Origin of the sequence: Pimelobacter simplex (assembly GCF_900114845.1) — a bacterium.
Classification (GTDB): domain Bacteria; phylum Actinomycetota; class Actinomycetes; order Propionibacteriales; family Nocardioidaceae; genus Nocardioides; species Nocardioides simplex.
Window position 1 is genome coordinate 134,048 of the sequence record NZ_FOUK01000006.1, and the last position, 220,778, is coordinate 354,825.

Here is a 220,778-nt window from a genome sequence, read left to right on the forward strand (position 1 = left end):
CGCCGACGCCGGCGTCTGGCCGCCAAGAATCAAGGACCGGGCAGAACCTCGACCGCGAGCGCGGCAGCGCGGCGCGACGAAGGAGCGACGCGCTCGCGCCATCCAGCTCAGTACCAGCCGACGGACTCGCTGTGCCCCCACGCGCTGCAGGGGCTGCCGTAGCGGTTCTTGATGTACCCGAGCCCCCAGCGGATCTGCGTCGCCGGGTTGGTCGCCCAGTCGGAGCCCTCGCTCGACATCTTGGAGCCGGGCAGCGCCTGCGGGATGCCGTAGGCGCTGGACGACGGGTTGTCGGCGTTGACGCGCCAGTTGGACTCGCGGGTCCACAGCGAGTCGAGGCAGCCGAACTGGTCGGAGGAGAAGCCGAACTCGCCCAGCAGGGCGCGGGCGATGTCGCGGGGGTCGGAGTCGGACAGCTTGCGCTCGTCGGTCATGGCCGCCGTCCGCGCCTCGCTGAGGTCGAGGGCCTTTGCCGGCACCGACTCGGGACGGCGGTCGCTGCGCGACAGGACCGCCTCGCGGCGCGGGGCGGCCGGCGCGGAGGCGGTGGCCGAGGCGCTGCTGTCGGCGGTGCCGGAACCGGAGCCGGCGGCGCCGGCGAGGGCGTCGAGGTCGGCGCTGGCGGCGGCCGGTGGGGCGACCTGCTGGCCGGCCAGGCCGGCGGCGATCGAGACGCCCGTCACGGCGACCGCGACGGAGGAGAAGACGACGGCATTGCGCGCGGCCTTGCGCGGCGCACGGGCCAGATGGGCGTGCTTCGGCGCTCCGCGGTGCTTGGGCGCGGGCTTGGCGTGATTCGACAAGTGCTCGTATCCGGGCTCGACGTCAGGGGGCTCGGCCACCGCCCGATCGGGCCCGACTCGATGTCATCACCGCCGGTGGCCAAGCGCCCACGATGCCTGAGGTGGCGGAGGGACGCAAACCGAACCGCGGAAGAACCGCCGGTTCCCGCGAACCCGTCTGCCCCCTGGGGCACACGAGTCACAGGCGTCCCACCCGCCACCCCGACCGATCAGAGGACGACGTTCTCCAGCATCTCGGTCACCAGCGCGGCGATGGGCGAGCGCTCGGACCGGGTCAGCGTCACGTGGGCGAAGAGCGGGTGCCCCTTGAGCTTCTCGACCACGGCGACGATGCCGTCGTGCCGGCCGACCCGCAGGTTGTCGCGCTGGGCGACGTCGTGGGTGAGCACGACCTTCGAGTTGGCGCCGATCCGGGAGAGCACGGTGAGGAGCACGTTGCGCTCGAGCGACTGCGCCTCGTCGACGATGACGAACGAGTCGTGCAGCGAGCGCCCGCGGATGTGGGTCAGCGGGAGCACCTCGAGCATGCCGCGGTCGAGGATCTCGTCGACCACGTCGCGCGAGGTGAGCGCGCCGAGGGTGTCGAAGACGGCCTGGCCCCAGGGCGACATCTTCTCCGACTCCGAGCCCGGCAGGTAGCCGAGCTCCTGGCCGCCGACGGCGAACAGCGGGCGGAAGACGACGACCTTCTTGTGCTGCTGGCGCTCCATCACCGCCTCGAGGCCCGCGCAGAGGGCCAGCGCGGACTTGCCGGTGCCGGCCCGGCCACCAAGGGAGACGATGCCCACCTCGGGGTCGAGGAGCAGGTCGAGGGCCACCCGCTGCTCGGCGCTGCGGCCGTGGATGCCGAACGCCTCGCGGTCGCCGCGCACGAGGTGCACCTGCTTGTCGGGGCCGACCCGGCCCAGCGCCGTCCCCCGCTCGGAGAGCAGGACCAGGCCGGTGTGGCAGGGCAGCTCGCGCGCCTCGGCGTGGTCGAGCGTCCCGTCGTCGTACAGCTCGTCGAGGTCGGTCGCGGTGACCTCGAGCTCGGCCATCCCGCTGTAGCCGGTGTCGGAGTCGCTGATCGTCTCGCCGCGGTACTCCTCGGCCGCGAGGCCGACCGCCGAGGCCTTGATCCGCATCGGCAGGTCCTTGGAGACCAGCGTGACGTCGTGCCCCTCGTCGGCGAGGTTGCGGGCCACCGCGAGGATCCGGGTGTCGTTGTCGCCGAGCCGGAAGCCCGACGGCAGCGACGAGGCGTCGGTGTGGTTGAGCTCGACCCGGACGCTGCCCCCCTCGTCCCCCACCGGGACGGGGGTGTCGAGCCGGCCGTGGCTCACGCGCATCTCGTCGAGCGAGCGCAGCGCGCTGCGTGCGAAGTACCCGAGCTCGGGGTGGTGCCGCTTGCCCTCGAGCTCGGTGATCACGACCACCGGCAGGACGACCTCGTGCTCCGCGAACCGGCGCAGGGCGGCCGGGTCGGCCAGCAGGACGCTGGTGTCGAGGACGTAGGTACGGCGCTGCGTGCTGGTCTGTGCCCCATCGTGAACGGTTCCCACGACTCACCTCACCGGACCGCACGCGCCCCTCAGGGCCGCCCCGGCCCTATTCCTTGTGGACGGACCGGGCTGCGCTTCCGTGATGTGTCACGTCGGGCCTCCCGATGTGGCCGGCTTCCCCACCTGCCACTGCTTCGGAAGGTACGCCCGGCGTCCAACCAAACCGGGCGCCACGCCGGTCCGCGAACGTTAATGTCAGGTGACGCGACGGTAGGCCAGGTCGGTGATGACCCGGTCCTTGGCGAGCCCCTTGCGCTCGAACTTCGTCACCGGCCGGTCGGCCCAGCGCTCGACCACCCCGCCCTCGAGCAGCGGCTCGGCGTCGAGCACCTCGACCATCTGCTCGGCGTAGTCGGCCCAGTCGGTGGCCAGCCGCCACACCGCGCCCGGCGCGAGCCGGGAGGCGACCAGGGCCGCGTTCTCGGCGTTGACCAGCCGGCGCTTGTGGTGCCGGGTCTTGTGCCACGGGTCGGGGAAGAACGTCCACAGCTCGCTGATCGCGCCCGGCCCGAGCAGGTGCTCCAGGGTCCAGACCGCGTCGACGCCGCAGAAGCGCACGTTGGTCGCGCCGGCCGCGGCCACCCGGCCCAGGCTCTCGGCGACACCCGGCTGCCAGACCTCCAGCGCCAGCACGTTGACCTCGGGACGCGCGGCGGCCAGCGCCGCCGTCGCCTCGCCGACGCCGCCCCCGATCTCGACGACCAGCGGCGCCTCGCGCTCGAAGCACGCGGCGAACGAGAAGCCCGGACGGTCGACGGCCTCGTCGGGGATGACCCACCGCTCGGCGTGCGCGTCCCAGGCGGCCTGCTGCTTGGGCGAGAACCGGCTGCCGCGGCGCGCGTAGGTCAGCACCTCGCGCAGCCGCCGGCCGTCGTCGGTGAGCTTGTGGTGCGGTCGCGCGGGCGTCACCCCACCACTCATGCCGAGCTCCCGATCAGGATCACGATGAAGATCACGTAGAGCACCACGAACGCCAGCCCGAGCAGCAGCAGGCAGCTGCCGACGATGCCGAGCACCCAGCCGATGGTGACCATCTGGGAGCCGCCGACGGTCCCCCGGGACGCCTCGATCTCCTTGCGGACCCGCCCGCCCATCACCCACGCGAACGGCGCCAGCACCTGGCACAGCGAGACGCCGAGGATGCCCAGGATCAGCACCGTCGTCGCCTGCGGGTGGTCCGGCGGCGGCGCCGGCGGCAGCCCGTGGCCGCCGTACGGCTGGTACGGCTGGGGGTCGTAGGGGTTCGGTCCGGGCGGCTGGCTCACCGGCCAATTCTCCCATTCGGCGCCCGCGCCGCAAAAGCAGAGGAGCCCCTGCCGCCGAAGCGGCAGGGGCTCCCCCCGAAGCAGGTCAGATCACTTGGTGATCTTCGTGACCCGGCCGGCGCCGACGGTGCGGCCACCCTCACGGATCGCGAACTTCAGGCCCTCGTCCATGGCGATCGGCTGGATCAGCTCGACCGTCATGTCCGTGTTGTCGCCCGGCATGACCATCTCGGTGCCCTCGGGGAGGGTCACGACGCCGGTCACGTCGGTGGTCCGGAAGTAGAACTGCGGACGGTAGTTGTTGAAGAACGGCGTGTGGCGGCCGCCCTCCTCCTTCGAGAGGATGTAGACGCTCGCCTCGAAGTTGGTGTGCGGGGTGGTGGTCCCCGGCTTCACCACGACCATGCCGCGCTCGACGTCCTCGCGCTTGGTGCCGCGGAGGAGCAGACCGACGTTCTCACCGGCCTGGCCCTCGTCGAGCAGCTTGCGGAACATCTCGACACCGGTGACGGTGGTCTTCTGCGAGGTGTCGCGGATGCCGATGATCTCGACCTCCTCGTTCACCTTGACGATGCCGCGCTCGATACGACCGGTGATGACGGTGCCACGACCGGTGATCGTGAAGACGTCCTCGACGGGCATGAGGAACGGCTTGTCGACCTCACGCTCGGGCTGCGGGATGTACTCGTCCACGGCCGACATGAGCTCGAGGACCGACTTGCCCCACTTCTCGTCGCCGTTCAGCGCCGGGAAGGCAGCAACGCGCACGACCGGAACGTCGTCGCCCGGGTACTCGTACTCGGAGAGGAGCTCGCGCACCTCCATCTCGACGAGCTCGATGAGCTCGTCGTCGTCGACCATGTCGCACTTGTTGAGCGCGACGACCAGGGCGGGGACGCCGACCTGGCGGGCGAGCAGCACGTGCTCACGGGTCTGCGGCATCGGACCGTCGGTCGCGGCGACCACGAGGATCGCGCCGTCCATCTGCGCGGCACCGGTGATCATGTTCTTGATGTAGTCCGCGTGACCGGGGCAGTCGACGTGCGCGTAGTGGCGCGCCTCGGTCTGGTACTCGATGTGCGCGATCGAGATCGTGATGCCGCGCTGGCGCTCCTCGGGAGCCTTGTCGATCTGGTCGAACGGCGAGGCCTCGTTGAGCTCGGGGTACGCGTCGTGCAGGACCTTCGAGATCGCCGCGGTCAGCGTGGTCTTGCCGTGGTCGATGTGACCGATCGTGCCGATGTTGACGTGCGGCTTGGTCCGCTCGAACTTCGCCTTAGCCACTGGGGCTCCTCCTGGATGTGTTGTTACTTGACTCGTACAAAGGGGTGGTGCGCCGAGGGTCTGCGACGATTACTCGCCGCGCGCCTTCTTGATGATCTCGTCGGCGATGTTCGTGGGAACCTCGGCGTACGAGTCGAACTCCATCGAGTACGACGCCTGGCCGGAGGTCTTGGACCTCAGGTCGCCAACGTACCCGAACATCTCGGACAGCGGCACGAGGGACGACACGACGATGTCGCCGTGACGCTCCTCCTGCGCGCGGATCTGGCCGCGACGGCTGTTGATGTCACCGATGACCGTACCGAGGAAGCTCTCGGGGGTGGTGACCTCGACGGCGAACATCGGCTCGAGGAGGCACGGCCGCGCCTTGCGGGCCGCCTCCTTGAACGACTGGATGCCGGCGATCTTGAACGCGAGCTCGGACGAGTCGACGTCGTGGTAGGCGCCGTCCTCGAGGGTGAACTTCACGTCCACCATCGGGTAGCCCGCCAGGACACCGAACTCCATGGCCTCCTGGCCACCCTGGTCGACCGAGGGGATGTACTCCTTCGGCACCCGACCACCGGACACGTTGTTGACGAACTCGTAGCCCGCACCCAGACCGGTCTCGGGGTCGGTGTTCGGCGCGAGGGAGATGACGACCTTCGCGAACTGACCCGAGCCACCCGTCTGCTTCTTGTGGGTGTAGGAGTGGTTGTTGACCTCGCCGCGGATGGTCTCGCGGTAGGCGACCTGCGGCTTGCCGACGGTCGCCTCGACCTTGAACTCGCGCTTCATCCGGTCGACGAGGATCTCGAGGTGGAGCTCGCCCATGCCGGCGATGATGGTCTGGCCGGTCTCCTCGTCGGTCTTGACGACGAAGGTCGGGTCCTCCTCGGAGAGCCGCTGGATGGCGGTGCCGAGCTTCTCCTGGTCGCTCTTGGTCTTCGGCTCGATGGCGACCTCGATCACCGGGGCCGGGAACGTCATCGACTCGAGGACGACCTGGTTGTTCGGGTCGCTCAGCGTGTGGCCGGTCTTGGTGTCCTTGAGACCCATGACGGCGACGATCTGACCAGCACCGACCGACGCGATCTCCTCGCGCTTGTTGGCGTGCATCTGGTAGACCTTGCCGATCCGCTCCTTGCGGCCGTTGACCGAGTTGACCACGGTCGAGCCGGCCTCGAGCTTGCCCGAGTAGACCCGGACGTAGATCAGCTTGCCGAGGTGCGGGTCGGAGGCGATCTTGTAGGCGAGGCCGGAGAACGGCTCGTCGTCGGAGGGCTTCCGGCTGATCGCCTTCTCCTCGTCGCGCGGGTCGTGACCGACGATCGCGTCGATGTCGAGCGGCGAGGGGAGGTAGTCGACGACCGCGTCGAGCAGGGGCTGGACGCCCTTGTTCTTGAACGCGGTGCCGCACAGGACCGGGTTGATCTTGTCGGCGAGGGTCGCGCGACGGATGGCGGTCTTGAGGGTCGGCACATCGAACGTGTCGCCGTCCTCGAGGTAGACCTCCATGATGTCGTCGTCGGCCTCGGCGAGGGTCTCGACGAGCTTCTCGCGGTACTCGGCGGCCTTGTCGGCCAGGTCCGCGGGGATCTCCTCGACGACGTAGTCCTCACCCATGGTCGTCTCGCCGCGCCAGACCTTGGCGTTCATCTCGACCAGGTCGACGACGCCGATGAAGTCGGACTCGGCACCGATCGGGAGCTGGAGGACGAGCGGGGTGGAGTTGAGGCGCTCGACGATCATGTCGACGCAGCGGAAGAAGTCGGCACCGGTGCGGTCCAGCTTGTTGACGAAGCACATCCGGGGCACGGAGTACTTGTTGGCCTGGCGCCACACCGTCATCGTCTGGGGCTCGACGCCCGCGACACCGTCGAACACCGCGACAGCGCCGTCGAGGACGCGCAGCGAGCGCTCGACCTCGGCCGTGAAGTCCACGTGGCCGGGGGTGTCGATGATGTTGATCTGGTGCTTCTTCCACCAACAGGTCGTCGCGGCCGACGTGATGGTGATGCCGCGCTCCTGCTCCTGCTCCATCCAGTCCATCGTGGCGCCGCCGTCGTGGACCTCACCGATCTTGTACGTGATGCCGGTGTAGAACAGGATGCGCTCGGTGGTGGTGGTCTTGCCGGCGTCGATGTGCGCCATGATGCCGATGTTGCGGACGACGTTCAGGTCCGTCGTGATGTCGACTGCCACGTGAGTCAGCGTTCCTTAGGTTCGGGTTGGAACCGGTGTGCCGGAGCGGGCGCCGCCGTGGCGGGCCCGCTCCGACGAAGTCACCAGCGGTAGTGAGCGAAGGCCTTGTTGGACTCGGCCATCTTGTGCGTGTCCTCGCGCTTCTTCACCGCGGCACCAAGGCCGTTGGCGGCGTCGAGGATCTCGTTCTGCAGGCGCTCGGCCATCGTCTTCTCACGACGGTCGGCGGCGTAGCCGACGAGCCAGCGCAGCGCGAGCGTGGTGCCACGCGTGCCCTTGACCTCGATCGGGACCTGGTAGGTCGCGCCACCGACGCGGCGGGACTTGACCTCGATCGCGGGGCGGACGTTGTCCAGCGCGCGCTTGAGGGTGATGACCGGGTCGGTGCCGGTCTTCTCGCGGGTGCCTTCGAGCGCGCCGTAGACGATGCGCTGCGCGACCTGCTTCTTGCCGTCCTGCAGCACCTTCGACACGAGCTGGCTCACCAGCTGCGACCCGTAGACCGGGTCGACGTCGATCGGCCGCTTCGGCGCGGGGCCCTTGCGCGGCATGTCAGCTCTTCTCCTTCTTGGCGCCGTAGCGGCTGCGAGCCTGCTTACGGTTCTTCACGGCCTGGGTGTCCAGAGCGCCGCGGATGACCTTGTAGCGAACACCGGGGAGGTCCTTCACACGACCGCCGCGGACGAGCACGATCGAGTGCTCCTGGAGGTTGTGACCCTCACCCGGGATGTAGGCGGTGACCTCGACGCCGCTGGACAGGCGCACACGGGCGACCTTGCGCAGGGCGGAGTTCGGCTTCTTGGGGGTGGTGGTGTAGACGCGGGTGCACACACCGCGACGCTGGGGCGAACCCTTCAGGGCAGGCGTCTTGGTCTTCGACACCTTGTCCTGGCGGCCCTTGCGGACCAACTGATTGATGGTGGGCACCTGGTGGTTCCCTTTCGGTTTGTTCTCACGGCTCGGCGCCTTGCCGGGCTCGGGATCCTGCTTGCTGCGATAGTGCCGGTGCGATCCTCGCGAGGGGCTGCCGGGAACCGGTGAACCTCGTAGGGCATGCTCGACGTGCCGGGTCACCCCAGACACGGGATTCGAGATTACCGGCCGGTCAGAGGCGGGTCAAAATGCCGACCGCACGCTCGCGGCCGGGGTGGGTCACGTCAGCAGCCGGGTGATCGGCTCGATGGCGAAGTAGACGACGAACAGGCCGGCCACGACCCACAGCAGCGGGTGCAGCTCGCGGGCCTTGCCGCGCACGATCTTGAGGAAGACGTACGACACGAAGCCGGCGCCGATGCCGACCGAGATCGAGTACGTGAACGGCATCAGCACGATGGTCAGGAAGGCCGGGACGGCGATCTCGACGTCGTTCCAGGAGATGCCGGTGATCTGCTGCATCATCAGGAAGCCGACCAGCACCAGCGCCGGGACGGCCGCCTCGGACGGGATCATCGCCACGAACGGCGAGAGGAAGATCGTCACCAGGAACAGCAGGCCGGTGACCACCGAGGCCAGCCCGGTCCGGGCCCCCTCCCCCACGCCCGACGCGGACTCGATGTACGACGTGTTGGACGAGACGCCCGCGGCGCCACCGGCGATCGCGGCGACGGAGTCGATGACGAGGATCCGCTCGGTGTTCGGCGGGGTGCCGTCCTCCTGGAGCAGGCCCGCCTCGGAGCCGATGGCGGTCATCGTGCCCATGGTGTCGAAGAAGTCGGCCAGCATCAGCGAGAAGACGAGGAGCAGGACGGTGACGACGCCGACCTTGTCCCACGAGCCGAGCAGGTTGAACTGGCCCAGGGTCCCGAAGTCGGGCGCCTGGAACAGGTCGTGGGGCCACGCCGGGACGGTCAGCGACCAGCCGCCGGCCTGCTCGGAGCGGCGGCCGAGGTCGGCGATCGACTCGAGGACGACCGAGGCGACCGTCATCACGATGATCGAGATGAGGATCGCGCCGCGCACCTGGCGCACCCACAGCGCGAGCATGAGCAGCAGGCCGACGACGAACACGAGCACCGGCCAGCCGTCGAGGTGACCGGAGACGCCGAGCTGGACGGGGACGGTGGTCTGCGCGGCGTCGGGCATCCGGCCGACCACACCCGCGTCGACGAAGCCGATGAGCGCGATGAACAGGCCGATGCCGACCGAGATCGCGACCTTGAGCTGCGCGGGGACGGCGCGGAAGACCGCCGTCCGGAAGCCGGTGAGGACGAGGACCAGGATGAGCACGCCCTCGATCACCACGAGGCCCATCGCGTCGGCCCAGGTCATCTGCCCGGCCACCGCGAGCGCGAGGAACGCGTTGAGCCCGAGCCCGGTGGCCAGCGCCAGCGGGTAGTTCGCCACCACCCCCATGAGGATCGTGATGACGCCCGCGACCAGCGCGGTGCCCGCGGCGATCGCCGGCAGGTTCGGCGCGCTGCCGCCGCCGAGGTACTTGCCGTCGACGTCGGTCGCGTAGCCGAGGATCAGCGGGTTGAGCACCACGATGTAGGCCATCGTGAAGAACGTGACCACACCGCCGCGGATCTCGCGCCCGACGGTCGAGCCACGCTCGCCGATCTTGAAGTAGCGGGCGATCGGGTGGGTGCTGACGCTGGAGGATTCGGCCGAGCTCACGACGGAAGCATGGCAGGCCGGGGCTCCGTGGTCCGCAGGGTGGTCGCGCTGCGGGACCGGTGCACCAGCACCGCCAGCCCGACGCCGACCAGGACGAGGGCGCCGCCGAGGATGAGCGTCCAGCGGGCGCCGTACTGCTCGCCGACCCAGCCGATGACCGGGGCACCGAGCGGGGTGCCGCCCATGACGATGGTCATGTAGATCGCCATCACCCGGCCGCGCAGCGCGGGTGCGGACTCGATCTGGAGCAGGGCGTTGCAGGAGTTGAGCACCGTGATCACCGAGAAGCCCAGCAGCGGGCACAGCAGCACGAAGGTCAGGTACGACGGCACGAGCCCCGCCGCGATCTCGAGGACGCCGAACGCGATCGCCGCCCCCAGCAGCAGCCGCAGCCGGACCTTGGCGCGCCCCGCGGCGACCAGGGCGCCGGTCAGCGAGCCGATCGCCAGGAACGAGCCGAGGATGCCGTACTCCTCGGCGCCCTTCCCGAAGACCTCGGTCGCCATCAGGGCGGAGGTGATCTGGAAGTTCATGCCGAAGGTGCCGACGAAGAAGACGAGCACCAGGATCATCAGCATCTTGGGCTGGCCGCGCAGGTAGGCGACGCCCTCGCGGAGCATGCCCGGCGTCCTCGCGGCCGCCTTGGGCGAGTGCAGCTCGGCCGGGTCCATCCGGCGCAGCTGGTAGATCACGGCCAGGTAGGACACCGCGTTGGCCAGGATCACCCAGCCGGTCGCGCGCATCCCACCGCCGCCGACGCCGATGAGCAGGCCGGCGAGGCCGGGGCCGATCAGGCGCGCGGAGTTGAACGCCGCGGAGTTGAGGCTGACCGCGTTGGCGACGTCGTCGGTGCCGACCATCTCGGACACGAACGCCTGGCGGGCGGGCGCGTCGAAGGCGGCGCCGATGCCGAACACGAACGCGATCACGTAGACGTGCCAGGTCTGCGCGCTGCCCGTCGCGGCGATCACGCCGAGCAGGAGCGCGGAGAGCGCCATCACGGCCTGGGTGACCTGGAGCAGCCGGCGCTTGGAGAAGCGGTCCGCGACCACGCCGGCGTACGGCGAGAGGAGGAGGACCGGGAGGAACTGCAGCCCGGTGGTGATGCCGAGCGCGGCACCGCCGTTGCCGGGGATGGTGAGGACCAGCCAGTCCTGGGCGACGCGCTGCATCCAGGTCCCGATGTTGGAGATCAGGCTGCCGGCGAAGTACAGGCGGTAGTTCGGGTGGGTCAGGGAGCGGAATCGGGGGCTCGTGGGGACTCCTTCGGGTCAGTCGGCTTCGGCGAGTCGTTGCAGGATGGGGGCGGCGCGGCGCAGGACGTCGCGCTCCTCCGGGGTCAGGTCGGCGAGCCGCTTGGAGAGCCAGCGGTCGCGGCGGGTCACGTCGGCGGCGACGACGGCGCGTCCCTCGTCGGTGATCCGGACGACGACCTGCCGGCCGTCGCTCGGGTGCGGGCGACGCTCGACGAGCTCGGCGTCGGCGAGCGCGGTGACCGTCCGGGTCATGCTCGGCGGCTGCACCTGCTCGCGGCCCGCCAGCGCCCCGACGGTGAGGTCGCCCTGCCGGTTGAGCGCGTAGAGCACCGCCATCGACGAGACGCTCAGGTCGTTGTCGGGGTGGCGCTCGCGGAACAGCCGGCGCCGCAGGCGCATCACCGCGAAGCGGAGCTCGGTCGCCAGCCCCGCGTTGCTGCGCACGCGCTTCTCAACAGTCGGCATATCGTTAGCATAAGTCGTTACCTGCGGTAACTATTCCCGGCGGCTTCCCGGCAGCCGCTCGCGGGGGCCGGGCGACCGTCGTACGATCGCGGTGTGGAGCTCCGCGACGACCAGCCGACCCAGCACGAGTTCGGCAAGCGCACCTACCTGATCGCGCCCGTCGAGCCCCTCGACGTCGACGGCGTGCGGACCGTCCAGGTCGGGACCCTGCTCTTCCTCGTCGCCTTCGTCGGGCTGCTGCCGTTCTACGGCCGGCTCCAGGACGACGGCCACACCTGGCTGCTGTGGATGTGCCTGACCGGCGTCGGCCTCGGCGTGCTCGGCACCGAGTACTGCAAGCGCCGCCGCCAGGTCCGCGCCGAGCGCGACTCCGACGATGACTGACACCCTCCCCCCGACCCGCTGGGCGCTCGGCGGGCCCCGCAACACCGGCTACGGCGAGCGCTTCGCCGACCTCATCGCGCAGGGCGAGGACGTCGTCGGCGAGGGCCGCCTCGCCGACGCGATGGCCGCCCGCGGCGCCCGGATCCTCGACGCCGGCTCCGGCATGGGCCGGATCGGCGCCTACCTCCAGGCCTGCGGCCACCAGGTCACCGCGGCCGAGCCCGACCCCGACCTCGTCGCGCAGTCACGCCGCACCTTCCCCGACCTGCCCGTCGTCCCCCTCGAGATCCTGGCCCTCACCCCCGCCGCCCTCGCCGATGCCGGCGTCGCGACCGAGTACGACCTGGTCGTGTGCGTGGGCAACGTCCTGACGTTCGTCGCCGAGGACACCGAGGTCGCCGTCCTGTCCCGGCTCGGGTCGCTGCTCGCGCCCGGCGGCCGGATCCTCGCCGGCTTCCACCTCCAGGACGGCCCCGCCACCGCCCGCCGCTACCCGCCCGACGAGTTCGCGGCCGACGTCGCCGCCGCCGGGCTGCGGGTCGAGCAGCGGTTCGGCGGGTACGACCTGCGCCCGGTCGACGACAGGTACGCCGTCTGGGTGCTCGGGCGGGGCTGAGCCCGACCCGGGCGCCGGCCGCACGGGACGAAGCCGGCCCGGAGCCCGAGGGAGCGAGGCACGAGCGACCGAAGCGGAGGGAGGCGCCGTTCCGGGCGCCGGCCGGCTGGCCGCCAGGTCGCCCCGGGCCCGGCTCACGCCGACGGCGTGCGCGGCAGCGCGGCGCGAGCGACGCGCTCGCGCCCTCCAGGTCAGAACGCTTCGAGGTCGTCGAGCGAGACGGTGTCGATGACCGGCGGGGCCGGCGGCTGCGGCTGCTGGCGCTTGGTCAGCCGGACCTCGGAGTGCCCGCCGCAGCCGTGGTCGTGGGCGACCACGCGGCCGTCGTCGTTGGCGTCGCCGTTGGCACAGACGCCGAACAGCTCGGAGAGCGGCCCGGAGAGCCGGACCAGGAAGCCGCAGGAGTGGCAGTGGTGCGGCGCGGCCTTGGCGATCGGGGCGTCGGGGCCGGGCTCGCCGTCGTACCAGCGCTCGGCGGCGGCGTCGCGGCCCTCGGGCGAGAGCACCCGGACCCGGCCGAGGCCGAGGTCCTTGGCGACCGTGCGGATCTGGGCCTTGTCGTCGGTGTCGAGCGGGTCGTCGCCGAAGGAGTACGTCGGCACGAGCCGCGGGTCGTCGTCGGCGACGGGGAGCAGGTCGCCGGGCGACATGTCGCCGGGCTGGAGCCGCTCGCGGTAGGGCACCCAGGCGGGGGCGACGATCGCCTCCGGGCCGGGCAGCAGCACGACCTCGACGACGGTGACCTTCTTCTGCCGCGAGGCGCGGGTCAGGGTGACCGCCCACTGCCAGCCGCGGTAGCCCTTCCGGCTGCAGTCGAACAGGTGGGTGACGACGCGCAGCCCGTCGGTCTGGTGACCGAGGTGCTCGCCCACGTCGGAGGCGTCGACCTCGGCGAGCAGTGCCGTGCGCGCCGTGTCGATGGCGTCGGCGATGACGGCGTCGGTCAGCTTGCGCTCGAGGGTGGACACGCGGACAGCATCCCCCATCGGGGCGACGGTCGTCACGTCGGGGCGGCGCGCGGCACCTGTCGGGGCCACCAGGCAAGATAGGAGGGGTGAGCAGCAACGGACCCGACCCGCGCCGTCCGGAGGCGCCATCCGGTCCACTGCCGGGCCCCGATCCCGCCTCCGAGCCGACGGCCGAGGCCGGGTCTGTGCGGGCCGCCAAGGCGACCGCGCGCGGGATGAAGGGCTTCGCCCGGGTGACCGGGCGCGCGAGCAAGGCCACCGTGCGGACGGCGCGGAAGGCCGCCGGCGCCCAGGGCGCCGACCGGTCGGGCCTCAACCGGCTGATCGAGCTGCACGCCGCCAACGCGGCGGGAGACTCGGCGTTCGCGATCGCGCTGGCCGGCACCGTCTTCTTCGCTGGCGCGACGAGCGGCGAGCGCGGCCCGGTCCTGCTGTTCCTCGGCCTCACGATGGTCCCGTTCGCCATCGTCGCGCCGCTGATCGGCCCCTTCCTCGACCGGTTCAGCCACGGCCGCCGGTGGGCGATCGGCGCGACCTTCGCGCTGCGCGCCTTCCTGTGCTGGGTGCTGGCCGGGACCCTGGGCAGCGGCTCGCCCTGGTTCTACGTCGCGGCACTCGGCGTCCTCGTCTCCTCCAAGGCGTACGGCGTGGCCAAGGCCGCCGCCGTACCCCGTCTGGTGCCGCCCGAGATCACCCTGGTCAAGGCCAACGGCCGGGTGGCGCTCGCCGGCGTGGTCGGCGCGTGCGTGTCCGGGCCGCTGGCGGGCCTGGCGTTCTGGATCGGCCCGGAGTGGGCCTGCCGCTACGCATTCCTCGTCTTCACCCTCGGCACGATCGCCGCGATCCTGCTGCCCAAGCAGATCGACGCGACCAGTGGCGAGGAGTCCGTCGACGCGCCGCGCACGGACGGCACCCGCCGCAGCAGCGGGCTCCCGCCCAAGGTCGCCTTCGCGCTGCGGGCCAACTGCGGGCCCCGCCTGCTGTCCGGCTTCCTGACCATGTTCATGACCTTCCTGCTGGCCACCGAGCCGCTCGACGGGTGGGAGACGAAGACGAAGTCGACCCTGCTGGTCGGCCTCGTGATCGGCGCCGCCGGCCTCGGCAACACGCTGGGGATCGTGGTCGCGTCGCTCGCCCGCAAGATCAACCCCGCCGTGATGGTGGTCGTCGCGCTGATCGCCGACATCGCGGCGCTGGTGCTCGCGACGGTGTTCTACAGCCTGCTGCCGCTGCTCGTGCTCGGCCTGACCGTGGGCCTCATGCAGTACCTCGCCAAGGTCTCCCTCGACTCGACGATCCAGGCCGGCGTCCCGGTGCGGGCGCACGCCAGCGCCTTCGCCAAGGGCGACACCACGCTCCAGCTGGCGTGGGTGATCGGCGGCTTCCTCGGCGTGATCTTGTCCTACCCGGCGATCAACGGCGTCGGCCTCGGCTTCGCTGCCGTCCTGCTGACGGCCTGGGCCGTCTTCGTGCTGCGCACCGCGCCGGCGCGCCGGAAGAAGGACACCGACCAGCCGGTCACGGCCGGCGGCTGAGCCCGCGCACGTCGCGGAGGCTCAGCCCTCGAGCTCGTCGGCGAGGGCGCGCAGGAGCATCGCCACCGGCTGCGCCGTCCGGCGGTCGGGGTGGCGACCGTGCCGGTAGGCCTCCCCCACGCCGTCGAGCAGCCGGATCAGGTCCTCGACGATCGGGACCATCTCCTCCGGCTTCTTGCGCCGCGCCTCCTTCTGGTTGCGCGAGACCGACGCCGGGGCGTCGACGAGGCGGACCTGCAGGGCCTGGTCGCCACGGCGACCCTGGGCGATGCCGAACTCGACGCGGGTCCCCGCCTTGAGGGTGGTGACGCCCTCGGGGAGCGCGTCGGCACGCACGTAGACGTCGGCCCCGTCGGGCTGCGAGAGGAAGCCGAAGCCCTTCTCCGCGTCGTACCACTTCACCTTGCCAGTAGGCACGGCTCTCGGCCCACCTCTCGTGTCGTCGTCGGGAACGGCACATCGTAGGACATGCCGTGTCGCCACCTATTCTCACGATCGTGGCAACCCAATTGATGCCGCCGGTCCTGCCGGCCCCCGCCCTGCCTCTGCGCACCGAGCGCCTGGTGCTGCGCACCGTGCGCCCCGACGACCGCGCCGCCATCGGCGCCTACTGCGCCGACCCCGAGGTCACCCGGTACCTGCCCTTCCCCGCACTGGACGACGACGGCCTCACCACCCGCATGGACCGCCTCGTCGCCGGCACCGCGCCGTCCACGACCGGCGAGATCCTCGCCCTCGCCGTCGAGCACGACGGGACCCTCGTCGGCGACCTCATGCTCCGCCTCGCCGCCGCCCACTCCCCCGACTCGTCGCCCTCGATCGCCGAGCTGGGCTGGGTGTTCGCGCCGTCGTACGCGGGGCGCGGGTTCGCCACCGAGGCGGCCACCGCGCTCATTGACCTCGCCTTCACCCACTACCCGCTGCACCGCCTCATGGCGCAGCTCGACCCGCGCAACCTGGCGTCGTCCCGGCTGTGCGAGCGGCTCGGGATGACGCTCGAGGCGCACACCCGCGAGGACTACGCCGAGCGCGGCGGCGGGTGGAGCGACACCGCCGTCTACGGACTGCTGCGGCGCGAGTGGGAGAGCCGGGACTCCGGCTCCTAGGCCTGCTCGACCCGCATGCTGCGGTCGCCGAACCGGACCACGTCGCCGGCCAGCAGCGTGCTCGGCCGGCCCGGGGTCAGCGACCGGGACATCCCCTGGCGGACCACGTAGGAGCCGTTGGTCGAGCCGCGGTCCATCACCACCAGCGCGCCGTCGGGCGCCACCTGGAATTGCGCGTGGGTCTTGGACAGCGACATGTCGCTCGACCGCAGCGGCACCACGTGCCGGACCGGCTCGCCCGGACGCGCCTCCGGACGCCGTCCCACCAGCGCGAGGCCCTCGACCTCGAACGCCTCGCCCGTGTCGAACTCGACCCGCCAGCGGAGCGCCGGGGGCGGGACGGCGGGCGCGGCGCCGGCGCCGGCGCCGGCGCTGCTGCCGGTCGGGGGGCGGACCCGGGTCTGCTCGGCGGCCGGGGCGAGGGGGGCGGCAGGCTGTGCGGGCTGGGCGGGGGTGGCTCGGTGCGCGCCGGGCGCCGGCGCCGGTGCCGGGGGCGGGGTCGGCGCCGGGGCGGGGGGTGGCGTCGGGGCCGGGGCGGGTGTCGGCGTGGGCGTCGGGGTGGGTGTCGGGGTGGGTGTCGGGGTCGGGGTCGGCGTGTCCAGGACCGGCGACGGCAGCAGCCGCATCGCCGTCAGGTTCACCACCTGCTGCGGCCGGGCGACCTCCTCCTCGGCGAGGGGCTCGGGGCGCGGGCGGGCGTCGACCACCACCGCGTCCCCGATCCGGTCGTGGAGGGCGCGGCGCTGCCGGTCCGGGTCCATCGCCGCGGTCCAGGCGAGGGTGGCCCAGCCGAGACCGACGGTCGGCAGTCCGGCCACACCGAGCGCCAGCGCGCGGCCGATCGCCGGGAGGACGCCGATCGGGCGCCCGGTGCTCCGCCGCACCACCCGGAGGCCGGCCAGCGCCTTGCCGGGCGTCCGTCCCGTCGTCCCGAGGACGATCGCGAGCACCAGCCCGACCAGCACCACGACCCCGGCGAACGCCAGGACCGCCATCAGCACGTCGTCGCTGACCAGCCACACGCCCGCGGCGGCCGCCGCCCCCAGCCCCCAGCCGAGGACCCGGTCGACGAGGAACGCCGTGAACCGGCGGTCCATCTCGGCAGGCCGGTGGTCCGCGACCGCCCCGGACGCCCCGAGGGCGCCCAGGGGGGAGCCGAGGGACGGGGGTGGCGCGAGGGACGACATGCGGGGTGCTCCGAGCAGCGAGGTGGGCGGGTGTTTTCGTGTGTGTGGGGGGTCAGGCGGTGGTCAGGGTCGGGTCACCTGGATGGTGACGCCGTCGCCGAGGTTGATGATCGCGCCCGGGATGAGCTGGACCGCGATTCCCGGCTTGAGGTCCTCCGGCCCGAGCCCCGGCTGGACCAGGACGGTGCCGTTGGTGGAGCCCATGTCGGTGACCACGGCGGTCCCGAGGTCGGCGCCGGTGCCGGGCCGCACCTCGACGTGCGTGGACGAGATCTCGTGCAGCCGGCTCGGCACCGTGACCAGCGTCGGCTGCTCGGTCGAGGTGAACCTCCGCGCCTCCGGCGCGCGCCCGATCAGGACCGCGCGGTCGACCACGATCGTCTGGCCGTCGGAGACGAGCAGCTGGGCCACCGGCTGGGTGACCGCGGGCACCTGCGGCTGACCGGGGATCCCCGGGATCGGCGGGGACGGCGGCTCGCCACCGCCCACCACCGTGTGCCCGTCGTGCTCGACGCCGGGCAGGCCGGGGGCGGCCGGGGCGGCCGGAGCGGAGGGTGTGGGAGGTGCGGGAGGGGCGGGCGGCGGCGGGTAGGCGCCGGTGACCGGCTCCCAGGAGCCGATGGGGAGCGGCGGCGCGTCGGGGGCAGCGTCGGGGGTCGGGACGGGGACACCCGGCGGCGGGGGCGGGATCCAGCCCGGGGGCGCCACCTCGGTCGCGGCGCCGGTGCCTGCACCGGCATCGAGCGGCAGGACGGACGGGGTCGGCTCGGGGTCGACGGCGGCGGGCTGGTCCCAGGGGGTGACCCAGCCGTCGGGAGCCGGCTCGGGCGCGGGCTCGGGCTCGGGTGCGGGCTCGGGTGCGGGCTCGGGCGTGGCTTCGGCCGCGGGCTCGGCGTCGGGCTCTGCGGCGAGCTCGGCGGCCTCGGCGGACTCGGCGACGGGGAGCGGGTCGGTGAGCGGGTCGCCCACGAGGGGCTCGTCGACGACCTCCATGACCTCGGTGAGCGGGCCGTCGTCCGGGACGTCGACGACCGCGGGGGTCACGACCGGCACGTCCGGAACCTCCGGCACCGCCGGCGCCTCCGGCGCCTCGGTGGCACTGGTCCCGACGACCGAGGGCCGGTCGATCCGGCCGACCCGGACCAGGCCGGTGTCGATGGCGAAGTCCGCACCGCTCCCGGCCGACCCGGAGCCGGCGCCGGACGCGTCGCCGGACTCGTCGGGCAGGGTGATCGTGAGCGCGGTGACGTCGTCGACCGTCTGCTCGACCCAGGTGTGGCTGGCGGCGCCGTCGACGGTGACCGTCTCGCCGGCGCTGCCCGTGCCGCCCGTGCCGCCCGTGCCACCAGAGGTGACGGTGGCGACGACGCCGGTGCCGCGCAGCAGGAAGCGGGTGGGGCCGTCGGGGTGGGTGCTGATCAGGACGAAGCCGGGGATCCGGCTCAGGCCGGAGGCGAGCAGACCGTCGAGGACCTCGTCGAAGCCGGCGCCGCCGTCGACGGTCGCCCAGAGGGCGACGACCTGGTCCTTCTGCGACGCGGGCAGGACGATGGCGGCCTGCGGACCGAACACGGCGAGCCAGGAGCCCGTGCGGTAGGACCAGGCTCCGGTCCCGCCCGGCGTCCCCGGCGTCCCGGGCGTCCCGGGCGTTGCGGTCGGCCCGGTCGTGGCGGGCGTGGCGGCGGGCTCGGCGTCGCTGACGTTCTCGCTCATGGGAGTGCTCCCAACTTCTGCTCCAGACTCATCCGCTGGGCGGCCGAGTCGTACGGATCTTCGTGCGCCAATCCCACCACATCGACCACGACGGCAGTCGCGTTGTCGTGTCCGCCGGCGGCCACGGCCGCGGCGACGAGGGCGTCGGCGGCGTCGCGGGGGTCGTCGTGACGGGCGAGGATCTCGGCGATGCTGGGGTCGTCGATCATCCCGCTGACGCCGTCGGAGCACAGGACGAGGCGCTCGACGGCGGAGAGCGGGAGCAGGAAGTAGTCGGCGGCGCCGCTGACGCTGCTCGGCATGGCCGCGCCCCCGAGGGCGCGGGTGACCACGTTGCGGCTCGGGTGGACGGCGGCGGCGGCCGGGGTGAGGCGGCCGGCGTCGACGAGCTCCTGGACGACACTGTGGTCGACGCTGACCTGCTCCAGCTCGCCCTCGGAGAAGCGGTAGATGCGCGAGTCGCCAACATTGGCCAGCAGCCAGCGCGGGCCGTCCGGGGACTCGACGAGGAGGGCGATCACGGCCGTCGTCCCGGCGGCGAAGGTGTCGCCGGCGCCGGCCGCGCGCTGCTCGGCGTCGTAGGCGAGCAGGCGGTCCTGGACCGCCTGGAGGGTCGCGTCGACGACGGCGGTCCCGCGCTCGAGGTCGTAGCGGCCCTCGGCGAGGCGGGCGAACTCCTCGACGACGAACGCGCTCGCGATGTCGCCGCGGTCGTGGCCGCCCATGCCGTCGGCGACGACGAAGACGGGAGGGGTCGCGAGGTAGGCATCCTCGTTGGCCTGGCGGACGAGACCGACGTCCGTGGCGGCCCCGTGGTGGAGCTCGACGTGGGTCATGCGACCCGGGGCCCTGACCGCGTCGGTAGCGTTGCCCTCGTGGGAGCAGGCCCGAGCGGACACCGGTCGCTGGCCGACCAGTTGCGGTCGTGGCCGGACGAGCGGATCCGACGCCTGCTCACGGAACGTCCCGACCTGGCCACCCCTGCCCCTCACGACTTCGGACAACTCGCTTCGCGCGCCGCGGTGAGGAGCTCGATCGCTCGCGCGCTCGACGGCCTCACCCGAGGCGAGCTTTCGGTCCTAGATGCCCTCGTGGTCGCGGGCCAAACCACCGATTCCGAACTCGTCGCGATCGTCCACGCCGAGCCCGGGTACGTCGCCGCGGTGCTCGACCGGTTGCGCGGCCTCGCGCTCGCCTGGGACTCCCCCGAGGGACTGCGCCCGCTCAGCGGGATCTCGGACGCCCTCATCGGCGGCCGGGACGCCGGCGTCAGCGGGCTGCGCCCCTGCAGTTCCACCCCGCGACCGCGGGAGGAGATCGTCGCCGCCGTCGCCGCGCTGCCCGACGGCGCCCGGCGGATGCTCGACCACGTCGTCGCCGAGGGCGGCACCGCCAAGTCCGGCAGCGCCCGGATCGGGCTGTCCCCCGACGACGCCGAGACGCCCGCCGAGCTGCTCATCGCGCTGCGGCTGCTCGTCCCCGGCGGCTCGCTGCTGCCCGGCCTGCTCGTCGTCCCCGGCGAGGTCGGGCTCGCCCTGCGCGGCGGGCGGACGACGACCGAGCCGGTCGACGTCGTCCCGGAGGTCGCGTCGGCGGAGCGACCGTCGCGACTCACGCTCAGCGCGGCGGCCGGCGCCGCCACCGACGTCGTACGGCGGGTCGAGCTGCTGCTCGAGTGGTGGGGCCACCGCCCCGCGGCCGCCCTGCGCACGACCGGGCTGGGGGTGCGCGAGCTCAAGGCGACCGCGGCCCACCTCCAGGTCGGGGAGAGCGAGGCGGCGCTCGTCGTCGAGGTCGCCGGCGAGGCCGGTCTGCTCGGGACCCGCGCGGACGCCGACGGCAACCAGGTGTGGGTGCCGACCGCCGAGTTCGACCGCTGGCGCGCGCTGCCCACCGCCGAGCGCTGGTCCCGGCTGGCCCGGGCGTGGCTGGCCAGCCCGCGGCTGCCGTCGCTGGTCGGCGAGCGCGGACCGGACCAGAAGCCCTGGAACGCCCTCACCCCCGAGCTGTCGGCGGCCGGGATGCCCGAGGCCAAGGCGATGGCCCTCGCCGCGCTCGCGGAGCTGCCGGAGGGGCACGGCCTCGCCGCCGGGACCGGGCTCCCCTCGCTCGTCGCCCGGCTCGCGTGGGAGCGCCCCCGGCGGCCCCGCACCCGGCCGGACCTCGTCGCGTGGGCGGTCGCCGAGGCGGCTGTCCTCGGCATCACCGGCGCCGAGACGCTGGCGCCGTACGCCCGGCCCCTCCTCGCCGGTGAGGACCCCGCCCCCGCCCTGGCCGAGCTGCTCCCCCCGCCCGTCGACCACGTGCTGGTCCAGGCCGACCTCACCGCCGTCGCCCCCGGCCCGCTCGAGCCCGACCTGGCCCGGCAGCTTCAGCAGGTCGCGGACGTCGAGTCGCACGGCGCGGCGACGGTGTACCGCTTCACCGCCGACTCCGTGCGCCGCGCGCTCGACGCCGGCTGGACCGCGGCCGAGCTGCACGCCTTCGTCCTCGCCGCCTCCCGGACGCCGATCCCCCAACCGCTCAGCTACCTGATCGACGACGTCGTCCGCAGCTTCGGCCGGCTCCGGGTCGGCGTCGCGTCGTCGTTCGTCCGCTCCGAGGACGAGGCCGCTCTCGCCGCGCTCGAGAACCACCAGAAGGCGGCCGGGCTCGGCCTGCTGCGGATCGCGCCGACCGTGCTCGTCTCGACCGTGCCGATCGACGTCCTCCTCCCCCGCCTGCGCGAGCTCGGCGCCGCGCCCGTCGTCGAGGGACCGGACGGCGTCGTCCGCGTCGGCGCCGCCGAGGCCCTCCGCGCCCGGACCCCCCGCACTCGCGAGGTCGCCGACACCGCCCGCGCCGCCGCCCGTCAGTCGGCCCAGGTCGCCGCCGCCGTGACGGCCCTGCGCGACGGCGACGAGGCCGCCCGGAACCGGCCCGCCTCGGCCTCCGTCGCCGGCGGCGGGGTGCTCTCCGCGCTGCGGGACGCGATCGAGCGGCGCGGGATCGTCCTCATCGGGTTCACCGACAACCAGGGCGTGGTCGCCGAGCGCGCCATCCGGCCGCTGAGCGTCGAGGGCGGCCAGCTCACCGCCCGCGACGCCGACGCCGAGCCGGACGACCTCGATGCCGAGCGTCGCTATGCCGTGCACCGCATCAGCCGGGTGGTACCGACCGGCACGTAGACTCGACCGGTGACCGATGGACCCCTGATCGTGCAGTCGGACAAGTCCCTGCTCCTCGAGGTGGACCATCCTCAGGCCGCCGAGTGCCGCAAGGCGATCGCGCCGTTCGCCGAGCTGGAGCGCTCGCCCGAGCACATCCACACCTACCGCCTCACCCCCCTCGGTCTCTGGAACGCCCGCGCTGCCGGCCACGACGCCGAGCAGGTCGTCGACACCCTGCTCGCCTACTCGCGCTACCCGGTGCCCCACGCCCTCCTCGTCGACGTCGCCGAGACGATGGCGCGCTACGGCCGGCTCCGGCTGGAGAAGCACCCCACCCACGGCCTCGTCCTCGCCTCGTCCGACCGGCCGGTGCTCGAGGAGGTGCTGCGCGCCAAGAAGATCGCCGGCATGCTCGGCAGCCGTCTCGACGACGACACCGTCGCCGTGCACCCCTCGGAGCGCGGCAACCTCAAGCAGGCCCTCCTCAAGCTCGGCTGGCCGGCAGAGGACTACGCCGGCTACGTCGACGGCGAGGCCCACGCCATCGACCTCGCCGAGGACGGCTGGACGCTGCGCGACTACCAGCGCGACGCCGCCGAGTCGTTCTGGCACGGCGGCTCCGGCGTCGTCGTCCTGCCCTGCGGGGCGGGCAAGACGCTCGTCGGTGCGGCCGCCATGGCCCACGCCCGGGCGACGACCCTGATCCTGGTGACCAACACCGTGAGCGCCCGGCAGTGGAAGGACGAGCTCGTCCGTCGTACCTCGTTGACGCCCGACGAGATCGGCGAGTACTCCGGCACCGTCAAGGAGATCCGCCCCGTCACCATCGCGACCTACCAGGTCATCACGACCAAGCGGAAGGGCGTCTACCCGCACCTCGAGCTGTTCGACGCCCGCGACTGGGGCCTCATCGTGTACGACGAGGTGCACCTCCTCCCTGCTCCGATCTTCCGGATGACCGCCGACCTCCAGGCGCGCCGCCGGATCGGCCTGACCGCCACGCTCGTCCGCGAGGACGGGCGTGAGGGCGACGTGTTCTCCCTCATCGGCCCCAAGCGGTACGACGCCCCGTGGAAGGACATCGAGGCGCAGGGCTGGATCGCGCCCGCCGACTGCATCGAGGTCCGGGTCTCGCTGCCCGACGCCTCCCGGATGACCTACGCGACCGCCGAGCCCGAGGAGCGCTACCGCCTCGCCGCCTGCACCCCCGAGAAGGTCGGCGTCGTCCGCGACCTGGTCACCCGCCACTCCGGCCAGCCGACCCTGGTGATCGGGCAGTACCTCGAGCAGCTCGAGGAGCTCGCCACCGCGCTGGACGCCCCCGTCATCACCGGCCAGACCCCGGTCAAGGAGCGCCAGCGCCTCTTCGACGCCTTCCGGTCCGGCGAGATCGGGCTGCTCGTCGTGTCGAAGGTCGCGAACTTCTCCATCGACCTGCCCACCGCCGAGGTGGCGATCCAGGTGTCGGGCTCGTTCGGCTCCCGCCAGGAGGAGGCCCAGCGCCTCGGCCGCCTGCTCCGTCCCGGCGACCCCGGGCCGGACGGCGAGCGCAAGATCGCGCACTTCTACACGATCGTCGCGCGCGACACGGTCGACGCCGAGTTCGCCCAGAACCGGCAGCGGTTCCTCGCCGAGCAGGGGTACGCCTACCGGATCGTCGACGCCGGGGACGAGCTCGCCGGCCGCTGAGGCCGCGCGGGCGGCGGGTCGCCGTCAGCGGCGCAGCCGGGCGGGGACGACGGTGACGTCGAAGGGCACAGCCGCCGTCCAGGTCTCGTCGCCGGCGATCGCCGCGGCGGCGGCGAAGGTGCCGTCGCGCAGCTCCCAGGCAGTGAGGGCGACCTCGTCGCCGGCGACGTCGACCACCCAGTAGGCGGCGACGCCGGCCTGCTCGTAGACGCGCTTCTTCTGGCCGAGGTCGCGTCCGCGAGTGCTCGGGGAGAGCACCTCGACGGCCAGGAGGGGCGGACCGTTGAGCCCACGGTCGTCGGTCGCGGCGGGATCGAGAACGAGGACGTCGGGCTGGACGACGGTGTGCTCGCCCAGCACGACGTCGACCGGCGCGTGGAGGACCTCGAGCTGGTCGGGACAGGCGGCAGCGAGGGTGATGACCAGGCGGGCGGCTGCGACCTGGTGAGCCAGGATCGGGGCGGCGGACACGACGATCTCACCCTCGATCAGCTCGTACCGGTTGCCGTCGTCGGGCATCCGGTCGAGGTCTTCGCGGGTGAGCAGCCCAGCAGGGGATGCGGCCATGGTCGTCATGGTGCCTCACTTTCGGTGGCGGTTGAAGGTCCATGGACCGACCCTCACGCGAATCGTCGATAGCCGGGAACGACAGGTCGGGGGCTGTGGAGACCGCACACGCAGAAGGCCACCTGTGGATGACAGGTGGCCTTCTGTGGTGGAGGTGGGACGGAGGAGGTGCGGATCAGGCCGCGGCGACGCCGCCCTCGCCCGCCACACCCTCGGCCCCGGCGGCGGCCTGGACGAGCGCCCGCTCCAGGATCTCGGTGACCGCACCGACCGGCGTGACGGTGAGCTGCTCCAGGATCTCGGCCGGCACGTCGTCCAGGTCCGGCCGGTTCCGCTCGGGGATGAACACCTCGGCGACCCCGGCCCGCTGGGCGGCGAGGAGCTTCTGCTTCACCCCGCCGATCGGGAGCACCCGGCCGGACAGGGTGACCTCGCCGGTCATCGCGATGTCGGAGCGCACCGGGCGGCCGGTGAGCAGCGAGACGAGGGCGGTGACCATGGTGACGCCGGCCGACGGCCCGTCCTTGGGCACGGCGCCCGCGGGGAAGTGCACGTGGATCGAGCGCTCGAAGGCCGAGGCGGGGATCCCGAGCTCGTCCGCGTGGGAGCGCACCCAGGAGAGGGCGATCCGCGCGGACTCCTTCATGACGTCGCCGAGCTGGCCGGTCACGGTCAGGCCGGGCTCGCCGGTCGCGACGGAGGTCTCGACGTAGAGGACGTCCCCGCCCATGCCGGTGACGGCGAGACCGGTGGCGACGCCGGGGACCGAGGTCCGCTCGGCGACGTCAGGGGTGAACCGGGGCCGGCCGATGAGGTCGACCAATGAGGCGACGTCGATGTCGACCCGGGTCGCGGACCCGGCGGCCAGCTGTGCGGTCGCCTTGCGGAAGGCCTTGGCGAGGAGCCGCTCGACCTGCCGGACGCCCGCCTCGCGGGTGTAGTTGGCGGCGATCTCGCGCAGCGCGTCGTCGCTGATGGTGACCTCGTCGGCGGTCAGCGCAGCCCGCTCGAGCTGGCGCGGCACCAGGAAGTCGCGGGCGATGGCGACCTTGTCCTCCTCGGTGTAGCCGTCGATGGAGACGAGCTCCATGCGGTCGAGCAGGGCGGCCGGGATCGAGCCGATGTCGTTCGCCGTGGCGATGAACAGGACGTCGGACAGGTCCAGGTCGAGCTCGAGGTAGTGGTCGCGGAAGGTGTGGTTCTGCGCGGGGTCGAGCACCTCGAGCAGCGCCGCGGCGGGGTCGCCGCGGTAGTCCGAGCCGACCTTGTCGACCTCGTCGAGCAGGACGACCGGGTTCATCGAGCCGGCCTCCTTGATCGCGCGGACGATGCGACCGGGCAGTGCGCCGACGTACGTACGACGGTGCCCGCGGACCTCCGCCTCGTCGCGGACGCCGCCGAGGGCGACGCGCACGAACTTGCGGCCGAGTGCCCGCGCGACGGACTCGCCGAGCGACGTCTTGCCGACGCCCGGAGGCCCGGCGAGCAGGACGACGGCGCCCGACCCGCGCCCGCCGACGACCTCGAGGCCGCGCTCGGCACGGCGCGCGCGGACGGCGAGGTACTCGGTGATCCGGTCCTTCACCTCGTCGAGACCGTGGTGGTCCGCGTCGAGGACGGAGCGGGCCGCGGCGACGTCGTTGTCGTCCTCGGTGCGCACCGACCAGGGCAGGTCGAGGACGGTGTCGAGCCAGGTGCGGATCCAGCCCGCCTCGGGGCTCTGGTCGCTGGAGCGCTCCAGCTTGTCGACCTCGCGCAGCAGCGCCTCGCGCACGGCGTCCGGCACGTCGGCCGCCTCGATCCGGCTGCGGTAGTCGTCCCCTCCCTCGGGGTCGCCCTCACCGAGCTCCTTGCGGATCGCGGCGAGCTGCTGGCGCAGCAGGAACTCGCGCTGGGACTTCTCCAGCGACTCGCGCACCTCGGAGTCGATCTTGTCGCTGACCTCGGACTCGGCGACGTGGTCGCGGGTCCACTCGACGACCAGCCGCAGCCGCTCCGCGACGTCGGGGGTCTCGAGCAGCTGGCGCTTGCGGTCGTCGGAGAGCCAGGGCGCGTAGCCGGCGGTGTCGGCCAGGATGGCCGGGTCGTCGATCCGGGTGACCGTGTCGGCGACCTGCCAGGCCTCGCGACGCTGCAGGAGCCCGACGACGAGCGACTTGTACTCGTCGGCGAGCGCGCGCACCTCGTCGGTGACCGTGCCGGTGTCGACCTCGTCGACCTCGACCCACAGGGCCGCACCGGGGCCGGTCACGCCGCTGCCGATGCGAGCCCGGCCGCCGGCCTTGAGGACGGCGGCGGGCGCGCCGCCGGAGAACCGGCCGACCTTCTCGACGGTCGCCACGACGCCGTACGACGCGTAGTGGTCCTCGAGACGCGGGGCGACCAGGACCTGCGCGGGGTCGCCCGACTCGCGAGCGGCCAGCTGGGCGGCGTCGATGGCGGCACGGGCGGGCTCGTCGAGCTCGACCCGGACCACCATCCCGGGAAGCACCACCACATCGGAGAGGAACAGCACCGGAAGCTGGATCGGGTTCGTCATGAACCGTTCAATGCCCTACCGGGGCGGGGTGTTCCGGCGTTCGCCAACGGCGAACCGGGGAACTACGGGGCGATGCGGCGGTAGACGTCGTCGGCGCGGACCAGGAAGCCCTCGTCGACGAGTGCGCGGCGCAGCGCCGCATGGTCATGGTGGATCTCGCGGAGCAGCTCGTCGACCTCGCGCCAGTCGTGGTCGCGGCCCGGCTCGAGGCGCCGCGCGACGTGGGCGAGCAGGAACCGGCGTCGGGAGTGGCGGTCCGGCAGGTCGAGCAGGCGGCCGTCAGGGCTGAAGAAGCGACGCAGGGCCTGGCGACCGGCGTCGGCGTCCGGGCTCACTCGTCCTTTGTAGCCAACGGGAGGTCGAGCCGCTCGCGGAGCTCCGCGACCGAGGCCCCCCACGTCTCGCGCACCACGACGACGTCGCCACCGAGCTCGAAGACGCCGTGGTCGGTGTAGACCCGGCTGACGCAGCCGACCCCGGTCAACGGGTAGGTGCACGCCGGGACGAGCTTGGGCGAGCCGTCCTTGCCGAAGAGGGACATCATCACGAGGACGTCCTTGGCGCCGATCGCGAGGTCCATCGCGCCGCCGACGGCGGGGATGGCGCCGGGCTTGCCGGTGTGCCAGTTGGCGAGGTCGCCGTTGCCGGCGACCTGGTAGGCGCCCAGGACGCACACGTCGAGGTGGCCGCCGCGCATCATGGCGAACGAGTCGGCGTGGTGGAAGTACGACGCCCCCGGCAGCTCGGTGACGGGCACCTTGCCGGCATTGGTCAGGTCGGCGTCCACGTCGTCGCCGTGGGCGGCGGGGCCCATGCCGAGCATGCCGTTCTCGGTGTGGAGGACGACGCCCCGCTCGGCCGGCAGGTGGTCGGCGATCTTGGTGGGCTGGCCGATGCCGAGATTGACGAACGAGCCCTCGGGGATGTCACGGGCGATCACCTCGGCGAGCTCGTCCATCGAGAGCGGCCCGCGGTCGACGTGCTCGGTGGTCATCGTGCCCCCTGGACGGTGTAGTGCCGCGCCTCGGCGGCGACGACGCGGTCGACGTAGATGGACGGCGTGACGACGGCCTCGGGATCGAGCTCGCCGGTGGCGACGACCTCGCTCACCTGGACGATCGTGGTGGTGGCGGCCGCCGCCATCACCGGGCCGAAGTTGCGGGCGGTCTTGCGGTAGACGAGGTTGCCGAGCCGGTCGGCGCGATCGGCCGAGACGAGCGCGTAGTCGCCCTTGATGGGGAGTTCCAGCAGATAGGGACGCCCGTCGAAGTCGCGGACCTCCTTGCCCTCGGCCAGTGGCGTGCCGACCGCGGTGGGGCTGTAGAAGGCGCCGATCCCGGCGCCGGCGGCGCGCATCCGCTCGGCGAGGTTGCCCTGCGGCACGACCTCGAGCTCGATCCGGCCGGCGAGGTAGAGCTCGTCGAAGACGTAGGAGTCGGCCTGCCGCGGGAACGAGCAGACCACCTTGCGCACCCTGCCCGCCTTGAGGAGGGCGGCGAGCCCGACCTCGCCGTTGCCGGCGTTGTTGGACACGATGGTGAGGTCCTTCGCGCCCTGGCGGATGAGGGCGTCGATCAGGTCGAACGGCATGCCGGCCAGGCCGAAGCCGCCCACCAGGACGGTCGATCCGTCCTCGATCCCGGCGACGGCCTCGTCGACCGTGTCGAGCAGCGCGGTGCGGGCCATCAGCGCGCCTCCTCGTTCTCGAGGACGACGGCCAGGCCCTGCCCGACGCCGATGCAGATCGCCGCGACCCCCCACCGGGCGCCACGCTCGCGAAGTGTCGCCGCGAGGGTGCCGACGATGCGGCCGCCGGAGGCACCTAGGGGGTGGCCGAGCGCGATGGCGCCGCCGCGGGTGTTGACCATCTCGGGGTCGATCCTCCAGGCGTCGACGCACGCGAGGGACTGGACGGCGAACGCCTCGTTGAGCTCGACGGCGCCCACGTCGGACCACGAGATGCCGGCCCGCGCGAGGGCCAGGTTGGCGGCCTCGACCGGGGCGTAGCCGAAGGCCTGGGGCTCGAGGGCGAAGGCGCCTCGGCCGGCGACGCGGGCGATCGGGTCGGTGCCGATCAGGCCGGCTGCGCGCTCCGAGCCCAGTAGGACGGCGGAGGCACCGTCACTCAGGGGGGACGCGTTGCCAGCGGTGATCGTGCCGTCCTTGCGGAAGACCGGCTTGAGCCCGGCCAGGGTCTCGGGCGTGCTGCCCGCGCGGATGCCCTCGTCGCGGGCCAGGTCGACGCCGTCGACGGGGACGACGAGGTCGTCGTAGAAGCCGTCCTCCCAGGCCTGGTGGGCGAGCCGGTGCGATCGGGCGGCGAAGGCGTCCTGGCGCTCGCGGGAGATGCCGAAGCGCTCCTGCAGCTGCTCGTTGGCCTCCCCCAGGCTGACGGTCCACTCGGACGGCATCGCGGGGTTGACCAGGCGCCAGCCGAGTGCGGTCGAGACGGCGGTGACGTCGCCGGCGGGGAACGGGCGCGACGGCTTGGGGAGCACCCAGGGGGCGCGGGTCATCGACTCGACGCCGCCGGTGAGCACGACGTCGGCGTCGCCGGTCTCGATGGTCCGCGAGCCGACGAGGACGGCGTCCAGGCTGGAGCCGCAGAGCCGGTTGACCGTCGTGGCCGGGACGCTGACGGGCAGACCTGCGAGCAGGACCGCCATCCGGCCGACGTTGCGGTTGTCCTCGCCCGCGCCGTTGGCGTTGCCCCAGACGACGTCGCCGATGGCGGCGGGATCGAGGTCCGGCGTCCGAGCGAGGGCGGCGCGGACCACGCCCGCGGCGAGGTCGTCGGGACGCACGTCGGCGAGGCTCCCGTTGAACTTGCCGAACGGCGTGCGGACCGCGGAGTAGACGTAGGCGCTCACGGCTCCGACCGTAGGCTGGAGGCTTGATATTGTGAAGTATCAATATCAGACCGATCTGAGACGAGTTCGGATATGGATCTGCTGCGCCACCTCCGGTACTTCGTGACCGTCGCCGAGGAACGGCACTTCGGCCGCGCCGCCGAGCGCCTGCACATGGCCCAACCGCCGCTCTCCCAGCAGATCCGGCGGTTGGAGGCGGAGCTGGGCGTCGACCTCTTCGTCCGCACGACCCGCCGGGTCGACCTGACCGAGGCGGGGACGGCGTACCTCGAGCGCGCCCGGGCGATCCTCGGGTCGGTGGACGCCGCCGCCGAGGAGGCGCGACGGGTGGCGGCCGGCGTGATCGGGCGGCTGGCGATCGGGTGCGTCGGCTCGGCGACCTACAGCCTGCTGCCGGACCTGTCCCGGCGCCTGGCCGACGAGCTGCCCGGCGTCGACTTCGCGTTCCGGGGCGAGATGCTCGTCGCCGACCAGGTCGACGCCCTGCGCGCCGGCGAGATCGACATCGCGCTGCTCCGCCCGCCCGTCGACGACGCCGGCCTGAGCGTCACAACCTTGCGCGAGGAGCGCCTCGTCGTCGCCGTCCCGACGGCCCACCCGCTGGCAGGACGCCGGCAGGTCCGGGTCGCCGACCTCGCGGGCACCGACCTGATCGTGCACTCGGCCGGCCGCCGCTCCGCCATGTACGACGTGGTGCGCGGCCTGTTCGCCGACGCCGGTGTCGTGCCGCAGATCCGGCACGAGGTCGGCGAGACCTCGACGCTGGTGACGCTCGTGGCGGGTGGGCTCGGCGCGGCCGTCGTCCCGGAGCCGGTGGGGGCGCTGGCACTGGCAGGTGTGGCCTACCGGCCGCTGGTGCGGCCCGCGCGCTCGGTCGAGCTCGCTGCGGCGTACCGGGCCGAGCGCACCGAGCCGCACCTGCAGCGGACGCTGGGGGTGCTGGGTGAGCTGGTGGGCGGCAGTTTCACCGCCTAGGCGGTGAAACTGCCCTCCCGCCCCGGGAGGATTCATAATCGGGAGTTATGAATCCCCGAACTATTCGTCTTTGTGTTTCTGGATCCCTCGGATCTAGCGTGAACGAGCCGCGTGACGACCACCACACCGGCCCGACGCCCCCGAGGAGGTGACCATGGACCTCAAGCAGCTGCGCTACTTCGACGCCGTCGCCGAGACCTGTCACTTCGGCCAGGCCGCCGAGCGCCTGCACCTGGCCCAGCCGGCGCTGTCCCAGGCGATCCGTCGGCTCGAGGCCGAGCTGGGCGTGCTGCTCCTCGCTCGCACGACCCGCCAGGTCGCGCTGACCCCGGCCGGCGAGTTTTTCCACCGCGAGGTGCGCCGGATCCTCGGCGACCTCGACGCGTCGGTGCTGGGCGCCAAGAGCATCGCCGAGGGCAGCCGCGGGCTGCTCCGGGTCGGCTTCACCGGCACCAGCGCGTTCACCCAGCTCGCCCGGCTGTCCCGGATGATCCGCTCGGCGCTGCCCGGCGTCGTCCTCGAGGTGCAGGCCGACCTGCTCACCCCCGCGCAGGTGGAGCGGCTGCTCGACGGGCGGCTCGACCTCGGCGTCCTGCGCGGCCCGGTGGCCGAGCCCGGCATCGAGACCCGCACGCTGCTGCAGGAGCCGCTCGTCCTCGCCCTGCCAACCGACCACCGGCTCGTCGCCGAGCCCGCGCTGGAGGTCGTCGACGTGTCCGCCGACGAGTTCGTCGCCTACGCCGACACCCGCTCGGCGGTCAACGAGGCGATGCAGTCGAGCTGCCGCCGGGCCGGCTTCTCCCCCAACATCACCCACCGCGCTCCCGGGACGGCGGCGCTGCTCGCGCTGGTCGCCGCCCACCTGGGCGTCGCGCTCGTCCCCGAGTCGGTGCGCAGCATGCAGCTCAAGGGCGTCGTGTTCCGCGACGTCGCCGAGGCCGCGACCATCGACCTGTCCCTGGCCTGGCGGGCCGACGAGCCGTCGGCGCTGGTCGTCGGCGCGCTCGACGTCCTCGACCGGCACGGCTTCTTCTCCCCGCATCCCTCCCCCACGAGCTGAGGACCCCGTGAAGATCACCGCGATCGAGGCGATCCCGTTCCGGATCCCCTACGTCAAGCCGCTGAAGTTCGCCAGCGGCGAGGTGCACGTCGCCGACCACGTCCTGGTCCGCGTCCGCACCGACGACGGGATCGTCGGCGTCGCCGAGGCCCCGCCGCGCCCGTTCACGTACGGCGAAACGCAGCGCGGCATCATCGCGGTGATCGAGACGATCTTCGCCCCCCAGGTGGTCGGCCTCTCGCTGACCGACCGCGAGCAGCTGGCGGCGCTGCTCGGCCGCACCGTCGGCAACCCGACGGCCAAGGCCGCCATCGACATGGCCGTCGGCGACGCGCTCGGCCGCACCCTCGGGCTCACCGTCACCGAGCTGCTCGGCGGCTACACCGACCGGATGCGGGTCTCCCACATGCTCGGCTTCGACCAGCCGCAGGCGATGGTCGACGAGGCCGAGCGGATGCGCGACGTGCACGGCATCACGACGTTCAAGGTCAAGGTCGGACGGCGCCCCGCCTCGCTCGACGTCGCCGTGGTCCGCGCGCTGCGCGAGGGGCTCGGCCCCGACGTCGTCCTGTACGTCGACGGCAACCGCGGCTGGACCGCCTCGGAGTCCGCCCGCGCGATGCGCCAGATGGCCGACCTCGACCTCGCGTTCGCCGAGGAGCTCAGCCCCGCGGACGACGTCCTGGGCCGGCGCTGGCTGGTCCAGCAGCTCGACGTCCCCTTCATCGCCGACGAGTCGGCCACGACGCCCGCCGAGGTGACCCGCGAGGTGCTCGGCGGCTCGGCCACCGCGATCTCGATCAAGACCGCGCGCACCGGCTTCACCGGTTCGCAGCGGGTCCTCCACCTCGCCGAGGGACTCGGCCTCGAGGTGGTCATGGGCAACCAGATCGACGGCCAGCTCGGCTCGATCTGCACCGTCGCGTTCGGGGCCGCCCACCAGCGCAGCAGCGTGCACGCCGGCGAGCTCTCGAACTTCCTCGACATGAGCGACGACCTGCTCACTGAGCCGCTTCGCATCGAGAACGGCGAGCTCGCCCTCCGCCCCGGCGCCGGCCTCGGCATCGAGATCGACGACGACAAGCTCCGCCACTACCGCACCGACAGCTGAAACAACCCGAGAGGACAACCGCCATGACCACCGAGGTCGCCACCGCCGCCGCTTCCGGCGCCAGCGCCACCGAGCGCTTCCACTCCGACAAGTCGCCCTACGCCGCGGTCAAGGACACCCCGCCCGAGCGGGTCGACCGCCTGGCCCGGCGCGTGCTGGAGGCCGTCTACCAGACGGTCCGCGACGAGAAGGTCACCTACGACGAGTTCAACGCGCTCAAGGCGTGGATGATCGGCGTCGGCGAGGACGGCGAGTGGCCGCTCTTCCTCGACGTGTGGCTCGAGCACGTCGTCGAGGACGTCAACACCGCCCACCGCGAGGGCAACAAGGGCTCCATCGAGGGTCCGTACTACGTCCCCGGCGCCCCCGAGCAGGGCGCGAAGGGCACCATCGAGATGCGCGAGGGCGAGGCCGGGACGCCGCTGGCGTGGACCGGCACGGTCACCTCGACCGACGGCACGCCGCTCGACGGCGCTCTCGTCGAGCTCTGGCACGCCGACAGCGACGGCTTCTACTCGCAGTTCGCGCCGGGCATCCCCGAGTGGAACCTGCGCGGCAACTTCCGGGTCGGTGCCGACGGCGCCTTCGAGATCCACACGATCCAGCCCGCGCCGTACCAGATCCCGACCGACGGCTCCTGCGGCAAGCTCATCGCCGCCGCCGGCTGGCACGCGTGGCGTCCGGCCCACCTGCACGTCAAGGTCTCCGCACCCGGCCACGAGCTGCTCACCGCGCAGCTCTACTTCCCCGGCGACGAGCACAACGACGACGACATCGCCTCGGCCGTCAAGCCCGAGCTGATGCTGGCGCCGCAGCCCCAGGCCGACGGCTCGGTCACCGTCGACTACAGCTTCGTCCTGGACCCGGTGCGCGGCTGATGCTGTTCCAGGTCCGGATGGACGTCGACATCCCGCGCGACCTCGACCCTTCCGTGAGGGAGGACGTGGTCGCGCGGGAGCGGGCGTACTCCCAGGAGCTGCAGCGCAACGGCGAGTGGGCCCACCTGTGGCGCATCGTCGGGCACTACTCGAACATCAGCGTGTTCGACGTGGAGTCGAACGCGCGCCTGCACGAGATCCTGTCGAGCCTGCCGCTCTTCCCCTACATGCGGATCGAGGTCACCCCGCTGACCACGCACCCGTCGGCGATCTGAGGCCGCCCGTGCGCCCCCAGCTCGCCCTGCGCCACCTCGCCGGCGCCCCACGACGCCCGCTGCTGGTGGTCGGCCCGTCGCTCGGGACGACGACCGACCGGCTCTGGGGCGAGGTCGCCACCCGGCTGGAGGGCTGGAACGTGCTCGGCTGGGACCTGCCCGGCCACGGCCACAGCCCCGCCGCCGACCGGCTCACACCGGGCTTCTCGATGGCGGTGCTCGCCGACGCGGTGCTCGCCGCCGTCAGCGAGGCCCTCGGGGCGGACGTGCCGTTCGCCTACGCCGGCGACTCCGTCGGCGGCGCGGTCGGCCTCCAGCTCGCCCTCGACCACCCCGACCGGCTCTCGTCGCTCACCGTGCTCTGCAGTGCGGCCTCGTTCGGGGGTCCGGCCGGCTGGGCCGACCGGGCCGCGCTCGTGCGCGCCGAGGGGACGGCGCCGATGGTGGTCTCCTCACCGGCGCGGTGGTTCGGCAGCGCGATCGCCGAGGATCGGCGGGACGCCGCTCTCCGGGACCTCGCCCGCGTCGACCCCGAGGGCTACGCCCGGGTGTGCGCGGCCCTCGGCGGCTTCGACGTGCGCGACCGGCTCGGCGAGGTCGCCGTGCCGGTGCTCGCCGTGGCCGGTGCCGACGACGTCGCCACCCCGCCCGTCGTGCTCGCCGAGGTCGCCGACGGCGTCGCGGACGGGCGGCTCGAGGTGCTCGACGGGGTGGGCCACCTGGCGCCCTACGAGGCGCCCGAGCGGGTGGCAACGCTGCTGCGCGACCACCTCGCCCGCACCGCTCACTCCGACCGCAGCAGCGCCGCCAGCCGGGCCTGATCGGCGTCGCGCTCGGCCAGCGCCCGGCCACCGGTGAACGTCACCGACCTCAGCTCGCCGGTCCACGCGAACGGCGGCGCATAGGCGTCACTGACCGGGAACCCCGCGTCGTGGCCGAGCCGGAGCCCGCCGCCGCCGATCTGGATGCCGCTCGCGCCCATGCCCTGCACGAACGGCGCCCGGGCGACCTCGGCCCCGTCGACCAGCAGGACGCCGTCGGCCCCGGCCAGGCGGAACCCGACCGTGTGCGGGCCGGGGGTGAGCGGCGCGGCCGACGTGACGTCGTACGGCGTGCTGGTGGCGTTGAGCAGGAAGCGCGGGCAGCCGTCGACCACGACGAGTGCCCAGCCGTTCGACCAGTCGCCGATCGCGGCGAGCACGCCCTCCCCTCCCCCGTCCGGTACGACGACGTCCGCCTCGACGAGCGCCCCCAGCGCGAGCGAGGGGACGGCCTCGTCGGCGACCGGGTTCGCGCCGGGCCGGACGACGAGCCGCTCGGGCACCGGCCACAGCGGCGGCTCGATGCCGGGCAGGTGGCCGTAGAGCCCGTCGGTCAGGGGGAACACCTGGTTGGCCGCGGCCTCCGCCTCCCACCGCGCGGCCAGGTCGGCGACCACGTCGGGGTGCTGGTCGGCGAGGTCGTGCGCCTCGGAGAAGTCGTCGTCCAGCCGGTAGAGGCACCAGCGGTCGGTCGCGAAGTCGCGGCTGCCGGGCAGCAGCCGCTCGTCGTCGACGCCGGTGGAGACGTGGTCGGTGGTGGCCTTCCAGCCGTCGTGGATGATCGAGCGCGAGCCGAGCATCTCGAAGTACTGCGTGGTCCGCGGCGCCGGCGCCGCAGGATCGGCCAGGGTCCCGCGCAGCGAGGCGCCCGCCATCGGCTGCTGCGCGACGCCGTCGACCTGGTCGGGCGCGGCGACCCCGCACAGGTCGAGCACCGTCGGCGCGACGTCGACGATGTGGCACCACTGCTCGCGGATCCCACCGGGCTCGGCGACCCCCCGGGGCGGCTTCAGCACCATCGGGACCCGGACGCCGCCGAGCCAGGAGTAGCGCTTCCACAGGTGGAACGGGGTGTTGCCCGCCCACGCCCAGCCCCACGGGTAGTGGTTGTAGCCCCGCCAGCCGCCGATGTCGTCGATCGCGGCGAGGTTGTCGTCGAGGTCGTCGCCGACGCCGAACCCGAAGCGGTGCTCGTTGAGCGAGCCGATCTGCCCGCCCTCGGCGCTGGCGCCGTTGTCCGAGGTGAGCAGGACGATCGTGTCGTCGAGGATCCCCAGCTCCTCCAGGGTGTCGAGCAGCCGGCCGAGGTGGTGGTCGAAGTGCGCGACGAAGCCGGCGTGCGCCTCGGCGTACCGCGCGAAGAGACGGCGCTCGTCGGCGCCGAGGTCGGCCCAGTCCTGCACCCACGGGGGCCGGGGCGGCAGCGTGGTGCCCTCGGGGACGAGCCCCGCGGCCTGCTGGCGCGCGAAGACCCGCTCGCGCAGACGCTCCCAGCCGTCGTCGAAGCGGCCGGCGTACCGGTCGATCCACGGGGACGGCACCTGGTGCGGCGCGTGTCCCGCCCCGGGGGCGAGGTACATCAGGAACGGCTTGTCCGGAGCGGCGTGCTTCTGGTCCTTGACCATCCGCACCGCCTCGTCGACCAGGTCCTCGGTGAGGTGGTAGCCCTGCTCCGGGGTCGCGGGCGGCTCGACCGGCGAGTTGTCGCGGTAGAGCGTCGGCGTCCACTGGTTGGCGTCGCCGTGGAGGAAGCCGTAGAAGCGCTCGAAGCCCTGCCCCAGCGGCCAGGTGCCGAACGGCCCGGCGGCGGTGCGGTCGTTGCGCGGGGTCAGGTGCCACTTGCCGACGGCCATCGTGCTCCACCCGGCGTCGCGCAGGATCCGCGGCAGGGTGGCGGCGGACGCCGGGATCCGCCCGCTGTAGCCGGGATAGCCGCCGGGCATGTCGGCGAGGAAGCCGATGCCGACCGCGTGGGAGTTGCGGCCGGTGAGCAGCGAGGCCCGGCTGGGCGAGCACATCGCCGTCACGTGGAAGCGGTTGTAGCGCAGGCCCTGGCCGGCGATCCGGTCGATCGTGGGCGTCTCGATCTCGCCGCCGAACGTGCCGAGCTGGCCGAACCCGATGTCGTCGAGCAGGACGACGAGCACGTTCGGCCGGCCCGCCGGGCGCGGGCGTGGCGGGTGGTGGGGCGTCGAGTCGGCCACGGTGCGGCCGATCACCGGGCCGGGGCCGGAGGGATCACTCACGACGGGCTCCTACGATGCTCGGGTGACGGACTTCGGTGTGCTGCTGAGCCTGGCGGGCGTGGTGTTCGTGGACGCCCTGCACGACCGGCTGGCCGAGGAGGGGTTCGCGGAGTTCACCGTCCGCAGCGGATGGGTGCTGCGCACGCTGGGGGACGACGAGCTGAGCCTGCGCGACCTGGCCGAGCGGATGGACCTGAGCAGCCCCGGTGCGCTCAAGGCGATCAACCCGATGCTCGACGCGGGCTACCTCGAACGTGCCGGGACCAGCGACAAGCGGGTCCGCGCGGTGCGCGTCACCGAGCGCGGCCGGGCGGCACTCGCCTGCGCCAGCGCCTTCCACGCGGAGTTCGAGGCGAGCCTCGCCGCCGCGGTCGGGGCCGCCGACGCCGCCGCGACCCGGCGCGGACTGGAGTCGCTGGTCGAGCGCGGGTCGGCGCACCTGCCGCGCGCGCTCATGCCCTAGCGGTCTCACCGGGCCGGCTCCGGCGGTCGCCGGCGCCACGCCGTCGACAGCAGCAACCCGGTCAGCACGTCCCACAGCGCCCAGAACGCGACCACCAGCGCGACCCCGCCGAGCTGGTCGAAGTAGGCCAGCGCGAGCACCAGCCCGAGCGCCGTGTTGCGGATGCCGGTCTCGAAGGTCATCGCCCGCACGCCCGGGGGTGGCAGCAGGAACGCGCGGCCCACGACGTACCCGACGAGCAGGACGACGGCGTTCTGGATGATCGCCGGCACCGCGACCTCGTCCAGGTGCGCCACGATGACGCCACCACGGGTGGCCAGCCCGGCCACGATCACCAGCAGCAGCGCGACCAGGACGGCGATCTCGACCGGCCGGCGCAGCCGGGCCGCGAGGCCCGGCCGGCGCGCGGCCACCGCGATCCCGATCGCGAACGGCAGCCCGATGAGGAGTGCCACCTCGACGCCCATCTCGACCGGGTCGAGCCGGATGTCGCTGAGCAGCGCGTCGGCCGCCGGGTAGCGCGCGGCCCAGAAGGCGAACGCGACCGGTGTCGCCACGACCGCCAGCAGGTTGGAGCAGGTGGTCAGCGCGATCGAGAGCGCGACGTCGCCGTGGGCCCGGTGCGTGAGCAGGTTGGACAGGTTGCCGGCCGGACAGCAGGCGATGAGCAGCATCCCCAGCGCGGCCGAGCCGCCGACGTCCAGGGCCCGGCACAGCAGCAGGGTCAGCGCCGGCAGCAGCGCGAACTGCGCGGCCAGGCCGCCCACCAGCACGAGCGGGCGCCGTAGGACGGCGCGGAGGTCGGCGAGCCGCACGTCGAGCGCGACGCCCAGCAGGAAGACCGCGATCAGGACCTTGATGCCGGTCTGGCCGCCCTGGCCCAGCGAGAGCCGGAGGGCGTCCAGGTCGGACGCAGCAGCGAGCACCGCCCCTCCCTCCCGAATTGCTTAACCGCAGTTAAGCATATGGGGAGCGTGGGGCCGAGGCGCTTGTAACTACGTGTTACGTCACGAAAAGCCATGTCACAGCACCCGGGTAGCAGTCACAGCACCCGGGCAGACGTCCGCTCAGCGCGGCACGGCCCGCGGCCGGTCCGCGCACGCCCGACCGCACTCCCGAAACGATCTACCCGGGCGGTGTTGCCGCTTCCCGGGCGCTGTGGCAGCCGAATTCGCGACGTAACACGTAGTTACATGAGCTGGCGGGCCTCAGCCCTCGCGCTCCTCGGCGAACTGCTCGTGGTTGCGGATGACCTCGCCGATGATCACGTTGAGGATCTTCTCGGCGAAGTGCGGGTCGAGGCCCGAGCTCTCGGCCATCGACCGCAGCCGCGCGATCTGGACGGCCTCGCGCGCCGGGTCGGCAGGCGGCATCCCGGCCCGGGCCTTGAGCCGGCCGACCGTCTCGGTGCACTTGAACCGCTCGGCCAGCAGGTGGATGAGGGCGGCGTCGAGGTTGTCGATGCTCGACCGCAGGCGGTGGAGCTCGGCGCGGGCGGCGTCTTCTGCACTCACACCCCGCATCCTGCCCTACCGCTCCGGACGGAGGTCACCGACCTGCCGGGCGTACCAGGGGTCACCCACGTGGGCGGCGATCTCGCGCAGCGTCCACTCCGCACCCCGCGCCCGGTCCCACTCGTCCGGGCCGGCCGTGAGCAGCCGCAGCCGGAACGTGCGGGAGAGCCGGGTCAGCCGCTCGGTCGCCTCGACCAGGTCCGCCTCGGTGAACGGCGCCAGGTCGGCCGGCGTCGTGACGGCACTCTCGAACCAGCCGTTGGGCCGCGTGGGTACGCCGGCCAGCAGTGCCTCGACCTGGGCCAGGTGGTCGACGAGGTGGTCGGCGTAGCGGCGCACGGCCTTGTGGGGCGTGTAGAGACGGGCGCCCTCCTCGGCCAGTCGCGGACGGCCGTCCCACGCCAGCCACGTGCGGGCCAGGGTGAGGACCTCCGCGGTGGCCTCCTCGACGACGAGTCCGGGGTCCGTCGTGCTCTCCTCGATGCTCATGGCGGCGACGCTAGGGCGCGGACGTCTCGGTCGTGGCCGAGACGTCGCCGCGCGATGATCGACCCATGAGCGCCGACCTCGCCCGGATCGGCCGGGCCCTCGGAGCACCGGCCCGGGCCGCGATGATCCACGTCCTCCTCGACGGGGCGCCGCACTCCGCAGGCGAGCTGGCGCGGGCGGCCGGGGTCAGCTCCGCGACGGCGAGCGAGCACCTCGCCGTCCTCGTCGCGGCAGGGCTGGCCGGGGTCGAGCAGGACGGCCGGCACCGGAGGTTCACGATGACCGACCCGCGGATCGCCCAGGCGCTCGAGCTGCTCGGCGGGCCGGCACCCGAGCCGGTGACCTCGCTGCGGCTCTCCCGCGAGCAGCAGCGAGTACGACGAGCGCGCACCTGCTACGACCACCTCGCCGGCCTGCTCGGGGTCGCCCTCACCGAGCGGCTGGTCACTCTGGGATGGGTCGACGCCGCGCTCACCACGGTCACGCCGGCCGGCCGGGTCGGGCTCGCCGGCCAGCTCGGCATCCACCTCGACGACGCCCGCCCGACACGGCGCCCGCTGCTGCGCGCGTGCCGCGACTGGACCGAGCGCCGCGACCACGTCGCCGGCGTCCTCGGCGCCCGGCTCGCCGCCCACGCGCTCGCCGACGGATGGGTGCTCCGCAAGCCCGGGAGCCGCGGGCTCACCGTCACCGCCCACGGAGAGGACGTGCTCGGAGCGCTGGGCGTGAGGCTCCCCTAGGATCCGAGAACCCGAGCACCGAGCACGCTTCCCGAGAGGACCCCCATGAGCGACCAGGTGATGTACACCCTCGAGCCCGACGAGCAGCCGAAGCGCTGGTACAACATCGTCGCCGACCTCCCGGTGCCCCCTCCGCCGCCGCTGCACCCCGGCACGCACGAGCCGGTCGGCCCCGACGACCTCGCGCCGCTGTTCCCACCGGACCTCATCGCCCAGGAGGTCACCACCGAGCGGTACGTCGACATCCCCGAGCCGGTGCTCGACGTCTACCGCCAGTACCGGCCGAGCCCGCTCTACCGCGCGCGCCGCTGGGAGGAGAAGCTCGGCACGAGCGCCCGGATCTACTTCAAGTACGAAGGCGTCTCGCCGGCCGGCTCGCACAAGGTCAACACGGCGGTCCCGCAGGTCTACTACAACAAGATCAACGGCATCAACCGGCTCACCACCGAGACCGGCGCCGGCCAGTGGGGCACGGCGCTGTCCTACGCGAGCTCGCTGTTCGGGGTCGAGTGCGAGGTGTGGCAGGTCGGCGCGTCGTTCGACACCAAGCCGCAGCGGCGCACGCTGATCGAGGTCTTCGGCGGCAAGGTGCACCGCTCCCCCAGCCGGCTCACCGAGTCGGGCAAGGCGTTCGCGGAGGACCACCCGGGCTCGCTGGGCATCGCGATCTCCGAGGCGGTCGAGGTCGCCGCGCAGGACCCCGAGGCCAAGTACGCGCTGGGCTCGGTGCTCAACCACGTCCTGCTCCACCAGACGGTGATCGGCGAGGAGGCGCTGCTGCAGCTCGCCAAGGCGGGCGAGTCCGGGGCCGACCTCGTCGTCGGCTGCGCGGGCGGCGGCTCGAACTTCGCCGGCCTCGCGTTCCCGTTCCTGCGCGAGAAGCTCGCCGGCAGCCAGGACCCGCGGATCCTCGCCGTCGAGCCCAGCTCGTGCCCGACGCTGACCCGTGGCGAGTACCGCTACGACTTCGGCGACACCGCGGGCCTGACGCCGCTGATGAAGATGCACACGCTCGGCCACGACTTCGTGCCGTCGCCCATCCACGCCGGCGGCCTGCGCTACCACGGCATGGCGCCGCTGGTCTCGCACGCGGTCAACGAGGGCTACATCGACGCCGTCGCGCTGCACCAGAACGAGTGCTTCGAGGCCGCGGTCGAGTTCGCCCGCACCCAGGGCATCGTCCCGGCGCCCGAGTCGTCGCACGCGCTCGCCCAGGTCCGGCGCGAGGCGCTCGCGGCCGCCGAGACCGGCGCCGAGCCGGTCATCGTCGTCGGCCTGTCGGGCCACGGCCTGCTCGAGCTCGGTGCCTACGCGAGCTTCCTCGGCGGCAACCTCGAGGACGACCCGCTGTCGGACGAGGCGCTGAGCGAGGCGCTGGCCAACGTGCCGGTGATCTGACGCCGGTCCGCCCGGCCCGCCTGTACGGCCCGGGAAATGCGTGCGCAACGCATTTCCCGGGCCGTAGCGTTTCCGGCCGGCCGCACCCGCGGCCGGATCCCGAGAAAGGCCACGACACAGGAACCACCGATGCACAAGATCACCCCGAAGCTCCTCAGCTGGGCTTCGATCCTCGAGCAGGGCACCCGCGAGCAGGCGATGACGACGGCCCGGATGCCGTTCATCCATCCCCACCTCGCGCTGATGCCCGACGCCCACCTGGGCCTTGGCGCGACCGTGGGCTCGGTCATCCCGACCCTCGGCGCGATCATCCCGGCCGCGGTCGGCGTCGACATCGGCTGCGGCATGATCGCGATGCGCACGCGGCTCACCACCGACGAGCTGCCGGCCGACCGGCGACCGCTGCGGGAGGCGATCGAGCGGGCCGTCCCGCTCTCCGCCGGCGCCGCCAACAAGACGATCAGCCGCCCGCACACGGAGCGGCGGCTCGACGAGCTGACGGCCGCCGCCGACCAGGCGGGCTTCGCGCCGGGCCGCTACGCGTCGCGCTGGGACCTGCAGCTCGGCACGCTCGGCTCGGGCAACCACTTCATCGAGGTCACCGTCGACGAGGAGCAGCGGGTCTGGCTCTTCCTGCACTCGGGCTCGCGGGGCGTGGGCAACAAGATCGCGCAGCACCACATCAAGGTCGCTCGCGAGCTGTGCGAGAAGTGGTGGATCAAGCTCCCCGACAAGGACCTGGCCTACCTCGCGGAGGGCACCGACGAGTTCTGGGCCTACATCCGGGAGATGCGGTGGGCGCAGCGCTACGCGCTGCTCAACCGTGAGGAGATGATGGACCGGGTGGTCCGGCAGTTCGCGGAGTGGGTCGGTCTCGGCTCGGCCGACGAGCTCGAGCGGGTCGAGGAGATCAACTGCCACCACAACTACACCGAGCAGGAGACCCACTTCGGCCGGAAGGTGTGGCTCTCGCGGAAGGGCGCGATCAACGCCGAGCGCGGCCGGCCGGGCCTCATCCCGGGCTCGATGGGCACCGCGTCGTACGTCGTGAGCGGGCTCGGCAACCCGGTGGCACTGCACTCGGCGCCGCACGGCGCCGGGCGGGAGTACTCCCGGTCCAAGGCCCGGCGGACCTTCACCCACGAGCAGCTGCGTGAGGCGATGGCGGGCATCGAGTACCGGGACACCGACGCGTTCATCGACGAGATCCCCGCGGCGTACAAGGACATCGACCGGGTGATGGCCGACGCCGCCGACCTCGTCGAGGTCCGGCACACGCTGCGCCAGATCGTGAACGTGAAGGGCGACTGAGCCCGGATCCGGACCCGGCGATGACAGCGGCCGGGGCGGTCGGTTTGAATGTGCGGATGGAGGACGACCATCCCACCCACTCCGACCTGCCCTGGCCGCTGACCGGCGCCGACGCCGTGCGCGACGAGCTCCTGGCTGCCTACGGCGACCCGAGCCGCGGCCACCACGGCACCCGGCACCTCGGCGAGGTGCTGGCGCGCCTCGACGAGCTCGCCGCGTCCGGGGCGGTCTTCGACCGGACGCCGGTGCAGCTGGCCGCCTGGTTCCACGACGCCGTCTACGACGGCGAGCGCGACGCCGAGGAGCGCTCCGCGACGTGGGCCGAGGACGCGCTGCCCGCGCACACCGACGCGGCCACGGTCGCCGAGGTGGCCCGGCTGGTGCGGCTCACCGAGCACCACCGCCCCGAGCCGGACGACGCCAACGGCTGCGCGCTCTCCGACGCGGACCTCTCGATCCTCGCGGCCGACCGCGAGCGCTACGACGAGTACGTCGCGGCGGTCCGCACCGAGTACGCGCACCTGCCCGACGACGTCTTCGCCGCGGGGCGGGCCGGCGTCCTGCGGGCGCTGACCGACGTGCCCGAGCTGTTCCGCACGGCGCCCGGCCGGGCCCGCTGGGAGGAGCCCGCGCGGGCCAACGTGGCCCGTGAGCTCGCCGAGCTGACCGCCTCGCTCTAGGGACGCCCGTCACAATGGGCGGGTGGACGACAGCGCTATCTACACGGCCCGTGCGCGGGTGCTGGCCGACCTCGAGGCCCGCGGCCTCGGGAGCCCGGCGTCCGTGACCCTGCTCGAGGAGGCGTGCTCGGAGCGCCGGTGGTGGCTGAGCCAGTGGCCGCCAGGACAGGAGTTCGTGGCGGGACTGGTCGCCCAGGACGTCCAGGACGGTCTCGCCGACCAGTTCGGGCGCGACGCCCGCGAGGGACTGTGGCCGGTGTGCACCCACTGCGCGGGCGGTCCGGTGCACGCGCTCCACATCGAGCCCGACCTCGGCGGCCCCGATCCCACCTGGGTGTGCGAGGAGTCCGGGACGGCGGTCGCGCCGCTCGGCGCGCTCGGCGCCTCCTAGCCGGGCGCCGGCCCGCAGCGGCCGCGGCCGGGCTCCCTCAGGAGCAGAGCTGCACGTTGAGCGTGTAGGCGTCGCCGCGGTAGACGGTCCGCGACACTTCCACGACCGCGTCGCCGGCCAGTGCCCGCCGGTGGTGGCGCAGCACGGCGGCACCGGAGGGGACCTCCAGCAGGGCCGCCTCCTCGGGCGTCGCGGTCGCCGCGGCGAGCATGTCCTCGGCCCAGCTGGGGCGCAGACCGCGCGCGGCCAGGTCGTCGTACAGGCTGGTGGGGAGGGACTCGAGCAGGCCCGGCACCCGGGTCCGGTCGAGGTAGGCGTCGGTGAGGCAGACCGGGCGGCCGTCGGCCGTCCGCAGCCGCCGCCAGTGCACCACGGGGATGCCGGCCGGCACCTGCAGCGCCCGGGCCAGGTTCTCGCCGGCGGGCAGCTGGTCGGCGGCGAGGGTGCGCGAGTCGGCGACGATCCCGCGGCGCGCCATCTCCTCGCTGAAGCCGGTCACCCCACTGGCCGTGCGCCGGGGCGCGGCGACGAAGGTGCCGCGCCCGGGGAAGCGCTCCAGCACGCCCTCACTCACCAGGGCGTCGAGCGCCTGGCGCACCGTCATCCGCGCCACGCCGAAGCGGTCCACCAGGTCGCGCTCGGACGGCGCGGCCGTGCCCGGCGCGCTGCCCTCGACCAGGCTGCGTACGTACTCTCGGATCGCGACATGCTTGAGTGAGCGGCTCATCGTGCCGAAAGGCTAGAGAGGGCGCGCGAGGGCCGTCCGGCGAATCGACGATTCTTTGCCCGGCGTACGAACATCTGTTCGAACCTGGGGTACGCTCGACGCCATGACGGTCGACTTCCAGACCAGCCTGTTCGACCCCGCGACGCCGGCCGCCGAGCCCGTCCCGGAGCGGCGCCCGCTCAGCGCCGGCGCCTGGGTCGACGTGGCCCGCAACTGGCTGCCCGACGCCGACGACGTCTTCGCGACCCTGGTCACCGAGGTGCCCTGGCGTGCCGAGCGGCGCACGATGTACGACCGCGTGGTCGACGTGCCGCGCCTCGTCTTCACCTACATGATCGGCGACGAGCTGCCGCACCCCGCGCTCACCGCCGCGCGCGAGCGGCTCACCGCCCACTACCAGCCCGAGCTGGGCGAGCCCTTCCGGACCGCCGGCTGCTGCTACTACCGCGACGGTCGCGACAGCGTCGCCTGGCACGGCGACACCATCGGCCGGGGCTCCACCCACGACACGATGGTGGCCATCGTCTCGCTCGGCGATCCACGCCGGCTGCACCTGCGTCCGCGCGACGCCGAGCGGCGCGACGAGGCGTTCGCCGTCGAGATGGGGCACGGCGACCTGGTCGTGATGGGCGGGACGTGCCAGCGCACGTGGGAGCACGCGGTGCCCAAGGTCGCCGCGGCCGGGCCGCGGGTCTCCGTCCAGTTCCGGCCCCTGAACGTGTTCTGACGGAGCGCCAGCGCCGGGAGCCCGGTCCCGCCGCTAGGCCTGGGCCGGCGGAGGCTGCTGCTCGTCGAGCTCGGCCTGCGAGCGCAGGATGCAGAACTCGTTGCCCTCCGGGTCGGCGAGCACGACCCAGCCCGAGCCGGGACCGTAGATGCCGCGGTGGTCGGCGACCTGGGTCGCGCCGAGGTCGAGCAGCCGCTCGAGCTCGTCGTCCCGGCTGCCGGAGCCGGGACGCGGGCGCAGGTCGAGGTGCAGCCGGTTCTTGGTGACCTTGCGGTCGGGGGTCTCGAGGAAGAGCACCTGCTGGCCCGTGTCGGGGTCGACGATCATGCACTCCTCGTGCCCGGGCTCGTTGGGGTCGCCGGGCAGGTCGGTGAAGCCGAGGACCGGCTTCCACCACTCCGAGAGCTCGAACGCGTTGGCGCAGTCGACCGTCAGGTGCGAGATGAACGACGTCATCGGGTCAGGGTACGGCGGGCGCCCCGTTCGGCGTCGGGGTCGGTGTCGGCGTGGGTGTCCCGGCGCCCGGGTCCGGCCCGCTGGGCGCCGTCCCCGGATCGGTGGGCCCGGTCGTGGGTGCCTCGGTGGGACCGGTCGGCCCGGTCGTCGCGTCGGTGGGCGCGGTGCCGGGGTCACTCGGTCCGGTGGTCGGCGCGTCGGTCGGGCCGGTCGGCGTCGCGTCGTCGGTCGGCTGCTGGCGGTCACGGTCGCGGCTGTCGTCGGTCCGGTCGCCGAAGATCCCGGTCAGCGACGTCCGGTCGGAGCCGTCGGTGCCGCCGGTGATCGTCGAGACGCTCTTGCCGGCGATCAGCTCGACCAGGCTGATCACCACGATGGCGATCACGAAGACGAGCGCGGCGAGGAGGGCGAGCTTCTTCCACGGCAGCTGGGCCCAGCGGCTGGGCTCGGCGTCCTCGAGGTCGCTGCTGGCGGCGTCGAGGTGCCGGTGGGCGCGGTCGAGCTCGCGCTCGGCGGCCTCGGGGTCGGAGCGGCGGGCGGCCCGTCGTACGTTCTGGTCGGCGAGGTTGACCCGCTGCAGGGCGGCGGCCTGGACGTCGGCCATCCGGCGTCGGCTCGACTCGATGCCCTGCTTGTAGAGCGCCGAGCTGACCGTCGCGATGATGCTGCCGAGGGCGGCGCCGATCAGGGTGCCGGCTGCGCCCAGCGTCGAGAGGAGCACCGCGACCGTGACGGCCGCGGCGGCCCCCGCGAAGGTCGCGGGCCAGTCGATCCGGGCCCCGCGCTCCTGGGTTGCTTCGTCCGCCATCGCGCCCTCCCCGACCGTCAGTCGGTGCCGTTCGCGGCGATGAAGGACAGGATCTTGTCGGCCAGCTCGGGCCGGCACACGATGACGTCGGGCAGGTAGACGTCGGCCTGGTTGTAGACCAGCTCGCTGCCGTCGACCCGCGAGGTGAACAGGCCGGCCGCCCGCGCCACCGCCACCGGTGCCGCGGAGTCCCACTCGTACTGCCCACCCGCGTGGACGTAGGCGTCGGCGACGTCGCGCACGACCGACATCATCTTCACGCCCGCCGACCCCATCGGGACCAGCTCGGCGTCGAGCTCCTCGGCCAGCGCCTGGACGAACGCCGGCGGACGCGTCCGCGACACCGCGATCCGCGGCCGCTGCGACGTCCGCGCCGGGACGACGGGCGGCGTGCCCGTGTTGAACGTCTCGCCGATCACCGGCTGCGCGACCGCACCGGCCACCAGCGTGCCGTCCTGCCACAGCGCCACGTGCACGGCCCAGTCGTCGCGCGGCGGCTCGGAGAACTCCCGCGTCCCGTCGAGCGGGTCGACGATCCACACCTTCGCGGCCGTGAGCCGGGCGTCCTTGTCGGCCGCGCTCTCGAGCGCCTCCTCGGACAGCACCGCGTCGTCGGGCCGGTACGCCGCCAGCAGCTCCATGAGCAGCACGTGCGCGGCCCGGTCGCCGGCGTCCTTGAGCTCCTTGCCCTCGAGCCCCTCGCCCCGCACCTCGAGCAGGCGGGCGCCGGCCGCCTCGGCCAGCCAGGCGGCGAACAGGTGGTCGTCGGCGACGACCTCGGGAGCGGGGGTACCGGGCTCGAAAGTCACCCGGTCAGCGTAGTGGCCCGACGCCAACCCGGCGTCGGGGGCTGCGCGCTTGTAACTACGTGTTCAGACCACTACCAGGGGTGTCGACCACCCTGGTAGTGGTCTGAACACTGAGTTACAAGGGGCTCGACCCGGCCTCGGCGCGCGGGCCGGGGTCAGGAGTTGAAGCGCTGCTGGGTCTTCTCGAGGCCGTCGGCGATCAGGGACTCGACGGCGTCGGCGGCGCTGTCGACCTGGAAGGGCAGCTCCTTGCGCTCGGTCGTCGAGTAGTTGGAGAGCACGAAGTCGGCGACCTCCTGGCGGCCCGGGGGGCGGCCGATGCCGGCGCGGACGCGGTAGAAGTCGCCGGTGCCGAGCGAGGAGCGCATGGACTTGAGGCCGTTGTGGCCGTTGTCGCCGCCGCCGAGCTTGATCCGGAGGGTGCCGAAGTCGATGTCGAGCTCGTCGTGGACGGCGATGATCCGGGCGGGCGGGACCTTGTAGAAGGTGGCGAGCGCCTTGACCGGGCCGCCGGACTCGTTCATGTAGGAGCGCGACTTGGCCAGCACCACGCGGGGGGCGGGAGTGCCGGGGGCGCCGAGGCGGCCCTCGACGACGTCGGCGCGGCCGGTCTTGTGGGCGCGGAAGCCGCTGCCCATCCGGCGGGCCAGCTCGTCGACGACGAGGTAGCCGATGTTGTGCCGGTGTCCCGCGTACGACGGCCCGGGGTTGCCGAGGCCGACCACCAGCCACACGTCAGCGTCCGCCACGTTCTCGCTCCCGGTCTCGTCGGTGGGCAGGGGGGTGGGAAATGCGGAGCTCCCCGGTGCGCCGGAGCGCACCGGGGAGATCAGTCGGCCCAGGAACCACCTGAGCCGGCCGAAGGTCACTCGCTGTCGGCCTCGGCGGCGGCCTCGGGCTCGTCCTTCTCGATGCCGGCCTCGGCCTCGGCGGCCTCGAGCTCGGCCTCGGCGGCCTCGGCCGTCTGGGCGGCGGTCACGTTGATGACGAGCACGTCGGCGTCGCTGAGCAGGGTGACGCCGGAGGGCAGCGCGATCTCGCTGGCGAGGATCTGGGTGCCGGCCTCGGCGCCCGTCACGTCGACCTCGAACTGCTCGGGGATGTGGGTGGCCTCGGCCTCGACCTGGATGGTCGCGGCGTCGGTGACGACGAGGGTCTCGGGGGCGGCGTCGCCGACGACGTGGATCGGGACGTCGACGGTGACCTTCTCGCCGCGCTTCACGGCGACGAAGTCGACGTGCTCGAGGACGCGGCGGACCGGGTCGACCTGGACCTGCTTGGTCAGGGCGAGCTGCGAGGTGCCGTCGATGTCGAGCTCGAGGAGCGCGTTGGCGCCGCCGTGCTTGAGCGCCATCATCGTGTCGTGGCCCGGGAGGCTCAGGTGGATCGGCTCGTTGCCGTGGCCGTAGACGACCGCGGGGACCTTGTGCTCGCGGCGGATGCGGCGGGCGGCGCCCTTGCCGAACTCGGTGCGGACCTCGGCCTTGATCTTCTCGGTGCTCATGGGAATCTCCTGGTTCGTACTACGACGGGGCGGCTGCTGCCCGGAGACGAAGAACGCCGCGCTTCCCTCACCCGGTGATCGGCGGGGCGCGCGGCGTCGTGCAAGACGAACCGGCCCAGTCGATCACGGAGTCACAGAAGCGGGAGCTCCCTCGCCGAGGCAACCGGAGAAGGCTACCCAACGGCCCCATGCCCCGCGAAATCCGCAGGTCAGCGGTAGGGGTCGGTGATCTCGCGCAGCGCGGTCAGCGCGTCCTGGAGCACTGCCATCCGCTCGGCGCCGAGGTGCGCGGCCCACTCCCGCTCGATCGCGGCCTCCTCGCGCCGGGCGACCCGCTGCACCGCCCGCCCCCGCGGCGCGAGGACGACGAGCCGGGCGCGGGCGTCACCCGGGTCCGGCACCCGGACGACGTACGCCGCGCGCTCGAGCTGGTCGACCAGGACACTCGCGCTCTGCTTGGTGATCCGCGCCTGGGCGGCGAGGTCGGTGACCCGGCTGCCGTCCTCGCCGAGTCGGGCCGCGACCCGTGCCATGGCAGGGGTGAGGTCGTCGTAGCCGGCGGCGGCGACGGCCTCGGCGACGCGCTGCTCGACGTACCGCGCGCCGATGAACATGAGCAGGCCCGGGTGCGGTCGGTCCATCGCGCACTCCTCGGGCCTTGACGAACTAGTCAGGAAGACTGACCATATCAGGGAAGGGAGCCACCATGGACAGGTCGCAGCTGTGGGACCACATCCACGCCGAGCGCGCCGCCCTCGCCTCGACGCTTGCCGGCCTCGACCCGGCGGACTGGGCGCACGACACGCTCTGCCCCGGCTGGACCGTCCACGACGTCGCGGCGCACGTCATCTCCACGCCGCAGATCGGCTGGCGGCAGATGCCGGGGATGCTGGCCCGCAACGCCGGGCGCGGCTACAACACGATGATCTTCCGCGAGGTGAAGCGGCTCGGCGCCCGCGAGACCCGGGAGAGCATCCTCGCCGACTTCGAGCGCCACGCCACGAGCCGGCACCACGTCCCCACGACGACATCGGTCGAGCCGCTCATCGACGCGCTTCTCCACCACCAGGACATCCTGCGCCCGCTCGGACTGCGGCACCCGATGGCACCCGCGGCCGCCGCCCTCGCCGCCGAGCGCGTACGACGGCTCGCGCCGCTGATGGGCACCGGCCGGCTGGTGCGCAGCATCCGGCTGGTCGCGACCGACGTCGACTGGGCGCGGGGCAGCGGTCCCGCCGTCCGCGGGCCGGTGCAGGAGCTGCTGATGCTGGCCTCCGGCCGGGCTCCCGACCCCGAGCTGGTCGAGGGTGACGGGCTGGCGCTCGTGCCGCCCCGCCCGCGCGGGTAGCGCCGTTGTCGGATACCTGCTGATACTTTCATGAAGTATCGGCGGGTATCGACCTTCGGGAGCGCGGATGACAGCCAACCCCTACACCCCCGGCCAGGTGCCGCGGGTCTTCGCCGGACGCGCCGCTGAGCTGCGCCGGATCGAGGACCAGCTGGCCCGCGTCCTCACGTTCGGCGAGCTGGGCGGGCCGCTGCTCGTCTTCCACGCGCCGAGGGGCATCGGCAAGACCTCCCTGCTCCGCACCGCGCAGCGTCGCGCCGAGGAGCTGGGCTTCGTCGCCGCCTGGGTGGCCTGCAGCCGCGAGCGGCCGGTGCTCCCCGAGCTGGTGGGCAGCCTGCGCACCGCGCTGGAGCGCGCCGAGGTCCTCCCCCGCGGCGGCGCCGGCGGCGTGTGGCGCAAGCGGCTCGAGCGGGTCTCGGTCGAGGTCGGCCTGCCGGGCGCGAAGGTCGCCGCCGAGGTCGCCTCGCCACCCGGCGAGAAGCCCGACGACACGCTCGGGCTGGCCCCGATCCACGCGCTCGGGACGTTGCTCCACGACGCGGCCGCCCTCGTCCGGCGCCGCGGGGGCGCCGGGCTCCTCGTGCTGGTCGACGAGCTCCACGTCGCGCTCCCCGACGACATGTCCATCCTGCTCAACACCCTGCAGAACCTCGACGGCGACCGGGAGCACAACCCCCTCGCCGTCGTCTCCGCCGGGCTGCCGGTGACCCCTGAGGCGCTGACCCGCGCGGCGACCTTCGGCGAGCGCAGCGCGTTCGTCCCCCTCGACGTCCTCAACGGCGCCGACGCCCGGGCGGTGCTCACCGCGCCCGCTGAGGAGGCCGGGGTCGGCTGGACCGACGGCGCGCTCACCGCCGTCGTCGACGAGGCCCGCGGCCACCCGTACCTGCTCCAGCTGATCGGCAGCGGCACCTGGGACGCCGCCCGGCCGCGGCGCGGGACCAAGCTCGGCCTCGCCGACGTACGACGCGGGCTGCCCGCCGCCCAGCAGCAGCTGACCGCCATGCACCGGGCCCGCTGGGGCTCCGCGACGCCGACGGAGCAGGCGTTCCTGGCTGCGATGGCCGCCACCGGGCTCGACAACGTCACCCGGGTCGCGATCGCCACCGGCATGGGCCGCGACTCGCGCTCGATCAGCGCCCCGCGCGAGCGGCTCATCGACAAGGGCGTGATCGAGCCGGTGGGCCACGGACTGGTCCGGTTCACGTTGCCCGGCTTCGGCGCCTTCGTGCGCGGCCTCGACGACGCCTGAGCGCACCCTCCTCCCCCTAGGCTGGCTCCGTGCGCATCGACTTCCACGGCTCACCGAGGCCGACGATCGGCGTGGAGTGGGAGTTCGCACTCGTCGACCGCCGCACTCGCGACCTCCGCAACGAGGCGGCCCACCTGTTCGCGCGGGCCAAGCCCCGGATGCCCGACCCGGGCAAGCTCCACAAGGAGCTGCTCAAGAACACGGTCGAGGTCGTCACCGGCGTCTGCGACACCGTCGGCGGCGCGATGGCCGACCTGCGCGACACGCTGCAGCACGTCACCGCCGCGGCCGACGCCCTCGACCTCGACCTGTACGGCGCCGGCACCCACCCCTTCGCGTCGTGGACCGGCCAGCAGCTCACCGAGGGCCACCGGTACGCCGAGCTGATCAACCGCACCCAGTGGTGGGGCCGGCAGATGCTGATCTGGGGCGTGCACGTGCACGTCGGGCTGCCGGAGCGGGACCGGGTGCTGCCCGTGCTCAACGGCCTGCTCACCTACTACCCGCACCTGCAGGCGCTCTCCGCGTCGTCCCCGATCTGGATGGGCGTCGACACCGGCTACGCCTCCAACCGGGCGCTCATGTTCCAGCAGCTGCCCACCGCGGGCCTGCCCTTCCAGTTCGAGCGCTGGGAGGAGTTCGAGCAGTTCGCGCACGACCAGATGACCACCGGCGTCATCGACGAGCTGAGCGAGATCCGCTGGGACGTGCGCCCCGCGACCAAGCACGGCACGCTCGAGAACCGGATCTGCGACGGCGTCTCGACGCTCGCCGACATGGAGGCGCTCGTCGCGCTCATGCACTGCCTCGTCGTGTGGCTCGACGAGCGGGTCGCGGCCGGCGAGACGCTCACGACGATGCCGCCCTGGCACGTCCAGGAGAACAAGTGGCGCGCCGCGCGCTACGGCGTCGACGCGATCGTCATCCTCGACGGCGCGTCCCACGAGCGGCTGGTGACCGACGACCTCGCCGACCTGGTCCCCCGGCTGATGCCGACCGCCGCGCGCCTGGGCTGCGAGGCCGAGCTCGCCTCGGTGCTGGACGTCGCGACCCGCGGGCCGTCGTACGTCCGGCAGCGGGCGGTCGCCGAGCGCACCGGCGGCGACCTGGTCGCCGTGGTCGACTCGGTGGTGGCCGAGCTGCGCGCGGGTCTCTAGCGCCGGGGTCGACGTGATCAAGGTGAACCAGGTGGTCTCCGCGGCGGAGGCGCAGAGGCTGAGGCATGTCGATGTGCTGGGCGTCTACGTCGGCAGTGGCGACGAGCACGATCGAGCGGTCGCCAGCGGAGAGGTGCCGGCGATCAGGGCGGCGTCCGGGGCGAGGCTCTCCGTCGCCCTGACCCCTTCGCGGAGGTTGACGGCGGATGCGGTCCACCAGGCGTTGCGCGACCTCCGGCCGGACTACTTCGAGTTCACCGCCGTGGATCCGGAGAAGACCGAGGACGTGCGCCGGCAGATGGATCTCCTCGAGGAGATCGACGTCCCCAAGGTGGCGAACGGCTTCTTCCTGCTCGACGACGACCTCTCGTTGACGGATCGAGCCGACTACCTCGACCAGCTGAGAGCAGCCGGCGTCGCACTGTTCCAGGTGGAGCTGGAGTTGGTCGCCGAGCCTGGTTGCCGGATCTCGGCGTCGGGGCTGAAGACCGTCTCCCGCATGTTCGCCGACCTGCCCTTCCTGATCTCCGACCGGTTCCGCCGGATCTCCGACGTGCCGGACCTGGGGCAGCACGGCGTCTCCTTCACCATCGGCAAGGACGGAGCCGTCAGCTACGACCACTCGACCCGATCGATGTCGTTGCCGAGGGTGCTTCGAGCGACGTCCGCGCCGGAGCCCCGGTGACGGACGCGGCACCGGGCCTGCTCGATGCCGCGCCGCTCCCTAGTACCGGCGGGTGTCGGGGAAGACGACCCGGCAGCCGTCGTCGGCGCACTCCGGCGTCTCGGCCCACACGAGCGCGGGGTCGAAGGCCGACCCGGTCGAGCGCATCACCTGGACGCCGGTGAACGCCTTCTCCTTGTAGGCCTTGACCACGAACACGATGTCGCCCTTGCCGTCGCCATCGACGTCGCTGAGGGTCGCGCCCTGGAGCGCGCGGTTGCCGATGGTGCTCGACCCGGTGAAGGACGTGACCGGCTGGGGCCGGCCGGAGGAGAGGTCGTAGACGGTGACCTCGACCTTCTCCTTGACCGAATTGGCGCTGACGCCGATCAGGCTGGTCGTCCCGTCGCCGGTGACGTCGCCGACGAGGAAGGCGTCCTCGTAGATGCTCGCCTTGTTGACCGCGCCGGCCTCGAAGGCGCTGCCGGTGGAGTGGAGCATCGCGTAGCCGGTGTCGCCGGCGTAGTAACCCGAGTAGTCGGAGTCGCTCAGCTTGCCGGCGGGCAGCTGGGCCCACAGGTCGGTGCGGCCGTCGTCGTCGAAGTCGCCGGCCCGGACGAGCGTGCTGTCGATCGTGGCGTTGGGCAGCGCCAGCCAGCGCTCCGGCTCGGCGAACGTGCCGGAGCCGTCGCCGCGGAGGACGGAGACGTCGACGACCTTGTCGTTGGGCCCCGCGACGACGAGGTCGGCCTTGCCGTCGCCGTCGAAGTCGCCGGCCTGGACCTGGATCTTGACGCCGTAGTCCTTGAGCGACGACAGGTCGAGGGTGAACCGCTGCTCGCCGGGGAAGTCGGGGTCGCCCGAGCTGAGCGTCAGCTGGTTGCCGGACTCGACGAACGTCCAGCGCAGCTCCTCGGCCACGCCGTCGCCGTCCCAGTCGAGGTGCAGGACGCTGGGCTCCTTGTAGGGCTCGACCGAGGCGGACTGGGTGGTGAACACCTTGCCGTTGCTGCTCGCCGTGACCCGCTGGACGTGGTCGTAGTCGCGGTAGACGAGGTAGGTGGCGTCGCCGTAGCCGTTGCCGTCGAGGTCGCCCTGGATCGCCTTCTTGCCGTCCTTGCCGTCCTTGCCGCCGGTGCCGCCCTGGCCGCCGTCCCCTCCGTCGCCTGCCGTGGTCGTGTCGTCGGCCCAGGGCTGCAGCGCGGCGAGCGTCACGCCCGTGCCGACGAGCAGGACGAGGACGACGCCCAGCGCCACCCACAGCCCGGTCCGGCGCTCGCGCGGGCCCGGCACCCCGGGCGGCGCCGACGGCGCCGACGGGTGCGGCGGGTGGGTCGGCTGCGCCGACCAGGCCGGGGGGACCTGGCCGTAGCTCGGCGTCGGCGTCGGTGCGACCGGGGCCGGGGCGGGTGCCGGCGCCGGGGCCGGGGCGGCGGGCCGGACCTGGGTCGGGGTGGGCGCCTCGGGCGGCGGAGGGGGCTCGGGCATCCGGCGCCGGTCGTCGGTCCAGCCGGATCCGTCCCAGCGGCGCTCCCAGCCGTCACCGTCGGGATACCACCCGGGGGGCGTGGTGTAGTCGCTCAAGGCCGAGATCCTTTCGTGAGGCGGTGCGAACATACCCCGGGCCCAGCGCTTGTGAGCGGCGTCACGACGCGCGAGGATCGCCGGACCTGCAACGAAAGGGGCTCCCGCATGGTCTCCCTACCCGGTTTCCACCCGATCGACCCGACCTCCACCGCATTCCTGCTCGCGGAGAACCGGAACATGCCCATGCACGTCGGCGGCCTCCAGCTCTTCGAGCCTCCGGCGGGGGCGGGGCCGGACTTCGTGCGGCGGATGTTCGAGTCGATGCGCGACACCGAGCGGATCGCCCCGCTGTTCCTCAAGCACCCCCACCGCTCCGTGCGCACCGGCGGCACGCTGGTGTGGCGCGAGGACGAGCAGTTCGACATCGAGCACCACGTGCGGCACAGCGCGCTCCCCCAGCCCGGGCGGGTCCGCGAGCTCCTCGAGCTCGTCGGCCGGCTGCACTCGACCCGGCTGGCCTGGGAGCGGCCGCTGTGGGAGACCCACGTGATCGAGGGCCTGGCCGACGGCCGGGTCGCGATGTACACCAAGCTCCACCACGCGCTGGTCGACGGCATCTCCGCGATGCGGCTGATGGCGAGCGTCCTCTCGTCCGACCCCGACCGGCGCAGCATGCCGGCCCCCTTCGCCGAGGGCGCCGCGCGGCGACGCCGGGCCGAGGCTGAGGCCGTGGCGGACGCTCCCGAGTCGCTCCCCGCGGCCGCCGTCGACGCGGCGACCACCGCGGCCCGCACGCTCGCCGACCTGCCCGCCGACGCCGTCCGCACGGCGCTCAGCGTCAGCGCCGACGCCGCCGGGATGCCGCTCGCCCTGGTCCGCACCCTGCGCAAGGGCCTCAAGAACGAGACGTCCGCGGTCTCGCTCGCCGCACCGCGCACGATCTTCAACCAGTCGATCACCGGCGCCCGCCGGTTCGCCGCACAGGACTGGCCGATCGAGCGGATCCGCGGCGTCGGCAAGGCGAGCGGGACCACGATCAACGACGTCGTGCTCGCCATGTGCAGCGGCGCGATGCGCACCTACCTCACCGAGCTCGACGCGCTGCCCGAGCAGTCGATGGTCTCGATGGTCCCGGTCGGGCTCAAGGGCCGGCAGGCCGGGACGCCGTCCGCCGACGGCGGCAACGCCATCGGGTCGGTGATGGTCCGGCTCGCCACCGACAAGGCCGACCCGGCCGACCGGCTGCGCACGATCAGCCAGTCGATGAAGGACGGCAAGGAGGCGCTCTCGTCGATGACGCCCACCCAGATCGTCGCGATGAGCGCGATCGGCATGGCGCCCTCGATCGTCGTCCCGATGCTGAAGATGCAGGGCATCGTCCGGCCGCCGTACAACCTGATCATCAGCAACGTCCCGGGGCCACGGGTGCCGCACTACTGGAACGGCGCGCAGCTGGTCGGCAACTACCCCGTCTCGATCCCGATCAACGGCATGGCGCTCAACATCACCTGCACGTCGTACGCCGGCAACATGGGCTTCGGCCTCACCGGCTGCCGCCGCACGGTGCCGCACCTGCAGCGGCTGCTGACCTTCCTGGACGACGAGCTGGCCGCGCTCGAGAAGGCAGCCGGCGTCAGCTGAGCTCGGCGAAGCCCCCGCCGACCCGCTCGGCGACCGCCCGCAGCCGGGCCCGGGTCACCGCCGAGACGGTCGCGTAGCCCGCCCGCTCGGCGTTGGAGCCGACCCGGGTGGGCTCGGCGGAGTTCACCGACAGGCACGTGCGACGGCCGCCGTCGGCGGCGTTGGCCAGCGCGACGGCGTGCCCGGTGGTGCCGGAGCCGGCGAAGTAGTCGAGCACCCGGGCGTCGTCCGGCATCGTGCCGAGCACCCGCAGCAGCAGCCCGGTCGGCTTCGGCGACTCGAAGACGTGGCCGACCAGGTCCTTGAGCTCGGCGACCGCGGTGTCGGTGGAGCCGATCTCCTCGGCGAGCCAGATGGTGCGCAGCTTCTTGCGCCGACCGCCCACGGGATGGCGCCAGTCGCGCTGGTAGACGTCGACCCGGTCGCCGCGCACGCCCCGGACGACCCGGCACTCGAGGTCGTCGGGCCGCTCCTCGATCAGCGGCCGCGACCAGCGCCACACCGCCGGCGTGCCGTCGCCGAACACCGGCTTGATCTCCACCCCGCCGGCGAAGGGGTCCGCGGCCACCCGGCCGGTCTCCGGGTCACCCCAGAGCGGGAAGTGCAGCGTCGGCGAGCTGAGCGGGTTGAACTTCTTGTTGGTGTTGCGCAGCGGCAGCCGGCGGTAGCGGCGCCCGTCGTCGGTCTCGAGCGGGAAGTCGGCCTCGACCACCGTGTGCGGCGACGACGCGTCGAGCACGCAGCGGGCGGCGTCCTTGGCGTAGACGAGGAGGTACTCGTGCGAGGTCGCGAACCCCTTGCCCAGCTGGCGGCCCTTGGCGTTGAGGTTGACCACGACCTGGGCCAGGAAGTTGGCCTCGCCGTACACCTCGTCGAGGAGCAGCCGCAGGTGGGCCACCTCGTGGTCGTCGATGCTGACGAAGAGCGCTCCGGTGTCGGCGAGCACCCGGTGCCCGGCCTCGATCCGCGGGCGCAGGTAGGCCAGCCACGTCGCGTGCCGCCCCGCCGCGCCCGCGCCGCGCTTGCCCTTGAAGTCGTCGCGGTAGGCGAAGTCGTTGCCCGTGTTGTACGGCGGGTCGAGGTAGACGAGGTCGTACGACGCGTCGGGCAGCCCGGCGACCACCTCGAGGTTGTCCCCCTCGGCGAAGGTGTTCCACGGTGCTCCCGGCTCGGCGCCCACCGGGCCATCGTGACAGGCTCGGCGCGTGGCCCGTCGTACCTTCACCCGAGCCGAGCTGGAGTCCTTCCGCGACGCCGTCGTCCCCGACCTGCTGCCGAACGCCCCGGACCAGCGGCTGCGGCTGCTCTTCGTCGGCATCAACCCCGGCCTGTGGACCGCCGCCACGCAGACCCACTTCGCCCACCCGGGCAACCGCTTCTACCCCGCGCTGCTGCGCGGCGGCGTCATCACCGAGCCGATCGACCCCGCCGACGGCATGTCCGACGCCGACCGCACGATGATGCGCGAGCGCGGGATCGGGATCAGCAATGTCGTCCACCGGGCCACGGCCAAGGCGTCCGAGCTGAGCAGCGAGGAGCTGCGGGAGGGCGGCGTCCAGCTCACCGCGCTCGTCGCCCGCGAGAAGCCCGATGTCGTCGCGATCGCCGGCATCACGGCCTACCGGACCGCGTTCGGGCACCCCAAGGCCGTGATGGGCCGCCAGCCGGCCACCCTGGACGACCTCTGGTCCGGCGCCGAGCTGTGGGTGGTGCCGAACCCGAGCGGGCTCAACGCCCACGAGACGGTCGAGACGCTCGCCGCGGCCTACCGCGAGGTCGCGGTGGCGGCGGGGATCGTCACGGACGCGCCGTCGTAGCCGCCCCCACCACCATCGGGACGACGGTCAGCGCGCCCGCGGGCATCCGCAGCTCGTCGACGTCGGCCACGGTGAACGGCGAGCGCCGCAGCAGGCCGACGAAGTCGCGGTTGGGCCGGCAGCCGTCAGCGATCCGGCGCTGCACCGGCGTGGCGACCTCCTGCACCACCCGGCGCAGGCCCGTGCCGCGGACGTGCTCGTGGAACAGGAAGGTGCCGCCCGGGCGCAGCACCCGGGCCAGCTCGGCGAGCGCGGCGGCGGGGCGATCGAGCGAGCAGAAGACGAGCGAGGCGGCCACGGTGTCGAACGAGGCGTCCGCGAACGGCAGTGCGTAGGCGTCGCCGTCGACGATCTGCCAGGCCCGCGCCCGGATGTCCGCCGTACGGCGCTGGAGCTGGGCGCGCAGCGCCGGGTTGGGCTCGAGCATCACGAGCTCGGTCACCTCGGCGGTGTAGTGCGGCACCGAGAAGCCGTTGCCGGTGCCGAGGTCGAGCACCCGACCCCGGGCCCGGGCCAGGTGCCGCGCGCGGATCTCGGCCTGGCCGGCGTCCTCGGCCCGCTGCATGACGTCGGGGTACCAGCGCGCGAAGAACCGCTGGCTCCGGGTGCCCGCTCCCTCGCTCATGGGGTCGCTCCTCCGGTCCGCAGGACGTCGCTCACCTCGACAGCATCGGACGCGCTGACGTCGGTCGTCATCACCACGTCGCGGGACGCGGGGTCGACCTGGATCTCGAGGCGCCAGGCCCAGGCGCCCTCCGCCCGGTCGAGCGCCGCGCGGACCTGGTCGATCATCGCGCCGGGCGCGGCGAGGTCGAGCGGGAAGCGGCCGGGGGCGTAGTCGTCGTACTCGTTCTCGCGGTTGCGCACCCGGTAGCCGTCCGGGTCGTAGTGGGCGGTCTCGATGGTGCGGACCACCTCGGTGTTGGGGTCGAAGTACTCCACGCTGAGGCCGTACTCGTCGAGCCGCACCGAGACCGGCTGCTGCCCGGGCGCAACCTCCACGGCGTGCGCGAGCGCGGTGGTCACGAAGTCCCCGTCGAGGACCTCGGTGTCGACCTCGTTGCGGGCCGGGCCGTCGTCCCCGCCGCGGGCGAGCACCGCGACGAGCGCGATGACGCCGACCACCGCCACGACCACACCCGCGACCAGCCACGGCCGGTTGCGGGAGGTGGGGGCGGCCGGCTTCTTCGGAGCGGTGGGCGCAGCCGGCTTCTTCGGGGCGGTGGGCGTGCGCGGCGTCGCGGGGGTGCCGTCCTCGGTCCGCGGGTCACCGGGGCGGCGGTAGCGCTTCCAGCGGGGCTGCTGTGCCATGTCGCGGAGTGTAGGCACTCACCGCCACCGGGCTCAGAGCGGCTCGATGCCGGTGACCTTCCAGGTGCCGTCGCGCCGCTCGGCCTGCACCTCGAGCTGCGCCGCGGAGTACGACGCCTCGTCGTCGGTCGCCCGCTGCGAGGCCTGGTCGAGGAACACGAGCAGCTCGGCCCGGTCGCCGTGGAGCTCCTTGACCGCCGCCACCTGCACCTGGGCCGTCAGCGTGAGCTTCTGGTCGGGCGCCTTCTCCTTGAGCGCGGCGAAGAGCGTGTCGTACTGCTCGCGGGCCGCGCCGGCGAGCAGGTCGTCGGCGGCCTGCTCGGTGGCCTCGGGGTTGGCGTAGTCGTAGCTGAGCACGCGGACCAGCGCGGCCGCGACCGCCGACTGGACGTCGGTCGTGGCGCGGTCGTCGACGATCGCCCGGTTGTCGACGTTGTCGGCGGCGCGGGCCCGGTCGGCCTGCCAGAAGGCGACCCCGGCCCCGGCGAGCAGGAGCACGGCGAGGACGAGCGCGGCGTGACGGCGCAGCGTGCCGAGGAGCGCGTTCACGACCGGCTCACCGCCACCTGGTCGAGGGCCTCGAGGAGCCACCTGCCGCCGACCTTGACCAGGTCGGCGGCCATCCGGTTGCGCTTGACGGTGGGCGCCTGGTCGGGCTTGGCGGAGTCGACGACGGTCGTCTCGACGGAGGCGATCACCGTCGCCGTGCTCGACGTCAGGTCGACGACCGCTGCGTCGGTCACCTTGCCCGTCGAGATCATCCCGCGCTCGGCCATCAGCTTGCGGGTCTCGGCGTCGGTGGCGGCGATCTGGTCCTTGAGCGTCCCCGTGGAGACGTCCTCCCACTTGTCGAGGCCGCCGTCGATGTCGTTGAAGTCGAGGGTGTTCATCGTCTCGATGTGGCTGCGCGCGGTGATGAGCACCGTGTCGCGCAGCTGCGCCCGGTCGACGTCCGCGGCGTCGTGGTCGCCCGCGCGCCACCAGCTGACCAGGCCGACCACGAGGACCACGGCGGCGAGCACGGCCAGGCCGAGCTCGATGGCGGTCCGGTTGCCGCCGCCTCCGGTCACGGGGTCGGGACGGTCGCGCTCGTCGTCGCTGATGGTGCTCTCCTCCACGTCTGCCAGGTCCTGCACGTCGTGCGGGGTCACTGTCCGCCTCCCAGCAGGTCGTCGAGGTCGTCCACCACGTCGATGCCCGGCCGGACGGCGACCCCGCCGCCGCTGCCCCCCTTGACGGCCTGCGGACCGCGGACGTTGCCCTCGCGGCGCGGCGCGGTGCAGCCGGCCCGCGTGTTCAACGGTGGCCCCTCGTCCGTCACGGTGCCCCGGCGCTGGGTCGTGCCACTGTAGCCAGTCACGCACGGCAGCGGGTTGAAGAAGGTGGGCACCATGCCGAGGCTGACGCCGCGCCCGCTCGTCGTCGCCCAGCCGATGCTGACCGCCTCGGGCAGCCGGACCATCGCGTCGCGCACGCCGGCGGAGTTGACGCCGAAGATCGTCGCGGTCGAGACGAGGTTGTTCATCAGGATCGACAGCGGCGTCCCGACGTCGCGGATCAGCAGGCTCACCTCGCGCGAGGCGCCCGGCGTGGCGGCGATCAGGGTGCGCAGGTCGGCGTCGGAGTCGGCCAGCGTCGCGGAGAACAGCGCCAGGTCCTCGCTGTAGGAGCGCATCGCGTCCCCGGCCTCGTCCTGGGTCTGCAGCACCCGCTCGGCGTTGCGGATCAGGGAGGCGCTGACCAGGAAGTTGTCGTCGGCGGCCTTCTGGAACTCCATCGAGGTCCGCAGCAGCCGCCCGAAGTCGTCGCCCACTCCGCGGGAGAGGTCGTAGCCCTCGTCGATGACGGTGGTCAGCGAGTCGGAGGGGATGGAGGCGGCGAGGTCGCGTCCGGAGCGCAGTACCTCGGCGAGGTCCTGGGGCAGCGCGTCCGGTCCGCCGCGCAGGTGGTCGCCGTCGGCGAGCACCTCGTCGTCGTCGGAGCCGCGCAGGTCGAGGTACTGCTCGCCGATCGACGAGCGGTTGCGCACCGCGGCCGTCGCGTCGGCCGGGATGTCCGGCGCGTCGGGGCGGATCTCGACGTCGATGTCGACGCCGTCGGAGGTCGGGGTCATGTCGGTGACCTCGCCGACCTGGACGCCGCGGTAGGTCACCTCGGAGTTGACGAAGAGACCGCCGGCGTCGGGCAGCGAGACGGTGACCCGGTAGCCGCTGCTGAACGGCGTGAAGCCGACGTAGGAGGCACCGAGGTAGCTGGTGCCGAGCAGTGCCACGAGCACGAACAGGCCGAGCTTGACGTGGACACCGCGGGTGAGCTGCTGCATCTCACTCGCCTCCTTCTGCGACCCGGGAGTCGCTCTGGCTCGGGGCCGAACCGCTGCCGGACGGCGTTCCCGACGGCGTCCCGCCGGACGTGCCGGGGCTGCTCGGCGTGCCGGTGGTGCCGGACGGCGAGCCGCCGGGCGTGGTCGGCAGGATCGACGGCCCCGGGATGGTCGGCGTCCCGAGCCCGGGGGCCGCGCTGTCGGTGGGCGGCAGGACGGTCGGCGGCGGGTCCGCTGGGAGGTGGGAGCGGCCGGAGCCCGCCACCGGCCTGCCGGCCAGCGGCTGAGGCCACTGGCAGCCGATGGCCGCACACCCGTCGGGCAGGGTGCGGAAGTTCGTCGTCATGAAGACGTTGAGGTAGTCGCCCTTGATCGCGCCCAGGACCGAGTCCGGGAACGGGTAGGTCAGCAGGATCTCCATCGAGTACGGGAGGTCCGCGCCGGCCTTCGCGAGCTCGGAGAGGATCGGGTCGAGCGCCTCGAGGTCGGCGACCATGTCGGCCTGCGAGGCGTCGAGGGTGCGCACGGTGACCTTGGAGAGCCGGTCGAGGGCGCTCAGCATCCGGGTCAGCTGGGGACGCTGCTCGGTGAGCACCTTCATGCCGGGCGAGAGCCCGTCGAGGACGTCGGCGATCTGCTCGCGGTCGCCGTCGAGCGTCGTGGCGAGCCGGGCCAGGCCGTCGATGGCCGTGGTGATGGCCTCCTTGCGGTCGTCGAGGACGCCGACGAACCGGTCGACCTCGGTCAGGAAGGCCTTCACCTCGCCGGTGCGGCCCTCGCCGGCCGCCTGCAGCTCGCGCGAGATCTCCTGGAACTGGCCGATCCCGCCGCCGTTGAGGACGAGCGAGAGCGCGCCGAGCACCTGCTCCGCGGTCGCCGCGGCGTCGGTGTCGGCGGTGCTGAGCCGGGCGCCGTCGGCGAGGGTGCCCGGGGCCGGGGAGCCCGCTCCCCCACCCTCGGGGCGGACGAGCGCGACGTACTTCTCGCCCAGCAGCGAGGTCTGCTGCAGCCGGGCGATCGTCTGCGCCGGGAGGTCCACGTCGCCGCGCACCTCCATCTTCACCACGGCGGTGCGCCCGTCGGAGCCGAGAGACACCTTGGTCACCCGCCCGACCGCGACGTTGTCGACCTTGACGTTCGACTGGGGCACGAGGTCGAGCACGTCGGTGAACTCGGCGGTGAGCGTGATCGGGTCGTCGCCGACGTCGGCGCCGCCGGGCAGCGGGGCGTCGTAGACGCCGCCGCCGAGGATGCCGCAGCCGGTCAGGCCGAGGCTGAGGGCGGCCAGCAGGGCGGCCGCCGTACGACGGACGCGGGTGGTCGGTGCGCGCATGGTCACTGTCCTCCGTCCACGCCGGGCAGGAGCAGCGGCGGCGCGTCGCCCGAGGTCCGGGCGGACTTGCCGTCCTTGCTCCAGACAGTCAGCTCGTTGAGGTTGCCGCGCCCCTGCAGCGTCCCGGACGCCGGGTCGTAGGCGTTGATGAAGTTCTGCAGCGCGAGCGGGATCAGGCGCACCGCCTCGGCCAGCGACCGGCGCTGGTTGACGAGCACCTGGGTGGGCCCGCGCAGGCCGTCGACGCTCTTCTTGAGCGCGGCCCGGTTGTCCTTGACGAAGCCCTCGAGCATGCCCAGCGCCTTGCCGAGCTCGGTGATCGAGGCGGCGAGGTTCTCGCGGTCCTCGGCGAGGTACTCGGCGACCAGGGCGAGCTTCTCGTTGGCGCCGGCGACGCCCTTGTCGTGCTTGAGGAGCGTCTCGTTGAGGGTGTCGAGGTTGCGCACCGTCGCGAAGAAGTCCTGGTCGAAGCCGGCGATCGTCGTGGACGCGTCGGAGAAGTTGCCGATCATCCGGTTGATCGAGACGCCCTGCCCGTCGAGGTTCTTCGCGAGCACCTGCAGGAAGTCCGACAGCGCGCCGTTGCGGTTGACGCCGTTGGGCCCGAGCTGCTCGCCGATGTCGGCCAGGCTGCGGTACATCTCGTCGATCTCGACCGGCACCGCGGTCCGCGCGATGTGCGTGCCGTCCTTGATCGAGGGGCCGCTCACCCAGGCCTCGGTGAGCTGCACGTAGCGGTCGCTGACCAGGGTCGGGGCGACGACGACCGCGCCGGTGTCGGGGGCGATCTTGCGGCCCTCGTCGATCTTCATGGTGACCCGGACCTTCTCGCCGACCGGCTGCACCGCGGTGACCTTGCCGACCGGGACGCCCAGCACCTGCACGTCGGAGCCCGGGTAGAGGCCGACCGCGGAGTCGAACTCCGCGGTGAGCTCGGTGCCGGGTCGCAGCATCCGCAGGCCCACGACCGCGGCGGTGACCACGATCGCGAGACCGAGGACGAGCGCGATCCAGCGCATCGAGGGGGACTTCATCGGGCACCTCCGGGCCGGCAGTTGCGGACCACGTCGTTGTCGAGCACCGGTGCGCTCTGGGCGTCGAACAGGCCGCAGATGTAGGAGTCGACCCAGCGGCCGTTGCCCATCGCGGAGGAGAGCATCCGGTAGTAGGGGCCGAGCACCGCGATCGCGTCGTTGAGGTGACGCTGGTTGCGCTGCAGCATCGCCGCCACGGTGTCGAGCTTCTCGAGCGCCGGGCGCAGCTGCGCCTGGTTGTCGGCGACGACGCCGGCCAGCTCGGTGCCGAGGGTCTTGGTCGCCTTGAGCATCCGCCGGATCGCCTCGCGGCGGTTGGCCAGCTCGTCGAGCAGCAGGTCGCCGTCGTCGATGAGCTTGCCGATCTCGTCGTTGCGCGCGGCCAGCGTGCCGGTCACGCCGTCGGTGGCGCGGAACAGCTTGGCCAGGTCGTCGTCCCGGCTGGAGATGGTCTCGGAGAGCCGGGTCAGCCCCTGGACCGTGCCCCGCACCGACTCCGGCGTGTCGGCCAGCACCTCGCCCATCGTCTGGAGCGCGGTCTCCATCTGCTTCGTGTCGATCTCGCCGATCGTCGACGACAGGTCGGAGAACGCCGCCTGGACGTCGTACGGCGTCGTGGTGTGGTCGAGCGCGATCGGGTCGTCCAGCTCGCCGGTGCCGCGCGGGTCGACGGCGAGGAACTTCTTGCCCAGCAGCGTCTTGATCTTCACCGCCGCCGTCGACTCGTCGCCGACCTTGACCCCCTTGACCCGGAAGGTGACCAGGACGCGGTTGCCCTCGAGGTCGACGTCGGTCACCTTGCCGACCTTGACGCCGGCCACCCGGACCTCGTCGCCGGCCCGCAGGCCCGCCGTCTCGGCCAGGTAGGCCTGGTGCTTGTCGCCGCCGCCGATGACCGGCAGCCCCTCGGCGTTGAACGTCACGAAGAACGTCGCCGCGAGCGCGACGAGGCCGATGACCGCGATCACGATCCGGTTGCGCTCCGCGAACGACGTCGGGAAGCGCCTCTTCACGCGTGCCATCACTTGCACCTCTCCGCGATCGGCCGGGCGCCGAGATCGCCGTAGTAGCCCTCGGGCAGCGGGATCCGGCCCTCGATCGAGCACAGGTAGAAGTTGACCCACGAGCCGTAGCTGGCGAGCTTGGCGATCCGCTCCATCTTGTTGGGCATGGTCCGCAGCGACTTCTCGATCACCGACTGGTTGTTGGCGAGCACCCCGGAGAGGTCGCCCAGGCCGCGGATCGAGCGCTTGAGCGGGGCCCGGCCCTCCTGCAGCAGCTCGGCGACGCTCTCGGAGAGGTCGCTGAGCCCGTCGATGGTCGAGCCGATCGTCTTGCGGTCCTCGGCCAGGCCGCTGACCAGCTGCTGGAGCGTGACCAGCGTGGTGTCGAGCTGGTCGGAGCGCTCCTGCACGACGCCGAGCACGGACGACAGGTTGGTGACGAGCTCGCCGATCACCTGGTCCCGGTCGGCCAGCGTCGAGGTCAGGCTCGCGGTGCTCTTGAGCAGGCCCTCGACCGTCGTGCCCTCGCCCTGGAAGACCGCGATGATCTGGGCGCTCAGGTTGTTGACGTCCTCGGGGTCCAGCAGCCGGAAGAGCGGCTGGAAGCCGTTGAAGAGCACGGTCAGGTCGAGCGCCGGCTCGGTGTCGTCGACCGAGAAGACGTGCCCGGCCGGGAGCCGCTCGCCGCTCACGTCGCCGGGCTCCAGCGCGATGTAGCGCTGGCCGACCAGGTTGCGGAAGCGCAGCAGCGCCCGGGCGCCGTCGCCCAGCGGGGCGTTCTTCGCCACCGAGAACCGCACCCGGGCGACCTGGTCGTCGGCGACCTCGACCCCGGTGACGGTGCCGACCTTGACGCCGGCCATCCGGACGTCGTCGCCCTTGTTGAGGCTGGTCGCGTCGGAGAACATCGCGACGTACTCCTCGGTCGGGCCGCCCGCGCTGTTGCGGATGGTGCCGGCCAGCGCGAGGGTGGCGAGGATCGTGACGAGTGCGAAGACGAGCGACTTGGTCAGCGTGACGCCGACGACGTGCCTCTTGAGGAAGCTCATCGCACCTCCACCTCCGCTCCCCGCAGCAGCGGTCCGACCAGGAGGCTGCCCCAGGCCGGGTAGTCGGCCGGCCCGACGCCCGCGGCGGGCGCCATCAGCTCGGCGATCAGCTGGTTCTCGGCCGGCGAGTTGACCTCGCCGAGCCCGGCGCCGTCGGCGAAGGTCTGCTGCACGCGCGCGCTCGGCGGCGGCAGGATCCGCTCCGGCTGGCCGTCGTCGGCCGCGCCCGCGCTCGCGCGGCTGCGGACCGGCTTGACGCTGCCGTCCTGGTAGGGGCAGCGCGGCGCGCCGGTGGAGCGGTAGCGCGGGTCGTCCTTGCCGACCACGTAGCGCCCGCGGCTCGGCGTGACGTTGAGGACGACGTGCATGCCCGGCTCCTTGGTGCCCTTGCCGAGCGTCTTGTCCATCACCGGGATGAAGTCGCGCAGCGCCTTGAACAGGCACGGGAACTGCACCGCGTACGGCGAGACCGCCTCGAGCGCCCGGCGGCTCTCGCGCGAGAGCGAGATGATCGTGTCGGAGTTGGCGACCATCCAGCCGTTGGTGTCGTCGGCGGCCGTGATCACGCCGGCGAAGAGGTCGGAGACCTGCGTGCGCTGGTCGACCAGCGTCTGCGAGGTCGTGCGCATGCTGTCGAGCGCGTCGATCAGGTCGGGGGCCGCGTCGGCGTAGTTCTGCGCGACCTTGCCGAGTGCGGCGAGGTCGTCGGCCAGCTTCGGCGTCAGCGGGTTGAGCTTGTGGAGGTACTGCCCCCACGCCACGACCGTGTCGCCCATCTCGCCGCCGCGCCCGCGCAGCATCTGGGCGAGCTCACCCAGCATCGCCGAGAGCTTGTCGGGCTGGATCGCCTGGAGCACCGGCAGGAGCTCGTCGAAGACCTCCTCGAGCTCGACCGCCGCCGACGAGGCGTCCTGGTGGATGGTGTCGCCCGCCTCGAGCGTCGTGCCGCCCTCGCCGGGGCGGATCAGCGCGACGTACCGCTCGCCGAAGAGGGTCTTCGGCAGCAGCCGGGCCGTGGTGTCGGCGGGCAGCTGGTCGAGCACGTCGGGCTGCAGCGCGAGCGTCAGCGTCGCGCCGCCGTCGCGCGGCTCGATCTCGGAGACCGTGCCGACGGGGACGCCGTTGAGCTTGACGTCGGAGCCCTTCTGCAGGGCGTTGCCGAGCGTCCCGGTGGTCAGCGTGATGTCGCTGCGGCTGGTGAACACCTGGTTGTACGCCGCCCAGGTGCCCACGACGATCGCCAGCACCAGGCCGAGGTAACCGAGCCCGAGCGCGGCGTCGCGCACCCGCCCCATGCCCATGCCGGCGCTCATCCGGCGATCCGGACGGTCGTCGTGGTGCCCCACATCGCCATCGACAGCGCCAGGTCGAGCAGCGCGACGACGACCAGCGTGCGGCGGACCGAGCGGCCCACGGCGACGCCCACCCCGGCCGGTCCGCCCTTGGCGAAGAACCCGAGCCGGCAGTGGATGAGGATGACGAGCACCGCGAACACCAGCACCTTGCCGAACGACAGCAGGATGTCGACCGGCGGCAGGAAGAGCTGGAAGTAGTGGTCGTAGGTGCCGGCCGACTGCCCGCGCATCTGCACGGTGACCAGGCGGCTGCCGGCGTACGAGGTGAGCAGGCCGATCACGTAGAGCGGGATGATCGCGATGAACCCGGCCACCACGCGGGTGGAGACGAGGAAGGGCACGGCGTCGAGGCCGATCACCTTGACGGCGTCGATCTCCTCGCTGATCCGCATCGCGCCCAGCTGCGCGGTGAAGCCGGCGCCGACCGTGGCCGACATCGCGAGCGCCGCCACCAGGGGCGCGATCTCGCGGGTGTTGAAGTAGGCGGAGATGAAGCCGTTGAGCGCGCTCGTGCCGATCTGGTCGAGCGCGGCATAGCCCTGCAGGCCCACGACGGTGCCGACGAACAGGCTCATGCCCGTCATCACGCCGACGGTGCCGCCGATGACGGCGAGCGCGCCGGTGCCGAAGCTGACCTCGGACAGCACCCGCCACACCTCCTTGGGGTAGAGGCGCAGCGCCTTCGGGATGCCGGCCAGCACCCTCCCGTAGAAGCGGACGTCGCGGCCCGACTGCACGAGGCGGTCGAGACGGCGGTCCCACCAGGGCCGCTTGGTCACCGTGCCCGGGGGCCGGCCTCCGGTCGTCGAGCTCGGCGAGCTCGTCGGGGCACTCATCTCAGGCTCCCTTTCCGGGCACCAGCTGGAGGTACAGCGTGGTGACGACGAAGTTGACGAAGAACAGCAGCAGGAAGGTGACGACGACCGACTGGTTGACCGACTCCCCCACGCCCTTCGGGCCGGGCCGCGTGTTGAGACCGCGGTAGGACGCGACCACGCCGGCCAGGAAGCCGAAGATCACGGCCTTGATCTCGCCGACCACCAGGTCGGGGATCTGGGCGAGGGCGGTGAAGCTGGCGAGGTACGCGCCCGGCGTACCGCCCTGGACGACGACGTTGAAGAAGTAGCCGCCGAGCACGCCGACCACCGAGACCAGGCCGTTAAGCAGCACCGCCGCGAGCACGCAGGCGAGCACCCGCGGCACGACGAGCCGTTGCACCGGGTCGATGCCGATCACCCGCATCGCGTCGATCTCGTCCCGGATGGTGCGTGACCCGAGGTCGGCGCAGATGGCCGCACCTCCGGCTCCCGCGATCACCAGGGTGGTCACGATCGGTGCCGCCTGCTGGACGACGGCGAGCACCGACGCGGCGCCGGTGAAGGACTGCGCGCCGACCTGGACGGTCAGCGTGCCGAGCTGGAGCGCGATCACCGCGCCGAAGGGGATGGCGATGAGCATCGCCGGGATCCACGAGACGCTGGTGACGAACCAGAACTGGTCGAGCAGCTCGCGCGCCGCGAACGGGCGGCGGAACGTGGCCCGGATGGTGTCGAGGCCGAGCGCGAAGAAGGCGCCGGTCTGGTCGAGCGCGCGGGCGAGGGGGTCCGGCCGGGTCAGGGCAGGCGGTCGGTCTGCCTCCTCGTCGTCGGCGACGTACAGGGACGCATCGCCGCTCGCCACCCGCCGGGCGTGCCGCTCGGTGGCCGGACGCGGCCGTCCGCTTGCGGGCAGCAGCTGGCGCGGCAGCACCTCGATCGCCCGGGCGCCCGCGCGGACCATCGACGGCGCGCCGCTGCCCCCGTCGACCGGGTAGCCGTAGTCGTCGAGCAGCGGGGCGTTGCTGGAGTGGTCGACCTCCTCGCTCATGCCGATCGGGCCGACCGGGTCGCCGGCCATGAACTGCGAGACGACGGGGTGGTCGGTGAGGAGGAACTGCTCGCGCGGGCCGTACATCACCAGCTGGCGGCGGTAGAGCATGCCGAGGTTGTCGGGCAGCGTTCGTGCGAGCTCGATGTTGTGGGTGACCACGAGCATCGTGGCGTCGGTCTGCGCGTTGACGTCGAGCAGCAGCTGGGCCAGGTTCGCCGTGCGAACCGGGTCGAGGCCGGAGTCCGGCTCGTCGCACAGGATGATCTCGGGGTCGGTGACCAGCGAGCGGGCCAGGCCCGCGCGCTTGCGCATGCCACCGGAGATCTCGCCGGGCAGCTTGTGCTCCTGGCCGAGCAGGCCGACCATGTCGAGCTTCTGCATGGTGATCTCGCGGACCTCGGACTCGCCCTTGCGGGTGTGCGCCCGCAACGGGAAGGCCACGTTGTCGTAGACGCTCATCGAGCCGAACAGCGCGCCGTCCTGGAAGAGCACGCCGAACTTCTTGCGCAGCTCGAGGCGGTGCGACTCCTTGGCGGTCACCATGTCGACGCCGTTGACCAGGCAGACGCCGGCCTCGGGCCGCAGCAGGCCCATCAGGGACTTGAGGAACACCGACTTGCCGGTGCCGGACGGACCGAGCAGCGCCGTGATCTCCCCCGGGGGCAACGTCAGCGTGACGTCGCTCCAGATGTTCTGGGAGCCGAAGCTCTTGGTGAGTCCGGTGACCTCAACGGTGCCGCCCATGGCGGGTCTCCTGCCTGTCGGTGCTGATGTACGTCGTACGTGCGGGGGTGGAGGTCGTCACGGGGAGGCCTCCGGACCGGTGCCGAGGGCATCGGTCGGGGTCTCGCCCGGGGACCCGGTCGGGCTCTCGGTCGGCGTCTCGCTGGGCGTCTCGGTCGGGGTCTCGCTGGGGGTCGCGCCGGGGGTCCCGGTCGGGCTCGGCGACGTGCCGTCGGTCGGGCTGCCGGTCGGCCTGGGGGGCGTCGACAGCGAGGGGGTCGGTGCGAGCGTGGCCCGCGGTCCCTCGGACGCCGCGACCAGACCCACCCGCGCCGGGACCGTCCCGGCCGCACCGGGCTGCCCGGGCAGCACCGGCAGCGGCAGCGTCACCGGCGGCGGAGCCGGCACCTGCGCGGCCTGCTTCTCGTAGCGCCGCGCGATCGCCAGCACCGCCGGGACGAACCCGGCACCGGGGTGGAACGCCGCGAGCGAGGCCTTCAGCCCCCGGCGCGTGCTGAGGTCCTGGTCGGCGCACAGGAGCACCGCCGCGGCGAGCGCCGCGTCGTCGACGTCCTGCGGGTCGCGGACCCCGTTGTTGTCGGCGTCGACCGCCACCCGGCTCCACGTGGCCGGCAGCAGCCCCAGCGGGCCCACCGGCGCATCCCAGCGCGGGTCGCCGTCGAGCGCCCCGAGGTCGGTGTCCGGCAGCTCCCCACGGCCCCCGCGCCCGTCGAGCGACGCCGCGACGTACCCCGGCTTCACCCGCCCGGCGCGCCCCACACGATGGTCCCCCTTCGGCCCGCGCCCGTGATCGGACTCGACCCGCCCCACCGCCGCCAGCACCGTCCACGGCAACCCGCACCGCGACGCCGTGTCCATGATCGTCGCCGCCCGCTGGTAGGCCAGCACGGCCGCCGGAGGCGCCGAGCCGAGCGACCCCGGGAGATCGCTCGGCCTCGCGACCGGCGCCCGTCGTACGTCGTCGGGGGCGGTCATCACGGCCGGCGCCACCACCGGCGCCTCCGTCACCCCCTCCTCCGTCGACTCCGTGTGCACCGCGGTCGTCGTCGGCACCTCCGCCGACGACGCCCGCAGCACCTGCACGACGCCGCCCACGACGCCCGTCGTCGCGAGCAGGACGCCGAGAAGAACCACCGTCACCTGCCGGGTCCGGGACGAGCGGCGCCGCACTCCCCGCCGGCCGGCGTCGGCCAGCCGACGGACCACTGCCGCTGCGCGCCCCATGCTTCCCTCCCTCGTGACAGCCATCACATGACGCGCCTAGTCAAGGTCCCTACGGGTGCCTACGGAAAGGGGCGCGCCGGAACCGGTCGTGGTGCCACGTCGATGTTGTGATGCGCGTGACAACTTTTGGGTGACCCCACCTCGAACGCGGTCTGACGGGTGGGTGTCGCCCGACCCCTCCGAACCTCGTTGTCAGGTGAGTGACAAGGGTTCGGAGGGGGTTCAGGGGTTGGTGATCGCCAGCCCGCTGCTGCCCGCGGGCGGGGTGTTCGTGAAGGTGCCGCGGATCCCGATGGTGTCGCCTGCCCGGAGGTCCACGGTCAGGCACATCGATCCGGTCGGCGGCGCCGGCGTCGCGGCGACGACCAGGCCCGTGGGGACGTCGGACCACCACCCGCTGCCCGGGTTGCCGGCGGGTGCGAACACCTGCGTGGCGGGGTCGAACTTCCCGTTGATGACGCCCTCGACGTAGAAGACGCAGTTCGCCCAGCTGACCTTCCACTTCAGGTTGGCGATCCGGGACGGCCACTGCCCGCCCACGGGGTCGCCGGTCACGTCGAAGCGCGGTGAGGTCAGCGACGCGAACGTGACCGTGCCGAAGAGCGGATTGGTGCACCCAGGGGCGCTGGACGTGCCGAGGCTCGCCGCGCCCACGCCGTACGTCCGGGCGACGCCGGGACTGCTCACCGAGCCGCTGAAGGAGAACCCCGAGCAGCTGATGCCCTGCGCCGGCTCGATGAGCGAAAGCTGGACGCCGGGCACGATCGCCGTTCCCGGCGTCCGCGGGTCGTCGTAGCTGCCGGTCAGCCCGAATCCCGGACCACCGGACGGCGAGTAGGTCGGCAGCACCAGCGCCGAGCTGCCCGCTGGCGGAGTGTTCAGGAAGGTGCCGCGGAGCCCGATGTGGTCGCCACCCTGGAGGTCGAGCGTCAGGCAGGCCGGGCCCGACGGGGTCGGCGACGACGCGATGACCAGTCCGCTCGGCGTGGAGGACGGGCCCGTCCCCGGGTTGCCTGCCGGCGTGAACACCTGCGTCGCAGCATCGAGCCTCCCGACGACGATTCCCTCGATGGAGAAGTCGCAGCCCGGCCAGGCGATCTTCCACCGGATGTTCGTGATCCGCGCCGGCCACTGCCCGTCCGCGGGACCACCTGTGATCACGAGCTGCGGGGCCGTCTGCAGGTCGAGCGTGGTCGGACCGTAGGTCGGGTTCGTGCACCCCGGGGCGCTGAAGGTGCCCAGGGCGGCCATGGTCGCGCCGTAGGCCCGGGCGCTCCCAGGACTGGTCACCCAGCCGCTGAAGGAGAGCCCCGAGCAGTCGATCGACTGCCCCGCGTCGATGAGCGTGAGCTCGGCTCCCGGCACGAGCGTCGTCTCCGGCGTTCGGGGATCGTCGTAGCTGGCGCTCAGGCTCAGACCCGGGCCGCCCGAGGGGGTGTAGGTGGTCGCCGCACGGGCGTCGGTCGTCGTGGACAGGACCAGCAGCAGCGCGGCAGCCGTGGCCGCCAGTGCGCCCCGCAGGCGTGGTACTCGATGGTTCATCGGCGGACCTCCACGGCTCCTACTCGTCACCGGCCGGGAGAGGAGGACGGGCCGGCGGGTTCGGCGGGGGCCATACGCAGTTGGTCGGGGTCGTGTGGTCGCAGGAGTAGGGGTCCTCGAGAGGCGAGTGCAGGCCGTGGGTCGCCAAGGGGGACTGGACCACGCGCAACGGGTTGTCCGGACCGGATGCCATCGCCGTCACCAGCGGGCTCAGGTCCTCGTCGACGCCGCAACCGGTGAACGGCGGGATGGTGAGCCCCTTGGACGGCGGGATGCTCTGGCCGTTCAGCTTGAAGTAGTACGGCGAGTCCAGCGGCTTGAGGCTGCCGCCGCTCAAGCCCTCGTAGGACCCGAGGGGGCCGCCACTGCCCGGGTAGTACCTACCGCCCTTCTCGCTGTAGAGCCACAGGTCCGCGGGCCGCACGGTCCGGCAGGATGCACCGAGCTTCACCGGCACCCCGTCGACGCGGAGGTCGCTGATCGAGATCTCGACCTGGCCCTCGGCGACCGTGTAGGACATGTCGACGAAGTCGGGGTCACATCCCCCCTGGCGCACGTCCCAGACGTGGATCGTCAGCGGGCGCACCTTGCCGTTGACGCGGGGGACGCGAAGCGTGATGGTCGCCGTCGCCGGGATGGCGCCGAACGCGGGCAGGTTGACCTTCATCACCGCCATCGTCCCGATCTCAGCACCCCCGCTCTCGAGCAGCTTCGCCGGGTACAGCAGGCTGCGGAAGTAGCCACCTCGCCGTTGGGTGCTCAGGTCGGCCGTCGCGCAGGCGGGCTGGTAGAAGGGATCGGGGAGGCAGAACGGGTTGCGCGAGTTGCACATCGGCTTGTAGCTGACGGGATTCTCGACAGGCGTGTCGAAGAGGAAGGTGTAGAGCACGCCCCAGATGGGCGTCTTCTCCGGCAGCGTCAGGTACATCTTCGAACGTCGGACGACCGCACCCTGCGAGTTGGTCACCATGCCGTTGGCGCCCGAGGCGATCGTGTCCCGCTTCGGCAGGTCGTTGTCGCCCGGCAGGGGGTCCCCCGGAGCGCTGCTGCTCGGGGTGACCAGCAGCAGCGACAGCACGATCGCCAGGAATCCGACGAGCCAAGCCCGCCTCGGGCTGCTTCCCCTGGCGGGCTGACGTCCTGATCGCATGGGCTGGTGACCTCCGGGCTGGTCGGGAGATGGTACTGCGGGCGAGCGTGCCGCAGCCGGCGGCGCGGAGCTCCCGCGCCGCCGGCTGGTGGATCAGATCAGCATCACGGGTTGGCGATGGCGATCGCGGTGCTGCCGCTCGGCGGGGTGTTCGTCCAGGAGCCGGCGACCTCGATGGTGTCGCCGGGCTGGATGTCGAGCGTCACGCACATCGGCTGGGTGCCGGGGGCGATCTCACCGCTGCCGGCCGGGAGGCCGTCGTCGACGGTGAGACCCGAGGCGCCGGTCGCCGGGGTGAACTTCTGGTTGGACGTGTCGAACCGGCCGTTGACGACACCGGTGACGGTGAACTCGCAACCGGCCGCCGAGACCTTCGCCCGGACGTTCTTGAGGCGGGCGGGCCAGGAGGTGCCGGTCGCGTCAGCGGTGATCGCCACGCTCCAGCCCGTGGTGCCGGAGATGGTGAGCGGCGCCACCGTGGTCGCACCCGCGATGGGGTTGTTGCAGGCACCGGTGCCACCGGCGTTGAGCCCGGTCAGCGAGCCGGCGTCCGCACCGTAGGCGCGGCTGGTGCCGGAGCTGATGATCGAGCCCGTGAGGTTGAAGGTCGGGCAGGTGAGCTTCTGGTCCGCCTCGATGTCCCGGAAGCTGACGCCCGAGCCCACGAAGTTGGCGTTGGGACCACCGGTGGGGGTGTAGGTGGTGGCCGCCTGGGCGCCGGTCGCGGTCATCGAGAGGATGGTGACGCTGGCAGCCGCGGTGGCGACGAGGCCGGCAGCGACGCGGTTGGTGCGCTTGAACATGCGGATCTCCTTGTGATGGGGGTTGTGCGGGGTGGGGTGGGAACAGTCGGGTGGCAACGCCGCGGGCGGCCGGGTCACGGCTGGCGCGGGTTGCTGAGGTTCAGCTGGAGGGTGTTGTCGCTGTTCGGCACGATCGCGTTGATCGGGATCGAGCCGATCGTCGGGAAGAAGCCGGGGATGCTGAAGAAGTTCAGCGGGGCGCAGCCGGTGAAGTTGCCGATGGTGTACTTCGAGGTCAGCGGACCGCCACCGTTGATGGTGAAGTAGCCGGTCGGCGGGGTGGTGCTGTTGTCGATCGGGCTGCTCACGTTGATCGTCGCCGGGTTGATCGTGTGGCAGTTGTTGCCGACGGCCAGCGGCCACCAGATGCCGAAGACCTTGACCTCGACGTCGCTCAGCTTCACGTCGTACTTGACGGTGGACTTCAGCTCCAGCGCCTGGCGCGGCGAGGGGAGCTTGGTGAGCGTGCCGGTGATCTCACCGACCTGGGTCATCGTGACCCGGGAGCGGGCGGGCAGACCGAGGATCTCGAAGTTCATCACCTTGCTGGGGATGCTCATCGACCCGGCCACGATCGGCGTCGGCAGGGGCGCCATCGTGTCGATGGTGACCTTGATGTCCGTGGGGCCGATGGCCATGTCCGCGTTGACGCCACCGGCGACGTGGGTCGAGCCCACGGCGTCGTAGACCACCGTCAGGTGGTTCGGGTTGGTCTCGTCGGCGTGCGCGACGGACGGCGCCGCGAAGGTGCCGGCGACGGCCGCGAGGGCCGCGAGAGCGCCGACTGCAAACGACGTGCGCTTGCGCTTGGTGGACCTGATCTTCACTGGATCCTCCTGGGGGATTCGGTTGGTGCAACCTTTGGTTCCGAGATGCGAGCCGGTCAACGGAGAAGGCCCGCAGGGACTGGAAATCCGGACGGGCGTCCGGATGGCGGCGTCACGGGCGAGCACGTCGCGACACCTCCTCGCGCCAGCCGGGCAGGCTCGCGTGGAGCGAGACGACGATGGCGGCGTGGGCGGAGGGTTCGGCGTCGACGGCGGGGACGGCCTGCTTGCCGAGGCGCAGGCGGTCGTGGGCGGTCTGCTTGGCGATGTGGTGGGTCGCGGCGATGACGGCGAGGGAGGCGCGGGACTCGAGCCAGGTGAGGAGGACCTCGGCGATCTCGACCCGGCGGGCGGGCTTGAGGGCCTGGAGGCCGGTGAGGTACTTGGCGACGAGGATCTCGGTGAGGGCGGGGCGGCCGGCGAGGAGGAGGTCGGCGGCGACGTCGGCGCAGGAGGTGACCTGGCGGTCGGCGGGGATGACGCCGGTGCGCATGGCGTCGGCGGCCTGGTGGGTGAGGCGGAGGGCGTCGCCGAGCTCGCGGGCGGGGCGAGGTGGTCCTTCGACGACCCGGTCCCCGGCCTCGAGGACGACGTCGGCGCGGTGCGCGAGCGGCACTAGGGCGGCGCGCCCGGTGTGGTCGACGAGGGCGTCGGGGATCTCGGCGGTGGCGCGGGCGGCGCCCCGGCTGCCGCACACCCACACCAGCGGCACGTACGGCGTGTCGCCGGCGATCCCGGCGAGTGCGAGGAGGTCGTCGGGCACGGCGTCGGAGGCGAAGAGGGCGCGGGCCATCATGTGCCGGCGGGCGGCGGGTCCGAGCGCCATCATGGTGTGGGCCTGGCGGTGCCCGGCGAGGGCGGCGTGCTGGACCTGGCGCAGGAAGAGGGTGAGCCGGCAGCGCAGGCCGTCGACCTCGTCGTCGGGGATGAGGCGGGTGATCATGTGCTCGGCCTGGCGGGCGCGGTCGTCGACGACGCGCTGCAGGTCGGTGCTCAGGCGCGCCGCCGTGTGCCCCCGGACGGCGGCCCGGCGGCCCAGGCGCATCAGCGTCGGCTGGACCAGGCGGACCGCGTCGTCCGAGTGGCCGTCGGCGGCGACGAAGGCGCGGGTCGCGGCCACCACGGAGTGCAGGACGGCGGGTGGCAGGCTGCGCTCGGCGCGGTCGAGGTCGCGGCACAGCTCGTCGACCAGGGCCTCGCCGTCGGTGATGTCGTCCCGACCTCGGATCACGCTCACGAGCACCGCAGCTCCCTCCTCTGCGCCGGCTCCGCGGCCCCCACTGCGGTCTCCGGCTGACGACGCTCACTGAGTGACGAGCGCCACACGAATCAGCCACAGCGCGACAGCCCGTCGCAAGAGTCCCGGGGTCCCGATCCTCGAATCCGGCGCTGCCTTGTCAGATGGGTGACAACGGGGGTTCGGGGCCGCGGACGAGGGGGTCGGGTGACCCCCGGTGGTGGGTGCGGGGGTGCGCCGACCGGCCAATACTTGTCACGTGGGTGACAAATTCTCCCGTCCACCGACCCCCAGAGGTATGTTCCAGAGCACACCGGGGTGCCGGTGGGGAGGGCAGGGACAACGCGAGATGAAGAGGCAGCACGAGCACGACACGCTGCCGGCGGCTGCGGGCCGGTGAGGGGCACGCAGCGCGGCAGGGACGACGGAGCAGGGAAGGACGCGATGACCGAGACCCCGACCCGGGTCTCGCTCCCCGGGTCGGCCCAGTGGATGATCAGCAGCCTCGAGGGCCAGGTCCGCGAGGTGGCGGAGCGGGTCACGCTCCAGGTGCGGACGACGGTCCCCGAGCTCGACGGCACCGGTGACGGCCGCCTGCGCCACCTCGTCTTCACCGCGATCCACAACGCGATGCGGCTCTTCGTGGACGAGGCGCTCGGGCGCGAGGTGTCCTACGTCGCGGTGGAGGACATGTTCCGCAAGGTCGGCTACCGGGTGGCGATCCGGGGCCGCGACCAGGACCTCATCGACCAGGGCATGAACGTCGCGGTCGCCGAGCTGTCCAACGAGCTGCGGGTGCGGGCCGCCGAGAACGAGCTCTCGGCCGGCGCGCTCAACGCGATCAACGAGGCGGTGACCTCGTTCGTGCACCACCTGACCGCCCAGATCGGGGTCGGCTGGCGGGCCGGGGCGGAGGCGCGCAACACCGACTCGGGCCTGGCCCGGTCCCGGCTGCTGGCGGCGCTGCTCTCGGGAGCCGACGACGACGAGATCGAGACCCAGGCCGCGATCGCCGGCTGGGAGGTGCCCGACGGGCTCACGGTGATCGCGGTCGACCTGCCCGAGGGCCGCACGATGCCCGGCGACGCGCTCGGCGACGAGGCGCTGACCCGGCCCAGCCGGACGCCGCAGCCCGTGGTGTGCGGGGTGGACGACGCCGACGAGGTCGTCGCCCGGATCCGGGCCGGCTTCCCCCAGGCGCGGGCGGCGGTGTGCTGGCCGGTGCCGCGCTCCGACGTCCCCGCGGCGTGGACGTGGGCGACCCGCGCCCAGGAGCTGGTCCGGGCCAAGGTGATCCCGGCCCGGCCGGTGATCGACTGCGTCCGGTTCCGCACCGAGATCTGGCTCCACGCCGAGCCGGTGCTGCGCCGCCAGCTCGCCCAGGAGCTGCTCCAGCCGCTGTTCAACGAGACCGAGAACTCCCGCGAGATCCTCTCCGAGACGCTGCTGGTGTGGCTCGAGACGCGCGACAGCGCGCCGGCGATCGCGGCCCGGCTGGGCGTCCACCCGCAGACGGTGCGCTACCGCTGGAAGCGGATCAACGAGCTGTTCGGCGACGCGCTGCACGACCCCGACTTCGTCATCCAGCTGACCCTCCTCCTCAAGGCCAGCGTCCCGTTGTGGATCGCGGGCGACCAGAGCGACTTCGAGCGGTTCCGCGAGCAGGAGGAGGCAGGATGAACGCTGCCCTCCTGGTCGCCTGCGTTCTCGTGGCCGCACTGCCAGGGGTCTTCGCGTACGCCGCACCCGTGACCCTGTGGGTGGTCCGGGCCCGGGCCCGGGCGGCGGGCGTGTTCCTCGACGACCGGCGCGCGCTCGCGGTCGGCCCGCGCGTCGACACCGTGCTCCTCGACCGCTGGGGAACGGTGACCACCGGCCAGCTGCGCGTGGTGGCGATCGATCCCGTCGAGCCGGACCACGAGCGCAACCTGCGCTGGTTCGCGGGGGCCCTCGGCCACGCGTCGGACGACCCGGTCGGCCGCGCGATCGCGCGGCTCTCGAGCCGCGGCAAGCTGAGCCAGGTCCAGCGGCACCACGGGGGCGGTATCAGCGGCTCGGTCGACCGGCACCCGGTGCGCCTCGGCAGCCCCGAGTGGCTCGGCATGCAGCCGCGCAACGGCGTGGGCGTCACCGTCGGCGTCCAGGTCGACGCCCGGCCGATCGGCTACATCACCGTCGCCGACGACGTCCGCCCCCACGCCGCCGAGGGCGTCGAGCGGCTGCGTGCCGACCAGGTCGAGCCGGTCCTCGTCTCCGACGACACCGAGGGCAACACCCGCCAGCTCGCCGCCACCTGCGGCATCGAGCAGTGGTACGCCGCGACGCCGGCCGACCAGCGCGAGCAGCTCGTCGACGAGCACCGCCGGCGCGGCCGCGTGGTCGCGGTGGCCAGCCCGACCCCGGTCCCCCACGCCGACCTCACCCTCAGCGACGCCGCGTCCACCCAGGGCATCCGCCTCGTCGACCTCGACGTGGGCCGGGTCGCGACCGCGCTCGCGCTCACCCGCAGCGCGGCGCGCGCGACGGTCCGCTCGCGGCGGACCGGCGTCGTGCTCGGCCTGGCCGGCGTCGGCCTGGCCGCGGCGAGCGTGCTCTCGCTCCCCCTCGCCATCGGGTACGCCGTCGTGGCGTGCGGGATCGTCGCCGTGGTGGCCTCGCTCGCCACCCCCAGCCCCCCGCCGCGGCCCGTCACGCGGTCAGATCGAGCCCCATCGGCGACTTGACGGGGATCTCCCCCGCCGCGACGACGGCGGCCGCGACCGGGCGCAGGTCCGCGGCGAGCTGGGCGAGCTCGGCGTCGTCCAGGACGTCGTAGGCACTCTCGGCGAGCTCGTCGGTGGTCGCCTCGACGACCCGGTCGAGCTCGCGCCCGGCGTCGGTGAGCCGGCCCGCGGCGTCCGCGAGCCCGCGCCCGCGCAGGACGACGAGCTGGTCGGCCCACTCGGCGTCGTCGAGGTGCCGCGCCGCGCGGTACACCTCCGGCGGGGTGTCGCTGACCAGGCCGCGGAAGACGTGTGCGGTGCGACCGCCGATCCCGTGCGCGAGCAGGGTGGCGACGTGCCCGTCACCGCGGTGCTCGCGCAGCAGCGTGGCGGCGTGCCACAGCAGCGCGAGCGGCTCGCTCGCCGGGGGCACCGGCAGTGCGCGGTTGGCGGCGTGCAGCGGGCGGCCGGGCAGGGGCGCGGCGAGCGCCGCCCGGGCAGCGAGCTCGGCCGCGCGGGCCACGCCCTCGGCGGCGCCGCCCTCCCCCGCGCCGAGCACCCGCCGCAGCGTCGCCACCGAGCCGCGCAGCCGGGCGTCGAGGGCGGCCTGCGGTGGCGCGAACGTCCACGCGTCCGGCAGCGCCCGGCCGACGTGCTCGGCGTCGAAGTTGTAGAAGAGCGCCTGCACGAGCTCGGCCGAGGCCGGGCCCAGCGGAGCGGCGCGTCCGGCGAAGTAGCCCATCCAGAAGCCGCGGTAGCCCGCCTCCTTCAGCGCGCCCAGCGGCTCGGGCGAGAAGTAGGTGACGGCATGGATGGGCTCGAGGAGGCGCCACAGGGCGCGCGCCGAGGGGCGCACCGGGGAGGAGGTCACACCTCAGTGTCCTCCAGCAGCCCTTCCTTGCGCGCGGCGCGGACGATGCGCCGCACGTTGTCGACGTCGCCGCAGCCCTCGTCGACGAGGGCGTTGCGCCGGGCCGCCCACTTCTCACCGAGGCCGTAGCGAATGCGCTCGGAGACCTCGGTACGGGCCGGCTCGAGGATCGACAGCTCCTCCTCGGCGATGTGGTGGGCGACGAGGCTGCTGAGCTTCTCGACGGCTTCCTGGAAGGCCCGGGTCTCGGTGCCCTTGAGCTCGAGGACGGCGAGCAGGGCCGCATTGCCCTCGGCGTGCTCCTCGGTCCCGTGCTCGACGTCGTCCTGGTCGACGTCGTGGACCTGGTTGCGGAGCACCGGGTACACGAGCTCCTCCTCGGCCTCGCCGTGGGCGATGAGCACGTCCGCGAACGCCCGTCTGATGGCATCGCGGTCAGACGTGCCCAGCCGGAGCTGGGACAGCAGGCGTTCGAAGCGGCGGTGGTCCTCGGCGATCAGGTCGAGCACGTCACCGTACTCGGGCCGGCCGAGATCGATCGCGGTTGTCATGGCGCGGGAAGTACCCGCAAGTCCTCCAGATAGCCGTGCACGAGGGAGACGGCCGACGCCCCCTCACCGCTCGCGCTCGCAACCCGCTTCATCGACCCCGAGCGGATGTCGCCCGCCGCGAAGACGCCCGGCACGCAGGTGGCGAGGTTCGCCGGCGGAAGGCCGTCGATCCAGCACTCCGTGGGCACGTCGCGTCCGGTCAGCACGAAGCCGTGCTCGTCGCGCAGCACCGCGTCGGCGAGCCAGTCGCAGTGCGGGGCGGCGCCGATGAGCAGGAACAGCCCGCCCGCCTCGACCTTCTCCTCCGCGCCCGTGCGGACGTCGCGCAGCAGCAGCCAGCCGAGCTGGCCGTCGGTCGCGCCGCCGTCGACGATCTCGGTGCAGGGACGGACGGACACCCGCGGGTTCCACTCGATCTCGTCGATCAGGTAGCGCGACATGGTCGCCGCGAGCTCCTCGCGGCGGATCAGGATCGTCACCGAGCGGGCGAACCGGGCGAGGTGGATGGCGGCCTGGCCGGCGGAGTTGCCGCCGCCGACGACGTAGACGTCGCGGTCCTCCATCTCGCGCGCGGCGGCCATCGCGGCGCCGTAGTTGACGCCCGCGCCGACCAGCTCCTCGAGTGCGGGGACGCCGAGCCGCCGGTAGGCCACGCCCGACGCGACGAGCACCGAGCGGGCGCGCACGGACCCGCCGCTGGTGACCAGCGTGTGCGGCTCGCCGTCGGTGCCGGGCCGCAGCTCGTCGACCGGCCAGCCGGTGAAGAAGCGGGCCCCGAACCGGATCGCCTGCACCCGCGCACGCTGGCCGAGGCGCATCCCCGAGATGCCGCGCGGGAAGCCCAGGTAGTTGCGGATCATCGAGCTGGTCCCGGCCTGCCCACCGATCACCTCCGACTCGATCACCACCGTCGACAGGCCCTCCGAGGCGCCGTACACGGCCGCGGCGAGCCCGGCCGGACCGGCGCCGACCACGGCGAGGTCGACCACCGTGTCGACCTCGATGTCGGAGGGACGGCCGTAGATCATCGCCGCCAGCTCCCGGGTCGAGGAGGGCCGCAGCACCGGCCGGTCCGCGAACGGACGGGCGGCCAGGTGCACCAGCGGGTACGCCGGGGGCCCGGTCACCAGTGCCAGCGCCTCCTGCCCCTGCGGGCTCTCGGGCGGGTAGGTGCGGTGCGGCATCCCCTGCCGGTCGAGGAAGTCGCGGATCGCCAGCGCGAGCGGCCCCGGCTCGGGCGTGATGATCCGCACCGAGTCGATCTCGGAGGTCGCGACCGTCGCGCCCCAGTCGCTGAGCAGCTCGGTGATCGCGTAGTGGAACTCCTCGTCCCGCCGCGCCTGGGGCAGCACCAGATACGTGTCGAACTTGCCCTTCTGCAGGTAGGGCCGCAGCGAGATGCTCTCGTCGGCGAACCGCGCGATCGGGATCGCGACCACCCGGCGCGCGGTCGGGACCAGCGTGCGCCACTCGTGCATCGCCACCAGGACGTGCTGGTCGGGCAGCTGCGAGTCGGTGACCACCAGCGCGACGGGGGCACCGCGCTCGGCGGCGGCGACCAGCTCGGCGTGCGCCTCGGCGGCGCTCGCGGCCGCGCGGACGTCGTACTCGTGGGCGTAGCGGCGGAACTGGTCGGCAAGGACGTCGAGGTGCTCGCCGGAGACGAGCAGGATGACGGGATCGGTCACCGCACCAGTGTGGACCGTCCGGCCCGCGCCGCCTAGATCACCAGGTTGAGCGCCATCACGAACACCAGCCCGGTCACCGACAGCAGCGTCTCCATCGCCGACCAGGTCTTGAGGGTCTGGCCGACGGTCATCCCGAAGTACTCCTTGACCAGCCAGAACCCGGCGTCGTTGACGTGCGAGAAGAACACCGAGCCGGAGCCGATCGCGAGCACCATCAGCGACACCTCGCCGGTGGAGAGCTGCGCGGTGAGCGGGGCGAGGAGGCCGGAGGCGGTGACGGTGGCGACCGTCGCGGAGCCGGTGGCGAGCCGGATGAGGACGGCGACGAACCAGGCGAGCAGCAGCACCGAGATGTTGCTGTCGGCGACCTTCTCGGCGACCAGGGTGCCGATCCCGGTGTCGACGAGGGACTGCTTGAAGCCACCGCCCGCCGAGACGATGAGCAGGATGCCGGCGACGCCGGGCAGCGACGACTCGAGCGACTTGCCGACGCCGTCGCGGCCCATGCCGGAGCCGAGGCCGAGGGTGAACATGCCGACGACGACGGCGATGAGGAGCGCGATGAGCGGCGTCCCCAGCACGTCGAGCGTGCGGCGGACGGCGGACCCCTCGTCGTCCACGAAGATGTCGGCGAGCGCCTTGCCCATCATCAGCACGGCGGGCAGCAGCACGGAGGCGAGGGTGACGGCGAACGAGGGACGCGTGGCGGAGTCCTCGTCGGGGCGGCCCTCGAAGTGCTCCGGCACGCCGATCACGACGTAGCGGCCGACCAGCCCGAAGACGGGCCCGGCGATGATGACGGTGGGGATCGCGACCGCGACGCCGAGCGCGAGGGTGGTGCCGAGGTTGGCGTCGAGGTAGTCGATCGCGGTGAGCGGTCCCGGGTGCGGCGGGACCAGGCCGTGCATCGCGGACAGGCCGGCCAGCGCCGGGATGCCGATGGTGACCAGCGACTGCCCCGAGCGGCGAGCGACCAGGTAGATCACCGGCATCAGCAGCACGAGGCCGATCTCGAAGAACATCGGGAGGCCGATGATCGCGCCGACGACCGCCATCGCCCACGGCAGTGCGCGCGGCGAGGAGTGGCCGATGATCGTGTCGACGATCTGGTCGGCCCCGCCGCTGTCGGCGAGCAGCTTGCCGAACATGGCGCCGAGCGCGATGAGGATGCCGACGCCGGCGGCCGTCGAGCCGAAGCCCGCCGTGTAGCTGTCGAGCGCCGTCTGGACGCCGACCCCGGCGGTCACGCCGACGGTGAGCGCGCCCGCCGTCAGGGCGAGGAACGGGTGCAGCCGCGCGACGATGATGAGGACGACGATCACCGCGATGCCGAGGAGCGCGGCGAGCAGCAGCCGCCCCTCGGAGGCGACCGGGTCGACGAGGTCGCTCACCGGCCGAGCTCCGCGACGACCTGGTCGACGATCGCGTCGACGCTCTGGTCGACGTCGACCACGAACCCCGCCTCGTCGGCGGCGAGCGGCTCGAGCGTCGCGAACTGCGAGTCGAGCAGGGACGTCGGCATGAAGTGGCCCGGCCGGCTGGCCTGGCGCCGGGCGATCACGTCATGGGTGCCGTCGAGGTGGACGAACCACGACCGGGGCGCGTGCCGGCGCAGCTGGTCGCGGTAGACGTGCTTGAGCGCCGAGCAGCTGATCACGCCCCCGGCGGCGTCGTGGTCGGCGAGCCAGCCGCCGATCGCCTCGAGCCACGGGTGCCGGTCCGTGTCGTCGAGGGCGTGGCCGGCGGCCATCTTGGCGATGTTCTCGGGTGGGTGGAAGTCGTCGGCGTCCGCGAACGGCACGCCGAGACGTTGCCCGAGCGCGGCACCGACCGTCGACTTTCCCGAGCCGGAGACACCCATCACGACCACCAGGGGCACACTCACCCGACCCACGATGCCCTAGGCTGGGTCGACGCCATGGAGAACACGCCCGAACCCGCACTCGCCGCCCTGATCGACCAGCTCAAGGGAGAGGAGTACGACGTCTCCGAGCCCCTTCCCGGGGTGCTCCACGTCAAGGGACGCTTCTCCAACCCGGAGCGGATCGCACTGCGGGCCGCCGCCGAGGCCGGCGACCACGCGGTCGCCGTCTGGGCCACCAGCCACCACGACGACTGGGCCCTCGTCGGCTGGGCGCGGCCCGACCTCGTCGCGATCACCCAGAAGGGCGCCACGCCGCAGCGCTGGCGGCACCGCCGGCTGCCCCCGACGCTGCGCCCCGACGCGCAGACCTTCCTCGAGGGCGCCTCGTCCCCCTTCGACATCGTGACCCGCCCCAAGCACCAGCCCACCCCGGCGGCCCGCGAGGTGCTCGACCGCTTCGGCATCACCGACCCGCCCCCGCCGGGCTGGGTCCCGCCGGTGGTCGAGGCGCCCGTGGTCCAGGAGAGCCTGGTCCCGGCCGCCCCCGTGAAGCCCAAGCGGGTGGCCGCGCCCAAGGCGCCGGCCAAGCCCGAGAAGCCGGAGCCGGTCGTCGCGATCTGCCCGACCTGCTTCATGGCGCTGCCGGCCACCGGCATCTGCGACAACTGCGGCTGACGGTCCGCGCTGCCGTGCCCCACCGCCGCCTCGTCGTCGGCGCGATCCTGGTCGACGACCTGGGCGCGCCGTCCCGGGTGCTCGCGTGCCGTCGTACCCGCCCGGAGGCGATCGCCGGGCGCTGGGAGTTCCCGGGCGGCAAGGTCGAGCCCGGCGAGACGCCGGCCGCGGCACTGGTCCGCGAGGTCGCCGAGGAGCTGGGCGCCGCGATCGAGGTCGGCGCCGAGCTCCGCGACGCGGCGGGCGGGCGCTGGCCGATCGACGAGCGCTACGAGCTGGCCCTGCTGTTCGCCGTCGTGGCCCCCGGCGAGTTGCCCCGGGCGGGCAGCGACCACGACGAGCTGCGCTGGCTGAGCGCCGACACCCTCGGCTCGGTCGACTGGCTGCCCTCGGACACCCAGGCCCTCCCCCGCCTGCGGGCGCTGCTCTAGGCCCAGCTGCTGGCGAGCACCTCGCGGTGGGTGGGCAGCGCGGCGTCGTAGACCTCGTGCCCCTTCTCGGTCAGGCAGACGAAGACGCTGCGCCGGTCGTTCTCGCACGCCGAGCGCGAGACCAGGCCGTCCTTCTCGAGCCGGGTGATCGCCCGGGACAGGGCGCTCTGGCTGAGGTGGATGTCGCCGGCGAGCTCGGCCATGCGGTACTTGCCGCAGTTGGCGTCGACCACCCGGTCGAGGGTCTCGAACTCGCTGAGCCCGATGCCGTGCCGGTCCTGGAGCGCCTTCTCGAGCGCACAGCTCACCGCGGCGTGCCGGTCGAGCAGCTGGCGCCACTCGGCGACCAGGGGGCTCGGGACGACGGCGGCCTTCGGCATGCCCGCATCCTAGCCAGCAGGCAAATTTTATGCAAACGCATTATTTGCGCTTGCATTGAATGCGTGTGCATGGAAGCCTTCTGTCCCATGTCCTCGACCTCCCTCACTCCCCCCGCGTCTGCGGGCGCGGTCCGCTGGTCCCGGCGCACCTGGGGCCTGCTGATGACCCTGTGCGTCGTCCTCTTCCTCGACGGCCTCGACGTCTCGATGGTCGGCGTGGCCCTCCCGTCGATCGGCGCCGAGCTCGACCTCTCGACGTCCTCCCTCCAGTGGCTGATCAGCGGCTACGTCCTCGGGTACGGCGGCCTGCTCCTCGTCGGCGGACGCACGGCCGACCTCCTCGGCCGGCGCCGCGTCTTCCTCGTCGCGCTCGCCGTCTTCGCGGTCGCCTCGCTGCTCGGCGGCCTGGTCAGCTCGGGTCCGCTGCTCATCGCGACCCGCTTCATCAAGGGCCTGGCCGCGGCGTTCACCGCCCCCACCGGCCTCTCGATCATCACCACCAACTTCGCCGAGGGCCCGGCCCGCAACAAGGCGCTGTCGATCTACACCGTCTTCGGCGCGGGCGGCTACTCGTCCGGCCTGCTCTTCGGCGGCCTGATGACCGGCCTCGGCTGGCGCTGGACGTTCCTGCTGCCGGTCCCGATCGCATTGCTCGCGCTGGTCGCGGCGTACTTCCTGGTGCCGCGCGACGAGGCCGCCGAGGAGGGCGGCCACGACCTGCTCGGCGCGCTGACGTCGGGCGCCGCGATGCTGCTGCTCGTCTACACCGTCGTCTCGGCCCCCGAGGTGGGCTGGTCGTCGGCGCGCACGATCCTCTCGTTCGCCGGCGTGGCCGCGCTGTTCGCCGCGTTCGTGACCATCGAGCGGCGGATCGCGCACCCGCTGATCCGGCTCGGGATCCTGCGCAAGGCGACGCTGGTCCGGGCCAGCATCGCCATCGTCGCGGTGGGCGGGTCCTACTTCAGCTGGCAGTTCATCGTGACGCTGTTCCTGCAGGACGGCCTGCGGTGGAGCCCGCTCGAGCTCGCCCTCGCCCTGCTGCCCATCGGTCTCATGGTGACCGCGTCGGCGATCTTCTCCGACAAGCTCGTCGACCGCTTCGGCACCGGGCCGATCATCGCCGTGACCATGTCGGTGATGGCGGTGGGCTACGTCCTGTTCGCGCTGCGCCTCGACACCGCGCCGTCGTACGTCGGGATGCTGCTGCCCGCACTGCTGCTCATCGGCATCGGCTGGGTCGGCTTCCCCGCGATCAACATCCAGGCCACCAGCGGGATCGAGGACGACGAGCAGGGGCTCGCCGCCGGCGTCCTGCAGACCTCGATGCAGGTCGGTGCCGCGATCGTGCTGGCCGTCACCACGGCGATCATCGCCTCCGGAGCCGGCGAGGCGACCTCACCCGCCGCCCTGCTCGACGGCTACCGGCCAGGGCTGGCCTTCGCCGCCGCGGTCAGCGCGGTCGGCGCGCTGGTCGCCATCGGTGGGCTGGTGCTCGAGCGGCGCAGCCGGACGCGCGACGCCTCGGTCCCGGCGAGCGAGGCCGAGCCGGCCCTGGTCGACGCGGCCTGATCCCGCCGCGCCGACGACGTCCGCCCGGCGCAGCGCGCCGGGCGGACGTGCGTCACAGCTCGAGGTCGGGCAGGCGCTCGGGGAGGAGGTCGACGACCGGCACCTCGAGCACCTCGCTCAGCGCGAGCAGGGTGAAGAGCTGCGGGTTCATCGGACGCCCCGGGCGGGACTCGCCCTTCTCGAACTTCTGGTACGTGTAGCCCGCGATCCCGGCCAGGTGCGCGACCCGCTCCTGGCTCAGCCCCTTGGCCGCTCGCGCCCGCTGGAGGTTGACGCCCAGCTCCCGCGAGTACTGCTCCACTGTCATCCGCCGCTTCGCCACGCTCCCATCATCGGGAGGTGGTCACCTGCTTTCGACCACACGGGAATGGGAATCGATGTCGATTGCGCCTCACCCGCGGCCGAGGACCCGGTCGAGGCGGGCGGGGTCGAGCGAGGCGCCGAGGTCGGCGATCGTCGTCCCGGCCAGCGAGCGGCGCCAGGACCGCTCCGCCTCGGCCATCACCCGGGCGATGCCGCAGGGGACCCGGCACTCCTCGGGCGGCAGCGCGAGCTCGCCCTGCTGCCGGATCTCGGTGCAGCGGAAGGCGGGCTGGTCGCCGTCGATCGCCTCGACGACGTCGAGGACGGTGATCGCCGCCGGCTCCCGGGTGAGCGCGTAGCCGCCGTCCCGCCCCTCGGCGGCCCGGACCAGGCCGGCCCGGGCGAGCGCCTGGAGGTGCTTGGCGAGGTAGGTCTTCGAGACGCCGTGCAGCTCGGCGAGCCGCGCGCTCGGCACCGGCGCGGACGCGCGGCTGAGCACGACGCAGCAGTGCAGCGCCCACTCGACCCCGCCCGACAGCTTCACGGCGACCCACCCTAGCGGCGCACCGCGCCCGGCTCAGGCGCGGTCGGCGAGCCAGCCGTCGAGCGTCGTCGGCGCCAGCCAGGCACCCGCGCCGGGCGTCGGCGTGAGCGCGGCGTCGTCGAGGACGGCGCCGAAGTAGCCCGCCTGCGGGTCGCTGACCACGGTCCGGCCATCCCCCGTCGCGGCCAGCCAGCGCCGGACCAGCTCGTCGATGCCGAGCGGCTCGGGCCCGGCGATCTCGACCGTGCCGCCCACCGGCGCCCCCGTGACGACCTCGGCGAGCCGGGCGACGACGTCGCGCGAGGCGATCGGCTGCAGGTGCGCGGGCGTCGCGCGGACGGTGGCGCCGTCGGTGCCCGCGTCGGCGATCCCCGCGATGAACTCGAAGAACTGCGTGGACCGCACGATCGTGTACGGCACCGCGCCGTCCCGCACGCCGGCCTCCTGGGCGAGCTTGGCCCGCATGTAGCCGGCGTCGGTGAGCCGGTCGGCCCCGACGATCGACAGGATGACGTGGTGCCCCACCCCGGCCGCGGCCTCGGCGGCGACCAGGTGCGCGGTCGAGTCGCGGAAGAACGCGAGGACGTCGTCGTCGGCCCACGACGGGGAGTTCGTCAGGTCGACGACCACGTCCGCCCCCGCGACCGCCGCGGCGACGCCCTGCCCGGTCGTCGTGTCGATGCCCGCCTCACGCCCCAGCGCGACGGCGTCGTGCCCGCCGGCCCGCAGCCGGTCCTGCAGCTGGGAGCCGATCAGCCCGGCCCCGAAGATCACGATCCTCATGCCAACCTCCAAAACGTGGATAGTGTTTGTCCGAGATTACTCGGACAAACACTATCCACGTCAAGAAGCGCGGTCTGTCAGCCGACGCCGGCCTGGGCCTCGGCGGTGACGGTGACGCCCTCGGCGAACTCGACGACCTGCTCGTCGGTGAGCCCCAGGGACTTCCAGGCCTGGACGACGACGCGGTGCTTCCCGTCCTCGTAGGTCAGCACCTGGGTGCCGTCCTCGACGGTGCGCAGCCGGCCGTCGTACGCGCCGACGCGGACCGGGCGGCCCTCCGGCGGCGTGGTCACCGACTGCGACTCGAGCATCACGACGAGCTTGTCGCTGAAGACGTCGAGCCCGCTGTGGTCGTCGGCGCGCGCCACGTTGAGGTTGTACGCCGTGGCGCCCTCGAGCACGAAGCCCGCCGGCACCTTGGTGACGACGAACCCGGGCTCCTGCTGGCCGCTGTAGGCGACCAGACGCGGGGCGGGCTGGCTCGGGCCGGGCTCCGCCGTGATCGGCGCCGGCTCCGGCGCCCGGTCGGCGTTGACCGCGATGGTCGCGCCGACCACGGCGACGGCGGCCAGGCCGAGCCCGGCCGTGCCACGCCGGAACGCGCGCCGGCGGGCCGCCCCGCGCCCGCGGGACAGGTCGCGCCGCACGGTCTCGTCGGCGGGCTCCGCGCCGGGCGCGGCCAGCTGGGAGAGGCGGTCGGTGAGGTCGGTCATGGCTGATCTCCTTCGTGCAGGGACCCCGAGAGGGTGGCGGGCTGCGGGGCGAGGTGCTCCCGCAGCTTGGCGAGACCGCGTGCCGTCTGGCTCTTCACCGTGCCGACGCTGCACCCGAGCGCGTCCGCGGCGTCCTCGACGCTGAGGTCGGCGACGTGACGCAGGACGACGGCCGCGCGCATCCGGTCCGGAAGCGCGGCCAGCGCAGCCATCAGCTCGGCGTCGACCGGTTCCGCCACGACGACCCCGGCCCGGTCCGGGAGGGTGTCGGTGACCGTCTCGCGGGTGACCGCGGGACGGCGGCGGTGGTCGATGAAGGCGTTGACGAGCGACCGGCGCGCGTACGCGTCGACCGCACCGCGCCGCGAGGCCCGGCCCCAGGCGAGGTAGAGCCGGACCAGGGTGCCCTGGACCAGGTCCTCGGCGAGGTGGACGTCGCCCGCGGTGAGCACCATGGCGGTGCCGAGCAGGTGGCTGCGGCGCCGGCGGACGAAGTCCTCGAACTCCGCGTCGCGGTTCTTCGGTCTCATGCTTCCTACACGGATGGCGCCTCCTCGGAGGTTGCACGACCCCCGAGGAGATCGGCCCGGCTGCCTCAGCCGTAGTGGCAGACGTAGCCCAGCGTCTCGGTCACCTCGATGTCGAACGACGAGTCGCCCGGCACGCTGAACGACTGGCCGGCGGCGTACTCCTGCCACTCCTCGGAGCCCGCGAGCCGGATCCGGCAGGCGCCGGCGTTGAGCTCCATGACCTCGGGCGCCGCGGTGCCGAAGGTGAGCGCGGCCGGGAAGATCACGCCGGCCGACTTCTTGGTGCCGTCGGCGAGGTGGAAGGTGTGGCTGACGCAGGCGCCGTCGAAGTAGATGTTGGCCTGCGGGTCGAGGGTCACGTTCTCAAAGGTCACGGGGCGAGAGCGTAGTGCTCCGCGACCGGAGGGGTTTCCGCCGTTCTCCGGACGGCGACCGCGTCGCTCGTCATGATGCGGGCATGGCCGCTCCCGCCCTGACCACGATCCCGACCGCGCGGGCGGTGCTGCGCTCCTGCGCCGCTCCCCTGCTCGGCTACGCGGTGGCGCTGGCCTCCGCGCTCGGCCTGATGGCCCTGCTCGTGCTGGCCATCGCGATCGAGGAGGGCGGTGGCGCCGCCGACGACCCGGCGTCCACCGTCGACATCGAGGCGGTCTGGACGCTCGTCGGCATGCCCTTCCAGGTCGTCGGGATGGCGCTGGGCGGCTCGCTGGGGCTGGGCAGCGCGGACCTGGAGCTCGACCTGTTCGCGCCGCCGCTCCTGGTGACCGCGGTCTTCGCGTTCGCCGTCCACCGGCTCTCCCGCGCGGCCGAGCGGGCCCGGCCGGCCGCGAGCACCACGGAGCGGGCGCTGCTCGCGCTCGCCGGGGCCGGGGCGACCGCCGTCGTGGTCACCGTGCTGACCCGGCTGCTGGCCATGCGCGACGACGGGACGGCGATGCACGCCGCGTCGGTCGGCCTCTTCTTCGCGACCCTCGTCCTCACCGCCGCCGCGGCGATGGCCGGCCGCCAGGCGGTGCACGGCTCGCTGTGGCCGCCCTTCCTCCCGGCCGAGGGACGTCGCGCCGTCCACCTCGTCGCCCAGCACCTGCTCGTGTGGGTCGTGCTCGTCACCCCGCTGGCGGCGCTCTGGGTGCTCGTCGAGAACGGCCCCGAGGAAGGTCTCTACGCCCTCGTGTGGGGACCCACCCTCGCCCTCGCGGGCTTCGCGCTCGGCCACGGCGGGGCGGTGACGGCGGTCGGCGAGAACCTCTTCCTCTGGGACCTCGGCTGGGCCGCCGGCCTCGCCCTGCCGCTGCTCGCGATCGTGCTGGCCCTCGGCGCCGCCGTCGCCTGGCACCTGCGCCGCGGCCCCGACCCCGCCGTCCTCGCCCCGCCCGCGTCGTGGGTCGCCCTCCCGGTCGCGTACGCCGGCGCGGGACTCGTCGCCTGCGTCCTCTCGACCGTCGGGATCAGCGGCGTCACCGCCCACGGTGCGTACTGGCTCATCCCCGTGCTCGCGCTCTGGGGCGGCGCGATCGAGGGTCTGTCCCGCATCGCCGCGCCCGCCCTCGGCCGGCGGCTGCCACCGGCGCTCCGGCGTCGGCTGGTGCGGGGCCCGGCGCACGCCGTACCGGCTCCGGTCGCGGCGGACGCCCCGGCCGCGCGGATCCCGATGTCGCCGGCCGACCGGGCCCGCGCCCGCCGCGCCCTGATCGGCGCCGGCGTCGTCGGAGGGCTCGGCCTGGTCGCCGTGGTGGGCGTGAGCGTGGTGGGCGCCACCGCCTTCGACCCGCAGCAGCGGGCGGAGGACTACCTCGACGCGGTCGTCGCGGGTCGGGCCGACGACGCGCTCGCGCTCGCCCCGGCGGGCACCGATGCGACGACCGTCCTGCTCACCGACGAGGTCTACGCCAAGGCCGAGGACCGGATCACCGGCTACGAGATCACCGGCGTCGAGACCGACGGCGACACCGCCACGGTCACCGTCGACCTGGAGGGCGTGCCGGACGGGGACGACGTCACCTTCCGGCTGCGCGCCGACGGCCGCCGGGGCGTGCTCTTCCGGGACTGGGAGGTCGACGGCGGCCTGGCCCGCCAGGTCACCGTGCCGCTCCCCGAGTCGAGCACCACGCTGCGCGTCAACGGCGTCGCGGTCGAGGCGCCCAGCGGCGGGGAGGTCGACCTCTGGGCGCTGCCCGGCTCGTACGCCTTCGACCCCTACGGCGAGAGCGCGTGGCTGGAGTCCGGCTCGGGGCGGACCGTCGTCCCGGCGGCCGAGACCTGGGGCACCTACGCCGAGATCGACCCGCCGCAGCCCTCGCCGGCGCTGCGCGACCACGTCGACACCGCGCTCGGCACGTGGCTCGACGGCTGCCTGGCCGCGACGACGCTGGACCCGCCGGACTGCCCGCAGGACGGCTACGGCTCGGGCGACCGGCAGCGCAACGTGCGCTGGGAGCTGACCACCGCGCCGACGCTCTCCTGGGACGGCTTCGACGGGACCTTCCCCGCCGAGCTCTCCTCGGACGTCACCGGGCAGGCGACGGCGACCTACGAGTACGACGCGTCGTACGGCTTCGGGGCGCCCGACTGGACCACCGAGACCGAGGAGGCCGACCTCTACGTCACCGCCGAGGTCGACCTGGTCGACGACGAGCCGGTGGTGACCTTCTCCAGCTACTGAGCGGTCGCGACGGCCGGCCGGAGGATCGGGACGTGCCGCAGGCTCAGGCCCGCGGCGCCGACCACGACGAGCAGGCCGAGCGCCAGCACCGCCGGACCGGCCCAGCCGTACGCCGTCCAGGCGCTGCTGCCGAGGCTCCCGAAGACCGACGAGCCGACGTAGTAGGCGCAGAGGTAGAACGCGGCCGCCTGGCTCGCGCTCGCGCCCGCCGCGTGAGCCCGCGCGGCGACCCAGCCGCTCGCGATCCCGTGGACGACGAAGAAGCCCGTCGTCAGGCACGCGAGGCCGGCCACGATCGCGACCAGCCCGTGCGGGACGGTCAGGGCGACGCCGGCGATCGCGACCGCACATCCCACCGGCAGCACCGCGCGCCGTCCGACCCGGTCGGCCCAGGCACCCGAGACCGTCGCGCTGACCGTGCCGAGGGGGTAGACCAGGTAGAGCAGGCTGATCGCCCCCAGGCCGAGGTGGTGCGGGGCCGCGACGAGGCGGAAGCCGAGGGCGTTGAAGACCACCACCAGTGCGCCCACCGAGCACGCGCCGATGACGTAGAGCCGGCGCAGCGCGGGGTCGGCCAGCGCCGCGCGCGACATGGCGCCGAGGGCGAGGTGCTGGCGGGCGCGCGGCTGGAAGTTCCGCGACGGCGGCAGCGCGACCGTCACCGCGACCGCACACCCGAGGCTGAGGACCGCGGCCGCGCCGAGGCCCCACCGCCAGTCGAGCGCCTCGGTGACCGGCGCGGTCAGCAGCCGCCCCGTCATCCCGCCGAGCGCCGTCCCCCCGATGTAGACGCCGGCGGCCCGCGCCTGCGCCGACGCGTGCAGCTCCTCGCGGAGGTACGCCGTCGCGACCGCCGGCAGCCCCGCCAGCACCACGCCCTGGACGAACCTCAGCACCAGCAGCGCGTGCCACGACCAGGCGAACGGGCACAGCAGCGCCACCAGCGTCGCCAGCCAGACCGCGCCGACGATCAGCCGGGTCCGGCCGAGCACCTCGGACGCGGGACCGGCGACGAGCAGGCCGAGCGCGAGGCCCGCCGTGGTCAGGGACATCGACAGCGTCGCCTGCGCGGGCGTCACCCCGAAGTCGTCGTGGAAGGCGGGCAGCAGCGCCTGGGTGTCGTACAGCAGGACGAACGTGACCATCCCCGCACCCACCATCGCCGCCATGATCCGGCGGTAGGCGGCCGATCCCCGCAGATGTCCCTCGTGCACCCGACCACCCGCCGCCACCGGGGATCATGCGTCCAATGCGATCAGCGGCGGATCTCCATGCGTTCTGCGTATCCTCATCGAGTGCGCATCCGAGACCTCGAGTGGCTGGTCGCGCTCGCCGACCACCAGCACGTCACCGACACCGCGGCCATCCTCGGCGTCACCCAGCCGACGCTCTCCCGGACCCTCGCGCGCGCCGAGGACGAGCTCGGCGTCCGCCTCTTCGAGCGGGTGCCCGACGGCCTGACCACCACCCCCAACGGTGCCTTCGTCGTGGACGCCGCCCGCGAGCTCGTGGCGCGCTACCGCCAGCTGACCACCGAGCTCGAGGCCCGCCTCGACCCCGACCGCGGCATCGTCCGCCTCGCCTTCCTCGACTCGATGGCGACCTCCCTGGTCCCCCGCATCCTCCGCGGCTTCCACCAGCAGGCGCCCGGCGTCCGCGTCGAGCTCTCCCAGGAGCCCGCCCACGCCATGCGCCGCGACCTCGCCGCCGGCGCCGTCGACCTCGCCATCACCTCCGTGCGCCCCGACGGCGCCTACGCCTGGACCACCCTCCAGCACGAACGCCTCGTCCTCATCGTCCCGCCCACCCACCGCCTCCGCACCCGCAAGCGCATCGACCTGCGCGACCTCGCCGCCGAGGAGCTCGTCACCACTCCCCTCGGCTTCGGCTTCCGCACCCTCGTCGACGGCCTCCTCGCCGACGCCGGCGTCACCATGACCGTCTCCTTCGAGAGCGCCGACCTCGCCACCATCGAGGGCCTCGTCGCCGCGGGCCTCGGCGTCGCCGTCGTCCCGGAGGCGTTCGTGGGGCTCTCCGGCACCCACGGCATCGCGCTCACGGGGGCGAATGCTCGTCGTACGGTGGGGATGACGTGGCGGACGGATCGGGAGCTGGAGCCGGCGGCGGCGCGGTTCCGGGACTTCGTGGTGGGTGAGGCGCCGTACGGAGCCGCGGGCGCGGTAGGCCACGACTAAGAGGCTCCTGGGCCACCGCCCGGGCGAACGGCCGCGCCGCAGGAGCCCACCGTTGTAGGTTGGCGCACCCCCTCAGCAGCCTCACCCCGATCGGGAGTCCCCCGTGAGCATCCACCTCGTCACCCGCCGCATCATCGGCGGAATCCTCGTCTTCGCCGCCGTCGCCGTCTGGTTCCTGATGGCTCCGGAGGACGAGGCGCCGTCCTTCGGCAACGCGCGCGGCACGATCGAGTCCGACGACGACAGCAACAACGGAATGGCCGACGGCGCTCCGCAGCAGGCGGTCGTCAACGGTTGGACCGCGAACAACTACCTCGCGCTGATCTCCAAGCAGCTCGAGGAGGCGCGCAACCACGACGCCGAGCCTGCCGATCCTCGCCTGCCCGCACTCATGCTGCTCGGCGTCCTCGGACTCGCGGTCCTGCTCATCACGACAGAACGCTCCCCGCTGCCGACGGCGCCGCCCGCCCCCTCCTGACCTCTGCGTCCATTCGAACAGCGCGCACACCACGCCGTAGACGAGTGCGCGCGGATCACCGGCGCCACCACCACCTGCGCTCGCGATCGATGACACGGGCAGGCTCCTCCGTCGCCACGGAGTCAGCGCCGGGACGCAGACGGATGCCGGCGTGGAAGGCCAGGGTTCGCTTGAGGTCCGCCGGCGCGTCCCACGCTGCGACGAGGTCGGCGATCCTGGCCCGCTGGCGGACCGGCAACGGCTGCCACGTGGTCGCTGCTCTCGTCGTCAACCAGTTGCTCACCTGCGCCCGGCCGAGACCTGCCAGGTCGGCGTCGGCGTCGGTCGCCAGACGCAGATCTGCCTCGACGGCGTTCCAGCCGCCGGCCGAGCGCGTCAGATACCAAGCCGCGCGGCGACAACCGGCCATCGGCGACGCCCACGCTTCGGCGGCGGCCGTCTCCGGTGCGCCGGCGCGAGCAAGCACCCGCGCGACCGTTGCCGACACACGGCCGCTCGAATCGGTCAGCATCGGCGCCAACCGTTCGACCTTCTCCGCACCGGAGGTCCACGCTGCGATGCCGCGCACCGCTGCCGAACGCACGCGTGGCCGGGGGTCCGCCAGGGCCCTTTCGAACGAAGGCAGGTCGCTCGCGCCACCACTGGCGAGCAGGCCGTCCATGATCGCTGCGGTCCGGTGCGCGGGCCCGTCGGCAACGAGCGCGTCCCGGTACCAGGCCGCCGGATCCAGCCCCCGCTTCCGCGCGCGATGACGCACGGCCTCGCGAACCCTGGGAGCGCGATCGGCCAGCATGGACCGAAGCCGATCATCAGGCAGCACCGTGTCATCGACCCGAAGTACGGCCGCTTGCCGGAGGACCGCCGAGCGTGCGTCCAGGAGCCCTGCGAGGTCCTCCGGTGTCCCGCGGTCGTACAGCCAGTCGGCGCACCAGGCGACGATGAGCTGGTCCTCCTCGTCGCGGGCTGCGTCGAGGAGTCGGGGCACGGAGAGCAGACCGAGCTCGTTCGCTGCCTTGAAGCCGTACCGTCGTACGTCGCGGGGGCCGGCCGCCATCAGGGCCTGGACGTACCCGACCTCCTCGAAGAGGTCCACCGCGACCTCCTCGACTGCTTCGCGCGCTCCCGCTCCCTGGAGGCGGTCACGGCCGGCCAGAACGACCTCGAGGGCGCGAACCGCGAGTTCAGGACGCGGGTCGCTCACGAGGAGCGCGGCAAGAGACTGACGGGCGGCGACGCGGACCTGCTCGACGTGGTCGAGCAGCCGGACGGCTGCGGCGGTGACGGCGAGCGTGCCCGGGAGCTCACCGAGCGCCAGCGTCGCTCGCTCACGGATGCGTCCGTCGACGTGCATGCTGGTGACGGCCGCGACACACGCGTTCGGCTCCGTCAGGTTCGGGCCGAGCCAACCGCGGACACCGGAGATCGGCATCGACGACCGCAGGCGGTAGCTGCGGGCGGCGGCGTCGAGGACCAGCCAGTCACGGCCGGACAGGGCATCCATCGATGCCGCCCACGTCGCCCACGTCGAAGCGCCGCCGTGGGCGACGGCCTGCGCGAGCTCGTCGGCGAGCGCGAAGGCATCAGGCGGGCTGAGGGACACACGGACAGTGTGTCGTCCGGGTCGCCCGCGGACCGCTCATTTTCGCCGGCATGCACGTCCGGACCATGATCGGACGCGTCACGAGCGAGGCCCGCTGCGTTCCGGCGTGAACCGGATCGCAGCGGGCCTGTCGCACCTGGCGAAACGTCTCGAGCGTCAGCTGCAGCCGCTGGTGCTGCCACACCCCTCGCACACGTAGCACGACCCGGCCGGCCGCATCTTCGTGCCGCAGGTCATGCACAGCGGGCTGTCGACCGCGTGCCCGGTGATCTGCTCGAGGAGCTCGGCCGTGGTCTTGGCGACCTTGACCTCGGGGACGCCGGCGAGGGGGTCCTCGTCGACGACCTCGACGACCTCGGCCTCGACCGGGGCGGCCTTGGCGACCGGGGTGGTCTCGACCAGTTCGGAGGCGTTGCCGGTCTCCTCGACGGGCTCGTACGAGCCGGTCTCGAGGTGGCGCTGGCGCTCGTCGGCGGAGTAGATGCCGAGGGCGGAGCGCTCGTCGAAGGAGAGGTAGTCGAGGGCCAGGCGGCGGAAGACGTAGTCCATGATCGACTGCGCCATCCGGACGTCCGGGTCGTCGGTGAGGCCGGCGGGCTCGAAGCGGAGGTTGGTGAACTTCGAGACGTAGGTCTCGAGCGGGACGCCGTACTGGAGGCCGATGGAGACGGCGATCGAGAAGGCGTCCATCACGCCGGCCAGGGTGGAGCCCTGCTTGCCGAGCTTGAGGAAGATCTCGCCGAGCGTGTTGTCGTCGTGGGCACCCGAGGTCATGTAGCCCTCGGCGCCGGCGACGGTGAAGGACGTCGTCCGGGCCTGGCGCGACTTGGGGAGGCGCTTGCGGGTCGGGGCGTAGACGATCTTCTCGACGACCTTCTCGACGACCTTGCCCTCGGCAGCGGCGTCCGCGGCGTCGGCGGCGTCCTTCTTGGCCTTGCCGCCGCCGTCGGCGAGGGGCTGGCCGACCTTGCAGTTGTCGCGGTAGATCGCGGTGGCCTTGAGGCCGAGCTTCCACGACTCGAGGTAGATCTGCTCGATGTCCTCGACGGACGCCGACTCGGGCAGGTTGACCGTCTTGGAGATGGCGCCGGACAGGAACGGCTGGCAGGCGGCCATCATCAGGACGTGGCCCATGGGCTTGAGCGAGCGCTCGCCCATCGCGGTGTCGAAGATCTCGTAGTGCTCCGGCTTGAGGCCGGGGGCGTCGACGACGTGCCCGTGCTCGCCGATGTAGGCGACGATGGCCTCGATCTTCTCGGCGTCGTAGCCGAGCTTCTTCAGCGCCCGCGGGATGGTCTGGTTGACGATCTGCAGCGAGCCGCCGCCGACGAGCTTCTTGAACTTCACCAGGGAGAAGTCGGGCTCGATGCCGGTGGTGTCGCAGTCCATCATGAAGCCGATGGTGCCGGTCGGGGCGAGCACCGAGGCCTGCGCGTTGCGGAAGCCGTTGGTCTTGCCGAGCTCGACGACCTTCGCCCACTCCTCGGTGGCCAGCTTGTGGACCTCGGCGTCGGCGATGTGGAGGGTGCGGACGTCGTCGTTGGCCGCCTGGTGCTTGCGCATCACGCGCTGGTGGGCCTCGGCGTTGCGGGCGTAGCCGGCGTAGGGGCCGACGATCGCGGCGAGCTCGGCCGAGCGGCGGTACGACGTACCGGTCATCAGCGAGGTGACGGTCGCGGCCATCGCGCGGCCACCCTCGGAGTCGTAGCCCAGGCCCATGGCCATGAGCAGCGCGCCGAGGTTGGCGTAGCCGATGCCGAGCTGGCGGTAGTCGCGGGTGGTCTCGCCGATGGGCTCGGTCGGGAAGTCGGCGAAGCAGATCGAGATGTCCATCGCGGTGATGATCAGCTCGACGGCCTTGGCGAACAGCGGGGCGTCGAAGGTGTCGTCCTCGCGCAGGAACTTGAGCAGGTTGAGCGAGGCGAGGTTGCACGAGGAGTTGTCGAGCGACATGTACTCCGAGCACGGGTTGGACGCGGTGATCCGGCCGGTCTCGGGGTTGGTGTGCCAGGCGTTGATCGTGTCGTCGTACTGCAGGCCCGGGTCGGCGCACGCCCACGCGGCCTCGCTGATCTTGCGGAACAGGCTGCGGGCGTCGACGGTCTCGATGACCTCGCCGGTCATCCGGGCGCGCAGGCCGAACTCGGTGCCGGCCTCGACGGCGCGCATGAACTCGTCGTTGACGCGGACCGAGTTGTTGGCGTTCTGGTACTGGACCGAGGTGATGTCCTTGCCGCCGAGGTCCATGTCGTACCCGGCGTCGCGCAGGGCGCGGATCTTGTCCTCCTCGCGCCACTTGGTCTCGACGAACTCCTCGATGTCGGGGTGGTCGACGTCGAGGACGACCATCTTGGCCGCACGACGCGTGGCGCCGCCGGACTTGATGGTGCCCGCCGAGGCGTCGGCACCGCGCATGAAGGAGACCGGGCCAGACGCCGTACCGCCGCTGCTGAGGAGCTCCTTGGAGGAGCGGATCCGGGAGAGGTTCAGGCCGGCGCCGGAGCCGCCCTTGAAGATGAAGCCCTCTTCCTTGTACCAGTTGAGGATCGAGTCCATCGAGTCGTCGACCGAGAGGATGAAGCACGCCGAGACCTGCTGGGGAGCGGTCGTGCCGACGTTGAACCACACCGGGGAGTTGAAGGAGAAGTACTGGTGCACGAGCAGCCAGGTCAGCTCGTGCTCGAAGACCTCCGCGTCCGCCGCGCTCGCGAAGTACCCGTGCTCCTTGCCCGCCTTGACGTACGTCGACACGACCCGGTCGACGAGCTGCTTGAGGCCACGCTCCCGCTCCGGCGTGCCGACCGCGCCGCGGAAGTACTTGGTGGTGACGATCGTGGAGGCGTTGAGCGACCAGAAGTCGGGGAACTCGACACCGAGCTGCTCGAAGACGGTCTCGCCGGTCTTCCAGTTGGTCTGGACGACGTCCCGACGCTCCCAGGTGATCTCGTCGTAGGGGTGGACGCCCTCGGTGCTGAAGACGCGATCGATCTTCAGGCCCTTGCCGGTTGCGGCGCCTGCGGCGGTCGGGTTGCTGGCCGTCTCGGTCATGACTCTCCTGGTCTCCTGGTGTACGACGTGGCGGGGGTCGGCGGTGCGGCGGTGGATGCCCGCGGTGGGGAAGGGTGGTGGCCCGGCAGGCAGCTTCCCCACTACCTGCCGGGCGTTCGTGGTCAGCCCGTCGGGGCCGAGGCGGTCGCGAGACCGCCGGATGCTCCGCCGCCCGACTCGCTCTGCAGCTGGCGCTCGGCGCGCAGCAGGGCGATCTCGTTCTCGAAGTCCGCCGCGGAGTCGAAGCCACGGTAGACGGAGGCGAAGCGCAGATAGGCCACCTCGTCGAGGCGGCGCAGGGGTGAGAGGATCGCGAGGCCCACCTCGTGGGCCGCGATCTCGGGGCTGCCGGCGAGACGCAGCTGGTCCTCGACCTCCTGGCCCAGGCGGGCCAGGTCGTCCTCGTCGACCGGGCGGCCCTTGCAGGCCTTGCGGACGCCGGCGACGGCCTTGTCACGCGTGAACGGCTCGGTCGCGCCGGAGCGCTTGAGCACGGTCAGCTGCATGGCCTCGACGGTCGTGAACCGCTTCTCGCACGCAGGCGACTGGCACACCCGGCGACGCCGGATCGAGCAGCCGTCCTCGGACACCCGGGAGTCGAGGACCTTGGTGTCGTTGTGCTTGCAGTACGGACAGTGCATGGTTCCTCCTCCCGAGTCGATGCTTGTGGACAACAGTGCGTCGCCTGTGCACAAGCGGGGGTCTTCCTGTGTACTTCACACCCGGTCCTGTGGACCTATATGTGGAGAACTACATCCTTGTAACTACTAGATGTAGTGGTAACCGTACGCCCCGGGCCGGACGGACGCAAGACCACGCAGCGGCATGTCGCGCGCACCCGCTCCCCACGCCTGAACCGGGCCGAAATTTGACCCGGACGCCGGCCCGGACGTCGTCCGGAAGGGGCGCTCGCGGCCCTTCAAACGGCCTCCGGAGGCCCTTCCGCGGGCCTGTGGATCGACATCGCGCGCCCCAGTCGGAGGGTTGCCGACCGGATCCACCCACCCATCGGCAACAATGACCGCCGTGGCAGGAGGAAAGCGGGCCGGCGATCGGACGAAGGCACGGTTCCGCCCTGCCCTGCTCCTGATCGCCGGCGGGATCACCTTCGCGCTCGTCGCCTGGGGGTACCTGGTCCTGGCCGCCATCGACTTCGGCGCCACCGCCCGCCACGACGGCAAGACCGGCGCCTGGGCGCTCCTGGTCGTCGCCTCGGCCGGCGCGATGCTGTGCCTCTTCCTGGCCTTCATGCTCGCCGCCCGCTTCTCCCGCGCCCTCGGCCTGACCGCCGCCCCGGACCCCAAGCCCAAGCGCGACCCCGACGCCCCCAAGGGCGGCAAGCGCGCCGCTCGCTGACGCTCGTCGCAGGTGCGGCCGGCCCGACACCCGCACCCGGCCTGGCCGCCAAGCAACCCCTGCACCGCGCGGACGCCAACTGCGAGCGCGGCAGCGCGGCGAGAGGCGCTTGCCCGGCAGCTTGCTGCCGTCCAGGAGCGCCGAAGACGCGCTCGCGCCCAGCGACACCGAGGCGCTCTCCCGGCAGCTTGCTGCCGTCCAGGAGCGCCGAAGACGCGCTCGCGCCGACCAACACCGAGGGCTTCTCCCGGCAGCTTGCTGCCGTCCAGGAACGCCGAAGACGCGCTCGCGCCCAGAAAAACGCGAGCGGCGGGATCCGGTGAGGTCGTTGACCGGATCCCGCCCCTCGTCTTCCCCAACTCCGCTGGGGTCGAGTCAGCGGAGAAGACAGTGGTGTCAGCCCTCGGCGGGGACGCGGAGGTCCTGGCCGACGTAGACGGTGCCGCCGTCGAGCGCGTTGAGCTGCTCGATGCGCTGCATCATGTCGCGGACGTCGTCGCCGGTGGTGGCGGCGGCGTCGCTGGCGATGTCCCAGAGGGTGTCGCCGGGGGCGACGGTGACGACGTCGACCTCGGCGGGGGCGCCGGCGTCGCGGGAGGCGGCGGAGCCGGCGGCGAGCCAGAGGGCGGCCGCGACGACGGCGAGGAGCGCGAGCACGAAGACCAGGAGACGGCCGCGGCGGGTCAGGCGGACCGAGCCGGCCGGACGGCGCACGGCGGCGGGCGCAGCGGCGGTACGGCGGGCGGGGGCGACGCGCGGGGCAAGGGTGACGGTGCTCATGGTGAACCTCCGGGGGAAGTGGACGGATCCCTGTTTGTAGTCAGGGGGTCCGACGGAAGTCGTCTCGATCAGGTGTTCGATCGAACGTGTGTACGAGACTAGATCATGTGTTCGAACAAATCCAACCCCTGTTCGAAAATTCGTTCGAGAACCTCGTCGGCCCCTCGTGCAGCCCGGCCGGGCGGGCAGGAGGCGACACGCCCGTTCGAACACGTGTTTGAAACCGGGCGTCGACTTCGGTTAGCGTCGGTACACCGTCCCGTTCCGGGCCGGGACGCGACGATGCCGATCTGGAGGGCCCACCCATGGCTGACCGCAAGGCCGACAAGCAGGCCGACAAGCAGGCGAGCAGGGTGTCGGAGCTCCCCGACGGCCCGCCGGACGCGACCGGGCTCACCCCGCGTCAGCAGCGCGTCCTGGCGCACATCAAGGACAGCATCGAGAAGCGCGGCTACCCGCCGAGCATGCGCGAGATCGGCCAGGCCGTGGGCCTGACCAGCACCTCCAGCGTGGCCCACCAGCTGCGCACCCTCGAGGAGAAGGGCTACCTCAAGCGCGACCCCAACCGGCCGCGCGCGCTCGAGGTCTTCCTGCCCGAGGTGATGGCGGCGCGGCGCGCCATCGGCAACGTCGAGGACCCCGACCGCCAGGGCTACGACGAGACCGGCATCGGCGACGCCGCACCGGTCCCGGCCAACGTGCCGGTCGTGGGCCGGATCGCCGCGGGTGGCCCGATCCTGGCCGAGGAGCGGGTCGAGGACGTCTTCCCCCTCCCCCGCCAGCTGGTCGGCGACGGCCAGCTGTTCCTGCTCGAGGTCAGCGGCGAGTCGATGATCGAGGCCGCGATCTGCCACGGCGACTACGTGGTGATCCGGCAGCAGCCGACGGCCGAGAACGGCGAGATCGTCGCGGCGATGATCGACGGCGAGGCGACGGTCAAGACGTTCCAGCGCAAGGACGGCCAGGTGTGGCTGCTGCCGCACAACCCGGCCTTCGACCCGATCGACGGCACCGACGCCACGATCCTCGGCAAGGTGACGGCCGTCCTTCGCCGGGTTTGAGCGCAGAGTGACGTAGGGTCGGGGGGTCTTGTCGTCCAGGCGAAAGCCCCCTCTTCCCCATGACTTCTCGCAGCCGCTTCCCCCGCGCCGCGCTCCTCGTCCCGTCCCTGCTGACCGCGCTGCTGGTGGTCCCGCTCACCGGCGCCGCGGCGCAGGCCGAGACGGGCGACCCGGTGCCCCCGGCCGGCCTGCCCGGTCTGGTCGCCGACCCGCTGCCGAGCACGGGTGACCCGGCCACGCCGGTCGACCCGCAGGCCGAGGCGGAGGCCGCACTGGAGACCGTCCAGGGCATCCTCGACCCGGCCAGCCCGGTCACCGTCACCGACGGCAACGACCTGACCCTGGCGCTGGCCGACCTGGCGACGACCCGCAACGACCTGCCCCAGGGCCTCAAGAAGGACGCCGCCCGGCTGCTCGCCCGGCCCAACCCGAACGACCCGGCCGGCGGCATCGAGTGCACGTCCGGCTCGGGCCTGCCCTGCTACGGCAACGTGGCCGAGGCACCGTCGATCTGCGAGAACGGCATCTGCGTCCACTACGTCGCCTCCGGCGTCAACGCCGCGAGCGGCGCCTGGGCCGCCGACGTCCTCGACGTCATGCAGTTCGTCTCCGGCCGCTACCAGGCGGCGGGCTACCGCAAGCCGCTCCCCGACGGCACCGCCGGCATGACCAGCGGCGGCCTCGGCAACGTCAACGGCGCCTTCGACGTCTACCTCGCCGACCTGGGCAAGTTCGGCCTCTACGGCTACTGCACCACCGACCGCCAGGTCCGCGGCCACGGCACCGCGCCGGCCTACTGCGTGCTCGACAACGACTACTCGCCCGCCGAGTTCGGCCGGGCCCACACGCCGACCGAGAACCTGCAGGTCACCGCGGCGCACGAGTACTTCCACGCCGTCCAGTTCGCCTACGACATCGGCGAGGAGCGCTGGATGATGGAGGCGACGGCGACCTGGGCCGAGGACGAGCTCTACGACAACGTCAACGACAACCGCCAGTTCCTCAGCAGCGGCCCGCTGGGCCGTCCGGGGCAGTCGCTGACCAACGCCAACGGCGCGTACGGCGCCTGGATCTTCTTCCGCTTCCTCAGCGAGCGCTACCCCGCCCCCTCGGGCGGGATGCCGGTCATCATCCGCGACATCTGGTCCCGCGCGGCCGGCGCCACCGACGCGCGCGCGGCGCTCAACCGCACGCTCGCCGCGCGCCGCACCGACCTGCGCAAGCAGTTCGGCTGGTTCAGCGCGTGGAACCGCCGTCCCGCGGCGTACTACTCCGAGGGCTCGGCCTACCGCGCGGCGCCGCTGTGGCGCTCGTACCGGCTCACCATGGGCCGCAGCGTCTCGGCGCGCACCGACATCAGCAAGCTCGCCTCGCGCACGGTCCGCTACAAGAGCGCGCTGCAGCGCGCTGGCCGGCTGCGGGTCGACGTCAACCTCGCCTCGCGCTCCAGCGGCGCGTTCGCGATCGTCACGATCAAGCAGAAGAACAAGGCGCCGGTCACCAAGAAGGTCAAGATCAACGCCCGCGGCGACAAGCGGGTGGTCTACCCGTTCGGCCGCAAGGTCCAGTGGGTCGAGATCAACCTGGCCAACGCCGGCAACAAGGCGCGCAGCGCCAAGATCAGCGCTCGCGTGATCCGCTGACCTCGGCGAGGCGGGTCAGCGCCGCCCGGACGACGGCCGGATCGGTCGTCGTCCACATGGGCGGCAGGCTCGCCTTGAGGAACGAGCCGTAGCGCGCGGTCGCCAGCCTCGGATCGAGGACGGCGACCACGCCGCGGTCCTCGGTGGTCCGGATCAGCCGGCCCGCACCCTGCGCGAGCAGCAGCGCGGCGTGGGTGGCGGCGACCTGCATGAAGCCGTTGCCGCCGGCCTTGTCGGCCGCCTTCTGCCGTGCGCTCATGAGCGGGTCGTCGGGGCGCGGGAACGGGATCCGGTCGATGATGACGAGCTGGCAGGTGTCGCCCGGGACGTCGAGCCCCTGCCACAGCCCGAGGGTCCCGAACAGGCAGGTGTAGGGGTCCTCGACGAACTGCCGGGCCAGCTCGGGCAGCTGCGCCTCGCCCTGGGCCAGCGTGGTCAGGTGCGGCAGCGCCTTGCGGACGTGCTCGGCCGCGGCCTCGGCCGCCCGGCGGCTGGAGAAGAGGCCGAGGGTGCGGCCGTCGGCGGCGTCGATGAGCTCGGTGATGGCGTCGAGCTGGGCCGGGCCCAGGCCGTCGCGTCCCGGCGGCGGCAGGTGCCGGGCGAGGTAGAGGATGCCCTGCCGGGGGTAGTCGAACGGGCTGCCGACGTCGATCCCCCGCCAGGGCTGGGCGTCCTCGGGCCAGTCGGCACGGGGTGCGGCGGCGTCGACCCGCTCGGAGGGCTTGAGCCCGACCGAGCCGGCCACGGTCGCGAAGTCGCCGCCGAGCATCAGCGTCGCCGAGGTGAGGACGACGGTGTTGTCGGCGAGCAGCCGGTCGCGCATCTGGCCCCACACCTGGAGCGGCGCGACGCAGAGCATCGGCGGGATCCGGTCGGTGCCCTCGGTGCGCCACAGGACGTCGGCCTCGGAGAAGGCCGCCATCCGCTCGGCGGTGGTGAGCACCTCCTGGACCATGCCCTTGGCCTGGGTGAGCGCGGCGTCGGGCTCGCTGCCCGACTCGGCCTTCGGGTACGCCGACAGGCAGGCGCGCGCCGCGTCGCGGACCAGCGCCAGCGCGTCGGCGAGGTCCTCGGGAACCCGCTCGAAGCGGCCGGTGGGCGCGTCGGTGATCGCCGCGCGCAGAGCGTCGGCGGCGTCGGCGAGGTCGTCGCCCTCGGTGCCCTCGACGTGGCGGATGCTGCGCCGGGCCGCCCGGTCGACCTCGGCGGCCCACAGCTCGTCGGTGGCGGCCTGGGTGACCCGGGCGGCGAGCTCGTGGGCCTCGTCGATCACCACGGCGTCGTACTCGGGGATCATCGGGATGCCCTCGATCGCGTCGATCGCGAGCAGGGAGTGGTTGGTGACGATGAGGTGCGACTTCTGCGCCTTCTCCTTGGCGCGCTCGGCGAAGCACTCCTCGCCGAAGGCGCACTTGCTCGCGCCGACGCACTCGCGCGCGGTGACGCTGACCTGGCGCCACTCCTTGTCGGTGTGGCGCGGGGCGTCGTCCCGCTCGCCGGTGCGGCCCTTCTCGGAGGCCTGCTCGGCCCACTCGCGCAGCGCGAGGACCTTGCGGCCGAGGGCGCCGAGCGCCGCCTCGGCCTGGATCAGCTCGCCCTGCTCGTCGGGGGCGCCCTCGCGGACCCGGTGCAGGCAGGCGTAGTTGGAGCGCCCCTTGAGCACCGCGTACGACGCGTCGACGCCCGGCGTCGTGCCGACCGCCTTGACCAGCCGGGGCAGGTCACGCTCGACCAGCTGGTGCTGGAGGGCGAGGGTGGCCGTGGCGATGACGACCCGCCGGTCGTGGAGCAGCGCCGGGACGAGGTAGCCGAGCGACTTTCCGGTGCCGGTGCCGGCCTGGACGAGCAGGTGCTCCTTGTCGGCGAACGACGCGGCGACCGCCTCGGCCATCGCCAGCTGGCCGTCGCGCTGCTGACCGCCGAGGGCCGCGACCGCGGACGCGAGGAGCTCGCGGACGGGCGGGGTCTGCACGGCGGCACGAGTGGTCACCGGAGAACCCTAGATGGTCCGCGCCCGCTGCTTGCGCGCCCCTCCACAGGTCGCCGGCGATCACCGGAACGGGCCGTCCCGGATCACCCCGCGGACCTCGTCGAAGATGAGGCTGTGGGGGTCGACGTCGGTCAGCCACCACGTCGCGCCGGCTGCCGCGAAGGCCGCCAGGTCGGCGTCGGCGGGCAGCGGCACCGCGACGTCGTACGGCGTCCCGCCGGTGCCGCTCGCGTCCCGCAGCCCGGAGATCCGCGCCACGGCGGCGGCGAGCTCGTCGGGGTGCTCGAGGTTGACCGGGACGAAGCCGTCGGCCCGGGCGGCCCGCTCGAGCGGGCGCCGGCGCCCCGGGAAGCCCGCGGTCCAGAGCGGGATGGTGCCGTGCACCGGACGCGGCAGGAAGCGGACGTCGTCGATCGTGCACCACGGGCTGGTGTGGCGCACCGGCTCGCCGGACCACGCGGTGCGCAGGATCGCAATGGCGTCGTCGAGCATCACCGCCCGGGCCCGGTCGTCGATCTCCTCGCCGAAGCGGGAGAGCTCCTCACCGAACCGGTCGCTGCCGAGCCCGGCGCCGATCACCAGCCTGCCCGCGCTGAGCCGGTCGAGCGTGACGCTCTGCCGGGCGACGACCTGGGGGCGCCGCCGCGGGAGCGCGCTCACCATCGGACCGATCCGGAGGGTCGTCGTCGCCGCGGCGACCGCGGCGAGCGTGGTCCACGGGTCGGCGAGCGCGGCGACCGGCGCGCGCCAGCGCACGTGGTCCCAGACGAAGAAGCCGTCCCAGCCGTGCTCCTCCGCGAGGGCGGCCAGCCGGACCACGGCCGCCGGCTCGGCGAGCTCGTCGAACAGCGGCACCCACACGGCCGAGCGGAGCGCGCTCATGAGGTGTGCTCGGCGAGGGCCGCGACGAAGGGGTCCCAGGCCGGCTCGAGCACGTCGTGGCCCGACTGCGCCAGCACCACGAGGCGGGCGCCGGGGATCGCGTCGCGCAGCGCCTCTCCGTGGGCCGGCGGGAAGACCGGGTCCAGCTCGCCCTGCACCACCAGCGTCGGGACCCGCAGTGCCTCCCAGCCGCCGCCACGCGGACCGGCGTAGTCGAGCGCGTAGTGGTTGCCGAGGGTGGCGGCGAGGTCGCGGGTGCGGGCGACGTCCGCGGTGACCAGGGCCCGGGTGACGTCCTCGTCGAAGTGCGGCGAGGTGCCGGCGTACGCCCGGGTGAGCGCGACGACGTGGTCGACGACGGCGCCGGGGTCGGCCGGGTCGGGCTCCTGCTCCGGGACGTCGACCGTGCCCATCGGCAGCTCGCCCGTCGTGGTGCTGACCAGGGTCAGCGAGCGGACCCGCTCCGGGTGGTCGACGCCGACGACGAGCGCGACGCCCCCGGACATCGACCGCCCGACGACGTGGGCGCGGTCGATGCCGAGCGCGTCGAGCAACCCGACGGCGTCGGCGGCCAGGTCGCGCAGGCCGTAGCCCGGCTCCCCCACCGGGAAGCTCGACGAGCGGCCGGTGTCGCGCTGGTCGTAGCGGATGACGTACCGGCCGGCAGCCGCGATCCGCCGGCACAGCTCCTCCTCCCACCAGAGCATCGAGGCGCACGCGCCGTGGATGAGCAGGACGGCCGGGTCGGCCGGGTCGCCGAAGGTCTCGGCGTGCAGCGTGATGCCGTGGACGGCGTAGGGGTGGTCGTGGCTCATGACGACGACGCTAGGACGGCTCGGACATCGTGAAAAGCGATCGTTTCCGATGAAGTCGATCGGCCGTTACGATCATCGGATGTACGAGCTGCGCCACCTCCGCGCGCTCGAGGCGATCGCCGCCGAGGGCACCTTCGCCCGCGCCGCCGACCGTCTCGGCTACTCCCAGTCGACGCTGAGCCAGCAGGTCGCCGGCCTGGAGCGGGCCGTCGGCGGCGCCGTCTTCGACCGGCCCGGCGGGCCGCGACCGGTCCGGCTCACCCCGCTCGGCCGGCTCGTGCTGTCCGCGGCGCACGACGTCCTGGGGCTCGTCCGCGAGGCCGAGGAGACCGTGCTCCGGTTCCGGGCCGGCGCGGGACGGGTCGACGTCGGCACGTTCCAGACGGTGACCAACGTGCTGCTCCCCGCGGTGGTCCAGCAGCTCCGCGCGGCTCATCCCGGCTGCGACATCCGGCTCGTCGAGGACGAGGCGGACGAGCCCGCCCTGGGTGAGCTCGACGTCCTCTTCTTCGACCGGCCGGGCACCGGCGAGACCGACACGACGCTGCTGCTGGAGGACGAGCACGTGCTCGTCGCGCCGCCCGGTGCGTACGCCGACGGCCCGGTGCCGCTCGACCGGCTGCACGGCGCGGCGATGGTCGCGCTGCCGCCGATCTGCGACCAGCGCGAGGTCGAGGCGCACCTCGCGGCGCGCGGCGTCGTCCCCCAGGTCGTCTTCCGCACGGCGGACAACCAGGCGGTGACGTCGATGGTCCGGGCCGGGCTGGGCTGCGCCGTGATGCCGGTGCTCTCGCTCGGCTGGCCCGAGCGCCCGCGGGGCGTCACGCTGCACCCGCTGACGCCGGCGCTGCCGCCGCGGCGGATCTACGCGCTCACCCGCGGCACGCTCTCGCCGCTCGCCGAGCAGGTCGTCGCCCGGGCCGTCGCGGAGGCCCGCGCGGTCACGGACGCGGGCGGCTGCCGGGTGTGACGAGCGTGCGGACCCGCTCCGCGACGACGTCGCCGAACACCCGCTGGCCGGCCGCGTCGGGGTGCAGCCGGTCGCGCTGGTAGGTCAGCTCGACGCCCGTCATCGACAGGTACGGCGTCCCGTGGGCCGCCGCGAGCCGGGCCAGCACGGCGTCCACCGTGGCCACCGTGCCTGCGGGGCGCTCCGGCGCCGGCGGCGGGCCGACGACGAGCACCCGGTGCCCGGCGAGCGCGGCCATCAGCCGGTCGAAGCCGGCGGCGAGCGCGGCGACCGGCTGGTCGTAGTCGTTGAGCCCGCCCTCGACCACGACGAGCGCGGTGCCGGGACGCAGCGCGGACGGCACCCGGCGGGCGTACGAGACGTCGCCGCACCCGCTCGCGCCGGCACTGAACCCGCTGCCCGAGAAGCCGTCCACGCGAACCCGCCCGGGCAGCCGGACCGGCCACGACTGGTCGGTCCGCAGCCCGGCGCCGACCGAGTACGAGTCGCCGACCACGAGCACCTCGGGCCCGCTGCCGGTGACCAGCCCGGCCCGCGCGTGGGCGCGCTCGGCCACCCCCGCGCAGTGGTCCGGGCGGGCGCCGGCGCGCGCCCAGAGCGTCGTGCTGACGGCCGCGGTGAGGACCACCACGACCGTCGCCAGGAGAAGCCGGTGCCGAGTCACGCCGGGATCATCCGTCGTACCGGACAGAATTGTCGGCGAAACGGCGAAATCGCAACCAAATCGTCCGGTACGACGGGGGCCGCGGGTCAGACGGCGTAGACGGCGAGCTCACCGGCGAGCGCCTCGGTGGCACGGCCGGTGACCCGGGTGCCGTCGGCGGTGTGCTCGAGGGAGCCGATCTCGCCGTCCTTGTGGATGCGGTCGATGAGGTCGCCGCGCGCGTAGGGCACGAGCGCGGTGAACTCCACCTGCGGGCGCGGGAGGTCGGCCTCGATCGCGGCGATCGCGGCGGCGATGCCCTCGCCCGTGCGGGCCGAGACGGCGACCGAGTGCGGCTCGCGGCGCAGCAGCCGGTCGACGACCAGCGGGTCGGCGGCGTCGACCTTGTTGATGATCACGAGCTCGGGGACCTGGCCGGCCTCGATGTCGGCGAGCACCTCGCGGACCGCGCTCAGCTGACCCTCGGGGTCCGGGTGCGAGCCGTCGACGACGTGCACGATGAGGTCGGCGTCGGCGACCTCCTCGAGCGTCGAGCGGAAGGCCTCGACGAGCTGGTGCGGCAGGTGCCGGACGAAGCCGACCGTGTCGCTCATCGTGTAGACGCGACCGTCGCCGGTCGTCGTACGACGCGTGGTCGGGTCGAGGGTCGCGAACAGCGCGTCCTCGACGAGCACGCCCGCGCCGGTGAGCCGGTTGAGCAGCGAGGACTTGCCGGCGTTGGTGTAGCCGGCGATCGCCACCGAGGGGATCTCGTTGCGACGGCGCTCCTGGCGCTTGGTGTCGCGGGTCCCCTTCATCGCCTTGAGCTCGCGGCGCAGCTTGGCGATCTTGTCGTTGATCCGGCGCCGGTCGGTCTCGATCTTGGTCTCACCGGGACCACGGCCGCCGATGCCGCCGCCGTCGGCGCCGACCCGGCCACCGGCCTGGCGGGAGAGGTTGCCACCCCAGCCGCGCAGCCGCTGCTTCATGTAGCTCAGCTGGGCCAGCTCGACCTGCGCCTGGCCCTCCTTGGACTTCGCGTGCTGGGCGAAGATGTCGAGGATCAGCGCGGTCCGGTCGACGACCTTGACCTTGACCTTGTCCTCGAGGTTGCGCAGCTGGCTCGGCGCGAGCTCACCGTCGCAGATGACGGTGTCGGCGCCGGTGGCCTGCACGATCTCGCGCAGGCCCTCGACCTTGCCGCGCCCGATGTAGGTCGCGGGGTCGGGCGACTGGCGGCGCTGGTAGATCGCGTCGAGCACCTCGGAGCCGGCGGTCTCGGCGAGCAGCGCGAGCTCGGCCATCGCGTTCTCGACGTCGGCGACGGTGCCCTCGGTCCAGACGCCGACGAGCACGACGCGCTCGAGGCGGAGCTGGCGGTACTCGACCTCGGTGATGTCCTCGAGCTCGGTGCGCAGGCCGGCGACCCGGCGCAGCTCGTGGCGCTCGACCAGGTCGAGGTCGCCGGTGGTCGGGTCGTCGCCGTCCTCGGGGTCGGCGTCGGCGTAGCCGGACTCCCAGCCGTCGTCCTCGGCAGCATCGTCGGCGTCGGTCAGGTCGGTCGGGTCGGTCAGGTCGTCGGGGTCGTCCCAGCCCTCGGTGGCGCGCAGCGCGGCGGCGAGGGAGAAGTCTTCAGCATGGTTCGTCATAAGCGTCTCCAGGGTAACGACGCCGTCGGCACGATGCTTCCCGTTTATGGGCCATGGTCGTCCGGACCACCGGCCCGGCCACCCGCGCGGGCGCCGCAGCCTTTGCGGATCCGCACTTTCTGCGGCACCATCGGAGGATGACCGACCCGAGCGTCCCGCGCCGCGGGGACCGCCCCACCCGGGTGCCGGTGGTGCCCTCGGTCGGGGTGCTCGCCCAGATCCGGCAGGCCCTCGACGAGGCCGAGGGGAAGGACCCCGCCCTGGCGCTGCCCCACCTGCGCGAGGCGTCCGACCGGCTCACCCAGCTCATCGACGAGGCGATGGCGACTGCCGTGCTCCACGGCCAGGCCTCGCTGCGCGCGGCGGGCGCCCAGGCCGGGCTCACCGAGAACGCCGTCGGGCCGCGGCTCGCGCGCACCCACTCCCTCGCGGCGTACGCCGACGACCGGGGGCGGGTCACCGCCTCGGCCGTCGCGCGGGCTCGCTACGACCTCGAGAACGGCCAGCCCCGCCAGCCCGCCGAGCACCTCGAGTCGCTGCGGTTCAAGTCCCGGCGCGCACCGGGCTGACCGGGTCCGGCTCGAGGGTGCGGCGCCAGAGCGCGTCGCCCGCGCCGTCGTGCAGGGTGACGGTGAGCTCGCCCGAGGCGGCGATGGCGAGGCTCCCGATGTGCTGGTTGTCGGGCCGCGGCGCGATCATCACCGCGAGGTCCTCCTCCTTGCCGTGCGAGAAGACCGCCCGCGGGCCGAAGGTGGCGTCGAGCCGGTCGTCCTTCGGCGTGAACGGCGAGCAGTGCAGCGGCCCCGAGACGAACTCCCAGAACGGGTCGAAGTCGGTGAACGACGCGCGCTCCGGGTGGTAGTGGTAGGCCGCCGTGTAGTGGACGTCGGCGGTCACCCAGACGACATTGCGGATCCGGTGCCGCTTGATCGCCGCGAGCACCCGGCCGATCTCGTTCTCGCGCCCGAGCGGCGGGCCGCCGTCGCCGTTCGAGACGCCGTCGAGGTCCTGGAGCCGGCTGGCCGGCGCCGACAGCGGCTGGTCGATCGAGATCACCTTCCAGGTGGCGCGCGAGCGGCGCAGGCCGTCGACGAGCCAGGCCTCCTGCTCGCGACCGAGCAGGCCCGCCGTCACCCGGTCCCGGACGACGGCCGGGTCGTGGTCCGGGTTCGGCCCGCGCCAGCTGCGCATGTCGAGCAGGAACAGGTCGAGGTGCTGCCCGCGGGGGATCCGCCGGTAGAGGCGGGTCGCGACGAAGCCGTCGCCGTCGGCCGGCACCAGCCGTCGTACCGGCACCGGCTGGTACTCCTGCCAGGCCCGCCGCCCCCGCACCGCCAGGACGTCGGCCCGGCGCTCGGTGTAGGCCTCGTCGTCGATGATCTCGCCGGGCCACCAGTTGTTGCAGGTCTCGTGGTCGTCCCACTGGACGGCGGTCGGCACGGCCGCGTGGAAGGCACGCACGTTGTCGTCGCGCAGGAGGTAGCGGTGCCGCCCGCGGAACTGGTCGAGCGTCTCGGCGACGGTGAGCACCTCCTCGGTGAGGTCGTTCTGCCAGGTGGTGCCGTTCTCCGGCAGCAGCACCGACCCGGTCATCGGCTCGTCGGCGTAGATCGTGTCGCCGACGTGGACGAACAGGTCGGGGCGCAGGTCCAGCATCGTCCGGTACGTCGTCACCCCACCCCGCCCGCGGTCGATCCCCCAGCCCTGCCCGCAGGTGTCCCCCGACCACACGATCGTCTGCGCTGCCGCGTGGATCGGCGCCGTCGCGAAGGTCAGCCGCTCCGGCGCGCTGCGCTCCCCCTCCGGCGTCTCGAACCACACCTCGGCGGCGTACTCCCGGCCGGGCGCGAGCCCGGTCAGGTGCACCCGCGCAGTGAGATCGGACCGCGGGTCGGTCCACGGGCCGCGGACAGTGCGGCGCAGCCGGCCGTTGCTGTGCAGCCGGACCATCATCCGGCTGGGTGCGACCCCGCGCGACCAGAGCACCGCGGACGTCGTCCCGACCTCACCGCTGCGCACCCCACCGGTCAGGTCGACCCGGCGCTCGACGAAGGCCGGCGACCGGCCGAGCAGGCCGAGGGCGGGGACGGAGGCGCCGGAGAGCCCCGCGACGATGGTGGTGCGGCGGCCCACCCGGAGCTCGCCGAGGCGGTTCCGGTCGTCCCAGAGGAGCGTCACGCACCGCAGCGAACCGGCCGCCGTCGACGCCGCCCCGAGCACCGCGCGGCGTGTCGGTGAACACCGGACGGACGACGTGGGACGGCCCACACCGCACCCACCCATAGCGCTTCGGGCGGTTGGCTCGTTGGGGGTGTCGTGCGTGCTCTACGGCCGGGGGGCGAGAGCAGGACGTTCGCGTTGATCGCCGTCGCCTCCGTCATCGTCATCGTCGCCAGCTTCCTCTTCCTGAGGCCTGGTCCCTCCGACCGCGCCATCGACTCGACCCCGAGGGCCGACGACTCGTCGTCCCCCACCGACGCGGCCACGCCGACGAAGCGGCCGAAGGGCTCGACCGTCGACCCGACGGCGACGGGCGGTGCCGACGGGGCCGGCCTCTTCGGCGGCCACACGTCCGGGCTCGGCGTACCGCCGGGACTGCAGGGCTCCGGCGACTACTCGCAGCTGCCCAAGCACCGGCTGACGATCCGGATGTCCACCGCCGGCCAACTCGGCCAGGTCGCCTGGATCATCCCGACCAGCGTCGAGAACCACGAGGGCACCGCGATCGTGCGCGGCGGCACCTGGACCCTGTCCACCACGGTCTACGGCAACCCGGACTACGCGGTGGTCTTCGCCCAGCAGGGGCGGGTCGACCAGCCGGTCACCTGCACGATCACGGTCGACGGCCGGGTCTCGGAGCGGCGCTCGACCAAGGGCGCCTACAGCGCCATGTGGTGCGAAGGCTGAGCTGGATCTGCGCGCCGAGCGCGCCGTCGATGTCCGCTCGGTGCGGGGTGCGTCGGCGGCCAGACCGGCCGCGCGCACCCCGCCCCGGGCGGAGCAGGGTCCGGACTACTTCGGGGGCATCCGGATGCCGCCGTCGACGCGGACGACCTCGCCGTTCATGTAGGAGTTGGTGAGGCACTCGATGACCATGCTGGCCAGCTCGGCCGGCACACCGAGGCGCTTGGGGAAGAGCACGCTCTCGCCGAGCTTGGCCTTGAACGCCTCGGCCGCCTCGCCCTCGCCGTAGATCGGGGTGTCGATCAGGCCGGGGGCCACGGTGTTGAGCCGGATGCCGGCGGCGGCCAGGTCGCGGGCGACGGGCAGGGTCATGCCGACGACGCCGCCCTTCGAGGCCGAGTACGACGCCTGACCGATCTGGCCGTCGAAGGCGGCGACGCTCGCCAGGTTGACGATGGCACCGCGGCAGCCGTCGGCGTCGGGCTCGTTCTGGCTCATCACGGTGGCGGCCTGGCGGACCATGTCGAAGGTGCCGATCAGGTTGATCGCGACGACCTTGGTGAACGCCTCGAGCGAGTGGGCCGACTCCAGCTGGCCGTCGCGGCCGATGGTGCGCTGGGCCCAGCCGATGCCGGCGGAGTTGACGACGGCGCGCAGCGGCGCGATCTCGGCAGCGGCCTTGACCGCGCCGGCGATCTGCTCGGTGCTGGTGACGTCGACCTGGGCGAAGACGCCCTTGATCTCGGCGGCGAGGGCCTCGCCCTTGTCGGCCTGGAGGTCGGCGACGACGACGGTCGCACCCTGGGCGGCGAGCTGGCGGGCCACGGCGGCGCCGATGCCCGAGGAGGCGCCGGTGACGATGGCAGAGGATCCGGTGAGTTCCATGGTGCGGAGCATAGGGCGGAGCCCGTCACCCTGACACCGTCGGTGTCACTGTCAGAGACGTGCGCGGCTCAGAGCGCGGTGGTGCCCGCGGCCACGACGACGGCGGGACCGGTCATCAGGATCCGGTCGTCGGCGGTCCAGCTGATCCGCAGCGTGCCGCCCGGCAGGTCGACGCGGTACGTCGTGCCGCGCGGGGCGTCGTCGGCCAGCGCGGTCGCGACCATCACCGCGCACGCGCCGGTGCCGCAGGAGCGGGTCTCGCCCGAGCCGCGCTCGTGGACCCGCATCGCGACGTGGCCCGCCCCCCGTCGTACGACGAACTCGACGTTGACGCCCGCCGGGTAGACCGCCGGGTCGTGGGTGGGCGCGTCGAGCAGCGGGCCGGCCTCGGCGAGGTCGTCGACGAAGGCGACCGCGTGGGGGTTGCCCATGTCGACGTGCAGCGCGGGCCAGGTCCGCTCGCCGACGGCGACCTTCGTGTCACCGAGGACGGCGGGCCGGCCCATGTCGACGGTGATCTCACCGTCGGCCGCACCGCCGGCGAAGGTCAGCACCTTGACCCCGGCCCGGGTCGCGACGGGCACCGGCGCGGACGGGTCGGCCAGCCCCTGCTCGGCGAGGTGCCGGCCGAAGACCCGCACCCCGTTGCCGCACATCTCGGAGACCGAGCCGTCGGCGTTGCGGTAGTCCATGAACCACTCGGCGTCCTGGCCTGCCCCGTCGGCGCCGATCGCGGCGGTGCGGACGACCCGCAGCACGCCGTCGGCCCCGATCCCCGCGCGCCGGTCGCACAGCGCGCGGACCCGCTCGGGGGTCAGCGCGCCGTGGACGGTGCCGTCGGGGTCGGGCAGCAGGACGAAGTCGTTCTCGGTCCCGTGGCCCTTGAGGAAGGGGTACACGCCTCCAGCGTAGGGGGTGCTCCCCCGTCGCTCAGAGACCCTGCTCCTTCATGAACGAGTACGGGTCGACCGGCATGATCCGGCCCTCGACGACCGACGACTTCACCGGGGCGAGGTTGACCGGGCCCCAGCGCTTCGGGCGGTGCTTGAAGAGGAAGTCGGTCCAGTCGATGTAGGCCTTGGTCATCGAGATGTCGCGGAACTCGCCCACGACGTCGTCGCTGGCCAGCGGCACGGAGCTCCAGTTGGCGCTGCCGTTGTAGGTCACCCGCGCGTTGGTCCGGCCCTCGTACACGCCGCTGATCGCGAGCGACTTGAGGTGCAGGTAGATGTCGTAGACGCCGTTGCGGTCGCGGTCGTAGGCGAGCTGCAGCTTGGCGACCTTGCCGCGGGTCAGGATCTTGTGCACGTCGCCACCCATGAGGGCGTAGACGACGCGGATGTCGCAGCCGGCCTTGCGGAGGTAGACCAGCTTGCGGGCGAGCTTCTTGCCGCGCTCGCCGTGGATGGCGGTCTGCATGATCCGGATCTTGGTGCGGCCCTTGAAGCCCGCGCCGCCGGTCGCGCCGCGGCAGGAGATCCGGTTGAGCCGCGCCATGTCGGGGTCGCCGACCTTGGTCGGGATCGCGCCCTTGTAGGGGTAGAAGTCGACCAGCTGCGTCGGGCTGAACCGGGCCCGGACGAACGCCCGGCTGCCCTGGTTCCGGTCGAGCTTCATCTGGTTGAAGACGTTCTGGAAGGTCGTGTAGATCTTCTTGTTGTTGACCCAGGTGTAGAGGTCGTTCCACTGGTCCTCGGCCGCGACGTTGGTGGCGTTGTTCGAGCCGAACATCGTCACGTAGCTGCGGTCGTTGACCCGGCTGAACAGGTAGAACTTCGAGTGCGGGATGCCGCGCTTGCCCCGGCACGAGCTGGAGCACCTCTTCAGCCAGCTCTGGACCGGGCGGTTCTCCTTGCCCTTGAGCACCTTCGCGACCGCAGCCGCCTCGGGGTTCGGGTGGCCCGGGCCCCAGTTGACCTTGTCCATGATCACCTGGACGGCGACGCCGCGCTTGTGCGCGCGGATCAGCGACTTCATCCACGAGCGGCCGCGGATGTTCCACGCGGCCATCTGGATGACGTCACCCTTGCGGGTGCTGTCGATGCTGCGCAGGATGTGGCGCCGGATCGTGTTCGCCTTCTTGCCACCGCGGTTGTAGGGCTCGTTGAACCGCAGGCCCGGGTTGGGCCGGTACGAGTCGGCCTTCTTGCGCGCGGCGGGCGCCACGGGCGCCTCGGCGAGCGGGGGCGCCTCGGCGACGGACGCCGGTACGACGACCGGTGCCGGTGCCGCGGAGGCATCGGAGAGAGCCACGCCGGGGAGCAGGCTGACGCCCAGCACCGTCGACAGGAGCGTGCAGGTGAGGAAGCCGAGTCTCATGGAAAGCACAATCTGGGTGACAACGGAAGACCCGGTCACCTTACGTGACTTCTCCTGCCACTTTGCGAACCCCCACCGCCCGGCGAGCGCGTGCGACCGCGGTCGGACGGCCTGACCGCGGGGATCAGTCCGTGGGCCGACGCGGGCAGGGGACCCGCTTTCCTAGCGTCGGAGCATGACCTCCTCACGCCAGCTGACCGTCCTCGGCGCGGCCCTCGTCGCCGCCGTCCTCGTCGCCCCGAGCCTGCTCGCCACCCTCGTCGTCGGCGACTACTCCGGCGTCGGCGCCCTGCGCGACGGGCTGCCCGCCGCCTTCGCCGAGCACTGGCGCCTCGGGGACGGCGCCGTGAGCCACGCGCTGGGCCGCTCGGCCGACTACTGGGCCACCTTCCACCTGGTCAAGGCGGTCGCGGCGGCGCTGCTGCTCGCCGTCCTGGTGACGGCGCTGCGCCGCGGGCGCCGTCGTCCCCCGGTCCTGACGGCGGGCCTCCTGCTGCTGACCGCGCTCGCCGTGGTGCTCGTGATCGCCAACCTGCAGGGCGCCGTCGCCCCGGTCTCCTCGCTGCTCTCGATGCTGCCGGCGGACGCCGTGTCCGCCGCCGCCGACGCCCGCGGGACGGACGCGTTCGACGGCCTGGTGCACGACTTCGCCGTCTACCACGCGGTGGTGGCGGTCCTCGCCGGCGGCACCACGATCGTCCTGGCCGTCATGGGCGTGCGGGCCTGGCGCCGCCGCGGCCGGCCGATGGCGGTCGTCGCCTTCAGCGCGGCGCTCCTCCTGGGCGTCGTCGCGCTGGCGAACGTGACCACGACGGCCGACCCGGAGCCGGCGCTCGTCGCCTTCCTCGACGCCGGCTCGCGCTAGGCGGACCGGCTAGGACGCCGGCGGCGTGCCGTACAGGCCCTGCTCGTAGCGGGCGCCGTAGTAGTCGTCGAGCTCCTCGAGCGGGGTGTCCGGGCGCTCCAGCCGGTGCGACAGGACGGCGCGGCGGGGCACCCGGGACTCGGGCTCCCAGGTCTCGGGGCGCCACAGCTGCGAGCGCAGGAACGCCTTCGCGCAGTGGAAGAAGATCGTCTCGATCTCGACGACCACGACGAGCAGCGGGCGGTGGCCCTTGACCACCATGTCGTCGAAGAACGGCGCGTCGCTCACCAGTCGGGCCCGGCCGTTGATCCGCAGCGTGTCGCCGCGGCCCGGGATGAGGAAGTTCAGCCCGACCTGCGGGTTGGCCAGGATGTTGCGGTAGCCGTCGGCCCGCCGGTTGCCCGGCCGCTCGGCGATCGCGATCGTCGTGTCGTCGATGACGTGGACCAGCCGGCCGGCCGGGTCGCCCTTCGGCGAGACGTCGCAGCGGCCCTGCGCGTCGGCCGTGCCGAGCATGCAGAAGGGCGAGGACGCGAGCCAGTCGCGGTCGACGTCGGTCAGCGCCGCCCGCTCCTTGTTGCGGGCGGCGACCGTCGGCTCGCCCAGGAGGGCCGCCAGCGCGGCGTCGTCGGCGATCTCGGTCCAGGCCTCGGCACTCACCCGTCCAGGGTAGGCCGGTCCTCCTTCAGCGGTCCGTCGACCTCGTAGCGCGCGGTGACGAAGGCGCCGTTGCGGGCCGTCTCGACCAGTCGCAGGTCGAGACGGCGCGGCAGCAGTGGGCGGCCGGCGCCGAGGACCACCGGCGCCACCGACACGATCACCTCGTCGAGCTGACCGGCGTCGGCCAGCTGACCGGCCAGGTCGCCACCGCCGACCACCCACACGTCCTTGCCGTCGGCTGCGGCGCGCAGGTCGTCGAGCAGCGCCGTGATGTCGCCCTTCGCGAACCGCACGTCGGCGCCGTCGGGCGTCGGCAGCTCGCGCGAGGTCATCACCCAGGTGGGCTGGCTGTAGTACCACGGCTCGCCGTTGCGGGCGATGTTCGCCAGCACCCACTCGTACGTCGTGGAGCCCATCACCAGCGACCCGACCGTGGTGATGAACTCCCCGTAGTTCTGGGCTCCGTGCTCGTCGAGGTCCTGGCGCATCAGCCAGTCGAGCGAGTCGTCCGGGTCGGCGAGGAAGCCGTCCAGGGTGGTGGCGGTGTAGTAGACGACGCGGGTCATGCGTGCTCTCCCCTCTCGGCGCGCAGCCACATGATCGGATCGCCGTCGTCGGTCTCGACTCCTGCGCTGCGCAGCAGGTGACGGGCGAGCTGCCGCCGGTGGGCGGCGTAGGTCAGGACGTGCGCGACGACGCTGCCGAGCTGGAAGCTCTCCGGCGGCTCGCACAGCGCGTCGACGAGCCGGTCGTCCCAGCCGCCGCGGCTCTCGACCTCGCGGACGAACGCCAGCCAGCGGGCCGCGACGACGTCGTGGCGGTCGAGCAGGTCGGCGGCGGTCGCGCCGTCGGGACGCGCGGGCAGGTCGGCGCCCTCGATCGCGGCGAGCCAGACCTCCTTGGTGCCGACGTGGTGCTCGAGCACCGCGGCGATCGACTCCTCGGGGCCCTCCCACGAGCTCACCTCGTGGCCCGCGAGCCGCACCCTGCGGAACTCGTCGTCGCTCAGCCCCTTGGCGAGCTCGACGAGCACCCGGGTGTCGTCGAGGTCGTGCCGGACGAGCTGGTCGGTCAGCGGGTTCATGGTCTGCTCCGTGCTGTGCACCCACAGGCTCGTGGGCGGGTGGAAGTGGATGCCGTTGCCGGCCGGCAGCCAGGTGCTGCCCCCGCCCTCGACGGCGCTGCTCGGCGGGTGCCCGTAGGCCCGGGTGAAGGCGCGGCTGAAGCCCTCCACCGACTCGTACCCCGCCTCCCAGGCGGCATCCGTGACGCTGCTCCCCCGGCGCAGCCGCCAGGCCGCGCGCTCCAGCATCACCCGGCGCCGCATCGCGACCGGCGCCTCGCCGGTGTCGCGGGAGAGCACCCGGCTGAAGTGGTACGGCGACGCGTAGGCGCCGTCCGCCATCTGCTCCAGCGTGCGGTTGTCCTCGTCGAGCACCGCGTCGAGGAGCTCGCGGAGGCGGTCACGGCCGGTCATGGGCCCAGTCTCGTCGCTCCACCCCCGCCACCGCTTGACCGTTCTTGCGCTCCGCCCCCGTCGTACCGGACAAAATGGTCGTGAATCAGGCCGTTTCGCAGCCATTTCGTCCGGTACGACGGGTCAACCGCGGGCCAGCACCTCGGGGCCGAGCCAGCGGCAGGCGATGAGGGCGAGCTCGAGGTCGAGCCGGTCCTCCCCCAGCGGCTTGCCGCGGGCCTCGACCGCGCGGTCGACCCGGTACTTCACGGTGTTCTTGTGCAGGTGCACGCGGGCCGCGGTGGCGACATAGCTCTCCCGCTCCTCGACGAAGGCGAGCAGCGTCTCGCGCAGCCGGGCGGCGCCCTCGGAGTCGTCGGCGAGGTCGCCGAGGGTGCCGCGGACCATCCGGCGAGTGGTCGGCAGGTCGCGCGCGAGGAGGGCGGCGGCGCGCACGGTCGGGTCGTCGTACGCGATGACGTGACCGGCGGGGTGCTGGCCGAGCTGGGCCACCTCGTGGGCGGCGGCCGCGCCGAGGTGGGTGGTCCGGAAGCCGGGCTCGCCGGCCCCGGGCGAGCCGACGGCGACCGAGACGGCGGGGTCGCACCCGGCGACGACGGTCCCGACCACCCCCAGGTCGGCGTCCGCGGTGCGCCCGATGGGCACCCACGCCCAGGCGGTCTCGCGGTCGCGCGGGACGAACAGCGGGTGGCCGCCGGCCCCCAGCTGCTCGGCGATCCGGCCGACGGTCCGCTCGACGGCGGCGAGGTCACCGGCCCCGGGCGCCGTCCACAGGACGAGCCCGAGGTGGTGCTGGCGCAGGCGGTAGCCGAGGGCGGCCTCGGTAGCGGCGAGGTCGAGCCGGTCGTCGCGCAGGAGCGCGTCCACGGTCTCGCGCTGGACGGCGCTGCGGTTGGTCAGCCAGCGCTCGCGCTCGGACTGGTAGGCGCCCATCACCTCCTCGGAGACCGCGTCGACGTACACGAAGGAGGTGTCGGTGAGCAGCCGGCTCGTCTGCAGCGCCAGCAGCGGGTCCGGCACCCGGCGCTCGATCTCCTCGTAGGCCCAGCGCAGGATGAGCTGCTGCCCGAGCCGGTACGCCCGCAGCAGCGCGCTCGGCGACGTCCCGCGCTGGGCGAGCCGGCGGGCGTACTCGACCGCCGCGGCCGGGGCCTGGATGTCGGTGACCGGGACGTGCCCGCGCAGCAGGTGCGCGAGCGTCTCGAGGTTGGAGCCGGCGCTGCCGTTGAGCAGGTCGACGAGGACCGGGTCGCGGGGCAGCTCGGGGATCCGCTCGCCGAACTCGCGCACGAGGAACGCGGTCAGCTCGACCCGGCGCTCGGCCAGGAGCGCCGCGACGCCCTGCAGCTCGCTCTCCGGGTCCGGCACGGTGCGTCCCCCTTCGTCGTTGGCCCCCGAGACCAACGGTGACGGCGGTCACGCCAGGATGCCAGAGCGGGACGGCGACCCGCCTTGGCCCCGGCGTCCCGATTCCGGCGACCGGCTTTGGTTCCGCGCACCAAGAACACCGGCCCGGCGGAGTCCTACCGTCCCAGCATGACGCTGACCTACCTGCCCTGGCACCGTCCCTCGTCGTACGACGAGCGCCCGTGCGTCCGCGACGAGCGGACCGAGCTCGACTACCGCGCGTTCGGCGCCCGCGTCGAGGCCGCGGCCGAGCACCTCGCCGCCCGGGGCGTGGGCCGCGGGTCGGTGGTCGCGGTGATGCTCCCCAACCAGGTCGAGCTGCTCGTCGCGATCATGGCCGCCTGGCGCCTCGGCGCGGCCGCGACGCCGGTCAACCCCACGTTCACCGCCGCCGAGTCGGGCCACCAGATCAGCGACGCGGGCGCCGTCCTCGTGATCGACGCCGACAACGTGGCCGAGCTGCCCACCACGCCTGCGGGCACGCTGCCGCCGGCCGAGACGGCGCCGGGCGACCTCGCGCTGCTCGTCTACACGAGCGGCTCCACCGGCCGGCCGAAGGGCGTCATGCTCGACCACGCCAACCTCGCGGCGATGATCGCGAGCATGCGCGAGGGCATCCAGGCCGGCCCGGACGACCACTGCCTGCTCGTCCTCCCGCTCTTCCACGTCAACGCGATCTGCGTCAGCTTCCTGACCCCGATCTCGGTGGGCGCGCAGCTGACCGTGCTGCAGCGCTTCCACCCCGTGGATTTCCTCGGTGCGATCGAGCGGTACCGGCCGACGTACTTCTCGGCGGTGCCGACGATCTACAGCCACCTCGTCGCGCTGCCTGCCGAGGTCACCGCCGACGTGAGCTCGGTGCGGTTCGCGATCTGCGGCGCGGCCCCCGCGCCGCCCGAGCTGTTCGCGGCCGCCGAGGAGAGGTTCGGCTTCCCCCTCGTCGAGGGCTACGGCCTCTCCGAGGGCACCTGCGCGTCGACCTGCAATCCCGTCGACGGCGTCCGCAAGCCGGGCACCGTCGGTCCCGCGCTGCCGGGCCAGGTCGTCGCGATCATGGCGCCCGACGGCACGCTGCTCGGCGCCGGCGAGCGCGGCGAGGTCGTCGTCAAGGGCGACAACGTGATGCGCGGCTACCTTCGCCGTCCCGAGGCCACGGCCGAGGCGCTCGGCGACGGATGGCTCCACACCGGCGACGTCGGGATCCTCGACGACGACGGCTACCTGCGCATCGTCGACCGGATCAAGGACATGATCATCCGCGGCGGCGAGAACATCTACCCCAAGGAGATCGAGAACGTCCTGCACGGCGGGGCGGGCGTCCTGGAGGCCGCCGTCGTCGGCGCCCCCGACCCTCTGTACGGCGAGGTGCCGGCCGCCTTCGTCTCCGCCCGCCCGGGCGCCGAGATCGACGTCGACGCGCTTCTCGCGCGGTGCCGCGAGGAGCTGACCAAGATCAAGGTCCCCGTCGCCGTGCACGTGCTCGACGTGCTCCCCAAGAACCCCGTCGGGAAGATCGACAAGCCCGCGCTGCGGGCCCGAGTCGCAGGAGCGTGACATGGGATTCCTCAAGCCCGCACCGGAGCCGATGCCGCCGGCCGAGTTCCTCGTGCTCCCCCTCCGGGAGCGGATCCGGGTGCTCAGCACCAACTGGGTGACCGCGGGCTTCAACACGCCCCGGATGCTGCACGTCGTCTACATCCTCAAGATGCTGGGCCTCTACTTCGCGGTGGGCCTGGCCATCACGTCGGCGACGACCGACCACGTCGCGTTCACCGACCCGGGCACGTGGTTCGACAACGTCGTCGTCTACCAGAAGCTCGCGATCTGGCTGATGCTGCTCGAGGTGATCGGGCTCGGCGGCGCGTTCGGCCCGCTGTGCGGGCACTTCGTCCCGATGCTCGGCAACATCCGCTACTGGCTGCGGCCGGGGACGATCCGGATGGCCCCCTGGGGGCGGCACGTCCCGCTGACCGGGGGCGACGAGCGGACGATCGCCGACGTCCTGCTGTACGTCGCCGTGCTGGCCAGCCTCTGCTACCCCCTCCTCGTGCACGCCGACCCGGTGCCGCTGCTGCCCGCGGGCACCGGCCCGCAGGAGCTCGTCCCTCCGCTCGCGTTCGTCCCGATCCTGGTGACGATGCCGCTGATGGGCCTGCGCGACAAGGTCGTCTTCCTGGCGGCACGCTCGGAGCAGTACCTCCCGGTCATGCTGTTCTCCGCGACCTTCGGCGCGATCGTGCTCGCCGACGGCGCCTCGGCGGCCGACTTCGTCAACCTGGTCGTCGCGTTCAAGATCATCATCTGCGTGGTCTGGATCGGCGCCGGCGTCTCCAAGCTCGGCGAGCACTTCATCAACGTCGTCCCGCCGATGGTGTCCAACAGCCCGGGCCAGCTCGACGTCGTCAAGCGGCTGCACTACCGCAACGCCCCCGACGACATCCGCCCCAGCCGGCTGGCGTGGTTCATGGCGCACGTGGGCGGTACGACGGTCGAGATCATCATCCCGGTCGTGCTGCTCCTGACGACCAACGACACGATCGCGCTGCTCGGCGCCGTCGCGATGCTCGTCTTCCACGTCTACATCACCTCGACGTTCCCCCTCGCCGTCCCGCTGGAGTGGAACGTCTACTTCGGGTACATCGCGATCGTGCTCTGGGCCGGCCTCGGCGACGGCTTCCACGCATCGACGTACAACATCTGGGAGTTCTCCGAGCCCCTGCTGCTGATCCCGGTCTTCGCGCTGCTGCTGTTCGGGCCCGTCCTCGGCAACCTGCGCCCGGACCTCGTCTCGTTCCTCCCCTCGATGCGCCAGTACGCCGGCAACTGGGCCTCCGCGGTGTGGACCATGCGCCCGGGCATCGAGGAGCGGTTCAACGAGCTGCCGCTGGTGGAGAACCAGGTCGACCAGCTGCAGCGGATGCAGCCGATGCCCTACGCCGCCGACGAGGCGGAGATGACGATCCAGAAGGCGCTCGCCTGGCGCTCGATGCACAGCCAGGGGCGCGGCCTGTTCTCGGTGCTCTACGAGCACCTCGACGACATCGAGACCCGGGCGGTGCGCGAGGGCGAGTTCGTCTGCAACACCGTCGTGGGCTGGAACTTCGGCGACGGCCACCTCCACGACGAGCGCCTGGTCGCGGCGATCCAGAAGCGGCTCCAGCTGGCGCCGGGCGACCTCGTCGTCGCGTACTGCGAGTCGCAGGCGACGCCCTGGCGCACCTCGCGGCCGCAGGAGTACCGGGTCATCGACGCCGCGCTCGGCGTCGTCGAGCGCGGCACCTGGGACGTGCGCGACTGCGTCCGGGAGCAGCCGTGGCTGCCCAACGGCCCGGTTCCGCTCCAGGTCACCTGGACGGCGGAGGGCTACCGTCGGCAGAGCACCCTCACCGACGGGAAGGACCCCGTGTCGTGACCACCGCCGTCGTCGTCGGCAGCGGTCCCAACGGGCTGGCCGGGGCGATCCGGCTCGCCCAGGCCGGGCTGTCGGTGACCGTCCTCGAGGCGCACGAGCGCCCCGGGGGCGGCACCCGGACCAGCGAGCTCACGCTGCCCGGCCTGCTCCACGACGACTGCGCCGCCTTCCACCCGACCGGCGTCGCCTCCCCCTACTTCCGCTCGCTCGGGCTCGAGGACCACGGCCTGCGCTGGCGGTGGCCCGAGATCGACCTCGCCCATCCCCTGGACGACGGCCGCGCGGGCTACGCCACCCGCTCGCTCGCCGCGTCCGCCACGGCGTCGCTGGGCCCGGACGCCGCCCGCTGGCAGCGGGTCTTCGAGCCGATGGTGCGCCACTTCGACGACCTGGTCGACGAGCTGTTCCAGCCGCTCACGCACGTGCCCCGCCACCCGATCACGCTCGGCCGGTTCGGCACGAAGGCGCTGCTGCCCGCGACCTGGACGACGGCCCGCTTCCGCGACGACCCCGCCCGGGCGCTGTTCTCCGGCGTCGCCGCCCACGTCTTCGGGCGGCTCGACACGCCCCTGTCCGGCTCGGTGGGCCTGATGCTGGGCGCCGCCGCCCACGCCGTCGGCTGGCCGGTCGCCGAGGGCGGCACCCAGTCGATCACCCGGGCCCTGCTGTCGGTGCTGACCTCGCTCGGGGGCCGGGTCGAGACGGGCGTCCGGGTGACCTCGCTCGACCACCTGCGCGACCTGACCGGCGGCCCGGCACCGGACGTCGCCCTGCTCGACACGGCGCCGGCCGGCGTCCTCGCCCTCGCCGGCGACCGGCTGCCGCCCCGGGTGCGCCGGGCGCTCTCGCGCTACACCTACGGTCCGGCGGCGTTCAAGGTCGACCTCGCGGTCGAGGGCGGCATTCCCTGGACCAACGAGGCCTGCCGCCGGGCCGGCACCCTCCACCTCGGCGGGACCGCCGAGGAGGTCGCCGCCACCGAGGCCCGCACCGCCCGCGGCAGCATGCCGGAGCGGCCGTTCGTGCTGCTCGGCCAGCAGTACCTCGCCGACCCGTCCCGCTCGCGCGGCGACGTGCACCCGGTCTACGCCTACGCCCACGTCCCCCACGGCTACGACGGCGACGCCACCGCCGCGGTCCTCGGGCAGATCGAGCGGTTCGCGCCCGGCTTCCGCGAGCGCGTCCTCGCGACAGCGACCCGGGGCCCCGCCGCGCTCGAGGCCTCCAACGCCAACTACGTCGGCGGCGACATCAGCTCCGGCGCCAACACCGCGCGGCAGGTCGCCTTCCGGCCGCGGATCGCGCTCTCCCCCTACGCGCTGGGCATCCCGGGCGTCTACCTGTGCTCGTCGGCCACGCCGCCCGGCGCCGGCGTGCACGGCATGGGCGGCTTCCACGCGGCCGAGGCGGCGCTCGCGCGGCTCAGGTAGCCCAGGTAGCTCAGGTGGCTCAGGTGGCTCAGCCCGCCGCGACGGCGCGGACCACGGCGAGCGCCTTCGCGACGCGGTCCGGGTCGTCGTACCCGAGCCAGGTGATGCGGGGGTCGTTGCGCCACCAGGCCATCTGCCGGCGGGCGAACTGCCGGGTGGCGACGACGGTCCTGTCGATGGCCTCGTCGACCGACATCTCGCCGGCGAGCACCGCCGTCGCCTGGCGGTAGCCGATCGCCAGGGCAGCCGTCCGGCCCTCGGCCAGTCCCTCGGCGAGCAGCCGCTCGACCTCGGCGACCAGGCCGTCGTCGAACATCGCCCGCACCCGCAGCGCGATCCGCTCCTCGAGCACGTCGCGGTCGATCGTGACGCCGAGCTGGACGGTGTGCGGGTCGGCGTACTCCTGGACGGGGAGGTTCGCGCTGAACGGCTCGCCGGTGATCTCGATGACCTCGAGCGCCCGGACGACGCGACGCCCGTTCTCGACCTCGATCCGCTCGGCGGCCTGGGGGTCGAGCGTCCGCAGCCGGGCGTGGAGGGCGGCGCTGCCGACCTCGCCGAGCTCGGCCTCGAGCCGCGCGCGGACCGCCGGGTCGGTGCCGGGGAACTCGAAGCGGTCGAGGATCGCCCGCGTGTAGAGCGCCGATCCCCCCACCAGGACCGGCGTCGCACCTCGCGCGCGCAGGGCGGCGATCGCCGTCCGCGCCCAGCCCTGGAACTCCGCGACGGTCGCCGGGTCGCGGACCTGGAGGGTGTCGAGGAGGTGGTGCGGGATGCCGCGCCGCTCGGCGAGCGGGAGCTTCGCCGTCCCGATGTCCATGCCGCGGTAGACCTGCATCGCGTCGGTGTTGACGATCTCTCCCCCCAGCGCCTCGGCGAGGTCGAGGGAGAGCGCGGTCTTGCCGCTGGCCGTGGGGCCGACGATCGCCACGATCGGGACCGCGGAGGGGTCCGCGGGCGCGGTCGGTCGCTTCGGCATGGGATTAGTGTGGCAATGACCCGTACAGCGGCCTCCTCGGGCCGGACGCAAGGAGTAGGTCATGGGATTCATCGACAAGCTGAAGGGCGCCAAGGACACCGTCACCGAGAAGGTGGGCGACGCGGTCGACAAGCATGGCGACAAGATCGAGTCGGGCCTCGAGAAGGCGGCGGACTTCGTCGACGACAAGACCAAGGGCAAGTACCACGACAAGATCGAGTCGGCCACCGACAAGGCCAAGGACGCGCTCGGCAAGCGCGGCGACGGCGAGGGCGACGGCGGCACCACCGGCACCGGCGACGACACCTCCGTGTGAGGTCGATCCTCTAGGGTGACCTCGGTGGCTCAGGTCGGGTCGCCGGACACTCACCTCTGGGGGTTTCTCGTGGGCTTTCTCGATGACGCCAAGGACAAGCTGACCGACGCCGTCGACCAGCACGGCGACAAGATCGGCGACGCGGTCGACAAGGCCGCCGACTTCGCCTCCGACAAGACCGGCGGCAAGTTCGACGACAAGATCGACGCGGGCGTCGACAAGGCGAAGGACGCGCTCGACGGCCTCGACGGCAAGAACGACGACATCAGCTGACCTCGCAGATCGACAGGAAGAGCACCTCGGTGACCGTTTCGGACCCCGTGACCGGGAAGACCCGGTTCGTCGTGGTCCCCGCCTCCTACGTCTTCCTCCTTCGTGAGGGCGCAGCCGGCGCGGACACCGAGGTGCTCCTCCAGCTGCGCCAGAGCACCGGCTACATGGACGGCCACTGGGCCGCCGCCGCGGCCGGCCACGTCGAGCGCGGCGAGACCGCCGAGGCCGCCGCCCGCCGCGAGGCGCTCGAGGAGGTCGGGGTCACCGACCTCGCTCTCACGTTCGCCACGGCGATGCAGCGCACGGCGCACGACCTGCCGATCGACGAGCGCATCGACTTCTTCTTCACCGCGCGCTCCTGGTCCGGCGAGCCTCGCATCGTCGAGCCCGCCAAGTGCGCGGACCTGCGGTGGTTCCCGCTGTCCGCGCTGCCCGACCCGGTGGTCCCCCACGAGGCGGTCGTCCTGGCCGGGCTGCGCGCCGGCGACCTGCCGGGTCTGACCCAGCACGGCTTCTGACACCGACTGGGAAGACCGCGACTGGATACCACTCAGGTGAGGTGCTCCCAGAGAGGACAGTCATGAACGACCAGCTGCCACCCCGGCCCGATCCCGTGACCGAGCCGCCCGAGCCGCCGCCCGGCGGCCCGCACCGCATCGAGGGCGTCGGGGGTGACGGGGTGAGCTCGACCGAGCCGCACGACCTCGATCCTCGCCTCAACCCGGCGACCGACCACGAGCTGCCGGCCGAGACCCTCACCGCCGAGGACACCGACACCGAGGCCACCAAGGGCAATCCCGAGGTGCCGCCGGAGCGGGAGTCACCCGCGTAGGAGGCGGGTCTCCAGACGGGTCTCGACGGCCCGGCCCCCGGCGTCCCTCTCGACGAGGTACGCCGCCTTGCCCGGTTCCTCGGTGAGCGCCTCGGCGAGCTCGGTGCCGCGGTAGAGCAGGCCCACGCCGTCGTCGGTCGCGTAGCCGGTGGGCAGCGTCCCGTCGGCGATGAGCTGCTGGAACAGCGGACGACGCTGCTCCTCGGAGTCGTAGTGCACGCCGTTGGAGTAGGGCACCAGGCCGAGGCCGTTGGTGATCGGGCGCAGGTCGGGGCCGAACGAGTCGGTGGTGCCGCCGCTGTGCCAGCAGATCGAGCCGGCCGAGACGCCGGTCAGCACGACGCCCGCCTGCCACGCCTCGCGCATGACCTCGCCGACGCCGTGCAGCTCCCACATCGCCAGCAGCCCCGCGACGCTGCCGCCCCACACCCAGATGACGTCCTGGGCGAGCAGGTGCGCGCGGATGTCGGCCACGTTGGGCATCGTGAACAGCGAGAGGTGGTTGCCGTGGAAGCCCGCCTCCTGCGCCATGTCGTAGAAGTCGCGCAGCACCGCGGGCTGGTCGCCGCACGCCGTCGCGAGGAAGCAGACCCGCGGGGCCCGGCCGTCGACACCGGCCAGGTCGACGGCGTACCGGGTCAGGGGGCCGACCGACCAGCGGCTGCGCGCACCCGGCACCACCCCGCCCGAGGTCGCGAGGATGGTCGGGGCGTCGGCCACCATCAGCCGCAGACCGGCGCGTCGGGCAGCGGCGCGGGGACACCGATCGACGGCATGCCCAGCCCCACGTTGACCGACGCCGGTGCCGGCTCGGCCGTGCGGCGCTCCCACGCGTCGCCCGAGCGGGTACGACGCAGCGCCCGCACCGGACCGTCGGCGACCAGGTGGTGCGGCGCGGCGTAGGTCACCTGGACGGTCACCATGTCGCCGGGGCGCGGTGCGCCCTCGACCTGCGAGAAGTCGGCCTCGAAGTGCACGAGCCGGTTGTCGGGAGCCCGCCCAGACAGCCGGTGGGTGGCGGCGTCCTTGCGCCCCTCGCCCTCGGCGACCATGAGCTCGAGCTCGCGGCCCACTAGCTTCTGGTTCTCGTCCCAGGTGATCTCGTTGACGAGGTCGACGAGCCGGTTGTAGCGGTCGGTGACGTCGACCTGCGGGACCTGGTCGGGCAGCGTCGCGGCCGGCGTACCGGGGCGCTTGGAGTACTGGAACGTGAACGCCCCCGAGAACCGGGCCTCCCGGACGACCTTGAGCGTCTCCTGGAAGTCCTCCTCGGTCTCGCCGGGGAAGCCCACGATGATGTCGGTGGTGATCGCGGCGTCCGGCAGCGCCGCCCGGACCCGCTCGATGATGCCGAGGAACTTCTCCTGGCGGTACGAGCGCCGCATGTCCTTGAGGACCTTCGACGAGCCCGACTGCAGCGGCATGTGCAGGCTCGGCATCACGTTGGGCGTCTCGGCCATCGCCTCGATGACGTCGTCGGTGAACTCCGCCGGGTGCGGGCTGGTGAACCGGACCCGCTCCAGACCCTCGATCTCACCGCACGCGCGCAGCAGCTTCGAGAACGCCTGCCGGTCGCCGAACTCCACGCCGTAGGCGTTGACGTTCTGGCCCAGCAGCGTGATCTCGGAGACGCCCTCGGCGACGAGCGCCTCGATCTCGGCCAGGATCTCGCCGGGCCGGCGGTCCTTCTCCTTGCCCCGCAGGCTGGGCACGATGCAGAACGTGCAGGTGTTGTTGCACCCGACGCTCACCGACACCCACGCGGCGTACGCCGACTCGCGCTTGGTGGGCAACGTCGACGGGAACACGTCGAGCGACTCGAGGATCTCGACCTGCGCCTCCTCCTGCACCCGCGCCCGGTCGAGCAGCGCCGGCAGCGACCCGATGTTGTGGGTGCCGAACACGACGTCGACCCACGGCGCGCGCTTCACCACGGTGTCGCGGTCCTTCTGCGCCATGCACCCACCGACCGCGATCTGCATCCCGGGCCGCTTCGCCTTGATCGGCGCCAGGTGGCCGAGGTTGCCGTAGAGCCGGTTGTCGGCGTTCTCGCGCACCGCGCAGGTGTTGAAAACGACGACGTCCGCCTGCTCGCCGTCGGGGGCCGCGGCGTAGCCGGCGTCCTCCAGCAGCCCGGAGAGGCGCTCGGAGTCGTGCACGTTCATCTGGCACCCGTAGGTGCGGACCTCGTAGGTGCGGGGCTGGGCTGTGGTGCTCATGACCGCTCAAGAGTACGGCGCGGGGAGGTCCATCGGAGAAAGCCCAGGGGCACCGGAGCAGGCCGGCGACGCGAGGGGCCCGGGCCTCGGCGCCGCCCAGTAGGGTCGTCCCCATGCCCGACACCGCGTCCCCCGGCTTCGTCGCCCGCCACAACCAGGTGGTCGGCAGCGTCCTCAGCATCGTCGCGCTGCTCGCGGCGGTCGGCATGGGCGCGGGCCTGATGTTCGGCACCGAGACCCGCGGCGTGTCCGCGATCCTCACCGTGCTCACCGTCGCGGGCGGCACGTTCACCCTCCTCCTGCTCGGCATCGGCGCCACCCTGCGCGCGCTCACGCCCAGCGAGCAGTGGGAGCGCGAGGAGGACGACTGGCGCCGGGGCATGGGGCTGCCGGCCCTGGCCGACGCCCCGCCGCCCGCGAACCACCGCCGGGTCGCGCTGTACGCCGTCCTGGCGGTCCTCGTCGGGCTCACGCTCAGCGTCGTGCCCGACATCCTCTGACGCCCGGCCCAGAGGGACGACGACCCGGGATCTTTACCTTCCCGGGCAGCGCGGCAACGCCGCCCACAACTTGTTGAAACCTTGACGAAACCTCGGGTGACGAGGGTCGGGGGACGCCGTGTCACCTCGTGACGACCGGGACGGCCGTACCGCGTTCCCGAGCTGAGAGTCCCCCCATGTCACCCACCCCCCGTCGACCGCTGCGTCGATCCGGGCGGCCGGTCCTCGCGGCCGCCCTCGCCCTGCCGTTCTCCCTCGCCCTCCTCGCGCCCCTGCCGACGCTGACCCCGTCGGCGGGCGCCGCCCCCGGCGCGGTCGCCGCGGGCGACGACTGGTCCGTCACCACGGCACCGGGCGGGTACGAGGTCACCGTCGAGCTCGACCGGTCGCTCCCGATCGTGTCGGACGCCCCCACCATCGAGGTGGACGGCGTCTCGATCGGCGTGGCCACCGAGGCACCCGACGGCCGCTCGCTGAGCGTCTTCACCACCGACCCGTCCGTCGCCGACGCCCAGGACGTCGAGGCCGGCTGGGCGAGCCGCAGCGCCACCGCTCCCGCCGCCCGCACGGCCGCCGTCGCGCCCGAGGCGAGCGCGGCCGAGGCGCTCGACGCCGACCCGTCCGCGCCGGGCACCGCCACCTTCAGCGAGTCGATCTACAAGTTTGGCGACCAGAGCGTCGACCTGGCCGCGATCGGCGGCATCCGCGGCGAGATGGAGGGCAAGCTCTACCTGCCCGACACCCCCGGCAAGCGGCCCGTCGTCCTGCTGCTGCACGGCCGGCACGGCTACTGCTACGGCTCCGGTGCGGCCAACCCGGCGCGGTGGCCCTGCTCGGCCACGCAGAAGTCGATCCCCAGCTACCTCGGGTACGACGGCACCGCGCGGGCGCTCGCCAGCCACGGCTACGCCGTCGTCTCGATCTCGGCCAACGCCATCAACGCCAACGACAACCAGCTCGCGGCCGACCAGGGCGCCCAGGCCCGCGGCCAGCTGGTCCTCGACACCCTCGACCTGCTCGCCGACGCGAGCAGCGGCAAGCCGGTCCGGCTCCACGACGACGCCACCGACGCCGACGTCACCCTCGACGAGGCGCTCGACCGCGGCACCGTCGCGCTGGCCGAGCGCGCCGACGGGTTCGTCACCGCGCCCGACCCGCTCGACGACGTCTCCGCGGCCGACCTGGTCGGCCGCCTCGACCTCGACCGCGTCGGCCTGATGGGCCACTCGCGCGGCGGCGAGGGCGTCACCTACGCGGCGACCCTCAACACCCTGCGAGCCCACCCGTTCGGCCTGACCTCGGTGCTCCCCCTCGCCCCGGTCGACTTCGCCCGGATGACGGTGCCCGGCGTCGCGATGAACGTCGTCCTCCCCTACTGCGACGGCGACGTCTCGAACCAGCAGGGCCAGCACATGCTCGACGACTCCCGCTACGCCTTCGGCGACGACTCGCTGCGGGCCGGCACCTGGGTGATGGGCGCGAACCACAACTTCTACAACACCGTGTGGACGCCCGGCGTGTACCTCAACTCGGTCAGCGACGACTGGAGCAACAGCACCGCGCGCCGTACCGAGCCGGTGTGCGGCACCGACCCGTCGGTGGCGGCCACGTCGATCCGGATGACGGCGGCCGAGCAGTACCGCCAGGGCAGCGTCTACATGGCCGCCTGGTTCCGGCTCACCGTCGGCGGGGAGCAGCAGTTCCTGCCGATGTTCGACGGCACCGGCGCCGTCCCCGAGGTCCTCGATGGCGAGGACGTCCGCACCCAGGCCACGGCGCCCTCCTCCGCGCGGTCGACGGTGGCCTCGTTCGAGTCGACCAGCTCGCTCATCCGCACCTCCGGCGCGGCCACCGCGACGGTCTGCGCGAGCCTCGCCGGGCGCACCGTCGCCCCGTCCCTGCCGGCCTGCGCCAGCACCGCGATGGCCTCGGCCACCGTCCCGCACTGGACGCCGGCGAGCAACGGCGGCAACGTCCCGGCCACGCCGCTCACCCAGCTCACCTGGACCGGCTCCGGCGACGAGCTGCGCGTGGCGATGCCCACCGCGCGCCGCGACGTCTCGGGCTACGAGCGGCTCTCGCTCAAGCTCGCGGCCGCCGAGAGCGTCGCGGTCGACACCGACCTGACGCTCACGGTGCTCGACGGCAAGGGCGCCACCTGGAGCTCGCTGGTGTCGGCGCTCAACCCGCAGGCCCTGCGCCGGCTGCCGTCCTCGGCGACGAGCACCAGCACGTCGACGCTCAAGAAGATCGTCCTCCAGCAGCTCGTCGTCCCCGTCGCGGACCTCACCGCGGCCGGCGTCGACCTGACCGACGTGCGGGAGATCCGGTTCGCCGGAGCCCCCGCGAGCGACGGCGGCACGACCGGCGCGGCGTACCTCTCCGACCTGGCGTTCGAGCGCTCGGCCGTCGGCACGCCCGCCGTCGGTGCGGAGCCGGTCCTCGGTGTGTACGCGCCCTACGTCGACGAGGGCAACGGCCCCGGGACGTACGACATCGCGGTCACGCTCGACAAGCCGGCCACCCGGCCGGTCACCGGCTACGCCTCGCTGCTCGGCTCCACCTCGAGCCGCGCCGGCGCCGCGATGGAGAAGGTCGTCTTCGAGCCCGGCGAGACCTGCAAGGTCGTCACCGCCACGCTCAACGGCGACCTGCTGCCGAGCACGAGCAACGGCACGAGCCTCAAGGCGAGCGTCATCAACACCCGCGGTGGCGTGATGGGACCGGACGCGGTCGTGTTCACCACCATCCGCGAGGACGACGGCGTCACCGGCGGCACCCCGCTCCCGCCGTACGGCGTCCCGGGGGACGTGTGCGCGGAGCTCGCGTCGCTCGGCACCGTCGGCACGGTCACCGCCAGTGACCCCACGCCGGTCCCCGGCGAGACGATCACCCTCACCGCTGGCGGCTTCCGCGCCGGGGAGTCGGTGACCTTCACCCCCGAGGGCATCGCTCCGGTCTCCGCCGTCGCCGACAGCACCGGCCTGGCCGGCGTCACGCTCACCGTGCCCGCCGACGTCGCCCGCGGCACGATCGCGGTCACCGCCCAGGCCGCCGCGACGGGACTCGTGGCCGAGGGAGAGCTCGCCGCCCTCGACCCGACCAGCACGACGCTGAGCTGGACGCCCGACGAGGTCGCCGTCAACAAGCCGTTCGACCTGGTCGCGACCGTCGCCGGACCGGACACCGCCGGCCGCGTGGAGTTCCTCGACGGCACGACCTCGCTCGGCTCGGCCGACGTCGTCGACGGCGTCGCCACGCTGCCGCTCAACGGCCTCAAGGCCGGGACGCACCACCTGAGCGCGGTCTTCGGGCAGACCACGACCGCGCAGGCGTCCACGTCCAACGTGGTCACCTTCGCGCTCAGCCGCGGCCAGTCCGCGATCGCGCTGTCGCTCTCGGCGGGCACCGCGGCCTACGGCACCCGCTCGACGGCCACGGTCGTCGTCCCGGGCGGCGCCGGAGGCACGGTCGACGTCGACGTCGCCGGGACCCCGCGGACCTACCCGGTCCCGGCCGACGGTGTGGTCACGGTCCCCCTGCCGGCCACGCTGGCCGTCGGCGAGCACCGTGTGAGCGCGGCGTTCTCCGGCACCGACGAGCTCGCGGAGAGCGGCCCGATCACGGCGACCTACCGGGTCACCCGGGCGACCCTGGCCCTGAGCACCACGGCCAAGGCGAAGGTCCGGCGCGGCGCGAAGCTGCCCGTCCGGGTCCGCGTCTCCGGCGTCGTCGCCGGAGGCCCCGTCGCCGGCACCGCTCAGGTGCAGGTCGCGGTCGGCAGCGGCCGGTTCCGGACCGTGGCCCGGGTCCCGCTCGGCCGCGGCACCGCGACGACGAAGGTCAAGGTCACCGCGCCGAAGTCCCGCAAGGCCACCTACCTCCGGGTGCGGACCGTCCTGCCGGCCGGCACGACGTACGCCGCGGCGGTGTCGCCGGTGACGGTGGTGGTGCTGCGCTGACCGTCACCACCTGAGGGAGCACGGACGGGCGGGGTCGCACCACGACCTCGCCCGTTCCGTCGTCCCCGGACGATCACTTCTTCTTGCTGGTCACCCACAGGTTGATGACGCCGTCGATGACGACCGTGCCGTCGTCCCGGACACCCTTCACGCGGACCGGGAGGTCACCCTCGGCCGCGTCCCACTGCTCCTGGTCGGTCTCGGCCGTGCACGTGATGTCGCTCGTCGCCTTGGCGGTGTAGGCGACCTCCATCCCCTTCGGGATCCACCGCTTGTCCCGCGGGATCGACGCCTCCGCCAGCGCCCCCATCGCCATCTCGAGGCCGTTGCAGAGCGCGATCGCGTGGACCGTGCCGATGTGGTTCTGCACACGACGGCGCTTGGGGATGACGACCTCGGCGTAGTTCGGCCGCAGCTCGGTCACCCGCGGGTGGATCGTCGCGAAGTACGGCGCCTTCTGGCTGAACGCGAACGAGAACACCCGCTTGCCGAGGGTGCCGCCGACGACGGGCAGGCTCGTGGTGGTCTTCCAGAGGCTGTGGACCTGGCTCATGAGCATGAGGCTACTCGTCGGTAACAATGCCCGGCAAGGTGACCTCGGCTACCCGCGGACCCGCTCGTCACGCCTGGCGCGCCTTGCGCGCCACCACGAAGATCCGCCGGAACGGCAGCACCACGCCCTGCCCGTCGTCGGGATACGCCGACCGGAGCCGGCGCTTGAGCTCGTCCTCGAAGCCCGGCCGCAGGTCGTCCGGCAACGCCTGGAGCGTGGGTCGCGCGCCCGTCCCGGACACCCACGTGAACACCGGGTCCGGTCCTCGCAGCACGTGGAGGTACGTCGTCTCCCAGGCATCGACGTCGCACCCGAGCCCCTGGAGGGCCCGCAGGTACGTCGCCGCGTCGTGCGAGCTCGGAACCGCGACCCCGCCCAGGTGCGCGGCGTACGGCTCCTCGGCGGCCAGCTCGTCGCGCAGGGTGTGGCTCGGCTCCCCGAAGTTGCCGGGCACCTGGAACGCCAGCCAGCCGCCGGGCGTCACCGCGCGCACCAGGCCCGGCAACAGGTCGAGATGACCCGGCACCCACTGGAGCATCGCGTTGGACACCAGCACGTCGACACCGCCCTCGGGCGCCTGCTCGAGCCAGTCCCGGACGTCGGCCTGGGCGTACCGGATCCGCGCCGCCGCCTTTGTGTCGGAGGCTGCGCGCACCATGTCAGGACTGGAATCGATGCCGGTGATCGCAGCGGCCGGCCAGCGGTCAGCGAGAAGGGAGGTGAGGTTGCCAGGACCACAACCGAGATCGACCACCACAGTGGGATCGAGCGCGTCCACGCGACCGACGAGATCGACGAACGGCCGGCCCCGTTCGTCGGCATAGGCGAGATAGCGCTGCGGATCCCACACGAGTCCGCCGCCCACGCCGCCAGCAGCGCGCCGGCCGGAACCCTGCGCAGGGCCCTGCGCGGGGCTCGGGTCGGCCGGGTTCACCGGGTCGGCCGGGTTCGGGACGGTCGGGGTCATCGGGTCGCCTCCGCTCGCTCGGCGACGAACTCCAGCACGAGGGCATTCACCGCAGCGGGTCGTTCGAGCTGGAGGAAGTGCCCGGCGCCCTCGACCACGACGGACCGGCTGCCGGCCGGCAGTCGGCCCCCGATCCGGTCGGCCCAGCGGGCGTCGAGGCACCCGTCGTCGGCGCCCTGCAGGTAGAGCAGCGGCACGCGCGGCGCGCCGGTCCAGTCCCGGGCCAGTGGCCGGTAGCGCGCGGGCAGCTGCCAGGCGCGGGGCTGGGCCCGGTAGTAGCCCAGTGCGGCGGCCCTGCGGGCGTCGTCGGGCAGTGCGGCCGCGAGGTGGGCCAGGTCGGTGGTCGCGTCGTAGCCGGGCGACCAGCCCCGCCACAGGTGGGCGACGAGGCGCTCGAAGGCGCGCTCGGGCAGCAGCGGGAGCTGGTTGAACAGCGTGTACCAGCTCAGCGCCGCCTGCCGCGGCAGGATCCGCAGCCAGCGGATCAGGTCGTCGCGGCGCGGGTTCATCGCGGTGAACGGCGGGACGGCGAGCGCCACCACGGCACCGAACGGGTTCGCCTCCGACGCGGCGATGCCGTTGGCCGTGATCGCACCCCAGTCGTGGCCGACGAGCACCGCCCGGTCGTCGCCGCCGAGCGCGCGGTGCAGGCCGAGCGCGTCGTCCATCAGGGCCGGCACGTGGTAGCTGCCGTCGGCCGGGACGCCGCTGGGCGCGTAGCCACGGGTGAACGGCGCGACCACGCGGTAGCCGGCATCGGCCAGCGCGGGGCCGAGGTGGCGCCAGGTGTGGGCGGTGTCGGGGAAGCCGTGCAGGAGGAGGGCCAGCGGCCGTCGTACGTCGTCGGGATCGCCCCAGGTCAGGCTGGCCAGGGTGACCGGCCCGAGGGCGGTGAGGTGCTCGGTCATGGGCCGAGCGTACGCCGAATTTATCTTGACATCAAGATTCTCGACCCACCCGCTACACTGCAGGTCATGGCGGACCGGGACGAGGTCGACTCCCTGATCGAGGCGTGGGCGCGTGAGCGCAACGACCTCGACCTGGCGCCGGTCGCCGTCTTCAGCCGGATCGCGCGGGTCTCCCACCATGTCGACAAGGCGCGTCGCCACGCCTTCACCTCGCACGACATCGAGCCCTGGGAGTTCGACGTCCTGGCGGCGCTGCGCCGCGCCGGGGCGCCGTACGAGCTCTCGCCGGGGCGGCTCCTGCGCGAGACCCTGGTGACCAGCGGGACGATGACCAACCGGGTCGACCGGCTGACCACCCGCGGCCTCGTCGAGCGCCACCCGGACCCCTCGGACCGCCGCGGCGTGCTGGTCCGGCTCACCCCCGAGGGCAAGGACGCGGTCGACGGCGCGTTCGCGGCCCTCCTCGACGCGGAGCGCGAGCTCCTCACCGGCCTGTCCGCGGACGACCAGGCCGAGCTCGCGGGCCTGCTGCGGCGCCTGCTCCTGCCGTTCGCGGGCTGACGTCGTGCCGCGCCTGCGCAGCGACCTGTCCGTCGTGCTGCTGTCCGTCGTGATCGCGGCCTTCGTCGTCCTCGCCCAGGTCCCCGGCGTCGCCGGGACGATCGGCGCCGCGACCCTCCCCTGGGCCGGGCTCCTGCTGCTGCCGCTCCTCGTGCTCGCCCTGCTGCGCCGCTCCTGGACGTCGCTGGCCGCCCCGGTCGCCCTCGGCCTCTGGCTGGTCGCGCTGGCCCCGGCACTGCCCGCCGTCCTGTCCTCCGGCACGGACGAGGCCGAGGGCACCGCCGTCACGTTCGCCAGCCAGAACGTCGAGGCCGACTCCGGGACGTCGGCCGCCTCGGCCCGGACCCTCGCCGACCTCGACAGCGACGTCATCGCCCTGACCGAGATGGACGCCTCCGCCCGCGCCAAGGCCGCCGAGGCCCTCGCCCCGACCCACCCCTACGCCTACACCGCCGGCACCGTCGGCCTGTGGAGCGTCTACCCGCTCAGCAACACCCAGGGCCTCACCCTCGGCCTGTCCTGGAAGCGCGCCCTGCGTGCCGACATCGCCGCCCCCGGCGGCACCGTCCGCGTGTACGTCGTCCACGCCGCCTCGGTGCGCCCCGGCCAGCAGGCCGGCCGGGACTCGATGCTCGACCACCTCGCCTCCGAGATCGACGCCGACGACTCCCCCCGCCTGGTCGCGATGGGCGACTTCAACGCCGCCACCACCGACCCCGCCCTCAAGGGGATCCGCCGCCACCTCTCGGAGCCGCGCTCGACCGGCCTCTCCTTCGGCTTCACCTGGCCGGCCCGCTTCCCGCTGGTCCGGATCGACCACATCTTCGAGCGCGGCCTGACCGTCCTCGGGACCCGCGTCGCCAAGGCGGGCTCCAGCGACCACCGCGCGGTGCTCGCCACCTTCGACGACTGACCCGCCGCCGTTCGCCGGGGACTCCCCGGTCGACCCGAGCCATCCGGGGACACAGTTCGGAACAGCAGGCCCGGGCCGACGGGGGGACTCGGTGGCGGTTGAGGCAATGGACGTCCTCCGCCACTGGCGTTCCCACCACCCATCCTCCGGACCAAGCGCGCGGCGTCAACGCTGGGGGTCGAGGTGTGCGCGGATCGTCGATCCAGCGGCAGCCGGTGAGCCGCTTCTACTCGAGCAGCTCGGCGGCCTCGAGCCACTCGAGCTCGGCCGCCTCCTTCTCCTCCTGGAGCGCGGTGAGCTCGGTCCCGATCGTGGTCAGCCGCTCCGGGTCGGTCGCGTGCTCGCCGAGCGCGGCGGTGAGCTCGGCCTCCCGGGCGGAGAGCCGCTCGAGGACCTTGTCGAGGCGGGCGACGGTCTTCTTCGCCGCGCGCTCCTCGGCGGAGCCTGCGCGCACCTTGGGCTGCGTCGTCGCCGCGACCGCCGGCGGCGTCCCTGCCCCCGCCCCCGCCGCAGCAGCCGGCGACGCGGCCGCCGGAGCAGCGGCCGCCGGAGCAGCGACCACCGGCGTGCCCCCGAGCCGCAGCATCTTCTGGCGCCGCTCGAGGTACTCGTCGACCCCGCGCGGGAGCATCGAGATCTTCCCGTCGCCGAGCAGCGCCCACACCGAGTCGGTGACGCGCTCGAGGAAGTACCGGTCGTGCGAGACCACGATCAGCGTGCCGGGCCAGCCGTCGAGGAAGTCCTCGAGGACGTTGAGCGTCTCGATGTCGAGGTCGTTGGTGGGCTCGTCGAGGAGCAGCACGTTCGGCTCGGTGAGGAGCAGCCGGAGCAGCTGGAAGCGACGGCGCTCGCCGCCGGACAGGTCGCCGATCCGGGCGGTCAGCTTGTCGCCGGTGAAGCCGAAGCGCTCGAGCATGGACGTCGCGCTGATCTCGCCGTCGGCGGTCTTGGCGACCCGGCGGATCCCCTCGACGGTGGCGAGCACGCGGGCCTCGGGGTCGTCGAACTCGACGTTCTGCGAGAGGTGCTGCAGGGCGATGGTCCGGCCGTGGCGCACCTTGCCCACCGACGGCGCGGCCTCCCCCGCGAGAAGGGAGAGGACCGACGTCTTGCCGGCGCCGTTGACGCCGACGAGCCCGATCCGGTCGCCGGGGCCCAGCCGCCAGGTGGCGTGCGAGAGGAGCTGGCGGGTCCCGCGGGAGAAGTCGACGTCCTCGAGGTCGATGACGTCCTTGCCGAGCCGCTGGGTGGCGAAGCGCTGCAGCTCGAGGCGGTCGCGCGGCGGCGGGACGTCCTCGATGAGGGCGTTGGCGGCGTCGATCCGGAACTTCGGCTTCGAGGTCCGGGCCGGGGCGCCGCGGCGCAGCCAGGCGAGCTCCTTGCGGACGAGGTTCTGGCGGCGGGCCTCGGAGGCGGCGGCCTGGCGGGTCCGCTCGGCCTTGGCGAGCACGAAGGCCGCGTAGCCGCCCTCGTAGGTGTCGACGACGCCGTCGTGCACCTCCCACGTCTGCTCGCACACGGCGTCGAGGAACCACCGGTCGTGGGTGACGACGACCAGGGCGGACGGGCGGGCGGCGAGGTGGGCGGCGAGCCAGGCGACGGCCTCGACGTCGAGGTGGTTGGTGGGCTCGTCGAGGACGACGAGGTCGTGGTCGCCGAGGAGCAGTCCGGCCAGCGCGCAGCGGCGGCGCTCGCCGCCGGAGAGCCCGGCCACGGCGCGGTCGAGCTCGACGCCGGCGAGGAGGACGTCGACGATCTCGCGCAGGCGGGAGTCCGCGGCCCACTCGTGGTCGGCCATCCCCTGGAGCACGACCTCCCGGACGGTGTGGCTGTCCTCGAAGTCGTCATGCTGGGCCAGGACGCCGACGAGGAGGCCGCGCTGGCGCGAGACCCGGCCGGCGTCGGGCTCCTCGTCGCCGGTGAGGATCCGCAGCAGGGTGGTCTTGCCGTCGCCGTTGCGGCCGACGATGCCGATCCGCTCACCGGCACCGATGCCGAGCGAGACGTCGGTGAGCAGGGGGCGGACGCCGAAGGACTTCGAGATCCGCTCCAGGTTGATCAGGCTGCGGGGCTCAGGCATAGGTCACCACGTGGGCGCCGGCGACGGGTCCCGGGGCGAGGGTGCACCGGTAGCCGCGCTCGGTCAGGTCGGCGGCCGCGGCCCGCGCCTCCTCGACGCCCTCGTGGAGCATCAGGAGGGTGGGGCCGGAGCCGGAGAGGAGGACCCCGTCGGGGCTCAGGCTGCGCAGCGCGACCTCGACGTCGACGAGGTCGGGGCGCAGGTCGCGGGCGGCGGGCCACAGGTCGTTGGCGAGCAGGTCGCCGATCTCGTCGGCGTAGCCGCCGGCGAGGGCCTCGATCAGCGCGTCGGGGACGGGCGGCTCGGCGGGGGCGTCGGGCGAGAGCTCGTCGAAGTGGCGGTAGACGGCGGGCGTCGAGAGCCCCTCGTCGGACAGGACGACGACCCACCACACCGAGCTGGCGTCGTCGACGGGCGTGACGAGCTGGCCGTGTCCGGTGCCGAGCGCCGTCCCGCCGACGAGCGCGAAGGGGACGTCGGACCCGAGCGTGCCCGCGATCCGGAGCAGGTCGTCGTCGGGCGTCTGCAGGTCCCAGAGCCGGTCGAGCGCGAGCAGCGTCGCGGCGGCGTCGGCCGAGCCGCCGGCCATGCCACCCATCACCGGGATCCCCTTGGCGATGGTGATCGCGGCCGCACGGTCGATGCCGTGGTGCTCGGCGAGCGCGCGGCCGGCGCGGATCGCGATGTTGTCGTCGTCGAGCGGGACGCCGGCCACCGGCTCGGCCAGCGCGACCGACCACGTGGCGGCGTCGGTCACCGAGACGTCGTCGTAGAGGCCGACGGCCTGGTAGACGGTCGCGAGCGGGTGCAGCCCGTCGGGACGGGGACGGCCGACGCCGAGGTGCAGGTTGATCTTGGCGGGAGCACGCACGGTCACGGCGTCCTGGGTCATCGAGCGGCCTCCGAGGTCTCCTGCAGGGCGACCGCGATCGCCACGAACTGGTCGATCCCGAGAGCCTCACCGCGGGTGAGGGGGTCGATGCCGGCCGCGCGCAGGGCGGCCTCGGACGCGTCGGCGCTGCCGGCGAGCTCGCGCAGCGCCCCGCGCAGCGCCTTGCGCCGGTGGGCGAACGCGGCGTCGATGACGGCGAACACGGCCTCGCGACCGACCTGGTCGGTCGGCGGCGGGCGGTGGGTCCAGGCGACGAGACCGGAGTCGACGTTGGGGGCGGGCCAGAAGACGTTGCGCCCGATCGCACCGGCCCGGCGGACGTCGGCGTACCAGGCCGCCTTGGCCGACGGGACGCCGTACGTCTTGGAGCCGGGCGGCGCCGCCAGCCGGTCGGCGACCTCGGCCTGGACCATGACCAGCCCGTGCTTCAGCGACGGGAGCAGCGCCATCAGGTGCAGCAGCACCGGCACGGAGACGTTGTAGGGCAGGTTCGCGACCAGCGCGTGCGGCGGCGGGCCGGGGATCTCGGTGACCGCCAGGGCGTCGGCGAGCACGACCCGGAACCGTTCGGCCTGGCCGGGCGCGAACGCCTGGATCGTGGTCGGCAGCTCGCCCGCGAGCACCGGGTCGACCTCGACGGCGGTCACCTCGGCGCCCACCTCGAGCAGGGCCAGGGTCAGCGACCCGAGCCCGGGACCGACCTCGAGCACGACCTCGCCCTCGACGACGCCGGACTCGCGCACGATCCGGCGCACGGTGTTGGGGTCGATCACGAAGTTCTGCCCGCGCTGCTTGGTCGGACGCAGGTCGAGGCGTGCCGCCAGCTCCCGAACCTCCGCCGGGCCCAGCAGCCGCGGCGCGGAGGTGTCAGGCATGCGCCCCAGCCTAGTGAACGCCGAAGGAGCACGTTCCGGCGGCCGAAGTGACACGTTCCGGCGGTCGAGGGTGCACCCTCGACCGCCGGAACGTGCTCCTTCGTGCGCCGGAACGCGCCACTTCGTCAGCGGGGCAGGCCGAGCTTGGCGGCGCAGCCGGGCCAGGCGCCGTAGCCGCCGGAGGCGTCGCGGACCTTGGTGGCGATGGCGATCTGGGTCTCGCGGGAGGCCTGGTGCGGGAGGCCGGTGCCGCCGTAGGCGCGCCAGGTGCCCGCGTTGAACTGCAGGCCGCCGTAGTAGCCGTTGCCGGTGTTGATCGCCCAGTTGCCACCGGACTCGCACTGGGCGAGGCGGTCCCAGACGGTGTTGCCGCCGGCGTAGTTGGCGGTGACCTGCTCCTTGGTGCCGACCCGGACGACCTTGGTCGTGGGCTTGCGGGTCACGTCGGCGGTGAGGACGACGCGCCGGACGACCTCGCCGTTGCGCACGGTCACCTTGTAGGTGACGTCGCGACGACCGTCGGCGCCGGCCTCGACGACCTTGGTCTCGCCCTTGTACATCGCGTCGTCCTCGATCTCCTTGACCGGGGCGCTGACGACCTCGCCGGCGACCTTGCGCTGGCGGACCTCGATGTCGGTGAAGACGATCCGGTCGCCGTCGGAGATCGCGGCGTCGCGGGCCGGCTGGGTGCGGTCCTTCGGGTCGAGCTCGACGCCGACCGCGGCCAGCGCCTCCTCGACGGTGAGGGCGGGGACCTCGCGCTTGACCGGCTTCTTGCCGGCGAGGGCGAAGGTGAGCTTCTTGGGGGTGACGACGTCGATCTCGGCGCCGCCGCGGTCGATCGTCATGCCCCGGCTGGTGGAGAGCCGGCTGTCGGCGTAGACGGTGCCGATCTGCGCGAGCGCGCCCTCGACGTCGGTGGCGGTGACCCAGTGGGTGCTGGTCTCGCCGTCGACGGTGAGCTCGATCGGGCGGCTGTAGAGCACCGCGATCTTGTCGCCCTTGCTGATCTCCTCGTCCAGACCGGGCTGGACGACGTCGCGATCGGACACCTCGATGCCCTCGTCCCGGAGCACGTCGCCGACGGTGTCACCCATCGTGGAGACGGTGCGCGGCTTGCCGTCGACCGAGAGCGTGACCTCGGTGGACATCGTCGAGTAGCCCCAGGTGACGGCCGAGACGGCCACGAGGACGGTGGCGACGACGGCGGTGAGGGCGACCCGGCTGTGGGCCAGCTTCAGAACGGTTCCCTTGAGGGACTGGGCAAGGCTGTGGCGTGCAAGTCGCACGATTCTCCGAACGTCGTACTCCCCGGGCCTCGGTTCCGGCCAGCTCGATTCCCGAGTGAGCTGGCCGGTCGAAACTGCCTCCGATCCCGGCCTTCAGTCATCCACCACAACGTGACTCCGGGGCGGATTGCAACTTGGCGAGGGCTCTAGGAGCGGCTCGCGGTGAGCGGAGTCACCCGTCAACGCCTCATGAGTCACACCAGTCACAGCGCGCGGAACTACCAGGAACCGCCGAACGCAGCCTCGGTCGTGGCGTCGATCGCGGCGCAGAGCTCACCGAGGTCGTCGCCCCGCTCGGCGGCCATCGCCCGCACCGTCACCGGCACCAGGTACGACGCATTGGTGCGCCCGCGGTAGGGGGACGGCGTCAGGTAGGGCGCGTCCGTCTCGACGAGCAGCCGGTCGCGCGGCACGATGCGCAGCGCCTCGCGCAGCGGCGCCGCGTTCTTGAAGGTGACGGTGCCGGCGAACGACAGGTAGGCGCCGCGGTCGAGGCAGGCCCGCGCGAACGCCGCGTCGCCGGAGAAGCAGTGCATCACCCAGCGCTCCGGGACGCCCTCGTCGTCGAGGACGGCGAGGATCTCGTCGTGGGTCTCGCGGTCGTGGATGACGAGCGTCTTGTCGAGCCGCTTGGCCAGGTCGACGTGCCGGCGGAACGACTCCACCTGCACCGCGCGGCCGTCGTCGCCGGTCCGGAACGAGTCGAGGCCGGTCTCCCCCACCGCGCGCACCTTCGGGTGGGCGCCGGCGAGCCGCTCGATCTCGTCCCAGGCCGCCTCGAGGGCGGCCCGGCCGCCGTCGGCGAGGATCCGCGGCGCCTCGTTGGGGTGCAGCGCCACGCCCGCGACGAGCTCGGCGTGCTCCGCGGCCGCGGCGACGGCCCAGCGCGCACCGGGCAGGTCGCAGCCGATCTGCACGATCCGGCGGACGCCGACCGACGCGGCGGTGTCGATCGCCGCCCGCGCGTCCCACGGCTCGTCCCCGCGGCCGATGTCGAGGTGGCAGTGGTTGTCGACGACGGGGTGCGGCAGCGGCTCCGGTACGGGCGGGCGCTCGTCGGCGCTCACGACGCCGTGGAGCGCGCGCGGTCGATGATCGCCTCGGCCAGCGCGTCGGGCGCCTGGGTCGGGATCCAGTGCGAGACGCCGGCGAGCTCGACGAAGCGGTACGGCGCCTCGACGAGGTGGGCCGTGCGCTCGACGCCCCAGCGGCCGAGCGCGATGTCGTCGTCGCTCCACACCATGGTGGTGGGCACGGTGACCTTGTGCCGGGTCAGCCGCGGGTCGGCCAGCGGCAGCGCGCGGTACCAGTGGAGCGCGGTGGTGAGCGCGCCGTCGTCGACGATCTCGGCACGGAAGCGGACGACGTCGTCGGCGGTCATCCCGGCAGCGCGGAGCTGCTTGTCGAGGAGGCCGCCGGGCGTGCGGGCCAGCCGCTCGGGCAGGAAGGGCACCTGGAAGGCCAGCATGTACCAGGACTTCAGACCCTGCGTGGAGCGCACCATCGAGGTGAGGAACGCCTGCGGGTGCGGCACGGAGACCGCGGTGAGGCTGGCGACCAGGTCGGGGTGGTGCATCGCGAGGAGCCAGGCCGGGATCGCGCCCCAGTCGTGGCCGACGACGTGCACCCGGCCGCCGGCCGCCTCGGCGAGCGCCCGGACGTCGCCGAGCAGCTCGGTCATCCGGTAGTCGCGGCGCCGCCGCGGCCGGGCGCGGGGCGAGTAGCCGCGCTGGTCCATCGCGAGGGTGCGGTAGCCGGCCTCGTGCAGCAGCGGCGCCACCAGGCGCCAGCAGTCGGCCCGCTCGGGGAAGCCGTGGAGCAGGACCACGACCTCGCCGTCGATCGGCCCCTCGTCGTGGACGTCGAGGACGAGACCGTCGCGCTGGACGGTCGTGATCCGGTCGGTTGTCAGCTCAGCCATCGATGTGCACCACCTGGTAGACGTCGCGCTTGGGAAGTCCAGCCTGCACGGCGACCGCGGCGATCGCCTCCTTGCGCCGCATGCCGGACTCCTCGAGCGCGGCGACGGCGGCGCGGAGGCTGTCCGGGTCGGAGGCGACGGCGGAGCCCGGGGTCGCGCCGGTGACGACGATCGTCACCTCGCCGCGGATGCCCTCGGCGGCCCACGTGACGAGGGCGGCGAGCCCGTCGCGGCGCACCTCCTCGTGGGTCTTGGTCAGCTCGCGGCACACGACGGCGGCCCGGTCGTCGCCGAAGGCGTCGCGCATCGCGGCGAGCGCGGCCTCGGTGCGGTGGGGTGCCTCGAAGAACACCATCGTGCGCTGCTCGGTCGCCAGGTCCGCCAGCCGCCGGGCCCGCTCCCCCGCCTTGCGCGGCAGGAAGCCCTCGAAGCAGAACCGGTCGACCGGCAGGCCCGACACGGCGAGCGCGGTCAGCACCGCCGAGGGCCCCGGGACGGCGGTCACCCGCACGCCCGCCTCGACGGCCGCGGCGACGAGCCGGTAGCCCGGGTCGGAGACGCTCGGCATGCCGGCATCGGTCACCAGCACCACGCGCTCGCCGGCGACGAGCGCCTCGACGAGCGACGGCGTCCGCGCGGCCTCGTTGCCCTCGAAGTACGACACCACGCGCCCGCTGAGCTCGATGCCGAGGTCGGTGACCAGGCGGCGCAGCCGGCGGGTGTCCTCGGCGGCGACCACGTCGGCGCCCGCGAGCTCGGCGGCGAGCCGGGGCGGGGCGTCGTCCACCTGACCGATCGGCGTGCCCGCCAGCACCAGGACTCCACTCACGTCCCGATCCTTGCAGACCGGTTGCGTAGGCTTCCGCATCGTGACCGTGACCGGCCTCTCCCGCACCGCGCTCGGGCAGCGCGTGCCGCTGGCCGTCGAACGGGCCGTCAACCCGCTGCGGCGCCTCGGTGCCCGCGAGAAGCTGGTCGGCTGGCTCGCGCCCCTCGCCCTGACCCTGCTGGCGTTCGCGCTGCGGGTGGTCGGGCTGGGCAACCCCAACCGGTTCGCGTTCGACGAGACGTACTACGCCAAGGACGCGTGGTCGCTGCTCAACAACGGCTACATCCAGACCTACGTCACCGACGCCGACGGCAACCCGAAGACCGACATCAACGCCGACATCCTCTCGGGGCACACGCAGGGGATCTGGACGGGCGACCCGTCGCTCGCCGTGCACCCGGACGTCGGCAAGTGGCTGATCGCCCTCGGCGAGAAGGCGTTCGGCATGGACCCCTTCGGCTGGCGGATCGCCTCCGCCGTCGCGGGTGCGCTGATGGCCCTGGTGATCTGTCGCCTGGTCCGCCGGATCACCGGCTCCACCATGCTCGGCTGCGTCGCCGGCACGCTGCTCATGCTCGACGGCCTGCACTTCGTGCTGTCCCGGCTGGCGCTGCTCGACATCTTCCTCGCGCTGTTCCTGCTCTGCGCGGTCTCCTGCCTGGTCGCCGACCGCGACTGGCACCGGGCACGACTCGCCGCTCTCGCCCGCCGTACCGACGACGGGGTGGCCCTGACCGGCTGGGGCCCGCGGATCCTCTTCCGGCCGTGGCTGCTGGCGGCCGGCGTCTGCTTCGGCCTCGCCCTCGGCACCAAGTGGACGGCGGCCTACCCCCTCGCCGCGTTCGGCGTCATGTGCTGGCTGTGGAGCGCCAACGCCCGCCGCTCGCTGGGCATCCGCTGGGCCGTGGTCAAGGGTGCGCTCGTCGACGGCGTCCCCGCCTTCCTGCAGCTGGTGATCGTCGCGGTCCTCGTCTACATCGCCACCTGGGGCGGCTGGCTCGCGCACGCCGACCAGTACGAGGAGCACCTCAGCTCGACCCAGTACCGCCAGTACACCGGGCAGGGCCGCTGCGCGAAGGACGACGACTCGTACGTCGCGACCGACCTCGACACCACGAAGAAGTGGCCGACCGCCGACGAGAAGGACGCGAGCGGCCTGGGTGAGGTCTGGCAGTCGCTGCGCTCGCTCTGGTACTACCACCAGGACGTCTACACCTTCCACACCCACTTCCTGAACTGCTCGACCCATTTCTACGAGTCGAAGCCGTCGGGATGGCTGCTCATCAACCGGCCCGTGGGCGTGGCGGTCACCAACGACATCCCCCCGAGCACGCCGGGCTGCGACGCGCCCGCGGGCAGCGACTGCATCAAGCAGGTGCTGCTCGTCCCCACTCCCGTGCTGTGGTGGGGCGGCGTGGTCGCGCTGCTGTTCTCGTTGGTGATGTGGATCGGCGCGCGCGACTGGCGCTACGGGATCGCGGTGGTGGGGGCGCTGTCGACCTGGCTGCCCTGGATGCTGTACGACGACCGCCCGATCTTCCTCTTCTACGCGATCGCTGTGCTGCCGTTCACCGTCATCGCGATCACGCTCAGCATCGGGACCTTGATCGGGCCGTCCCGCGCGCCCTCACCACGCCGTACGGCAGGGGTGATCGTGGCGGGCGCGTTCGTCATCCTCACGCTCGTGAACTTCGCGTGGTTCTACCCGATCTGGACCAACCAGATGCTGACGCACAGCGAGTGGCTCGACCGGGTCTGGTTCTCCCGCTGGATCTAGCGGTCTAGTGCTCGCGCAGCGCCTTGATGAGCTTCGCCTTCTTCATGTACGAGCGGCCCTCGATGCCGATCTCGCTGGCGCGCTTGCGCAGCTCGGCGACGGTCCACTCCTCGTAGGGCTCGGCCTTCCCCCCACGCTTGCCGACCGTCGAGGATCCCTCGGCGGCCATGGCGTTGGAGATCCGGGCGGCCTTCTCCTTGCTGGCGCCGTCGTCGCGCAGCGCCTCGTAGACGTCGGGCTTCTTGACACTGGGTCCGGGACTCTTCCTGGGCATGGCCCCTCGTTACCCGCGCAGCGGGAGGAGAGACGTACCGCGCTCGATGCGCACCTCACCCGCGTCGACGTCGAGGACGACGCCGGGGCCGAGGTCGACGACCCGGGCGTGACGGTGCAGCCAACGGACGATGCCGGCGACGACGGCCGGTCCGGGCTCGCTGCGCCGGTCGTAGCCGAGCAGCGCCCCGGGGCGGCCGGGACCCACGATGAGCGCGACGACCTCGTGCGGGTCGTCCCGGCCCGCGTGGCCCGGAACGCCGACCACGCAGAGGTCGAGCACCTTCGAGCGGCGGGGCAGCTCGGCGCAGCGGACCGGGATGCCGAGGACGTCCCCCACCCGGAGGCGGTGCGGGTCCTCGGCGCGGGCGCGCTCCATCCGCGGCAGCCGGGCGTGGGCGACGTTGAGCCGGACGTCGCTGCCCACCTCGTCGACCAGGCCGAGATCGGCGACTAGTGGGAGGTCGCGGTCGGCGGCGGCCGCGCGGGTCAGCCGGTGCATCCGGGCCAGCAGCCCGCTGAGCCGCGGCAGCAGCGCCGGCAGGCCCACCAGCAGCGCGGTGGGGACCAGCCGGCCGTCGGAGAGCCGGGTGAGCTCGACGTCGTCCACCTTGGCGACGAGCCGGTCGGCGGCACCCACGATCTGCCGGTCCAGCAGGTGCAGGCTGACGTCGTAGCGGTCCCGGGCGGTCATCAGTGCTGTCCCATCGACGTCACGATCATCAGGGGGATCGCCGCGAGCGAGACGACGAGCACGATGCCCAGGTAGAAGACCCCGAGGACGTTGGCGAGCCGTCCGTTGCGGTGCTCCCCCAGGTAGTCCGGGTCGTTGGCGACCACGAGGATCGGCAGGTACGTCAGTGGCAGGGCGATGGCGGAGAACACCACGGACATCTCGGTCACCATGATCGGGTCCACCCCCGTCAGCAGCACGCCGGCGCCGAGGGCGGTCGCCAGCAGGATGATCACGTGGAAGCCGGCGGCGTCCCGAGGCCGGACGTACTTGCCCCACTGGAAGCCGAAGTACTGCGCCAGGCTGTAGCCCACCGACAGCCCGGTCTCGCAGGCCGCGCCGAAGGTGGCGGCGAAGAAGCCGAGCACCACGACCGCGAGCCCGATCTTGCCCAGGGCCAGCGCCACGGGGAGCCCCACCTGGCCGAGCGTCTCGACGCTGATGCCGTGCGGCAGGAAGACCTCCGCCGCGCAGCCGGCGATCGCGAGCGCGAGGATGCCGCCGAGGGGGAAGCCGATGAACACGTTGGCCCGCATCACGCCGATGTCCTTGCGGGTCCAGCGCTCCTCGACACCGCCGCTGGAGAAGAAGAACACCTCGTAGGGCGTCATCGCGGCGCCGAAGAGAGCGACCGCGAAGTAGGCGTACGTCGTCCAGCTCTCACCACCCGGGTTGGACGTCGGCGCCAGCTGGTGGAGGACGTCGTTCCAGTCGGGCCCGAGCTGCCACAGCGCGACCGCGAACCCGATGAGCGAGAGCCCGAGCAGGCCGAGGACGTTCTCGATCGACGAGAACTTCGCGCGCCAGAGCACGATCCACACGGCCGCCGCCACGAACGGCACGACGAGCACGTGGTTCACCGAGCTGACCAGCTGGAGCGCGAGCGCGACACCGCCGATCTCGGCGATGAAGGTGAGCAGGGTAACCAGGATCGAGCCGACCAGGTTGAGCATGCCGACCCGGGGGCCGAGCCGCTCGCGGACCAGGTCGAAGGTCGCCCGGTGGCTGACCGCGGCGATCCGCCCCGCCATCTCGGCGAAGACGCAGATGCCGCCGACGCCGAGCAGCACCACCCAGGTCATCGACCACCCGAAGCGGGCGCCGACCTGGGCGTCGGTGACGAGGTCCCCGATGTCGACGAAGCCACCGATGGCGGTCAGGACGCCCAGCAGGACGCCGAGATAGCGCTTCACGACCGCTCCGCGCGGGCGGCGGCGCGCAGGGCCTCCTGGTCGAGCGCCGTCCCGAGCCTGGCCAGCTCGTCGGCCAGCTCCGCGTCGTCGTACCGGCCGGCGACGGCGAGCGCCCGCACCTGCCGGGTGGCCTCGGCCGCCTGGCCGAGCAGGTCGAGCGCGGTCGCCGCGGCGTCCGTGCGCTCCGGGGGCACCTGGAGCCGGGAGAGGTCCTCCTCGGCCGTGCCGGCGGCCTCCTCGGCCTCGGACACCAGGACCGTCGTGTACGACGACCAGGTGCGGTCGTCGGCGGCGGCCCGCAGCGCGAGGCGGGCCGTGCCCACCTCGCCGGACGCGTCGTCGAGCGCCTGCTGGGCACTCTGGTCCCACCCGGCCGGGTCCGGCTGGGAGACGACCGAGCACCCGGCGAGCGCGAGCAGCGCCAGGAGGGGGACCGCGACGGCGGTCGTACGCCAGGGCCGCCTCACCGTGCGTGACCCCGCCCTGAGAGCGGGACCACTGCCCACATCACGATGAAGGCCAGCGCGACCGCCGCCGCGGCGATCAGGGCGGCGGCGAGGCCGAGGACGACGTCGAAGACGAGCAGCACCACGGCGGCGGAGACGATCGCCAGGCCGGTCAGCCCCGCCAGCGCGCACCGGTGCGCCGCCCGCACGATCCAGTCCCGCTGCCCCTGCCGGAACAGCAGGCGGTGGTAGCAGACCGGCGCCACGATCACGAGCGTCGTGAGCACCGCCGTGACGAGGATGCCCAGGTAGAGCCGCTGCTGGAGCTCGGTGAGCGAGCTGAACCGCTCGGTGAACGGCACGGTCAGCAGGAAGCCGGTGAGGATCTGCACGCCCGTCTGCATGACGCGCAGCTCCTGCAGCAGCTCGTTGAGGTTGCGGGTGATCTGCTGCGGCGGCCGGGACCGGCGGGACCGCAGTCCGGCCGGGGTGGTCACCCGGCACGCTCCTCCGGGGCGGACTCCGGCACGGGCGGGACGTCCGGGGCGACCGGGTCGACGGGCTCGACCGGCTCCACCGGTTCGTCAGGCTCCGTCGGTCGTTCGGGATCGGGGATGGTCATCAGTCCGGCTCCTGGTCTCCGGTGCGGGCGTCGGGGCCGGTGGCGCCCTCCTGGACGTCCCGGTCGTCGGGGTGGCCGGCGACGGCGTCGCTCGGCTCGATCTCGTCGGCGTCACCGAGGTTGTCCACCTCGGAGACCTGGCCCTCGCGGTCGGAGCGTGCTCGTGGGTCCATGGCCCGGAGGTACCCGTCGTCCCGAGCCGCATTCGCCGCGACCCGCTAGAAGACGGGCTTCCCGCCGGTCACGCCCAGCACCGTCCCCGACACGTACGACGCGTCGCCGGGCGAGGCGAGGAAGACGAACGCCGGCGCGACCTCGGCCGGCTGCCCGGCCCGGCCCAGCGGGGTGTCGACGCCGAACCGCTCGACCTTCTCGGGCTCCTGGGTCGCGGGCTGCAGCGGCGTCCAGATGGGCCCGGGCGCGACCGCGTTGACGCGGACGCCGTCGCTGCCGAGGGAGGCGGCGAGGTTGACGGTCAGGTTGTTGATCGCCGCCTTCGTCGCGGCGTAGTCGAGCAGCGTCTCGGACGGCTCGAACGCCTGGATCGAGGTGTTGTTGACGATGCAGCCGGGTCGCTTGCGCAAGTGCGGCGCGGCCGCCCGGACCAGCCACATGAGGGCGTAGAGGTTCGTCTTGAAGGTCCGGTCGATGCGGTCGTCGCTGAGGTCGTCGACGGCGTGGTCGCGGGCCATCTGGTAGCCGGCGTTGTTGACCAGGACGTCGAGCCCGCCGAGCTCGGCGACGGTCCGCGCGACGGCCTCGTCGCAGGCGGGCCGCTCGGTCAGGTCGAGCGCGAGCGGCAGGGCGCGGCGGCCGGCGTCCTCGACCAAGGCGGTGGTGGCGTCGGCGTCGTCCTGCTCCTCGGGCAGGTAGGTGAAGGCGACGTGAGCGCCCTCGCGGGCGTAGGCGAGCGCGACGGCGCGGCCGATGCCGGAGTCGCCGCCGGTGACGAGCGCGACCTGGCCCTCGAGCCGGCCGTGCCCGACGTAGCTGTCCTCGCCGTGGTCGGGCACGGGATCCATCTCGTCGGTCCGCCCCGGAGGCGTCTGCTGCTGGGCAGGGAAGGGGGTCTCGTCAGTCATTCACGGGCGTTACCCGGATGCCGGCCGCCGACCCGGGTACGGCCCGCGGAGCCGGTCACTGCGACCGACTGGCGGTGAGGTCGTCGAGCAGTGCGTCGAGCAACCGGCGCAGGCCCGGGTGGCTGACATGCCCCTCCCGAGCCACCTGGATCAGGCGCTCGGCGACCTCCCGCACCTTCACGTTGCGGTTGCGCGACCACCACTTGAGCATCGCGAACGCCGCATCGGCGTCGAGACCGTAGCCGAGCATGAGGATGCCCTTGGCCTGCTCGATGGTGTCGCGCGCCTTGGCCGAGGCGGCGACCGCGGCATCGGCAGCGGCGCTGGTCTCGGCCTCGAGCTCGGGGGTGAGGTCGAGGTAGTAGCCGACCAGGCGGTCCACCTTGCCGCTGGTGCGGCCGTCGTCGTACACGCCCTCGCCGCAGAGGACGACGTTGCGCACGGTGTCGCCCACCAGGAGCCGGTAGTAGACGTTGAACGGCGCGCCGTCGTCGACGGCCTCGGCCAGGGTCTGCTCGACGACCTCGCGATCCAGCTCGTGCTTGTGCCCCATGACCAGCTCGGTGGTCGGCTCCACCGCGCCCGGCTCGTAGCCGTGGATCACGTAGACGTCGTCGTCCCACTCCCACTTCTCCGAGGCGACGTGGAACACGAACCGGCCCGTCTGGCGCGGTCCTTCCACCCGATGCGTCGTCATGTCTTCCTCCGCCGTATGTGTGCACAGGGCCGGGGTACTCCGCAACCACCACCGAGGAGGTCAGATGTACCGCAATGCGCGTTGCGACGGCAACTATCCCGAACCCCGATCGGGCAGCACGACGGGGGTCCTGGTCCAGCAGCTCCGCTGGGCGCTGGCCCGCCTGATCTGGGGCGCGCAGTGGGAGGGGCGGACCGGATGATCCGGCTCCCCGAGCCCTGCGGCCCCCTGAGCGAGGGCGTGGTCCGCGCGCTGCGGGCCCGGCCGGACGGCCCGCACGCGGTCGCCGAGCCGCGCGCGATGGGCGATGTCGAGTACCCCCTCACCGACCGCGACTTCCAGCTCGCCCTGTGGATGCTCTACGAGCTGCACTACGGCGGCTTCGAGGACGTGCCGCCGGAGGTCGAGTGGGACCCGCTGCTCATCGTCAGCCGCGCCGCCCTGGAGCGCACGCTCGAGCACGCCGTGCGCCGTCTCGTCGGACCGGTGAGCGTGCCCGACGGCGACATCACCCGGGCGCTCGTCAAGCTCACGACCGCGTCGGGGCCCTCGGAGGTGGCGCGCTTCCTGCACCGCCGCGCGACCCGGGCGGAGTTCTGCTCCTACCTGCGCGAGCGCGCCGTCTACCACCTGCGCGAGTCCGACCCGCAGAGCTTCGTGCTCCCCCGGATCAGCGGCGCCGCGAAGACGGCGCTCGCCGAGCTGCAGAACGACGAGTACGGCGCCGGCGAGCCCTCGCGCCAGCACCAGCTGCTCTTCGCGCAGGCGCTCACCTCGCTCGGCATGACGACCGACCTGACGTCGTACGTCGAGGAGGCCGAGGGCGCCACGCTCGCCTCGGTCAACGTGATGTCGCTGTTCGCGCTCAACCGGCGCCTGCGCGGCGCCGCGATGGGCCACCTGGCCGCGTTCGAGGCGACGAGCTCCATCCCCTGCGACCGGATCCTGCGCGGCGCGCGACGGCTGCGGCTGCCCGAGGAGGTCGCGGCCTACTACGACGAGCACGTCGAGGCCGACGCCATCCACGAGCAGCTCGCGATCCGCGGCATCTGCGCCCGGCTGGCCGAGGACGAGCCCGACCTGACCGACGACATCATGCTGGGCGCGCTCGCCTGCCTCGCGGTGGACGGGCTCGCGGGCGACGTCCTCCTCCAGGGGTGGCAGGCCGACCGGGCCGAGCGGACCAGCCGGGAGGCGGGATGAAGCGGCGGGTGAGCGTGGTCGAGTGCCCGGGCGGGCCGCTGCTCGTCCGCGGCGCCGACGAGGTCGTCAGCGCCGACGGCTCGGTGGCGGCCGTCGAGCGCTCCGTCGTCGCCGTGTGCCGGTGCGGTCGCTCCGACCGGCTGCCGTGGTGCGACGACAGCCACAAGGACCGCGCCAAGCGCAAGAAGAAGCGCGCGCAGGAGTCGTGAGCGACGACGGTCCGCCGATGGTGTCCCTCGAGCGTGTCGGGGACCGTATCGGCGGACCGTCGTCGTGTCCGCGGGTCAGGCGGCGTGGTGCGGCGAGTGGTCCGGGCCGAGCGAGCGCCGCAGATCGGTGAAGATCCGCTGGAGCAGGCGCGAGACCTGGACCTGGGTGACGCCGAGCCTGTCGGCGATCTCCTGCTGGGTGAGCTGGTCGTAGAACCTCATCTGCAGGATCCACCGGTCGCGCGGCTTGAGCTGGCGACAGGCCGGCCCGAGCATCGCGACCGCCTCGCTGTGCTCGAAGCCCGGGTCCTCGTCGGGCAGCAGGTCGCCGAGCGGGCTGCCGGTGGCGGCCACCGGCTCGTCCAGCGACGCCGCGTGGGCGAGGTCGCCGCACGAGAGCGCCTCCTCGACCTCGGCGACCGGGCAGTCGAGCTCCGTGGCCAGCTCCTCGGGCAGCGGCGGCCGCCCGAGCTGCTGGGTGAGCTCCTCCTCGGCGGCGACCAGCCGCGGCCGGATCTCCTGGATCCGGCGCGGGGGCCGGACCGCCCAGGAGACCGAGCGGAAGTGCCGCTTGAGCTCGCCGAGGATGCTCGGCACGGCGAAGACCAGCAGGTCGTCCCCGCGCTCGGGGTCGAAGCCCTGGACCGCACGGGTCAGGGCCAGGCAGGCGACCTGCTCGAGCTCGTCGAGGCTCTGGCCGCGGTTGCGGTAGCGCGACGCGAGGGAACGCGCGACCGGGATGTTGAGCACGATGACCTCCTCGAGGAGGCGATCGCGCTCGGGGCCGGTGAGATCACGGGCCAGGGCGAGGAGCTCGGCCGTCCGGGCCTTGCGCTCGGCCGAGCTGACGGCCGGTGTTGCTGCTCCCGTTGCGGACGGAATCGTCGGGCTGTTCAGAGGTTTGACAGAAGAAACGGTGGACACGGTCTACTCCCGGGAATCGGAAGCGGTGTGGCGGTGGGCTTGGCCACGTGGCGTTCAACGTTCCCCCGACCATAGCGCTTTTCAGGGAAGTGCACCACCCGGAATGACTAGTCACCCTGGTTACGAAGAATCACCAAGGAGAGGACATCGATTCGCATAACGGACCGGTCGTTCGAGGGTTCTACTAGTGGAAGGGCGCACGAGGCGCCCGCAGCATCCGGAGTCTCTCCGGCGGAGGTCGTGGTGGAGCAGATCGTCGTGGCTTTGAGCCCGTTCACGCGTCGCAGTCGCTCATTGGCGGTCAGCCACGTGGCGCAGGGGCTGCTCCGCGGGCTCGAGCAGGGCGAGCACGTGATCGTCCACGACCCGGAGGCCGACGAGCACTTCACCGCCGTCGTGGCCGACCTCGAGTTCGAGCTCGCCGACACGTCGTACCGGATCGAGATCGGGACCCGGATCACCGCTGCCGAGGCCGACGAGTGGCTCGCTCCCCCCGACGGCGACGACCGCCTCACCACCCAGGACATCGTGGCCCTGCTCGAGGCGCTGCGGCGCAGCGAGCGCGACGTGTCCGCGGCGCTGGCCGAGCTCCGCGTCCGCTGAGCGCACTCCCACCCCGGTCGATCGACACCCGGTGACTAGTCCTAACTGACCAGTCACCTGGGTCCACCGGCCGGACCTTGGTGACAGGTCTCGATGTTCTCGGCGCGGTGCACCAGAATCGTTCCGTGCCCGCTCAGAATCCGATCCGCGTCTACATCGTCGACGACCACGAGGTCGTCCGCCGGGGCGTCGCCAGCCTCCTCGCGACCGACCCCGAGCTCGAGGTGGTCGGACAGTCCGGCAGCGCCGGCGTCGCCCTGCGCGAGATCCTCGAGCTGCGCCCGGACGTCGCCGTCCTCGACGCCAACCTCGCCGACGGCACCGGCGTGGACGTGTGCCGCGAGATGCGCGCCGTCGACCCCGAGATCAAGGGCCTGATCCTCACGACGTACGACGACCCCGACGCCATCTCCGCGGCCATCCTCGCGGGCGCGTCGGGCTACGTGCTCAAGAAGATCGAGGGCAACTCCCTCCTCAACGGCATCAAGCTCGTCGCCGGCGGCCACTCGCTCATCGACCCCGCCGTCGCCAGCCGGGTCGTCGAGCAGATGGAGATGCAGCGCCGCTCGCTCGACGTCGTGTGCGAGCTGACGCCGCAGCAGCGCAAGATCTTCTTCCTCATCGCCGAGGGCATGACCAACCGGCAGATCGCCGAGCAGCTCTACCTCGCCGAGAAGACCGTCAAGAACCACGTCACCGGGCTGCTCAGCCGGCTCGGGCTCCAGCACCGCACGCAGGCCGCGCTGCTCGCCGTCCGGCTGCGGGGGGCGGAGTCCGCGACCGTGGCCGCGCCCGCCGTGCCCGCCGTGCCCGCCGCGCCCGCCGGTCCGGCCGGTGTGGCGGCGGGGTATGGCGCGGAGCGCCGCGTGGGCTGAGGCCCGGCGCCAGTTTCGCCGGTCGACCGGCGAAACTCACGCTTGACCGACGAAGGATCATCGGTCAAGCGTGAGTTTTGTCGGTCAAGTCCCCCCGCTCAGAGGGTGAACCGGCCCACCATCTCCCGCAGCTCCCCCGCCATCCCGGTCAGCTCGGTCGCGGAGGTCAGCGTCTGCTCCGCCCCGACGCGGGTGTCCGCGGCGGCGGTGGCGACCTGGGTGACGTCCTCGGCGATGCCGTTGGCGCCGGCGGCGGCCTCGGTGACCGAGCGGGCGATCTCGTTGGTGGTGGCGGTCTGCTCCTCCACCGCGGAGGCGATCGTCGACTGGATGTCGTTGATCCGGGCGATGACATCGGCGATCCGGCTGATCGCGGAGACGGCGCCCTGGGTGTCGCTCTGGATGGCCTCGATCTTCTGACCGATCTCCTCGGTCGCGCGGGCGGTCTCCTTGGCCAGCTCCTTCACCTCGTTCGCGACGACGGCGAAGCCCTTGCCGGCGTCGCCGGCGCGGGCAGCCTCGATGGTCGCGTTGAGGGCGAGGAGGTTGGTCTGCTGGGCGATCGAGGTGATCACCTTGATGACCTGGCCGATCTCGGCGGACGACTCCCCCAGCGACGCGACGGTGCCCTGCGCCTCGGAGGCGACGGTGACGGCGTCGGTGGCGACGGTCGCGGCCTCGGTGGCGTTCTTGGCGATCTCGCGGATCGACGCGGTCATCTCCTCCGCGGCGGTCGCCACGGTCTGGATGGACGCCGACACCTGGACCGACGCGCTCGACGCGGACGCCGCGCGGTCGGACGTCGTCGTCGCGCCCTCGCCCATGCCCTCGGAGAGCGAGGTGAGCTGGTCGGCCGCGGCGGCCAGGGACTCGGCCGTGCCGCCGATGTTGCCCATGCTGGTGCGCAGGGTGCCGAGCAGTGCCCGCAGGCCGGCGGCGACCCGGCCGACCTCGTCGTCGCCCTCGATGTCGAGGCTCCGGGTGAGGTCGCCGTCGGCCGCGGCCGAGACGACGTCGAGCATCTGCTGCACCTTGCCGGTGAGGACGGCGGCCTCGGCGCGCTCGCGGGTCTCGCGCTCGATCCGGCCGATCGCCTGCGAGACCAGGCGGCCGACGTTGCGCAGCGCCTCGAGTCGCTGCGGGCTCGGCTCGAGGGTCTCGGTGGCGAAGAAGTCCATCGTGCCGACGACGTCGCCGTCGACGATGACGGGGAAGCAGACGCCCGACTTCACGCCGACCTGCTGGGCGACGGGGGCCCGCACGCAGTCGGTCATCTCGCCGATGTCGCGGGTGAAGTAGAGGTCGCGCTGCGCCCAGGCGCGGCCGGACAGGCCGATCCCCTCGGCGAACGAGGCCTGCATCGTCACCCGGCGGAACTCCGGACCGGCGTCGCCGGACTCGCGGTCGAACTTGAGCAGCCGGTCGGCCGGGTCGACCTTCCAGTACGAGCCGTAGGCCCAGCCGAACTCGCCGCGCAGCGTGTCGAGCGTGCTCTGCACGGCGGCCTCGACGTCGGTGGCGGAGCCGAGCGTGGCGAGGATCTTGTTCACCGCGGACGTGTCGGCCGCGGACTCCGCGCGCTCGCGCTCGACGCGCAGCCGATCGGTGATCACGTCCCAGGTCGCCATCGCGCCGACGTACTCGCCGGAGCTGTCGCGGATCGCGGAGACCAGCAGGTCCAGGGTCTCCGGACCGACCTGGATGTCCGCGCGCCGCGGCAGGTGGTCGGCGCTCGCGAGCAGACCGCGCTGGTAGGCCGGGCTCTTGTGGAAGACGTCGAGGCTGGAGCCGACGACCTCGTCGGCGCGCACCGGCAGGTGCTGCTCGAGCCCGCGCAGCGTCTCGAGCGAGGCCGGGTTCATGTAGCGGATGACGAAGTCGCGGTCGGCGAACATCATGTTCGTCGGCGAGTTCTCCATCATCGAGGTGGCGATCGCCATCTCGCGCTGGGCCTGCACCTTCAAGGTGACGTCCTCGAAGGTGACCAGCGCGCCGACGTACGTCCCGGACGCGTCGTGGATGGCGCTGAGCAGGACGTCGTGGATGGTGCTCTCGCCCGTCACCTGGTCGCTCAGCGGCAGCCGGGCGGGCGTCGCGGTGATCGCGGCGCCGTGGTCGGGGTGCGCGTAGATCACCTCGAAGGACATGCCGATCAGCGTGTCCGGGTCGATCTGCGGGATGTCGGGGCCGCCGGCGGCCATCTCGCGCCGCGCCCTGCTGTTGACGAAGCGGATGGTGTAGTCGGGCGCGACGACGAACGCACCGGCCTCCATGGCGTCGTACAGCGTGTAGTCGACGACGGCCGTCGCGGCCGCGGCCGCTGCCTTGGTCGTCCTCTTGGCGGGACCGGTGCCGTTCACCGGCGCGTCCAGGATCTCGGTCACGGGTTTCCTCCGGGGGTGTCGGGTGCGGTCACGACGTCGACCGCACGGTCTGCGTCGAGGACGAGCAGGATGGCGTCGGGCAGCGGGCGTACCCCGCGGACGACGTCCTGCACTCCTCGCGGCAGGTTCGAGGGCGCCGGCTGGGGATCCACGCCGGCGGTGTCGATGACGTCGCCGATGTCGTCGACGAGGAGGCTGACCACCTCGCCGCGACTGCGGACGATCACGTTCATCGGGAGCTGCTCGGCGTCCCGTGGGGGGAGGCCGAGCCGGACGCGCAGGTCGACCGCCGTGACGATCTGGCCGCGCAGGTTGATCAGGCCGCGGACCGCCTCGTCCGCGCGCGGCACCGGCGTCATCGGCTGGTGCCGGATGACCTCCTGCACCTCCTCGACGGCGACGCCGAAGAGCAGGTCGGCGACCCAGAAGGTGCACAGCTGCTCGGTGCTGGTGCTGGTGCTCACGCCGACACCCCCGAGCGGGCGACGACCGCGGCCAGGTCGACGAGGTCGGTGACCCGGTCCTGGACGACGGCGCTGCCGCTCACGCCGGAGCGACGGCCCACCTGGCTCGCCGTGACGGCCACCTCGACCACGTCGAGGACCCGGTCGATCACGATCCCGACCGCACCGGCGGCCGCATCGGACGTCTCGTGGACGACCACGCTGATCTGCTCGCCGCGGTCGCTGGTGTCGGGCAGCCCGATCGCCGCCGCGAGCCGGACCAGCGGCAGGATGCCGTCGCGGTACTGCACCACCTCGGCCGTCCCGCTGCGCTCCACGCGGTCCTGGGCGAACTCCTCGAGCCGGGCGACCGCGGCCAGCGGCAGCGCCGCACGGCGTCCGTCGGCGACCTCGAGGACGAGCAGCGCCTGCCGGTCGTCGCCCGCGCTCGCGCGGACGTCGGCGGCCTCGTCCGGGACGGCGGAGACGCCCGCGGTGCTCGCGATCCCGGCGACGTCGAGGATCAGCGCGACCCGCCCGTCGCCCATGATCGTGGCGCCGGCGTACGTCGCCAGGCCCTTGAGCTGGCGACCGATCGGCTTGACCACGATCTCCTGGGTGTCGTGCACCTCCGAGACGCACAGGCCGAAGCGCACGTCGTCGGACTGCAGCACCACCACCGTGAGCGCCTCGTCGGGCGCGGGCTGCGCACCACCGAGCGTCTCGGCGAGCGACACCAGCGGCAGCAGCTTGCCGCGCAGCCGCAGCACGGCCGCCCCGGCGAGACGCTCCACCTGACGACGTACGTCGTCGCCCTCGATGCGGACGAGCTCGACGAGGTTGGCCTGCGGGATCGCGTAGCGCTCACCGCCCTCCCCCACCACCAGTGCGGGGATGATCGCCAGCGTCAGGGGGATCCGCACGCGCGTCGTCGTCCCCCTGCCGGGCTCGGAGGCGACGTCGACGCTGCCGCCGATGCGCTCGATGTTCGTGCGCACGACGTCCATGCCGACGCCGCGGCCGGAGATGTTGGAGACCGCCGCCGCCGTCGAGAAGCCCGGCCGGAAGATCAGGCCGAGCACCTCGCGCTGCTCCATCCGGGCGAGCTGGTCGCGCGTGATGACCCCGCGCTCGACCGCGATCGCCCCGATCCTGGCGGGATCGATGCCCTTGCCGTCATCCGCGATCTCGACGACGACCTGGCCGGACTCGTGGTAGGCGCGCAGGCTCAGCGTGCCCTTGCCCGGCTTGCCCGCGGCCCGTCGTACGTCGGGGGGCTCGATGCCGTGGTCGAGGGAGTTGCGCACCAGGTGCGTCAGCGGGTCCTTGACCGCCTCGAGCAGGCTCCGGTCGAGCTCGGTCTCGTGGCCCTCCATCACCAGCTCGACCTCGCGGCCCAGCTGGTGCGACAGGTCGCGCACGACCCGCGGGAGCTTCGACCAGACCTGGCCGATCGGCTGCATCCGGGTTTTCATCACCGACTCCTGCAGCTCGCTCGCCACGAGGTCGAGACGCTGGCTGGCGCGGACCAGCTCGACGTCCGCCGAGCCGAGGCTGCGCTGGAGGAGCTGGTTGCGGGTGAGCACGAGCTCGCCGACCAGGTCGACCAGGTCGTCGAGGAGGTCGACGTCCACGCGGACCGAGGCGTCGACGACGGTGCGGCGCTCGGGCTCCGAGGTCTCGACGGGTTCGGGTTCGGGGGTCTCGACAGGCTCGACCGGCGGGACGGGCGTCTCGGCCAGCGGCTCGGGAGTCTCGACCGGCGGCTCGGGGGTCTCGACCGGCGGCGCGGGCTCGGCGAGCAGTCCCTCCAGGACCGCGACGACGGGGTCGACGGCGACGGCCGGGTCGACGTCCGTCCCGCTCTGCTCGATGGCGCCGAGCAGTGCGCGGACGGTGTCCACCATGCTGAGCAGCGCCTCGGCGATCGGCGGCGTCATCTCCGTCTCGCCGTCGCGGAGCCGCGACAGCAGGGTCTCCCCCACGTGCGTCAGCGCCTCGAGCCGGTTGAACGCGAGGAACCCGCTCGTCCCCTTGATCGTGTGGATCGTGCGGAAGATGCTCGACAGGCGCTCCCGCGAGTCGGGCTGGCGCTCGAGCTCGACGAGGTCGCGGTCGAGCTGGTCGAGGTTCTCGTGGGACTCCACGAGGAACTCGGCGATGATCTCGGCGTCGTCGTCCACGACCGTTCTTTCGGCGCGGCGCGGGGGTGGCTGAGGGGCGTAAAGGGAGTCGGGACTTTCGCCCTGTCCCGGGCCCGACTCCTCAGGTCCCGCGGGGGCGCACCGCGGCCGCGACCAGCACTCCCCCGGCGAGGACGGCGAGCTCCGCGCCGGCCGGCACCTGCTCCGCGACGAGCCACGCCCACGGCCGCACGGTGAGGGTGCCGTGCTCCATCGTCGAGCCGTAGCCGAACGCCAGTCCCGACAGGACGTACAGCCACGGCACTGCGAGCCCCCAGAACAGCCCGGCGACACCCGCGACCAGGCCGATCCCGACGAGCGCGCCGGCCAGCGTCAGGCAACGCACTCCCACCGCCGGTACGGCGAGCAGCGGGGTCAGCGCCCCGGCGGCGCCCCCGGCTCCCCCGACGACGACCACCAGCAGCACCAGCCGGGCCGCGCGCAGGTCGCGCGCGGCGAGCCGCTCGGCTCCGTCGAGGACGGGACGGACCAGCAGCACGACCAACGACGCCACCGCGCAGCCGACGGGCAGGCTCGCCCGCGGCCGCGGGACCCGGACGTCGTCCTGGAGGCTCGGCACGGTGTGCCCGGCGCTGAGCAGCAGGACGGCGAGGCAGCCGGCCAGGCACAGCGCCGTCCACGGGCGCAGGCGGAGGTGGAAGCCGACCACGCGGAACGTCTCGGGGACGCGGGACCGGCGGGTGGTCAGGTGTTGGTGCACGTGCGGATCTCGGCCAGGGCGGTGCGGACGGCGGCGGCGACCTGGTCCGGACGGCGGCCCTGCTGCTCGGGGTGCCAGACCAGGAACTCCTCCTGGGGAAGCGCACCGCCGATCAGGTACAACCAGTCGGCGACGAGGTCACGGCGCCCGAGCAGGGGCAGCGGGGGGAGGTTGGCGAACATCTCGGCGCACCACAGTGGAGTCGTGAGCGACTGCACGACGGCGTCGGCATCGAGGGTCCGGTCGCGCAGCGACCTCGTCCCGACCACCAGCTCGCCGACGCCCTCGGGCGAGCGCAGGTTCCCCCCTTGCTCGTAGCGAGCGGGGAAGTTCGCCCGCGGCACGCCGTGCGTCGCTGCGACGTCGAGGGCGCGCTCGAGGCTGTCGGCGGCCGGCCGGAGCAGCCGGTCGTAGCCCGGGTAGACGCACACCGTGATCGAGCTCGTCCGGCAGCGGGTGGGCCGTTCGCCCGACGACACGTACAGGTCGGGCGAGACGACGAGCGACGACACCCAGAGCGCACCCACCGCCGCCGCGACGCCACCCGCGACGGTGACGCGGCGCGCCGCGAGCGGGAGCGCCGGGGCCGTGAGGCAGACCGCCGCCAGGAGGAGGCCGAGGACGGTGACGCCGTACCGGCTCGACATCGCCGCCTGCTCGACCGCGGGCCCGGCGGTGCCGGGGAAGGCGAACAGCGACCAGCCGCCGGGGACCGACCAGAACAGGAGCGCACCCAGCACCGCGGTCGCGGCGACGGCGGCGTAGGGCGAGGACACCACGCCGCCCGCCGCGACACCGACCGTGGCCGCCAGCGCGAACATCGACAGGTGGGCGAGCACCACGAGACCGGCGGTCGGATCGACCACCCCGTCGGAGGTCACGGTCGCGACGGCGACCACGAGGACGCCGAGCAGGTAGGGCACCGCAGCGGCCGCGAAGGGAGGCAGCAGCAGCGTCGCGTGGGTCCGCCAACCCGCCACCGGCGCGCGGTCGCGCAGGGCCCGGTGTCCGGAGCCCGGGGCGCCGGCATCCCACCCGGCGACGAAGGCCGTCAGCACGACTCCGACCGGCACCGCCTGGAGGGCGTGGTTGAACCCCCACCACCAGTCGCCGCGCCACAGCGTGAGGCTCGGCAGGACGGCGTAGCCGACGGCGACGAGCATCGGGACGACAGCGAGCGTCGCTCTCGACGTCCCCAGCAGGTAGCGCGCTCGCGATCCCCGGCTCATCCGCCGGATCCCAGCAGGCGCCACAGCCCGCGCTCGAGATCGCTCGCGCCGTGGTCGCCGGGGCGGGCGCGGGCCGCGACGCCGTCGGCGGAGCCGGTGAAGGTCACCGTGCCGGCATCGAGCACGACCACCGTGTCGTCGTGCTCGTCGATGTCGGCCACCACGTGCGTGCTCACGACGACCGCCCGGGTCCTGCCCAGCCGATCGACCAGCCCGCGCAGGGCGACCCGCTGGACCGGGTCGAGCCCGACGCTCGGCTCGTCGAGCACGAGCAGTACGGGACGGTGCACGAGGGACATCGCGATCGAGACCCGCTGCCGCTCACCGCCGGACAGCGTCCTCGCCCGGCGGGTTGCCAGGTGGGCGACGTCGAGCTCGTCGAGCGCCTCGGCAACACGAGCCTCTGCCTCGGGGCGTGGCACGTCCTTGAGCCAGGCTGCGTAGCGCAGGAGGTCGACCACCCGGGCGCCGCCCGGCACCTCGGCGCCTTGGGGGACGTAGCCGATCCGGCGCATCAGGCCCGCGCGTGCCCGGCGTTCCCCCTGAGCGGACCCGCCGATCTCGATCGTGCCGGCCGCGGTCGGGACCAGCCCCACGACGGCTCGGAGCAAGGTGGTCTTCCCGGCGCCGTTGCGACCGACCAGCACCGTCACCCCCGGGCCGATCACCAGGTCGACCGGCCCCAGGCGGAAGGCACCCCGCGCGACCTCGACGCCGACGCAGCGCACTTCTCCCATGCTCAGTAGGGGTTTCCCTTGGTGAAGGTGTTCTTCGAGTGCGTGTCGGGGCCGCTGTTGGACTCGCTCACCTGCATCAGCGCCCGGGCGTAGCTGCCACTCGGGTTGAGTGCCGTCGACGCGTAGAAGCGCGGGGACCAGGTGCCCTTGCGCCAGGTCTCCTTGTCGAAGTCGGAGAACTGCGAGGCGTAGGTGAAGTAGCTCGCCGAGCACGAGGTGTACTCGGGTGCGAGGCAGGTGCCCGCGTTGGTCTGGGTGAAGAGCTCGAAGTAGACCGCGTTGTCGTTCGTGGTGTCGCGGTCACGGAGGTAGCCGTAGGCCTGGGAACGCGTCCCGTTGACCGTCGTACCGATCTGCCAGGTCCCGTACCCGGACGCCTTGGCCTTGCCGTTGTCGAAGGCGGTGAGCGGAGTCTCCAGCGAGTTCCACTTGCGGACCTTCGCATCGGCGGGTGGCCCGAGGACCAGGACGACCGCGATCGAGGCGACCAGCGGCACGAGCACGAGCAGGGCGCCGGCCCGGAACCGGGCCGGCAGGGACGTCGAAGCGGACATGGCGAGAACCCCCGAGACGGACTACGTCTGACCTCGACAAGTATGGGCATACGAAGATGATGAGGGCAACGACGGATCATCGACGGTTTGCGCACGCTCTCGCGGGCGTTGCCGACCGGTGGGGCGAGGGGGTCGCTCAGTCGGTGCCGGAGTCCGTGCCCGAGCCCCGCAGCGCCTGGCTCAGCGACGCCACCGCGCTCTCGGACGGCGAGGCCGCGTCGGCGTTGGCGTCCGCGAGCTCGGCGAGCAGCTCGGCCCGGTGGACGGCGACCGAGCGAGGTGCGTCGATGCCGATCCGGACGACGTCGCCGCGCACCTCGAGGACGGTGACCGTCACTGCTTCGGGCGATCCGCCGCCGATGACGACGCTTTCGCCGACACGGCGCGAGAGAACCAGCACGGCACGAGGCTAGCGGGCGGGGATCTCGGTTGTCGCGGCGACAGGCTCGGGGACGGCTATCGAGGCCGCCGTCGCGATGGCGACTGCCGCGACGAGCACGTTCGCCTCCCAACCCACGTGCTCGACGGCGACGGCCCCGAAGCCGGTGCCGAGGCTGCCGCCGACGAAGTAGACCACCATGTAGGCGCTGTTGAAGCGCGCCGGAGCAGTGGGATCGAGGGCCAGGACGGTGCTCTGGTTGGCGACCTGGGCGGCGAACAGGCCGGCGTCGAAGACGGCGAGGCAGGCCAGGGTCAGCACGGTGCTGGCGAGGCCGAAGGCCAGGGCGACGGTGGCCAGGGCGGCCAGCGCGAGGCCGGTGCGGACGACGGGGCGAGCCCCGACCCGGTCGGTCGAGGTGCCGGCGACGCGGGTGGCGAGGATGCCGGACAGGCCGGCGAGGGCGTAGAGGCCGATCCGCTCGGCCGAGTAGGAGTACGGCGGCGCGGAGAGCGCGACGGCGAGCCCGGACCACACCGCGCAGAAGGCGAAGAACCACAGCGCGCCACGCAGCGCGGCACGGCGCAGGCGGACGTGCGCGACGAGCAGGCCGGGCAGCGAGCGCACGGTGGCGACGTAGCCGCGGTCGGCGGTCCCGCGGCCGCCGGGCAGCAGGGCCGAGCAGGCCAGCGCGGTGAGGGCGCACGCACCGGCGAGCACGAGGAGCATCGCGCGCCAACCCAGCTCGTCGGCCAGCCAGCCGCCGGCGATCCGGCCGGCGAGGATGCCGGCCGAGATGCCGGCGGTGACCGTCCCGAGGACGGCGGCACGCCGGTGCGGTGGGGCAAAGCGGCCGGCGACCGAGCTCAGGCCGGCGCCCACGGTCGAGCAGGCGCCCACGACCCCGGTGACGACGGCCAGGACCACGACGTGTCCCACGAGGGCGCCGGCGCCGAGAGCGAGCGCGAGCACCGCGAGCTGGACGGCGAGCACCCGGCCCGGCGCCAGGTGGTCGACGAGCGGCACGACGAGACCGAGACCGGCCAGGTAGCCGACCGAGCCGCATGCCAGCGCGAGCCCGACCGCGGCGACGGAGGAGTCCAGCGCGGCCGCGACGTCGGCGATCGCCGGTTGGAGCGGGTAGATGGTCGACGTGCCGAGGGCCGCCGCGAGCGCCATGAAGAGGACGGGAGGAGTTCGCACCCCGACGACGCTAGGAACCCCGCGGCGTCCCGTCTGGCGGGAATCGGCCCTGACCGCCGGACCGCCTCGCCGAGGCGCGCGGCAGTTTCACCGCCTAGGCGGTGAAACCGGACCTGGGCACAGCGAATTCCATGCGCCAACCGGCAGTTTCACCGCCTAGGCGGTGAAACTGCCGCCGGGCTGAACCGACGGGGTGGGGCGTCAGGCCACCAGCGGCGCCGCGAGCGGGAGCGCGACGTCGTCCAGGATCACCTGGCTGGCGCGCCGCGTGGCCGGGTTGACGACGAGCGGCGCGCGGAGGTTCACGGTGGTGTCGGCGAGCGTGGCGCCCGCGCGGACGACGAGGAGCACGAGGACGTCGTCCGCCGAGTCGGACGAGATGCCGAGCTCGTCGGCGACGTCGTCGGCGATCTCGGGGGCGTAGTCCGGGTAGAACGGCGCCGGCGGGACGACGACGAACTGGAGGTCGTCGCTGTCGAGCGAGCGGAAGCCGTGGAGGACGCCGGTGTCGTCGAGCCGGACCAGGGCGAAGCGCTCGTCGGCCGGGAAGCCGGGCATCGGGTGGGCGAGCTCGATGACGGGGATGTCCATGGCCTCGATCATCGCAGGAAGTCGAGGAGGCTCGGCTGCAGGACGCGCGAGGTCGCACCGAGGGCGGCCTGGTAGGCGACCTCCTGGAGCTTGAGCGCGACGGTGGTCTCCGCGAGGTCGGCGTTCTCGACGGTGCTGAGCTGCTTCTCGAGCGAGATCTTGGCGTCGCCGGCGGCCTGGTCGGCCTGCTCGAGGCGCTGGTACCGGGTGCCGGCGGCGGTGCGGGCGGCGGTGACCGTCTCCATCCGCGTGTTGAGCGTGGTGATGGCGTTGCTGATGCCCGCCTGGTCGCCGGCGCGCAGCGCGGTGGCGAGGGCGTCGAGCTCGGCGAAGACGGAGGTCGCGCCGTCGCCGAAGACGACGGGCCCGTCGAGGTCGACCTTGACGACGACGCCCTCGGCGATGCGCCGGTTCACGTCGCCGACGGTCCCGACGTAGTTGCCGCTCGCGTCGTACGCCGTCCGGCCGGCGGTGACGCCGCCGAACACCGGGCTGTCGAGGTACGTCGTGTTGGCCCGCGAGAGCAGCTCCTTGCGGAGCCCCTCGACCTCGGTGGCGATCGCGTCGCGGGCGACCTGCCCGGACGCCGACGCGTTGGCGCCCTGGAGCGCGAGGTCGCGCGCGCGGCGCACGGTGGTGGTGACCGAGTCGAGCGCGCTGTCGATCTGGGTCAGCCAGCCGAGGCCGTCCTGGGCGTTGCGGGAGTACTGCGTCTGGTCGGCCATCGAGCCACGCATCCGCATGGCCGCCGTGGTGCCGGTGGGGTTGTCGGAGGGGCGGTTGATGACCTTGCCCGTCGACAGCTGCTCCTGCAGCCGGGCCAGCCGGCCGAGGCCCTGCTGGAGGTGCCCCAGCGATCCCTCGGTCAGCATCCGCTGCGTGACGCGCCCGATGCTCATCGTTCTCCCTGTCCTAGCGACCGACGATGCCGGTGCGGTTGATCAGCGTGTCCAGCACCTCGTCGAGCGTGGTCAGCAGCCGCGCGGCGGCCTCGTAGGCCCGCTGCGCGGTCAGCATGGTGACCGTCTCCTCGTCGAGGTTGACGCCGGCCTGCTGCTCCCACGCGGTATCGAGGGAGCCGGTCAGCGCGGCCTGGTTGGCGGTCTGCCGCCCGACGGCGGCGACCTGGGTGCCGAAGCCGTTGACGAGCTTCTGGTAGGCGTCGGAGTAGGTCCCGACGCGGCTCAGCGCGTCGGCGTTGTCGCCATTGCGCGCGGTGCCGCCGAGCGACGACGCGGCGACCAGGTTCGGGTCGGTGATCGCGACCTGCAGGCTGGCCGCGCCGACGGCGGGGTCGAACGTGAAGAACGTCCCGCCCGGGTTGCCGTTGGCGTCGAAGCCCAGTGCGTGCTGGGAGTTCACGGCATTGGCCAGGTCGGCCGCGACGGCGTCCAGCCCGGCCCGGTACGCCGGGAGGGTGGTGGTGAGCAGCGTCGTGACGGCGCCGATCGCCCCGCCGTACGTGGCGGCCGGGTCGATCGCGAACGTGCTGGCCACGTCGGCGCTGACCAGGCTGGCACCGGCCACGGAGACGTCGAACTGCCCGTCGGGGCGCACGGTCGTGGTCGCGCCGGTGAGCTCCGAGAGACGCAGTGCGAGCTGGTCGCGGCGGTCGCGCAGGGTGCCCGCGTCGGTGCCGTTGGCCTCGGTGACGAGGATGCTGCGGTTGAGCGCGGCGAGGTCGGTCGCGGCGGTGTTGACCTCGCTGACCAGGCTCGTGAGGTGGACCTGCTGGTCGGCCTCCTCGCCGGCGATGTTCGAGACCTGCACGCGCAGCGCCTGGGCGAGCGTCTCGGCGCGGCCCAGCACCTGCTGGCGCGCGGCGGCGCCGCCGGGGTTCGTGGCGAGGTCCTGCCAGGCGTTGCGGAAGTCGAGCATCGCGGCGTGCACACCGTTGGCTCCGGGCTCGCCGATGCCCTCCTCGACGCGCGAGAGCACCGTGCTGGTGGTCTGCAGGTAGGCGAGCATGCCGTGCTCGCGACGGACCCGCGCGTCGAGGAGCGGGTCGACCATCCGGCGGACCTCGCCGACGCTGACGCCCTCGCCGTGGCCGTCGTACCGCGACCACAGGGCGGGCGCGGCGCTGCTCACCGAGGAGCCGACCACGCGGCGCCGCACGTAGCCGTCGGTGTCGGCGTTGGAGATGTTGTTTCCTGCGACGTCGAGCAGGACCTGGTTGTAGCGCAGCCCCGACAGCGCGGTGCTGATGGAGCCGAACGAGCCAGCCATCAGAGACTCCGGTCCAGCAGGTGCGAGCGGGGCGCGTCGGCGACGGCCGCGCCGGCGGGCGTGTAGCTCGCCGTGGACGTGCCGCCGATGGCGAGGAGCGTCTCGCGGGCGGAGCGGTAGCCCGCCGTGATCAGGCCGCGTGCGTCCTCGGACGTCTCGGCGATCTCGCGGGCGACGCCGACGAGGGCGTCGCGGTGGTCGAGCAGGATGCCGCGCCACGGGTCGTCGGAGGCCTCGGCGAGCGCGGCCAGGGACGGGTTGGGCGTCAGGCCGAGCTTCTCGGCGACCTCGTCGGCGGCGGTCGCCCGCAGCACCTCGGTCGCGCGGAGGTCCTCGAGCAGCGACTCGATCTCCCTCGTGGCGTTGACCAGCCAGCGGGTCCGGCCGCTCGCGAGCACGAGGCGTTCGACCTCGAGCTTGTACGCCAGGAGCTCGAGGAGCTCCCGCTCGCGCCACAGGATCTGCGACAGCCTGTCCATCCCACGCCCTTCCGTCCGCTCCCGGTGGAGCGATCTCGGCCCTACCCATCGCCCGCGGCACGGGCGACCTGAGGGGTCTCGCACGATCTCCCTCAGCCGGACGGACATCGACCGGAGGTCCGTCGTGACCAGAGGGGCCCGGGACTCCGTCCTGTATTGCCGGACCGATAGGCCTGTTTGGCGGCAATGACCTGCGCGGCGCCCCCGCGAGGCCGGAATGTCGTGCACGTGAACGAGATGGACGAGCTGATCACGACCCACATGCCTCTGGTCGGCCACATCGTGCGGGAGACGATGGGCCGGGTCCCGTCGCACGTCAGCCGCGACGACCTGACGTCGGCCGGCCTGACCGCGCTCGTGCTCGCCGCGAAGGCGTACGACGAGAGCCGCGGCGTCCCGTTCGACCGGTACGCCGCGACCCGCATCCGCGGCGCGCTGCTCGACGAGCTGCGCTCGGTCGACTGGGCCTCCCGCTCCGTCCGCCGCCGGGCCCGCGACCTCGCCGAGACGCGCAACCGGCTCGCCACCGTGCTGGGCCACACGCCGTCCGTGGCCGAGGTCGCCCGCGCGGCCGGCCTCAGCGAGGACGAGGTCGCCGCGAACGACGACGACGTCTCGCGCGCCCAGGTGCTCTCCCTGCAGGGATCGAGCGCCACCCCCATCGAGGAGCTCGTCGCGACCCGGGCCCCGTCGCCCGAGGAGCTCGTCGAGCACGCGGAGCGGCTCACCTACCTGCGCGAGGCGATCGAGGAGCTGCCCGAGCGGCTGCGCGTCGTCGTCCAGGACTACTTCTTCTCCGAGCGGCCGATGGCCGACATCGCCGCCGACCTCGGCGTCACCGACTCGCGAATCTCGCAGATGCGGGCCGAGGCGCTGACCCTGCTGCGCGACGCGCTCAACCACGCGCTCGAGCCGTCGCTGGTCAAGCAGAACGGCAAGGCGGGCGGCGTCGCGCAGCGCCGGCGGGAGTCGTACTTCGCCGCGGTCGCGGCCCGGCACGCGCAGAGCGCCCGCGGTGGCGTCGTCCGGCCGCTCGACGCCGTCGGCTGAGGCCGCGGACATTTTCGGAGTTTTCCTTCAGTCCCGCGCCACGACGCCGATCACCACCCCGACGGGCGACCACGGATGGTCACCCGAGAACCGACCTTTAGTTCCAGGAGGGAAACATCATGGGTCTTCGCATCAACCAGAACATCGAGGCGACCAACGCGTACCGCAACCTCTCGGTGACGCAGAACCAGCTCTCGAAGTCGATGGAGAAGCTGTCGTCCGGCTTCCGGATCAACCGGGCCGCCGACGACGCCGCCGGTCTGGCCATCTCCGAGGGCCTGCGCTCGCAGGTCGGTGGCCTCAAGGTCGCGGTCCGCAACGCCCAGGACGGCATCTCGGTCGCGCAGACCGCTGAAGGTGCGCTCACCGAGGTCCACTCGATGCTGCAGCGCATCAACGACCTCGCCGTCCAGTACAACAACGGCACCCAGAACACCGACTCGCAGGCCGCCATCGAGGCCGAGGTCACCGAGCTGAACGCCGAGATCACCCGGATCAAGGACAACACCAAGTTCAACGGCGTCTCGCTCTTCGGCGGCACCGCGCTGGACTTCCAGGTCGGCTACGCGGACGCGGACACCATCACCGTCTCCGCCACCGCCCTCGCCGACTTCACCACCGCGGTCGGCACCCTGACCGCGGCCGGTGGCAGCGACGCCGTCCAGGCCGCGATCACCGCCGTCTCCACGCAGCGCGCGGAGCTCGGTGCGGTCCAGAACCGGTTCGAGCACACGATCAACAACGTCAACGTCGCGATCGAGAACCTGTCCGCCTCCGAGTCGCGCATCCGCGACACCGACATGGCCCAGGAGATGATGAGCCTCACCCGCTCGCAGATCCTCTCCCAGGCCGGTACGGCGATGCTCGCCCAGGCCAACTCGGCCCCGAACGGCGTGCTGCAGCTGCTCCGCGGCTGATCCCGTACTGCACCACAGCACCAACCGAGCGCCGGTGGGGCCGGCGGCCCCGCCGGCGCTCGGGCAGTTCCGGGGGTGATCCACCCCCGCACCCAGGAGGACGAACCCCATGGCAGCGACCAGCAGCATCGGCGGACTGGCGAGCGGCCTGAACACGGCCGACATCATCAACCAGCTGATCGCGCTGGAGGCCCTGCCGCAGACCAAGCTGAAGACGCAGGTCACCACCGAGCAGAGCCGGATCACCGCGCTGCAGAAGGTGAACACCGCCCTCCAGGCGCTGATGGCGTCCGCGAAGACGATGCAGTCGACGACGACCGGACCCTGGGCCACGCTCGCGTCGACGTCCAGCAACGCCGCGGTCTCCGTGACCGCGACCAGCACCGCCAGCCCGGCGTCCTTCACCGTCACCGTCGGCCAGACCGCGCTGAGCCACCAGGTCGCGTTCACCGACGCCCACGCCAAGTCCGACGCCGTCACGGGCGCGACGAACGGCGTGCTCCTCAAGCGCGCCGGTCAGCCCGACCTGGCGATCAGCACCGCCAACGGCACGCTCGAGGAGCTGGCCGCCGCGATCAACTCCGCCGACGCGGGCGTGCGCGCCACGCTGGTGCGCACCGGCACCGCCGGCGGCACCGACCAGTACCGCCTGCTCGTCGAGTCCGCGACCACCGGTGCCGCGGGGGCCTTCGAGCTCACCGACTCGACTGGCGCACCGCTCCTCGGTGGCACCACCGTGCGCGCGGGCCGCGACGCCACCATCGAGATCGGCGGCATCACCGCCACCTCCGCGTCGAACACCTTCACCGACGTCGTCCCGGGCATCACGATCACGCTCGGCGCGACCGCGACCGGCACCGCGGAGGTCGCGGTCAGCCGGGACGCCGCGAGCCGATCGGCCTCGGTCAAGTCGATGGTCGACGAGGCCAACGCGCTCATCACGCAGATCAGCGGGCTCACCCTGAACAGCCTGACCACCAAGGGCGTCCTGGCCGGCGACAGCACCCTGCGCGACGTCGCGAGCGCCCTCGCCGAGACGATCTACCCGGGTGACGGCACCTCGATGGCGTCGTACGGCATCCAGGTCGACCGCTTCGGCAAGATCACCTTCGACACCCAGAAGTTCGCCGACGCCTACGCCGCCGACCCGGCCGCCACCGCCGCCGTGTTCACCGGCCCCGACGGCTTCGCCGCCCGGCTGCAGAAGGCCGCCGACGCGGCCAGCGACAAGTACGACGGCACGGTGACCCAGTCGATCACCAGCCGCAACGTCACGGTGACCCGCCTGAACGACAGCATCGAGCGCTGGGACACCCGGCTCGAGCTGCGCCGGGCCACCCTCGAGCGCCAGTACACCGCACTGGAGAAGGCGCTCTCCCAGCTGCAGGGGCAGTCGTCATGGCTGACCAGCCAGCTCAACGCCTTCAACGCGAACTCGAACCAGTGAGGACCTGACCGATGTACGCCACCCCGACCGTGCGCAACGCGCAGTCCGCCTACCGCGACAACGCCGTGGCGACGGCGTCCCCGGCGCGCCTGCTGGTGATGCTGGTCGAGCGCCTGGTCCTCGACGTGGAGCGCGGGCTCGCCGCCCAGCGCGCCGAGGACTGGCCCCAGGCGCACCACCACCTCATGCACGCGCAGGACGTCGTCGTCGAGCTGGAGTCCAGCCTCGACGTGTCCGCGATGACCGGCGGCCGCGAGCTCGCCGCGCTCTACGAGTACCTCCGCACCCGGCTCGTGGTCGCCAACGTCCGCCGGCGCACGGCGACGACCGAGGAGGCCCTCGGGCTGGCGCGGCAGCTGTGCGAGACCTGGCGCGAGGCCGCGATGACGGCGGCGGCGCGATGACCGGCCCCGAGATCCCCGAGCGTCCGGCGTCCTGGACCGAGGCGCTCGACCGCCTGGAGGCCCACGCCGACCGGGCCGAGCACCTGCTGCGCGGCGAGAGCGCCGAGCCGGCGCCCGCTCCCTGGCAGCCGCCGGCCGAGCTCGGCCCGCTCCCCAACGAGCTGGTGCCCCGCGCCCGTCAGCTCCTGGCCCGGCAGCAGCGGCTGATGGCCGCCATCCCCGCAGTGCTCTCGGACAAGCGCCAGCAGCAGCGGATCGCCGACCGGGTCGGCGACGCGACGACCGCGGCGGTGACGCCGATCTACCTCGACGTCACCGCCTGAGCGGACCACCCGTACCTACGGGGCGTACGCCACCTGGTTGTTGATGGCGTCGAACGCGTCCTTGGCGTCGGTCTGGGTGCTCTTGACGTTGGCGTACCAGGTGCTGCCGCCCACGTTGGACCTCCCGGCCGCGTAGGCCAGTGCCTGGCTGACGGTGAGGCTGGTGGCCCCGCCGAACGCACCGCGCACGTCGCGGCCCTTGATCGTGGTCAGGTCGACGACGGTCGCGCCCAGGTTGCTGCTCGGCAGGAACTTGCGGGTCGCCGTCGTGCTGCCCGGCCCGGTGAAGTGGACGTCGAGCGCGGTGGCGAGCATCTGCGCCTTGAGCATCGCGTTCATCGTGCTGCCGGTCGCCTTCGCGATCACCGCGGCGACGTACTTGGCGACGTCGGCGCACTTCGCGTTGGCCGCCAGGTCCTGGAAGGGCGCGAACGTGCGCAGGTAGGTGCCGGCCACGCAGCTGCTCGACGTCCCGGCGCTGCCGGTGATCACGCCCTGACCGTTCTTGTTCGACCAGAACCCGATCGTGTGGGCCCCGGTCGCCAGCGGGTCCTTGCAGACCTTCACGTCGGCACTCGCGCTGCCGGTGCTCCCGCTGTCGTCGGAGGTGAAGCCGGCGGTGTTGGGGTGGACGACGCAGCCGGGCGTGGTCAGCGGGAACGTGCGGCCGTACGTGAGGACCGACGGGTTGGCGTCGCCCACGCACACCTGGCCGAGTGCACCGACCGCCGTGTCGTCGACGGCGACGCAGTCGTCGACCACCGACGGGACGAACGGGACCGCGTCGAACACGAAGTCCCCCGACCCGGCCGCGAGCTGACCGGTGCCGACCGCCTGGTCCGCCCAGGTGACGGTGACCGTGTTGTCGAGCTGCGCCTGCGGCAGCGAGGCGAGCGTGCAGTGGTAGGCGAACGTGCTGTCGCCCGGCGCCATCAACGCGCCTGCGCCACCGGTGACCGCGCACGGCGTCCCGTCGGAGAGCTGGTCGGTCACGTCGGCGACGACCGGGTCGGCGTTGGGGTTGAGCACCGTGATGGTCCCGCTCACCTCGACGCCCGAGACAGTGCCTTCGTCGTGGCCGACGGTGACCGTGTAGCCCACGTTCACGCTGCCCGACGTGCCGTGCACCTCAGCCGGGTCGGCCGTCTTGGCGATCGTCCAGGCGTAGGTGCGGGTGTAGTCGCCCGCAGCGTCCTTCACGACCGTCAGCGGGTCCGGCACGGCCGGGTCGGATGCGCCGACCTTGAAGGCGTCGTGCGTGCAGGACGAGCCGGAGGCCGGGTAGTCGGCGAGGCGGCAGACGGTCGCGATGTAGACGCCGCCCGCATTGGGCGTGTCGGCGAAGGGAGCGAGCTGGACCCGCTGGTTCTCCACGACGTGGTCGCCGAGCGGGCTGACCACGCCGTTGACGATCGAGAACGCGCGGTCGAGGTGGGTGCCGGCCGACAGCAGCGAGGCGCTGCCGTCGTTCGGGTCCGCCTGGCCGCCGGGCGCGGTCACGGCGACGAAGTACTCGCCGTCACCGAGCGCCGACGGGAGGTTGGACAGCCACACGTCGTCCTTGACGCCGTAGGCGTTGCAGTTGACCGGGTCGGCCGGCGTGCTCGGCCGCAGGCACGCGCCGTTGCCGGTCGACGCCGTCACGTTGGTGGTGGTCGAGATCGCCTGACCGGCGGCCAGTGCGGGTGGTGGCGATGCCGCCGTCGCGACCAGCGCGGCGCCGGCGAGCAGGAGTCCGGCGGAGAGCAGCCGGGTGCGGACGCGACGGGCGCGTCGATGTGCACGGTGTTCGGACATGAGTGGGCCTCCCCCATAAGGACCAGCATGGATGGGTGTCCGCTTGGTCCCGGGGGAGCTCCCGGCACGAGATCGACCCTCGCAGACCGCCACGCTAACCCCGGGTCCGACGGGCCACAATGAAAATCTTCCGGCCCGGAGGCGGTGCCGTGGGACCACCGCGGCTCCTCGTGCGTCGAGGGGGTAGGAAGATCCCCTCGGGAGGAGCGCACGGTGAGCACGGACGCACGGCACGAAGCGGAGTTCACGGCGTTCGCCCGCGCCCGGATGCCCGCCCTCTACCGCGCCGCCTGGCTGCTGTGCGGTGATCGGCACCGGGCCGAGGACCTGGTCCAGGAGACGCTCGCCAAGGTCTACGCGCACTGGGGTCCGAAGATCGCCAACCCGGCGGCGTACGCGCAGACGACGCTGACCCGCACCTGGATCAGCCAGCAGCGCCGGCCCAGCACCCACGAGCGCCCGACCGACGAGCTTCCCGAGCACCCTCAGGGCCAGCGCGACGACGCACTGCGCCTCACGCTCCTCGCCGCACTCGACAGGCTCGCGCCCAAGGACCGTGCGGTCGTCGTCCTGCACCACCTCGACGACACGCCCATCGCCGACGTGGCCCGCCAGGTCGGCAGCAGCCCGGGCGCGGTGCGCAAGCGCCTGATGCGCGCCCGCAGAGTCCTCCGCGAGGAGCTCGGGCTGCCCTTCGCCGACTTCGTCCCCGAAAGGGCGGAATCATGACCGACACCGAGCTGACCGAGCTGATCACCCGCACCTGCGCGGGGATCGACCCCGCGAGCGCCGTCCAGGACCGCATCCTGGGCGACGCCCTGGCCGACGGACGCCGGCAGCGGCGCCGCCGTCGCCGGCTGGCGGCGACCGGCTGGAGCACCGCGGCGGTGGTGCTCACGGTCGCCGGGGTGACCGCCGCCGCCGGGCTCCTCGCCGGGTCCGGGCCCGGCGAGGGCGGGCGCGAGGTCGCGGTCGAGCCCACGACCCGCGCTGCCTCCCCCACACCGACGGCCGCTCCCTCCTACGCGCCGGGCACCGGGCCCACGGTCGCGACCAGCCGGCGCGTCGTGGCCGACGGCGTCCTCGCCGGCGTCACCCGCGACCTGGTCCCGGATGACATCGCGCTCACCGGGCTCGAGGTCGAGCACGTCCCGAGCCTCGTCACCGGCCACGAGAGCGACCACACCCGCAACGGGCGCCGGATCTCGTTCCTCCTCGACGGCGCGGGGACGAGCATCACCGTCGCGCGCTGGGACAGCTATGCCGCCGTCGGCGTCGCCGGCCTCGGTGATGGCCTGACCCCGGGCGAGGAGCCGCGCGAGCAGCGCGTCGCCACGACCGCGCGCGAGGCCTGTGCGGGCGCCTACAGCGTCTACCCACCGACGCGGTGCACCGAGGTGGCGGGCGGCTGGTACTCCGCCGGTCGGCCCAGCCAGGGTGCCGCGATGCCGGACACCCACCAGGAGCTGCTCGTCACCTACTTCACCGACGACGGCTACGCGGTGATCGTCGACTCCTACAACACCCCGGCCGAGAAGTCCGGCGGCGTCGTCGCCCCCGAGCCCCTGCTCGACGAGGCGCAGGCGCTGGCGATCGCGACCAGCCCGCGCTGGTTCCGGGACCGCTGAGGACAGGCAGGCTCAGACCGCGGCGGTCCGCGAGCGCCGCACGGTGGCGCTGATCCGCTCGGCGAGCCGCTCCAGCGGCAGCACGTCGTCGGCGAGACCGGCGCCCGCCACGGCACCGGGCATGCCCCACACGACCGACGACTCCTCGTCCTGGACGACGATCCGGGCCCCTGCCGCGGCGAGCTCGCGCGCGCCGGCGAGACCGTCCTGCCCCATCCCGGTCAGCACCGTCGCGAGCGCGCCGCCGCCGTACACCTCGAGGGCGGAGCGGAAGAGGACGTCGACCGCCGGGCGGCAGAAGTTCTCCTGCGGTCCCTGGTCGAGCACCACCCGTGCACCCAGCGCCGTGCGCCGCAGCCGCAGGTGGAAGTCACCGGGCGCGATGAGGACCTCGCCCGGACGCACGTCGTCCCCGTCGGCGGCCTCGCGGACCGTCAGTGCCGACGCCTTGTCGAGCCGCTGGGCGAGCATCGCCGTGAACACCGGCGGCATGTGCTGGACGACGAGCACCGGCACGCCGAGGTCGGCGGGCAGCTGGGGCAGCAGCCGGGCCAGCGCGTCGGGACCGCCGGTGGAGCAGCCGATCAGCAGCGCCGAGACCGGCGTGGCCGGCGGCAGCGCCCGCTCCCGCCGTACGACGGGACGGCCGCCGCCGACGCCGGGCGTCAGCTTGCGGATGCCCGCCAGGGCGCGGATCCGGGGCACCAGCTGGTCGCGGATCGCGGCGATGCCGTCGGCGATCTGGCCGGTGTTGGACGGCTTGGTGACGTAGTCGGAGGCACCGCGCGAGAGCGCGTCGAGCGTGGCGGTGGCGCCGCGCTCGGTGAGCGTCGAGAACATGATGACCGGCAGCCGCGCGTGCTTCTCGCGGATCTGCGTGAGGGCGCCGAGCCCGTCGAGGTTCGGCATCTCGATGTCGAGCGTGACGACGTCGGGGCGCAGCTCGTCGACCATCCGGACCGCCTCGACGCCGTCGCGGGCGACGCCGGCGACCTCGATGTCGGCCGCCTGCTGGAGCGCGGTCCGCACCAGCCGCCGGACCAGCGCCGAGTCGTCGACCACGAGCACCCTGATCTGCGTCACGCGGTCCCCATCGGCCCGAGCCGGCGCGGCCTGAGCCCTCAGGAACCCCGAGGGAGCGCCGATCAGACCGGCATGACCGCGCCCTCCGCCTTCGCCTCCGTCTCGGCGCTGGTCCGCAAGGAGACGTCGATGGTGTACGACGAGGGCAAGGAGTACCTCGTCGAGGCCCGCCTGACGCCCCTCGCCACCGCGCGCGGCCTCGGCCTCGAGCAGTACGTCGCCCGGCTGGCCTTCGACGCCGACGAGCGGCGCAAGGTCGTCGACGCGCTCACCATCAACGAGACCAGCTGGTTCCGCGACCACTCGCCGTACCAGGCCTTCACCGACGTGATGCTCCCCTCGCTGCTGGAGCAGCGCGCGCTCACCCGGCGGCTGCGGATCTGGAGTGCCGCCTGCTCCAGCGGGCAGGAGGCCTACTCGATCGCGATGCTGCTCGACCAGCACCTGCCGGCGGGCTGGAGCCACGAGATCGTCGCGACCGACATCTCCACGGCGATGCTCGACCGGGTCCGCAACGGCCGCTACAGCCAGGTCGAGGTCAACCGCGGGCTGCCCGCGACCAGCCTGGTCCGCTACTTCACCCGGGTCGGCCGCGAGTGGGAGATCGCCGAGCGGCTGCGCGAGCGGGTCCGCGTGCAGCACCTCAACCTCGCCGCGCCGTACGTCGGGCTGGGCACGTTCGACGTGATCTGGCTGCGCAACGTCCTCATCTACTTCGACGCCGCCACCAAGGCCGACATCCTGCGGCGGATGCTGCCGATGCTCGCGCCGGACGGCTACCTCCTGCTCGGCTCGTCCGAGACGACGCTCGACCTGCCCCCCGACCTCGCCGCCGCCTGGCAGCGCGAGCAGATCGGCCGCGTGCCGGCGTACCGCCGCGCGCCCGCCATGTCCCTCACCAGCACAGGAGCCTGACCGTGCGCGCGATGATCATCGACGACTCCCGGGCGATGCGCAGCATCCTGCGCCGCATCGTCAGCAACCTCGACTTCGAGACGACCGAGGCCGAGCACGGCCAGGCCGCGCTCGACCTGCTGCAGGCGGGCGACGTCCCGGACCTGTGCCTGGTGGACTGGAACATGCCGGTGATGGACGGCTACACGTTCATCACGCAGGTCCGCGCGAACCCCGCATGGCGCGACATCACGCTGATGATGGTGACCACCGAGAGCGAGCAGCGCCAGATCGTCCGGGCCCTCGCTGCCGGGGCGCACGAGTACGTCATCAAGCCGTTCACCCCGGACGCCATCGTCGACAAGCTCGCCCTGCTGGGCCTGCTGCCCGAGGGCCACGAGGTGCCGGCATGACCCCCGAGCTGGACGACGTCCTGGCGGTCACCGAGGACGTCTGGACCGCGCTGCTCGGCGAGACCGCGCCGCTGGTCCCCCGCGGCGTCCCGGCGGGAACGCCCTTCGACGCCACCGGCGCCTGGTCCGCCGCGACCACGGTGAGCGGCGGCTGGCCCGGCGTCGTCACCGTCGAGCTCGACGAGACCGTCGCCCGCCAGCTCACCGCGCGCATGCTCGACCTGCCCGCGGACGCCACCGGCGACGGCGACATCGCGGACGCCGTCGGCGAGCTCGTCAACATGGTCGGCGGCAACATCAAGAGCCTCATGCCCGGGCCCAGCGTCCTCTCCCTGCCGTCGGTCGCCGCCGGCCGCGCGGCGTTCGCGAGCGACGTCGTCGAGGCCTGCCGCCTCGACCTGCTCTGGCAGGGCGCTCCCCTGCGCGTCTCCGTCCACGTCCCCGCCTGACCGACCCTCCCCTAGGAATGAGTGACCCCATGAAGATCCTGATCGCCGACGACAGCCGGGTGATGCGTCAGATCGTGATCCGCACGCTGCGCCAGGCCGGCCACGGCGGCCACGAGATCGTCGAGGCCGAGAACGGCCGCGAGGCGCTCGAGCTCGTCCACACCGAGGCCCCCGACCTCGTCCTCTCGGACTGGAACATGCCGGAGATGAACGGCATCGACTGCCTCGCCGCGCTCCGCGCCGCCGGCTCCACCGTCGCCTTCGGCTTCGTCACCTCCGAGGGCTCCGACGAGATGAGGCAGCGCGCGGACGCCGCCGGTGCCGCCTTCCTCATCGCCAAGCCGTTCACCCCGGAGGCGTTCGACGACGCCCTCCGCAGCGTCCTCTGAGGAGCGGACCGATGGCGATCCACCTCCCCCTCACCAAGCAGGTCCGCGACCTGCTCACCGACCTCCTCGGCCGCGAGGTCACGCTGGCGCCCACGACGCCGTACGCGCCGGGACCGGACACCCCCGCCTCCGTCGCCGTGTACGTCGACGACAGCCTCCACATCCGCGCCCTGATCGTCGGCGACCTCGCCTTCTCGGCCCACGCCGGCGCCGCACTCGGCCTGGTCCCGGTCGGCGGCGCCCACGCCGCGATCGACGACGGCAAGCTCACCGACACCCTCGCCGAGAACCTCTACGAGGTGCTCAACATCGCGGCGTCCACGTTCAACGTGGCCGGCGCCGAGCACCTCCGCCTCCACGCCCTCCACCCCGCCGGTCCCCCGCTCGACCCGCAGCTGCGGATCAGCACCCTCACCCTGGGCCGGCGCGAGGACCTGAAGGTGTCGATCGCGGGCTACGGGGACGGGCTGCTGTCCGTCGTCCTGGTCTGAGCTCTCCCCCCACTCGCGCCACCCTGGCGGTCCGGCCGTCCGGTCCCTGACCGAACGGCCGGACTTTTCGGGACCAAGTCCCGCTCGGGGCGGCTCAGGTCGCCGTGGCGCGGACCGATCAGGCCGGGTGAGCGACGGATTGCTCACCACCGCCGACGGACCGGCACCGCATCTTCACCGACCCCCGGGCCGGTGCCTCCCCAGGAGATCCGATCGTGTCCTTCGCCGCGTCCGACGCCGTCGGCTTCGTGCTGCACTCCGCGATCAACGGGCTGTCCGTGCGCCAGCAGGTGATCGCCGACAACATCGCCAACGTCGACACCCCTGGCTTCCGGGCCCGCAGCGTGGAGTTCGAGTCCGCGCTCTCGCGGGCGATCGAGGGCGGCAGTGCGTCCGCCGAGGACCTCGGGGTCGCGGTGTCGCCCACCCAGACGCCGGTCGGTGCCAACGACAACAACGTCGACCTCCGCAAGGAGTCGATCGCCGCGATCCAGACGCAGTACCAGTACCAGATCATGGGCCGCGCGATCAGCGACCGGAACGCCCGCCTCGGCACGCTGGCCGGTGGTGGCGCATGAGCGCGTTCGAGACGCTCCGCATCGCCAACACGGCGCTGGGCGCGCACCAGGTCTGGCTCGATGCCCTGGCCGGCAACATCGCCAACGCCAACACGGTCCGCAGCACCGACCAGGAGGCCTTCCGCGCGACGTACGTCGTGTTCGACCCCCGCGGCGACGGCGGCGTGGACGTCGCCGGGTTCGCGCAGTCGGACCCCGAGGGCCGGATGGTGCACTCGCCGGACCACCCGCTGGCGGACGCCGACGGCTACGTGCGGCTGCCCGAGATCGACATGTCGGCGCAGATGAGCCAGCTCGTGATGGCGCAGCGCGGCTACCAGGCGTCGGTGCAGGTCACCAAGAGCGCCCAGGACACCTACACCGCGGCCCTGCAGATCGGCGCGCGCTGATGGAGATCTCGCCGCTGACCTTCCCCAGCCTGTCCGGAGCCGGCGCCGCGAGCGACGTCTCGTCGCTCGCGCCGTCGACCGCCGTGTCCGGCCCGACCGGTCCGGACACCGAGTTCGGCTCGCTCGTGCTCGACGGCCTCGACCGGCTCGAGGGCCTGACCGACAAGGCCGACAGCCTCGCCGTGCAGGCCGCCACCGGCAAGCTCGAGAACATCCACGACTACACGATCGCCGCGAGCGAGGCCTCCGTGGCCAGCCAGATGACGGTCGCGCTGCGGAACCGTGCGGTCGAGGCGTTCAACGAGATCATGCGGATGCAGGTCTGAGGCCGAACGACCCATGCAGCAGCGACTCACCCGGTACCTCACGCGCGCCCGGGACACGTTCGCCGGCTTCACCGCCGGCCAGAAGGCCGTCGCCCTCGTCGGTACGGCGGCCCTCCTCATCGCGGTCTTCCTCGTCTTCCGCTGGGTCTCCGCGCCCAGCTACGCCCCGCTCTACTCGAACCTCAGCGGCAAGGACGCCAGTGCCGTGATCGAGGAGCTCGACGCCCAGGGCGTGAAGTACGAGATCACCGGCGGGGGCGGCACGATCATGGTGCCGCGCGCCGACGTCTACAGCACCCGGATCGCCCTGTCCGGCAAGGGCCTCCCGTCGAGCTCGGACAGCGGCGGCTACAGCCTCCTCGACAACCAGGGTCTCTCCACGTCGGAGTCGCAGGAGCAGACGAACTTCAAGCGCGCCATGGAGGGCGAGCTCAGCAAGACCATCGAGGCCATCGACGGCGTGAACACGGCGGTCGTGCACCTGGCGATCCCGAAGAAGCGCGTGTTCAGCGACGAGCAGGACCCGGCCACGGCGTCCGTCCTCGTCGACACCGACCCGGGCAAGGACCTCGACGAGGAGCAGGTCCAGGCGGTCGTCAACCTGGTCGCGTCGAGCATCGACGGCCTCGACCCGAAGAAGGTCACCGTCGCCGACTCGTCCGGCAAGGTGCTCACCACCGACGCCACGGACGCCGGCTCCGGCGCCGCCTCGACCCGCAGCAAGCAGGTCAAGGAGTTCCAGGGCTCGATGCAGGCCGAGATCCAGTCGGTGCTCGACCGCGTCGTCGGCCCCGGCAACTCGACCACGACGGTGACCGCGGACCTCGACTTCGACAAGTCCGTCACCGACAGCCGCAAGTACGACGCCCAGACCGGTATCCCGCCGCTGTCGGAGTCGAGGAGCAACGAGACCTACACCGGCGCGGGTGGCGTCAACGCCAACGGCGTCGGCGGCACGGTCGGCCCCGACGGCCAGATGGATCCCGGCACGACCGGCAACGGCGACTCGGCGTACCGGAACCGCAAGGAGACCAAGGACAACGCGGTCGGCCAGACCGTCGAGCACCGCGAGACGGCGCCCGGCGCGGTCAACAGCCTGCACATCGGCGTGGTCCTCGACTCCACCGCTGCAGCGGCGATCCAGCCCCAGGTGGTCAAGGACCTGATCAGCAACGCGGTCGGCATCAAGGCCGACCGGGGCGACACGATCGACGTCTCGACGATGCCGTTCGACCGGACCGCCGAGAAGGCGGCCGCGGCCGACCTCGCCGCGGCCAAGGACGCCGACGCGGCCCACCGCCGCAACGCCCTGCTGCGCAACCTCGGCATCGGCGGCGGCATCATCCTGATGCTCCTGCTGGCGTGGCTGCAGGCCCGGCGCCGCGCGGCGGCCCGGGACGAGGCGCGGTCGTACCTGGTCGAGCAGCTCCGGAGCGATGCCGCGAACCGCACGGCCGCCCTGGAGTCGCCGGCCCTGGCCGCGCTCGAGGCCGCCGAGCAGGACGAGGACGAGTCGCTGCGCGACGAGCTCATCGCCCTGGTCGAGAAGCAGCCCGAGGACGTCGCCGCGCTGCTGCGCGGCTGGCTCGTGGAGCCGCGCCCGTGACGATCATCGCCGCCCCCTCGTCCGCCATCGTCCAGCTCGGCGTCCGCAAGGCCGCCATCCTGCTCATCCAGCTCGGCAAGGAGCGCGCCGCCCAGGTGATGGCGCACCTCAGCGACGCCGAGGTCGAGAGCATCTCCGCCGAGATCGCCCGGCTGGACGCCGTCTCCGCGTCCGAGACCGAGCAGGTGCTGAGCGAGTTCCACGACCTCGCCACCGCCCACGCCCACGTCACGCAGGGCGGCTTCAACTTCGCCCAGCAGCTGCTGGAGCAGTCGCTCGGGCCGGAGCGGGCCAAGGAGATCATGGAGCGGCTGCACGCGGCCGCCGTCCAGATGCCGTTCCAGTTCCTGCACCGGGCGGATCCCGCTCAGCTGCGGGGATTCATCGCCGACGAGCACCCCCAGGTGATCGCGCTGGTGCTCGCCCACATGGCCGCCGACAAGGCGTCCCTGCTGCTCAGCGGGCTGCCCGCGCACCAGCAGGCCGTCGTCGCGCACCGGATCGCCGTGATGGACCGCACCTCCCCCGAGATCGTGCGCACGGTCGAGAGCGTCCTGGAGCGCAAGCTCTCGTCGATGCTCCAGCCGGCCGAGGTCTCGCGGGTCGGCGGCGTCGACCCCCTGGTCAACATCATCAACCGCTCGGACCGGCCGACGGAGCGGCAGATCGTCGAAGGACTCGAGGGTCTCGACCCGTCGCTCGCCGACGAGGTCAAGAGCCGGATGTTCATGTTCGAGGACATCGTCGGCCTCGACGACCGGTCGGTGCAGCAGGTGCTGCGCCAGGTCGACACGGCCGAGCTCGCGCTGGCGCTCAAGGGCGTCAGCGAGGCGGTCCGCACCAAGATCACCGCGAACCTGTCCGAGCGCGCCGCGGAGAACCTCCTCGAGGAGGTCGAGCTGCTCGGCGCCGTCCGCCTGGCCCAGGTCGAGGAGGCCCAGCAGGGCGTCATCCGCACCATCCGCCAGCTCGAGGAGCAGGGCCAGATCATGGTCCGGCGAGGGAACGACGATGAGTTCATCGTCTGAGGCGGCCCTGCCGCTCCCCGAGCTGCGGGTCGGCACGTGGACCCGGCTCGGCAGCAGCAACGTCCTCGGCGACCCGGTCACCGAGTCGCTGCTGGGCGGGATCGCCGCCGAGGCGCGCGACGCCGCCCGCGCCCAGGGGTACGCCGTCGGCTGGGCCGAGGGACGTCGTGCGGCGGCCGCGGAGGCGGCCGTCGAGGAAGCCCGTCGCGTCGCCCTCCACACGGAGGCCGAGACGCGGCGCGAGGACGAGCACCGGGCGGCGCTCGACGCGCTGGGCGGGGCCGCCGAGCAGGTCAGGGGGCTGCTCGACGACCTCGCCCGCGCGATCGAGGCCCAGGCCGTCGACCTGGCGTGGTCGCTGACCACCACGGTGCTCGGCCTCCAGGTCGCGAAGATGGGACCTCAGGACGTGGTCGCCCGCGTCCTGCAGGTGCTCCCGCCCGCCCCGGTCGGGACGGTCCGGCTGCACCCGTCGGTCGCCGGGTCGTCCGCCGCCCAGGACCTCCTGTCCCGCGGCCTCGACGTCGTCGCCGACGCCGGCCTCGGCTCCGCCGACGCGGTGGTCGAGGCGGTCGACGGCAGCGTCGTCGACCTGCGCGTGCGCGAGGCCATGGCGCGGGTCCGGGAGGTCCTCGCATGAGCGTCGACGCCGCTGTCCGCGGCCGGCTCCTGACCGCCGCCGCGCCGCTGCACCTCGGGACCGTCAGCGAGATCGTCGGCCTGCACCTCGACGTCCGCGGACTCCCGCAGGCCGCGGTCGGTGACCTGCTGGAGGTCCGCACCGCCCAGGGGCCGCTGCTCGTCGAGATCGCGGCGCTGCGTCCCGGCGTCGCCACCTGCCTGCCCCTCGGCTCCACGACCGGCGTCCGCGTCGGCGACCACGTCCGGACGACGGGCGGCCCGCTCCGCGTCCACGTCGGCGAGGCCCTGCTCGGCCGCGTGCTCGACGGCCTCGGCCGTCCGGTCGACGGCGGCCCGGCTCTCGACACCCTGCCCGGCCTGGAGACCGTGCCGACCGAGAACGCCGCTCCCGACGCGCTCACCCGGCCGCGGATCACCGTGCCGCTCGGCCTCGGCGTCCGCTCGCTCGACGCGCTCGTCCCCGTCGGCCGCGGCCAGCGGATCGGCATCATGGCCGGCTCCGGCGTCGGCAAGTCGTCGCTGCTGTCGATGATCGCCCGCGGCACCGATGCCGCCGTCAACGTCATCGCACTCGTCGGTGAGCGCGGCCGCGAGGTCCGGGAGTTCCTCGACGGCGACCTCGGTCCCGAGGGGCTCGCGCACTCGGTCGTCGTCGTCGCGACGTCCGACGCACCGGCCGTCGAGCGGCTCCGCGCCGCCTCCACCGCGACCCGGATCGCCGAGTGGTTCCGCGACGCCGGCCGCGACGTCGTGCTGATGATGGACTCCCTCACCCGCGTGGCCATGGCCCAGCGCGAGATCGGCCTGTCCGCGGGCGAGCCGCCCGCCACCCGCGGCTACCCGCCCAGCGTCTTCGGCCTGCTGCCGCGCCTCCTGGAGCGCGCCGGCACCTCGGCGACCGGCTCGATCACCGGGATCTACACGGTCCTCGTCGAGGGCGACGACCTGCAGGACCCCATCGGCGACACCGCCCGCTCGATCCTGGACGGTCACGTCGTCCTCTCCCGCGAGCTCGCCACGGCGGGCCACTTCCCCGCCGTCGACGTGCTCGAGTCGATCTCCCGCGTGCACGGTGCCGTGACGACGCCCGAGCAGCGCGAGAACGCCACCCGCCTGCGCCGGATGCTCGCCGCCCACCGCTCCGTGCGCGAGCTCGTCGAGATCGGTGCCTACGTCGCGGGCGCCGATGCCGACGCCGACGCGGCCCTGGCCCGGCTGCCCCGCATCGAGGAGTTCCTGCGCCAGTCGCTCGACGACCTCACGCCCCCGGCCACCACCTGGGACCGGCTTGCCGCCGTGGTGGCCCCGTGAGCCGCCGGGTGCACCGCGACGACCGCGGGCTCGCCGCCGTGGCGCGGGTCCGCGGCGTGCGCGAGACCGACAGCCGGATCGGCCTGCAGCACGTGCTCGGCGAGCAGGCGGCCGTCACCGCCCGCCTCACCGCGCTCGAGACCGGCCTCGGCGCGGCCGCCGTCCCTGCGACGACGACGCCGGGAGCGCTCCTCGCGATGCGCACGATGCTCGCCGGCACCGGCGTCCTCATCGGCGAGACCCGGGCCGCCGCCGCGACCGCGCAGGTCGTCAGCGACGAGGCCCGGTCCCGCTGGGGCGCCGACAAGGCCCGGCTCACCGCGGTCGAGCACCTGCTGGAGCGGCGCGCCGCCCGCCGTCGTACCGAGGCGGAGCGGGCAGCGGCGCGCGAGGCCGACGACCTCGCCGCCCAGCGCTGGATGCGGGGACCGCGATGAGCATCGACCTCGTCACCGCCCGGATCAGCGAGATCCAGGCCCGCCTCGCCCAGCTCGCGCCGGTGCGCGGCACGTCGGCCTCGGCGGGGGGCTTCTCGACCGAACTGGCCGCAGCCACGGGGGCGCCGGGCGGTTCGTCGTCCGGCGCGGGGACCGGCAGCGGGGCCGTCACCGGCGAGGACGTCGTGGTCGAGGCGCGCAAGTACCTCGGCCTCCCCTACGTCTGGGGCGGCACCGACCCGAAGAAGGGCATGGACTGCTCCGGCCTCGTCCAGGTCGTCTACAAGAGCCTCGGCTACGACCTGCCGCGCGTCTCGTACCAGCAGGCCGCCGCCGGCCGTCCCGTCGCCAGCATGGCCGAGGCGCAGCCCGGCGACCTGCTCGCCTGGGACAACTCCAGCCGCAACAAGGGCGTCGACCACATCGCGATCTACATCGGTGACGGCAAGATGATCGAGGCACCGCGCACCGGGCTGAACATCCGGATCGTCGACGTGCCCTCCACGCCGGACGTCATCCGCCGGATCATCGACCAGCCCGCCGCCGCGTCCGGCGTCCTCGGACGCACCGCGAACGCGGCCAGCGGGACGCCGTACGCGGGGCTGATCGACGCGGCCGCCGCCCGCACCGGCGTCCCCGCCGCCCTCCTCGCCGCCGTCGCGAAGCAGGAGTCCGGCTTCGACCCGCGCGCCGTCAGCCCCGCCGGCGCCCAGGGACTGATGCAGCTCATGCCCGGCACCGCCCGCGGGCTCGGCGTCACCGACGCGTTCGACCCGGCGCAGGCCATCGACGGCGGCGCCCGCCTGCTCCGCTCGCTCCTGGACCGGTTCGGGCGCACCGACCTCGCGCTCGCGGCGTACAACGCGGGGCCGGGGGCGGTCAGCCGGTACGGCGGGATCCCGCCGTACCCCGAGACGCAGCGGTACGTCCGCAACGTGATGGCCATGGCCGGGGCGGGGGCCGCGGCATGAGAGAGGTGGAGAGCCGATGAGCATCACGCCGACACCCGTGCTGCCGTTCGCGGCGGCGCCGGGCGCACCACCGGCAGCGGCGGGACCGGGGCCGGGACTGGGGCTGGGACTGGGGCTGGGACTTGGTTCTGGGTCGGGACAGGCCGCACTGGCCGACCTCCTGGGCGCGCTCACCACCGGCCTGCCCCCGGAGCAGCGCCCCGGCACTGCGACCGAGACCGAGACCGACACCGACACCGCGGCTGAGGCGGAGGCTGAGGCCGGCCGTGCCGAGGACACCTTCCTCGGCGCGCTCGCCGCCGCGCTCGGCGTGACGCCGCAGCCCGCGCCGTCCCTCGCGCCGGGGCCGGCCACCACCGCCACCGGCACCCCCGTCCTGCAGGCGCCGCCGGTCACCTCGGCCACCGTCGCGCCCGCCCCCGAGACCCCGGCGCCCACCCCGGCGCCGGCCGAGAACGAGGCCGCCCCGGCACCCCCCGCCCCTCCCACGCTGTCGCTGTCGCCCGCCCCACCGCCCGTCCAGCCGGACGTCGAGCTGAGCGTCGTGCGCCAGGTCTTCCCCGAGGTGACCCGGATCGTGACGTCGACGCCGACGGACCGGCCCGGCACCCAGCGGATCACGCTCACCCTCCAGCCCGAGCAGCTCGGCGAGGTCCGGGTGACGTTGGTGGTCCGCGACGGCGCGGTGCACGTCCGGCTGGCCGGGGAGTCCGACAACCCCGCGGTCCAGCGGGCGCTGGCGACGGGGGCGCCCGAGCTGCAGCGGCTCCTGGAGCGGACCGGCGCCGGCGAGGCCCGGGTGCTGGTCCAGCCCCAGGCCCAGACCCACGCCCAGCTCCACGCCCGCGAGCCCTTCGGCCTGTCGCTCCCCTCTGCCACCCCGGCCAACCCGGCCAACCCCACCAGCCCGACCACGCCGAGCAGCCCGGGCACCCCGGACGGCACCGCCCTGGGCGCCGACCCCGGCAGCTCGCATCCGGACCGGCAGAGCCGCCCCGACCCCCAGGACCCCCAGCACCCGCGGTCCCGCCAGGGCGAGCCGGCCCGGACCACCCCCACCCCGTCGGCCACCACGTCGTCGACCACCACCTCGTCGCCCGCCACGCCGTCCGCCGCCGCGGGCCGGGGTCCGGGCCACCTCGACCGGACCCTCTGAGGAGACCCCATGCCGATCGATCCGATCACCACGAGCTACGGCGTCACGTCCAACGCCGGGTCCACGAGCAGCACCCAGGGCTTCGGCGACCAGAAGGTCTTCCTCGAGCTGATGGTCGCCCAGATGCGCTACCAGGACCCGCTCAACCCCACCGACTCCTCGGAGTTCCTGGCGCAGACCGCCCAGTTCACCGCGCTGGAGAAGATGCAGACCGTCGCCGACCAGACCGCGATGCTCCTGAGCACGCAGCTGGCGTTCGGCGCGAGCTCGATGATCGGCCAGACCGTGCGCTGGTACGACGCCAAGGGCGTCGAGCAGAGCGGGAAGGTCCAGGGCACGACCTACCTGGCGTCCGGTCCGGTGCTCAGCGTCGACGGCCACCACGTGCCGATCACCGACGTGATCAGCGTCGGCGACGCGCCGACGATCGAGAAGCCGCCCACCGGCGGCACCGGCAACGGGACCTACACCCCGCCCAGCGGCACGCCGCCGACCAAGAACGCCTGACCCCAGCACCCGCAGCACCCCACCGAAGAAGGAGACACACCATGCTTCGCTCGCTCTTCGCCGGCATCTCCGGCCTCCGCGTCAACCAGACCATGCTCGACGTCACCGGCAACAACATCGCCAACGCCAACACGACGGGCTTCAAGGCCAGCACCACGGTCTTCTCCGACACCCTGAGCCAGATGCTCACCGCGGCCTCCGGCGGCAACGCCGAGCGCGGTGGCACCAACCCGATCCAGATCGGCCTCGGCGTCCAGCTCGCCGCGACGTCCACCAACTTCGGCCAGGGCTCGGCGCAGCTGACCGGCCGGCCGACCGACGTGATGCTCCAGGGCGACGGCTTCTTCGTGCTGCGCGACGGCGCGGAGGACGTCTACACCCGGGCCGGCGCGTTCACCTTCGACCAGACCGGCGTGCTCGTCGCGCCCAACGGCATGCGGGTGCAGGGCTACGCGCTCGACGGCGCGGGCCTGCCCACCGGCGGCCTCGTGGACGTCGACCTCAACAGCCTCGCCCTGCCGGCCGGCGTCGAGCTGACGTCGTACTCGATCTCGGCGGACGGCAAGGTCCGCGGCGTGTTCTCCGACGGCGTGCAGCGCGACGTCTGCCAGCTCGCGGTGGCCGACTTCAACAACCCGATGGGCCTGGAGAAGATCGGCGACACGGCGTACCGCGCCTCGGCCAACTCGGGCCCGGTCGAGCTCGGTGTCGCCGGCCAGGGGCAGCGCGGCCAGATCATGGCCGGCGCGCTGGAGATGTCGAACGTCGACCTGTCGGCCGAGTTCACGAACCTGATCCTCGCCCAGCGCGGCTTCCAGGCCAGCTCGCGGGTCATCACGACCAGCGACCAGGTCCTCGAGGAGCTCGTCAACATCAAGCGCTAAAGGACCTCCCTAGGGGGCCGATGAGAACACCGGAGAGCCACGGACGGCTCCCCGATCAGTCCACGCACACGGAGGTGCCGCGGTGATCTCGTTGACCCGACTCTCGGGGACCACGTTCCTGCTGAACGCGGACCTGATCGAGCGCGTGGACTGCACGCCCGACACGGTCGTGACCCTCGTCGACGGCACGAAGTACCTCGTCTCGGAGCCCCTGGACGACGTCCTGGCCGCCGTCGTGGACTACCGCGCGGCGATCGTGGCGCGCGCCGGGCTGCCCGATGCCGGCACCCTGCCGCCCGTCAGCCCGCGCCCGACCGCCCGGCTCGCCGCCGTGCCCCCGCGAGGAGTCACCCCATGAAGGACATCGCCACCCCGGTCGGCATCGCCCTCGGCCTGGTGATCATCGTCGCCGCCAACATGCTCGAGGGCGGCAACCCGATGAGCCTGCTGCTCCTGCCGCCCATGCTGCTCGTCCTCGGGACGACGATCATGGTCACCGTCGCGGGCGGCACGATGAGCGACGCGAAGGCCGCGGTCAAGGACCTCAAGCGCGCCTTCACCGGCTCGGTCGAGCCGGCCGACGCGCTCGTCCCCCAGGTGGTGACGCTCGCCGAGCGGGCCCGCCGCGAGGGCCTCCTGGCGCTGGAGGACAGCCTGCGCGACATCGACGACCCGTTCCTGGTCAAGGGCGTGACGATGGCGATCGACGGCACCGACCCCGAGGACGTCCGCGACATCCTGGAGGCCGAGCTGCGCGCGAAGCGCCGCGACGACAAGCAGGCCGCGAAGTTCTTCGGCGACGCCGGCTCGTACGCGCCGACCATCGGCATCGTCGGCACCGTGATGGGCCTGGTCCACGTGCTGGAGAACCTCGCCACCCCTGACGAGCTCGGCCACCTCATCGCCGGCGCCTTCGTCGCCACGCTGTGGGGCGTCATGTCGGCGAACGTCATCTGGCTGCCCATCTCGAACCGGCTCAAGCGGCTCGGCGAGCTGGAGTGCGCCCGGATGGAGGTCGCGATCGAGGGCGTCGCCGCCATCCAGGCCGGCGCCAACCCGCGCCTGGTCGCGGAGAAGCTGCGCTCCCTGCTGCCCGCCGGCTTCGCCGAGCGCGAGGCCGCCTGATGTCCGCGCGCCCGGGGACCGGTCCGCCGCGCCGCCGGCACCGCGAGGAGGAGCCCGAGGAGCACGACGAGGGCAAGGAGCGCTGGCTCGTCACCTATGCCGACATGGTCACGCTCCTGATGGTGCTCTTCATCGTGATGTTCGCGATGTCGACCGTCGACGAGAAGAAGTACGCCCAGCTCAAGGACGGTCTCGCCGACGGCTTCGGCCGCGAGCAGTCGATCCTCAACGGCGCCAGCCCGATCAGCAACAGCAAGGGCGCCAACGACCCCGGCGAGTCGTCGTACCAGATGCTGCTGGCGCAGGTCCCCGAGCCGCAGCGCGGCACCGTCTCGAAGCTGCTGCAGGAGGCCGACCGGCTCCGCCGCGACCGGGCGTACGGCGAAGCGCGCGTCGAGGTCGAGCGACTGCTCGCGGTGTGGCGCAAGATCGACCGGGCGCTGCGAGCCAAGGGCCTGCGCGACGACGTCCGCGCCACCATCGACGAGCGCGGCCTGGTCGTCAGCCTGGTCTCGCAGCACGTCGTCTTCGAGCCGGACGTCGCCGTTCTCACCGACCGCGGCCGGCGCGTCGTCGACACGCTCGCGCCCGTCCTGACCGCCCTGTCCGAGCCGCTGGAGCTCGACGGCCACACCAACCAGGAGCCGGTGAAGCCGAAGTACTACCCCACCGACTGGGAGCTCTCGCTCGCCCGCGCGGCGCACGTGCTGCGCCGGCTCGAGGAGATCCACCACGTCCCCGCCGCCCGGCTGCGGGCGACCGGCTTCGGCCACACCAAGCCCCTGGTCGACCCCGCCCGGGCCGGCTCGCAGAAGGTCAACAAGCGCGTCGACATCCTCGTCCTCAGCCAGGCGCCCGCCGAGACGCGCGCCTTCATGGGTGAGGCGTACGACGAGCTGCGGCGCCAGGCCGGCCTGGACGACCCCGTCCTCGGGACCGCCGGCACCACAGGCACCGCAGGCGCTCCCGGCGCCCCGGAGGCCCTGGGCGATCCCGTCACCCGTCAGGAGGAACGACCGTGAGCACCACCCTCGCCGCCCCCGCGGCCGCGACCGAGCAGCCGCCCGCCAAGGGCGGACGCACCCGTCGGATCGGGATCGTGGTCCTGCTGGTCGCGGTGCTCGCCGGCGCCGGCTGGTTCTTCGTCCTCAAGCCGGGCGACAGTGCCCCGAAGCCCGGCGAGGTGGTCGCGCTGGAGTCGATCCAGGTCAACCTCGCGGGCGGGCACTACCTGCGCCTGGGCATGGCGCTGCAGCTGACCGCGAGCGCCAAGGAGGCCGACGGGAGCAAGGCGCTCGACGCCGCGATCGGCGTCTTCAGCGGCCTCCCGGTCGGCGAGGTGAACAAGCCGGCCGTGCGCGAGACGCTGCGCAAGCAGCTGGAGAAGCAGCTCGAGGAGCGCTACCACGGTGAGGTCATGGAGGTGTACTTCACCGAGTTCGTCACCCAGTAGGGCGTCGACCCGGGACCCCACCCGGGACCCTCCCTAGTCCGTTCGGGCCACCGAGTGGTGACCGCCCGGCGGCCGGGCGACCCCTCAGGTCCGCCCCTGCCGCGACGATGGACCCCTCGTGACCCTCCAGCGGCCGCGCCGCCGACCCCGCACGGCCGACCCCACGCCGTACGACTTCCGGCGTCCCATCCAGCTCTCGCGCGAGCACCAGCGCACCCTCCAGCTCGGCTTCGACGGCTTCGCCCGCCAGGCCACGACGGTGTTCACGAGCTCGCTGCGCACGGTGTGCACGGTGACCCTCCTCGGCATCGAGCAGCGCACCTACGCCGAGTACGTCGACAGCCTCGGCCCCTCGACGTACATGACCCTGTTCTCGGCCGACCCGATGCCGGGGACCGGCGTCCTGGAGATCCCGCTCTTCGCGACGATGTCGTGCCTCGACCACATGCTCGGCGGGCCCGGCTCCGACGAGCAGCCGGACCGGCCCCTCACCGAGATCGAGGACGGCGTCATCACCGGCCTGGTTGAGCGCCTGCTCGGCGAGATGCGCTACTCCCTCGACGGGATCGTCGCGCTGGAGCCGACGATCACCGGCATCGAGTACAGCCCGCAGTTCGCCCAGGTCGCCAGCGCCGCCGACGTGATGGTCGTCGTCGCGCTCGAGCTGCGGATCGGCGAGCGGGCGCACCGGGTGTCGATCTGCCTGCCGTTCACCGGCCTGCTCCCCCACCTGACCAACGCGACCGGCAGCGGTGCCGTCTCCGACCGGGAGCGCGCGCAGCGGGCGCAGTCGGCGCTGCTGCTGCAGGAGCAGTTCCAGCGGGTGCCGGTCGCGGTGTCGGTGCGCTTCCGCCCGATCGCGCTCGACCCGGAAACGCTCTCGGCGCTCGAGCCGGGCTCCGTCGTCCGGCTGACCCACCCGGCGTCGGCGCCGCTCGACGTCACCGTCGCCGGCAACACCTTCGCCCACGCCACCCCCGGTACCCGCGGCCAGCGACTGGCCGCGCTCATCGTCACCACTCCCGAGGAGTCCTGATGTCCGCCACCTCCGACGTGCTCGACCCGACCGCGCTCGCCGAGGCCGTCGCCGAGGCGGCCGCCGCGGCACTGCCGGCGGTCACGCCGCTGACGCCCGCGCCGGCTCAGCCCGGCTCCCCCCACGTCACCGCCGCCTTCGCCGGCGGCGCCGTCGCGGAGCTGGACGGCGGCGTGCCCGGCCTGGTCGTCGTCCTCGTCGGCACCGAGCTGGTCGAGGCGCTCGCGTCCAGCCCGCTCGGCGGTCTCGACGTCGCCGCCGCCGTGCAGCCTGCCCTGGACGCCGCCGCGCTGCGTCTCGGTGCCCGGGCCCGCGGTGCCCGCACGCTCGACCTCGACTCCGCGGACCTCGACATCAGCGCCCTGCTGGGCGGCGCGTTCAGCACGGTGCCGCTCATCGGCGCCGGCATCGCGGCCGCCGTCCTCGTCCCCGAGACGACGCTCGCCGGGGCCCGCTCGCCGATCAGCCCCGAGGACGCCGTCCCCACCGCGGCGGAGGCGGTCGCCGCCGCCGCGCTGTCGGCGGGCGACGGCCCGGAGCCGTTCGTCCCCGCCTTCGGAGCACCCGCCGCTCCCCCGCGCGGCCTGGACCTGCTCCAGGGCGTCGACATGGAGGTCACCGTCGAGCTCGGCCGGACCCGGATGACCGTGCGCGACCTGCTCGCGCTCACCCCCGGCGCCGTCCTCGAGCTCGACCGCGCCGCCGGCAGCCCGGCCGACCTCCTCGTCAACGGGCGGCTCGTCGCGCGCGGCGAGGTCGTCGTGGTCGACGAGGACTTCGGCCTGCGGGTGACCGAGATCCTCGACGCGAACGCCGCGGTCTGACCACGATGTCCGGCGCGGACACCGATCTCGGGGCGCTGGCGTTCCGCCTCGTCGGCTCGCTGGTGCTGGTCGTCGGGCTGCTGCTGCTCATCGCCCGCCTGGTCAACCGGCGCTTCAAGGCCCCCACGGGTGCGGCGATCCAGGTCGTGCACCGCCAGGCGCTCGGCCGCGGCCAGGCAGTCGCGATCGTCTCGGTCGGCACCCGCGTGCTCGTCCTCGGCACGACCGAGCAGCAGGTCACGCTCCTCACCGAGGTGGAACCCGACGAGATCGGCCTCGACCTCGACGCGACCACGCTCGACGCCGACGCGGTCGAGACCCCACGGCACAAGCAGCCCGCCGCCACCGGCCCGCTGGCCGGCTCGGTGCTCTCGCCGCAGACGTGGAAGCAGACGCTCGCCGCCGTCACCGGCCAGTCCGACAGCGCACCCCCGCGCCGGCGAGCCTCGTGAACGCACTGAGCCACCTGGTCCTCGCCCTCGACCCGAACGGACCGAACGGCCCCAACGGGCCGGGCAACGGCGGCACCGTCGCGATCGACCTGTCCGGACTGACCGACAAGCCCAGCCACGGCCTGCTCGTCTTCCTCGCGCTGACGCTGCTCAGCCTGCTGCCCGCGATCGTGCTGACCTGCACCAGCTTCACGAAGGTGCTCGTCGTGCTGGGCCTGACCCGCAACGCGCTCGGCCTCCAGCAGACGCCCAACAACCAGGTGCTGGCCGGGCTCGCGCTCTTCCTCAGCCTCTTCATCATGGCGCCCGTGCTGTCGCAGATGAACGACGCCGGCATCCAGCCCTACCTCAACGGCGACAAGTCCAACACGGCCGCCTTCAAGGACGGCATGGAGCCGCTGCGCGCGTTCATGCTCGACAACACCGGCGACGACGAGCTCACGCTGCTCACCAGCGTCGCCGACCGCAAGCTCCCCGAGAACCGCGAGGACGTCTCGACCGCGACGCTCATTCCCGCGTTCGTGCTCTCGGAGCTCAAGGACGCCTTCATCATCGGGTTCATCATCTTCATCCCGTTCCTGGTCATCGACATCGTGGTGAGCGGCGCCCTGATGAGCCTCGGCATGATGATGATGCCGCCGGTGATGGTGTCCCTGCCGTTCAAGCTGCTGCTGTTCGTGATGGTCGACGGGTGGGCGCTCGTGATCAGGTCCCTCGTCGCGTCGTACACCGGAGGTGGTTAGCGCCGTGACGCCCGCATGACCGACACCGCGATCATCGAGATCGCCCTCAAGACCATGCTCGTGGCCCTCAAGCTGTCGGCGCCGATCCTCGCGACGTCGCTGGCGATCGGCTTCGCGATCTCGCTCTTCCAGGCGATGACGCAGATCCAGGAGTTCACGCTGTCCTTCGTCCCCAAGCTGGTGGGCGTGGGCGTGGCCCTGCTGTTCTGCGGCAACTGGATGCTGCACACCCTGATGGCCTTCACCCGGGAGCTGTTCGACGTCCTCCCGGGCCTCCTCGCCTAGGAAGCACGTGGTCCTCTCCGTCGACGGTGCCGCGCTCAGCGCGCTGCTGCTCGCCTCCGTGCGGGTGGTGGCGTGGCTGGCCGTCGTCCCGCCGTTCGCGACCCGGGGCATCCCGGCGATGGCCAAGGTCGTGCTGGCCCTGGGCCTCTCGCTGACCATGGCGCCCACGCTGGCCACCCAGGACCTGCCCAGCACCACCCCCGGCCTGCTGATGGCGACCCTGGCGCAGGCGCTGATCGGCGTCGGCATGGGCTACGTGACGATGCTGCTCTTCGCCGCGATCGGCGCCGCCGGCTCGCTGATCGACCTCTTCGGCGGCTTCGCGGTGGCGTCCGCGTGGGACCCGCTCGCGATGAACATGAACACCGTCTTCGGCCGCTTCCACCAGATCCTCGCGACCGCGCTGCTCGTCGTCACCGGCGGGCACCTGCTGGTGATCGGCGGCCTGCTCAGCACCTTCCGCTACCTGCCGCTGACCGGCATGCCCGACGTGTCGAGCTGGGACGGCGTCGTCGTCACGGCGTTCTCGATGTTCTTCACCGTCGCGGTGCAGATGGCGCTCCCGATGATCGCCGTGCTCTTCGTCGCCGACCTCGCGCTGGCGCTGCTCACCAAGGTCGCTCCCCAGCTCAATGCGCTCAACGTGATGTTCCCGGCCAAGGTCGGGCTCACCCTGCTGCTGCTCGGCCTCTCGTTCCCGATGCTCCCCGGCGCCCTCGACCGGCTCGTCGGGTTCGCGAACGACGCCATGGCCACGATGTCGGGAGCGGGGTGACCCATGGCGAGCGCGAGCGAGGAGAAGACCGAGAAGCCCACCCCCAAGAAGAAGAAGGAGGCCCGCAAGGAGGGCCAGGTCCCCCGGACGCCGGAGCTCGGCGGCTGGCTCGGCCTCCTTGTCGTCGCCCTCGCCCTCGGCCCGCTGATGGACCACGAGCTCGACGCGCTGCGCACCCTGATGGCCACCCACCTGCGCGCCGCGGAGGATCCCTCGGTGGCGCTCGCGCTCCAGCTCCTCGGCCAGGCCGGCCAGCACATCCTCGTCACGCTCGTCGTGCTCGGCGCGATGGTGCTCGTCATCGGCGTCGTCTCCGCGCTGGCCCAGGGCGGCTTCTACCTCTCCCCCAAGCTCGCCAAGCCCGACGCCAAGAAGCTCAACCCGCTCCAGGGCGCCAAGCGCCTCTTCGGCCCGCATGCCGCCTGGGAAGGCGTGAAGGTGCTCGTCAAGAGCTCCGTCGTCGCGTTCCTCGCCTGGGGCGCGGTCAAGGCGATGATGCCGCTCGTCGGCGGGCTGCTCCCCATCGAGCTCGTCATCCACGAGGTCACCGCCGAGGTGTCGCGCCTGATCCTCACCGTCGCGCTCGCCGGCCTGGTCATGGCCGCGGCCGACTACGCGATGATGCGCCGCCGGACCGGCAAGCAGCTGCGCATGAGCCACAGCGAGATCAAGCAGGAGCACAAGCAGGCCGAGGGCGATCCCCTCGTCAAGAGCGCCATCCGCAGCCGTCAGCTCGCCGCCGCCCGCAACCGGATGATCGCCGACGTCGGCACCGCCGACGTGCTCCTCGTCAACCCCACCCACGTCGCCGTCGCGCTGCGCTACGACCCCGACCGCGGCGCACCGCGCGTCGTCGCCCGTGGCGCCGGGGCGATCGCCGCCAAGATCCGCGAGACCGCCGCCGCCGAGCGGGTCCCCCTCGTCCAGGACGTCCCCCTCGCCCGCGCCCTCTACCGCCACTGCCAGGTGGGCCAGGAGATCCCGCGCGAGCTCTGGGCCGCCGTCGCGCAGGTCCTCGCCTTCGTCCTCAGCCGCCGGCACGCGGGCCAGCACGGCGGCGAGCACCGCACCCCCCGTCGTACGGACGAGCTGCCGGAGGTGCTGGCCGGCGCGCGCCGGCGTCGCGCCGTCACGACCGACCACATCGGCTGAGATGACCCCTCAACCCTCCACCCCCGCTGCCGATAGGCCTCCCGACGCCAGGACGGCGCCACGTAGGGCCAGGGACGGCGCTCACTCGTCGAGAGGCTGTGCCACCGCATGCCCGTGAAGTCGCTGACCAAGCTCGGGGTGCCCCTGGGCATCGTGATGATCGTGGTCATGCTCGTCGTGCCGCTGCCGGCGATGGTCCTCGACCTGATGATCGCGCTCAACATCACCGGCGCCCTGCTCGTCCTGATGGTCGCGATGTTCATCCACAAGCCGCTCGAGTTCGCCGCCTTCCCCTCGGTGATCCTCGTGATGACGCTGTTCCGGCTCGCGCTCAACGTCAGTGCGACCCGGCTGGTCCTCCTCGACGGGTACGCCGGCAAGGTGATCGACACGTTCGGCCACTTCGTGGTCGGCGGCTCGCTGATCGTCGGGCTGATCGTGTTCGCGATCCTGCTGGTGATCCAGTTCGTCGTCATCACGAACGGCGCGGGCCGGGTCGCCGAGGTCGGCGCCCGCTTCACCCTCGACGCCATGCCCGGCAAGCAGATGGCGATCGACGCCGACCTCAACTCGGGCCTCATCGACGAGGAGGAGGCGCGACGGCGTCGGGCCGAGGTGCACGCCGAGGCCGACTTCCACGGCGCGATGGACGGTGCGTCCAAGTTCGTGAAGGGCGACGCGATCGCGGCGATCGTGATCACGCTCGTCAACCTGCTGGGCGGCTTCGCGATCGGCGTGGCGCAGTACGGCATGCCGTTCGGCGAGGCGATCAGCACCTACTCGCTGCTGTCGATCGGCGACGGCCTGGTCTCCCAGATCCCCGCACTGCTGCTGTCCGTCGCGACCGGCCTCATCGTGACCCGCGCGGTCGCCGACTCCGACATGGGCTCCGACATCGTGGGCCAGATCTTCCAGCGCAAGATGCCGCTGCGGGTGGCCGGCTTCGGCGCCCTCGCGCTGTGCGCGATCCCCGGCCTGCCCAAGCTGCCGTTCCTCGTCGCCGGCGGGCTGATGCTGCTCGGCGCGAGCCGGATCGTCGAGAAGGACGCCGACGGCGCGGCGGCCGACGCGGGCGGCGCCGGCGGTCCCGGCGAGCTGGTCCAGGTCCCCGACTCCCCCGAGGCGCTCGTCAACGAGATCCGGGTCGACCCGCTCGGCCTCGAGCTCTCCGCGGACCTCATCGACCTCGTCGACACCCGCTCCGGCGGCGACCTCCTCGACCGGGTGAAGGCGCTGCGCCGCAAGGTCGCCGGCGAGCTCGGCATCGTCATCCCGCCCGTGCGCACGCGCGACAACCTCGAGCTGCCGCCGCACACCTACGCCATCACCCTGTACGGCGCGGAGGTGGCCCGCGGCGAGGCGCCCCGCGGCACGGTGCTGGCCATCGGCGACTTCCTCGGCTCGCTCCCCGGCACGCCCACGCAGGAGCCGGTCTTCGGCCTCGAGGCCAAGTGGATCCCGGCCGAGCTGCGGCACCAGGCCGAGATCGGCGGCGCGACCGTCGTCGACCGGGCCTCCGTGGTCACCACGCACCTGGCCGAGGTCGTCCACCAGCACGCGAGCCGGCTGCTCGGGCGCGAGGACGTGCGGCTGCTCACCGACGTCGTCAAGCGCACCCACCCCGTCGTCATCGAGGAGCTCACCCCGACGCTGCTGCCGCTCGGCGAGGTGCAGCGGGTGCTGCGCTCCCTGCTGGAGGAGCGCATCCCGATCCGCGACCTGGTCCGGATCTTCGAGGCGCTCTCGATCCGCGCGGCCACCTCGAAGGACCACGACGCGCTGGTCGAGGCGGCCCGCGCCGCGCTGGAGCCGGCGCTCGCGGCGCCGTACGTCACCGACGGCGTGCTGCACGCGATCAGCTTCGAGCCGCTGCTGGAGCAGCAGATGCTCGAGGGTCTGCGCCCCACCGACCAGGGTGCGGTGATCGTGCTCGACCCGGACGTCGCCCAGCACGTCCTCCTCGGGCTCACCCAGACGGCTCACGCGGCCGAGAACGCCGATGTGCGGCCGGTCCTGGTCTGCGCTCCCGCCCTGCGCGCCGCCGTACGGCGACTGGTGGCACCCGCGGTCGAACGGCTCCCCGTGTTCTCCTATGCCGAGCTCGGCGCCGCCCGTGAGGTCGCCTCGGTGGCCGTGATCGGCGGCCAGGGCGCTCGTCCGGCGCTCGGGGCGGGGGTCTGATGCTCGACCTGCGCGTGTTCCTCGTCGCCGCCGTGCTCGCCTCGCCGGCCGTCTTCCGCGCCGCCGACGGGACGCTCCCGATGGAGGAGGCGCTCACCCGCGTGCTCCTCGTGATGCTCGGCGCGACGGCGGTCAGCCTGCTCGTGCGCACGCTCTGGCCGCTCCTCGCCGGGCCGACGCCCGAGCCGGAGCGCCTCCCGGAGATCGTCCCGACCCCCGTCGAGGACGACCTCACCCTGGTGAGCGAGCTCGACGACGACGGGCTCGGCGGGCTGTTCAGCCCACGGCCGGAATGATCCACTCCAGCTGGGTGCCCTGACCGGGCGCCGAGCTGAGCTCGAGGTGCCCGCCGAGACCCTCGGCGCGGGCCCGCAGGTTGGCGGTGCCGTTGCCCCGCGGCGCGGTCGCGGGGTCGAACCCGACGCCGTCGTCGCTGACCCGCAGCCGGAACCAGGCCGACGACGCCGTCAGCTCGACGACCACCGAGCCCGCGCGCGCGTGCCGGGCGACGTTCGACAGCGCCTCGCGCAGCGTCGTGAGCACGTGCGCGCCGGTTGCGGGCACGAGTGCCCGGTCGACGGGGCCCTGGACCCGCAGCACGGGCTGGAAGCCGAGGACCCGGACGTACTCCGCCAGCAGCGAGCGGACGTCGTCGAGCAGCGGGCGGCCGGTGCCGGTGCCGAGCTCGAAGATCGCGGCCCGGAGCTCCTTGATCGCCAGGTCCAGGTCGCTGATCGTGCTGTCGACGCGGTCACGGAGCTCGTCGATGTCGAGGCTGCGCGCGCTCTGGAGCTGCATGCCGGTGGCGAAGAGCCGTTGGATGACGAGGTCGTGCAGGTCGCGGGCGATCCGGTCGCGGTCCTTGGCGACCAGCAGCTGGGCCCGGTCGCGCAGCGCCTGGTCGCGGTCGAGGATCAGGCCGAGCTGGGTCGCCGTCACGGTGACCAGGTCGAGCATGACGCCCTGCAGCGACGGCGTCTCGTGCGCCCGGTCGACGATGATCACGCCCGAGCCCGCCAGCCGCGTGTGCACCGGGACGACGAGCGTCGCCCGGCCGTGCTTCTCGGGGAGCCGCTCGGGCACCCGGGACGAGGTGACGTGCCGGATGGTGTCGCCGAGTCGCTCCAGCACCCGGGCCGCGCCGTCGTCCTTGCCGGCGAGCTGGCGGATCTCGAGCAGCTCGCCGTCGACCCGGACGTAGGCCACCCGCCGGGCGCCGCACATCACCCGCAGCGACACCACCAGCTCGTCGAGCGCCTCCTGGACGCGCACCGTGCCGGACAGGTCCCCGCCGACCTCGGCCGTGCCGGCCAGCCAGCGCCGGCGCCACTCGACCGCCTCGAAGGTCCGCGCGTTGTCGATCATCGCGCCCGCGGCGCCCGCGAGCGCCTCGACGAGGGCCTCGTCGGTCGGCGTGAACTCCGCGCCCCCACGCTTGTTGCCGAGGAAGAGATGTCCGAACGCCTGGTTGCGCACCAGCACCGGGGCGCCGAGGAAGCTGTCGATCGGCGGGTGCCCGTCGGGGAACGAGCCCGACGAGACGGGGTGCTCGCCGACCCGGTCGACCCGGATCGTGCGCCGCTCCTGGGGAACCAGGCCGATCAGCCCCTCGCCGAGCGGCATCCGGCCGATCTCCTGGAAGGTCTCGGCCACCGCGCCGTTGGGGACCAGGTCGACGAAGGCCCCGTCGTCGTCGACGATCCCGAGGACGCCGTACTCGGCGTCGGTGAGCTGGCACGAGGCCTCGACGATGCGCGTCAGTACGCCACGCAGGTCCAGGTCGGAACCGATCGCCACGACCGCGTCCAGCAGAGCCCGAGCCTCTGGGGGCAGCTCCATGTCCATCAGCTCCTCGACCCCTCCCTCAAGATCGCTGACAGCTCAGGCTATCGCCTTCGCGCCGGCCCGCTCCACGCCCACGTCCCACCCATCGGCACCGGGACCTTGGGCCTGAGGGGTCCCAGGACCAGGACACTAGAAGCGCCGCAGCTGGTACAGACCACGGGTGCGCGCCACGACCGTGCCCGCCTCGTCGGTGAGCTCGGCGACGAGCTCGAAGTCGGACTTGCCGCGCTCGTCGTACTCGGCGAGCACACGGGCGATCTCGTCCTCGGTGATCGACGCGCGGGCGACCACCGCGGTCGTCGCCGGGCGCAGGAAGTCGATGGTGACGCTCTTGACCAGGGGGACGCCGCCCTCGACCGCCATCGACGTCCGGGGCAGCAGGCCGCCCAGCACCTCGGCCACGGTGAACAGCGAGCCGGCGTACGCCGTGCCGAAGTGGTTGACGTTCGGCCCGGCCGGGATGCGCGCGGCCACCGACGTCCGCTCGAGCTCGACGACCTCGACCTGCATCGCGTCGAGGACGGGGATGATCCGGCGGATGTCGTCGGTGGTCTGCTGGAGATCGGTCACCACGTCAACCTACTGAAGCCGGGCCGCTCCGCCGGTGCGCCACGGCGCGCGCTCAGGCCACGTCGTAGCGGCGCTGGCCGAGCCGCGGGTGGTCCGAGCCCTTCAGCAGCACGTCGACCACGCGGTCGACGTCGTCGATCATCGGCACGTGCCCACAGCCGGGCAGGCTGATGTGGTCGGCGTCCGGGAGGATCCGCTGCGCCCGCTTGGCCTGGTACGGCAGCAGGACGAGGTCGCGAGTGCCCCACGCGACGGTGATCGGGACGGCCGGGTCGATCGGCCGGTCGAACGGGAAGCCGCCGTCGATGATGGTCTCGAGCGCCGGACGGGCGTGGACCAGCCCGCGCAGGTCGCCGAGCGCCGCCTCGGGCGAGAGCCGGCTGCCCTTGGTCATCAGCAGCCCGAACGCCGCCGCCCGCCCCGGCCCCGTCTTGAGGATCGCCGGCGCCACGGGCTGCGCGACCGTGGCCGCACCGGTCAGCACCGTGAACACCGCGCGGATGTACGCGAAGTCGACCCGGTTGCGCCAGAACCCCGCCGGCGCCAGCGTCGTCGCACTGCTCACCAGGTCGTCAGCCGCCGCCTCCAGCGCGATCCGGCCACCGAGCGAGTTGCCCGCGATGTGCGGCCGCTCGAGCCCCTGCTCGGCGAAGAAGTCCTCGAGGATGTCGCGCAGGATGTCGCGGACGGGCCGCCCGTCCGGCACCAGCGCCGGCGACTCGCCGTGCCCCGGCAGGTCGAGCAGCACGACCTCCCGCTCCTCCGCCAGCCGGTCGACCACCGGGTACCACGCCTGCCTGCGGTGCCCGATCCCGTGGACCAGCACCAGCGGCTCCCCCGAGCCGATGCGTTCGTAGGCGAGCATGAGGACCTCGGTTCCCCGCACCGACGTTGGTGCGATCTAGGTGCAACGGAGAGTTGCAGATACCGAGAGTACGAAAGGTGCTAGCTGGCCGCAAGCACTTGGCAGCAGGGGTTTGGTGTGGCGCAGGTCACACGCCGTCGCGGTAGCCTCGCCCCATGCCCCGAGACTGGCTGAACCTGTCGTGGAAGCTGCTGCTCGCCCGCGGCGCGATCGCCGTCCTGTTCGGGATCGCGGCCATGGCCTGGCCTCTCGACACGGCCCTCGCGCTGGTCCTGCTGTGGGGCTTCTGGGCGCTCTTCGACAGTGCGGGGTCGTTCGTCCAGGCCTTCGAGCGCGGTACGCCCGCCGCGGCCCGCCTGCTCCTCGTGGTGATGGGACTGGTCGCGCTCGTCGCGGCCTTCCTCGCCATCTTCAGCCCCGCGCTGACCGCGGTGACGCTGACCTGGATCCTCGGCATCTGGCTCATCGTGCGCGGTGTCTTCGAGGTCGTCGCCGCCCTCGTCGCCTCCGGCACGGCACCCCGCGGCCTGCTGCTCGCGAGCGCCGCGGTCGACGTCCTGCTCGGCATCCTGTTCGTCGCCAACCCCGGGCGCGGCGCGCTCGGCATCGCGTTCGTGCTCGGCCTCGTGGCCTTCGTCTGGGGCGTGATCTTCCTGGTGATGGGCTTCGCGATGCGCCGCCGGGTCGGCGCGCTGGACCAGCCCGCCCCTACGCTCTGACCTCGTGACCGAAGCCGACGCCGACCGCCACGCGATCCACGACACCGTCCTGCGCTACTGCCGGGCCGTCGACCGCCTCGACTACGACGGCATCCGCGCGGTGTACGCCGACGACGGCGTCGACCACCACACCGGCTTCAGCGGTCCGGCGGACGACTACGTCGCGTGGCTGCGGGGCCTGCTGCCCCGCCTCGACGGCACGATGCACATCGTCGGCAACCACCTCGCCGAGGTCGCCGGCGACGAGGCCGTCGCGGAGACCTACGGGACCGCCGTCCACTGGGGGACGCCGCGCGACGACCCGAGCCGCAACTTCACCTCCGGCTTCCGCTACGTCGACCACTTCGTCCGGACGACGTCCGGCTGGCGCATCCGCGAGCGGTGGGCCGTGCGCGAGTGGACCCGCAGCGACGCCGGCCGGCTGGTGGCGCCCGAGGGCGCGGGACCGCGCGGCACCCGCGACGACCAGGACCCGTTCGCCGTGCTGCGCCGCACCGTCCTCGGCGACTGATCCCCCGTCGCACCGGACAAAATGGTCGTAGAACGGGCCTTTTCACGACCAATTCGTCCGGTACGACAGGGGGCCCGGAGATCACCTTCATCGGGACTTCATCCAACGCCCCCTAGGTTCGCGGCGTGCCGATCGGAGGAGCGACCCAGGAAGCGTGGTTCCGTGCGGTCAACCACCTCGCCCGCGCCACGCCCTGGCTGCACGGCCCCGCCCGCCTCTTCGCGGAGTACGGCGTGGGGCTGTTCGCCGTCCTGCTCCTCCTGTCGTGGTGGTCGGCCCGCCAGGAGGGCGATCCGCGCCGGGTCGCGGCCGCCCTGTGGGCGCCGGTCGGCGCGCTCGTCGCGCTCGGCCTCAACCAGCTGCTCGTCGCCGCATTCGCCGAGCCCCGTCCGTTCACCGTCGTTCCGGACGCGCTGGTCCTGGTCGCCCGCAGCACCGACCCGTCGTTCCCCAGCGACCACTCCGTCATGGCGGGCGCCGTCGCCGCCGGGGTCCTCCTGGCCCAGGGGCGGCGGCGGGTCCTGACCGGGGTGACGCTCGGGCTTGCGGTCCTGATGGCCGCCACCCGGGTGTACGTCGGCGCGCACTTCCCGCTCGACGTGCTCGCCGGCCTGCTGGTCGGCGCGGCGATCGCGCTCGCGTCGTACCGGCTCGTGCGACCGCTCGCCGTCCGCCTGGTCGAGGCGGTCGGCCGCACGCCCGGGCGGGTGCTGGTGCGCGGGTGAGCGCGGACTGGCGGCGCGCCGCGCGGTTGTGGGCGGTCGTGCTGGTGTTCGCGGGGATCGGCGTGGCCCGGTCGGTCCAGGTCGGCATCCCGTTCCGCGATCCCGGCGGCGACTTCCTCGCCCGCCGGATCGTCATCACCGCCGGGGTCTTCGCTGCTCTCGTGGTGGTCGACGGACTGCTCCGCACCCCACGACCGTGGACCCGCACCGCCGTCGCCGCGACCATCCGCACGCGCTGGCCGGCACGCCGCCTGGCCCTGGCCGCGAGCGCGCTGCTCGCCTACCTGCTGACCTACTTCGTCTACCACAACCTCAAGAGCTGGGACGTCCTCAACGCCCCGCGCGACGCGATGCTGCTGCGCTGGGACCGCCGGCTATTCGCCGGCCACAGCCCCGCCATCCTCCTCCACGAGCTGCTCGGCACGCACGTCGCAGCGTGGGTGCTGATGGTCTGGTACGAGACGTTCCCGTCGCTCGTCGTGGTCGGCTTCCCGGCCGCGGTGGCGCTGGCCCGTCGTACCCTCGACGCGTACGCCGGCATCGCCGCGCTCGTGTGGGTGTGGATCCTCGGCACGGCCACCTACTATGCGATCCCCTCGCTCGGCCCGTTCCACGAGGCCCCGCAGGAGTTCGCCGGGCTCCCCCACATGCCGATCCAGGACACCCAGGCCCGCTACCTCGCGCAGCGCGACCACCTCCTCGCGCATCCTCACGCGGCCGACGCCTTCGCCCAGGTCTCGGCGTTCGCCAGCCTCCACGTCGGCGTCACCGCGACATTGCTCGGCCTCGCCTGGTGGCACTGCCTGCGCCGCACGACGATCGCGCTGGCCGTCTTCCTCGCCGGGACGATGGTTGCGACGGTGTACCTGGGCTGGCACTTCGCCGTCGACATCCCTGCGGGACTGGCGATCGCGGCCGCCGCGTGGTGGCTCGGACCGCGGACCGTCGGCGTCCGGCGACCGGCGGCGACTCCGGCCGCTCAATCCTCCTCGAGTGCCGCCACGACCCGCTTCAGCAGGTCCTTGCGGCGCAGCGCGTAGCGGAGCTCGGTCAGCACCCGGCGGTCGTCGGCGCCTCCGCGGCGCACCAGCGCGTCGATCGCTGCGGACGCGGTCTTGAGTGACAGCGCCTCGGCCATGCCGGCCATCCCGTTGTGCTCGGCGCCGCGGCGCGCGATGACGCCCAGGTGCTCCGCCGGCCACGTCTCGGCCGGCAGCGCCGCCGTCGCGAGCACCGCCGCCCGGACGACGTCCACGTTGGTGCCGACGAAGAGGACGCCGCAGCACCAGCCGACCCGCGAGCCGGGCCACTCCGGGACGACGTCCGCGCGGGCCGCGAGCTCGACCCACTCCCGCAGCAGCGCCCGGGCCGGCGAGGTGGCCGGCTCCAGCAGCGCACCGACCTCGCGCCACCAGCGCTGCGCGGGTCTGCGCGGCCCCAGCCCGCTGAGCACACGCACCAGCGCCGTCACCTCGTCCGCCGGCCGTGCCCGGGCTGCGGCGCGCGCCGGACCGGACCAGGTGTCGCCGTCGACCAGCAGCGAGAGGTCGAGCAGCTCCGGCGGCGTCGCCGAGGCGAGCGTCCGCCGCGCCAGGTGCCGCAGCTCGACGACGCGCGGCTCCTCGTCCGCCGCCCCGTCCAGGCCGGCGGCAGTGCGGGTGAGCGCCTCCAGCAGGGCTGCGTCGGCCGCACCGTCCGCGCACACCGCGGCCGCGCCGCGCAGGGCGAGCGCCACCCTCCGGTCGTCGTACGCCTGACCGCGGAGGGACTCGAGAGCCGTCGTCGCCGTGGTCGCCGTCCAGGGCAGCCGGACCCGGGACAGGTGGTCCCACGGCTGGCGGTCCCGACCGAGCCAGTCCCGCTCCGGGTCGGTCAGCATCTCGACGCTGAACCACAGCACCCGCGGGCCGGAGCGCCGCGCAGGCTCACCGGCCGCCAGCAGCACCAGCAACCCCGACAGGCGCACCTCGGGATCGAGGCGGCGGTCCGTCAGCACCCGGGGCCAGGCCTCCCAGCCGAGCCCGAGCGCAGTGAGAGCGGCATCCACCCGGGCCCGGTGCGCGGTCAACGGCGCGTCTGCCTCGCTCACGCCGTGAGCATGGCAGAGCAGGTGCTCCGCCCGGGGCGAGTCGCCCGATGAACTAGGCTGCTCCCGTGCTGATCGAGGTCGACAGAGGCTAGCCGCCGGACCGGCGGCCGCCTTCGCCACGACTCCCTACGCCCGCGCCCTCGCGCGCGGCGGGTCCTGCGCGCGGGCGTGTGCCCGACGGTTCGAGACGACCGTCCCTCTCTCCCCTGCACGGAAGACCTCAGCATGTCCACGAACCCTGTCATCACCCTGCACGACCTCACCTTCGAGTGGCCCGACGGCACCGTCGCCCTCGACCGTCTCAACGGCGCGTTCAACCCCGGGCGGACCGGCCTGGTGGGCCGCAACGGCGCCGGGAAGTCCACGCTGCTGCGCCTGGTCGCCGGCCTGCTCCGGCCCACGAGCGGCCGCGTCGACACCGTCGGCGCGGTGGGCTACCTGCCGCAGACCCTGACCCTGCACGCCGGGACGACGATCGCCGGGCTGCTCGGCATCCAGGAGATCATCGACGCGATCGACCACGTCGAGCGCGGCGACGTCGACCAGCGCCACTTCGACACGATCGGCGACGACTGGGACGTCGAGTCCCGTGCCGACGAGCTGCTCGACCAGATCGGCTTCGGCGCCGGCGACCTGCACCGGCGGGTGGCCGAGGTGTCCGGTGGCGAGGCGATGCTGATCGCGATCACCGGCCTGCGCATCCGCCGGACGCCGGTCACGCTGCTCGACGAGCCGACCAACAACCTCGACCGCCCGACCCGCGCGCGGCTCGCGGAGATCGTCGACCAGTGGCCCGGCGCGCTCGTCGTGGTCAGCCACGACCTCGAGCTGCTGGAGCACGTCGACCAGACCGCCGAGCTGTACGACGGCCGGCTCAGCACGTTCGGCGGCCCCTACAGCGCCTGGCACGAGCACCAGCAGCAGGAGCAGGCCGCTGCCGAGCAGGCGGCGCGCTCGGCGCAGCAGGCGCTCAAGGTCGAGAAGCGGCAGCGCGTCGAGGCCGAGACCAAGCTGGCCCGGCGCGAGCGGACCGCGCGCAAGACCCAGAAGGACGGCGGCATCCCCAAGATCCTCGCGGGCAACCGGGCCAGCAAGGCGCAGAACGCCGCCGGCTCGATGCGCTCGACGCTGGACGACAAGGTGCAGGCCGCGCAGGCCGCGGTCGACTCCGCCGACGCCCGGGTCCGCCGGGACGAGCACATCCACCTCACGCTCCCGGACCCCGCCGTCCCGCGCGGACGCCGACTCGTCGAGCTGGTCCAGGACGACCGCACGATCGTCGTCCAGGGACCCGAGCGGGTCGCCCTCGTCGGTCCCAACGGCGCCGGCAAGTCGACGCTCCTCCAGCAGCTCGTCACCGGCACGGACCCGCGCCCCGGGGCGCCGTACGGGCGGCTGCTCACCGACCGCTTCGGCTACCTCCCCCAGCGCCTCAACGGCCTCGACGAGGACGCCGACGCGATGGCGAACGTCCGCGCGGTCGCGCCCGGCGTACCGGACGGGACGATCCGCAACCAGCTCGCGCGTCTGCTGCTGCGCGGCTCGAGCGTCGACCGCCCGGTGCGCTCGCTCTCGGGAGGCGAGCGGTTCCGGGTCTCCCTGGCCACGCTGCTGCTGGCCGAGCCGCCCGCCGAGCTCCTCGTGCTCGACGAGCCGACCAACAACCTCGACATCACGAGCGTCGAGCAGCTCGTCGAGGCCCTCGCCGGCTACCGCGGCGCCCTGCTCGTCGTCAGCCACGACCACGCCTTCCTCGAGCGCCTCGGGCTGGACCTGGTCGTCGCGATCGACGACGACGGCCGGCTCAGCCGCCAGTCGTCGTTGTGTCGGACCGATCCGGCACGATGACGACGTGACCCCGATCGTCGTCGAGCTGCCCAGCCCCGTCCTGCTCCTCGTGGGCCGCGAGGACTTCGACCCGCCCCGCTCCTTCGGCGATCGCACCTGCGTGGCCACCGGCGACTGCGTCGCCACCGGCATCCGTCCCCGCGCCGCCGGCCCGACGACCGTCACCCTGGTCGCCGACCGGCCGGCGCGGGGCCTGGTCGAGCTCGGCAGCCACGTCATCGAGACCGAGGGCATGCTCTCGCTGCGCGACGTCTACAGCCGCGAGTACGCCAACATCGGCATCGAGCCCGGTCACGTCCTCGTCACCGCGTGGGGCGACGACCCGGCCGAGCCGGGTGAGCTGGTGCTGCAGGTGCAGCCGGCGCCCTAGCCGCGCTGCCGGCCGCTCGGGCCGCAGTCGGAGTCGGCGGTGCCCTGCAGCCGCGGGAACCCGGCGACGGCCACGTCGTGCCGGGCGAGCTGGTCGGCGACCCGGACCTGCGGCCACATCCGCACTCCCCCGCCTTCGCCGGTGCACCCCGACTCGCCGAAGACCAGTCGGACACGGAGCACCTCCTCCTCGCCGGGCCCGAGCTCCAGCTCGACCTCGGCGACGGCCTGCGCACCTCCGCCGCCCAGATCGTCACCGCTCGGCTCCACTCCGTCGACGGAGTGCACCCGGAAGGCCGATCCGTCGTCGGGACCGCCGCTCAGGGTGAGGCGCTGGAGCGTCACCTCGTGGTCGCTGAGGTTCTCGACCCGGATCGGGACGGTGCAGGCGAAGCCGCGCCGCAGCGGGATCGAGACCTCTCCGAGATCCTCGTCGTCGATCGCTCCCTGGTCCTGGTAGGTGGTCGGCTCGGTGCCCTGGCACCGGGGCGGTCCGGCGTGCGCGATCACCTGCGCCGAGGCCCGGTAGCCGCTCCACCACAGCACTGCGGCGCCGAGGGCGAGGACGACGAGCAGGGCGGTCAGCACCAGGACCCCGCGTCCGCGCCGGTCGGGCGAGACGACCTGCCCCGCGTCGTCGCTCATGCGCGGCCCTCCAAGCCGAACTGCTCGCCGATCGACCGGTAGATCGCGGCCGCCTCGTCGCGGGGCCCGTCGCCGACGACGGCGAGCGCGTGGCAGGCCGCGTCGTACGGGTCCGCGACGCCGAAGGCGGCCAGTACCGGGAGCGCCATCGACTGGCGGGACCACCGCTGCCCGTCCGGACCGAGGAAGTCGGTGTGGACCACGTCCGGGTCGGAGAAGAGGCGCTGGAAGCAGCCGCCGAGGTCGACAGGATCCGTCGCGGTCGTCGCGGCGACCACCCACGGGAGGTCCAGCAGCCCGGCGTCCGCCAGCACCGCATGGGCGGCCTGGTCGCGGATCGCCGTCAGGACGTCGTCGTCCAGCGGCTCCAGCAGGTCGAGCAGCGGGCGGTTCCGCTGGGCGAGCGCGTGGGCCCCACCCGTGGCCGCCGCCCGCATCCGGGCGCTGGGCGGCCGACCGCCCCAGTGCTCCCCCTCCTCGGCGAGCGCGGCCTGGTCCGCGTCCTCGTCCCGGGCACGGCGCTGCTCCTCGAGCGCTGCCGCCCGGTCCGCCGCACTCGGCGGCGTCGGCAGACCTGCCAGCGCGACCGTGCCACCCGCGTGCTCGGCCCGCGCCGCCGACGCCAGGGCGGCGACCAGCACCGGCTCGAGGTCGTCCATGCCGAAGATCGCCACGGCCGCGTTCGCCGCACCGAGCAGTGCGCTGAGGTCGTCCACGTGGCAGGCGTACCGCAGCGCCGAGATCACGTAGCCGGGCCGGTAGACGCGGAGCTCCTCCTCGCGCAGCGGCTCGACACCGCCGGCGTTGACCGCGTCGTCCTGCAGCACCCACAGCCGGTCGCTCTCCCGCGCCTGCTGCCGCTCCCACGCGTCGAGCGCCGGCGGCACGCTGCCCGGACCGTCGACGGCCACGCTCGCCAGGACGGCGGCGGCCACCTCGTTCTCGGCGAGGCTCGCCTGGTGGACGGTCGCGTGCACGAGCGCGTGCACGAGCGGACGCCGCATCGTCGGTGGAGCGGTGACCAGCGCGTCCAGGAGCTCGGGGTGGTCCCACTGCAGCGACGACGTCTCGGCCGTCACCGCCTCCGGCTGCTCGACCTGCGGGGAGACCGCGCACCACACGGCGTCCTCCACGGGCCCGGCGGTCACCTCGACGCCGGTGAACGCGGCGACCATGGCCGCGCCGACCGCGACCGGGTCGACGTCGTCGTCGGCATCCGCCAGCTCGGCGAAGCGGACCAGGGAGCGAGGCAGCCCGTCGAGGTCCGCCCCCATGCCCAGCTCGCCGGACCACAGGACCTTCCCGCGCCGCGCGCAGGAGAAGATCACCATCCCGTTGACGTTCCAGAAGATGCTGGCCGCCTTGCCGCCCTTCGAGGCCGGACGCAGCACGACCGAGCGCGAGCCCTCGAACCCGTTGTCCTCCAGCACGATGCTCACCGGGCCATCGGTCTCGACCACGCTCGCGTGCGGGCCGACGAACCAGCGCTCCGAGTCCATCGACACCGGATCATCACGGTCGATCCCGAAGCACTCCGCCGACACCGACGCGTCACTGCCCACGACGACGCTCAGGCAGCCGGCCTCCAGCTCGTCGCTCAGCCACGCGTAGAAGGCGACCTGGTCGGCGGGGGTGGGGGCAGGCATGCGAGCAACCTAGGCCACCCGCCCCCTCGCGGTCAGGAGCTCCGGTCAGCCGACCGACTCTCCTTCATGCCCCACCGACGAACGCGACGTCACCGACTGCGGCGACGTTCCTCCGGAAGTCGGTCCGAGTGCATTCCGGTGAGGGTGTCGACCAGTGTGGTCTTCCCATGACCGACGTGACCGGCAGTAACGACAACGTGCATCTCGACCTATCCCCGCTGCAGATCCGGCGCGGCACAGCTAGGGACGACGCCCCACGAGCAGGTTGCGCGCGTAGGAGAGGTCGTAGATTCGGTACTCCGAGTCGTCCAGGGTCAGATCGATCAGCTTTCTGACGCTCCCGGTCCTGGCATCCCACACGTAGCGCACGCCCGGAAAGGCTTCGTACCCCAGGTCACCCACCCCCGGATCGAGCATCCAGTGGTCGCCCTCAAAGAAGTCCACACCGCTGATCAGCCTCGCCGAGAACTGAGCTCGCGACGTAACGGAACCCGACTCGATCGCCACCACCGTCAACTCAGTTGAGTACTCCTTGCCGCTCATGGCGGCCGAGCTGAGAAACCCTGCGCTCTTTCCATCGGACGAGACGGCCCGGAGATACCCGTACTCGACACTGCTCTCTCCGGCATCGCGATAGACGAAGGGCGGGCCGAGGACACCCTCGCCCACAACGGCCGTTCGGACCAGCCGGTCATTGTTGTTGTAGAACCCGTAGGTGAGCGGAGGCGTCGCGCGCTGAGGATCGAATTGGGCGTAGCCGCCGGCGTAGGGATAGATCGTGCCGCTCGCCGGACGGGGCTTGCCGAACCGCGGGGCGGCCGCCCACTGGCCGGGGCCGATCCCCTGATTTGTGATGTGGACACGTTGCGAGTCACCCGTCCACTGGTACCCGACGGCCGTTTGACTGGCCGGCCCGCGGTGCAGCTCGCCGGTCGCCAGGTCCAGCACGACACTGCCACGCAGCGATTTCGTCGCCCACCAGCGGCCGTCCGGCGACAGCGCTCCCGCGCCATAGCTGTCAGACCCCTGCCAGCCTGCTGCCGGCAGGCCCAGGTCCTCCAAGTGCAGCACCCGCCACCGGCCATCGTCGCCGTAGAAGTACACGGTCTCTCGCGCCCACGGCGTGGCATAGGTACGTGGGGGTACCCGCCCATTGAGGTCGTCGATCTCGCCGTAGACCGTGGCTATCGCCTTGCCCGGCAAGTCGTCCAGCAGGTCCGGTAACTCCTGCAGGTCCTCGGGCATCTGCCGTGGCAGCCGGTAGCCGGTCGCCCAGTGGGCGCGGTCGAGGTCGTACTGGGTGATGCGCTGCGGTCGCACGGTCGAGCGATCCGGCTCGTGGCTCCAGTCCAGCGTGGGAGCAGCGGCCGAGTCCGTACCTCCCCGTGATGGCGCCTCCCGCTCAGCAGGCGAGCCCGAGCCACCACTACAACTCGCCAACAGCCCCGCCAGGAGCACTGCGACACCCGAGGCGAGGATCCGGCCAGAAGGGAGCAGTGGCATCACCATCAGTGCCCCGCCGCCGTCGACGCGCGGGCGACCCGGTCAGTAGCGGGACGTGCACACATGCGAGCAACCTAGGCCACCCGCCCCCTCGCGGTCAGGAGACCGCCGCCCGCCGCACCAGCTTGTGGTTGCAGAACTCCAGCAGCCCCAGCGCCCCGAGCTCGCGCCCGAACCCCGACTGCTTCACCCCACCGAACGGCAGGTCCGGCTCGGAGTCCTCGACGCAGTTGACGAAGACCATGCCGACGTCGAGGCGGTCCGCGACGTCGGCCGCGCGCTGCTCGTCGGCCGTGAAGACCGCCGCCCCCAGCCCGTACGGCGACGCGTTGGCCAGGTCGACGGCCTCGTCCACGGTCTCGGCGCGGAAGACCACGAGGACCGGGCCGAAGACCTCCTCGGTGAAGAGGTCCATGGCGGGCGTGACGCCGGTCAGGACGGCGGGGGTGACGTAGGCGCCGACGTCGGAGAGGAGGCCGCCGGTGTGCAGGGTCGCGCCCTGGGCGACGGCGCGGGTGATCTGGGCGCCGACCTGCTCTGCGGCAGCGCGGGAGGCGAGCGGGGCGAGGTCCGGGTCGGCGGCGTGGGCGTCGGCCAGGCGGACGAGCTCGGCGACGAAGTCGTCGTACGCGTCGGCAGTGACGATCATCCGCTTCGGCGAGTTGCAGGCCTGGCCCATGTTCGCCAGCCGCGAGCCGTACGCCGTCCGCGCGGTCGCGGCGGCGTCGGCCGTGTCGAGCACGAGGAGGGGGTCGGAGCCGCCGAGCTCGAGGACGGCCTTCTTCAGGTGCCGCCCGGCGGTCTCGCCGATGATCCGGCCGACCCGCTCGCTGCCGGTGAACGAGACGCCGCGGACGCGGGGGTCCGCGATCGCGCGGGCGACGTCGGCGTCGTCGAGCAGGACGACGCTCGACACGTGCTCGGGCACACCGGCCTCGCGCAGCACGTCGGCCAGGGCCGCGGCGCTGCGCGGGCAGGCCGGTGCGGGCTTGATCATCACCGCGTTGCCGAGCAGCAGGTTCGGCGCGAGGAGCCGGGCGAGCTGGTAGTACGGGTAGTTCCACGGCATCACGCCGAGGACCAGGCCCACCGGCTCCGTGCGGACCTCGGCGGCGCCGCCCGACATCGGCGTGAAGGCCTCCGTGGCCAGCATCGCCGGGCCGGCGGTGGCGTAGTACTCGAAGATGTCGGCCACGACGCCGACCTCGCCGGCCGCCGAGGCGACCGGCTTGCCCATCTCGAGCGAGGCGTGGGCCGCGAGCTCGTCGGAGCGCTCCCGCAGCAGGTGCGCGGCGCGGAGCAGGATCGCCGCACGGTCCTCGGCGGGAAGCCCGCGCCAGTCCTGGTACGCCGCGTCGGCCTCGCCGATCAGCTTCTCCGCGTCGGTCCACGGCGTGCTGGGGTACGACGCGAGGACCTCGCCGGTGCGGGGGTCGGTGACCTGGTAGCCGGTCATGGGGAGCTGCTCCTGGGGGTGGTGGGTGTCAGAGAACGCGGGAGAGGAACGCCCGCGTGCGCTCGTGGGTGACCTGGTCGACGGCCAGGCTGGCACCGGCCCCGACCTCGACGACAGCGCCGCGCTCCATGAAGACGAACCGGTCGCACACCTCGCGGGCGAAGCCGATCTCGTGGGTGACCACGACCATCGTCATGCCGCTGGCGGCGAGGCTCTTCATGACGTCGAGCACCTCGCTGACCAGCTCCGGGTCGAGGGCGGACGTCGGCTCGTCGAACAGCATCACCTTCGGGTGCATCGCCAGCGCGCGGGCGATCGCCACGCGCTGCTGCTGACCACCCGAGAGCTGCGCCGGGTAGACGTGCTCCTTGTCGGCGAGCCCGACCTGGTCGAGCAGGTCGCGGGCCTCCTTGCGCGCCACCTCGGCGTCGACCCCCAGGACGCCGATCGGCGCCTCGACGAGGTTCTCGAGCACGGTCTTGTGCGCGAACAGGTTGAACTGCTGGAACACCATGCCGATGTGGCGCCGCTGCCGGTTGAGCTGCCGGTCGGACAGCTCGCGCAGCCTGCCGCGGTGGGGCCGGTAGCCGAGCAGCTCGCCGTCGAGGAAGACGTGTCCCTCGTCGAACGGCTCGAGCAGGTTGAGGCAGCGCAGGAAGCTGCTCTTGCCCGCACCCGAGGGGCCGAGCAGGCTGATCGTCTCGCCCGCGCGGACCCGCAGGCTCACGTCGTCGACGACGGTCAGGTCGCCGTACCTCTTGGTGACGCCGACCGCCTCGAGGACGGGCGTCTCGCCCGGCTGCACTGCATCGGTGGCGGTGGTCATGACAGCTCCTTGTCGGCCAGCTCGGCGACGGCGGTGGGCCGGGCGGTGCGACGCCCGGGGGCGCGCCGCAGCCGGCGCTCGATGAGGTACTGCAGCCCGGACAGCACCGAGACGATGACCATGTACCAGAGCGTGGCGACCAGCAGCAGCGGCACCACCTGGAAGGTGCTCGAGTAGATCTGCTGGACCGAGTAGAGCAGGTCCGGCACCGAGATGAACGCCACCAGCGAGGTGGCCTTGAGCAGGTTGATCGTCTCGTTGGCCACGGGCGGGATCGCCACCCGCATCGCCTGCGGGAGGACGATCCGCCACATGGTCCGGGCGTGGCTCATGCCGAGCGCGGCGGCGGCCTCCCGCTGGCCGACGGGCACCGACTGGATCGAGGCGCGCAGCACCTCGGACGTGTAGGCCGCCTGCTGGAGCCCGAAGGCCGCCACCGCCGCGACCATCGGGCTGACCAGGTCCTGGGTCGAGGTGCTGAACAGCTCGGGCCCGAACGGGATCGAGATCGTGATCTCCGGGTAGACCAGCGAGAGGTTGTAGGCCAGCACCAGGAGTACCAGCAGCGGGATCGAGCGGAAGAACCACACGTAGGTCCAGCTGGACCCGCGCAGGACGGGATTCTTCGAGAGCCTCATGTTGGCCACGACCACCCCGAGGACGATGGCGATGACGATCGCCAGCACCGTGATCACCAGCGTGCGGCGCAGACCCTCCATGACGGCCGGGTCGAAGAAGTACTCCCGGACCGTCGGCCAGTCGAGGGCCTCGTTGCCGGCCAGGCTGCGCAGCACGGCGAGCACGGCGACGACGATGACGACGGCGTACACCGTGCGCAGCACCGGCAGCGGCTTGCTCCGCCGCATGCCGATGACGTCAGCCGGCGTCGGCGCGGTGGTGGGGATCGGGGTGGTCATGGCCGCTTCCTCAGGGCTCGACGTTGGGGTCGGGGTTGACCTCGGCCCGCTCGACGGCGGTCGACTCGACGCCGTACCGCTTCAGGATCTTGGTGTACTCGCCGCTGTCGATGAGCTCGTTGATGCCGTCGGCGAGCGCCTGGGCCATCCCGTTGCCCTTCTTGGCGGCGACGCTGATCAGCACGTAGTGGTAGTGCGGACCGCTGACCTTGAACGTGTTGCCGGCCTTCTTCTGGATGAAGCCCAGGTTGGTCACCGTCGCGGTGGTCGCGTCGGCCTGCTTGCTCTGCACGGCCAGCGTGGCCGCGCCCTGGTCGGCGAAGGTCAGCACCGTGATGGCGTCCTTGCCGTCCTTGGTGCAGGTCGCCGACTGCTCCTTGAGCACCGGGATCGA

Annotated in this window: 232 protein-coding genes (1 of these 232 cut by a window edge); 100 read left to right on the forward strand and 132 right to left on the reverse strand. The window is 72.9% G+C overall.

What is annotated here, in order from left to right:
* Positions 1-107: 107 nt before the first annotated feature.
* The 11 genes from BM223_RS22790 to BM223_RS30130 all read right to left on the reverse strand — a co-directional run bounded on the left by BM223_RS22790 (position 108) and on the right by BM223_RS30130 (position 11,414).
* The gene (locus BM223_RS22790; protein ID WP_038683658.1) at positions 108-803 is read right to left on the reverse strand and encodes an aggregation-promoting factor C-terminal-like domain-containing protein; all 696 of its coding nucleotides are present in this window, start codon (positions 801-803) and stop codon (positions 108-110) included.
* Between the two features lie 209 nt (positions 804-1,012).
* A complete protein-coding gene (phoH2, locus tag BM223_RS22795) occupies positions 1,013-2,344 on the reverse strand; it encodes an RNA 5'-3' helicase PhoH2 (protein WP_038677274.1) in 1,332 nt (443 codons plus the stop codon).
* A 195-nt stretch (positions 2,345-2,539) separates the two neighbouring features.
* A complete protein-coding gene (gene trmB, locus BM223_RS22800; RefSeq protein WP_235319169.1) occupies positions 2,540-3,253 on the reverse strand; it encodes a tRNA (guanosine(46)-N7)-methyltransferase TrmB in 714 nt (237 codons plus the stop codon).
* Positions 3,254-3,261: 8 nt separating this feature from the next.
* Positions 3,262-3,609, reverse strand: coding sequence for a hypothetical protein (locus BM223_RS22805; protein WP_038677271.1), 348 nt, complete (start codon positions 3,607-3,609; stop codon positions 3,262-3,264).
* Positions 3,610-3,699: 90 nt separating this feature from the next.
* The gene (gene tuf, locus BM223_RS22810) at positions 3,700-4,893 is read right to left on the reverse strand and encodes an elongation factor Tu (protein ID WP_038677270.1); all 1,194 of its coding nucleotides are present in this window, start codon (positions 4,891-4,893) and stop codon (positions 3,700-3,702) included.
* A gap of 69 nt (positions 4,894-4,962) precedes the next feature.
* On the reverse strand, positions 4,963-7,077 hold the full coding sequence (fusA, locus tag BM223_RS22815; RefSeq protein WP_038677269.1) for an elongation factor G: 2,115 nt from the start codon (positions 7,075-7,077) through the stop codon (positions 4,963-4,965).
* Positions 7,078-7,157: 80 nt separating this feature from the next.
* Positions 7,158-7,628 (reverse strand): 30S ribosomal protein S7, encoded by a 471-nt coding sequence (gene rpsG / locus BM223_RS22820; protein ID WP_038677268.1) that lies wholly within the window; start codon positions 7,626-7,628, stop codon positions 7,158-7,160.
* 1 nt (position 7,629) lies between these two features.
* Positions 7,630-8,004: a 30S ribosomal protein S12 gene (gene rpsL / locus BM223_RS22825; RefSeq protein ID WP_038677267.1), complete on the reverse strand. Its 375-nt coding sequence runs from the start codon at positions 8,002-8,004 to the stop codon at positions 7,630-7,632.
* A gap of 225 nt (positions 8,005-8,229) precedes the next feature.
* A complete protein-coding gene (locus BM223_RS22830) occupies positions 8,230-9,693 on the reverse strand; it encodes an NCS2 family permease (RefSeq protein ID WP_038677266.1) in 1,464 nt (487 codons plus the stop codon).
* A complete protein-coding gene (locus tag BM223_RS22835) occupies positions 9,690-10,928 on the reverse strand; it encodes an MFS transporter (protein ID WP_038677265.1) in 1,239 nt (412 codons plus the stop codon). Before BM223_RS22835 ends, BM223_RS22830 begins: the two co-directional genes overlap by 4 nt.
* A gap of 36 nt (positions 10,929-10,964) precedes the next feature.
* Positions 10,965-11,414, reverse strand: coding sequence for a MarR family transcriptional regulator (locus BM223_RS30130; RefSeq protein ID WP_038677264.1), 450 nt, complete (start codon positions 11,412-11,414; stop codon positions 10,965-10,967).
* A 93-nt stretch (positions 11,415-11,507) separates the two neighbouring features.
* Here BM223_RS30130 and BM223_RS22845 point away from each other — a divergent pair, with 93 nt between their 5' ends.
* A complete protein-coding gene (locus BM223_RS22845) occupies positions 11,508-11,798 on the forward strand; it encodes a DUF2530 domain-containing protein (protein WP_235319167.1) in 291 nt (96 codons plus the stop codon).
* Positions 11,791-12,414 carry a class I SAM-dependent methyltransferase gene (locus tag BM223_RS22850; RefSeq protein ID WP_052138302.1) on the forward strand — a complete coding sequence of 208 codons (624 nt, stop codon included), beginning with the start codon at positions 11,791-11,793 and terminating at the stop codon, positions 12,412-12,414. Before BM223_RS22845 ends, BM223_RS22850 begins: the two co-directional genes overlap by 8 nt.
* Before the next feature lie 191 nt (positions 12,415-12,605).
* Here BM223_RS22850 and BM223_RS22855 read toward each other — a convergent pair whose 3' ends face one another.
* Entirely contained in the window at positions 12,606-13,400 is a 795-nt protein-coding gene (locus BM223_RS22855) for a DUF3027 domain-containing protein (RefSeq protein ID WP_075018740.1), read from the reverse strand.
* A 68-nt stretch (positions 13,401-13,468) separates the two neighbouring features.
* On the opposite strand from BM223_RS22855, the gene BM223_RS22860 reads away from it, so the two are divergent.
* A complete protein-coding gene (locus BM223_RS22860; RefSeq protein WP_235319166.1) occupies positions 13,469-14,917 on the forward strand; it encodes an MFS transporter in 1,449 nt (482 codons plus the stop codon).
* Positions 14,918-14,938: 21 nt separating this feature from the next.
* Here the strand turns inward: BM223_RS22860 and BM223_RS22865 are convergent, their stop codons facing one another.
* Positions 14,939-15,334 (reverse strand): cold-shock protein, encoded by a 396-nt coding sequence (locus BM223_RS22865; RefSeq protein WP_038677262.1) that lies wholly within the window; start codon positions 15,332-15,334, stop codon positions 14,939-14,941.
* 80 nt (positions 15,335-15,414) lie between these two features.
* Between BM223_RS22865 and BM223_RS22870 the strand changes: the two genes are divergently transcribed.
* Positions 15,415-16,023: a GNAT family N-acetyltransferase gene (locus BM223_RS22870; RefSeq protein WP_200887075.1), complete on the forward strand. Its 609-nt coding sequence runs from the start codon at positions 15,415-15,417 to the stop codon at positions 16,021-16,023.
* Here the strand turns inward: BM223_RS22870 and BM223_RS22875 are convergent.
* The 3 genes from BM223_RS22875 to BM223_RS22885 form a co-directional block, all read right to left on the reverse strand.
* Positions 16,020-17,210: an RDD family protein gene (locus BM223_RS22875; RefSeq protein WP_038677260.1), complete on the reverse strand. Its 1,191-nt coding sequence runs from the start codon at positions 17,208-17,210 to the stop codon at positions 16,020-16,022. The two genes, BM223_RS22870 and BM223_RS22875, sit on opposite strands and share 4 nt — an antisense overlap.
* 63 nt (positions 17,211-17,273) lie before the next feature.
* Entirely contained in the window at positions 17,274-18,923 is a 1,650-nt protein-coding gene (locus tag BM223_RS29570; RefSeq protein WP_038677259.1) for an FHA domain-containing protein, read from the reverse strand.
* On the reverse strand, positions 18,920-19,759 hold the full coding sequence (locus BM223_RS22885) for a PP2C family protein-serine/threonine phosphatase (protein WP_038677258.1): 840 nt from the start codon (positions 19,757-19,759) through the stop codon (positions 18,920-18,922). The genes BM223_RS29570 and BM223_RS22885 overlap by 4 nt, the downstream gene beginning before the upstream one ends.
* 255 nt (positions 19,760-20,014) lie before the next feature.
* Between BM223_RS22885 and BM223_RS22890 the strand changes: the two genes are divergently transcribed.
* On the forward strand, positions 20,015-22,090 hold the full coding sequence (locus tag BM223_RS22890; RefSeq protein ID WP_235319163.1) for a helicase-associated domain-containing protein: 2,076 nt from the start codon (positions 20,015-20,017) through the stop codon (positions 22,088-22,090).
* 9 nt (positions 22,091-22,099) lie between these two features.
* Positions 22,100-23,761 (forward strand): DNA repair helicase XPB, encoded by a 1,662-nt coding sequence (locus tag BM223_RS22895; protein ID WP_038677256.1) that lies wholly within the window; start codon positions 22,100-22,102, stop codon positions 23,759-23,761.
* A 24-nt stretch (positions 23,762-23,785) separates the two neighbouring features.
* Here BM223_RS22895 and BM223_RS22900 read toward each other — a convergent pair whose 3' ends face one another.
* From BM223_RS22900 to BM223_RS22925, 6 genes are all read right to left on the reverse strand, one after another.
* Positions 23,786-24,328: a Uma2 family endonuclease gene (locus BM223_RS22900; RefSeq protein ID WP_235319162.1), complete on the reverse strand. Its 543-nt coding sequence runs from the start codon at positions 24,326-24,328 to the stop codon at positions 23,786-23,788.
* A gap of 175 nt (positions 24,329-24,503) precedes the next feature.
* Positions 24,504-26,867 (reverse strand): endopeptidase La, encoded by a 2,364-nt coding sequence (lon, locus tag BM223_RS22905; protein WP_038677254.1) that lies wholly within the window; start codon positions 26,865-26,867, stop codon positions 24,504-24,506.
* A 62-nt stretch (positions 26,868-26,929) separates the two neighbouring features.
* On the reverse strand, positions 26,930-27,202 hold the full coding sequence (locus BM223_RS22910; protein ID WP_038677253.1) for a DUF2087 domain-containing protein: 273 nt from the start codon (positions 27,200-27,202) through the stop codon (positions 26,930-26,932).
* Complete coding sequence (locus BM223_RS22915) at positions 27,199-27,861, reverse strand: 3-oxoacid CoA-transferase subunit B (protein WP_038677251.1); 663 nt, start codon at positions 27,859-27,861, stop codon at positions 27,199-27,201. Before BM223_RS22915 ends, BM223_RS22910 begins: the two co-directional genes overlap by 4 nt.
* The gene (locus BM223_RS22920) at positions 27,858-28,553 is read right to left on the reverse strand and encodes a 3-oxoacid CoA-transferase subunit A (RefSeq protein WP_038677250.1); all 696 of its coding nucleotides are present in this window, start codon (positions 28,551-28,553) and stop codon (positions 27,858-27,860) included. The genes BM223_RS22915 and BM223_RS22920 overlap by 4 nt, the downstream gene beginning before the upstream one ends.
* The gene (locus tag BM223_RS22925; RefSeq protein WP_038677249.1) at positions 28,553-29,737 is read right to left on the reverse strand and encodes a thiolase family protein; all 1,185 of its coding nucleotides are present in this window, start codon (positions 29,735-29,737) and stop codon (positions 28,553-28,555) included. Before BM223_RS22925 ends, BM223_RS22920 begins: the two co-directional genes overlap by 1 nt.
* A 72-nt stretch (positions 29,738-29,809) precedes the next feature.
* Here BM223_RS22925 and BM223_RS22930 point away from each other — a divergent pair, with 72 nt between their 5' ends.
* From BM223_RS22930 to BM223_RS22955, 6 genes are all read left to right on the forward strand, one after another.
* A complete protein-coding gene (locus BM223_RS22930; protein WP_038677248.1) occupies positions 29,810-30,712 on the forward strand; it encodes a LysR family transcriptional regulator in 903 nt (300 codons plus the stop codon).
* A 154-nt stretch (positions 30,713-30,866) separates the two neighbouring features.
* Entirely contained in the window at positions 30,867-31,772 is a 906-nt protein-coding gene (locus BM223_RS22935) for a LysR substrate-binding domain-containing protein (protein ID WP_038677247.1), read from the forward strand.
* Between the two features lie 7 nt (positions 31,773-31,779).
* On the forward strand, positions 31,780-32,883 hold the full coding sequence (locus tag BM223_RS22940) for a mandelate racemase/muconate lactonizing enzyme family protein (protein WP_038677246.1): 1,104 nt from the start codon (positions 31,780-31,782) through the stop codon (positions 32,881-32,883).
* A gap of 23 nt (positions 32,884-32,906) precedes the next feature.
* The gene (gene catA / locus BM223_RS22945; protein ID WP_038677245.1) at positions 32,907-33,761 is read left to right on the forward strand and encodes a catechol 1,2-dioxygenase; all 855 of its coding nucleotides are present in this window, start codon (positions 32,907-32,909) and stop codon (positions 33,759-33,761) included.
* Positions 33,761-34,036, forward strand: coding sequence for a muconolactone Delta-isomerase (gene catC, locus BM223_RS22950; protein WP_038677244.1), 276 nt, complete (start codon positions 33,761-33,763; stop codon positions 34,034-34,036). The genes catA and catC overlap by 1 nt, the downstream gene beginning before the upstream one ends.
* An 8-nt stretch (positions 34,037-34,044) precedes the next feature.
* Positions 34,045-34,857 carry an alpha/beta fold hydrolase gene (locus tag BM223_RS22955; protein ID WP_052138299.1) on the forward strand — a complete coding sequence of 271 codons (813 nt, stop codon included), beginning with the start codon at positions 34,045-34,047 and terminating at the stop codon, positions 34,855-34,857.
* On the opposite strand, the gene BM223_RS22960 is transcribed toward BM223_RS22955, so the two are convergent.
* Positions 34,821-37,103 (reverse strand): arylsulfatase, encoded by a 2,283-nt coding sequence (locus BM223_RS22960; RefSeq protein WP_200887073.1) that lies wholly within the window; start codon positions 37,101-37,103, stop codon positions 34,821-34,823. The genes BM223_RS22955 and BM223_RS22960 overlap by 37 nt on opposite strands.
* Before the next feature lie 22 nt (positions 37,104-37,125).
* Between BM223_RS22960 and BM223_RS22965 the strand changes: the two genes are divergently transcribed.
* Positions 37,126-37,566 (forward strand): MarR family winged helix-turn-helix transcriptional regulator, encoded by a 441-nt coding sequence (locus tag BM223_RS22965; protein ID WP_052138298.1) that lies wholly within the window; start codon positions 37,126-37,128, stop codon positions 37,564-37,566.
* 5 nt (positions 37,567-37,571) lie between these two features.
* On the opposite strand, the gene BM223_RS22970 is transcribed toward BM223_RS22965, so the two are convergent.
* The 3 genes from BM223_RS22970 to BM223_RS22980 all read right to left on the reverse strand — a co-directional run bounded on the left by BM223_RS22970 (position 37,572) and on the right by BM223_RS22980 (position 39,569).
* Positions 37,572-38,492: a bile acid:sodium symporter family protein gene (locus tag BM223_RS22970; RefSeq protein WP_158510179.1), complete on the reverse strand. Its 921-nt coding sequence runs from the start codon at positions 38,490-38,492 to the stop codon at positions 37,572-37,574.
* Between the two features lie 282 nt (positions 38,493-38,774).
* Positions 38,775-39,080: a chorismate mutase gene (locus BM223_RS22975; RefSeq protein ID WP_235319160.1), complete on the reverse strand. Its 306-nt coding sequence runs from the start codon at positions 39,078-39,080 to the stop codon at positions 38,775-38,777.
* 15 nt (positions 39,081-39,095) lie between these two features.
* Positions 39,096-39,569 (reverse strand): hypothetical protein, encoded by a 474-nt coding sequence (locus BM223_RS22980; protein WP_052138297.1) that lies wholly within the window; start codon positions 39,567-39,569, stop codon positions 39,096-39,098.
* A gap of 65 nt (positions 39,570-39,634) precedes the next feature.
* Between BM223_RS22980 and BM223_RS22985 the strand changes: the two genes are divergently transcribed.
* The 5 genes from BM223_RS22985 to BM223_RS23005 all read left to right on the forward strand — a co-directional run bounded on the left by BM223_RS22985 (position 39,635) and on the right by BM223_RS23005 (position 44,089).
* A complete protein-coding gene (locus BM223_RS22985; RefSeq protein WP_038677242.1) occupies positions 39,635-40,309 on the forward strand; it encodes an ArsR/SmtB family transcription factor in 675 nt (224 codons plus the stop codon).
* 45 nt (positions 40,310-40,354) lie between these two features.
* The gene (locus BM223_RS22990; RefSeq protein WP_038677240.1) at positions 40,355-41,707 is read left to right on the forward strand and encodes a TrpB-like pyridoxal phosphate-dependent enzyme; all 1,353 of its coding nucleotides are present in this window, start codon (positions 40,355-40,357) and stop codon (positions 41,705-41,707) included.
* Positions 41,708-41,836: 129 nt separating this feature from the next.
* Complete coding sequence (locus BM223_RS22995; RefSeq protein WP_038677239.1) at positions 41,837-43,018, forward strand: RtcB family protein; 1,182 nt, start codon at positions 41,837-41,839, stop codon at positions 43,016-43,018.
* A gap of 56 nt (positions 43,019-43,074) precedes the next feature.
* Positions 43,075-43,698 (forward strand): HD domain-containing protein, encoded by a 624-nt coding sequence (locus BM223_RS23000; RefSeq protein ID WP_052138296.1) that lies wholly within the window; start codon positions 43,075-43,077, stop codon positions 43,696-43,698.
* A 22-nt stretch (positions 43,699-43,720) separates the two neighbouring features.
* Positions 43,721-44,089, forward strand: coding sequence for a hypothetical protein (locus BM223_RS23005; protein ID WP_038677237.1), 369 nt, complete (start codon positions 43,721-43,723; stop codon positions 44,087-44,089).
* Between the two features lie 37 nt (positions 44,090-44,126).
* On the opposite strand, the gene BM223_RS23010 is transcribed toward BM223_RS23005, so the two are convergent.
* Entirely contained in the window at positions 44,127-44,816 is a 690-nt protein-coding gene (locus BM223_RS23010) for a GntR family transcriptional regulator (protein ID WP_038677236.1), read from the reverse strand.
* A 103-nt stretch (positions 44,817-44,919) separates the two neighbouring features.
* On the opposite strand from BM223_RS23010, the gene BM223_RS23015 reads away from it, so the two are divergent.
* A complete protein-coding gene (locus BM223_RS23015; protein WP_038677235.1) occupies positions 44,920-45,543 on the forward strand; it encodes an alpha-ketoglutarate-dependent dioxygenase AlkB in 624 nt (207 codons plus the stop codon).
* 33 nt (positions 45,544-45,576) lie between these two features.
* On the opposite strand, the gene BM223_RS23020 is transcribed toward BM223_RS23015, so the two are convergent.
* The 6 genes from BM223_RS23020 to BM223_RS23045 form a co-directional block, all read right to left on the reverse strand.
* Positions 45,577-45,999 carry a VOC family protein gene (locus BM223_RS23020; RefSeq protein ID WP_038683637.1) on the reverse strand — a complete coding sequence of 141 codons (423 nt, stop codon included), beginning with the start codon at positions 45,997-45,999 and terminating at the stop codon, positions 45,577-45,579.
* Positions 46,000-46,003: 4 nt separating this feature from the next.
* The gene (locus BM223_RS23025; protein WP_038677234.1) at positions 46,004-46,807 is read right to left on the reverse strand and encodes a hypothetical protein; all 804 of its coding nucleotides are present in this window, start codon (positions 46,805-46,807) and stop codon (positions 46,004-46,006) included.
* A 17-nt stretch (positions 46,808-46,824) separates the two neighbouring features.
* Entirely contained in the window at positions 46,825-47,616 is a 792-nt protein-coding gene (locus tag BM223_RS23030) for a 3'(2'),5'-bisphosphate nucleotidase CysQ (RefSeq protein WP_052138295.1), read from the reverse strand.
* Positions 47,617-47,771: 155 nt separating this feature from the next.
* A complete protein-coding gene (gene pth / locus BM223_RS23035) occupies positions 47,772-48,365 on the reverse strand; it encodes an aminoacyl-tRNA hydrolase (protein WP_082003922.1) in 594 nt (197 codons plus the stop codon).
* Between the two features lie 116 nt (positions 48,366-48,481).
* Entirely contained in the window at positions 48,482-49,120 is a 639-nt protein-coding gene (locus BM223_RS23040; RefSeq protein WP_038677233.1) for a 50S ribosomal protein L25/general stress protein Ctc, read from the reverse strand.
* Positions 49,121-49,329: 209 nt separating this feature from the next.
* Positions 49,330-49,761 carry a MarR family winged helix-turn-helix transcriptional regulator gene (locus BM223_RS23045; protein WP_038677231.1) on the reverse strand — a complete coding sequence of 144 codons (432 nt, stop codon included), beginning with the start codon at positions 49,759-49,761 and terminating at the stop codon, positions 49,330-49,332.
* Positions 49,762-49,826: 65 nt separating this feature from the next.
* Here BM223_RS23045 and BM223_RS23050 point away from each other — a divergent pair, with 65 nt between their 5' ends.
* From BM223_RS23050 to BM223_RS29305, 4 genes are all read left to right on the forward strand, one after another.
* Complete coding sequence (locus BM223_RS23050) at positions 49,827-50,468, forward strand: maleylpyruvate isomerase family mycothiol-dependent enzyme (RefSeq protein WP_038677229.1); 642 nt, start codon at positions 49,827-49,829, stop codon at positions 50,466-50,468.
* A 67-nt stretch (positions 50,469-50,535) separates the two neighbouring features.
* The gene (locus BM223_RS23055; protein WP_038677228.1) at positions 50,536-51,720 is read left to right on the forward strand and encodes an ATP-binding protein; all 1,185 of its coding nucleotides are present in this window, start codon (positions 50,536-50,538) and stop codon (positions 51,718-51,720) included.
* Positions 51,721-51,749: 29 nt separating this feature from the next.
* Complete coding sequence (locus BM223_RS23060) at positions 51,750-52,877, forward strand: glutamate--cysteine ligase (RefSeq protein WP_038677227.1); 1,128 nt, start codon at positions 51,750-51,752, stop codon at positions 52,875-52,877.
* Between the two features lie 13 nt (positions 52,878-52,890).
* Positions 52,891-53,562, forward strand: a complete 672-nt coding sequence (locus BM223_RS29305) for a hypothetical protein (RefSeq protein WP_038677226.1) — start codon at positions 52,891-52,893, stop codon at positions 53,560-53,562.
* A 39-nt stretch (positions 53,563-53,601) separates the two neighbouring features.
* Here the strand turns inward: BM223_RS29305 and BM223_RS23070 are convergent, their stop codons facing one another.
* Positions 53,602-55,125 (reverse strand): FG-GAP-like repeat-containing protein, encoded by a 1,524-nt coding sequence (locus BM223_RS23070; RefSeq protein WP_038677225.1) that lies wholly within the window; start codon positions 55,123-55,125, stop codon positions 53,602-53,604.
* Positions 55,126-55,305: 180 nt separating this feature from the next.
* On the opposite strand from BM223_RS23070, the gene BM223_RS23075 reads away from it, so the two are divergent.
* Complete coding sequence (locus BM223_RS23075; protein WP_235319158.1) at positions 55,306-56,709, forward strand: WS/DGAT/MGAT family O-acyltransferase; 1,404 nt, start codon at positions 55,306-55,308, stop codon at positions 56,707-56,709.
* Here the strand turns inward: BM223_RS23075 and BM223_RS23080 are convergent.
* A complete protein-coding gene (locus BM223_RS23080) occupies positions 56,702-57,889 on the reverse strand; it encodes a site-specific DNA-methyltransferase (protein WP_038677222.1) in 1,188 nt (395 codons plus the stop codon). The two genes, BM223_RS23075 and BM223_RS23080, sit on opposite strands and share 8 nt — an antisense overlap.
* A 25-nt stretch (positions 57,890-57,914) precedes the next feature.
* Here BM223_RS23080 and BM223_RS23085 point away from each other — a divergent pair, with 25 nt between their 5' ends.
* Positions 57,915-58,526, forward strand: coding sequence for a mismatch-specific DNA-glycosylase (locus BM223_RS23085; protein ID WP_038677221.1), 612 nt, complete (start codon positions 57,915-57,917; stop codon positions 58,524-58,526).
* On the opposite strand, the gene BM223_RS23090 is transcribed toward BM223_RS23085, so the two are convergent.
* From BM223_RS23090 to BM223_RS23180, 18 genes are all read right to left on the reverse strand, one after another.
* Entirely contained in the window at positions 58,507-59,151 is a 645-nt protein-coding gene (locus BM223_RS23090) for a class I SAM-dependent methyltransferase (RefSeq protein WP_038677220.1), read from the reverse strand. The two genes, BM223_RS23085 and BM223_RS23090, sit on opposite strands and share 20 nt — an antisense overlap.
* Positions 59,148-59,837, reverse strand: coding sequence for a hypothetical protein (locus BM223_RS23095; RefSeq protein WP_038677217.1), 690 nt, complete (start codon positions 59,835-59,837; stop codon positions 59,148-59,150). Before BM223_RS23095 ends, BM223_RS23090 begins: the two co-directional genes overlap by 4 nt.
* A gap of 33 nt (positions 59,838-59,870) precedes the next feature.
* Positions 59,871-60,386: a hypothetical protein gene (locus BM223_RS23100; protein WP_052138294.1), complete on the reverse strand. Its 516-nt coding sequence runs from the start codon at positions 60,384-60,386 to the stop codon at positions 59,871-59,873.
* Positions 60,383-60,988 (reverse strand): hypothetical protein, encoded by a 606-nt coding sequence (locus BM223_RS23105; RefSeq protein ID WP_052138293.1) that lies wholly within the window; start codon positions 60,986-60,988, stop codon positions 60,383-60,385. The genes BM223_RS23100 and BM223_RS23105 overlap by 4 nt, the downstream gene beginning before the upstream one ends.
* Entirely contained in the window at positions 60,985-62,160 is a 1,176-nt protein-coding gene (locus BM223_RS23110) for an MlaD family protein (protein WP_038677216.1), read from the reverse strand. The genes BM223_RS23105 and BM223_RS23110 overlap by 4 nt, the downstream gene beginning before the upstream one ends.
* Position 62,161: 1 nt before the next feature.
* Positions 62,162-63,493, reverse strand: a complete 1,332-nt coding sequence (locus BM223_RS23115; protein WP_038677215.1) for an MCE family protein — start codon at positions 63,491-63,493, stop codon at positions 62,162-62,164.
* Between the two features lie 2 nt (positions 63,494-63,495).
* The gene (locus tag BM223_RS23120) at positions 63,496-64,527 is read right to left on the reverse strand and encodes an MCE family protein (RefSeq protein WP_052138292.1); all 1,032 of its coding nucleotides are present in this window, start codon (positions 64,525-64,527) and stop codon (positions 63,496-63,498) included.
* Positions 64,524-65,549: an MCE family protein gene (locus tag BM223_RS23125; protein WP_235319156.1), complete on the reverse strand. Its 1,026-nt coding sequence runs from the start codon at positions 65,547-65,549 to the stop codon at positions 64,524-64,526. Before BM223_RS23125 ends, BM223_RS23120 begins: the two co-directional genes overlap by 4 nt.
* Positions 65,549-66,580, reverse strand: coding sequence for an MCE family protein (locus BM223_RS23130; RefSeq protein WP_038677214.1), 1,032 nt, complete (start codon positions 66,578-66,580; stop codon positions 65,549-65,551). The genes BM223_RS23125 and BM223_RS23130 overlap by 1 nt, the downstream gene beginning before the upstream one ends.
* Positions 66,577-67,893, reverse strand: a complete 1,317-nt coding sequence (locus BM223_RS23135; protein ID WP_038677213.1) for an MCE family protein — start codon at positions 67,891-67,893, stop codon at positions 66,577-66,579. Before BM223_RS23135 ends, BM223_RS23130 begins: the two co-directional genes overlap by 4 nt.
* The gene (locus BM223_RS23140) at positions 67,890-68,771 is read right to left on the reverse strand and encodes an MlaE family ABC transporter permease (protein ID WP_082003564.1); all 882 of its coding nucleotides are present in this window, start codon (positions 68,769-68,771) and stop codon (positions 67,890-67,892) included. The genes BM223_RS23135 and BM223_RS23140 overlap by 4 nt, the downstream gene beginning before the upstream one ends.
* 1 nt (position 68,772) lies before the next feature.
* A complete protein-coding gene (locus BM223_RS30240) occupies positions 68,773-70,548 on the reverse strand; it encodes an ABC transporter permease (protein ID WP_082003563.1) in 1,776 nt (591 codons plus the stop codon).
* Positions 70,549-70,605: 57 nt separating this feature from the next.
* Positions 70,606-71,772 (reverse strand): hypothetical protein, encoded by a 1,167-nt coding sequence (locus BM223_RS23155; RefSeq protein ID WP_141267122.1) that lies wholly within the window; start codon positions 71,770-71,772, stop codon positions 70,606-70,608.
* Positions 71,773-71,994: 222 nt separating this feature from the next.
* Positions 71,995-73,314: a hypothetical protein gene (locus BM223_RS23160; protein ID WP_038677212.1), complete on the reverse strand. Its 1,320-nt coding sequence runs from the start codon at positions 73,312-73,314 to the stop codon at positions 71,995-71,997.
* Between the two features lie 19 nt (positions 73,315-73,333).
* Positions 73,334-74,392 carry a hypothetical protein gene (locus BM223_RS23165; protein WP_075018730.1) on the reverse strand — a complete coding sequence of 353 codons (1,059 nt, stop codon included), beginning with the start codon at positions 74,390-74,392 and terminating at the stop codon, positions 73,334-73,336.
* A 176-nt stretch (positions 74,393-74,568) separates the two neighbouring features.
* Positions 74,569-75,267, reverse strand: coding sequence for a hypothetical protein (locus BM223_RS23170; RefSeq protein ID WP_038677210.1), 699 nt, complete (start codon positions 75,265-75,267; stop codon positions 74,569-74,571).
* Between the two features lie 74 nt (positions 75,268-75,341).
* Complete coding sequence (locus tag BM223_RS23175) at positions 75,342-76,094, reverse strand: hypothetical protein (RefSeq protein WP_038677209.1); 753 nt, start codon at positions 76,092-76,094, stop codon at positions 75,342-75,344.
* A gap of 112 nt (positions 76,095-76,206) precedes the next feature.
* Positions 76,207-77,331 (reverse strand): hypothetical protein, encoded by a 1,125-nt coding sequence (locus BM223_RS23180; protein WP_141267124.1) that lies wholly within the window; start codon positions 77,329-77,331, stop codon positions 76,207-76,209.
* A gap of 444 nt (positions 77,332-77,775) precedes the next feature.
* On the opposite strand from BM223_RS23180, the gene BM223_RS23185 reads away from it, so the two are divergent.
* The gene (locus tag BM223_RS23185) at positions 77,776-79,011 is read left to right on the forward strand and encodes a helix-turn-helix domain-containing protein (RefSeq protein ID WP_052138290.1); all 1,236 of its coding nucleotides are present in this window, start codon (positions 77,776-77,778) and stop codon (positions 79,009-79,011) included.
* Complete coding sequence (locus BM223_RS23190) at positions 79,008-80,054, forward strand: HAD family hydrolase (protein ID WP_038677207.1); 1,047 nt, start codon at positions 79,008-79,010, stop codon at positions 80,052-80,054. The genes BM223_RS23185 and BM223_RS23190 overlap by 4 nt, the downstream gene beginning before the upstream one ends.
* On the opposite strand, the gene BM223_RS23195 is transcribed toward BM223_RS23190, so the two are convergent.
* Genes BM223_RS23195 through BM223_RS23215 form a run of 5 tightly spaced genes read right to left on the reverse strand, consistent with a single transcriptional unit; the run spans position 80,020 to position 85,004 of the window.
* Positions 80,020-80,904, reverse strand: a complete 885-nt coding sequence (locus tag BM223_RS23195) for an SCO6745 family protein (protein WP_038677206.1) — start codon at positions 80,902-80,904, stop codon at positions 80,020-80,022. The genes BM223_RS23190 and BM223_RS23195 overlap by 35 nt on opposite strands.
* Entirely contained in the window at positions 80,901-81,455 is a 555-nt protein-coding gene (locus tag BM223_RS23200) for a hemerythrin domain-containing protein (RefSeq protein WP_038677205.1), read from the reverse strand. Before BM223_RS23200 ends, BM223_RS23195 begins: the two co-directional genes overlap by 4 nt.
* The gene (locus tag BM223_RS23205) at positions 81,452-83,143 is read right to left on the reverse strand and encodes an NAD(P)/FAD-dependent oxidoreductase (protein ID WP_038677204.1); all 1,692 of its coding nucleotides are present in this window, start codon (positions 83,141-83,143) and stop codon (positions 81,452-81,454) included. Before BM223_RS23205 ends, BM223_RS23200 begins: the two co-directional genes overlap by 4 nt.
* A 32-nt stretch (positions 83,144-83,175) precedes the next feature.
* Positions 83,176-84,534 (reverse strand): GntP family permease, encoded by a 1,359-nt coding sequence (locus BM223_RS23210; protein WP_038677203.1) that lies wholly within the window; start codon positions 84,532-84,534, stop codon positions 83,176-83,178.
* Positions 84,531-85,004: a gluconokinase gene (locus BM223_RS23215; RefSeq protein WP_141267133.1), complete on the reverse strand. Its 474-nt coding sequence runs from the start codon at positions 85,002-85,004 to the stop codon at positions 84,531-84,533. Before BM223_RS23215 ends, BM223_RS23210 begins: the two co-directional genes overlap by 4 nt.
* A 57-nt stretch (positions 85,005-85,061) precedes the next feature.
* On the opposite strand from BM223_RS23215, the gene BM223_RS23220 reads away from it, so the two are divergent.
* Both BM223_RS23220 and BM223_RS23225 read left to right on the forward strand, forming a co-directional pair.
* Positions 85,062-85,682 carry a hypothetical protein gene (locus BM223_RS23220; RefSeq protein ID WP_038677200.1) on the forward strand — a complete coding sequence of 207 codons (621 nt, stop codon included), beginning with the start codon at positions 85,062-85,064 and terminating at the stop codon, positions 85,680-85,682.
* 14 nt (positions 85,683-85,696) lie between these two features.
* A complete protein-coding gene (locus BM223_RS23225) occupies positions 85,697-86,113 on the forward strand; it encodes a (deoxy)nucleoside triphosphate pyrophosphohydrolase (RefSeq protein WP_038677199.1) in 417 nt (138 codons plus the stop codon).
* Here the strand turns inward: BM223_RS23225 and BM223_RS23230 are convergent.
* A complete protein-coding gene (locus BM223_RS23230) occupies positions 86,110-86,493 on the reverse strand; it encodes a MarR family winged helix-turn-helix transcriptional regulator (RefSeq protein ID WP_038677198.1) in 384 nt (127 codons plus the stop codon). The two genes, BM223_RS23225 and BM223_RS23230, sit on opposite strands and share 4 nt — an antisense overlap.
* 87 nt (positions 86,494-86,580) lie before the next feature.
* Between BM223_RS23230 and BM223_RS23235 the strand changes: the two genes are divergently transcribed.
* Positions 86,581-88,062: an MFS transporter gene (locus BM223_RS23235; RefSeq protein ID WP_052138289.1), complete on the forward strand. Its 1,482-nt coding sequence runs from the start codon at positions 86,581-86,583 to the stop codon at positions 88,060-88,062.
* Positions 88,063-88,114: 52 nt separating this feature from the next.
* On the opposite strand, the gene BM223_RS23240 is transcribed toward BM223_RS23235, so the two are convergent.
* The 6 genes from BM223_RS23240 to ppnP form a co-directional block, all read right to left on the reverse strand.
* Positions 88,115-88,384 (reverse strand): helix-turn-helix domain-containing protein, encoded by a 270-nt coding sequence (locus tag BM223_RS23240; protein ID WP_235319154.1) that lies wholly within the window; start codon positions 88,382-88,384, stop codon positions 88,115-88,117.
* A 69-nt stretch (positions 88,385-88,453) separates the two neighbouring features.
* On the reverse strand, positions 88,454-88,909 hold the full coding sequence (locus tag BM223_RS23245) for an RrF2 family transcriptional regulator (protein WP_038677196.1): 456 nt from the start codon (positions 88,907-88,909) through the stop codon (positions 88,454-88,456).
* 33 nt (positions 88,910-88,942) lie between these two features.
* Positions 88,943-89,692 carry an SDR family oxidoreductase gene (locus BM223_RS23250; protein WP_038677195.1) on the reverse strand — a complete coding sequence of 250 codons (750 nt, stop codon included), beginning with the start codon at positions 89,690-89,692 and terminating at the stop codon, positions 88,943-88,945.
* Between the two features lie 77 nt (positions 89,693-89,769).
* A complete protein-coding gene (locus BM223_RS23255; RefSeq protein ID WP_038677194.1) occupies positions 89,770-90,405 on the reverse strand; it encodes a hypothetical protein in 636 nt (211 codons plus the stop codon).
* Positions 90,402-90,935, reverse strand: coding sequence for a SigE family RNA polymerase sigma factor (locus BM223_RS23260; protein ID WP_038677193.1), 534 nt, complete (start codon positions 90,933-90,935; stop codon positions 90,402-90,404). The genes BM223_RS23255 and BM223_RS23260 overlap by 4 nt, the downstream gene beginning before the upstream one ends.
* A 65-nt stretch (positions 90,936-91,000) precedes the next feature.
* On the reverse strand, positions 91,001-91,309 hold the full coding sequence (gene ppnP / locus BM223_RS23265) for a pyrimidine/purine nucleoside phosphorylase (RefSeq protein WP_038677192.1): 309 nt from the start codon (positions 91,307-91,309) through the stop codon (positions 91,001-91,003).
* Between the two features lie 83 nt (positions 91,310-91,392).
* On the opposite strand from ppnP, the gene BM223_RS23270 reads away from it, so the two are divergent.
* Positions 91,393-93,597, forward strand: coding sequence for a hypothetical protein (locus tag BM223_RS23270; RefSeq protein WP_038677191.1), 2,205 nt, complete (start codon positions 91,393-91,395; stop codon positions 93,595-93,597).
* Here BM223_RS23270 and BM223_RS23275 read toward each other — a convergent pair.
* The gene (locus BM223_RS23275) at positions 93,591-94,811 is read right to left on the reverse strand and encodes an MFS transporter (RefSeq protein ID WP_038683607.1); all 1,221 of its coding nucleotides are present in this window, start codon (positions 94,809-94,811) and stop codon (positions 93,591-93,593) included. The two genes, BM223_RS23270 and BM223_RS23275, sit on opposite strands and share 7 nt — an antisense overlap.
* Positions 94,812-94,892: 81 nt before the next feature.
* On the opposite strand from BM223_RS23275, the gene BM223_RS23280 reads away from it, so the two are divergent.
* Positions 94,893-95,792, forward strand: coding sequence for a LysR family transcriptional regulator (locus BM223_RS23280; protein ID WP_038677190.1), 900 nt, complete (start codon positions 94,893-94,895; stop codon positions 95,790-95,792).
* A 103-nt stretch (positions 95,793-95,895) separates the two neighbouring features.
* Complete coding sequence (locus BM223_RS23285; protein ID WP_038677189.1) at positions 95,896-96,270, forward strand: hypothetical protein; 375 nt, start codon at positions 95,896-95,898, stop codon at positions 96,268-96,270.
* 55 nt (positions 96,271-96,325) lie between these two features.
* Here BM223_RS23285 and BM223_RS23290 read toward each other — a convergent pair whose 3' ends face one another.
* The 3 genes from BM223_RS23290 to nrdR form a co-directional block, all read right to left on the reverse strand.
* On the reverse strand, positions 96,326-97,870 hold the full coding sequence (locus BM223_RS23290) for a hypothetical protein (RefSeq protein ID WP_052138287.1): 1,545 nt from the start codon (positions 97,868-97,870) through the stop codon (positions 96,326-96,328).
* A 156-nt stretch (positions 97,871-98,026) separates the two neighbouring features.
* Positions 98,027-100,918 carry a vitamin B12-dependent ribonucleotide reductase gene (locus tag BM223_RS23295; RefSeq protein WP_038677188.1) on the reverse strand — a complete coding sequence of 964 codons (2,892 nt, stop codon included), beginning with the start codon at positions 100,916-100,918 and terminating at the stop codon, positions 98,027-98,029.
* Positions 100,919-101,040: 122 nt separating this feature from the next.
* A complete protein-coding gene (nrdR, locus tag BM223_RS23300) occupies positions 101,041-101,559 on the reverse strand; it encodes a transcriptional regulator NrdR (RefSeq protein ID WP_038677186.1) in 519 nt (172 codons plus the stop codon).
* Between the two features lie 385 nt (positions 101,560-101,944).
* Here nrdR and BM223_RS23305 point away from each other — a divergent pair, with 385 nt between their 5' ends.
* Positions 101,945-102,274 (forward strand): hypothetical protein, encoded by a 330-nt coding sequence (locus BM223_RS23305; protein WP_141267125.1) that lies wholly within the window; start codon positions 101,945-101,947, stop codon positions 102,272-102,274.
* Positions 102,275-102,670: 396 nt separating this feature from the next.
* Here the strand turns inward: BM223_RS23305 and BM223_RS23310 are convergent, their stop codons facing one another.
* Entirely contained in the window at positions 102,671-103,054 is a 384-nt protein-coding gene (locus tag BM223_RS23310) for a LysM peptidoglycan-binding domain-containing protein (protein ID WP_038677184.1), read from the reverse strand.
* Positions 103,055-103,359: 305 nt separating this feature from the next.
* Between BM223_RS23310 and lexA the strand changes: the two genes are divergently transcribed.
* Both lexA and BM223_RS29315 read left to right on the forward strand, forming a co-directional pair.
* Complete coding sequence (lexA, locus tag BM223_RS23315; protein WP_038677183.1) at positions 103,360-104,115, forward strand: transcriptional repressor LexA; 756 nt, start codon at positions 103,360-103,362, stop codon at positions 104,113-104,115.
* Positions 104,116-104,174: 59 nt separating this feature from the next.
* On the forward strand, positions 104,175-105,758 hold the full coding sequence (locus tag BM223_RS29315) for an MXAN_6640 family putative metalloprotease (protein ID WP_038677182.1): 1,584 nt from the start codon (positions 104,175-104,177) through the stop codon (positions 105,756-105,758).
* Here BM223_RS29315 and BM223_RS23325 read toward each other — a convergent pair.
* The 3 genes from BM223_RS23325 to BM223_RS23335 are packed head-to-tail and all read right to left on the reverse strand — an operon-like array spanning position 105,736 to position 109,445.
* Entirely contained in the window at positions 105,736-107,748 is a 2,013-nt protein-coding gene (locus BM223_RS23325; protein WP_052138286.1) for an ATP-dependent DNA helicase, read from the reverse strand. The genes BM223_RS29315 and BM223_RS23325 overlap by 23 nt on opposite strands.
* Positions 107,749-107,808: 60 nt before the next feature.
* Entirely contained in the window at positions 107,809-108,630 is an 822-nt protein-coding gene (locus BM223_RS23330) for an LLM class flavin-dependent oxidoreductase (protein WP_038677180.1), read from the reverse strand.
* Positions 108,627-109,445: an alpha/beta fold hydrolase gene (locus BM223_RS23335; protein ID WP_038677179.1), complete on the reverse strand. Its 819-nt coding sequence runs from the start codon at positions 109,443-109,445 to the stop codon at positions 108,627-108,629. Before BM223_RS23335 ends, BM223_RS23330 begins: the two co-directional genes overlap by 4 nt.
* Before the next feature lie 79 nt (positions 109,446-109,524).
* On the opposite strand from BM223_RS23335, the gene BM223_RS23340 reads away from it, so the two are divergent.
* The gene (locus tag BM223_RS23340; protein ID WP_038677178.1) at positions 109,525-110,415 is read left to right on the forward strand and encodes a LysR family transcriptional regulator; all 891 of its coding nucleotides are present in this window, start codon (positions 109,525-109,527) and stop codon (positions 110,413-110,415) included.
* Here BM223_RS23340 and BM223_RS23345 read toward each other — a convergent pair.
* Complete coding sequence (locus BM223_RS23345; RefSeq protein ID WP_038677177.1) at positions 110,387-111,079, reverse strand: SGNH/GDSL hydrolase family protein; 693 nt, start codon at positions 111,077-111,079, stop codon at positions 110,387-110,389. The two genes, BM223_RS23340 and BM223_RS23345, sit on opposite strands and share 29 nt — an antisense overlap.
* Before the next feature lie 86 nt (positions 111,080-111,165).
* The gene (hflX, locus tag BM223_RS23350; RefSeq protein ID WP_038677176.1) at positions 111,166-112,707 is read right to left on the reverse strand and encodes a GTPase HflX; all 1,542 of its coding nucleotides are present in this window, start codon (positions 112,705-112,707) and stop codon (positions 111,166-111,168) included.
* 137 nt (positions 112,708-112,844) lie between these two features.
* Here hflX and BM223_RS23355 point away from each other — a divergent pair, with 137 nt between their 5' ends.
* Positions 112,845-113,276: a hypothetical protein gene (locus BM223_RS23355; RefSeq protein ID WP_200887071.1), complete on the forward strand. Its 432-nt coding sequence runs from the start codon at positions 112,845-112,847 to the stop codon at positions 113,274-113,276.
* Here the strand turns inward: BM223_RS23355 and BM223_RS23360 are convergent.
* Entirely contained in the window at positions 113,251-114,885 is a 1,635-nt protein-coding gene (locus BM223_RS23360; protein ID WP_200887068.1) for an alkaline phosphatase D family protein, read from the reverse strand. The genes BM223_RS23355 and BM223_RS23360 overlap by 26 nt on opposite strands.
* Before the next feature lie 180 nt (positions 114,886-115,065).
* Here BM223_RS23360 and BM223_RS23365 point away from each other — a divergent pair, with 180 nt between their 5' ends.
* Positions 115,066-115,614, forward strand: a complete 549-nt coding sequence (locus tag BM223_RS23365; RefSeq protein ID WP_038677175.1) for a hypothetical protein — start codon at positions 115,066-115,068, stop codon at positions 115,612-115,614.
* A gap of 105 nt (positions 115,615-115,719) precedes the next feature.
* Here the strand turns inward: BM223_RS23365 and BM223_RS23370 are convergent, their stop codons facing one another.
* The 3 genes from BM223_RS23370 to BM223_RS23380 form a co-directional block, all read right to left on the reverse strand.
* Positions 115,720-116,496 (reverse strand): SDR family NAD(P)-dependent oxidoreductase, encoded by a 777-nt coding sequence (locus tag BM223_RS23370; RefSeq protein WP_038683598.1) that lies wholly within the window; start codon positions 116,494-116,496, stop codon positions 115,720-115,722.
* Between the two features lie 68 nt (positions 116,497-116,564).
* Positions 116,565-117,395: a diaminopimelate epimerase gene (gene dapF, locus BM223_RS23375; protein WP_038677174.1), complete on the reverse strand. Its 831-nt coding sequence runs from the start codon at positions 117,393-117,395 to the stop codon at positions 116,565-116,567.
* Between the two features lie 31 nt (positions 117,396-117,426).
* Positions 117,427-118,815, reverse strand: a complete 1,389-nt coding sequence (locus tag BM223_RS23380; protein WP_038677172.1) for a phospholipase D-like domain-containing protein — start codon at positions 118,813-118,815, stop codon at positions 117,427-117,429.
* A 175-nt stretch (positions 118,816-118,990) separates the two neighbouring features.
* Here BM223_RS23380 and BM223_RS23385 point away from each other — a divergent pair, with 175 nt between their 5' ends.
* The gene (locus tag BM223_RS23385; RefSeq protein ID WP_038677171.1) at positions 118,991-119,680 is read left to right on the forward strand and encodes a hypothetical protein; all 690 of its coding nucleotides are present in this window, start codon (positions 118,991-118,993) and stop codon (positions 119,678-119,680) included.
* A gap of 9 nt (positions 119,681-119,689) precedes the next feature.
* Here the strand turns inward: BM223_RS23385 and BM223_RS23390 are convergent, their stop codons facing one another.
* From BM223_RS23390 to BM223_RS23405, 4 genes are all read right to left on the reverse strand, one after another.
* Complete coding sequence (locus tag BM223_RS23390) at positions 119,690-120,340, reverse strand: MSMEG_1061 family FMN-dependent PPOX-type flavoprotein (RefSeq protein WP_038677170.1); 651 nt, start codon at positions 120,338-120,340, stop codon at positions 119,690-119,692.
* Positions 120,337-120,906, reverse strand: a complete 570-nt coding sequence (locus BM223_RS23395; protein ID WP_038677169.1) for a dihydrofolate reductase family protein — start codon at positions 120,904-120,906, stop codon at positions 120,337-120,339. Before BM223_RS23395 ends, BM223_RS23390 begins: the two co-directional genes overlap by 4 nt.
* On the reverse strand, positions 120,903-121,817 hold the full coding sequence (locus BM223_RS23400; RefSeq protein WP_038677168.1) for a helix-turn-helix domain-containing protein: 915 nt from the start codon (positions 121,815-121,817) through the stop codon (positions 120,903-120,905). Before BM223_RS23400 ends, BM223_RS23395 begins: the two co-directional genes overlap by 4 nt.
* Positions 121,818-121,940: 123 nt before the next feature.
* Positions 121,941-123,185 carry a PucR family transcriptional regulator gene (locus BM223_RS23405; RefSeq protein ID WP_038677167.1) on the reverse strand — a complete coding sequence of 415 codons (1,245 nt, stop codon included), beginning with the start codon at positions 123,183-123,185 and terminating at the stop codon, positions 121,941-121,943.
* 168 nt (positions 123,186-123,353) lie between these two features.
* Here BM223_RS23405 and BM223_RS23410 point away from each other — a divergent pair, with 168 nt between their 5' ends.
* The 3 genes from BM223_RS23410 to BM223_RS23420 are packed head-to-tail and all read left to right on the forward strand — an operon-like array spanning position 123,354 to position 128,066.
* Positions 123,354-124,778 carry a class I adenylate-forming enzyme family protein gene (locus tag BM223_RS23410; RefSeq protein WP_038677166.1) on the forward strand — a complete coding sequence of 475 codons (1,425 nt, stop codon included), beginning with the start codon at positions 123,354-123,356 and terminating at the stop codon, positions 124,776-124,778.
* 1 nt (position 124,779) lies between these two features.
* Entirely contained in the window at positions 124,780-126,636 is a 1,857-nt protein-coding gene (locus BM223_RS23415; RefSeq protein ID WP_038677165.1) for a DUF3556 domain-containing protein, read from the forward strand.
* Positions 126,633-128,066, forward strand: coding sequence for a phytoene desaturase family protein (locus tag BM223_RS23420; protein WP_038677163.1), 1,434 nt, complete (start codon positions 126,633-126,635; stop codon positions 128,064-128,066). Before BM223_RS23415 ends, BM223_RS23420 begins: the two co-directional genes overlap by 4 nt.
* 28 nt (positions 128,067-128,094) lie before the next feature.
* Here the strand turns inward: BM223_RS23420 and miaA are convergent, their stop codons facing one another.
* The gene (miaA, locus tag BM223_RS23425) at positions 128,095-129,045 is read right to left on the reverse strand and encodes a tRNA (adenosine(37)-N6)-dimethylallyltransferase MiaA (protein ID WP_052138285.1); all 951 of its coding nucleotides are present in this window, start codon (positions 129,043-129,045) and stop codon (positions 128,095-128,097) included.
* 61 nt (positions 129,046-129,106) lie between these two features.
* On the opposite strand from miaA, the gene BM223_RS23430 reads away from it, so the two are divergent.
* The 4 genes from BM223_RS23430 (at position 129,107) to BM223_RS23445 (ending at position 130,466) form a co-directional block, all read left to right on the forward strand.
* Complete coding sequence (locus BM223_RS23430) at positions 129,107-129,361, forward strand: antitoxin (RefSeq protein ID WP_038677162.1); 255 nt, start codon at positions 129,107-129,109, stop codon at positions 129,359-129,361.
* A gap of 69 nt (positions 129,362-129,430) precedes the next feature.
* Complete coding sequence (locus BM223_RS23435; protein ID WP_038677160.1) at positions 129,431-129,634, forward strand: antitoxin; 204 nt, start codon at positions 129,431-129,433, stop codon at positions 129,632-129,634.
* A gap of 29 nt (positions 129,635-129,663) precedes the next feature.
* Positions 129,664-130,152, forward strand: a complete 489-nt coding sequence (locus BM223_RS23440) for an NUDIX domain-containing protein (RefSeq protein ID WP_235319152.1) — start codon at positions 129,664-129,666, stop codon at positions 130,150-130,152.
* Between the two features lie 62 nt (positions 130,153-130,214).
* Positions 130,215-130,466, forward strand: a complete 252-nt coding sequence (locus BM223_RS23445) for a hypothetical protein (protein ID WP_038677158.1) — start codon at positions 130,215-130,217, stop codon at positions 130,464-130,466.
* Here the strand turns inward: BM223_RS23445 and BM223_RS23450 are convergent.
* A complete protein-coding gene (locus BM223_RS23450) occupies positions 130,455-131,189 on the reverse strand; it encodes a Type 1 glutamine amidotransferase-like domain-containing protein (protein ID WP_038677157.1) in 735 nt (244 codons plus the stop codon). The genes BM223_RS23445 and BM223_RS23450 overlap by 12 nt on opposite strands.
* Entirely contained in the window at positions 131,189-132,685 is a 1,497-nt protein-coding gene (gene miaB / locus BM223_RS23455; RefSeq protein WP_038677156.1) for a tRNA (N6-isopentenyl adenosine(37)-C2)-methylthiotransferase MiaB, read from the reverse strand. Before miaB ends, BM223_RS23450 begins: the two co-directional genes overlap by 1 nt.
* 113 nt (positions 132,686-132,798) lie before the next feature.
* Here miaB and BM223_RS23460 point away from each other — a divergent pair, with 113 nt between their 5' ends.
* Positions 132,799-133,185 (forward strand): hypothetical protein, encoded by a 387-nt coding sequence (locus BM223_RS23460; protein WP_038677155.1) that lies wholly within the window; start codon positions 132,799-132,801, stop codon positions 133,183-133,185.
* Positions 133,186-133,361: 176 nt separating this feature from the next.
* Complete coding sequence (locus BM223_RS23465; RefSeq protein ID WP_038677153.1) at positions 133,362-137,147, forward strand: Ig-like domain-containing protein; 3,786 nt, start codon at positions 133,362-133,364, stop codon at positions 137,145-137,147.
* Positions 137,148-137,220: 73 nt separating this feature from the next.
* Here the strand turns inward: BM223_RS23465 and BM223_RS23470 are convergent, their stop codons facing one another.
* The 3 genes from BM223_RS23470 to BM223_RS23480 form a co-directional block, all read right to left on the reverse strand.
* On the reverse strand, positions 137,221-137,700 hold the full coding sequence (locus BM223_RS23470) for a hotdog fold domain-containing protein (protein WP_038683595.1): 480 nt from the start codon (positions 137,698-137,700) through the stop codon (positions 137,221-137,223).
* A gap of 67 nt (positions 137,701-137,767) precedes the next feature.
* Positions 137,768-138,667 (reverse strand): methyltransferase domain-containing protein, encoded by a 900-nt coding sequence (locus tag BM223_RS23475; protein ID WP_082003558.1) that lies wholly within the window; start codon positions 138,665-138,667, stop codon positions 137,768-137,770.
* Entirely contained in the window at positions 138,664-139,575 is a 912-nt protein-coding gene (locus tag BM223_RS23480; RefSeq protein WP_052138284.1) for an alpha/beta fold hydrolase, read from the reverse strand. The genes BM223_RS23475 and BM223_RS23480 overlap by 4 nt, the downstream gene beginning before the upstream one ends.
* A gap of 66 nt (positions 139,576-139,641) precedes the next feature.
* Here BM223_RS23480 and BM223_RS23485 point away from each other — a divergent pair, with 66 nt between their 5' ends.
* Positions 139,642-140,136: a MarR family winged helix-turn-helix transcriptional regulator gene (locus BM223_RS23485; RefSeq protein ID WP_038677152.1), complete on the forward strand. Its 495-nt coding sequence runs from the start codon at positions 139,642-139,644 to the stop codon at positions 140,134-140,136.
* A 4-nt stretch (positions 140,137-140,140) separates the two neighbouring features.
* Positions 140,141-141,049 (forward strand): endonuclease/exonuclease/phosphatase family protein, encoded by a 909-nt coding sequence (locus tag BM223_RS23490; RefSeq protein ID WP_052138283.1) that lies wholly within the window; start codon positions 140,141-140,143, stop codon positions 141,047-141,049.
* A gap of 226 nt (positions 141,050-141,275) precedes the next feature.
* On the opposite strand, the gene BM223_RS23495 is transcribed toward BM223_RS23490, so the two are convergent.
* From BM223_RS23495 to rsmI, 7 genes are all read right to left on the reverse strand, one after another.
* A complete protein-coding gene (locus tag BM223_RS23495; RefSeq protein ID WP_038677151.1) occupies positions 141,276-143,129 on the reverse strand; it encodes an ABC-F family ATP-binding cassette domain-containing protein in 1,854 nt (617 codons plus the stop codon).
* Positions 143,122-144,021, reverse strand: a complete 900-nt coding sequence (locus BM223_RS23500) for a 4-(cytidine 5'-diphospho)-2-C-methyl-D-erythritol kinase (RefSeq protein WP_038677149.1) — start codon at positions 144,019-144,021, stop codon at positions 143,122-143,124. The genes BM223_RS23495 and BM223_RS23500 overlap by 8 nt, the downstream gene beginning before the upstream one ends.
* Positions 144,018-144,896, reverse strand: coding sequence for a 16S rRNA (adenine(1518)-N(6)/adenine(1519)-N(6))-dimethyltransferase RsmA (gene rsmA, locus BM223_RS23505; RefSeq protein WP_038677148.1), 879 nt, complete (start codon positions 144,894-144,896; stop codon positions 144,018-144,020). Before rsmA ends, BM223_RS23500 begins: the two co-directional genes overlap by 4 nt.
* A gap of 125 nt (positions 144,897-145,021) precedes the next feature.
* Entirely contained in the window at positions 145,022-146,185 is a 1,164-nt protein-coding gene (locus BM223_RS30140) for a resuscitation-promoting factor (RefSeq protein ID WP_052138282.1), read from the reverse strand.
* Between the two features lie 218 nt (positions 146,186-146,403).
* A complete protein-coding gene (locus BM223_RS23515; protein WP_038677147.1) occupies positions 146,404-147,252 on the reverse strand; it encodes a TatD family hydrolase in 849 nt (282 codons plus the stop codon).
* Complete coding sequence (locus tag BM223_RS23520) at positions 147,249-148,106, reverse strand: alpha/beta fold hydrolase (RefSeq protein ID WP_038677146.1); 858 nt, start codon at positions 148,104-148,106, stop codon at positions 147,249-147,251. The genes BM223_RS23515 and BM223_RS23520 overlap by 4 nt, the downstream gene beginning before the upstream one ends.
* Positions 148,099-148,974 carry a 16S rRNA (cytidine(1402)-2'-O)-methyltransferase gene (gene rsmI, locus BM223_RS23525; RefSeq protein ID WP_052139234.1) on the reverse strand — a complete coding sequence of 292 codons (876 nt, stop codon included), beginning with the start codon at positions 148,972-148,974 and terminating at the stop codon, positions 148,099-148,101. Before rsmI ends, BM223_RS23520 begins: the two co-directional genes overlap by 8 nt.
* Position 148,975: 1 nt before the next feature.
* On the opposite strand from rsmI, the gene BM223_RS23530 reads away from it, so the two are divergent.
* A complete protein-coding gene (locus BM223_RS23530; protein WP_235319150.1) occupies positions 148,976-150,712 on the forward strand; it encodes a dolichyl-phosphate-mannose--protein mannosyltransferase in 1,737 nt (578 codons plus the stop codon).
* Between the two features lie 4 nt (positions 150,713-150,716).
* On the opposite strand, the gene BM223_RS23535 is transcribed toward BM223_RS23530, so the two are convergent.
* The 9 genes from BM223_RS23535 to BM223_RS23565 are packed head-to-tail and all read right to left on the reverse strand — an operon-like array spanning position 150,717 to position 155,758.
* Entirely contained in the window at positions 150,717-150,986 is a 270-nt protein-coding gene (locus BM223_RS23535; protein ID WP_038677144.1) for a DUF7218 family protein, read from the reverse strand.
* 9 nt (positions 150,987-150,995) lie between these two features.
* Positions 150,996-151,679, reverse strand: coding sequence for a hypothetical protein (locus BM223_RS23540; protein WP_052138281.1), 684 nt, complete (start codon positions 151,677-151,679; stop codon positions 150,996-150,998).
* Complete coding sequence (locus BM223_RS23545) at positions 151,679-152,911, reverse strand: NRAMP family divalent metal transporter (RefSeq protein ID WP_038677143.1); 1,233 nt, start codon at positions 152,909-152,911, stop codon at positions 151,679-151,681. Before BM223_RS23545 ends, BM223_RS23540 begins: the two co-directional genes overlap by 1 nt.
* On the reverse strand, positions 152,908-153,378 hold the full coding sequence (locus BM223_RS23550) for a hypothetical protein (protein ID WP_038677142.1): 471 nt from the start codon (positions 153,376-153,378) through the stop codon (positions 152,908-152,910). The genes BM223_RS23545 and BM223_RS23550 overlap by 4 nt, the downstream gene beginning before the upstream one ends.
* Positions 153,375-153,854: a DUF6328 family protein gene (locus tag BM223_RS23555; protein WP_052138280.1), complete on the reverse strand. Its 480-nt coding sequence runs from the start codon at positions 153,852-153,854 to the stop codon at positions 153,375-153,377. The genes BM223_RS23550 and BM223_RS23555 overlap by 4 nt, the downstream gene beginning before the upstream one ends.
* Positions 153,851-153,979: a hypothetical protein gene (locus BM223_RS30145; RefSeq protein ID WP_255319108.1), complete on the reverse strand. Its 129-nt coding sequence runs from the start codon at positions 153,977-153,979 to the stop codon at positions 153,851-153,853. Before BM223_RS30145 ends, BM223_RS23555 begins: the two co-directional genes overlap by 4 nt.
* Positions 153,979-154,152, reverse strand: coding sequence for a hypothetical protein (locus BM223_RS29320; protein WP_158510178.1), 174 nt, complete (start codon positions 154,150-154,152; stop codon positions 153,979-153,981). The genes BM223_RS30145 and BM223_RS29320 overlap by 1 nt, the downstream gene beginning before the upstream one ends.
* Before the next feature lie 45 nt (positions 154,153-154,197).
* Positions 154,198-155,061, reverse strand: a complete 864-nt coding sequence (locus BM223_RS23560; protein WP_038677141.1) for an SDR family oxidoreductase — start codon at positions 155,059-155,061, stop codon at positions 154,198-154,200.
* Positions 155,062-155,116: 55 nt separating this feature from the next.
* Positions 155,117-155,758: a PAS and ANTAR domain-containing protein gene (locus BM223_RS23565; RefSeq protein ID WP_082003557.1), complete on the reverse strand. Its 642-nt coding sequence runs from the start codon at positions 155,756-155,758 to the stop codon at positions 155,117-155,119.
* A gap of 64 nt (positions 155,759-155,822) precedes the next feature.
* On the opposite strand from BM223_RS23565, the gene BM223_RS29325 reads away from it, so the two are divergent.
* From BM223_RS29325 to BM223_RS23575, 3 genes are read left to right on the forward strand one after another with little or no spacing between them, the layout of a single operon-like run.
* Positions 155,823-155,960: a hypothetical protein gene (locus BM223_RS29325; protein WP_158510177.1), complete on the forward strand. Its 138-nt coding sequence runs from the start codon at positions 155,823-155,825 to the stop codon at positions 155,958-155,960.
* Positions 155,957-156,961, forward strand: coding sequence for an iron-containing redox enzyme family protein (locus BM223_RS23570; RefSeq protein ID WP_038677140.1), 1,005 nt, complete (start codon positions 155,957-155,959; stop codon positions 156,959-156,961). Before BM223_RS29325 ends, BM223_RS23570 begins: the two co-directional genes overlap by 4 nt.
* Positions 156,962-156,969: 8 nt before the next feature.
* Complete coding sequence (locus tag BM223_RS23575; protein WP_235319138.1) at positions 156,970-157,170, forward strand: CDGSH iron-sulfur domain-containing protein; 201 nt, start codon at positions 156,970-156,972, stop codon at positions 157,168-157,170.
* A 75-nt stretch (positions 157,171-157,245) separates the two neighbouring features.
* On the opposite strand, the gene BM223_RS23580 is transcribed toward BM223_RS23575, so the two are convergent.
* Positions 157,246-158,094 carry a sigma-70 family RNA polymerase sigma factor gene (locus BM223_RS23580; RefSeq protein WP_082003556.1) on the reverse strand — a complete coding sequence of 283 codons (849 nt, stop codon included), beginning with the start codon at positions 158,092-158,094 and terminating at the stop codon, positions 157,246-157,248.
* A 243-nt stretch (positions 158,095-158,337) separates the two neighbouring features.
* On the opposite strand from BM223_RS23580, the gene BM223_RS23585 reads away from it, so the two are divergent.
* On the forward strand, positions 158,338-158,697 hold the full coding sequence (locus BM223_RS23585) for a hypothetical protein (protein WP_141267126.1): 360 nt from the start codon (positions 158,338-158,340) through the stop codon (positions 158,695-158,697).
* Between the two features lie 125 nt (positions 158,698-158,822).
* On the forward strand, positions 158,823-159,572 hold the full coding sequence (locus BM223_RS23590) for a response regulator (protein WP_075018732.1): 750 nt from the start codon (positions 158,823-158,825) through the stop codon (positions 159,570-159,572).
* A 98-nt stretch (positions 159,573-159,670) separates the two neighbouring features.
* On the opposite strand, the gene BM223_RS23595 is transcribed toward BM223_RS23590, so the two are convergent.
* The 13 genes from BM223_RS23595 to BM223_RS23655 form a co-directional block, all read right to left on the reverse strand.
* Entirely contained in the window at positions 159,671-161,956 is a 2,286-nt protein-coding gene (locus tag BM223_RS23595; RefSeq protein ID WP_235319135.1) for a methyl-accepting chemotaxis protein, read from the reverse strand.
* The gene (locus tag BM223_RS23600; RefSeq protein ID WP_038677137.1) at positions 161,953-162,420 is read right to left on the reverse strand and encodes a chemotaxis protein CheW; all 468 of its coding nucleotides are present in this window, start codon (positions 162,418-162,420) and stop codon (positions 161,953-161,955) included. Before BM223_RS23600 ends, BM223_RS23595 begins: the two co-directional genes overlap by 4 nt.
* Entirely contained in the window at positions 162,417-164,582 is a 2,166-nt protein-coding gene (locus tag BM223_RS23605; protein ID WP_038677136.1) for a chemotaxis protein CheA, read from the reverse strand. Before BM223_RS23605 ends, BM223_RS23600 begins: the two co-directional genes overlap by 4 nt.
* Positions 164,583-164,664: 82 nt before the next feature.
* Positions 164,665-165,303: a hypothetical protein gene (locus BM223_RS23610; protein WP_038677135.1), complete on the reverse strand. Its 639-nt coding sequence runs from the start codon at positions 165,301-165,303 to the stop codon at positions 164,665-164,667.
* On the reverse strand, positions 165,288-166,532 hold the full coding sequence (locus BM223_RS23615; protein WP_141267127.1) for a hypothetical protein: 1,245 nt from the start codon (positions 166,530-166,532) through the stop codon (positions 165,288-165,290). Before BM223_RS23615 ends, BM223_RS23610 begins: the two co-directional genes overlap by 16 nt.
* The gene (locus BM223_RS23620; RefSeq protein WP_075018733.1) at positions 166,529-167,269 is read right to left on the reverse strand and encodes an ATP-binding cassette domain-containing protein; all 741 of its coding nucleotides are present in this window, start codon (positions 167,267-167,269) and stop codon (positions 166,529-166,531) included. The genes BM223_RS23615 and BM223_RS23620 overlap by 4 nt, the downstream gene beginning before the upstream one ends.
* A gap of 2 nt (positions 167,270-167,271) precedes the next feature.
* Positions 167,272-167,823 (reverse strand): hypothetical protein, encoded by a 552-nt coding sequence (locus BM223_RS23625; RefSeq protein WP_038677133.1) that lies wholly within the window; start codon positions 167,821-167,823, stop codon positions 167,272-167,274.
* Positions 167,824-167,959: 136 nt separating this feature from the next.
* A complete protein-coding gene (csrA, locus tag BM223_RS30245; RefSeq protein ID WP_038677132.1) occupies positions 167,960-168,223 on the reverse strand; it encodes a carbon storage regulator CsrA in 264 nt (87 codons plus the stop codon).
* A gap of 9 nt (positions 168,224-168,232) precedes the next feature.
* Complete coding sequence (locus BM223_RS23635; protein WP_052138276.1) at positions 168,233-169,405, reverse strand: MFS transporter; 1,173 nt, start codon at positions 169,403-169,405, stop codon at positions 168,233-168,235.
* A gap of 201 nt (positions 169,406-169,606) precedes the next feature.
* Positions 169,607-169,996 carry a flagellar assembly protein FliW gene (gene fliW, locus BM223_RS23640; protein WP_235319134.1) on the reverse strand — a complete coding sequence of 130 codons (390 nt, stop codon included), beginning with the start codon at positions 169,994-169,996 and terminating at the stop codon, positions 169,607-169,609.
* Positions 169,997-170,004: 8 nt separating this feature from the next.
* Positions 170,005-170,895, reverse strand: a complete 891-nt coding sequence (gene flgL / locus BM223_RS23645) for a flagellar hook-associated protein FlgL (protein ID WP_038677130.1) — start codon at positions 170,893-170,895, stop codon at positions 170,005-170,007.
* A 13-nt stretch (positions 170,896-170,908) separates the two neighbouring features.
* A complete protein-coding gene (gene flgK / locus BM223_RS23650) occupies positions 170,909-172,225 on the reverse strand; it encodes a flagellar hook-associated protein FlgK (protein WP_038677129.1) in 1,317 nt (438 codons plus the stop codon).
* Positions 172,225-172,704, reverse strand: a complete 480-nt coding sequence (locus tag BM223_RS23655) for a flagellar protein FlgN (protein ID WP_038677128.1) — start codon at positions 172,702-172,704, stop codon at positions 172,225-172,227. The genes flgK and BM223_RS23655 overlap by 1 nt, the downstream gene beginning before the upstream one ends.
* Positions 172,705-172,941: 237 nt before the next feature.
* Between BM223_RS23655 and BM223_RS23660 the strand changes: the two genes are divergently transcribed.
* The 5 genes from BM223_RS23660 (at position 172,942) to BM223_RS23680 (ending at position 176,845) form a co-directional block, all read left to right on the forward strand.
* Positions 172,942-173,754 carry a sigma-70 family RNA polymerase sigma factor gene (locus BM223_RS23660; protein ID WP_075018745.1) on the forward strand — a complete coding sequence of 271 codons (813 nt, stop codon included), beginning with the start codon at positions 172,942-172,944 and terminating at the stop codon, positions 173,752-173,754.
* A gap of 119 nt (positions 173,755-173,873) precedes the next feature.
* Complete coding sequence (locus tag BM223_RS23665; protein WP_038677127.1) at positions 173,874-174,671, forward strand: flagellin N-terminal helical domain-containing protein; 798 nt, start codon at positions 173,874-173,876, stop codon at positions 174,669-174,671.
* A 109-nt stretch (positions 174,672-174,780) separates the two neighbouring features.
* Positions 174,781-176,118: a flagellar filament capping protein FliD gene (gene fliD, locus BM223_RS23670; RefSeq protein WP_038677126.1), complete on the forward strand. Its 1,338-nt coding sequence runs from the start codon at positions 174,781-174,783 to the stop codon at positions 176,116-176,118.
* 11 nt (positions 176,119-176,129) lie between these two features.
* Positions 176,130-176,522: a flagellar export chaperone FliS gene (fliS, locus tag BM223_RS23675; RefSeq protein WP_038677125.1), complete on the forward strand. Its 393-nt coding sequence runs from the start codon at positions 176,130-176,132 to the stop codon at positions 176,520-176,522.
* Entirely contained in the window at positions 176,519-176,845 is a 327-nt protein-coding gene (locus BM223_RS23680; protein WP_038677124.1) for a hypothetical protein, read from the forward strand. Before fliS ends, BM223_RS23680 begins: the two co-directional genes overlap by 4 nt.
* Before the next feature lie 15 nt (positions 176,846-176,860).
* Here the strand turns inward: BM223_RS23680 and BM223_RS23685 are convergent, their stop codons facing one another.
* Positions 176,861-178,642: a hypothetical protein gene (locus BM223_RS23685; protein WP_038677123.1), complete on the reverse strand. Its 1,782-nt coding sequence runs from the start codon at positions 178,640-178,642 to the stop codon at positions 176,861-176,863.
* A gap of 213 nt (positions 178,643-178,855) precedes the next feature.
* Here BM223_RS23685 and BM223_RS23690 point away from each other — a divergent pair, with 213 nt between their 5' ends.
* Both BM223_RS23690 and BM223_RS23695 read left to right on the forward strand, forming a co-directional pair.
* The gene (locus BM223_RS23690) at positions 178,856-179,371 is read left to right on the forward strand and encodes a SigE family RNA polymerase sigma factor (protein WP_038677122.1); all 516 of its coding nucleotides are present in this window, start codon (positions 178,856-178,858) and stop codon (positions 179,369-179,371) included.
* Positions 179,368-180,270 carry a hypothetical protein gene (locus tag BM223_RS23695; RefSeq protein WP_038677121.1) on the forward strand — a complete coding sequence of 301 codons (903 nt, stop codon included), beginning with the start codon at positions 179,368-179,370 and terminating at the stop codon, positions 180,268-180,270. Before BM223_RS23690 ends, BM223_RS23695 begins: the two co-directional genes overlap by 4 nt.
* A 12-nt stretch (positions 180,271-180,282) precedes the next feature.
* On the opposite strand, the gene BM223_RS23700 is transcribed toward BM223_RS23695, so the two are convergent.
* Positions 180,283-181,353, reverse strand: a complete 1,071-nt coding sequence (locus BM223_RS23700; RefSeq protein WP_038677120.1) for a protein-glutamate methylesterase/protein-glutamine glutaminase — start codon at positions 181,351-181,353, stop codon at positions 180,283-180,285.
* A 72-nt stretch (positions 181,354-181,425) separates the two neighbouring features.
* On the opposite strand from BM223_RS23700, the gene BM223_RS23705 reads away from it, so the two are divergent.
* The 30 genes from BM223_RS23705 (at position 181,426) to BM223_RS23850 (ending at position 204,146) form a co-directional block, all read left to right on the forward strand.
* Positions 181,426-182,268, forward strand: a complete 843-nt coding sequence (locus BM223_RS23705) for a CheR family methyltransferase (RefSeq protein ID WP_038677119.1) — start codon at positions 181,426-181,428, stop codon at positions 182,266-182,268.
* An 11-nt stretch (positions 182,269-182,279) separates the two neighbouring features.
* Positions 182,280-182,660 carry a response regulator gene (locus tag BM223_RS23710; protein WP_200887137.1) on the forward strand — a complete coding sequence of 127 codons (381 nt, stop codon included), beginning with the start codon at positions 182,280-182,282 and terminating at the stop codon, positions 182,658-182,660.
* Positions 182,657-183,109, forward strand: a complete 453-nt coding sequence (locus tag BM223_RS23715; protein ID WP_052138275.1) for a chemotaxis protein CheX — start codon at positions 182,657-182,659, stop codon at positions 183,107-183,109. The genes BM223_RS23710 and BM223_RS23715 overlap by 4 nt, the downstream gene beginning before the upstream one ends.
* Positions 183,110-183,138: 29 nt before the next feature.
* Positions 183,139-183,498 (forward strand): response regulator, encoded by a 360-nt coding sequence (locus BM223_RS23720; RefSeq protein ID WP_038677117.1) that lies wholly within the window; start codon positions 183,139-183,141, stop codon positions 183,496-183,498.
* 11 nt (positions 183,499-183,509) lie between these two features.
* Positions 183,510-183,989 carry a hypothetical protein gene (locus tag BM223_RS23725; RefSeq protein ID WP_038677116.1) on the forward strand — a complete coding sequence of 160 codons (480 nt, stop codon included), beginning with the start codon at positions 183,510-183,512 and terminating at the stop codon, positions 183,987-183,989.
* Positions 183,990-184,204: 215 nt separating this feature from the next.
* A complete protein-coding gene (locus tag BM223_RS23730; protein ID WP_038677115.1) occupies positions 184,205-184,567 on the forward strand; it encodes a flagellar basal body rod protein FlgB in 363 nt (120 codons plus the stop codon).
* Positions 184,564-184,956 carry a flagellar basal body rod protein FlgC gene (locus BM223_RS23735; RefSeq protein ID WP_038677114.1) on the forward strand — a complete coding sequence of 131 codons (393 nt, stop codon included), beginning with the start codon at positions 184,564-184,566 and terminating at the stop codon, positions 184,954-184,956. The genes BM223_RS23730 and BM223_RS23735 overlap by 4 nt, the downstream gene beginning before the upstream one ends.
* A complete protein-coding gene (gene fliE, locus BM223_RS23740; protein ID WP_038677113.1) occupies positions 184,956-185,282 on the forward strand; it encodes a flagellar hook-basal body complex protein FliE in 327 nt (108 codons plus the stop codon). Before BM223_RS23735 ends, fliE begins: the two co-directional genes overlap by 1 nt.
* A 13-nt stretch (positions 185,283-185,295) precedes the next feature.
* Complete coding sequence (gene fliF, locus BM223_RS23745; RefSeq protein ID WP_038677112.1) at positions 185,296-186,888, forward strand: flagellar basal-body MS-ring/collar protein FliF; 1,593 nt, start codon at positions 185,296-185,298, stop codon at positions 186,886-186,888.
* Complete coding sequence (gene fliG, locus BM223_RS23750) at positions 186,885-187,916, forward strand: flagellar motor switch protein FliG (RefSeq protein ID WP_235319132.1); 1,032 nt, start codon at positions 186,885-186,887, stop codon at positions 187,914-187,916. The genes fliF and fliG overlap by 4 nt, the downstream gene beginning before the upstream one ends.
* A complete protein-coding gene (locus tag BM223_RS23755; RefSeq protein WP_038677111.1) occupies positions 187,900-188,556 on the forward strand; it encodes a FliH/SctL family protein in 657 nt (218 codons plus the stop codon). The genes fliG and BM223_RS23755 overlap by 17 nt, the downstream gene beginning before the upstream one ends.
* Complete coding sequence (locus tag BM223_RS23760; RefSeq protein WP_038677110.1) at positions 188,553-189,869, forward strand: FliI/YscN family ATPase; 1,317 nt, start codon at positions 188,553-188,555, stop codon at positions 189,867-189,869. Before BM223_RS23755 ends, BM223_RS23760 begins: the two co-directional genes overlap by 4 nt.
* On the forward strand, positions 189,866-190,306 hold the full coding sequence (locus tag BM223_RS23765) for a flagellar FliJ family protein (protein ID WP_038677109.1): 441 nt from the start codon (positions 189,866-189,868) through the stop codon (positions 190,304-190,306). The genes BM223_RS23760 and BM223_RS23765 overlap by 4 nt, the downstream gene beginning before the upstream one ends.
* On the forward strand, positions 190,303-191,277 hold the full coding sequence (locus BM223_RS23770) for a transglycosylase SLT domain-containing protein (RefSeq protein ID WP_038677108.1): 975 nt from the start codon (positions 190,303-190,305) through the stop codon (positions 191,275-191,277). The genes BM223_RS23765 and BM223_RS23770 overlap by 4 nt, the downstream gene beginning before the upstream one ends.
* Before the next feature lie 16 nt (positions 191,278-191,293).
* A complete protein-coding gene (locus tag BM223_RS23775; RefSeq protein ID WP_038677107.1) occupies positions 191,294-192,433 on the forward strand; it encodes a flagellar hook-length control protein FliK in 1,140 nt (379 codons plus the stop codon).
* A gap of 9 nt (positions 192,434-192,442) precedes the next feature.
* Positions 192,443-192,940 carry a flagellar hook assembly protein FlgD gene (locus tag BM223_RS23780; protein ID WP_052138274.1) on the forward strand — a complete coding sequence of 166 codons (498 nt, stop codon included), beginning with the start codon at positions 192,443-192,445 and terminating at the stop codon, positions 192,938-192,940.
* Positions 192,941-192,981: 41 nt separating this feature from the next.
* Positions 192,982-193,824, forward strand: coding sequence for a flagellar hook-basal body complex protein (locus tag BM223_RS23785; protein ID WP_038677106.1), 843 nt, complete (start codon positions 192,982-192,984; stop codon positions 193,822-193,824).
* An 82-nt stretch (positions 193,825-193,906) separates the two neighbouring features.
* Entirely contained in the window at positions 193,907-194,182 is a 276-nt protein-coding gene (locus tag BM223_RS23790; RefSeq protein ID WP_038677105.1) for a flagellar FlbD family protein, read from the forward strand.
* A complete protein-coding gene (locus BM223_RS23795) occupies positions 194,179-194,949 on the forward strand; it encodes a motility protein A (RefSeq protein WP_038677104.1) in 771 nt (256 codons plus the stop codon). The genes BM223_RS23790 and BM223_RS23795 overlap by 4 nt, the downstream gene beginning before the upstream one ends.
* Positions 194,949-195,971 carry an OmpA/MotB family protein gene (locus tag BM223_RS23800; protein ID WP_052138273.1) on the forward strand — a complete coding sequence of 341 codons (1,023 nt, stop codon included), beginning with the start codon at positions 194,949-194,951 and terminating at the stop codon, positions 195,969-195,971. Before BM223_RS23795 ends, BM223_RS23800 begins: the two co-directional genes overlap by 1 nt.
* Positions 195,968-196,402, forward strand: coding sequence for a flagellar basal body-associated FliL family protein (locus BM223_RS23805; RefSeq protein ID WP_052138272.1), 435 nt, complete (start codon positions 195,968-195,970; stop codon positions 196,400-196,402). The genes BM223_RS23800 and BM223_RS23805 overlap by 4 nt, the downstream gene beginning before the upstream one ends.
* Positions 196,403-196,520: 118 nt before the next feature.
* The gene (locus BM223_RS23810) at positions 196,521-197,438 is read left to right on the forward strand and encodes a flagellar motor switch protein FliM (RefSeq protein ID WP_038677103.1); all 918 of its coding nucleotides are present in this window, start codon (positions 196,521-196,523) and stop codon (positions 197,436-197,438) included.
* Entirely contained in the window at positions 197,438-198,262 is an 825-nt protein-coding gene (fliN, locus tag BM223_RS23815; RefSeq protein WP_038677102.1) for a flagellar motor switch protein FliN, read from the forward strand. Before BM223_RS23810 ends, fliN begins: the two co-directional genes overlap by 1 nt.
* A 5-nt stretch (positions 198,263-198,267) precedes the next feature.
* On the forward strand, positions 198,268-198,714 hold the full coding sequence (locus tag BM223_RS23820; RefSeq protein ID WP_052138271.1) for a flagellar biosynthetic protein FliO: 447 nt from the start codon (positions 198,268-198,270) through the stop codon (positions 198,712-198,714).
* The gene (gene fliP, locus BM223_RS23825; protein ID WP_052138270.1) at positions 198,711-199,457 is read left to right on the forward strand and encodes a flagellar type III secretion system pore protein FliP; all 747 of its coding nucleotides are present in this window, start codon (positions 198,711-198,713) and stop codon (positions 199,455-199,457) included. Before BM223_RS23820 ends, fliP begins: the two co-directional genes overlap by 4 nt.
* A 15-nt stretch (positions 199,458-199,472) precedes the next feature.
* The gene (gene fliQ / locus BM223_RS23830) at positions 199,473-199,742 is read left to right on the forward strand and encodes a flagellar biosynthesis protein FliQ (RefSeq protein ID WP_038677101.1); all 270 of its coding nucleotides are present in this window, start codon (positions 199,473-199,475) and stop codon (positions 199,740-199,742) included.
* Positions 199,743-199,749: 7 nt separating this feature from the next.
* Positions 199,750-200,517 carry a flagellar biosynthetic protein FliR gene (locus BM223_RS23835; RefSeq protein WP_038677100.1) on the forward strand — a complete coding sequence of 256 codons (768 nt, stop codon included), beginning with the start codon at positions 199,750-199,752 and terminating at the stop codon, positions 200,515-200,517.
* A 3-nt stretch (positions 200,518-200,520) separates the two neighbouring features.
* On the forward strand, positions 200,521-201,669 hold the full coding sequence (locus tag BM223_RS23840; RefSeq protein WP_038677099.1) for an EscU/YscU/HrcU family type III secretion system export apparatus switch protein: 1,149 nt from the start codon (positions 200,521-200,523) through the stop codon (positions 201,667-201,669).
* Positions 201,670-201,777: 108 nt separating this feature from the next.
* Positions 201,778-203,850, forward strand: coding sequence for a flagellar biosynthesis protein FlhA (gene flhA, locus BM223_RS23845; RefSeq protein WP_038677098.1), 2,073 nt, complete (start codon positions 201,778-201,780; stop codon positions 203,848-203,850).
* On the forward strand, positions 203,850-204,146 hold the full coding sequence (locus tag BM223_RS23850) for a hypothetical protein (RefSeq protein ID WP_038677097.1): 297 nt from the start codon (positions 203,850-203,852) through the stop codon (positions 204,144-204,146). The genes flhA and BM223_RS23850 overlap by 1 nt, the downstream gene beginning before the upstream one ends.
* Here BM223_RS23850 and BM223_RS23855 read toward each other — a convergent pair.
* The 3 genes from BM223_RS23855 to BM223_RS23865 form a co-directional block, all read right to left on the reverse strand.
* Positions 204,127-205,689 (reverse strand): GAF domain-containing sensor histidine kinase, encoded by a 1,563-nt coding sequence (locus BM223_RS23855; protein WP_158510176.1) that lies wholly within the window; start codon positions 205,687-205,689, stop codon positions 204,127-204,129. The genes BM223_RS23850 and BM223_RS23855 overlap by 20 nt on opposite strands.
* Before the next feature lie 135 nt (positions 205,690-205,824).
* Complete coding sequence (locus BM223_RS23860; RefSeq protein WP_038677095.1) at positions 205,825-206,265, reverse strand: YiiD C-terminal domain-containing protein; 441 nt, start codon at positions 206,263-206,265, stop codon at positions 205,825-205,827.
* A 52-nt stretch (positions 206,266-206,317) separates the two neighbouring features.
* Positions 206,318-207,130 (reverse strand): alpha/beta fold hydrolase, encoded by an 813-nt coding sequence (locus BM223_RS23865; RefSeq protein WP_052138269.1) that lies wholly within the window; start codon positions 207,128-207,130, stop codon positions 206,318-206,320.
* Between the two features lie 155 nt (positions 207,131-207,285).
* Between BM223_RS23865 and BM223_RS23870 the strand changes: the two genes are divergently transcribed.
* From BM223_RS23870 to BM223_RS23885, 4 genes are all read left to right on the forward strand, one after another.
* Positions 207,286-207,849, forward strand: coding sequence for an HdeD family acid-resistance protein (locus BM223_RS23870; protein ID WP_052138268.1), 564 nt, complete (start codon positions 207,286-207,288; stop codon positions 207,847-207,849).
* Between the two features lie 4 nt (positions 207,850-207,853).
* Positions 207,854-208,360, forward strand: a complete 507-nt coding sequence (locus BM223_RS23875; protein ID WP_038677094.1) for a nuclear transport factor 2 family protein — start codon at positions 207,854-207,856, stop codon at positions 208,358-208,360.
* A gap of 125 nt (positions 208,361-208,485) precedes the next feature.
* Positions 208,486-209,085, forward strand: a complete 600-nt coding sequence (locus tag BM223_RS23880; RefSeq protein WP_038677093.1) for a phosphatase PAP2 family protein — start codon at positions 208,486-208,488, stop codon at positions 209,083-209,085.
* A complete protein-coding gene (locus BM223_RS23885; RefSeq protein WP_052138267.1) occupies positions 209,082-210,125 on the forward strand; it encodes a phosphatase PAP2 family protein in 1,044 nt (347 codons plus the stop codon). Before BM223_RS23880 ends, BM223_RS23885 begins: the two co-directional genes overlap by 4 nt.
* Here BM223_RS23885 and BM223_RS23890 read toward each other — a convergent pair.
* Entirely contained in the window at positions 210,065-211,174 is a 1,110-nt protein-coding gene (locus BM223_RS23890) for a hypothetical protein (RefSeq protein ID WP_235319130.1), read from the reverse strand. The two genes, BM223_RS23885 and BM223_RS23890, sit on opposite strands and share 61 nt — an antisense overlap.
* 225 nt (positions 211,175-211,399) lie before the next feature.
* Between BM223_RS23890 and BM223_RS23895 the strand changes: the two genes are divergently transcribed.
* Both BM223_RS23895 and BM223_RS23900 read left to right on the forward strand, forming a co-directional pair.
* The gene (locus BM223_RS23895) at positions 211,400-213,022 is read left to right on the forward strand and encodes an ABC-F family ATP-binding cassette domain-containing protein (protein WP_038677090.1); all 1,623 of its coding nucleotides are present in this window, start codon (positions 211,400-211,402) and stop codon (positions 213,020-213,022) included.
* Positions 213,023-213,026: 4 nt separating this feature from the next.
* Entirely contained in the window at positions 213,027-213,392 is a 366-nt protein-coding gene (locus tag BM223_RS23900) for a hypothetical protein (RefSeq protein WP_038677089.1), read from the forward strand.
* Here BM223_RS23900 and BM223_RS23905 read toward each other — a convergent pair.
* The 7 genes from BM223_RS23905 to BM223_RS23935 all read right to left on the reverse strand — a co-directional run.
* Positions 213,389-214,036 carry a hypothetical protein gene (locus BM223_RS23905; RefSeq protein WP_038677088.1) on the reverse strand — a complete coding sequence of 216 codons (648 nt, stop codon included), beginning with the start codon at positions 214,034-214,036 and terminating at the stop codon, positions 213,389-213,391. The two genes, BM223_RS23900 and BM223_RS23905, sit on opposite strands and share 4 nt — an antisense overlap.
* Positions 214,033-215,682 carry a DUF6461 domain-containing protein gene (locus BM223_RS23910; RefSeq protein ID WP_038677087.1) on the reverse strand — a complete coding sequence of 550 codons (1,650 nt, stop codon included), beginning with the start codon at positions 215,680-215,682 and terminating at the stop codon, positions 214,033-214,035. Before BM223_RS23910 ends, BM223_RS23905 begins: the two co-directional genes overlap by 4 nt.
* A 240-nt stretch (positions 215,683-215,922) precedes the next feature.
* The gene (locus BM223_RS23915; RefSeq protein ID WP_038677086.1) at positions 215,923-217,002 is read right to left on the reverse strand and encodes a hypothetical protein; all 1,080 of its coding nucleotides are present in this window, start codon (positions 217,000-217,002) and stop codon (positions 215,923-215,925) included.
* 280 nt (positions 217,003-217,282) lie between these two features.
* Positions 217,283-218,641: an aldehyde dehydrogenase family protein gene (locus BM223_RS23920; protein WP_038677085.1), complete on the reverse strand. Its 1,359-nt coding sequence runs from the start codon at positions 218,639-218,641 to the stop codon at positions 217,283-217,285.
* 28 nt (positions 218,642-218,669) lie between these two features.
* Positions 218,670-219,467, reverse strand: a complete 798-nt coding sequence (locus BM223_RS23925) for an amino acid ABC transporter ATP-binding protein (protein WP_052138266.1) — start codon at positions 219,465-219,467, stop codon at positions 218,670-218,672.
* Complete coding sequence (locus tag BM223_RS23930; RefSeq protein WP_052138265.1) at positions 219,464-220,384, reverse strand: amino acid ABC transporter permease; 921 nt, start codon at positions 220,382-220,384, stop codon at positions 219,464-219,466. Before BM223_RS23930 ends, BM223_RS23925 begins: the two co-directional genes overlap by 4 nt.
* Positions 220,385-220,394: 10 nt before the next feature.
* A protein-coding gene (locus BM223_RS23935; RefSeq protein ID WP_235319273.1) for a transporter substrate-binding domain-containing protein crosses the window boundary here: on the reverse strand, positions 220,395-220,778 show its final stretch. The gene runs 489 nt beyond the window's last position; 384 of the gene's 873 nt are visible here — the last part of the coding sequence; the start codon falls outside the window, past its right edge; it ends in the stop codon at positions 220,395-220,397.

What these genes read in the sequence shown, in the direction of transcription:
- BM223_RS23385 (WP_038677171.1), top strand. Translation starts at nt 118,991, where the DNA reads ATGACCTCCTCACGCCAGCTGACCGTCCTCGGCGCGGCCCTCGTCGCC.
- BM223_RS23895 (WP_038677090.1), top strand. Translation starts at nt 211,400, where the DNA reads ATGTCCACGAACCCTGTCATCACCCTGCACGACCTCACCTTCGAGTGG.
- BM223_RS23015 (WP_038677235.1), top strand. Translation starts at nt 44,920, where the DNA reads ATGACGGTCGACTTCCAGACCAGCCTGTTCGACCCCGCGACGCCGGCC.
- BM223_RS23565 (WP_082003557.1), bottom strand. Translation starts at nt 155,758, where the DNA reads ATGACGACGCATCGGGTGGAAGGACCGCGCCAGACGGGCCGGTTCGTG.
- BM223_RS22900 (WP_235319162.1), bottom strand. Translation starts at nt 24,328, where the DNA reads ATGGCCGCATCCCCTGCTGGGCTGCTCACCCGCGAAGACCTCGACCGG.
- fliD (WP_038677126.1), top strand. Translation starts at nt 174,781, where the DNA reads ATGGCAGCGACCAGCAGCATCGGCGGACTGGCGAGCGGCCTGAACACG.
- BM223_RS22980 (WP_052138297.1), bottom strand. Translation starts at nt 39,569, where the DNA reads ATGAGCATCGAGGAGAGCACGACGGACCCCGGACTCGTCGTCGAGGAG.
- BM223_RS23010 (WP_038677236.1), bottom strand. Translation starts at nt 44,816, where the DNA reads ATGAGCCGCTCACTCAAGCATGTCGCGATCCGAGAGTACGTACGCAGC.
- BM223_RS23155 (WP_141267122.1), bottom strand. Translation starts at nt 71,772, where the DNA reads ATGGGGCGCGCAGCGGCAGTGGTCCGTCGGCTGGCCGACGCCGGCCGG.
- BM223_RS22935 (WP_038677247.1), top strand. Translation starts at nt 30,867, where the DNA reads ATGGACCTCAAGCAGCTGCGCTACTTCGACGCCGTCGCCGAGACCTGT.
- BM223_RS22990 (WP_038677240.1), top strand. Translation starts at nt 40,355, where the DNA reads ATGAGCGACCAGGTGATGTACACCCTCGAGCCCGACGAGCAGCCGAAG.
- flgK (WP_038677129.1), bottom strand. Translation starts at nt 172,225, where the DNA reads ATGGCTGGCTCGTTCGGCTCCATCAGCACCGCGCTGTCGGGGCTGCGC.
- fliF (WP_038677112.1), top strand. Translation starts at nt 185,296, where the DNA reads ATGCAGCAGCGACTCACCCGGTACCTCACGCGCGCCCGGGACACGTTC.
- BM223_RS23310 (WP_038677184.1), bottom strand. Translation starts at nt 103,054, where the DNA reads ATGAGCACCGTCACCCTTGCCCCGCGCGTCGCCCCCGCCCGCCGTACC.
- BM223_RS23855 (WP_158510176.1), bottom strand. Translation starts at nt 205,689, where the DNA reads ATGGAGCTGCCCCCAGAGGCTCGGGCTCTGCTGGACGCGGTCGTGGCG.
- BM223_RS23090 (WP_038677220.1), bottom strand. Translation starts at nt 59,151, where the DNA reads ATGAGCGAGGGAGCGGGCACCCGGAGCCAGCGGTTCTTCGCGCGCTGG.
- BM223_RS23120 (WP_052138292.1), bottom strand. Translation starts at nt 64,527, where the DNA reads ATGAAGTCCCCCTCGATGCGCTGGATCGCGCTCGTCCTCGGTCTCGCG.
- BM223_RS23800 (WP_052138273.1), top strand. Translation starts at nt 194,949, where the DNA reads ATGTCCGCGCGCCCGGGGACCGGTCCGCCGCGCCGCCGGCACCGCGAG.
- BM223_RS23735 (WP_038677114.1), top strand. Translation starts at nt 184,564, where the DNA reads ATGAGCGCGTTCGAGACGCTCCGCATCGCCAACACGGCGCTGGGCGCG.
- BM223_RS23445 (WP_038677158.1), top strand. Translation starts at nt 130,215, where the DNA reads ATGAACGACCAGCTGCCACCCCGGCCCGATCCCGTGACCGAGCCGCCC.
- BM223_RS23755 (WP_038677111.1), top strand. Translation starts at nt 187,900, where the DNA reads ATGAGTTCATCGTCTGAGGCGGCCCTGCCGCTCCCCGAGCTGCGGGTC.
- fliW (WP_235319134.1), bottom strand. Translation starts at nt 169,996, where the DNA reads ATGGACATCCCCGTCATCGAGCTCGCCCACCCGATGCCCGGCTTCCCG.
- BM223_RS23075 (WP_235319158.1), top strand. Translation starts at nt 55,306, where the DNA reads ATGCCCATGCACGTCGGCGGCCTCCAGCTCTTCGAGCCTCCGGCGGGG.
- BM223_RS23715 (WP_052138275.1), top strand. Translation starts at nt 182,657, where the DNA reads ATGACCCCCGAGCTGGACGACGTCCTGGCGGTCACCGAGGACGTCTGG.
- BM223_RS23785 (WP_038677106.1), top strand. Translation starts at nt 192,982, where the DNA reads ATGCTTCGCTCGCTCTTCGCCGGCATCTCCGGCCTCCGCGTCAACCAG.
- BM223_RS23250 (WP_038677195.1), bottom strand. Translation starts at nt 89,692, where the DNA reads ATGAGGATCGTGATCTTCGGGGCCGGGCTGATCGGCTCCCAGCTGCAG.
- BM223_RS23235 (WP_052138289.1), top strand. Translation starts at nt 86,581, where the DNA reads ATGTCCTCGACCTCCCTCACTCCCCCCGCGTCTGCGGGCGCGGTCCGC.
- BM223_RS23335 (WP_038677179.1), bottom strand. Translation starts at nt 109,445, where the DNA reads ATGAGCCACGACCACCCCTACGCCGTCCACGGCATCACGCTGCACGCC.
- flhA (WP_038677098.1), top strand. Translation starts at nt 201,778, where the DNA reads ATGCCCGTGAAGTCGCTGACCAAGCTCGGGGTGCCCCTGGGCATCGTG.
- BM223_RS22920 (WP_038677250.1), bottom strand. Translation starts at nt 28,553, where the DNA reads ATGGCCCGCACCGCGCTGCTCGACACGGTCGACGAGGCCGTCGCCGGG.
- BM223_RS23930 (WP_052138265.1), bottom strand. Translation starts at nt 220,384, where the DNA reads ATGACCACCCCGATCCCCACCACCGCGCCGACGCCGGCTGACGTCATC.
- BM223_RS23000 (WP_052138296.1), top strand. Translation starts at nt 43,075, where the DNA reads ATGGAGGACGACCATCCCACCCACTCCGACCTGCCCTGGCCGCTGACC.
- BM223_RS23520 (WP_038677146.1), bottom strand. Translation starts at nt 148,106, where the DNA reads ATGGCTGAGCTGACAACCGACCGGATCACGACCGTCCAGCGCGACGGT.
- BM223_RS23870 (WP_052138268.1), top strand. Translation starts at nt 207,286, where the DNA reads ATGCCCCGAGACTGGCTGAACCTGTCGTGGAAGCTGCTGCTCGCCCGC.
- BM223_RS30130 (WP_038677264.1), bottom strand. Translation starts at nt 11,414, where the DNA reads ATGCCGACTGTTGAGAAGCGCGTGCGCAGCAACGCGGGGCTGGCGACC.
- BM223_RS23270 (WP_038677191.1), top strand. Translation starts at nt 91,393, where the DNA reads ATGGCCGCTCCCGCCCTGACCACGATCCCGACCGCGCGGGCGGTGCTG.
- BM223_RS23775 (WP_038677107.1), top strand. Translation starts at nt 191,294, where the DNA reads ATGAGCATCACGCCGACACCCGTGCTGCCGTTCGCGGCGGCGCCGGGC.
- fliN (WP_038677102.1), top strand. Translation starts at nt 197,438, where the DNA reads ATGTCCGCCACCTCCGACGTGCTCGACCCGACCGCGCTCGCCGAGGCC.
- BM223_RS30145 (WP_255319108.1), bottom strand. Translation starts at nt 153,979, where the DNA reads ATGACCATCCCCGATCCCGAACGACCGACGGAGCCTGACGAACCGGTG.
- BM223_RS23795 (WP_038677104.1), top strand. Translation starts at nt 194,179, where the DNA reads ATGAAGGACATCGCCACCCCGGTCGGCATCGCCCTCGGCCTGGTGATC.
- BM223_RS23045 (WP_038677231.1), bottom strand. Translation starts at nt 49,761, where the DNA reads ATGGACCGACCGCACCCGGGCCTGCTCATGTTCATCGGCGCGCGGTAC.
- catA (WP_038677245.1), top strand. Translation starts at nt 32,907, where the DNA reads ATGACCACCGAGGTCGCCACCGCCGCCGCTTCCGGCGCCAGCGCCACC.
- catC (WP_038677244.1), top strand. Translation starts at nt 33,761, where the DNA reads ATGCTGTTCCAGGTCCGGATGGACGTCGACATCCCGCGCGACCTCGAC.
- BM223_RS23710 (WP_200887137.1), top strand. Translation starts at nt 182,280, where the DNA reads ATGATCATCGACGACTCCCGGGCGATGCGCAGCATCCTGCGCCGCATC.
- BM223_RS23200 (WP_038677205.1), bottom strand. Translation starts at nt 81,455, where the DNA reads ATGACAACCGCGATCGATCTCGGCCGGCCCGAGTACGGTGACGTGCTC.
- miaB (WP_038677156.1), bottom strand. Translation starts at nt 132,685, where the DNA reads ATGAGCACCACAGCCCAGCCCCGCACCTACGAGGTCCGCACCTACGGG.
- BM223_RS23340 (WP_038677178.1), top strand. Translation starts at nt 109,525, where the DNA reads ATGTACGAGCTGCGCCACCTCCGCGCGCTCGAGGCGATCGCCGCCGAG.
- BM223_RS23040 (WP_038677233.1), bottom strand. Translation starts at nt 49,120, where the DNA reads ATGAGCACCGAGAAGATCAAGGCCGAGGTCCGCACCGAGTTCGGCAAG.
- BM223_RS23665 (WP_038677127.1), top strand. Translation starts at nt 173,874, where the DNA reads ATGGGTCTTCGCATCAACCAGAACATCGAGGCGACCAACGCGTACCGC.
- BM223_RS23330 (WP_038677180.1), bottom strand. Translation starts at nt 108,630, where the DNA reads ATGAGCGCGCTCCGCTCGGCCGTGTGGGTGCCGCTGTTCGACGAGCTC.
- BM223_RS23920 (WP_038677085.1), bottom strand. Translation starts at nt 218,641, where the DNA reads ATGACCGGCTACCAGGTCACCGACCCCCGCACCGGCGAGGTCCTCGCG.
- BM223_RS23615 (WP_141267127.1), bottom strand. Translation starts at nt 166,532, where the DNA reads ATGAGCCGGGGATCGCGAGCGCGCTACCTGCTGGGGACGTCGAGAGCG.
- BM223_RS23380 (WP_038677172.1), bottom strand. Translation starts at nt 118,815, where the DNA reads ATGAGACTCGGCTTCCTCACCTGCACGCTCCTGTCGACGGTGCTGGGC.
- lexA (WP_038677183.1), top strand. Translation starts at nt 103,360, where the DNA reads ATGGCTGACCGCAAGGCCGACAAGCAGGCCGACAAGCAGGCGAGCAGG.
- fliS (WP_038677125.1), top strand. Translation starts at nt 176,130, where the DNA reads ATGTACGCCACCCCGACCGTGCGCAACGCGCAGTCCGCCTACCGCGAC.
- BM223_RS23625 (WP_038677133.1), bottom strand. Translation starts at nt 167,823, where the DNA reads ATGTCCGCTTCGACGTCCCTGCCGGCCCGGTTCCGGGCCGGCGCCCTG.
- BM223_RS23695 (WP_038677121.1), top strand. Translation starts at nt 179,368, where the DNA reads ATGACCGACACCGAGCTGACCGAGCTGATCACCCGCACCTGCGCGGGG.
- BM223_RS23355 (WP_200887071.1), top strand. Translation starts at nt 112,845, where the DNA reads ATGACCGACCCGAGCGTCCCGCGCCGCGGGGACCGCCCCACCCGGGTG.
- BM223_RS23655 (WP_038677128.1), bottom strand. Translation starts at nt 172,704, where the DNA reads ATGGACAGGCTGTCGCAGATCCTGTGGCGCGAGCGGGAGCTCCTCGAG.
- BM223_RS23415 (WP_038677165.1), top strand. Translation starts at nt 124,780, where the DNA reads ATGGGATTCCTCAAGCCCGCACCGGAGCCGATGCCGCCGGCCGAGTTC.
- BM223_RS30240 (WP_082003563.1), bottom strand. Translation starts at nt 70,548, where the DNA reads ATGGGCGGCACCGTTGAGGTCACCGGACTCACCAAGAGCTTCGGCTCC.
- BM223_RS23725 (WP_038677116.1), top strand. Translation starts at nt 183,510, where the DNA reads ATGGCGATCCACCTCCCCCTCACCAAGCAGGTCCGCGACCTGCTCACC.
- rsmA (WP_038677148.1), bottom strand. Translation starts at nt 144,896, where the DNA reads ATGCCTGACACCTCCGCGCCGCGGCTGCTGGGCCCGGCGGAGGTTCGG.
- BM223_RS23820 (WP_052138271.1), top strand. Translation starts at nt 198,268, where the DNA reads ATGTCCGGCGCGGACACCGATCTCGGGGCGCTGGCGTTCCGCCTCGTC.
- BM223_RS22885 (WP_038677258.1), bottom strand. Translation starts at nt 19,759, where the DNA reads ATGACCCACGTCGAGCTCCACCACGGGGCCGCCACGGACGTCGGTCTC.
- BM223_RS29320 (WP_158510178.1), bottom strand. Translation starts at nt 154,152, where the DNA reads ATGGACCCACGAGCACGCTCCGACCGCGAGGGCCAGGTCTCCGAGGTG.
- BM223_RS23190 (WP_038677207.1), top strand. Translation starts at nt 79,008, where the DNA reads ATGAACGCTGCCCTCCTGGTCGCCTGCGTTCTCGTGGCCGCACTGCCA.
- BM223_RS22930 (WP_038677248.1), top strand. Translation starts at nt 29,810, where the DNA reads ATGGATCTGCTGCGCCACCTCCGGTACTTCGTGACCGTCGCCGAGGAA.
- BM223_RS23470 (WP_038683595.1), bottom strand. Translation starts at nt 137,700, where the DNA reads ATGAGCCAGGTCCACAGCCTCTGGAAGACCACCACGAGCCTGCCCGTC.
- fliE (WP_038677113.1), top strand. Translation starts at nt 184,956, where the DNA reads ATGGAGATCTCGCCGCTGACCTTCCCCAGCCTGTCCGGAGCCGGCGCC.
- BM223_RS23130 (WP_038677214.1), bottom strand. Translation starts at nt 66,580, where the DNA reads ATGAGCTTCCTCAAGAGGCACGTCGTCGGCGTCACGCTGACCAAGTCG.
- BM223_RS23450 (WP_038677157.1), bottom strand. Translation starts at nt 131,189, where the DNA reads ATGGTGGCCGACGCCCCGACCATCCTCGCGACCTCGGGCGGGGTGGTG.
- BM223_RS23840 (WP_038677099.1), top strand. Translation starts at nt 200,521, where the DNA reads ATGGCGAGCGCGAGCGAGGAGAAGACCGAGAAGCCCACCCCCAAGAAG.
- BM223_RS23055 (WP_038677228.1), top strand. Translation starts at nt 50,536, where the DNA reads ATGACAGCCAACCCCTACACCCCCGGCCAGGTGCCGCGGGTCTTCGCC.
- BM223_RS23560 (WP_038677141.1), bottom strand. Translation starts at nt 155,061, where the DNA reads ATGACTGACGAGACCCCCTTCCCTGCCCAGCAGCAGACGCCTCCGGGG.
- BM223_RS23125 (WP_235319156.1), bottom strand. Translation starts at nt 65,549, where the DNA reads ATGGCACGCGTGAAGAGGCGCTTCCCGACGTCGTTCGCGGAGCGCAAC.
- BM223_RS23925 (WP_052138266.1), bottom strand. Translation starts at nt 219,467, where the DNA reads ATGACCACCGCCACCGATGCAGTGCAGCCGGGCGAGACGCCCGTCCTC.
- BM223_RS23485 (WP_038677152.1), top strand. Translation starts at nt 139,642, where the DNA reads ATGGCGGACCGGGACGAGGTCGACTCCCTGATCGAGGCGTGGGCGCGT.
- BM223_RS23500 (WP_038677149.1), bottom strand. Translation starts at nt 144,021, where the DNA reads ATGACCCAGGACGCCGTGACCGTGCGTGCTCCCGCCAAGATCAACCTG.
- BM223_RS23255 (WP_038677194.1), bottom strand. Translation starts at nt 90,405, where the DNA reads ATGACCGACCTCACCGACCGCCTCTCCCAGCTGGCCGCGCCCGGCGCG.
- BM223_RS23535 (WP_038677144.1), bottom strand. Translation starts at nt 150,986, where the DNA reads ATGCCCAGGAAGAGTCCCGGACCCAGTGTCAAGAAGCCCGACGTCTAC.
- BM223_RS23110 (WP_038677216.1), bottom strand. Translation starts at nt 62,160, where the DNA reads ATGCAGCAGCTCACCCGCGGTGTCCACGTCAAGCTCGGCCTGTTCGTG.
- BM223_RS23115 (WP_038677215.1), bottom strand. Translation starts at nt 63,493, where the DNA reads ATGCGCGCACCGACCACCCGCGTCCGTCGTACGGCGGCCGCCCTGCTG.
- rpsG (WP_038677268.1), bottom strand. Translation starts at nt 7,628, where the DNA reads ATGCCGCGCAAGGGCCCCGCGCCGAAGCGGCCGATCGACGTCGACCCG.
- BM223_RS23680 (WP_038677124.1), top strand. Translation starts at nt 176,519, where the DNA reads ATGACCGGCCCCGAGATCCCCGAGCGTCCGGCGTCCTGGACCGAGGCG.
- BM223_RS23220 (WP_038677200.1), top strand. Translation starts at nt 85,062, where the DNA reads ATGGAGAACACGCCCGAACCCGCACTCGCCGCCCTGATCGACCAGCTC.
- BM223_RS23370 (WP_038683598.1), bottom strand. Translation starts at nt 116,496, where the DNA reads ATGGAACTCACCGGATCCTCTGCCATCGTCACCGGCGCCTCCTCGGGC.
- BM223_RS23760 (WP_038677110.1), top strand. Translation starts at nt 188,553, where the DNA reads ATGAGCGTCGACGCCGCTGTCCGCGGCCGGCTCCTGACCGCCGCCGCG.
- BM223_RS23570 (WP_038677140.1), top strand. Translation starts at nt 155,957, where the DNA reads ATGATCCGGCTCCCCGAGCCCTGCGGCCCCCTGAGCGAGGGCGTGGTC.
- BM223_RS23685 (WP_038677123.1), bottom strand. Translation starts at nt 178,642, where the DNA reads ATGTCCGAACACCGTGCACATCGACGCGCCCGTCGCGTCCGCACCCGG.
- BM223_RS23850 (WP_038677097.1), top strand. Translation starts at nt 203,850, where the DNA reads ATGCTCGACCTGCGCGTGTTCCTCGTCGCCGCCGTGCTCGCCTCGCCG.
- rsmI (WP_052139234.1), bottom strand. Translation starts at nt 148,974, where the DNA reads ATGCGGAAGCCTACGCAACCGGTCTGCAAGGATCGGGACGTGAGTGGA.
- BM223_RS23720 (WP_038677117.1), top strand. Translation starts at nt 183,139, where the DNA reads ATGAAGATCCTGATCGCCGACGACAGCCGGGTGATGCGTCAGATCGTG.
- BM223_RS23495 (WP_038677151.1), bottom strand. Translation starts at nt 143,129, where the DNA reads ATGCCTGAGCCCCGCAGCCTGATCAACCTGGAGCGGATCTCGAAGTCC.
- flgL (WP_038677130.1), bottom strand. Translation starts at nt 170,895, where the DNA reads ATGAGCATCGGGCGCGTCACGCAGCGGATGCTGACCGAGGGATCGCTG.
- BM223_RS23215 (WP_141267133.1), bottom strand. Translation starts at nt 85,004, where the DNA reads ATGGGTGTCTCCGGCTCGGGAAAGTCGACGGTCGGTGCCGCGCTCGGG.
- BM223_RS22985 (WP_038677242.1), top strand. Translation starts at nt 39,635, where the DNA reads ATGAGCGCCGACCTCGCCCGGATCGGCCGGGCCCTCGGAGCACCGGCC.
- BM223_RS22915 (WP_038677251.1), bottom strand. Translation starts at nt 27,861, where the DNA reads ATGACCACCGAGCACGTCGACCGCGGGCCGCTCTCGATGGACGAGCTC.
- BM223_RS23025 (WP_038677234.1), bottom strand. Translation starts at nt 46,807, where the DNA reads ATGGCGGACGAAGCAACCCAGGAGCGCGGGGCCCGGATCGACTGGCCC.
- BM223_RS23905 (WP_038677088.1), bottom strand. Translation starts at nt 214,036, where the DNA reads ATGAGCGACGACGCGGGGCAGGTCGTCTCGCCCGACCGGCGCGGACGC.
- BM223_RS23095 (WP_038677217.1), bottom strand. Translation starts at nt 59,837, where the DNA reads ATGGCACAGCAGCCCCGCTGGAAGCGCTACCGCCGCCCCGGTGACCCG.
- BM223_RS23050 (WP_038677229.1), top strand. Translation starts at nt 49,827, where the DNA reads ATGGACAGGTCGCAGCTGTGGGACCACATCCACGCCGAGCGCGCCGCC.
- fliQ (WP_038677101.1), top strand. Translation starts at nt 199,473, where the DNA reads ATGACCGACACCGCGATCATCGAGATCGCCCTCAAGACCATGCTCGTG.
- lon (WP_038677254.1), bottom strand. Translation starts at nt 26,867, where the DNA reads ATGACGAACCCGATCCAGCTTCCGGTGCTGTTCCTCTCCGATGTGGTG.
- BM223_RS23260 (WP_038677193.1), bottom strand. Translation starts at nt 90,935, where the DNA reads ATGAGACCGAAGAACCGCGACGCGGAGTTCGAGGACTTCGTCCGCCGG.
- BM223_RS23460 (WP_038677155.1), top strand. Translation starts at nt 132,799, where the DNA reads ATGCCCGACACCGCGTCCCCCGGCTTCGTCGCCCGCCACAACCAGGTG.
- BM223_RS23465 (WP_038677153.1), top strand. Translation starts at nt 133,362, where the DNA reads ATGTCACCCACCCCCCGTCGACCGCTGCGTCGATCCGGGCGGCCGGTC.
- BM223_RS23780 (WP_052138274.1), top strand. Translation starts at nt 192,443, where the DNA reads ATGCCGATCGATCCGATCACCACGAGCTACGGCGTCACGTCCAACGCC.
- nrdR (WP_038677186.1), bottom strand. Translation starts at nt 101,559, where the DNA reads ATGCACTGTCCGTACTGCAAGCACAACGACACCAAGGTCCTCGACTCC.
- BM223_RS23295 (WP_038677188.1), bottom strand. Translation starts at nt 100,918, where the DNA reads ATGACCGAGACGGCCAGCAACCCGACCGCCGCAGGCGCCGCAACCGGC.
- BM223_RS23185 (WP_052138290.1), top strand. Translation starts at nt 77,776, where the DNA reads ATGACCGAGACCCCGACCCGGGTCTCGCTCCCCGGGTCGGCCCAGTGG.
- BM223_RS22850 (WP_052138302.1), top strand. Translation starts at nt 11,791, where the DNA reads ATGACTGACACCCTCCCCCCGACCCGCTGGGCGCTCGGCGGGCCCCGC.
- BM223_RS23540 (WP_052138281.1), bottom strand. Translation starts at nt 151,679, where the DNA reads ATGACCGCCCGGGACCGCTACGACGTCAGCCTGCACCTGCTGGACCGG.
- BM223_RS23705 (WP_038677119.1), top strand. Translation starts at nt 181,426, where the DNA reads ATGACCGCGCCCTCCGCCTTCGCCTCCGTCTCGGCGCTGGTCCGCAAG.
- BM223_RS23395 (WP_038677169.1), bottom strand. Translation starts at nt 120,906, where the DNA reads ATGACCCGCGTCGTCTACTACACCGCCACCACCCTGGACGGCTTCCTC.
- BM223_RS29315 (WP_038677182.1), top strand. Translation starts at nt 104,175, where the DNA reads ATGACTTCTCGCAGCCGCTTCCCCCGCGCCGCGCTCCTCGTCCCGTCC.
- BM223_RS23910 (WP_038677087.1), bottom strand. Translation starts at nt 215,682, where the DNA reads ATGCCTGCCCCCACCCCCGCCGACCAGGTCGCCTTCTACGCGTGGCTG.
- BM223_RS23430 (WP_038677162.1), top strand. Translation starts at nt 129,107, where the DNA reads ATGGGATTCATCGACAAGCTGAAGGGCGCCAAGGACACCGTCACCGAG.
- BM223_RS22875 (WP_038677260.1), bottom strand. Translation starts at nt 17,210, where the DNA reads ATGTCGTCCCTCGCGCCACCCCCGTCCCTCGGCTCCCCCCTGGGCGCC.
- BM223_RS22995 (WP_038677239.1), top strand. Translation starts at nt 41,837, where the DNA reads ATGCACAAGATCACCCCGAAGCTCCTCAGCTGGGCTTCGATCCTCGAG.
- miaA (WP_052138285.1), bottom strand. Translation starts at nt 129,045, where the DNA reads ATGCCGAAGCGACCGACCGCGCCCGCGGACCCCTCCGCGGTCCCGATC.
- BM223_RS23410 (WP_038677166.1), top strand. Translation starts at nt 123,354, where the DNA reads ATGACGCTGACCTACCTGCCCTGGCACCGTCCCTCGTCGTACGACGAG.
- BM223_RS29325 (WP_158510177.1), top strand. Translation starts at nt 155,823, where the DNA reads ATGTACCGCAATGCGCGTTGCGACGGCAACTATCCCGAACCCCGATCG.
- BM223_RS23400 (WP_038677168.1), bottom strand. Translation starts at nt 121,817, where the DNA reads ATGACCGGCCGTGACCGCCTCCGCGAGCTCCTCGACGCGGTGCTCGAC.
- BM223_RS23865 (WP_052138269.1), bottom strand. Translation starts at nt 207,130, where the DNA reads ATGCTCGCCTACGAACGCATCGGCTCGGGGGAGCCGCTGGTGCTGGTC.
- hflX (WP_038677176.1), bottom strand. Translation starts at nt 112,707, where the DNA reads ATGACGAACCATGCTGAAGACTTCTCCCTCGCCGCCGCGCTGCGCGCC.
- BM223_RS23140 (WP_082003564.1), bottom strand. Translation starts at nt 68,771, where the DNA reads ATGAGTGCCCCGACGAGCTCGCCGAGCTCGACGACCGGAGGCCGGCCC.
- BM223_RS23480 (WP_052138284.1), bottom strand. Translation starts at nt 139,575, where the DNA reads ATGACCGAGCACCTCACCGCCCTCGGGCCGGTCACCCTGGCCAGCCTG.
- BM223_RS23475 (WP_082003558.1), bottom strand. Translation starts at nt 138,667, where the DNA reads ATGACCCCGACCGTCCCGAACCCGGCCGACCCGGTGAACCCGGCCGAC.
- BM223_RS23660 (WP_075018745.1), top strand. Translation starts at nt 172,942, where the DNA reads ATGGACGAGCTGATCACGACCCACATGCCTCTGGTCGGCCACATCGTG.
- BM223_RS23020 (WP_038683637.1), bottom strand. Translation starts at nt 45,999, where the DNA reads ATGACGTCGTTCATCTCGCACCTGACGGTCGACTGCGCCAACGCGTTC.
- BM223_RS23620 (WP_075018733.1), bottom strand. Translation starts at nt 167,269, where the DNA reads ATGGGAGAAGTGCGCTGCGTCGGCGTCGAGGTCGCGCGGGGTGCCTTC.
- BM223_RS22855 (WP_075018740.1), bottom strand. Translation starts at nt 13,400, where the DNA reads ATGGGGGATGCTGTCCGCGTGTCCACCCTCGAGCGCAAGCTGACCGAC.
- BM223_RS23135 (WP_038677213.1), bottom strand. Translation starts at nt 67,893, where the DNA reads ATGAGCGCCGGCATGGGCATGGGGCGGGTGCGCGACGCCGCGCTCGGG.
- BM223_RS23230 (WP_038677198.1), bottom strand. Translation starts at nt 86,493, where the DNA reads ATGCCGAAGGCCGCCGTCGTCCCGAGCCCCCTGGTCGCCGAGTGGCGC.
- BM223_RS23770 (WP_038677108.1), top strand. Translation starts at nt 190,303, where the DNA reads ATGAGCATCGACCTCGTCACCGCCCGGATCAGCGAGATCCAGGCCCGC.
- BM223_RS23160 (WP_038677212.1), bottom strand. Translation starts at nt 73,314, where the DNA reads ATGAACCATCGAGTACCACGCCTGCGGGGCGCACTGGCGGCCACGGCT.
- BM223_RS29570 (WP_038677259.1), bottom strand. Translation starts at nt 18,923, where the DNA reads ATGAGCGAGAACGTCAGCGACGCCGAGCCCGCCGCCACGCCCGCCACG.
- BM223_RS23170 (WP_038677210.1), bottom strand. Translation starts at nt 75,267, where the DNA reads ATGTTCAAGCGCACCAACCGCGTCGCTGCCGGCCTCGTCGCCACCGCG.